The organism is Zunongwangia atlantica 22II14-10F7 (assembly GCF_002094855.1).
GTDB classification, from domain to species: Bacteria; Bacteroidota; Bacteroidia; order Flavobacteriales; family Flavobacteriaceae; genus Zunongwangia; species Zunongwangia atlantica.
Genome location: NZ_ARYN01000004.1, coordinates 57,672 through 281,124, shown reverse-complemented (window position 1 = coordinate 281,124; position 223,453 = coordinate 57,672). Strand labels below are relative to the sequence as shown.

Sequence of the window (223,453 nt, the reverse complement as noted above, 5' to 3'; positions counted from 1 at the left end):
TCACTTTGACCGGCTCATCCAGCTGAATTTCTCAATTATAACTTTTTGGGAGAGATTGGTTCTGCGGTATGATCGGCTATTTCAGTTCTTAATTTGGATTTAAACCGAATTTTCTACAAAATGATTCATCCATTCTACTGAACTAATAAATAGAGTCTAATTTTATACAATTTCATCGTTATTTTCCCTGATTTTTTGTCCGCGTTGTTGCTAATCCATTTAGTTCCAATTTTGTTTTAGAAGATTTAGAGAGAGTGATTTTGTCAGTTCTCAATTCTTTAAAATTTAAAAAAATGGTCTGATTTTATCGAATTTTGAATATTATTTTTTCTGCGGTCAGTTCTGTTTTCAGAGGGAGATTGGGTCAGGAGCTATTTTTTACAACGGTTTAGGTTATGATTTCGTTGCGGGAAAATCCACTAGGATTTTCAACCATTTCGATAAATTTAGCAAAAAAGCTGGAATTTCCGTTAGGAAATTCCGCCGCAATGAATTATAACCCTTGTTAACTACTTTTGCGACGCGTTCTGCTTTTTATATTTCAATAATTTTAGTTGATTTTATCAATTTTGGATTATTATTTTATTGGAAACTTTAATTTTCATTTGTCAGAGTAGAGTAGAAGTCAAGTTTTTAAAATTTTTGAGTTTCTCCGAATTATTTTTGTTTAAATTTTTGTCTTTTTTATTCAATTTTTCATTGAATCTAATCCGTTCTGTTTTTGTCATTTTAAAATTTAATTTCCCACTAAAAAAAGCTTTCAATCTGTAGATTTTCGATTGTTTTCACTCTTTTCTCGGTTGAGTAAGTTCTTTCTTTTGAAATTAAAACGTTTTTTTTGAGTTCTAAGTTTTCTTATTTAGTTTTTGTCAGAAATTTTGTATTTGGATAAAAATGAAGCTTTAAAAAATTGATTTACAATTAATCGATTTTCGCTTTTTGAGTGTCCCTTTTTCTTTGTTTTGAATTTCTCTTATCAATTTTGAATTTCATTTGGAACCGATTATTTTCATAATCATCACCCGTTTGAGTGAGTTTTGGAGCAATTGTAGTTAACGGTTGGGCTATGAGTAGTTGCGTGGTTTAGCACTTAACTTTAAAAGCACACACCGAGTTGGAAATTCCGCAGGAATTTCCAAAGCAGGCGAGAACAAGCAATTACTTATAGCCATTGTTAGCTGCTGGCTTTTTATTTAATTTCAATATTTTTGGTTTCTTTTTCCAGTCGTCCTTCAAATTTTGGAATAGGTCTATTTTCCTTTTCTCCTTCTGTTTCTACTATTCCATTTTCTTTAATATCCTTAATCAGCCATTCCATTTCCATAATTTCTTTGCGTTGAGCTTTGATAATTTCGTCCGCAAGTTTTCGGACTCTTATGTCTTTGATTTTTGCTCTTTCGCTTGTCAATATTGCAATCGAATGATGTGGAATCATTCCTTCCATATAATCAGTATCACTCACGGTTACTTGACTTCTTACTAACCAAATTGCTCCGACTATCATTAAGGCTCCCAATCCCAATATTGCAATGTTGGTTGTTTTACTCTGATACATATTTAGCATATAGAGAAGCATAATAATTATCATAGAACCACCCATAATAATGGTCATAAACAATCGAGTTTCACTAAACCAAAAGTGGTCGATTATTTGATAAGAGTGAGTGTACATTAATAGAAACATTGCAATCATTGAAGTCGCAATCATCGCAAAGAATTTCCCATATTTCTTTTTATCGTTTTTTTTGTCTTCCATTTTTTTTAAATTTTGAAATTGTATGATTAGAGTTTTTTTCAGCTTGCAGCTAACTCGTTATATCTCCATAAAAATAGTCTTTTATTCGCTTTAATTTCCGGATATCAACACTTTTTCGTCTCCTTTTGAGTTATTTGTTATACGTTCTACAGCGATATCTAATGGATTCTTTATTTTGTTCAGATCTTTTTGTGCTACGTGCGTATAAATCATCGTGGTTTCTGGCTTAGAATGACCCAAAAGCTCCTGAATATAACGAATATCGACACCGTTTTCCAACATATGTGTTGCGTAACTATGTCTAAGCGTATGTGGTGTCACTTTCTTAAAAATACCCGCTTGCCTACAACTAATCTTTAAAAAGTTTCTAACCGCACTGGCCGTATAAGGGCTGTGATCTCTGCCTTCAATTAAAAAGTGTTGAGGAGTATAGGTTAACAGGTAGTTATTTAAAAGTGGTTTTATTGTTTCACTTAAGTGAACCACACGATCTTTTCGGTTTTTTCCCTGCCGCACATGCACCACATTTCTGGAGAAATCAATATCGTTTTGTTTTAGTTTTAATAGTTCCCCAATGCGTAATCCACCAGAATATAACAATGCGATAATAGCGCGATGCTTTAAATTTCTCGTAACTTGTATCAATTTTAAAATTTCATGATCAGATAAAATTACCGGTAAATATTTACTCTTTTTTGGCCTATGATATTCGCTGGCGTCAAAACTTTCGATTTCGCAAAATTCAGTTAAATATTTTAAGGCGCTTACACATTGGCGATGGCTACTAATGCTATAATGCTCTTTGGCCATCACGTTGGTCATAAACAAATCTAAATCTCTATTATTAAAATCATTTATCGGTTTATTTTTATGAAGATCCATAAATCGTAAACAAAAATAGCCATAGCTCTTAATCGTACTTTTACTTAACCTTTTTCCTCTTAAATACCCAATATAGTTTTTTAAAATATATCGATGTTCGTTGGGTAAAGCCAGGTACAATTGCTTACTTGTAGGTTTTGAATCTTCAGTACTAATCGATACTTTTTCGTTGGAAGAAATATCGGGAACCTCTAAATTGGTATAAGAATCCGTATTTACCTCGTAACCGCCATCCCTATAAAAATCACATAAATCGATAATTTGAAGCGGAGTGTAATTTACGTAAAATGTCCGTAGCGTCTGAGACCATTTTACATCCTTGTAAGACTTAATAAAGCCTCGGGTCTTGTTATCGTTATTAAATTTTATCGCAATTTGTTGTTCCCCACGATGAATTAACGGCGAAAGTGTAATAGGGTTCTTCATAAACGTCCAGCATAAAACCATTGATAATCAGTGGCTAAAAATAGATAAAAATTGAACCATAAACTGTTAATATTTTGAAATTTAAGTATTTGTGGAGCTTTCTATTTTGCTTATCAATTACTGTATTCAGATTTCTTCGGAATAATTATTCCTAACGCATTAGTCTATGTTCTGAAACTTTTAGGCTAAGATTGTATAAAACTGGCTATATTTTTAATACTAGAATATACTTCAAATTACTTCAATTTTTCAGCAATTAAAGAGGAGAAATACTGAACTCCGGTTTTAATGCAATTTTCGTCTACATTGAAATTTGGCGAATGCGGCATTGAAATGATTCCTTTTTGATAATTAGAGCCGCCCATTAAAAAATAAACACCGGGAATTTTCTGCTGAAAATATGCAAAATCGTCACTACGCCCGTCTGGAATAATTCCGTGTAAATTGATGGAGCTTTGTTTGCCATAAACCTCACTAATTTGTTGAATAGCATCTTCAGTAAGTTTTTTATCGTTTAACACCAAAGCAATTTCTTCTGTAAACTGAATCTCGATAAGCTTTTCTGAAAATTCTGAATGACTAATTTCCGATTTTAATTGTTTTAAAAGCGAATTTAATTTGTCTGGATCGCTGGCACTCAACGCAACTTTGACAATCAGGTTTTCTTCATTTTCGTTTATAAATACTTCAGAATTTAAAGTCACATAATCTTTGAAAATAGTGTTAGGGTTTATTAGTCCAAGTTCTGGATCCATTAATGTCTGCATATCCCAAAACGGACTGTCATTTGTTACATTTTGAAGATTTTCAAGAAGGTTTTTTACGTAATTAGTCAATTCAGAAGCATCCTCTTTTTTATCGAATTTCAGCTGAATGACTTTATAATCAGCAAAAAGATTTTTAGCTCGGGTGGCGATAATTCCTTCCGGCATTGGTGAAAGATGAAGCGCATAGATCTCCTCTGGATCGATAATTTCAAACAAACCATCATCGATCATCGCTTTCGCGCCCTGCCAGTTTTCTTCCGCAGGCTGAAAAATAAAATAGATCGTTCCACTCAACTGGTCTTTAATTTTGCTGAGCACATTCGCGATTCCCAATGCAACACTTGCGTGAATATCGTGACCGCAAATATGGCGTACGCCCTTATTTTTAGATTCGTAAGAAACCACATCTGGAAGATCAGTTTTTAGAGCATCTATATCGGCGCGCCAGGCGATTTTCTTACCTTTTTTGTTGGTTTTTAAAATTCCAACTACGCCGTTACCACCAATATTTTGGTGAACTTCTAAGCCAAGATTTTGTAGATATTCGATGATTTTTGCTGAAGTTTTTACTTCTTCTCCGGCAGCTTCAGGATTGCGATGAAAATTTCTGCGGATTTCAACCAAACTGTCAAAAATTTCTGCGGAATGCTGCTGAATGATTTGATGAATATTTGCTTCTTGTTGCTGTTCTTGACCGATAACTAAAGTCGAAATAAGAATTAAAGGCCAAATGAAAAGTAAACGAAAAGATCTGGTAAAAGTCATTTTTTTAGGTTTTAATGATAGTGTAAAGATCTGATTTCATTGTCTTTGATACCTGTCACATTTGTGACAAAATTAGTTTTTAGCCAGTTTACTTCTAATTCTGCTTAAAGATTGTCGTTCAATTCCTAAGAAAGACGCCAAATGTGTTAAGCTCACTCTTTGGATAAGGTTTGGGTTTTCTGAAATGAATTTCAGATACCTTTCTTCCGCAGTATTAAACAAAAAACTTTCTACGCGATCGTTTAGAATCGTGAGCACATTTTCAGCAATTAAGCGTCCCTGCATTTCGCTATTTCTAAATTTAGCATAGCATTCATGAATAATTTTATAGGGTAAGTTTACAATGGTCGTTGGTTCTAAGCATTGTAGGTAATATTTTGAAGCACGCTGCCTAATAAACGCAGGATAATCGGTGATATATTCGTTTTCTTTGGTAAAACCAGTCGTAATTTGATTTCCTTTTTCGTTGATATAGAAACGCCGAATGAGTCCGCTGCAAATAAAACCCATTTCGGTTTGTACCTGGCCAGATTCTAAAAAATAGTCACCTTTTTTATAGAATTTTACACTTAAATGCTGCTTGATAAATTCCTTTTCCTGCGGAGTAGAGTAGGAGAGCTGCTTAAGGTATTGTTGGATGAATTCTTCGATAATATTGATTATTTTAAGCAATATTTTTTGCCGACTCGCCTTATGAATTTATTCCTAATTATAGACCGATCATTTTGTAATGAAATCGAATTAAAAGTCTGCAAAACCTAAATTTAGCCAAAAAACACCGAATTTCAATTTTATAGATTGAGAATGCCTCTTTTTATTCAGAAATAATAATCCTTAACCGCTCTTAATGCAAAGTTTAACTCTCTTCTTTTTTCCAATTGGAAGCTTTTAGATAACCTTTATCGAAATTTTCGTATAAGGACTTCAAAATTTTATAATTGTTTTCGTAATAAGAAGTATGGTTAGCTTCTAAATTCTCTAAGTATTTTTTCAATGCCTTTTTATCTCTTTCAAAAAAGGCAAGTGTTCCTTTATAATACCACCAAAATTGCTGATCACTTTCTTCTGTTATTCCCTGCATTGATTTATAACCGCTTTTTCATATTGATTATCCATTGCATAAATTTGACCAATATGCCAGTAATCTGCATGCTTATTTCTAGTAGAATCAGACATTACAAGATATAAAAGTTCACTGGCAGCCTCTATGTTCTTACCTTCATTCGATAATTTTCTCCAATTATCCTCTAAATATTTTTTTGATTTTGTAGTGCCAGGATTATCAGGATTAATTTCCTGACCGTTCATATTTAGGCAACATACAAAAGCTATAGCAGCTAAAATGCTTTTTTGCATAGTTCTAATTTTGTTAAAAAAGAGAATAGAGATTTAAAATCCTATTTTCAAACCTCAAAGCAATATATGAACTTTAAAATTAAAGGCTTATTCTAAACTGCTTAATCTATAAATTGAAGCATGAAAGCCCGAATAATTATGCTTATTCGGGCTTTTTGTGAGTTGTGATCTGCCTTTTTTGGAAAGAAATATTCTATCAGCTTTAATTATCCTTCTTCTTTCCGCCGAATAATCTTTTAAAGAAACCTTTTTTCTCTTTCTCTTTTTCCTCTTTCACTGGTTCATCCATATCGATTTCCTCAGGTTCGTCTTTCTTACTGCCAAAAAGCTTTTTAAGGAAACTATCTTCTTTTGTAGGTTCACAATCTAGAAGTTCGGCCACTTCGCTAGATGGTCTTTTAAAACGTGCATTAGTAATCTCATTAAAATAAGAATCGGCATTCATTTTTTGCATCATCTTTCCAAAAATGGGTAACGCCGAATTTGCGCCCTGGCCAATTCTTGTATTTCTAAAACCAATACGATGATCGTCACTTCCAACCCAGGTAACCGTAACCAAATTGGGAGTAACGCCAACAAACCAGCCATCTTTGTTGTTCTGAGTTGTTCCGGTTTTACCAGCAATGTCGTTGTTTAACCCGTAAATATAACGCAGTCGTGTAGCCGTTCCTTCATTTACGGTGGCTTGCATCATATTTACCATGATTTGTCTTGTTTCTTCGGAAAATGCCTCTTCCTGCTTTTCAGAAGCTTTAAATTCGGCCAACAAGTTTCCTGAGCCGTCTTCAATTTTAGTAATATAATAAGGTTTTGAAGGTCGTCCTGAATTCACAAAACTGGTATAGGCCTGGGTAAGTTCTTCCATATTAATTTCTGCAGTACCTAAAGCAATTGAAGGTACTTCAGGTAAATCTGAAGCAATTCCCATTTGATGTGCTTTTTCAACCACATTCGAAATTCCTGCATCCAATAAAACTTTCACAGCAATAGTGTTCATAGAATGGCTAAGCGCGTATTTCATGCTGTAATTAAGATCTTCTTCTTCCTCTTCAGTTGATGCATTTGTAGGTTTCCAACCATCTTTATAAGTAACTGCACGCCCCGAATAATAAGTACAGGGTTCAATTCCCTTATCGATTGCTGTGGTATACACAATTGGTTTAAAAGTAGAACCAACCTGGCGTTTACTCTGCGAAACATGATCGTATTGGAAGTATCTGAAATCTACACCGCCTACCCAGGCTTTCACTGCGCCATCTTTTGGATCTACAGAAAGTAGACCAGAATTTAAGAATTTTAGATAATGTTTTATGCTATCTATCGTACTGGCTTGTCGGGTTACTGTTCCGCTGTATTCAAAAAGTTCCATTTGTTTTTTCTTCTGAAGTTCTTTCATAATTTCTTCTTCAGAAAATCCATCTTCTTTTAAATTCTGATAGGCTTTAGATCGCTGAATTGCATCTTTTAAAATCGCATCGTTAGTTAACCAGGGTGCTCGGTTTCCGTAAGAATTTTCATGTTCCTGTTGCAAACTGGCCATGTGTTCTTTCATTGCAGTTTCAGCAACACTTTGCAATTTGTAATCTAAAGTGGTGTGAACAATGAGTCCGTCTCTATAAATATTGTATTTCTCGCCGTCCTTATTTTTTATGGTATCTAAAACTTTGCTTAGATCTTTTCTAATTTGTTCACGAAAATAGGGGGCAAGGCCTTTTTTATTACTGTAGTTCTTATAATCTAAAATTAGATCTTTTTTGATGTAATTATTTTTCTGTTCTTCAGTTAAATAACCATATTTTTCCATCTGTGTAAGCACCACATCACGGCGTAACCTGCTGCGCTCTGGGAAAATTCTTGGATTATATCTATGCGAAGCCTTCAGCATTCCTACTAAAACAGCGGCTTCTTCAACATTAAGATTCTTTACATGCTTGCCAAAAAATTTCATCGAAGCACTTTCAATTCCGTAGGTATTATCACTAAAAGGAACGGTATTAAAATATAAAGTTATGATATCATTCTTGCTGTAGATCTTTTCTATTCGCTTGGCCATAATGGCTTCCTGAAACTTATTCACGACAATTCCTAAAGCGCCATAATCTTTTCTTCCGTAGATATTTTTAGCCAGCTGAAGGGTGATTGTACTTCCACCACCGGCACTTTCGTCCTGTAAAAGAATAGATTTAAAAAATACACGTCCTAAACTACGATTATCGATGCCGTTATGCTCGTAAAATCTGGCATCTTCAGTAGCGATTAAAGCTTCTATTAAATGCTTCGGAAGATCTTCAAATATAATTGGCTGCCTGTCGAAAATATAGAATTTACCTATTAATTGCCCATCGTTAGATAAAACCTGTGTTGCTTTGTTTTGCTGAAGTTCACTAAGCTCTTCTCGAGATGGGATCTTGCCCCACATTCCAAAATAAACACTGGCAAAAAACAAGATAAACAGTGCAATTAAACCCAGTAGAATTCGTACAGCCCATTTTAATTTAGGCGAGTTTTTAAGTTTCGACAGCATAGTTTTAAATAATTACGTACAAATAAACAAAGACTTATAAAATTAACATTTGTATTTAAGGTAATTTTAAAATTAGCAGATACTCATTTTAGCAATAGTTCTTCAGAAAAAAGAATTATCCAGTTTTATTCCCAATTTCATCTATAATTTTGCTGAAATTTGCCCAATATGAAAATTTTAATTGTTGAAGATGAACTGCAAATGTTAGAGAACATTCAGCAGAATTTAGAGAAGGAGAATTACCTGGTGGAAACTGCTCATAATTGTAAAGAAGCACAAGAAAAAATAGGTGTCTATAATTACGATTGTATTTTATTGGATATTGGTTTGCCAGACGGAGATGGATTAAGTTTGCTTCAATATTTAAAATCACAACAGCTTATGGAAGCCGTGATTATTGTTTCTGCCAAAGATTCTTTAGATGATAAATTAAAAGGTTTAGAATTGGGAGCAGATGATTATTTGCCTAAACCTTTTTATATGGCCGAGTTAAATGCCAGGATTAAAGCGGTTTTACGACGAAGAAATTTTGATGGCAACAATTCCATTTCCCTTGGAAATACCGAAATTTTCCCAGAAGAGCGACGCGTAAAAATTAAAAGTGAGGAAGTAGAACTTAACCGCAAAGAGTTTGATATTTTAATGTATCTGGTTGCAAATAAAGAACGACTGGTACGAAAACCTTCGTTGGCAGAGCATGTTTGGGGCGATAATATCGACCAGGCAGATAGCTTTGAGTTTATTTATTCGCAAATAAAAAACCTTCGTAAAAAACTAAAGAGCCATCAGTCTTCATTAAAAATAAAAGCGGTTTACGGTGTAGGATATAAATTGATGGTAGAATGAAATTACTTAATTACACCACTTCTTATTTTGCTTTTTTGCTGCTGTTAATTATTACCGTTTGGGCGCTAATTTTCTATTGGCAAATGCTAGACGAAATTTACGATAGCATGGACGATGGTTTGGAGAATCAAAAAATGCTGGTGATCCAAAAAGCTAAAAAAGATCCTTCAATTTTAAATAAAATCAACTTTGATGATGGCTATTATACCTTTAGAAAGGTAGAAAAATCTGATAAAATCCTTGCGCATAAAGACCAATATCGGGATACTACCATGTATATGCTAAATGAAGATGATTTTGAACCTGTTCGGCTTTTAGAAAGTATTTTTAAACACGATGACGAATATTATAAGGTAAAGGTGATCACTTCTATGGTAGAAGAAGATGATCTTATCGAGGATTTATTTTACAGTATTTTGTGGCTTTATATTGGGATGGTGGTTTCGATATTACTGCTGAATAATATTTTGCTGAAAAAAGTATGGCATCCATTTTATGATTTGCTTCAAAAATTAAAGAATTTCAATATAGAGAGTGATCAAAAAATGAATTATTCTGAAACAAATATTGAAGAATTTAAACTGCTGAATCAAAATGTAGATCGCCTGCTAAAAAAATCCAGAGAAGCCTATGTGAGTCAGAAACATTTTATAGAAAATGCTTCACATGAATTACAAACGCCGCTTGCAATAAGTATTAACAAGCTAGAATTATTATTAGAGAGTGAACATTTAGATGAAAATGATATGCGTTTACTGGCAGATGGCATCCAAAACCTGGAACGCTTATCTAAATTCAATAAATCACTACTGCTTTTAAGTAAAATCGAAAATAAGCAGTTTGAGAATATCGAACAATTAAACATTAACTTAATCCTGCAAGAAGTAATAGATAGTTTAAAAGATCTGGCTGAGTTACGAGGAATAAATATCGAATTTCAACAAAACGAAGAGCTATTTTTTAAAGGCAACAAAGACTTGATGTTTATTCTTTATATGAATCTTATTAAGAATGCGATTATTCATTCTTCAAAAGAAACTGCAGTAATTATTAGTTTAAATAAAGATTTTGTTAGTGTAAAAAATGAAGGCGAAAAAGCACTAAACTCGGCTGTAATATTTCAGCGTTTTTATAAGCAATCTGGCGTAACTTCTTCTAGCGGGATAGGCTTGGCGCTTGCAAAAGCGATTGCCGTAAAGTACGATTTAGCATTGGATTATAAGTTTAAAGATGCTCACATTTTCACTACCAAATTTCCTTTGCACGCTAAAGAATAGTTAAGATTGGATATTTTCCGAAGAAATTTTATTAGGTTTTCAAAAAAGGACTAATGAGAGATTTTGAACAAATTTGGTATGCCTGCTATGGTTCAAACTTAATGGAAGACCGATTTTTATGCTATATCGCCGGCGGAACACCAAAAGGAGCAAAACGAACTTATAAAGGTTGTTTAGATAAGACTTTACCGAAGGCAAAACAGACGTTTTTAATAAATCACGAGCTTTATTTCGCTAAAAGCGCCAAAACCTGGAGTGGCGGTGCAGCAGCTTTTATACATCCTAAAGAAGATAAAAGCGTACAAAGCTTCGGGAGAATATATAGCATTTCTAAATCGCAATTTATTGATCTGGTAAAGCAGGAAATTGATACTGAAGATGCTCTGGATATCGATCTAAAAAAAGTTATTGAAAGTGGCTATTTAGACCTTCAATCTGATGCTTGGTATAACCGAATTTTATTTTTAGGATACCGTGAAGAAATGCCTGTTTTCAGCTTTACCAATAGTAATTATCTTAAAACCGAAATTAATACTCCGCATCCAGATTATTTGGAAAAAATAATTGCCGGATTACGCGAAACCTATCAATTTACTTCCGTAGAAATTAGTAAATACCTAAAAGATAAAGAAGGAATTGCAGGTACTAATTTGGCTAAAGATATAGCGCAAATTGTAGAAGATGTGCTAAGTGATTTTAAAAATTAATGGCTAAAACATCCAATTCCAATTTCTTTACAGTTTTCATTTTCACCTTTGTTTTATAAAATTTTTAAAATATGAAAACGACACTTTATCTTTTTAGCTTAGTATCTTTGTTAGTAGGCGCTGGTTGCGAATCAGACGACGAAGACGATTTTAGAGCAGATGTTCCTTCTGTGGTTTTAAATGCTTTTCAGGCAGAATATCCCAAAGCCAAAGATGTAGAATGGGAAATGTTTGGAGAGGATTACGAAGTAGATTTTGAAGTTGAAAATATAGATTACGAAGCCATTTTTAATGCTGAAGGAAATATGCTGAAGTATAAATATGAAATTGCCAAAACAGCACTTTCAGAAGAAGTTAATAACAAACTGGCCACAAATTACAAGGGTTATCAGGTTGATGATACAGCTATTTTGGTAATCGACACTGTTTTGTATTATCAGGTAGAATTAGATGGAAATCCAGATAAAAACCTGGTTTTTAATGAAGATGGCACGCTAAATACAAATGTGCTTTTTTGGGATTAAGGAATTACAATGATGGGTAAATATGAATAAAATTGTAGTAGTTATAACAATAGGGATTTTAGCCATTGTTGCTATCGTATATTTTACGCTCGATTTTCCTTTTAATATGGATAGAGGGGATTTCACAGAAGAATATAAAATCGAAGAACGATGGGATTTACCTAATCGATTAGAAGAAATCTCGGGGATGGATTTTGTGGACGAGGATCGAATGGCTGCAGTACAGGATGAAGAAGGCATCATTTTTATTTACAATCTTAGCTCTAAAGAAATAGAACAGGAAATCGAATTTGGAAAATCTGGAGATTACGAAGGTCTGGCTATTGTTGGAAAAGATGCGTTTGTAATGCGTAGTGACGGAGTTTTATTTGAAATACAAAATTACCTTTCTGATAAACCACTGGTAACCCAACATGAAACTTTTATTAAAGCCAAACATAATGCTGAAGGTTTGTGCGCAGATCTTAAAAACAACCGCCTACTTGTTGCCGTAAAAGATCGTGATCCTGTAAATAATGATACCAAAGGGATTTATGCTTTCGATCTAGAAACAAAACAACTTCAGGAAAAACCGGTGTTTGCCATTCAGCTTGACGATGAGATTTTCACCAACGTAAAAACAAAAAATAAACTAAGGGTTATGATGCCTTCTGAAGTGAATATTCATCCAGAAACCGGTGAAATTTATGTTTTAGATGCTAAGAATCCTAAGCTTTTGATTTTAACCCCAACCGGAGAGACGAAAAAAGTATATTTATTAAAAGAAGATAAATTTTATCAGCCAGAAGGGATAGCTTTTCGTAAAAATGGAAGTTTATTTATTTCTAACGAAGGGCACAGCGATCCTGCCAATATCCTTAAAGTTGAGCTACAATAATTTATGGAGAAAGATATTAAAACTGCTTCAGTAAGTAAAAGTAAAGCGCCATTGTATGTTTCATTGGCGCTTGTTGCATCTATAGTGGCCTGTTATTTTTTAATTCCTTCTGTACAGGAATTCTTGGATGAAGCCTGGGCAGTACTTACCAGCGGAGATGAAAAAAGAATTACACAATGGGTAGATGGTTTTGGCTGGTTTGGCCCTGTGGTTTTAATTTTAGCTATGATCATTCAGATGTTTTTAATCGTTATCCCGTCTGTGGCTTTAATGGTGGTTTCTATAATTGCTTATGGCCCAATTTGGGGAAGTTTGATTGTTTTTGGAGCTGTTTTTTCAGCCAGTACCATTGGTTATGTGATTGGGCGCTATTTTGGACCTGTGATCGTAGAACGTTTGATAGGAGAGAAGAATGAACAAAAAATAGCCGACTTTATAGACGATTATGGATTTTGGGCAGTTATCGTAACCAGAATCAATCCGTTTTTATCTAATGATGCCATTAGTTTTGTAGGCGGAATTTTAAAAATGACCTATTGGAAATTTATTGGTGCTACTTTAGTGGGAATTGCACCGCTTACAATTTTTATCGCCATTTTAGGCCGAAGTACAGATCAGTTAAAATCTGGTTTATTGTGGGGGTCGCTGGTAAGTTTGGCTCTGTTTGGCGCCTATGTTTTTTGGGATAAGAAGAAAAGAAAAAAGAATGATTAAAATCATCTTAATTTTAAACCAGATCTAAGAGTATTAAATCTCGATTATCGAGAAAAAAAATCGTCGGCTATTTTATCGATTTTGGATAAAATAGCCGACGATTTTTTTATTTCCTCATAGAGGATTCAAATTCAATACAAATATTTATGCCTTCTGAATATCTTTGGCAACAGCTTCAACTTCATCTAAAACGCGTAGTAGATTTTCTCCCCAAAGTTTAGCGATCTCTTTTTCAGTATAACCTCTTTTTACAAGTTCTAACGTTACATTAAACGATTCTGAAGCATCATTCCAGCCATCAATTCCCCCGCCACCATCAAAATCTGAGCTGATTCCAACCTGGTCGATTCCTACTTTTTCAACTAAATAATCGATATGATCTACAAAATCTGAAACATCAACAGGGCTCACAGTTTCCTTTAAAGCTTCAATTTCTTTATCTGAATCTGCAATTACTTTTCTATAATTTTCGATATATTTTTCTCTTTCAGTTTCATCAAGTTCACGAACTTCTCCCCAAGATAACATTTCGAAGCCCATGTCTTTGGCTTTCGATTCGTAAACTTCAGTTTTTGCAGTATTAAAAGCCTCATGTTTTTCAGTATTAACATAAGAGCTGAAAGCCACGGTTTGGATCACTCCGCCATGCTTATCAAAAAGCGCCAGTAATTCATCATCTAAATTCCTGCTGTGATCACACAAAGCTCTGGCTGAAGAATGTGAGGCGATAAGTGGTGCTTTAGAAAGCTCGAACATTTGTTTGATCGCTTCTTTAGAAGGATGCGAAACATCGATCATAATCCCTAAACGGTTCATTTCTTTGATCACTTCTTTACCAAGATCGCTTAATCCATTATTTAGCCATTCGTCATCTGCTTCGCCGGTATTCGAATCGCTTAACTGACTATGACCGTTATGGGCCAAAGACATATAACGAGCGCCCATATCATAAAATTTCTCCACATTTTTGATATCAGTACCAATTGGATAGCCGTTTTCTACGCCAATCATCGCTACTTTTTTTCCTTGTACTACCAGTTTTCTCACTTCTTTAGAAGTTGTGGCAAGACCAATTTCATCTGGAGCAATTTCTTCAGTTAAACGGTGAATGGCTTCAAATTTAGAAATAGCATTATCGTAGGCTTTTTTATATCCTTCAGCATCTAAATCGCCCTGCCCGGTGTAAACAATCAACCAAGAAACATCTAGATCACCTTCATCCATTTTAGGAAGGTTTACCTGCGTATCAAGATCTTCGGTATAATTATGATCGTGGGTAAAGTTATTCACATTGATATCGTTATGCGTATCGATAGTGATCACTTTTTCGTGGATCTTTTTGGCTTTCGCCATCAATTTTTCGTTGGTGTCTTGAGCAAAACCTGCTTGTGCAAAAAGTAAAGCAAACAGGCCAAGTTGTTTTATTTTCATAGTGAGTAAGTGGTTTAAGATCGTAAAATAGAAATAAAATTCGAGATCTCAACTCCTATTTTTAGATTCAAAAAAATAGGTTGGTTTTTTAAAAAATATTGAAAAATACACTTTAATATTTGATTTTTTGATATTGAAATTGAGTGAATATTCAAGCTTATAATTTTGAAATTTTATGATTTACCAATTCAATTTTCGATTACATTTGCTTGATTATTTTCAATTTTAAATGAATAAATTTTTAGTGGTGAATCAGCCTGAAAAATGGCCGGTTCAGCTTGAAAATGTGAGCATCATTGCGGCAAAAGATTATTTAACCAATCCTGTTTACGCGAAAATAAAAGGTGCAAGAATTTTCAACTTATCCAAAAATTATAGCTATCAGTCTAAAGGATACTATGTGTCTCTTTTAGCTGAAGCACGTGGCCATTTGGCCATTCCAACGGTGAAAAACCTGGTAGATTTACGAGAGCCTAAACTGGTAAAAGTAATTTCTGAAGAGTTTGACGACGTTATTCAGAAATCACTAAAATCGATAAAGTCTGCCGAGTTTGTGCTGAGCATTTATTTTGGACAAAACGTAGCGCAGAAATACCGGGAGTTAAGTTCGCTTTTCTTCAGGCACTTCCAGATTCCCTTTTTACAGGTAAAGTTTAGTTTCAGTAATAAATGGACGATTAAAAGCATAAAAGCATTATCTGAATCTGAAATTCCGAAGGATCATTTAGAGAGCATGTATGCTTTTGCAAGCGACTATTTTTCTAAAAAGAGATACGACACCGTTAAGCCGCAGGATTACGATTATGATCTGGCGATTTTGGTGCAGAAAGATGATGTAGCGCCACCGAGTAATCCAAAGGCTCTAAAGAAGTTTGTTGAAGTTGCAGAAAAGATGAATTTTTATGTTGAAATTATTTCACCTAAAGATCTATCAAGATTATCGGCTTTTGATGCACTTTTTATTCGGCAGAGTACAGAAGTTCACAATGAGGCTTATGCTTTTGCTAGAAAGGCGCAGCAGGAAGGAATTGCCATAATCGATTATCCAGATGCAATTTTAAAATGTTGCAATAAGGTGTTTATGGCCGAAGCTTTACAAAATGCTGGAATTCCTACGCCAAAAACTATGATCATTCATAAAGAGAATAAAGACCAGGTTTTAGCTGAAATTGCCTTACCGGTGGTTTTAAAATCTCCAGATTCTACATTTAGTTTTGGCGTAAAAAAGGCTAAAACCGAGGAGGAATATGTAGAATTGGTGACTAAAATGTTGAAGGAATCTGAGTTGATAATTGCCCAACAGTTTACACCGTCAGATTACGATTGGCGCGTTGGAGTTTTAGACGGAAAAGCATTTTATGCCTGCAGGTATTATATGGCCAAAGGGCATTGGCAAATCTATAACTGGAGCGCTAAAAAGAAGAATGATCAGGATGGCAACGCAGATGCGATGGCATTAGAAGAAGTTCCTGAAAAAGTCTTAGATTTAGCATTACGATCGGCTAAATTAATGGGCGATGGATTATATGGTATCGACATTAAAGAAATTAATGGTGAAGCCATGGTGATCGAAATAAATGACAATCCAAATATCGATTTTGGAGTTGAAGATGCTTTTTATGGCGAAGAAATCTATAAATCTATTATCACAGCCTTAAAAAACAGGCTGGAAAAAAAGTAAGATGAGTTATCATATTTTTGAAGTTTACGGAATAGAATTGGAGTATATGCTGGTAAATAAAGACCTGCAGGTAAATCCTATTACCGATAAACTATTTATTGAAAAAACCGGAAGCATTACTTCAGATGTTGATAATGGGAAAATTGAATGGAGTAACGAGTTGGTTGGGCATGTTGTGGAACTAAAAACTGCCGGGCCAACCGCAGAAATTGAAGATTTAGATGTTCTTTTTGCTGAAAATATTTCTGAGATCAACTCATTATTAAAACCTTTAGATACACGACTTTTACCAACAGCAGCACATCCTTTAATGAATCCGTTAAAGGAAACCAAACTTTGGGAACACGATTACAATGAAGTTTACGAGCTTTACAATAAGATCTTTGATTGTAATGGCCACGGTTGGAGTAATGTGCAAAGTATGCATATAAATCTTCCTTTTGCAGATGATGCTGAATTTGAAAAGCTGCATGCGGCGATACGAATTTTACTTCCAATAATTCCGGCACTAAGCGCTTCTTCGCCAATTTTTGAAGGGCAGCTTACTGGTTTTATGGATAGCCGTATGGAAATGTATAAAACAAACCAGAAAGAAATTCCTCAGATGGCGGGAAAAGTAATTCCTGAATGTCTTTATACCAAAGAAGAGTATCATCGCGGTATTTTTGAGCCTATAAAAGAAGCGATAAAGCCTTACGATAAAAATGGAATTTTAGAACATCACTTTTTAAACTCACGGGGGGCGATTGCACGTTTTGATCGTGGCGCCATAGAGATAAGAGTCATAGACCTACAGGAATGCCCAAAAGCAGATCTTGCAATTGCTATTTTTGTGATCGAAGCTTTAAAAGCTTTGGTAAATGAAGATTTTATTTCTTTAGCTGAACAAAAATTATGGAAAGAAGATGACCTGCTGGATATCCTGAATATTGCCATTAAAGATGCTGAAGTCGGGAAGGTGAAAAATGAAGATTATCTGAAGATTTTCGGTTTAAAGAACAAAGCTAAAATTAGCGAAATCTGGCAGGCGATATTCGATAAAATTCAGACTAATTTTTCAGAAAAACATCGTGAAACGATCGAATTTCTTCTTAAAGAGGGTTCATTATCTTCAAGAATTGTACGTGCTTTAAATAGAAATTATTCCGAAGAAAAAATTAAAAGTATTTATTTAGAATTGGCTAATTGTTTATCTAAAAACCAGTTATTTAATCCGTGAAGCTAGTTTTAAGTTGTGAGCATGCAGGGAATGCTTTGCCACAGCAATTTAAGTTTATAAAAGATGAAAAAGATCCCGTTTGGAAAACACATCGAGCTTACGATCCCGGGGCTTTTAAATTGTTTCAAGAATTATCGAAAATAGCCGATTTTAGCTTCGATTATAAGTTTAGCCGTTTGTTAATAGAGCCTAATCGCTCATTACATCACCGCAATTTATTTTCTGAATATTCTAAATCTTTAACTCCAGATCAAAAAAGACAATTAATAGATTCTTTTTACCTTAAATATCGAAATGAGGTAGAAGAAAGCATTGCTAAATTTGTTGGAGCAGGAGAGGAGGTAATTCATATCTCTGTACATAGTTTCACACCTGTTTTACACGCCATAGAACGCCAAACTGATATCGGACTTTTATACGATCCTTCTCGAAAGGAAGAAAAGCGATTTTCGAAGATTTTTAAGGAGGAACTTTTGAAGGAAGTCGATTTAAAAATTAGGTTTAATTATCCCTATTTTGGGAAATCTGATGGTTTTACCACCTATCTTAGAGAAAAATTCAATCAAAATTATATTGGGATTGAACTTGAAGTAAACCAAAAATTTGCTAAAAACAACAAGTTTTCTGAAGATTTAATGCAACAACTTAAAAACGGACTAATAAAAGCGCTTCAGTATAAAGAGATTACTCATTTGTTCAATTTTCAGGATACAAAAATATAAATACATTATTCGATAATTTGGGCTAGTTCCCTTTGGGGTAGTGTACTAAATATTACCAACAACCAACCAAAATGAAAATGTCCCGCAATTGCGGGACATTTTATAATAAGGTGTTATATCTTTAAAAGTTGCAAATTACTTTACCAGCTTAGCGTCTAAAGTAATTTCTGTATCTAATAATTTTGATAATGGGCATTTTTCTTTCGCATTATTAGCGATTTCTAAGAATTTCTCTTCAGAAATATTTGGCACTTTTCCTTCAAGAATTAAATGTGATTTTGAAACCACACCATCTTCAAAAGTTATTTCACTTTTTGTTTTAAGGCTTTCAGCAGGAAAATCTTCTTCCGCTAAAAAAGCAGATAGCTGCATGGTAAAACAACCGGAATGTGCTGCACCAATTAATTCTTCTGGATTGGTACCTTTACCATCTTCAAATCTGGTTTTATATGAATATTGAGTTTCGTTTAAAACTCCGCTTTCTGTAGAAAGATTTCCGTGTCCTTCTTTAAGAGTTCCGTTCCAAACTGCGCTTGCTTTTCTAATCATAATACAATTTTAGTTTTTGGTTTGGATTAAAGATACAGTCTTATAACGAGGCAGTAATACATTTTATAAAAAGCTTAAGTTTTATATTACTGGTTTTAATAGTATTTTTTGAAGTGAACTACCTCGGGCAAGACCTCGAGGCATTAATTGGAAACAAATTTTTAATTTAGAGGCAAGCTTCGGACTATTAAACCCTTTGGCGGTGCCAATAAAATAATGGGTATAAAAAAATCCCTTTCTGGATAGACCGAAAAGGGATTTATATATTTTAGCAAAATTACTCGATTATCGAGATTTATATGCTATTTAGATTACTTGATCTCTACAACTTCAAGATCAAATACTAAATCTTTACCAGCTAATGGGTGATTTCCATCTACTACGATAGATTCTTCTTTTACTTCTGTTACCACAAGGTTCATTTCACGACCATCTGGAGTTTTAGAAACTAATCCCATACCAACTTTAGGATCAAGATCTTCTGGAAGCTGAGTTTTAGCTACTTCCTGAATAAGCTCTTCTCTTGGCTCACCGTAAGCTTCTTCTTTAGGGATATTTATGGTTTTCTTTTCGTTAACTTCCATATCTAAAAGTCCTTTTTCGAAACCAGGAATAAGTTGTCCCTGTCCCATAGTAAATTCGATTGGCTCTCCTCTTTCTACAGAGCTATCGAATACCTGGCCATCGGTTAATTTTCCTGTGTAATGAACTTTTACAGTATCATTTTGCTTTACTTGACTCATAAATTTGTTTTTCAAAGATTAATTAAGGCTGAAATCTTGCTCTCAGCCAATTAAGTGTGCAAAGGTACAGCTCTAAAATGCACTCACAAGAATATGCCACTTTAATTCCCATTGTTTATGGTTTCTTAACAGTTTTTGAAGGCTTCTGGCGAAATTTGAAGTTTTTCAACGCTATTTTTTGGAAATTTTCCACCATAATTTATCCGAATCGAACAATAAATTATGGGTGATGCCCACAAAATTCAATAGCAACTGAACTTAATATTAGAAAATTGGATTTTTAAAAATTAAAAGATATCTTTAGAAAATGTTAATTTGAAAAAACGAAGCTTAAGATATTAGAATATTGATAGCTTTTTCTGAAAATAATACGAATAAACAACTAAATCGATTTATCATTTTTTAAACCCTAACTATGGAAAAAAACAAGAAATCCTCTAGCTCTTCCAGAAGAGATTTTATAAAGAGTACTGCGCTTGCCACGGCCGGTATTAGTATCATTCCGCGTCACGTTTTAGGTGGTCCTGGTTTTGTTGCTCCCAGTGATAAACTGGTGGTAGCTGGTATTGGTGTTGGTGGAAAAGGCCAAAGTGACATTTGGAGCTTTCATCAAACAGGAAAAGCTGATATTGCATTTTTATGTGACGTAGACGATCGTCGTGCTAAAACTTCACGAGAACGTTTTCCTAAAGCTAAATACTATAAGGACTGGAGAGAACTTTTTGATAAAGAAGCTAAAAATTTTGATGCCGTTTCTGTATCTACTCCAGATCATAACCACGCGATCCAAACCCTTGCTGCAATGCAATTAGGAAAGCACGTTTATGTACAGAAACCATTAACTCACGATATTTATGAAGCAAGAGCTTTAACCAAAGCTGCAGCAAAATATGATGTAGTTACCCAAATGGGGAACCAGGGAGCTTCTGGAGACGGCGTTCGTAAAATGCGAGAATGGTTTAATGCAGGTCTAATAGGTAAAGCTAAAGAAGTATATTGTTTTACAGATAGGCCGGTTTGGCCACAGGGAATCCCATGGCCGGCAGAGAAAAAGTCTAGTGTTCCGGCAGAATTAGATTGGGATCTTTGGTTAGGAACTGCTCCTTATAAAGAATATGTAAATGGTTTAGTTCCGTTTAACTGGCGAGGCTGGTGGGATTATGGTACCGGTGCGCTTGGTGATATGGGATGCCATTTAATTGAAGCTCCTTATCGTGTGCTGGATCTAAAATATCCTAAAAACGTAGAATGTAGTGTAGGTAGTGTTTATGTAGATGAATTTAAACGGGGATATTTCCCAGAAAGTTGCCCACCGTCAAGCCACGTAACCATGACCTTTGATGGTAATCAAAATACAGATGGTGATCTTAAATTACACTGGATGGATGGTGGAATTCAGCCAACAAGACCAGAAGAATTAGGGCCAAATGAAGTATTTGGAGATGGTGGTAACGGAGTGTTAATTATTGGTACTAAAGGAAAAATGATGTGTGGTACCTATGGTGAGAATCCGCAATTATTGCCAACTTCAAGAACTAATGAGGTAAATGTTGCGCAGCAATATGATCGTGTTCCAGGTGGTGCAAATGGTCACTATGGGCAGTGGGTAGAAGCTTCTATCGCCGGTCCAGGTAAAAAAGAATTGAGTTCTCCTTTTGAGATCGCAGGTCCTTTAACCGAAATTTTATTGATTGCAAACCTTGCAATTCGTGGTACAGATATTAGACGAGAAAAAACAAATGCCAATGGAAACATCGAATTTGAATATCCAGGACGTTACATTCAAATGACCTGGGATAGCGATAATATGCGTGTTACCAATTTAGAGGAAGCCAATAAATTTGTTAAGAGGAATTACCGTGATGGCTGGGATCTTGGCAAAATATAGCTTAAAGGCTAAGGGGATATAGACTTGCTTCAAAAGTAATCTTTATCTATATTCGCTTTTAGCAATAATGCTGCAGGCTGAAAAACACCAAAATGATCAAAAAATATTTATTCAGAATTTTATCTAGTTTATTATTTTTTGTGATTGTAGGTTTTTCAGCCTGTAAATTTTCAGATAAAGAGGTAAAAGATGATACACCTGAAGAAATTTGGGATACGCTGCAGGTGACGGTTTCAGCATTTAATTCGGTTAGATACCAAACTGCAGGTAACAATCCTAGTCTTGCCGCATGGGGTGACACCTTAAAACCCGGAATGAATGCAGTGGCCATATCCAGAGATCTTATGGATTTAGGTCTTGGGCATAATGATGAAATTAAAATCCAGGGATTCGATTCTATATTCTTAATTAAGGATAAAATGCATTACCGCTGGCGTAAGCGCGTGGATATTTATATGGGAAAAGATATCCAGAAAGCACGAAATTTTGGTAGAAAGAAATTAGAAATCTACTTCCGCAGAAAAGATACCGCTACAGTTAACAAAGTAACTTCAGAGTAAATTCAGAATAATCCATATTTTGATACTATTTCAGGATTAAGTATTTTTCGGCTCTTTACACTTCGAAAACTCTTTCAGCTTAATCTTATGAAGTATTATTTACTACTCCTTTTTTTAGTTTTTAGCTTACATATTTACGCACAAGAATCTCAGGATTCTATAAAAAGTACTCCTAAAACTTACAAAATCGGCATACAACTTACGCCACCTTTTGTAACCCAAAATCCAAATGGAACTTATGACGGCTTAAGTATAAAAAGCTGGAATTTAGTGAACGAAAGTTTAGATTATACTTTTGAATATAAAGAATACACCACACTTACCGCCCTTTTAAATGCTGTTGAAAGCGGAGAAGTAGATTTTAGTATCAATCCTATTACGGTTACCGATAGCCGCATGCAAAGAATGGATTTTTCGCAGCCTTATTTTATTTCTCACACTGGTGTAGCTAAGCGCAAAGAATCTCAGATTATTAATATTCTGAAAAATCTTTGGAGTTGGGAGTTTATTTCGGCCATATTAGCCCTTTTAGGAGTGATTTTTATTTTTGGTTTTTTAGTGTGGATCTTTGAACGCAAGAAAAATGCTGAAGAATTTGGAGGTGGAAAAGGTAAAGGATTAATCGAAGGTTTTTGGTGGAGCGCCGTAACGATGACTACCGTAGGTTACGGTGATAAATCACCAAGAACTACGGGTGGTCGTATTATAGGCTTAATTTGGATGTTTATGGCGATCATTATTATTTCCAGTCTTACCGCAAGTATTGCCTCTTCACTTACCGTTAAAAGTATTAACGACGAAATTAACGGTATTGCAGATCTTAATCGTTTTAAAGTAGGGACGGTAAATAGTAGTAGTGCTGCAGAATTATTGGATCTCTACGGAATAAATTCTGAAAAACTTGAAGCGGAAGAGGAAGGAATCGAACTACTTAAAAATAACGAGATCGATCTTTTAGTGTACGATGAACCTATTTTACGCTATGAAATCGAAAAAATGAATGCAGCTAAATCTATTGAAGTATTAAAGCAAACGCTTAAAAAAGATTATTACAGCTATTCTTTTCCTAAAAATTCAGATTTAGTAGATCAAATAGATCCTGCTTTAGTACGAATGCTTAAAAGAATGGAATGGGAAAACCTGATCCAGGAATATAAATAGTTTTTTAGATAATCTAGATTGAATGCTCATAGGCTTATTTCGATACAAGAACGAATTTAAAAAAAGTCTCACAGATTTGCTCTAAACTAGTTTATCAAAAACTGCTTTTATCGTGTAAAAACGATCAAATAGTTAAAATGTAGGGTTTATTCGATTTTTGACAATAGAAATTATAGATTTCACATAAGTTTAGCATCAATTTACGGTTTTCCATAAATTATAACCAAAATCTTTTATTTAATTTTATCGTTTTCAATTAATTGAAAATGATAAAATTGCCCTTCAAATGTTATCTTTTCAACTACAAAATAAACCACACAGTAATGCAAGTTAGAGATAGAAACGATAATCAATCTGAAGATTATATTCTCCAGAATAATAAGAAAACAAGATTTGGCTCCACCTTTATAGCGATCGTATTGGTAATAATTATTGCAATTGTTGCCATGACCGGCGTATATTTAGAATACTGGTAGCATTAAAAATCACTTCTAAAATTATCGAATATCGCCATAGTGTTTATTGACAGTAAGCGAACTGAGTTTTAAGCCGACTTAATTTCGTTGAGTAATAAAAATGCTTTATTTACATATTCACGTTCCAGGAAAAGCGCAAAATAATTGGAAGTAGAGATCATTTCAAATACCGGAATACCTTCGTAAGCCAGTAGTTTAAAAATGTAGAAATACAAACCTACAGATTGGCTACTATTTTTAGGTAAGGCAATAGTAATAGAAGAAAGATCTTCTTTAATTGTTACGCGTACTTCATTTTTAAAATAATCCTCAACCAAATCTGTTAAAGAGGAAGAAACCAAAATATTACTTTCCTGGTAATTACTGGAATAGTTAAGATAGACTCCGGTTTGATCTTTTACTGCATCCAACAACCTGGATTTGTTGGCGATAATGGTTTTGGAATTTAGAAATGTGTATTCGGTAATTCCAGATCTAACAATGATATCCCCAAGTTCACGAAGATTGTTCATGTTAATTTTAGTCCGTTTTGGTGCGTAACGTCTTAAAGCCATGATAATGCTTCCCACTTTTACAGGTTTTCGCATTTCTTTTTCAACTTCAGGACGTAAATCTTCGGCAAGACCACTAAAGTTTACAATGTCTCTTGCAATAGCATCGTCTAAAAACGGCTGATGCCTTATAATATCATGAACACAGGTGGTTATCGTCTTCATTGTTAAATATTACACATTTTGTACAAATGTATATAAAATGAATCATTTTTTTTAATCTCGTTCCACTTCATTTTAATTATGCAATATCAAAAGAATGAAAATGAAAGTTTTAAAATTTGGAGGAACATCTGTAGGAACTCCGGAGAGTATCCAGAATGTAAAAAATATCACCTTAGGCCAGGAAGGGAGAAAACTTCTTGTGTTATCTGCAATGAGTGGCGTTACTAACGAGCTTGTAGCAATTTCTAATTTATCGAAAACTCAAAATTACGAGCAAATTGAAGATATTATTAATAAGCTTCAGGAGCGTCATTTTTCAGCAATCGATAGTCTAATTCAGGATGAAACTTTAAGTAAAGAAACCAAATCTTTTGTAGCAAAGCGCCTTGAAGATTTATCGGCCGCCGGCCACAAAGAATATTCTGATGCGGTTTATGCCGAGATTGTTACTTATGGAGAAACTATGCTTACGTTTATGGTTTCTCAATATTTTAAATCTCAGGGAATCGAAAACATTTGGTTAGATGCCAAAGCTTTTATGGAGGTTCATAATCTTGAAAATCCAGATACCGATAGGGTTGGTGAGCTTTTAGATGCGCATTTAGAAGGGCAGAGAGCAGATTTATATATTACTCAGGGGTTTGTTTGTATCAATAAACACAACGAAATTAGTACATTAAAAAGAGGAGGAAGCGATTATACCGCAACTATCCTTGGTGCTGCTGTACAAGCTTCTGAAGTGCAGATTTGGACAGATATTGATGGTTTTCATAATAACGATCCTCGCCATGTAGAAGGCACGCATCCAATTTCAGAATTAACTTTTGAAGAAGCAGCCGAGCTTGCTTATTTTGGCGCAAAGATTTTACATCCGCAAACCGTATCACCTGTGATTAACAAAGGAATTCCTATTTTCCTAAAAAATACCTTTACTCCGGAAAAAACAGGAACTAAAATCTCTTCTGAAGTTCATAGCAAAGGTCTTAAAGCCATTGCTGCAAAAGATGATATCACCGCGATTAAGATCAAGTCTAACCGAATGTTGATGGCGCATGGTTTTCTTCGTAAGATCTTTGATGTTTTTGATAATTACGAAACATCCATCGATATGATCACCACCTCTGAAATCGCTATTTCTTTAACAATCGACGATACCAGAAACCTGGATAAAATCCTTGAAGAATTGAATGCTTATGGTGAAATTACGGTAGATCGCAATCAAAGTATTGTTTGTATTGTGGGAGAATCTGTGATTGAAGATCATTCCACTTATAAGTTATTTGAACTATTAAACGATATCCCGGTTAGGATGATTAGTTACGGTGGTAGCAGCAACAATATTTCTATACTTGTAGATACTCAAAATAAAATAAAAACACTTAGAAGCTTAAACCAAAAACTCTTTAGTGAAGGTTTAACTCAGTTAGTTTAAAAATTCTATTTATTAGTAAGTTATAATTTTAAAAGAGATTAATTGAATTACGGTTAATCTCGAAAAAAGAGGTTTGATTGATAAATGTTTTATGGGATTGCCATAAAGTAGTTTACCTTTCCTTCTGTAATGAGTGCCGTCAATTTTCCCTAAAAGTCGACGGTTTTTTTTTGTGAAAAATTGAAGAAAAACTATGAGCCGATATTCGTTGATTTTAAGAGACTTTTTATTCAGCCCTAAGAATCTTTTCCATCTTTTTACCTTTCGCTAATTCATCTACCAGCTTATCTAAATAACGCACCTGTTTAGTAAGTGGTGTTTCAATTTCTTCGATACGATAGCCGCAAATTACTCCTTTTATAAGCGATGCATTTGGGGTTAGATTTGCTTTTTCAAAGAATTCCTGGAAACTGACTTTCTTTTCGATTAATTCCTGTAGTTCTGTATCACTAAAACCGGTTAACCACTCGATTACCTGGTGTAATTCTGCTTTTGTACGACCTTTTTTCTCAACTTTATTAACGTAATGTGGATATACCGAAGCAAAACTCATTACGGCAATTTTACGGTCATGTTCTGGTGTTGTGCTCATTGCTTTTATTTTTTTCCTTTTCCTCAATAAATTTAGACATAAAATAAGTACTGCGATTATTGTGGAATTTCAGCATGCTACCAGTAAAATTTTTACTGCGATGTTTGCTAAGATTGGTCTTTAAATCTATTAATTTTTGCTGAAAAGAAGTTGTAAAATCTTCAGCTGAAAATCTCGATTTTAAAATAGCTTTTCCAAGTGCTTGCTTAGCAATCCACAAATCTTTGTCGGTATAAATTTGAAGTGCTTTTTCAATAATTTCAGCATCCGAGCTACAAATAAAGCCGTTCCAATGATTTTCTTCGGAAATTCCTTCAGCTCCAATAGCTGTGGTGACAGATGGGATTCCGTTTTGCATCGCATCGATCATTTTACCTTTAAGTCCGGCTCCAAACTGAATTGGCGCTAATAAAATTCTTTGTTTTTGCATTACTTCATCGACACTTTCTGCTCGACCATGCACCAAAAAACCTTCTTTTTTATTCTGAAGTTGATATACTTTATCACTGGCATAAGCTCCGTAAATATGCAATTTCGCTTCAGGGAGCTTTTGTTTAATTTTTGGCCATATTTTTTGCTTTAAAAGTAAAGTAGTCTGCCAGTTAGGCTCGTGTAGAAAATTACCGATAAACATAAAATCCTGGCGATCGTCAAACGAAGCTGAATTGTCAGCCTTGTCGATCTCTTCGGTTTCTAATAAATAGGGGAGATATTCGATAATTTTAGCAGGAATTTTAAAAAAAGATCTTAAAAGTTCCATTTCAACTTCAGAAATGATTAAACTCAAATCGCAACGATAGATCGAAGCAATTTCTCTTTTCGCCAAATCTGAATTTAGCATAAGATCCTGCAATTCAGCTTCAGTATTTAAAGCTTTTTTTCTAGTATTCCGTAGAAAATGTAAATCCTCGGTATCTAAGATCTTTATCGCTTCAGGACAAATCGCATCAACTCGCCAACCGTATTGCTCTTCGATCATAAAACGATCAAAAAGAACAATTTCAGGATCGATTTTCTTTAAAAATTCATCAAAACTAGCATTATTCAATTCGATTTTAGCCGTTTTCACGCCTATTTTTTCGAGATCGAAAGCATGTTGTGATTGGGCAGTCGTGGTAGCAAAAGTGATAGTGTACTTTTCATTCAGGAAAAACTTCAGTAATTGTAACATTCGGCTTCCTGCGGCAGAAGATGTAGGTTCTGGCCAAACGTATCCAATAACGAGTAAATTTTTCATGTAGAGATTTCTATCGACTTTCAGCAAAATTAAACTTCTTTTTTAAAAAAGATTTAAAATACACCGCGCTTAATCTACAATCTTATAATTTTTCGTATATTCTTAAATTCCAATATGAAAATATGAGCAGAGGATTTGTAAAAGAAGAAGATCAGGAAGAAGCACCGGTAATTGCGCCACGCGCGGCTTTACCAAACGGAGTAACAAATTATGTAACGCCAAGTGGATACGAAGCTTTGGAGCAGGAGCAACGTGATTTGGAAAATCAGCGTGGAATAATAAAAACTGATAATGAAACTGAAGATCGCAGAGCCAAGGCAGTGATCGATGGAAAATTGAAATTATTAGCCGAAAGAAGAGCTTCTGCCAGGATCATTCATCCCAATCAGCAACCGGAAGATGAAGTTCGTTTTGGAGCTAAAGTAAAATTAAAGAATCATAACACCAATAGTTTCCAGCAATTCCAGATCGTTGGCGTAGACGAGGCCAATGTGAAGCAACAAAAGATAGCTTTTGTGGCACCCATTGCAAAGGCAGTGACAGGATTGAAAGTCGGTCAAAAAACCGAGTTTAAATTAGGAAATGAAACAAGGGTTCTTGAAGTTTTAGAGATCGATTATTGAATAGAAATCAACGGAATAAAATTATTTGAATGAATGTTTATGTAGTGATGGGCGTTTCTGGAATAGGAAAAACCACAATTGGTGAAAAACTAGCCGAAAAATTAGAAATTCCCTTTTACGATGCCGATGATTACCATCCCGAAGCGAATGTAAAAAAAATGAGCAGCGGCCTTGCTTTAGATGATGAAGATCGCAAAGAATGGTTAGAAATTTTAGCTAAAAATATTAAGGACTGGAGTGAAAATAAAGGTGCCGTCTTGGCCTGTTCGGCTTTAAAAGAAACCTATCGTGAAAGTTTATCAAAAGGATTAAAAGATCAGGTTGTCTTTGTGTATTTACATGCCGAATATGATTTGGTTTTTAAGCGAATGAAAGCCAGAAAAGGACATTATTTTAAAGAATCCTTACTGAAATCTCAGTTTGATACGCTAGAGGAACCACAGAGCGCCATAAAAGTTGATGTAGACCAGAAAATTACTGAAATCGTAAACGAAGTTTTAGGAAAGATAAAGCAATAGTAAATGGAAATACAATTACTTTTAGCAGTAGGATTGGGAATTGCTTTATTACTTTTTTTAATTCTGAAATTAAAGATTCAGGCATTTCTATCGCTGCTAATCGTTTGTATTTTTGTTGGAATCTTAGCCGGAATGCCCGCTGCCGAAATCATGGAAACCATGAAAGAGGGCATGGGCAGCACTTTAGGTTTTGTAGCCACCGTAGTTGGTTTGGGCGCTTTATTTGGCGGAATCTTAGAACAATCTGGAGGCGCGAAAGCATTAGCTTCTTTTATTCTGAAAAAAACCGGAGAAAAGAATGCGCCATGGGCAATGATGATCACCGGATTTATTGTCGCGATTCCCGTATTTTTTGATGTCGCATTTATCATTTTGGTACCCATCACTTATGCGCTGAGTAAGAAAACCGGTAAATCTTTGGTGCTTTATGCAATTCCGCTTTTAGCAGGTTTGGCGATCACACACTGTTTTATTCCACCAACACCGGGACCTATTGCCGTTGCAGATATTTTGGGGGCAGATCTTGGTTGGGTAATTTTATTTGGTTTTACTGCGGGAATTCCTGCGGCTATTTTAAGCGGACCTCTTTTCGCTAAGTTATTAACGAAAACGTTGTATGTAGAACCGAAAACCTTTACCGAAGATGAAACTTTTGAAGATCAAATGCCTTCAGCAAAGATGATCACCACAATTATTTTTGTGCCTATATTTTTAATCGTGCTGAATACTTTAATTGCAAGTCCGTTGATCGATGCTTCGAGTTTCCCTTATTGGATAAATTATATGGTAAATTTATTGGGACATCCATTTTCAGCATTAATCATTGCAAATTTATTGGCCTGGTATTTTTTAGGAGTAAAACGCGGAGTAAATAAAGAAAAGCTTTTAAAAATTGCAGCCAAAAGTTTCGAATCTGCCGGTATTATTATTTTGCTTACTGGTGCTGGCGGAGCTTTTAAACAAATTTTGATCAATACCGGGGCAGGAGAGATGATCGCCAATAATTTAAATGAAAGCTTTATGAATCCGCTTTTCTTTGGTTTCATAGTTGCGGCTTTGGTTAGAGTTCTTCAGGGATCTTCGACAGTCGCTATGATCACAGCCGCTGGGATCACAGCACCATTGTTAGAGGGTGCAAATTACGCAGAGAGTCAGATAAGTTTAATAGTGATCGCGGTAGCTTCTGGAGCTTTGATTTTATCCCACGTGAACGATAGCGGATTTTGGCTGGTTGGACAATATATAGGATTAACAGAGAAACAAACCTTTAAAAGCTGGACGGTAATGACGACCATCATTTCTTTGGTAGGTCTAGGGGTATCTTCTTTAATCTGGTATTTTATATAGAATTAATGCTTAAATTTAATAATATCAACAATTAATAACTTCAATCATAATTAACTCAACTCAATGAAAAACACGTATACCACCAGTTTAAACCTGCCCAAATTAGATTTTATTCTATTAATCTTTAGAATAGGAGTTTCGATCTTAATGCTATTTCACGGTGTACCTAAATTAATAAGTCTTTTTTCTTCGGAAGAAATTCAATTTGCAGATCCCTTAGGTGTTGGACAAACCATGACACTTGCCGTGGCTGTTTTAGCTGAATTTGTATGTTCTATAATGCTTATTTTGGGAATAGGAACAAGGATTGCGACGATCCCGTTAATTGTTACTATGGCTGTTGCTGCAATTATCGTACATGCCCCAGATGGATTAGCTAAGCAAGAATTGCCTTTTATGTATTTGCTTTCTTATGTGCTGTTATTTTATACCGGTGCCGGAAAATTTTCGCTAGACCACTATTTTTTATACAAAGCAGAGAATAAAGACGAGTAAGCTTAAAACAAAAAAAGTCTTGTTATTCGATAAATAACAAGACTTTTTTTGAATATGATTTAATCTATAATTTAGATTAAATACTTTTAGATTAAGCTCTAAAAAGAAAATTAATACTGAATGAATTTCTTTCTGGCTTAAGTTTTTTTATTCCTCTGAAGAAGATTCTTCCATAGTATGATATACGTTTTGTACATCATCATCTTCCTCTAATTTTTCAAGAAGCTTTTCTACATCTGCGGCCTGCTCTTGAGTAAGCTGTTTTGTAACCTGCGGAATTCTTTCGAATCCGGAAGAAATAATTTCAATATTTCTATTTTCTAATTCTTTCTGGATACTTCCAAAATTCTCGAAAGGAGCATAGATGTGTATTCCGTCTTCATCTTCAAAAACTTCTTCAGCTCCAAAATCGATAAATTCAAGCTCTAATTCTTCCACATCCAAACCTTCAGCATTAATCCTGAAATTACAAGTGTGATCGAACATAAATTCTACTGAACCTGATGTTCCTAGGTTTCCGTCGCATTTATTAAAATATGATCTTACATTGGCAACGGTACGATTATTATTATCTGTAGCGGTTTCTACTAAAACGGCGATACCGTGGGGCGCATATCCCTCAAAAAGAACGATTTTATAATCACCCTGACTTTTATCTGATGCTCTTTTAATTGCACGTTCGATATTGTCTTTTGGCATGTTAACACTCTTGGCGTTCTGGATCACTGCTCTAAGCTTAGAGTTAGCGTCTGGATCTGGACCACCTTCTTTAACGGCCATTACAATATCTTTTCCTATACGAGTAAAGGCTTTGGCCATTGCAGACCAACGTTTCATCTTACGTGCCTTTCTAAATTCAAATGCTCTTCCCATGATAATAAAAATGAAATCCGGGCAAAAATATAAAAAAAGCTCCTAAAATGATTTCAAATTAGGAGCTTTCTGGAATATTAGGTTTTTAGATGTTTCTGAAGCCTATTTTGCTTCCACGATATCTTCTATAGCCTTGGCCATTTCGAAATCTTTTTCTGTAACTCCGCCTGCATCGTGGGTAGATAACGAAATCTCTAATTCGTTATATGCATTTGCCCAATTAGGATGATGTTGCAAAGCTTCAGCTTCAAAAGCAATTCTCGTCATTACCGTAAAAGCATCTTTAAAATTCTCGAATTTGAAAGAAGTATGAATGGCTTCTTTAGCATACGTCCATCCTTCTAATGATTGCAGTTTAGTATTGATTTGTTCTTCGGTTAGTTTTTCCATAATTGACATTATTTTTGATACTTCAATTTAGGAATAGTTTATTGGAATTAATTGAAGCTATTATGCTTTAATAAAAGATTAACCAATTTTTTTGATACTGGCCTCTACAACTTCCTGAACGCTTATCTGAAGATTTAAAGGAAGTAAATTATCTTTTGGTAAAACGGCTAAATAGCGATCGTTGTTACTATCGTAAACGTTTTTAAATAATGGATTTTCGTAACCAAGAATCTCGCAAACATCTTCCACGAAATCTTTTTGATGTACTAAATCTGAACTTCCCAAATGGAAAACTCCCTGTAGTTTTCTATTTACGATATAATGAATTTGCTGCGTAATTTTACTAATTTCAGTAACATTAATCACAACATTAGGAAATACCTCTATTGCCTCACCAAGATCTATCAGGCTTTTAATTTCATTTAATCGCGGAGATCCCTGGCCAAAAACCATAGGCAATCTTAGAATATTGTATTTATCATTCGGCAGCCTTAAAAGTGCATTTTCGATCTTAATTTTAAATCGGCCATAAATACTTTGTGATAATGTTTTATCGTACTCGTAACTAGGGTAATTTGTAAAAGCATCAAATACATTGGCAGAACTCAAAAAAATAAGCTTGCAGGGATTTGTAAGAATATAACTAATGGCCGAGTAATGTAAAGCTATTTGTGCTTCAAAACTACCACGCACAGCAGATATGATAATACTTGGACGTAAATTATAAAGTAAAAGATCCAAACTATCAGTTTCCATATCGTATTGATGAAACTTATGGTTTTTCTCTAATCCTGGATTATCTGTGCAATAGGTTCCGTGAGTATCAAAATAGGAGCATAGCTCTTTATAAATGGCATTGCCAATAAAGCCGCTAGCTCCTAATACTAATATTCGTTCCAAATAAATTATCCTTTATAAAAGGGCAATTTCACCTGAGTGGCAGGAACAGCTTTTTTACGAATTTGAATATTGATTTTCTTTCCAAAACCGGCATATTCTGTCTTCACATATCCTAAGCCAATCCCTTTCTCTAATGAAGGTGACATGGTGCCCGATGTAACATTTCCTATAACTTCTCCTTCGTCATTCACGATATCGTATCCCTGTCTTGGGATGCCTCTTTCATCAAGCTCAAACGCTACAAGTTTACGTTTTGAACCTTCTTCTTTTTCCGCTTTTAAAGCTTCAGAATTTATAAAGTCTTTATTGAATTTTGTAATCCAACCTAGTTTAGCTTCGATTGGTGAAGTGGTATCGTCGATATCATTTCCGTAAAGACAAAATCCCATTTCTAATCTTAAAGTGTCACGTGCAGCAAGACCTATTGGCTGAATTCCAAAATCTGCTCCTGCTTCCATTACTTTATTCCAAATTTCTTCAGCACATTCGTTTTTGAAATAAATTTCGAATCCACCACTACCAGTATAACCAGTTGCTGAAATAATTACCTTTTCCATACCAGCAAAAGTGCCAATCTCGAAAGTGTAAAATTTCATATTACTAAGATCTACATCTGTAAGCGATTGCATAGCTTCAGCAGCTTTTGGTCCCTGTATGGCTAAAAGAGATAATTCTTCACTAAGATCTGTTAGTGTAGCATCCATGGTGTTATGCTTACTAATCCAGTTCCAGTCTTTCTCGATATTAGCGGCATTTACTACCAGTAAATATTTTTCAGCATTAATGCGATAAATAATCATATCGTCTACAATACCACCATCTTCATTTGGCATACAGGTATATTGCGCCTGCCCATCTACTAATTTTGAAGCATCGTTAGACGAAATTAACTGAATAAGCTCTAAAGCATGTTCCCCGGTTACTAAAAATTCTCCCATGTGAGAAACATCAAAAACGCCAAGTTTTTCGCGAACATTATGATGCTCAGCATTTACACCTTCGTAAGAAACTGGCATATTGTATCCTGCAAACGGAACCATTTTGGCTCCCAGATCTTTATGTTTATTAGCTAATGCTACTTCTTTCATCTTGATTGTTTAGTTTGCGCAAATTTATAGAATTAAGGCTGAACTGACCATAGTTTCCCTAAAATTGTGAAGGAAATGTCAAAGCTTGGTGCAGCCTTTAAGTATGCCGTATATTTGAGAAAACCTTTAAAATTCGAGGATTTATGAAGATTTTTTCTGCAGCACAATTAAAAAAAGCAGACGAACTCACGATTAAAAATCAAAATATTAGCTCTACTGAATTAATGGAACGAGCTGCAAGCCTTGTTTCTGCTGAAATACATAAACGCCTGCAAAACTCAGATATTGCGATCAAAATATTTTGTGGAGTGGGTAATAATGGGGGAGATGGATTGGTAATTGCACGTCATTTAATAGAAAAAGGCTATCGAGTAAAGGTTTTTGTAGTGAATTATAGTGATAATCGTTCTAATGATTTTTTGATTAATTACGATCGATTAAAAGAAACCACTAACGATTGGCCAGAATATATAAAATCTGAACATGATTTTCCTGAAATTGATCAAAACGACTTTGTGATCGACGCAATTTTTGGAATTGGTTTAAACCGCCCTTTAGAAGGCTGGATCGCGAAATTGATAGATCATATAAACAATTCTAAAGCTTTTATTTTAGCCATCGATATGCCTTCTGGTTTGTTTTCAGATCGTATTCCTAAAAAAGAAGATAGCCTAATTTTAGCGAATTTCACCATTAGTTTTCAAACGCCTAAACTGGTATTCTTTTTACCACAAACTATGGATTATGTTGGTGATCTTCAAATCCTGGATATTGGCTTAGATCGTGAATTTTTATCTTCAGAAAAGGGAAAAGCAGAGCTTATAAGCAAACATGAAGCGCGATTACTTTATAAACCCAGAAAATCGAATTCGCATAAAGGAAATTACGGTCATGCATTAGTTGTTGGTGGTAGTTATGGTAAAATAGGAAGTGTGCTTTTGTCTTCTAAAGCTGCTTTAAGAACGGGCGCCGGTCTTGTTAGTACTTATATCCCTAAATGTGGTTATTCTATTTTACAGACTGCACTTCCCGAGGCTATGGTAATTACCGATAAAAATGATGAAAAATTAACGAATATTGACCACAAGATGGATCCTTCAGTAATTTGCTTCGGAATGGGAGCAGGGAAAGATCCAGAAACTATTGAAGCTTTTAAAAAATTACTTCAAAATACCCATAAACCAATGCTAATCGATGCTGATGGGTTGAATATGATTGCTGAAAATAAAGAATTGCTAAAATTTCTTCCGAAGAAATCGGTTTTGACTCCGCATCCAAAAGAATTACAGCGATTAATAGGAGATTGGAAGGATGATTTTGATAAAATTGAAAAAGTGCAGGATTTTACACAATCTCATGATCTGGTGCTGGTTTTAAAGGGTTCGCATACTTTTATTTTTGGCGATGGCCACATGTATATTAATAATTCTGGCAACCCGGGAATGGCAACCGCCGGTAGTGGTGATGTTTTATCGGGCATTATTGCTGGTTTAATCTCACAACAATATGAACCTTTAGCTGCGGCGATTCTAGGAGTTTACCTACATGGTTTGTCTGGAGATATTGTTGCTGAAAATCGATCTTATCAGGCATTAATTTCTGGAGATATTGTTGAAAATATGGGTGCTGCATTTCAGTCACTATTTGCAGATTAGGTGATCTCTTTAATTAATCCAGATTACATATTTAAGGTTTTGCTATGCTTAATAAATACAACCTGAAAATATACAATATTGGTTTTGTAAGAATAAAACTTGAATAATTTGGATACTATTTATTGAAATTGGACTTTTGCCTGGCTATTTCAGCAAACGATTTCGAATAATTTAAAACTGTTTAATGGACAATACACATTACATCACCTCGGCAATTTTAGATTTGAATATCATAAGGGATATTATTGATGCTAAAATGAAGCTTGCTTTAAGCGAAGAAGCCCGTTTAAACATCACAAAATCTCGAGCATATCTAGATCAAAAAATTAAAGAAAGTAATGTGCCTGTTTATGGTATAAATACCGGATTTGGTGCTTTGTGTAATGTGAAAATTACTTCAGAAAAATTAACCGTTTTACAGGAAAATCTGGTGAAATCTCACGCCTGTGGGACGGGAGATAAAGTAAGCAAACCAATAATAAGGTTGATGTTACTTTTAAAAATCCAGTCCTTAAGTTATGGTAACTCTGGTGTTGCTTTAGAAACGGTTGAACGCTTAATCGATTTTTTTAATGAGGACATTCTACCAGTAGTTTACGAGCAGGGCTCTTTAGGAGCTTCTGGTGACTTAGCACCACTGGCTCATTTAGCCTTACCATTGATAGGTGAGGGCGAAGTTTATCATCACGATGAAATACTTTCTGGAGCCTCTATTTTAGAAAAATTTGGATGGAAACCTGTTAAACTGCAATCTAAAGAAGGTTTAGCGCTTCTTAATGGAACACAGTTTATGAGCGCGCATGCGGTACACGGACTCATTAAGGCTTATAAATTATCATATTCTGCAGATTTTATAAGTGCAGTTTCTATGGATGCTTTCGATTGTAATTTATCTCCTTTTGATGAACTGGTTCATTTGGTAAGACCACATCGCGGACAAATAAAAACAGCAGAAAGAATTCGTGAATTTTTAGGTGGAAGCGAGCTTGCCCAGCAAGAAAAAGAGAATGTACAGGATCCTTATTCGTTTAGATGTGTGTCGCAAGTACATGGTGCTACAAAAGACACTTTAGCTTTTGTACATAAAACCGTAAAAACTGAAATTAACTCGGTTACAGATAATCCTAACATTTTTGTAAAAGCAGATAAGATCATTTCTGGAGGGAATTTTCATGGTCAGCCTTTAGCTTTAGCGATGGATTATTTAGCCATAGCAATGGCCGAGTTGGCGAATATTTCTGAAAGAAGGATTTATCAATTAGTTTCTGGATTGCGTGGTTTACCTAATTTTTTGGTTGAAAATCCAGGTTTAAACAGCGGATTTATGATTCCGCAATATACTGCTGCAAGTATTGTTAGTCAGAACAAACAATTATGTATGCCAGCTTCAGTAGATTCTATCGTCTCTTCTAATGGACAGGAAGATCATGTCAGCATGGGAGCAAATGCAGCCACAAAACTAATTACAGTGATGGAAAATGTAGATACGGTTTTAGCAATCGAATTATTTAATGCCTCTCAGGCTTTACATTTTAGAGAACCCGCTAAATCTTCAGAAAAAATAGAGGCTGTTTTATCGAATTTCAGAAAAGAAATCCCTGTAGTTACTGAAGATGTGATGATGGCACCATTAATTAAAAGATCCAAAATATTCTTAGAAAGCTTTATATTAACGCAAGACTACCTGAATTAATAATCTCCAAGGCTTCAGCGTATTCAGAAAAACGTAAGCAATATAAACTAGTGAGGATTTTAACGAATTTGAGATTTAATTTATCGCTAAATTTATCTGAAACCAATATTACCCAGTTTGCATGTTTTTCGATAGATTTATTGCCTGAAAGCAGGAGCATGGGATCAAAAGAATATTTATCTTCCTCATTGATTCTTCGTACAAGAATACCGATTTTTTTATCGCCGTAAACATCTATTTTAAGTCTAAGACATTCGTTATATTCTTTTACGCCATAGTGACCTTCATGAAAAATCTCCAATTGCATAAAATTTGGGGCAAATTTTAACTGGAAATCATTAAATTTTATAGAATTCATTTATTCTAAAAGCTAAGATTAATTTAGGGGTAAGCGAAAATAAGAAAAGCCCCACTAAACTGTGAGGCTTTTCCCGAATTTATATTTTAATCTTATTATTTTTTAGACTCAGATTCTTCTTCGGTATTTTTACCTTTTTTGACTTTTATCGCCAGTTCATCTTCACCTGTTTTATAATCCATTTCAATTTTATCACCTTCAGAAATTTTTGAGTTTATAATCTCTTCGGCTAAAGCATCCTCAATATATTTTTGGATAGCTCTATTTAAAGGTCTTGCACCATATTGCTTATCGAAACCTTTTTCAGCAATAAAATCTTTCGCTTTATCACTCAATTTTAATTCGTAACCAAGTCCGCCGATTCTTCCATATAACTTAGAAAGCTCGATATCGATGATCTTGTGAATATCTTCTCGCTCTAAAGCGTTGAAAACAATTACATCGTCTATTCTATTCAAGAATTCTGGAGCAAAAGCTTTTTTAAGTGCATTTTGAATTACTCCGCGTGCATTTTCATCAGCCTGCGATCTTTGTGATTGTGTTCCAAAACCAATTCCCTGGCCAAAGTCTTTCAGTTTTCTTGCCCCAATATTAGAAGTCATGATAATAATCGTATTTCTAAAATCGATTTTACGACCAAGACTATCTGTTAAATAACCGTCATCTAAGACCTGTAAAAGCATATTGAAAACATCTGGATGAGCCTTTTCAACCTCGTCTAACAAGATTACAGCATAAGGTTTTCTTCTTACTTTCTCGGTAAGCTGTCCACCTTCTTCGTAACCCACATATCCCGGAGGTGCTCCAATTAATCTAGATACCGCGAATTTTTCCATATATTCACTCATATCTATCCTGATTAAAGTATCGTCGTTATCAAACAACTCACGAGCTAACACTTTGGCTAACTGTGTTTTACCAACACCTGTTTGACCTAAAAATATAAATGAACCAATTGGCTTATTAGGATCTTTAAGGCCTGCACGGTTACGCTGTATAGCTTTTACAACTTTAGCAACTGCATCGTCCTGACCAATAACTTTTCCTTTAATTTTATTAGGCAGTTCTACCAGTTTATTAGACTCGGTTTGAGCGATACGATTTACCGGCACCCCCGTCATCATAGAAACAACATCTGCAACGCTATCTTCGTTTACAATTTCTTTGTGTTTCTTAGATTCTTCTTCCCAACGTTCTTGAGCGATAGCTAATTCTTTTTCAAGATTTTTCTCGTCGTCTCTTAATTTGGCAGCTTCTTCATATTTCTGCTTTTTAACTACAGAATTTTTCTTTTCACGTACTTCTTCAAGTTTACGCTCTAGATCCAATATCTGTTTAGGAACATCGATATTAGTAATATGCACACGAGATCCTGCTTCATCTAAAGCATCAATAGCTTTATCTGGAAGGAATCTATCGGTCATATAACGATTGGTTAACTTCACACAAGCTTCAATAGCTTCAGCAGTATATTCTACATTATGATGATCCTCGTACTTATCCTTAATATTGTTAAGAATTTCGATAGTTTCTTCAACTGAAGTTGGCTCTACAATAACCTTTTGGAAACGACGCTCTAAAGCTCCATCCTTTTCAATATACTGGCGATACTCATCTAAAGTTGTGGCACCAATACATTGAATTTCGCCCCTGGCTAATGCCGGTTTAAACATATTACTGGCATCTAAACTACCCGTTGCTCCACCAGCACCAACAATGGTATGAATTTCATCTATAAAAAGAATAATATCATCATTCTTTTCTAGCTCATTCATTACCGCTTTCATACGTTCTTCAAACTGCCCACGGTATTTAGTTCCTGCAACAAGACTGGCTAAATCTAAAGTCACCACACGCTTATCGAAAAGAATTCTTGAAACTTTACGTTTTACAATTCTTAGAGCAAGACCTTCTGCAATGGCAGATTTACCAACTCCTGGTTCACCAATTAAAAGAGGATTGTTTTTCTTACGTCTACTAAGAATTTGAGAAACACGCTCAATTTCTTTTTCTCTACCCACTACGGGATCAAGTTTATCAGCTTCAGCAAGTGCAGTTAAATCACGGCCAAAATTATCTAAAACCGGTGTTTTAGATTTTTTATTTGCTTTTCCTGCACCGCCACCACCAGCAGCTCCCGTTCCGCTAAACGGGTTGTCTTTTGTAGCATCATCTGTGCTATCTTCATCAGAAAAAGATTCTGCTGAAGGACCTGGTGTAAAATCTGTATCGTCGTTTGCGATCATAAATTTAAATTGATCTTTAACCCCATCATAATCTATCTTAAGTTTATTAAGAAGTTTGGTAGTGGGGTCGTTTTCATTTCTTAAAATACACAATAACAGGTGCGCCGTATTAATATTTGGACTCTGAAATAACTTAGCCTCCAAAAATGTAGTCTTAAGGGCACGTTCGGCCTGTCTTGTTAAATGCAGATTCTTTTTCTCATTAGAAACCGCCGTCATATTTGGATTAGCAGGACTTAAAATCTCTACTTTTCTACGTAAATGGCTTAAATCGATATCCAGAGCGTTTAGGATGTCTATGGCTTTCCCGTCACCGTCTCTTAATAATCCGAGCATCAAATGTTCAGTTCCAATAAAGTCGTGCCCTAATCTTAAGGCCTCTTCTTTACTGTAAGCAATTACATCTTTTACTCTTGGTGAAAAATTATCATCCATGTTTTTTCCTTTCTCTCTATGTTAATTTTTTATTCTGAATTAGGACAAAAACTGTACCTAATCCCGAATATATAGCTAATTGACAAAATTACTTTCAAAAATCAAAATGTGGGAGTGTTAACTTATCAACTTTGTCACAATAAAATTTTGTTAATAAAAACTGTGAAAACTATTGCTTAAGTACCGTGAGACATATAGAAAATATGTAAATTAGCAGGTTAGATTTGTGAACTAAACAATATTGTAATATGGCTGAAGGAGAAAAGCTTATTCCTATCAACATTGAAGAAGAGATGAAATCGGCCTACATTGATTATTCAATGTCGGTCATTGTGTCACGTGCGTTGCCGGATGTTCGTGATGGTCTTAAGCCGGTGCATCGTAGAGTATTATTTGGAATGTACGAATTAGGCGTACTTTCTAACAGAGCATATAAAAAGTCAGCAAGAATTGTAGGAGAGGTATTAGGTAAGTATCACCCACACGGTGATTCTTCTGTTTACGACACCATGGTGAGGATGGCGCAGGAGTGGAGTATGCGTTATATGCTGGTAGATGGCCAGGGTAACTTTGGATCTGTAGATGGTGATAGTCCCGCAGCAATGCGTTATACCGAAGCAAGAATGCGAAAAATCAGTGAGGATATGCTTGCTGATATCGATAAAGAAACGGTAGATACACAGTTAAACTTTGACGACTCGTTAAATGAGCCTGTTGTGCTACCTACCAGAATTCCGAATTTATTAGTAAATGGGGCCAGTGGTATTGCAGTAGGTATGGCAACAAATATGGCACCGCATAACCTTACAGAGGTTATTAATGGTACCGTAGCTTATATCGATAACCACGATATCGAGATCGATGAGTTAATGCAACACATTAAAGCACCAGATTTTCCTACTGGAGGAATTATTTATGGTTACGATGGGGTGCGTGAAGCATTTAAAACCGGTCGTGGCCGTATCGTTATGCGCGCTAAAAGTTCTCTTGAAGAAGTAAACGGTAGGGAATGTATCGTTGTTACTGAAATCCCATATCAGGTAAATAAAGCTGATATGATCAAGAAAACGGCCGATCTTATTAATGATAAAAAGATTGAAGGGATTAGTCTTATTAGAGACGAATCAGACCGTCATGGAATGCGTATCGTTTATCAATTAAAGCGTGATGCCATTCCTAATATCGTTTTAAATACTTTATTTAAACACACTGCTTTACAGTCTTCTTTTAGTGTAAATAATATTGCACTGGTAAACGGAAGACCAGAAATGCTTAATCTTAAAGATATTATTTACCATTTTGTGGAGCATAGGCATGAGGTGGTTGTTCGTAGAACAGAATACGAACTAAAGAAAGCTGAAGACCGTGCACACATATTAGAAGGTCTAATTATTGCTTCAGATAATATAGATGAAGTAATTGCATTAATTCGTTCTTCTAACAATGCTGATGAAGCTCGAAATAAATTAATCGAAAGATTTGAATTATCTGAAGTTCAGGCCAGAGCTATCGTAGAAATGCGATTAAGACAACTAACTGGACTGGAACAGGATAAGTTAAGAGCCGAATACGATGAAATTCTAGAAACGATTAAAGACCTTAAAGACATTTTGGCACGCAAAGAGCGCAGAATGCAGGTAATTAAAGACGAATTACTAGAAGTAAAAGAAAAATACGGTGATGGAAGAAGATCTACCATTGAATATGCTGGTGGAGATTTAAGTATCGAAGATATGATCCCAGATGAAAGAGTAATTATTACTATCTCTCATGCGGGTTATATTAAAAGGACTTCTTTAAACGAGTATAAGAGACAAAATAGAGGAGGAGTTGGTCAAAAAGGATCAAATACGAGAAATGAAGATTTCTTAGAATATTTATTCTCGGGTACCAACCACCAATACATGCTTTTCTTTACTCAGAAAGGAAAATGTTTCTGGATGCGCGTTTATGAAATTCCTGAAGGAAGTAAATCCTCTAAAGGTAGAGCAATTCAAAACCTTATCAATATTGAACCAGATGATCGTGTTAAAGCATTTATCTGTACTCAAGACCTCAAAGATGAGGAATATGTCAACAATCATTTTGTGATTATGGCCACTAAAAAAGGTCAGGTTAAAAAAACTTCATTAGAACAATATTCTCGTCCTAGAACTAATGGTATTAACGCGATTACCATTAAAGAAGATGACGAATTACTAGAAGCTAAACTTACTACAGGAGATAGCCAGGTAATGTTGGCAGTAAAAAGTGGTAAAGCAATTCGTTTTGAAGAAAGTAAAACAAGACCTATGGGTAGAAATGCTTCTGGGGTGCGTGGTATTACTTTAGCCGATGATAATGACGAAGTTGTAGGAATGGTTTCTGTAGACGATATGGAATCTAACATTCTTGTTGTTTCTGAAAATGGATACGGAAAACGTTCAAGCTTAGAAGATTACCGAATTACTAACCGTGGAGGAAAAGGAGTAAAAACAATTTCTATCACTGAAAAAACAGGAAACCTTGTAGCCATCAAGAATGTTACAGATGAAGATGATTTAATGATCATCAATAAATCTGGAATTGCGATTAGACTAGAAGTAAGTGATTTGCGTGTAATGGGAAGAGCAACTCAGGGTGTTCGACTAATCAATCTAAAAGGAAAAGATTCTATTGCTGCAGTGGCGAAAGTTTTACATGAAGAGGACGAAATAGAGGATATAGAAGATGCTGAAGATGTAGAGAATCCAAGCGGTGCAGCAGATGGCACAGATATTGCTCAAAATGACTCAGAAGAATAAACTAAATTAATAAACCAATACAATGAAAAAGAATATTTTGACATTGTCGCTATTGTCTTTCTTAAGTATTTCTGCAATAGCACAAAAAGATGAAATCAAAAACGCAGAAAGTGCGGTTGAAGATGGAAACTTCGACCAGGCTAAAACTGAAATTTCTGCTGCTGAATCTTTACTTTCTGAAGCTAACAGTAAATGGCAGGAGAGATTTTATATTGCTAAGGCCAAAGCTTATTTAGCTGATGGTAGTTCTACCAGCGTTGAAGATTTTAAGACTGCGGGAGAAGCATACAGTAAAGCTATCGAACTTGGTAGTGAAGATGCAGAGCAAGGTCTTGCAAATCTTAGAAATCAATTGGTACAAAGTGCTATTGACGATCAAAACACTGAAGAATATACCAGCGCTGCAAACAAATTGGTTGCCAGCTACGAGTTAAATCAACAAGATACAGTATATCTTTATTATGCTGCTGCAAATTCATTGAATGCGCAGGATTATGATTCGGCTCTTAAATATTACGAGCAATTAAAAGAGTTGGATTACGATGGTTCTTCAATTACCTATACTGCAGTAAATAAAGAAACTGGTGAGACTGAATCTTTTGGTTCTAAAGAACAAAGAGATTTAATGAGTAAAACAGATCAGTACACAGATCCTAAAGAAGAAAAACAACCTTCTAAGAGAGGTGAAATTGCTAAAAACATTGCTTTAATCCATATTCAGGAAGGAAATAACGATAAAGCAATCGCTGCAATGGAAGATGCAAAGTCTAACAATCCAGACGATTTAGGATTATTACAGGCTGAAGCTAATATGTACTATCAAATGGGGGAAAAAGAAAAATATAACCAGCTAATGAACGAGCTTGTTAAGAAAAACCCTAATGATGCAGGTCTTTATTATAATTTAGGTGTTAGTACTGCTGAACTTGGAGACCAGGAAAAAGCAGTAGAATATTATAAAAAAGCATTAGAGATCGATCCAGATATGGATAATGCAAGAATGAATATTGCTGCTGTAATTCTTAGTAAAGAGCGTGAAATCATTGATGAAATGAACGGTCTTGGAATGAGTAAGGAGGATAACAAACGTTATGACGAATTAGCTGAAGCTCGTAAAGAAATTTATAGAGAGGCTATTCCTTACCTAGAAGCAATTGTAGAGAAAAACCCAGAGAATACAGATGCTGTTAGAACAGCTATGAATATCTACACTCAGATTGGTGAGAACGAAAAAGCTGCTGAAATGAAAGCTTTACTAGAGTAGTTCATTCTACGATATTATAAAATTGAAAAAGCCACTGAAAAATCAGTGGCTTTTTTTATGCTAATAATCGATAAAAATCAACTCTATTTTAAATGATCTTCTTTATTACTCTAAGTTTATGAGTATGCCTACGTAACCCGGCATTAAAAATACCAGAATGATCTATCCTGTCTATTCTAACTTTTTCGTCTACATGGATAATATAATTATCCTGCATCATTATACCAACATGATTTATAACACCTTCGTTATCATCAAAAAAAGCTAGGTCACCAGCTTCACTTTCTTCTATAAAACTTAGAGCTTCACCTTGTTTTGCCTGCTCTGCTGCATTTCTTTTTAGCTTATATCCATTTAATTTATAAACCATTTGGGTAAATCCACTACAGTCTATTCCAAGCGGAGACTTACCACCCCATAAATGCGGAGAATTTTGATAAAATAAAGCAGTTTTTACAATATTTTCTTTGGGAAGAATACTGCGCACAATACTTCCGTCAAACCTGTTTTTTAAAAAAGTATTTGCATTTAAGGATGCTCCAATAGAAACTGGAGTTAATTCTCCATTCTGCCCAACAATAAATTCAATAAGATCTGCAGATAGTTCAGGTTGCTGTGAATCTAAATCATTATAAACAGTTTCTTCGGTTTTTTGAATCTGTTTATTCTGAACCCATGCTTCAAAACCATCAAAGGCAACACGAATTTTACTCCATTTTGCTCTTTCTTCAAGTATTTTAAAATGTTCTCCATAAAGAAGCTGTGATACCATTTCGCTTTCGTTAGAAGGGGCAAAACGAAGAGGCACAATGCTTAAAGGGCAAATACCGTATTGCATTAAAACTTTAATTTCTGAATTTAGGATTATTTTCTTTCGATTACCATAGCAGAAGCACCGCCTCCGCCATTACAAATCGCAGCAGCGCCCAATTTACCATTGTTTTGCTTAAGAACATTAATTAATGTGATTAAAATTCTCACGCCGCTACAGCCAAGAGGATGCCCTAAAGATACGGCACCTCCATTCACATTTGTTATATCGTCAGATAATCCTAAAATTTTCATATTAGCTAATCCTACTACAGAGAATGCTTCATTAAATTCAAAAAAGTCAATTTCATCCTGAGAAACACCTGCTTTTGCCAGCGCTTTTGGTAATGCTTTAGCCGGTGCAGTGGTAAACCATTTTGGCTCCTGGGCGGCATCTGCAAAACCTTTTATAGTGCAAAGAATTTCTAGCCCTAATTCTTCAGCTTTTGTTCTACTCATTAGTACCACAGCACCAGCACCGTCGTTTATGGTAGAAGCATTTGCTGCTGTAACCGTACCATCTTTAGAAAAAGCAGGACGCAAAGATCCAATCTTATCCATCCGCACATTTTTGTACTCTTCATCCTCTTTAAAAATGATAGGATCACCTTTTCTTTGCGGAACTTCAACAGGTACTACTTCATCATCAAATTTACCTGCTGCCCATGCTGCTGCAGAACGTTCGTAAGATTTGATAGCAAAGTTGTCTTGATCTTCTCTGGTAAATTCATATTCTTTAGCACAAAGATCTGCGCACACCCCCATGGCATTTTTATCATAAGCATCTACAAGACCATCTTTTTGCATTCCATCTTCCATACTTGCAGGCCCAAACTTTTGTCCCTTTCTAAGATGAAGATAGTGGGGGATCATGCTCATATTCTCCATACCACCGGCAACAATAATATGTGCGTCACCTAACATTATAGATTGTGCTGCCTGCATTACAGATTTCATTCCACTTGCACAAACTTTATTAATTGTAGTACAGGGCACAGAATCTGGAATACCCGCGCCTAATGCAGCCTGCCTTGCCGGAGCCTGCCCATTACCAGCCTGTACAACATTCCCCATTAAAACCTCTTCAACTAAGTCTGGCTTTAAATTAATCTTATCTAGTGCACCCTTAATGGCAATAGCACCTAATTTTGTGGCTGGAATATCAGATAAACTACCTAAAAAACTACCAATCGGAGTTCTGGCAGCACTAACAATTACTACTTCGTTATTCATAATAATGCAATTTAGCTATTACTGTTTTGCGAATTTAGTGATTTTAAAAGGAACTTGGCAAGACGTATTTAATGACCACTATTTTTTAGTACATTTGACGAATACTTCGATTTATATGGTGGATTTCGTAAACAAGCTATACAAAAATCAGGCGCTTTTTTACAAAGTTTTCTTATTCATACTAACGGCAGTTCTTATTGTTTATTTGCTTCCAAAGGGAGGAAAATTCAAATATGAAATTCCGAAGGGAAAACCGTGGCAACACGAAAGCCTTTATGCTCCATTCGATTTTGCTATTTTAAAGTCTGATGAAGAATTAAGGCTGGAACGTGAAGAAATCGCCGCCAATAATATTCCTTATTACGAATACGATCAAGATATTGCAGATAGGGTTAAAAATAGAGCCTTACAGGAAATTAATGAAGTTTTTAGTGATAGTATTCTAGGAAACTATCGAAGTATTATTACCAATTTCGTTACTTCAAGATTAGAAGAAATTTATCGCTATGGTCTTGCCCAGGAAAATGAACAAATGGAACCTGGTGATCTAATTTATTTGCGAAAAGGGAACGAAGCATTCGAGATTCCGTATAAAAATGTTTTTAAACAGGGTGAGATTAGAGATTACATTAATCAAAAGATCTATGATGCTAATTTAGATAGATTTAGCAACGATCTTTTAGAGATTTTCTTTAATAGTGTTTCCCCTAACATGTTTTATGATAACGAGTTTACAGAACGTGTTTTACAAAGCAAACTCGATAACATCTCGTACACCAGGGGTAACATAGAACAGGGAAGCCGTGTGATTGCGAAAGGCGAGGTTGTAGAAGGAAATAAATATGATATTTTACGCTCGCTTAAAGCTGAATATGAATCTCAGGTTTGGAGTAAATCCAACTATAACTGGATAATTGTAGGTTACAGTGCATTGGTTGCCATGGCGCTTTTAATGTTGCTATTATTTATCCAAAAATACAGACCTGCGATTTTTGAGAATAATGTGAAAATTACATTCATATTTTTCAACATTATTTTCATGGTAATGCTCACAACATTAGTGGTAAATTTCGATGTGAATTATGTGTATGTGGTGCCATTATGTATTCTTCCGCTTAGTTTAAAAGCCTTCTTTGATGCGCGTCTGGGAATGTTTACGCATGTTATCACTGTTTTACTTTTAGGTTTTATCGTACCTAATAGTTACGAATATATGTTCCTTCAGATCATTGCAGGAATCGTTACTATTTTAACTATTTCAGAATTATATAAAAGAGCCAACCTTTTTATTTCCGTAGGGCAAATTACGCTGGTATATATTATTTCCTATTTTGCTTTTACCATAATTCAGGAAGGGACTATAGATGATATTAAATCTGAAGTTTTTCTAACTTTTTTGCTTGGTGGTTTGGCAACTTTATTCGTTCAGCCGCTTATTTATATTTATGAGAAGATCTTCGGAATGGTTTCAGATATGTCTTTACTTGAACTATCAGACACTAATAGTACACTTCTAAAAGAACTTTCAGAAAAGGCACCGGGAACTTTTCACCATTCACTGAATGTTGCCAATCTTGCTGAAGCTGCTGCTAACGAAATTAATGCCAATGCCATGCTGGTAAGGGTAGGAGCTTTGTATCACGATATTGGGAAAATGGAAAATCCCACTTATTTTACAGAAAATCAGGTTTCATCAGTTAACTCACATGATGATTTAGCTCCACAGGAAAGCGCGCAAATTATTATCGATCACGTAATTAGAGGAATAGAAATTGCTAGAAAAAATAATCTTCCAGATCGTGTGATCGATTTTATTAGAACGCATCACGGAACCAGTACGGTATATTATTTCTTTATGAAAGCGAAAGAAATTGATAGTGAGATAAATCCAGATGATTTTAGATATCCTGGACCAATTCCTTTTAGTAAGGAAACGGCTATCTTAATGATGTGTGATAGTGTAGAAGCGGCTAGTAAGAGTTTAAAAGAACCAACTTCCACGCTTATTGATAGTTTTGTAGAGAAAATTATCAATAAACAAATGGAAGAAGGTCAGTTTTTAAATTCGAATATTACGTTTAAGGAAATCCAGATGATCAAGAAAATTCTTAAGCGAAAACTTAAGAATATCTATCATTTAAGGGTTGAATATCCAGAGTAATTATAAGTTAATTACTCGAGTCCTGTAATTTCTTGTTCTTTCCCATTAAACTGAAAAGTATCACCTTTCTGTTTTCCCTCTAACTCTTTGTAAATAGGAGCTTTTGTTGATATTGCAAATATTTTACTACCATTTTCCATGCTAATTTCTCCCAAAGGAATAGCTATAAAATAGTATTGTTCCTTAGTTTCAACAATACTTCCAAAACCAATTCTTTCGTTTTTATAATCGGGATCTATTTTACTTAATTCTTCTTTTTGTTCCTGTGCTTCGCTAAGGTATCCTGCATTTTTCTCAAAATCACTCAACATTTCGCCCTTATTGTCTTCATCATAATCGGTTTTAATGTCATTACTTTCCATGGATTCTTTAATTTGATCCATCCGATTTTGATATTGCTCAATTTTCTCGTTAATGGTTTCTAAACACTTGTAAAATAGTTCTTTTTTATTCGTTTCCATTTTCATTTTTTTAGTTGTTCCTTTAAAATTAAGCTTCTGTTTTTCTCTCCTGAAAGAATTAGTAAAAGTTTAGTATGGCATTAAGCATGTATTTACACTCTCATAAGTCTAACAGCTTATTTTATATTTTTATAAGTCTTAAAACTTATTTTTAACTAATATTAGTTAATTGACTTATATTTTTTATATTTGAAATATGATCGCAGTAATAACAGCCGACTTAATTGAATCTTCAGCTTATAAACCTGAGTTTTTGGAACGGGTAATCGAAACCTTGCAACAGCAATTTGTTTATTTTGAAGAAAAATTAGCTGAAAAAACAACCAATTTCAGCATCTATAGAGGAGACAGTCTTCAGGGGATTATAAATAAGCCAGAAAAATCTCTTTTATGCGCTATTTTACTAAAAACAGCGCTAAATAAATTAGAATCTGAAGCAAATTCGTCGATTATCAAGGCCGATTTGAAACTTGCGATAGGAATTGGTAGTTTTGATTTAAAACGGGATGAAATTTCTGAAAGTAATGGTGAAGCTTTTCAATTTTCTGGACGAACTTTAGATGAAATAAAATCTGGATCCAGAAAATTAATGCTAAAAACATCGAATATCGATGTAAATGCCGAGTTTGATGCTAGTTTAGCGCTTTTCGATTTTATTGCAGATCGTTGGAGTACTGCTTCTGCTGAAGTGATTTTCTATTTGCTTCAGGGTTTAAAAGAAAAAGAAATTGCTCAAATTGTAGGTATAAGCCAGAGTGCCGTTAATCAGCGAAAAAAAGCGGCCGGTTGGGATCCAATTTCAGTATTATTAAAACGTTTCGAAGAAAAAATTTCAGCAACATTTAAAGGAAATCAATGATCTTTCTACAACTTTTCTTAGCGCATATTCTTACCGATTTTGTTTTTCAAACTTCAAAATGGGTAAAGCAAAAACAAAAGAAAAAATCAAGATCTACTTTCCTTTATATCCATGCATTTTTAGCCGGATTGTTCTCTTATTTGCTGCTAAGAGACTGGGATCAAATCCTTGTTCCGCTATTTATAAGTATCACTCATTTTTTTATCGATTTATGGAAACTAAACCAAAAAAAAGATAATCTTAAGTATTTCTTACTAGACCAGTTTTTTCATCTTTTAATGATCTTTTTGGCCTGGTTATACCTAAGCTCAAATTTCGATAAAATAGGCACAAGTTTTATCTATTTGTTAGATTCTAATTCGTTTTTAGCCATTCTTATCGCTTATTTACTTATTATTTTTCCGGTGGGATTTATTATTGGAAAAGCTACAGAAAAGTGGCACGACGAGATTTTAAAAAACACCAAAGAACCTTTAAGCTTAAAAGCTGCAGGCCGTTATATAGGGATTTTTGAACGAATCTTAGTGCTAACTTTTATTCTTACCGATAATTTTTCGGCCATAGGATTTCTAATCGCCGCAAAATCGATTTTAAGATTTGCAGACAAAAATGAAGCAAGTGCCCGCAAGCAAACAGAATATGTGCTTATCGGGACACTTATGAGCTTTTCTATCACTATAATTATCGGGCTTTTAGTACGCCATATCGCGTTCTAAAAGCTGAACATTATCCTGCAATCTTTGCTTTACCAGATTCATCATTCGCTTATTTAAAGCCGAAGAATTTTTAATATATGTGCGGTATTCTTCAACCGTAAACTGGCCTATAATCATTCCTTTTAAACTATTTCTGAATTTTATATCACGCTGAATAGCATTTTCGATATAAACCATACGTTTTTCAATACCCAGTTCATAAAACGCATTTTTGTGTTTGGTAACGTAGTTCCTGAATGCTTCTATTAATAAGTCGTTTTGAAGTTTAACAATAGGCCTAAGAGTTCCGTTTTGGAACTTCTCATCTGAACTCATGTTCTCTGAAATCTTAGCTGATGGGATTTCTGGCCTTAATTGAAGTAATTGGTAATCACGTGGATTCATAATAAAGGCGTTTGCTCTAAAATACTAATAAATAGTATGCATTACCATATCCCAAAAATTACTTGTAAACTGGTTATAAACAATTAACAAAATATTTGAATATTCTGTGCTGAAATTCGATAAAACAAGGAATGCTTTTTGAATAATCAACTTTTCATTTTTTTAAAATTAAAAATACTAACATCTAAGATTTGATGATTTTTGAATGCTTTTTAATAAGAAGATTTCGCACTAAAAACCAAGCGTTAAATTCCTCTTAATCGTTTCAGCTTGCCATTAGCTCTTAGTACCTTTAAGATTGAACAAAAAATGATGTTATGATCACTTCAAAGAACCCTTATACCGGGGAAATTATAGAAGAATTTAAAGAATATACCCAAGAAGAAATAGAACAGGCTATTGCCACCGCAAACGATCGTTTTAAAAGCTGGCGAAAAGTTAGTTTTTCAGAAAAAAGCAAACTTTTAAAAAATGCTGCAAAAGATTTGCGTGAAAATAAACAATCTTATGCTGAAGATATTACCAAAGAAATGGGGAAACCAATTTCACAGTCTTTAGCTGAAATTGAAAAATGTGCCTGGGTTTGCGAATATTATGCTGAAAATGCCGAAGATCATCTTAAAAACGAAATAATTGAAACCGATGCACAAAAAAGTTATGTAAGCTACGAACCCCTGGGAATTGTTTTAGCTATCATGCCGTGGAATTATCCATTCTGGCAGGTTTTTAGGTTTGCTGCTCCTGCACTTATGGCTGGCAATATTGGGCTATTAAAGCACGCAAGTAATGTAATGCGATCTGCAGAAAATATTCAGAAAGTATTTAAAAATGCAGGATTTCCAGAAGGATGTTTCCAAAACTTAGTAATCTCGAGTAGCAAAATAGAAGCTATTTTAAAGGATAAACGTATAAAAGCTGTTACGTTAACAGGAAGCAAGCCTGCAGGAAGCGCCGTAGCTGCAACTGCCGGTAGTGAAATTAAAAAATCGGTCTTAGAACTTGGAGGGAGTAATGCTTTAGTAGTTTTTAAAGATGCAAATATTGCCGAAACTGTAAAAACCTGTGTGCAGGCAAGGTTTCAAAATACGGGGCAGAGTTGTATTGCCGGAAAACGCTTGCTACTTCACGAAAGTATTGAAGAAGAATTTATGGAAGAATTCTTAAAACAGGCTCGTGAATTAAAAAGTGGTGATCCTATGGATCAAGATACATACATAGGAACTTTAGCTAGAGAAGATCTTGCTGAAGAATTAGAAAAACAAGTAAATGAGTCGGTTAAAAAAGGGGCGAAGCTTTTATTGGGAGGCAAAAGAAACAAAGCTTATTTTGAACCAACTATTCTTACCAAAGTGACCAAAGAAATGCCTGTTTTTGCTGAAGAAACATTTGGCCCTGTAATTTCAGTTACCACCTTTAAAGAAAATCAGGAAGCTATAGATTTAGTAAATTTCTCAGATTTTGGTTTAGGAGTTTCTATCTTTACAGAAGATTTCAAATTTGCTGAAGAAATTGTACCAGAGTTTGAAGATGGGGCTGTTTTTGTAAACCAACTGGTAAAAAGTGATCCAAGATTACCTTTTGGCGGAACTAAAATTTCTGGTTACGGCCGGGAGCTTTCTTCCCACGGAATTCAGGAGTTTGTAAATAGAAAAACAGTGTATTTCAACAAATATTAATTAAAATTCAAATTCATGAAATTTGGAAAAGTTGAAGATCCCGGGAGTGTAGATTTTACGCTGCCACCAGATCATCCACAAACCAAGGAAGTTTTAAATAAAGAAAAAGCTTCTTCTTTCGAAAATGTAAGAATTGGTTGCGCGAAATGGAATCGCCAGGATCTTAAGAATTTCTACCCCAGAGGTACAAAAGACGAGTTGACCTATTATGCTACGCAGTTTAATGCGATAGAATTAAATGCTTCTTTTTACCGAATTTTTCCAGACTCGCAATTCGAAACCTGGTATGGTAAAGCAAGTGACGATTTTCAATTCTCTCCTAAAGTTCCGCGGATAATTAGTCATATAAAGCGGTTAAATGATACCGAAACTTTAGTAGATGATGTGGTTGCAAATATGCTTCCGTTAAAGGAAAAATTAGGCTGTTGTTTTTTACAAATGCCAGATAACTTTATGCCGAAATGGATAGAGCGTCTAGAACCATTTTTTAAACATTGGCCTAAGGAAATTCCCCTTGCTGTAGAACTTCGCCATACAGATTGGCATAACGATGAAACTGTTGCAAAAGAATTAAATGATCTTTTACTAAAATATAATTTAAGCAGTGTTATTGTAGATTCTGCCGGAAGAAGAGATTTGCTTCACATGCGTCTTACCAATTCAACCGCTTTTATACGCTACAACGGCGCAAATCACCCATCAGATTATGCGAGGTTGGATGATTGGTTAGAAAGAATAGGAGAGTGGCATGAACAGGGATTAAAGCAGTTATATTTTTATGTGCACCAAAACCTGGAAGAAGCATCACCTTTATTATCGGCTTATTTTATTGAAAAATTTAATAAGAAATTCGGTACTTCAATAGTGATTCCTAAAACCTTACCGCCTAAAAAATAAATGATGAGAGCAAAAATTGCGGTAACTGTAGATAACTTCGTGTTTTATAAGATTAAGGACACTTATAAAATTGCACTTGTAGAGCGAAAAAACGAACCTTTTAAAGGTCATTGGGCTTTACCGGGAGGTTTTGTAGATCAGGACGAAGACTTACCAGATGCAGCAAAAAGAGAATTACAAGAGGAAACAGGTTTGGTAGTAGACAAAACTCAACAAATTGGTACTTTTGGCAAACCTGGTAGAGATCCTAGAGGCCATACGATATCTGTAGTTTATTTATCACAAATTAATGGTGAAAAAGACTTGATAGCTAACGATGATGCTGCAAAGGCTGAATGGTTTGATATTAAAGATTTACCAAAACTAGCCTTTGATCATAGCGAGATTGTTAATTTTGCAAAGCAATTTTTATAATGTGAAAATTGCTAATTTTTGTGATATACTAAGTCTATTACCAGATTATTTTTCAGAATTATCACGCCCTAATTTTGGGCATATTTCTTTATAATTTTAAAATAAAAAATGAATTTTCATACAAGAAAGTGGATAAAACCACAAGATCTAAATCCCAATCAAACTTTATTTGGAGGCCGACTATTAGAATGGATAGATGAAGAATGTGCGCTATACAGCATTATTCAGCTTGAAAATCCTAAAACGGTAACCAAGTATATGAGTGAAATTGATTTTAGAAGCTCTGCAAAACAAGGCGATATTATAGAAATTGGTATCGAAGTTGTTAAATTTGGAACAGCATCGATTACTTTAAAATCTGAAGTTCGTAATAAAATGACCAGAGAATCTATTATTACCATCGATAAAATTGTGATGGTGGCTTTAGATGAACACGGCAAACCAAAGCCTCACGGTAAAACTAAAGTTGAATTTGTAAAAGATCGTCTTGCTGATAAGTAAGAATGATAATTATAGTAAAAGAAAAGCCAGTAACTAATTTTACTGGCTTTTCTTTTACTCCTTATTTTAATCAACTTGTTTTGTGCTGATGTACTATTTCTTAGATTCTTTTTCAGCTTTTTCCTGATCTTCTTCTTTTTCTGCTTCAATTTGCTTTTTGGCATAGCTAAGCTGAGATTCTTTAGGTGGCTCAGGAACTTGTTCTTGGGCTAATTCTGGTTCAAAGGTAATTTCAGCAAAAGCCGGAAAGTGATCAGATCCTACATCATTACCTACTTCTATGCACTTTACCCTGAATTCTTCTGTAACAAAAATATGATCTAATGGCCAGCGCATGATAAAATTTTTGGCATTAAAAGTATTGTAAAAACCACGACCTATACGTAAATCCAATAAACCGCCTACCTTTCTAAACATGTGTGTAGTTTGCGACCAGGCAACATCGTTAAAATCTCCCATTACAATTACCGGATATCTAGAATCGCGAGTTCTAAGGGCAATTTTCATCATTTCGGCATCACGATCTGAAGAACTTGGATTGTGCTGTGGCATTGGTGGCGTTGGGTGAATACTGTAAAATTGCAGGGTATCGCCTTCAAAAATAATTTTTGTATCTATTGAAGGAATACTGTCTTCTACCATAAAATGCACCTTTGGATTAACCAATTTTAATTTAGAGTAGAATAACTTTCCGTAGGTGTTATCGAAAGGAACCTCTTTTTTATAAGCGTATTTTTTAGAGAGATAGGGCGAAATATCATTTTTCCATTCCAAATTGGCCTCGTCGATTATTAATAAATCGGGATCTAATCGATCTACTTCTTCTAAAATACTTTTATGATCTTTATTTTTTTGCAGCACATTTATTGTAAGAAGTTTAATGCTTGGTTCCTCTTTAGTGCTGTCTCCAATTTCAGCATCATTAAACGGTGTATAAAAGTAAATTTTAGTAACCTGAACGATTAAGCAGGCAATAAGAATCGCTACAAAAATATAATCTTCAAACCACCGAATATTAAATTTTATAAAATACAACACTAAGGCTAAAGCCGTTAGCATGGTTAACTGAACATGCGGAAAATCGAATACCCGTATCCACCAGTAATCTGCAGCTACAAATGGAAAAATAGTTAGAACGATGGCGAAAACACCAAATATCTGAAAGAAGCGACGTAGTTTCATAACCAGCAATTTATACTAAAATGCTGTGCCGCTATGTTTAAGTTAGGTTAATTTTCTTGCTGAAAACCGTACATTTTAGTGATATCGTCGCCAGATGGAGATTCAAATAATTGCAATCCAAAATATGGAATAGCCGCAATTACATGATCAAAAATATCTGCGGTAATATACTCGAAATTTTCCCATCGTTTGTCCCGGCTAAAACATAGAATTTCTATAGGAATTCCTTTATCCGTTGGCGCCTGATGTCTTACAATAATGTATAATTCTTTATGTATTGCAGAATGTTCGTTTAGATAAGCATCTACATATTTTCTAAAAATCCCAAGATTGGTTTGGTTTCTACCATTTAGAGGAAGGCTTTTATCAATTTGATTATCCTTATTGAATTTATCGATTTCTTCCTGTCTAGTACTTACATATTTCTTTATTAAAGCAATTTTCTTTAGCTCGTCCAGATTTTCAGAAGTCATAAATTTTACTGAATTCTGCTTAATATAAACAGAACGCTTAATTCTTCGTCCGGGAGATTCCTGCATTCCTCTCCAGTTCTGGAAAGATTCAGAAATAAGGCTGTAAGTAGGAATTGTTGTAAAAGTATTGTCCCAGTTTTGTACTCGCACTGTGGCTAAACTAATTTCAGTAACATTACCATCTGCGCCATATTTATCGAACGTAATCCAGTCTCCAATTCTAACAATATCGTTAACAGCAACCTGTATAGACGCTACAAAACCTAAAATTGTATCTTTAAATACTAAAATTAATACTGCTGAAGCGGCTCCTAAAGAAATTATAAAGCTACGAATGGACTCTCCGGTAATTTCAGCAAAAATAAACATTAGGCCAACCACCCAAACAAGGATCATCACTACCTGAATGTAACTATCTACAGGCTTATCATTAAACTGGCGTAATGTTTTAAGATAGTTCTTGGATGTACGCAGTAAACTTCTAAAAATCCAGATGACAAGGATGATAACATAAAGATCAAAAAGCTTATCGAAAATGGCCAATATCGCCTCATAATCTACAAAAATGATAGGCACTAAATAATAAAGTGCCATTAAAGGTAGAATTTGACCTACATACCTAGGAAAATTACTCTGAATCAAAAAATCATCAAAAGTAGTTTTTGTTTTATCGGTAAAGGTTTTAAATGTTTGAATTACAAAACGCTTTATCAAATAGTTAATTCCAATAATTATAAGAATTAAAACCAGAATATTTAATAAAAGATTAGCGTAATGGGCAAGATTATAATTTACACCATTTCGCAATAAAAAGTCTTCCAGTAAACAGGACAACTGTTTTACATGCTCATCCAACTGAATCATTACAAAAATTTTCTTTCAACGTAAAATGGGCCAAGGGGTAATACTGAACAAATAATCACTGTAAATAGTTGTTTTAAATTCCAGTTTAAAAGTTCGTACATATAATAAGCTCCTAAAACATATAAAACGAATAAAATACCATGAGCCATTCCTACAATCCTAACCATTTCTGGTATATCCCAGATATATTTTAAAGGCATGGCTATTAGCAATAACACTAAAAATGAAATAGCTTCTAAAGTGCTTACAATTTTAAAGATCTTAATTGCCTTGTCTTTTTCCATGGGAATTTTTTTTGACTACAAATATAGGCCTTTGTAAATGATTATAATTATTAGAACAATCATATTTCCTATAGGATTAAAGAATAATTAAGAATAGAAAACAGCTTTAATATTTGTAATTAATTCAGTAATTTGCAGGTTAATCAACCTAAATTATGAGTGGAAAAATATTAGTAACCGGCGGCCTTGGTTTTATAGGTTCGCACACTGTGGTTGCACTCCAACAACAAGGATATGATGTTGTGATTATAGACAACTTATCTAATTCTTCAATAGATGTTTTAGCCGGAATTACAAGAATTACTGAAAAGACTCCGGAATTTGAAAAGCTAGATCTAAGAGACAAATCTAGCGTTAAAGATTTTTTTGAAAAGTATACCGATATCGCCGGAGTTATTCATTTTGCTGCTTCTAAAGCAGTTGGTGAAAGTGTTCAAAACCCATTATTATATTATGAAAACAATCTTGCTTCTTTAATTTATTTGCTTCAGGAATTAAGCAAAAAAGAGCAAGCCAACTTTATATTTAGTAGCTCCTGCACGGTTTATGGGCAGGCCGATGAATTACCTATAAAAGAAGAATCTCCTGTAAAGAAAGCCGAGTCTCCTTACGGAAATACGAAACAAATAGGAGAGGAGATCATTGTAGATACCTGTAAGGTAGCTGAGGGTTTAAAAGCTATTTCATTACGTTACTTTAATCCAATTGGAGCACATGAATCTGCTGAAATTGGGGAACTCCCTTTAGGAACTCCGCAAAACCTGGTTCCTTTTATCACACAAACCGCAATTGGAAAAAGAGAACAACTTTCAGTTTTTGGTAATGATTATCCAACAGAAGACGGAACCTGCATAAGAGATTATATTCATGTTATGGATTTAGCTGAAGCACATGTTGCCGCACTTACAAGACTTCTTGAAAATAAAGAAGCGCCAAAATATGAAGTTTTCAATTTAGGTACAGGTAAAGGAAGTTCAGTTTTAGAAGTGGTAAATTCTTTTGAAAGAGCAACCGGGGAAAAACTGAATTATAAAATCGCACCGCGAAGAGAAGGTGATGTTATAGCTGCTTATGCAGATACTACAAAAGCAAATGAAGTTTTAGGCTGGAAAGCCGAAACCGACTTGGATACATCTTTGGCAAGCGCCTGGAAATGGGAGGTAAAAGTTAAAGAAGCAGAGGCTGCTGAAAGCTAAATCAAATATTTTATAAAAAATAAAGTCCGGATTAGGCTAAAATTAATGCACTAATCCGGACTTTTTTATTTTCTTCAGAAATTAATATTACCTGGTTCCATTTACCAAAAATGCATGAATTACTCCAGGAATCCAGCCAATAATGGTTAGAACTATACTAATTAATAAAGTTGTTCCAACACCATGTTTCATGTAAACAGCAAGTGGTGGTAATAAAATATTCAATACAATTGTTAGAATAGACATCGTTTAATTTTTTGGTTAGTTATTCATTTTAAAGCAATGTAATACTCTTCTATTAACTATCTTAAATACTTTTAATTAGTTTAACTCACTTTAACTTAAGCTTTAAACTTTCTGTATTTTGCCATCATAAACATATAAATTCCGTAGCATACTAATCCAGCTGCAACAGCACCAAGTAAGTATTGCCCATAAGATGAACTTTGCAGGAATGAAAAAGCATCGGTTGTACTTTTAATCTCCGAAGTATTAGATTCTACAGCGGCTCTAATAAAAAAGTATCCCAAAATGAAGAATATCACTCCGCGTGCAATTAATCCCATTAATCCGGTATTCTTAATAGTTTTTCTTCTTTTCTCTTCTGAAATAGATTTATAATCGAATTTGGTAAGAAAACTTTTTGTGTAGGCTTTTTTCATTTGATTTATTCCTGCACCAATTACTGCAATGCCAATTGCTGCAAAAATGATAACTCCAATTTGGCCCGTCATAAACCCAGGACTTTGGCTTCCACTACTTCCAGAGCCACCCGCATTAATTACTTTCATTAAAGCTGAAATCGCCAAAGCTAAATATATGAGTGCACTTACACCAAAAGCGGCTCTTTTTACTTTTCCTTTTTTATCGCTACCAATATTTTCTGGATCCTGAAAAACCTGAATTGCTCTCCATATCACATAACATAAGAGACCAATAGCCATTACAATAAGAATGGCATTACCATAAGCTTGTTTTTCTAGGAAATCTAGAGCCTGAAATTTACCGGCTTTTTGGCCGCCAAGATTAAATGCGGCAAGGAAAGTAAGTGCACCTGTAATTGCATATACAGATCCTTTTGCAACATATCCAGTACGTGCAATCTTCTTTAATTTTGAGTCCATTTAGATAAGTTTTTTAGTTGGTTAGGTCTAAAATACTTCAACAAAAAGGCCTCTTACAAATATTTAGCACAAGTTTAATTAGTTCTTGTACAAAATGTTATAAAGTCTTAAACCATTTCAAAGATTACAAGCGCATAAAGGTAAAAACGCACAAAACGAAGTAAACCAAACATTAAATAGCTACTAAACGGAAAATTAATGATTCCGGCAGCAATACTGGTTATCGAAAAAGGAATGGGTAATAGGGCACCAACGATAATTAAAAATCCACCCCATTTTCGTGTATTCTTAATATGCTGCGCCAGTTTCAATTCCATCGCTTCATGTACGCTTGGGATTTTAGTAATTCCTCTACCTATGTAGTAAGAAACAATCCCACCAACATAAGAAGCTACTGCTAAAAAAGAAAGGTATAAAATAGGGCTGGCAGATTTACCGGCCCATGCAATAAATAACTCAGGAGGTATAAGTCCTAAAAGTGATTCGCTGGCAAAAAAGATGCTTAAGATTACAATTGGCGAATAGGTTTCAGTCACCATTACCAATGTTTCTTCTATATCAAGCACAAAACGATCTAAAGCAAATAAAGCACCAACAAATAACAAAATAGGAATTATAGCTTTTTTAATGCTTTTCCAAACAAAGCTGTAAAAACCTGTGTATTTGTAATATTGGTGCATTAAGCGCAGTCTCGATTTCTTTCTAGACTTCGCATCTTTCTTCATCAGCAATCATTTAAGTAATTCATCTGGGGTTTCCAGATTTCAACTAAGTAAAGAGAAAATATTAGTTCTCTTCAGCGTATTCTGTAAAAGCCTGAATGTAGTCTCTAAGCTCGATCTCGTTCACCTTATTGGTATGATCTTCCATCAAAGAAAATAGGTACGCAAGGCTTTCCTGTCCTGTCACTTCATCTTCAACGCGAACTTCCTGGTTTTCTTCATCATCCTCGATAGGATCGTCCTCTGGAATAGCGATGTTAAATGACTGATATTCTTCTACATGCTCAAAAGTTAATCTAATTACTTTGGCTAGTAGCGGTTGTCCTTCGTCAACTACGTAAGTTCTAAGTTCTTTTAAATCTTCAATTAGCGTATTGGTGATAATACCGTTTCTCATTAAATCACGCTGAATCTTATTAAGCAGCTTCTGAGCTTTTATGTTTTCTAAAGGTTTCAAATTATCAGTGTATTTATTTGTAGTAGTAAGAATTCAAGTTTTTGCAAAAATACTTTTTTATGCTAGTTCTGAAACTATTTAACACCAAAATTAATAAAGGTTTTAGATTTAAAATTAACAATTAATTACCAATTTTAATTTTATACGCCATACGTACTTTATTAGCTTTAGTTTTGAGCATAATTAAAAATTGAAAAATAAAAATACTATGAGTTCTTTAGAAGGAAAAGTTGCATTTATTACAGGCGGAAGTAAAGGTATTGGTTACGGTGTAGCTGAAGCTTTACTTAACGAAGGATTTAAAGTGGCTATAACCAGCCGTTCTTTAGAAGCTGCAGAAGAAGCAGCAAAAGAATTAGCAGGTAAAGGCGAAATTATAGGTTTAGAAGCCGATGTAAGAAGTTACGAAAGTCAGCAACAAGCCGTAAAAGCAGCTGTAGATAAATTCGGAAAGATAGATCTTTTAGTAGCAAATGCAGGAGTTGGAAAATTTACTTCTATAGAAGACATGACGCCAGAAGAATGGAATGCTACAATCGAAACAAATCTTACCGGTGTATTTTATAGTGTAAAATCTTCTTTGGCCGAGTTAATTAAAACTGAAGGATATATTATTACTATTTCTAGTCTTGCAGGAACCAACTTCTTTGCTGGTGGCGCTGCTTACAACGCCAGTAAATTTGGAGTAACCGGTTTTTCGCAGGCTGTAATGTTAGATTTGCGACAAAAAGGAGTAAAAGTAAGTACCATTATGCCAGGATCTGTGGCAACACATTTTAATGGTCATACACCTAGCGAAAATGATGCATGGAAAATCCAAAAAGAAGATATTGGTGAATTAGTGGTAGATTTAATGAAAATGAATCCAAGAACATTACCAAGTAAAATAGAGGTAAGACCATCTACACCACCAAAAAAATAAGGTACACATCGATATTGTAAAGAAAAGCCGCTAATTTTTGCGGCTTTTTTTGATGCTATAATTATCGTAATATTGCAATTAAAATTGGGTTATGGGAGTTACAAAATCAGAAATTTTTAGCGAAAGTCAGAATCAAATTGCCAGCGTAGCTAAAGTTTTAGGTCATCCGGCAAGAATTGCCATCCTTCAACAAATTATTAAAGCAAAAAGCTGTATTTGTGGTGATTTAGTTACTGAAATTGGTCTTGCACAGCCAACAATTTCACAACACCTTCGAGAATTAAAGAATATCGGCATTATAAAAGGAGATATCGAGGGAACTCGCGTTTGCTATTGTATAGACGAAGAAAAATGGAGCGAAATTCGTGATTTATTGGCAACATTTTTTCAGCAGGATATCTGCGGAAAGGATTGCTGTTAGATGATTTATGACGTAATAATCGTTGGAGGTGGCCAAAGTGCACTTGCCTGTGCCTATTATCTTAGAAAAACTTCACTGAAATATCTAATTATAGACGCCAATAAGTATTGTGGTGGTTCCTGGAGCCAAAATTGGCAAAATTTAGACTTATTTTCTGCCGCACAGCATAGCTCGTTACCCGGCTGGTTAATGCCGAAAACTAAAAATGAATATCCTACCAAAGAAGAAGCTATAGAATATTTGTGCCAGTATGAAAAACGCTTTGATTTCCCAATAAAAAGAGGCGTTAAAATCAACAATATCAAAAAAGAAGCTGGATTATTTCTTCTGAAAAGTGAACAGAAAAAATTCAAAACCAAAGTAGTGATCGCAGCTACAGGTACGCAATCTAAACCTATTATTCCTGAAGTAAATGGAAAAAACTCCTTTAAAGGAATTCAACTTCATTCCTCACAGTATCGAAAAGCGGAAGATTTCAGTAATAAAAAAGTTTTAATAGTGGGCGAGGGGAATAGTGGTGCTCAAATCTTAGCGCAGGTTTCAAAAGTGACCAAAACAAAATGGGCCGTAAAAAATGAGCCCCAATTTTTACCTGATGATGTAGATGGTAAAGATCTTTTCGATCAGGCTTCAGCAAAATATAAAGCAAAGCAACAGGGAAAAGAATTTAGACCGAAAAACTACAATATTGGTAGTATCGTTATGGTCCCGCAGGTAAAAGAAGCCAGGGATCGCGGAGTTTATACCGAATTTAATAGCATCCATTCTATTACTGAAATTGGCGTAAAATGGGATGATGGAAATTATGAAGATTTCGACGTCATTATTTGGTGCACAGGATTTGGTTACGCTACAGATTATCTAAAAAATCTGACTGAAATTCAACAAAATGGGCAAATAGCAACCAATGGAACGGCGGCTAAAGATGTTGATGGTTTATGGCTTGTAGGATTCGGACAATGGACGGGTTTTGCTTCAGCGACTTTGATTGGCGTGGCGCGTTCGGCTAGAAAAACAGTTTCAGAAATTAAAGAATATCTGTCTTTTTCAGAATAAAGATTTTTAGATACAGATTTCAATATAATTCAACAGAATTAAAATTCTTAACAAGATTTGCTCAGCAGCGTTAAATCTCCGCTAAAACTAAAAAGCTTATTTGGGATGAAGATTTGTTGTGATTATCTTCAAGCTGAACCAAATAAAACATGTTATGAATATTGAAGGAAAAACAGTGATCATTACCGGAGCTTCTAGTGGAATAGGAGAGGCCACCGCTAAAAAATTAGCAAAAGAAGGTGCGAATGTCGTGATTTCTGCTCGAAGAGAAGAGCGATTAAAATCACTAAAAGAAGATATCGAAAAAGATGGCGGTAAAGCCTTAGTTGTTACTGCCGATGTTACCAAAAAAGAAGATTTTGAAAAAATTGTGAGCGAGACTAAAAGTGCTTTTGGAAGCATCGATGCTTTAGTGAACAATGCAGGTTTAATGCCGCTTTCTTACGTAAAAAACCTACATACAGACGAGTGGAACACAATGGTAGATGTAAACATTAAAGGTGTTCTAAATGGAGTTGCTGCGGTTTTACCCACAATGAAAGAACAAAAATCTGGTCATATCATTAATATTTCCTCTTCTGCAGGAAATAAGATTTATCCAGGCGGAGCAGTTTATTGTGCGACCAAAGCAGCTGTAAAAATGTTTACGGAAGGTTTACGAATGGAGCTTGCACCAAATTTTGGGATTAAAGCAACATCTATAGAGCCTGGTGCGGTTGCAACAGAATTAACCGATACCATTACCGATGAAGAAATTAAAGAAGGATTTGTATCAAGTTTAGAAAGTCTTACTCCGCTTGAATCTGAAGATATTGCTGAAGCGATTTATTATGCACTTTCACAACCCGGAAGGGCAAATATCAACGAAGTTTACGTGATGCCAACTTCACAGGAGCAATAAAAACTTGTGTTGAAATTGTATAAAAAAGCCTCCTGTTTTTAGGAGGCTTTTTTATTGGCACTGCTAACGGGTAAAATACAACTTGGTAGTTTACTCTAAAGTATGATTTTACTTAAACTTCAACCAGCATTTTACCGGTGTTTTTACCTTCAAAGATTTCAATAAAGGCTTTTGGAACATTTTCGAATCCTTCACGTTTTGTTTCATCGAATTTCAGCTTATCATCTGCAAGCCAGCTTCCCAACTGTTTTATGGCGTGCTGAAATTCATCTACATGATCTCTAACAATAAATCCCTGCATTAATGCACGTTTCTTTACCATGATTCCTTCTAAACGCATTCCGGTAGGAACTTCTTCTTTATTATAAATCGAAATGGCTCCGCAATTAATGATTCTAGCAAAATCATTGATATTCTGCATTGCCGAATCTAAGATTTCGCCTCCTACATTATCAAAATAAACATCTACGCCATCTGGACAATTTTCTGCAATGGCTTTGGTCATATCTTTAGTAGTTTTATAATTGATACCGGCATCAAATCCAAAATCATCTTTAATGTGTGCTATTTTTTCATCGGTTCCGGCAATTCCAACTACACGGCAGCCTTTAATTTTCCCAATCTGCCCAACAATGCTTCCTACAGCACCGGCAGCACCAGAAACTAAAAGCGTTTCACCTTCTTTTAATTTCCCAATATTCTCTAAAGCTAAATATGCGGTTAATCCAGTTAAGCCTAAAACTCCGAGATAAGCTGAAAGCGGTACATTTTTATTAGTAATTTTATTTAATCCTTTACCTGAATGCTTCTGAAATTGTTTCCAATCTAACATTCCGCTTACATAATCTCCCTGCTGAAAATCCTTATTTTTTGATTCAATTATTTCAGCAACAACCATAGAAGACAATGCTTCATTTAATTGAAAGGGCGGGATATAGGAATCAACATCGCGCATTCTTCCGCGCAAATAGGGATCTACTGAAATGTATTTAGATTTTAGCAGAATTTCACCGTCGCTTAAACTCGGTTTTTCTTCATCTTGAAACTCAAAATTATTCTCTTCAGGTTTTCCTGAAGGTCGCTCTTTTAACGTGATTACCTTATTCATAATATCATTTTTTCTGAAATTAATTCAATCTCCATTCTTCACCAAAAAGCTAGTCTTAATTTATCCTTAATACCTAATTCAGTTTAAAATCTAAAAGAAAATAGTGCTTAATACTAAAGGCTTTAATTTCTATTTAACATTTACAAAACTTAATTTGGTAAATTTGCATTCTATAAACTAATCACCTAAAAAAGGCGCATTGATAAAGAAAATATCTGAGTTTTGGTATTCCATTTTAAAGTTTTTACGCAGCACAGATTTTACAAAAGCTGTGATCTTAACTATAAGTATTGGATCTGCAATCGGGATTTTTAATGCGCTAGGCTTATCTAATATTGGTATTCCTTTAGCGGTGGGTTGCCTGCTTACCGCCCCAAGCGATACCATTGGCACATTAAAACATAAAATTATTGGGGTAATTGTAGCGGCGTTTCTTGCGGGACTTACCTCGATGATTATAGGATATTCTTCTGCCAATATTTATTTCACAATTCCTGTGGTGGGAATTATGGTATTTGCAATTTCATATCTTGCTGTTTATGGGTTTAGAGCATCTATGGTTGCTTTTGCCGGTTTAATGGCAGTGGTACTTAGCTTTGCAAATGTAGATACTTCCATGACGCTTTGGCAACATTCACTACTAATTGCTGCCGGGGGTTTATGGTATCTTTCTTTAAGTGTTTTATGGCATTTTATTAATCCAAAGCATGAAACAGAACAGTTATTAGCGCAATGTTTAGAGTTAACAGGTGAATATTTACAGGTTCGTTCTCAATTAATCCTGAATGTAGAAAATAGGGATAATTTACAAAGAAAGCTATTTGATCTACAAAATGAACTCAACCAAAAGCATGAAAGTTTACGAGAGGTTTTAATAAGTTCCAGAAAATTATCTGGAAATTCTAATTACGCACGTAAGCGTTTATTGGTTTTTATAGAATTAGTGGATATTCTGGAATTAGGAATGGCTAATCCTGTTAATTATGAGCGAATGGATTACCTGTTTAGTAAAGACAAAGAGTTTCTGGCAATTTTTAGTGATGTAACCCATTATTTGGGACTTCAACTTATAGAAATCTCAAAATCCATAGAAAGTAAAAGACCCGTTCCTGAAAATAAAATTTCAGAATATATCGACAAATCCCGTCAGGCCGTAAATCGCTATCGTGATCAAATTGATATTACTGAAAAACGAGAACATATTTTAATGCTTCATAATCTTTTTGATTATCAGGAAAGGCAATCCCATAAGATTAATACCATTTTTGGTGTGGTAAATAATCTAAAACAGGGAAATGCCATTTTTATGAAGCATAAAGAGGTGGTGAAATTTATCACTCCGCAAGAGTATTCTTTTAAAACATTACAGGAAAACTTCAATTTTGGCTCTCCTATTTTTAGACATGCTTTACGTCTTGCTATTGTTGTTTTAATTGGATTTTCTGTAGGTGCATTTTTTTCTATTCAAAATGCATACTGGATTCTCTTAACTATCGTCGTGATTATGAGACCAAATTACGGACTCACAAAATCGCGGACAAAAGAACGAATTATAGGTACTTTAATTGGCGGATTTATCGCGATTGTAATTGTATTCATTACACAAAACCCCTACATATATGGTGCTTTAGGTTTATTATCCTTAACAATGGCCTTTTCCTTAATTCAAAGAAATTATAGAACGGCTGCGGTGTTTATTACTTTAAGTATCATCTTTATTTATGCCCTTTTAAAGCCAGATGTTATAAAAGTAATTGAGTTTAGAATCATAGACACTTTTGTTGGGGCGATATTGGCCGGTTTAGGTAATCTTTTTTTATGGCCCACCTGGGAATCTGGAAATATTAGAAACATCATTGCGACAAGCATTGCGGCAAACCGCGATTATTTCCTTGAAATCGATAAGTTTTATCATAAAAAAGGAGAACTCCCAACCACTTATAAACTGGCTCGTAAAAAAGCATTCCTTGAAATGGGAAATCTTAGTGCGGCATTTCAACGTATGACGCAGGAACCTAAATCTAAACAAAAAGACTTGGGTTTAATTTATAGATTGGTAAGTTTAAATCAAACTTTTTTATCTGCCCTTGCTTCAATGGGTACATATATACGAAACCACAATACTACAGAAGCTTCTAAGGATTTTGAAGTTTTTGTAAAACAGGTGCTCCACAGTTTAAATAATGCTGAAGAAGGATTAATTGCCCAGGCTAAGCAAAAGAAAACTAATGTCGAATTGCTTAAAGAAGCAAAGTCCAGATTAGATGAAAAATATGAAGAATTAGTAAAAATAAGAAATCAGGAAATTGCTGAAGGTAAAGAATTAGCAGATCAAGATTTGCGTTTGCAGCTTCAGGAAGCACAATTAATTACTAATCAATTACAATGGCTTTTGGATATTTCTAAAAACATTAGAAAAACAGTTTTTAAAACGACTTCAATCTAAAATGAGTAAACGAGCACTAAAAAAATACCTTAAAGAACTGGATAAAGAGGATCTTGAAGAGCAAATAATCGATTTATATGAACGTCTAGATGAAGTAAAGGTTTTCTATAATTTTGTTTTTAATCCTAACGAGCATAAGCTTATTGAAGATGCTAAGATTAAGATAAGTAGAGAATATTTCCCTGAAAATAGAAGAAAACGAGCAAAAGCACGTCGCTCTGTAGCTCAAAAATTTATTAAGCATTTCAGAAAATTGGGCGTAGATCCTATAAAAACGGCAGATTTAATGCTGTATAATATTGAAATTGCGCAGACTTTTGCTGAGGATCGCTCTAAGATAAAAGAAGCTTTTTATAAATCGATGTATAAGTCTTATGAAGAAGCAGTGAAATTTATTTTACAAAACGGACTAACAAACGAGTTTGAAAACCGAATTGTAAAAATAGCCTTACATACAGAGGGGCAAGATTGGCCAAATTCTTATTTATTTTTAAAATTATCATCACAATTTGATTAACTTTAAAAACTAAGTATTACTTTTAGCTTTATCGATTTAGTATGAAGCTTTCACTCACTTTCTTGTTTCTTATTTTATCCTTTTCATCCTTTGCACAACTGGGATTTTGTGAGGGGAGCAAGGGTGATCCTATTTTTCAATTTGATTTTTCAGGTTCAGGGCAATCTTTTCAGCAATACACTACCTACAATTTGGTATCCCAAAGTCCGCAAGATGGTTCTTATACGGTTTCATCAAATCTAGACATCCAGAGTGATTCCTGGCATAGTTACTTTCCACAAACAACAGCATCTAACGGCAATGCAATGATCGTAAACGCCAGTTACGAAGCTGGATTATTTTTTGAAATTGAAATCCCAGATCTATGTGAAAACACAACCTACGAGTTTTCAGCATTTTTAATGAATATTTACGATCGTTCAAGTAATGTTTGTGGAGATGGAGGAATCCCTATAAATGTAAGGTTCGAGATTTGGGACGAAACTGATACCGAATTGATTAATGGCGGTGATACAGGAGATATCGCTTCAACTACTAGTCCGCAATGGGATCAATACGGTTTAACGTTTCAAACAGAACCTGGCCAGGAAACCGTAATCCTTAAAATCTTTAATAATGGAGAAGGTGGCTGCGGAAACGATCTAGCTATAGATGATATTATTTTTAGGTCTTGTGGAGATTTAACCCTTATAGAAAGTCCTGAAACCGAAACTGCGGAAATCGGACTTTGTGAAGAGAATGCTCCAGGTACTTATACCTTAACTGCAATTCCTGATAATGCAGTATATCAGGATCATTTTTACCAATGGCAATCTAAGTTAGAAGGGGAAGAATTTACAGATATCCCTGGAGCAACTAATCAAGAATATACCGCTTCAAATATTACCGAAACAACCTATTACAGAGTAAAAGTAGCTGAAGATCAAGTAAATTTATCCAGTGCACTTTGTAGTTCTGCTTCAGATGAGTTCATTATTCGTTTTATTGAAAGTCCAACATCACCGGTATCTGCTGGAGATGTAGATTGGTGTGATAATCTTGGGCCGGCCACATTAATGGTTAATGCCACGGGCGAACAACAAATCGCCTGGTATGATTCAGAATTTGGCGGAAATAGAGTGGGAGAGGGAACGTCTTTTCAAACAGAAATAGAAGGCACATATTACGCTGAAGCTTATTATGAAGATTATGATTGTGAAGTTAGCGATCGTACAGCAATTACACTTACAATTAGCCAGGCACCAGTGGTAGAAGATGAAGTCTTACAAATTTGCCCAGATGGTACATTAATTTTAGATGCTGAAATTCCTAATCATACCTATATTTGGAGTACCGGTGAAACTTCGTCGCAGATTCTAATCGATAGGCCGGGCAATTACTTTGTAGAAATTATTACACCAGAATCTTGTTCTAGTACTAAAAATTTTGAAGTTACTATTGTTGATGATGCTGAAATTGCTGAAGTAAACTCAGATGATCGTAATATCATTATCATTCCGCAAAATGAAGGCGAATTTGAATATAGTTTAGACGGAATTAATTTTCAGCAATCAAACATCTTTCAGAATATTGATGGTGGTGTGTATACTGCTTTTATGAGAGATTTGGTAAACTGTAAAGTGGTGAGTTTAGAATTTCCGCATATTGTTGTACCAAAAGTAATCACTCCAAATGGTGATAGTTATAATGATAACTTCAATTTAAACGGAGTAGAATATTTTTCAGGTTCAGTGATCGCTATATTTGATAGATACGGAAGTTTAATTACGACGGGAAGTGGAGAAGGTTTTGAATGGGACGGAAGTTTTAAAGGAAAACAACTACCCGAAGGTGAATATTGGTACAGAATCAGAATTGCTGATTTTGGAGAAATAAAGGGACATTTTTCTTTGTTGAGATAGAATAAATTCTTTTTATAATTCAAACTTTCGAACTGAAAATTATAATTGTCCAGATTTGATGTTTTTGAGGCTAATTTTTTATCCTTCATTAAGGCTTTAATTCACCGAGACTTGCCTGTGATTTAAAAAAACTCTTTATACCTAAAATGCTTGCCCCAAGGATTTTGATTATCTCTAAAAGCAAAAAAGACAGCCTAAAATAGACTGTCTTTCTCTTTCAAATAGATTGGTTGGTTAAGACTTAAGAAGTTTTACTTGTCGATACTTCCATATTTTCACTAATAATTTCTTCTTTTTCAGTAGTCTTCACTTTTTTTTGAAGAAAAAATGGTAACCCAAAACCGGCTACACTCAAAATCCCCCCTAAAAGGAAGATATTAGTTGTTTCAGCAAAGATTTTTCCGCTAGATAAAATACCTAATATTAATATTGTGGACAACGGAAAAGACAAAGCTAAAATGCTTACTGCATAATTAGGATTAAAGGTTTTTTTCTTTTCATTTGGCTCAGCCGCATCAACCGCTGAAATATGGGCAAAGGGCCAAAAGCTACAAGCGCTTAAGCCAAATGAAAGCATTAATAGAATATCATTTTTAATTGAAATCCCAGCAAACATTACTAATAAGCCAGTAATTATAATTACAAATCCGGCTCTAAGCATTAATACTCCAAGAATCTGAATTAATTGATTTTTCTTAATATTTACCGCTAAACCTATGTACAATAACACTAAAGGCGTCATTAATAAACTTAATCTGCTTAAAGTTTCACTTGCAAAAAATGGAAGGGATTCCATATTAAGTCCAAATCCAACAAGCAATAAAGCAGCTGCTATAAATACATTTACTGGTTCAGAAATCATTGCGATTCCTAAAGATTTCAATTTAGCTTTACCAGATTGTGCCTTTTTCTCCTGTACTTTGTAATGCCAGTTCATGGCAACAACATAAAGGATCATAAGCACAAAAACTTTATTTCCCAGGTCGGCCATGGCTGCTTTAGCCAAATAAGAATCTCCAAGATATTCCATCACAAATGGAAAACAGGAAAGTCCTGGTGCCAATGAAGGGATTAGCATTTTAGCTGTACGGTAATTTGGGGTCTCTTTTTCTATTCCTAAAATTGGTAATAATAAAGGGAACACAAAGAAAAGAAGGGCATTTAGTATTAAAGCTAATAGCGGAAGTAATAATAAATCTGCTTCTACTTTTATCCCTAATAAAGCGATAAAGATCGTTGCTGGCAATGCAAGATTTAGAATAATCTTTTTTATACCAACAACTTCGGCTTTAGTACTAAATTTAACTTTTAAAAGTAATCCTATCCCAATAAAGAGAATAAACGTAATGGTTTTTTGTAGGCTTACATCCATAGATTAAACCAGAATTTCATCGATTGCGTCTGTAAAATATTTCATTTCTTTCATGGTTCCCATACTCACACGGCACCAATCCTGATCCCAAAATTTAAAAGCTCTTACAACAACTTTCTTCTCATAGATCTTTTCGAGGAATTTATCTCCGGCCATATCTATTGGGAAAATTACGAAGTTAGTATTGGAAGGCATATAATCCATTCCACGGCTTTCAAGATAAGAGGTGGTATAGTTTCTGGCTTCTTCAATCTTAGCTTTACAATCTTTAAGATAAGCCTCGTCTTTCATACTAGCAGCGGCTGCAGCAATACTTGGCCCGGTAATTCCCATACCTCCACGGGTAATATTGTTTATTTCGTCAAGAGATTTTTTATTACCTAACATATAGCCAACTCGTAATCCGGCCATTCCATGAATCTTAGAAAATGTTCTGGCTACAAAAATATCGTAACCTTCAGCCACAAGCGGAGCCATACTCGCATTTAATCCTTCAGGAGATAACTCTATATAAGCTTCATCAATAAATACCGGTACTTTTTTAGATACACGTTTACAAAAATCTTTTAGATCTTCAGTATCTGTCATTGTAGCGGTAGGGTTATTTGGATTGGTAATATAAACCAGTTTGGTATCTTTATCGATAGCATCTTCCATCGCTTTTAAATCGTGCTGATAATCATCAGTTAATTTAACCGCTTTCCAGTTTCCGCCAGCAGCTTCAGCTACACTAACTAAAGACATATAACTAGGATCACCGCTAACTACATTTCCGCCATGCTGAAATTTAACCAGTGCCGTCTTTTCTAAAAGGTCTGAAGATCCAGGCCCCATCAAAATACTTGATGGTTCTACACCTTCATATTCAGAAATTTGCTTTGTAAGCTCTCCTAAAGAACCCCAGGAATAATGATTTCCTTCCATTACAGCTTTTTGGAAAGCTTCAGCCGCCATTTTTGAAGGCCCATGTGGATTCTCATTCCAAACCAATCGTGCTTTTACAGTTTTTAAGTCTGGAAATCTAGGTGGCGTATATTCATCGAAAGAATTACTATAATTATATAAAAACTTACTGTTTTTAGATTGTGCATTGGCAACAGATTTTGCCCAAAGATCTGAGGGTGCAACCGCAACAGCTCCCATTGCTAATGCGCCTCTTTTTAGCCATTCTCTTCTATTTAAACTCATTTTAAGTGGTGTTTGCGTTAGATTTTAAAAATACACATTAACAGAATATTAAGCAATGATAAAAAATTAAAAATCAGCCACCTTGAGTCATAAATTAATATTTTTTTGACAATTTTTTATCATTTATAGAAAACTTCAAATTTATCCTTTTTAAAACGAATAAAACAATGAAAAATTTATAATTGTATTATTTACGTTTATAATTTAATTTCTATTTTTAGCCGCTCATCTTAAAATAATAAAATGTTACACAAACAGCTTCTTAATTTATTAGTAATACTATTTACTACCACCTGCTTCTCCCAAAATCTTATTGAAGTAAATATCGATACCCATAAAAAATATCAAACCATAGAAGGTTGGGGAAGTTCTCTTTGTTGGTGGGCCAGTGAAGTAGGGGATTGGGAAGAACAAAAAGTAGATAGTATTGTTAAAATTATTACCTCTCCAGAAATGTTAAATATGAATATTTTCAGATTTAATATTGGTGGTGGTGACGATCCTGCGCATGCCGGTGGTCACATGGCTAAAGGAAAAGGAACTAGAGCTGAAATGGAAGGTTATAAAGATGGACCTAATCAAGATTATAATTGGAAAGCCGATGCCGGCCAGCGAAAAATATTGCTAAAGATTAAAGAATCTCGTCCAGATGTTGTATTCGAAGCATTCTCTAATTCGGCGCCTTACTGGATGACCAAAAGTAAATGTTCCGCTGGATTTTTTGAAGCTCATAAAGATAATCTAGATCCTTCGCAATATGATGCTTTTACAGATTACCTTTTAGATGTAGTGCTACATTATAAGGATAAATATGATGTAGATTTTAAAACACTAGAACCCTTTAACGAATCTACTTCGTCTTACTGGTATTACAAAGGAAGCCAGGAAGGTTGTCATTTTGATGCTGAAAGTCAGATTGAAGTTCTTAAGATCTTATATCCTAAATTACAGGAAACAGGACTTAGCACCATTATCGCAGCGCCAGATGAAACAAACCTTGCTGCCACATTAAAGGTTTTAGATACTTATAAAGCTCACGGCGAAGTTTTCGATTGGGTTGGCCAAATAAATACACATACGTATTCTGGAAATAACAAAGAACGATTAGCTGTAAAAAAGTGGATAGATACTCTACAAAAGCCGTTTTGGCAATCTGAAACAGGACCTTCAGGAGGGCGATATAAAAGTGCTTTGGAAAATAATCTAAATCTGGTTCAAAAGATGTTTAATGATCTTAAAATTATGAAACCAGACGCGTGGTTAGATTGGCAACTTATGGAAGAAAAAAATGCTACCTGGTGCCAGATGAAAGCCAATTTTGACACAGAAGAATTCGAAATCGTGAAAAATCTTTATGTAAGAATGCAGGTTACCAGATTTATCAAGCAAGGTTATCAAATTATCGATACAGATACAGAAAATGTACTTACTGCAATAAGTCCTAATGGTGAGGAAATAGTAAGCATTTTACTGAATAAAGAAACAAATGAAACTAAAAATTTCAAGCTAAAATTCGATAAAATGAACCAATATTCTTTAGCTGAAGTTTTTAGAACCAGTAAAACAGAAGATTGCAAAGCCTTAGAGGTTACCAATTTTTCTGCAGCAGCCATCACTGCACCATCACTATCTTTAACAACTTTGGTGTATAGAAAGTAAACTACCTAGGGGCAAGGCCTCGAGCATTCGTTGGAAACAAATTTTTAATTTCGAGGCAAGCCTCGGGGTATTATACCCTTTGGCGGTACCAATAAAGATTTCGGTTTTCATGCAAATTAAAACCTAGTAAGATTTGAAGTTTTAGAACGACTATTTTAGACGTTTTAAAACTTCATTTTTTTATGCATCAAAAAATTCTTGATCACGTTTCTAAAATTATCGATCTCACAGATGATGAAAAAGCTGAATTTACGAGTATCCTAAGTCTGGTAAAACTATCCAAAAAGGATTATTTAATTAAAAGTGGAGAATTTGTGCATTACAATTTTTTCGTTTTAAAAGGCTGTTTACGGGCTTTTTATCGCGACGATCAGGGAAATGAAGCTAATTTACAATTTGCTATGGAGGATTGGTGGATTAGTGATTACGAAGCTTTAAGCGATGGGATTCCTGCCAGATTAAATGTAGAATGCCTGGAAGATTGTGAACTGCTGGCAATTCATCGTGATGCCCAGGAAGAATTATATTGCAGAATCCCAAAATTTGAACGCTTCTTTAGAATTAAAGTGATGAATTCTTTTATCGCTTTGCGTTGCAGAATTATGTCGAGTCTTCAAAAAAGTAGTAAAGAACGTTATTTGGAATTCTATGATCGTTTTCCAGAACTCGAAAACCGCATAGCAAACTATCATATCGCAAATTATTTAGGGATCAAGCCAGAAAGCTTAAGCAGGATTCGCAAAGAACTTATTTAGCTTAACAATTTTTAACAGCCAAAGCTAACATACATCAATGTTATTTTAAGTCGCGATCCCTTAATTTTGTTAGTAAGGGAAAGAAATTGCAAAAAAAGAAATCTGCCACAAAACCTCGTTTTTGTGGTTTTAATCAAACAAAATTGAAACTTATGAGTAAACAACCGCTTTTAACCGAGTATAATTTAAACGGATTAAAATTACCTAACCGCGTAGTGATGGCTCCCATGACGCGTAGCCGTGCTGATAATGCTGAAAATGCACCACGAGAAGATTATGAAGCCGAATATTATGCTTTACGAGCTTCAGCAGGATTAATTATTTCTGAAGGTTCGCCTATTAGCGATGAAGCGATTGGTTATGTTAATGTACCTGGAATCTATAAACCTGCTCAGATTGAAGGCTGGAAAAAAGTAACTGAAAAAGTACATGAAAAAAATGGCCGAATTTTTATCCAATTATGGCATGTGGGGAGAATGTCTCATCCAGATTTTCATAACGGCGAAAAACCATTAGCACCTTCAGCAATAAATCCAAACGCAAAATCTTATACTCCAGAGGGTTTTAAAGATACCGTAACTCCAAAAGAAATGACGATTGCTGAAATTAAGCAAACGATCGATGATTTTAAAAACGGCGCTAAAAATGCAATGGAAGCTGGTTTTGACGGTATAGAAATTCATTCTTCTAATGGCTATCTTTTACACCAGTTTTTTAATGGTACATCAAATACCAGAACAGATGAATACGGTGGAAGCATTGAAAACCGAGCAAAAATTCTTTTTGAAGTGATCGACGCTATTAAAGAAGTAATGCCTGAACAGAAAATAGGTTTACGTTTAAATCCTTCCTTAGATGGGCCATTTGGAATGACAATGGATGAAGAAACCATCCCAACATTCGATTATATCGTAAATAAATTGAATGAATACGATTTGGCTTATGTACATTTATCTGAGCCTTTTACAGATGTTTCTGATAATAAATTTGCGGTTTCTGAAATCGCAAAGCATTACCGTCCTTTATATAACGGAACTTTAATTATCAATGCTGGTTTCGATCAAGAAAAAGGAAATAAAGTTATCGAGGAAGGAAACGCAGATCTTGTAGCTTATGGTAAACCATACATCTCTAATCCAGATCTTGTAGAAAGATTTGAAAAAGGTGTAGCACTAACAGATTGGGATGAAAATACATTCTATGTACCTGGCAAAAAAGGATACCTGGATTATCCTGTAAAGGCAAGAGACTAAAAATACTTTATATAAAACAAAAAATCCCTGTGTTAAACAGGGATTTTTTGTTTTAGCTTTTATAGATTTTTAATTTTCTACTTTTACTGTGGCTTTTTCTTCTAATGGTTTAGCATCTTTATTAAGCACATATTGCGGAGCTTTGTTTAGTGCAATAAATGCTTCTTCAGAATATATTTTGGCGCCAAAACTTTTAGCTTCTTCGATCACTAATTCATCTGCATTTTTCCCTGTGATCAAAATCCCCGTTTTTGTAGACATTTTTTGTTCAACTTCTACATCCCATTCTTCTAATTGTTCTTTAATTTCAAGCTTATGTTCTTTATGCAATTTTCCATCAATCAGCACTTTTTGACCTTTAAACTCTTCGGCCATAGTTTTTTGCTTTTTAGACTTTATTTTATTCTGTTTGTCTGATAAGTGATTAAATACTAAAAATGAGACAAATAGGAAAATTAAGATGTAGGTTGCGATAATTAAGGTTTGGGGCGTCATAGTTTTTAGTTGTTAGATTGGTTTTTTCTTTGGTATCTACGTTCTTTAATTATATCTGGTTTTTCTAAATCGATTAAAATTTTCAGTAATTTTTTCGATACGAAAATATGTATACAATCTTCCAATTTCGTGCTAAAACCGTGGTTTAAGTAATATTTAACCCAAATCTTAAAAAGTATAAAAAAAGGATTCCTATACCGGAATCCTCTTTTATAATTTCAATTTTAGTGCTTTTAGCCTATAAACTTTATAACATTTTTACCTATAGATTTACCGCTTTCCTGCAACTTGTGCACTTCTCTAAATACCTGAGTATCTAAACCTTCCAAAGTTTTATGAAGCGTAGATTTTATAGTGCCATCTTCAAAAAGTAAACGCAATTCTTCAAGGATTTTATGCTGCTCAATCATATCTTCAGTTTTAAATAAAGAGCGGGTAAACATAAATTCCCAATGAAAGGCAGCACTTTTATTTTTTAATTTATTTAAGTCTAATGGGTTCTTATTTTCCACAATCGAGCAAATATGCCCCTGTGGTTTTATAAGATTTGCCATAGCTTCCCAATGAATATCTGTATCAAAAAAGTTAAGAATATAATCTACATTTTCGATATTGGCCTTTTTCATTTCGTTTTCTAGATCGTGATGATTTACGATCACATCGGCTCCCATTTGTTTGCACCAATCGCTGGTTTCTTCTCTAGAAGCCGTGGCTATAACCTCAATATTGGTAAGTTTTTTGGCAATTTGTATTCCAATAGATCCAACACCACCTGCACCGCCAATAATGAGCAGTTTTTTGTTATTCTCTCCGTTTTTCTGAAGTCTTAAACGATCAAAAATAGCTTCCCAGGCAGTGATTGCAGTTAATGGCATCGCAGCTGCTTCGTCAAAAGATAAATTAGAGGGTTTGTGTCCTGCAATTCTAGAATCGATTAATTGAAATTCGGCATTACAACCCGCTCTTTTATATTCTCCCGAATAATAAACCTCATCGCCAATTTTAAAATTAGAAACCTCATTACCCACAGCTTCAACAACACCTGCTGCATCCCAGCCCAAGATCTTTGGCTCATCTAATTCGGTATTCTTTGCTGCATTTTTACGAACTTTATAGTCTACCGGATTTACAGAAACCGCATGAATTTTCACCAAAAGATCTTTTGGCTCTGGCATTGGTTTTTCGGTTTCAAAAGAGATAAAACAGTTTTTATCATCTACCGGTAAAGATTTCGTTATTCCTATAGCTTTCATAAGTTTTCTTTTTTCTGAAATTACTATTTGCCTTTACTTCGGCAAAAATTTTGACATTTATTTAATGTGTAAACCAAACTGAAGGGTATAAAACTATAGCTGAAATTATCGAATTTTAGCTATAAATTTTTAATCGAATATATTCTGAAAATATCAGGTTTTTTCAATATTCCTCTGTAGGTTTCGTATTAAGCAGAATTCCTCTTCTTTTTCATTTAAGCAAATATTAAAGCGCCTATTGGTACTAAAATCATCGAAATTACCATTGAAAAAACAATAAGCAAAGCTGCCTGTTTTTCCTGAGATTTTAAAAATGATGCGAAAACCGCCAAATTCGCTGCTATTGGAAAAAGCGGAATTAACGCCATTACCTGACGTTGTTCCTTTTCTAATCCATCTACAAGCCAATATTCTAAGCCCATTAAAACAGCGGTGATTACTATAGCTGAAATTGCCCGTATTCCCAGTACTTTTGCGTAATATCCCCAGTTTAGAGATTTAAATTTAATATTGGTTAAATTCATACCAATAATAAGCATTCCCATTACAGAAACTACGGTTCCTATTACATCCACCACCGGTTTTACTGCCTGTGGAGTTTCAACTTTAAAAGCTTTTAAAACTAATGCTAGTATAATGATGTAAATAAAAGGCACCTTTAAAACCTCGATTATCGCCTGTTTGGTGCTAAATTTAGATTTCGCTACCTGAATATATCCAATAATATTTCCGTAAAGTGCTGTACCTACATAAATACAAATAAGTGTTGTAACTGCATCATCACCAAAAAGTGACTTCACGGTTGGGATTCCGAAGAAAGCAACATTAAAATAAGAAAAACCACTTTTTAAAATATTTACATCGCCAGAATTATCAATAGACTTATCTACTAAAATTGCAGGAAAAACCATCAAAAATGCCATTAAAAAAGAAACGATGGCTAAAATCAATAAATTCGAAAATCCCGCATCCAGTACATGATCGATTACCAAAATTGGTAGTAAAACAAATAAAAGCGGTTTATGAATCCAAGATTTTGGTATCCAGTTTCGCTTACTAAGTAAATAACCAATAGGGATACAGCATAAATAGGGGAGTAAGCTCACATAAAGTGTCTTAAATGTCTCCATCTGTAGTGGTTTTAAATATTATTTCTGAAGCTAATCTCGCTATAGTTTTTACATTAAACCAAACGGCATTAACATCCATCAACATTCCGTTTACTAAGTGACCAACCGCATAAATATGGCTACCACCATTTTTTGAGATACATTGCATGGTATGCGGATTAATAACTGCGCCACCAATGGGATGTGGTTTTAAGTACTTTTTCTTAAGTAAATTTTCTACAAGCACATTATTCATTTCTTCTAATTTTCCTGCGCTTCCGGTAGCATTTACTAATTTGTCAATTTTAAACACACCATCTTTTCCTGTGATAATTTCAAAGCAATTTTCATCATTCAGGAATTCAACTTTATTGTTCTGCGGAATAATTTGCAATTGGCCTTCTTTCATAAGCTTGGCCAATCGTTTCGCATTATGAAGCGGAATTGCATGCCGTGTGATCGTCCAATGCCTTCCCAACCATTTTGTAAAGATAATTTGCTCATGCAAACTCATCCAACTCCAAATAGTTGAAGTATCGTAACGCATTGAATAGGCCATATTCAATAAAGAATCGCCTCCTTTTTTTGCAATTTCAATATCATATTCTAGTAACGGCAGTTGATCTTTAGAATCACGATTTAAAGATTTCCAATCGATAGCTTTTCCTTCGGCTTCTTCAACATCCTTAATAAAAAGTCGGAATAATTCCTTGGCTCTTGGTGCATGACCTTTCTCTCGCTTTATTTGATGCAAATTAGCAAGTGTTAGAAATCTTCTTTCAAAATCTTTATTCTCATCTGGCTGTACTCTTGGTAACATTCCATCTGGAGAAAACATGGTTATTTTCCCCTTATGACCATTATCTACAAGACTCATTACCGTATCAATAGCACTTAAACTGGTTCCTAAAACACCAACATGATCGTTCTTCGCAGTATTCTCGATTAAGCGGCTTGTTGGCCAAGGAAAGTCGATATAATTTTTATTATCCTTAAATTGTTTAAAGGTATTTGGCTTTGGTGTTCCTGGAGCTAACAAAACTTCATCAACTTCAGTAGTGCTATTATTGGTTAAATGAATAACTAGTTTTTCGTTTTCTAAACGCTCAATATCAAAAGCTTCTGCCTGTATTCTTTCAACCTTTATATCATTTTTATTGGCTATTTCGATATTTTTTTCAAGCTGTTCAGCTACATAATGTCCGTAAAGTATTCGGCTGGTATATGCATTTTCCTCATCGCTCTCACTTTTTACATCACTACGATATTTCCCGCCATGTTCTTTAAGCCATTCTGCAAAATGTGCCGGCTCATTGGCATAGACTCCCATAAGATCGGCCTGGGTATTTAAAATATGTGTACGCTGTTTAGATCCAAACGCTAATCCATATCCTGCTTTTTCTCTTCGTTCTATAAATACAAACGAAACTTCTTTTTCTAATTTGGCAGTTCTACTCTGAATTAGAAGCTCAATCAAAGCTGCAGATCCACAGGCGCCACCACCAATAATGGCAATTTTTTTCATTTCTTTTTCTCGCTTTTTTGGTAATTTAATCAATAGCCTAGGAGCATTAAAATTATTAACTTAATTTAAAGAAAGGTTGAAGTGTGCAGGGTTATTAATGTTTTTAAGACTTTTGAAATTCGATAAAATTGAACAACACTTTTTATTGATAAATCCGAAAAAAACAACCTGCTAAATCGATAATCCTGCATTTAACATCAGTTTGAATGAAAAGATTTTAATAAAGGGATGAATTCAATTTTATACTATTATTTTAGGCAAAAAATAATTGAATTTTAATGAGAAAATCCCTTATAGCAGGATGTTTGGCTTCTCTTTTTACGGGGAGTTTTTCTTTTGGACAAGAATTATATGTTCCAAGAGATGTAAAAAAAGCATACGAGAACGAAACAAGAAGTGAAAGCGGTAAACCTGGCAAAAATTACTGGCAAAATTCGGCAAAATATAAGATTGATCTTCAGGTAAATCCTCCAAGCCGTACAGTAAAAGGTTCCGAAGAAATTATCTATACCAATAATAGTCCGAATACTTTAAATTCCCTAAATTTTAAATTAATTCTGAATAATCACAAACCTGGTGCAGCAAGATTGGGACAGGCTTCTGAAGATTATATGACAAACGGAATCGAAATTGATTCTTATTCAGAAAATGGTACCAAAAAGGAATGGAATTCCAAGAACGATGGTACCAATAAAATGATAAAACTGGATACACCATTGCAACCTGGCGAAAGTGTATCTTTAAGTATCGATTGGCATTTTGACGTTTCTAAACAGAGTGGGAGAGAAGGCGCTATTCTAGAAAATACCTTTTTCCTGGCTTATTTTTATCCGCGCGTGGCTGTTTACGACGATTATATGGGATGGGACACCATGACTTTCTTTGGGATGCAAGAATTTTATAACGATTTTAATGATTATGAAATTAGCGTAAATGTTCCTGAAGATTTTATCGTTTGGTCTACCGGAGATCTATTAAATGCTGAAGAAGTTCTTCAGAAAAAATATGCGAAAAAACTTGAAAAATCGATGCAAAGCGACGAAGTGATTCGCATCGCCACTCCAGAGGATCTTCAGAAAAAAGAAATTACCCAAGACGGCAACAACACCTGGAAATGGAAAGTTTCTAATATTACCGATGTTGCGATTGCCATCAGTAATGAATATAATTGGGATGCTGCAAGTGTTGTGGTAGATTCTACTTCTAATCGTCGTGTAAGTGTACAGGCGGCTTATGATAATGTTTCTGAAGATTTTCACGAAATGGTGAACTATGGCCAACATGCCTTAAACTGGTTTTCGCATCACTATCCTGGGATTGCTTATCCTTATTCAAAGTCTACTTTGGTAAGAGGTCATGGCGATATGGAATATCCTATGATGGTTAACGATAACTCTCATGGCGAGCCAGAACTGGCGCGTTTCGTGGCCGAACATGAAATTGCTCATACTTATTTCCCGTTTTATATGGGTACTAATGAGACCAGATTTGGTTTTATGGACGAAGGTTGGGCTACAACTTTAGAACATCTAATTGGGATCGAAGATCTTGGAGAAGAAAATGCTATTGAAAGTTTTAAAGGTTTTAGAGTGCAGAGATGGATCAGCGATGATAATATGGAACAGGATGTACCTATTATCACACCATCTAATATTTTAAGCGGACCTGTTTATCGCAATAATTCCTACGGAAAAGCAGCACTTGGCTACCTGGCACTAAAAGATATGTTAGGGGACGAGCTCTTCAAAAAGGCTTTACAGGGATATATGGATCGTTGGAATGGAAAACATCCAATTCCGTGGGATTTCTTTTATAGCATCAATGATATTTCAGGAAAAGACCTTAACTGGTTTTGGGATAGTTGGTATTTTGAGCCAAACCATATTGATTTTGAAATTAAAAAGGTAACACAAAATGATAATTCTGTTGAAGTTTTAGTTGCCAATATTGGCGGAATGCCAGCTCCTTTTGATGTAAAACTGACATTTGCTGACGGAAGTTCAAAAAACATTCATCAAAAATCTACAATTTGGGAAAATGCTGAAGATGAATTTTCAATACAAATTAAAACAGATAAAGAAGTTGAAGCAGTAACACTAGAAGGCGGTATTTGGATGGATGCTACTCCTGAAAATAATACCTGGAAAAAATAACCAATTTCAGCTTAAAGCATTATAAAAATAGCTCTCGATATTGTATAAAATCGGGAGCTTTTTTTTGTAATAACTTTTAATAGCGCAATCATTTTTCGAACATAATTATTACATTTGATTATAATGTTCGATTTTAAACTACAGGTTTTTCAAAGTGTGGCATCACGGCTTAGTTTTTCTAAAGCAGCCGAAGATCTTCATATCACGCAACCGGCGGTCACCAGGCATATTCGGCAAATTGAAGCGCATTTTAACCAAAAGCTTTTTAAAAGAAAGGGAAATAGCATTGCACTTACCGATGCCGGGAAGCTTTTACTCTCCCATAGCAAACTTATTTTTCAGCAATATGAGAAAGCCGAATTCGATATGAATTCGCTTATCGATAAAAACGAAGGAAATCTTAGAATTGCCGCCAGTACCACGATCGCACAATATATCTTACCGGAAGTTTTAGCAAAATTCCATCAAAAATTCCCCAAAATCAGGATTCATTTATTGAATATGAATACCGAGAAGGTTGAAAAATCTGTGATGAATAATTCGGTTGAACTTGGTTTTATTGAAGGACAATATAAAAACAGGGAATTATCCTATCAAGCATTTTTGCAGGACGAAATAGTGCTTGTGGTAGATAAATCGCATCCATTGGCCAAGCAGAATCAGATCACTATTTCAGAATTAAAAGATATTCCGCTTGTTTTACGAGAAAAAGGCTGGGGAACTCGGGAAGTGATCTTAAAAGCTTTTCAGCATGAAAATGTAAAAATGGAAGAGCTAAATATTGAATTAGAGCTTGGAAGTTCAGAAAGTATAAAATCTTATCTATCTAATGGCCATAGCGGTAGTTTTTTAAGTATCAATACAGTTTTAAAAGAATTGAAGCATGGCGATCTTTATATTGTTGATATCGAAAATCTACAAATTAAGCGGGATTTCTTTTTTATTCAGCAACAAGGACATCATTCTAATCTAAATGCTGTCTTTTTAAAATTTCTACAGCATCATTATAACTTTTAGTTATATAGTATAATAATTTATCATTTGATTTCGAGCTAGACTGAAACTACTTTTGAAGTATAAATTCAGTTTATGAAACCTGCAATTACTTCAGTTTTATTTTTAATTCTTTGCCTGGCCTGTTTGCTTCCGGTGGTGAATCCGCCAATTGCATTGGCTGCAGGAATTATTTTTGCGCAATTTTTTCAGAATCCATTTCAGGAAAAAACACAATCGAGCATAAACTGGTTGCTGAAATTATCGGTTATCGGGCTTGGCTTTGGCATGAATATCGACAAAGCTCTAGCTGCAGGAAAAGATGGATTTTTATTCACCATTATATCGATAAGTCTGACTATCGGACTAGGAATATTAATAGGTAAAATCTTTAAAATCGATCAAAAAATAGCCAAACTTATAAGTTCTGGAACTGCTATTTGCGGTGGAAGTGCCATTGCCGCAATTTCTCCAATAATTAAAGCCGATGCGAAACAAATTTCTATTGCGATTGGGAGTGTTTTCTTATTAAATAGTCTGGCATTATTTCTATTCCCGGTTTTAGGTCATTATTTTAATATGAGTCAGCATCAATTTGGAATTTGGAGTGCGATTGCCATTCACGATACCAGCTCGGTTGTTGGTGCTGCACAGGTTTATGGCAACGAAGCTTTAGAAATTGCAACCACTGTAAAATTAGCCCGAGCTTTATGGATCTTACCGGTTTCTGTTTTATTCGCACTAAGCAGCCATACCGAATTAAAAAAGATCAAGATTCCATATTTTATTGGCCTATTTATTTTAGCGATTATAGCCAATACATATATCCCAAATATAGAATTTGTGGCGCCAAGCATTGTTTCGGTTTCTAAAATTGGATTAACGCTGGTGTTGTTTTTAATTGGGAGCACTTTAAATTATAAAAGCTTTATTCAGGTAGGAATAAAACCGGTAATATTAGCTGTTTTTATATGGATTTTTATCAGTATCGTTTCGCTAATTGGTGTACTACAACTTATAAATTGAGGCTAAAAACATCGAAAATCGATATTTAGTGTAGCACAATTTTCTAAAATGCTGGTATAACTTAGACATTTCAAAGGTTTTAGTATTTTTATAAGGTTTTGTCTTGCCACCATACAGATTTAATTAGTTAATTTTATCGTTCAAAATGATTAAAACCAAAAGATTTACTTCATGAAAATCGGAATTGCTGCAGATCATGCTGGCTTAGAACAAAAAGGAAAGTTGCTTGAACTTTTAAAAGAAAAGAATTTCGATATAGAAGATTTTGGTGCCTATAAATATCAAGGCGACGACGATTATCCAGATATTGTTACTCCATTAGCAAAAGCTCTTAGTGAAAAGAAAATAGACCGCGCTATCGCAGTTTGTGGTAGCGGTGTTGGCGTTTCCATAGCGGCTAATAAATTTCCAGGTGTTCGCGCAGCTTTAATTTCTGAAACTTATTCAGCTCATCAGGGAGTAGAACATGATGATATGAATATGCTTTGCGTTGGTGGTAGAGTGTTGGGAACATCACTTATTTTAGAAATCATTTTGGCCTTTTTGAATGCTGAATTTCAGAAAGACGAACGTTTTGTAAGACGACTGAATAAAGTCTTAGATATAGAAAAAGAGTACTTTAAATTAAATTAGAATAGTTAAGAACCTAAAACTGAATCATGAAAGAATTCGATTTTGGAATTGTTGGACTTGGAGTAATGGGTAGAAACCTGTTGCTTAACATGGCCGACCATAAATTTTCTGTAGCCGGGCTGGATCTAGACCCCGAAAAAGCTGCATCTCTGGAAAAAGAAGCTTCAGAAGAGCACACTATAAAAGGAACAACTTCTGCCGAAGAATTTTGCGGACTAATTCGTAAACCAAGAGCAATTATGTTACTGGTTCCTGCGGGTAAACCTGTAGATTCGGCTATCGCATCGCTTTTACCTTATTTAGAGGAAGGTGATGTCTTGGTAGATGGTGGTAATTCTTATTTCCCAGATACCAACCGTCGTGTGGATGAACTTGCCGAAAAAGGAATTCATTTCTTCGGAATGGGAATCTCTGGTGGTGAAAAAGGAGCTCGTTTTGGCCCAAGTATGATGCCGGGCGGTAATGCTGAAGCATACGAAAGACTTCGCCCAATTTTTGAAGCTGTAGCTGCAAAAGTAAATGACGAACCTTGTGTAACTTATCTTGGAAAAGGATCTGCTGGAAACTATGTGAAAATGGTTCATAATGGTATCGAGTATGCAATTATGCAACTTATTGCTGAAGTTTATGATCTGCTAAAAAGAGGATACGGGGTAGAAGATGCTAAAATTCAGCAATTATTCGAAAAATGGAATAATTCAGAATTAGCTTCTTTCTTAGTTGAAATTACTGCCGGAATCCTTAAAAAGGAAGACGAAGTTACTGGTAAAGGTATTTTACTAAATTATATCTCAGACGCTGCAAAAGCTAAAGGAACTGGTAAGTGGACATCACAAAATGCGATGGACATCCAGGCGCCAATCCCGGCAATTAATGCTGCGGTAGAAATGAGAGATATTTCAAAATATAAAGAAGAGCGCGTACAGGCTTCAAAAAGTTTAAAATGGACAGATGTTTCAGAAACTTCAGAAGAAGAAATTTTTGCTGAATTAACTGATGCCTTTTATTTTGCCATGATTAATATTTATGCTCAGGGATTAGCGCAACTAACTATCGCCTCTAAAGAGTATGATTATGGATTAAATCTTGAAGAAGTTGCTAAGATCTGGCGAGGTGGTTGTATTATTAGAGCGGCCTGTTTAGAAGATTTTAGACAAGCTTATAGTAAATCTCCAGAATTACCTAACCTTTTATTAGACGAAACTTTAGGGAAATCTTTAGAAGAAAAACAAGCTGCGGCACGTAAGGTGGTTAAAACCTTTATCGACAAAGGAATCCCAGCATCAGTGTTTACTTCTACAGTTTCTTATTTTGATTCTTACAGAAGTGAAATTTTACCAACAAACCTTATCCAGGCACAAAGAGATTTCTTTGGAGCGCATAAATATGAGCGTACCGATAAGGAGGGTGTTTTTCATACTGAATGGAATTAAGCCTCAATTAATTTAAAATTAAAATGAAGACAGAAAAGAAAGCGGCCCCAACGATCATTGTTATATTTGGTGGAACAGGAGATCTTGCCAGCCGTAAATTAATCCCTGCGTTTTATAATCTTTATATAGATGATAGAATGGCAGATAATTTTGCCATTTTTGGATTAGGAAGATCAGATTTTGATGATGCTTCGTATAGAAAGGATTTATATAAAAAATTAAAAGAATTTTCTCGTCGTGATCCAGATGCAAAAGTTTGGAAGAAATTCGAAGAATCGATACATTATTTTAAATCTGATATTACCAACGAGAAATCCTACCAGGATTTACACTCAAAATTAACGACTCTTGATAAAGAATGGGGAGAACGTGCTAATAGATTATTTTATCTATCGGTATCACCTAAATTTATCGATGATATTACGGCTAATTTAAAAAGTCAGAATTTAGTTGAAGAACTTGAAAAAGATCGCCTGGTAATCGAAAAACCATTTGGTTACGATCTGGAATCTTCAATTGAATTAAATAAATTGCTTCAAAGAACTTTTGATGAGAAGCAAATTTTTAGAATCGATCACTATTTAGGTAAAGAAACCGTTCAGAATATACTTGCATTCCGTTTTGGAAATGCGCTATTCGAACCACTTTGGAACCGAAATTATATCGATTACGTACAAATTACTGTTGCTGAAAAAGTTGGAGTTGGTACTCGCGGTGGTTACTATGAAGGCTCTGGTGCACTTCGTGATATGATCCAGAATCACCTTTTACAAATTCTTTGTATGGTGGCAATGGAAGCACCAATCTCTGCAGATGCTGAAGAAATTAGAAATCGTAAAGTTGAAGTTTTACGTGCCATACGTAGAATTAAACCAGATGAAGTTAGCAAAAATGCAGTTCGTGGCCAATATAGCGAAGGTTGGGTAGAAGGAGAAAAAGTACCTGGATATCGTGAAGAGAAGGGTGTAAGTGAAAATTCTAGTACAGAAACTTATGCCGCTATAAAATTCTTCATTGATAACTGGCGTTGGCAAAATGTGCCGTTTTACCTTAGAACCGGTAAACGTATGCAGGAAAAGAGCTCTTCGATTACGATTCAATTTAGACCTGTACCTCACGCAGCATTTCCTGGTGAGCAGTCTAATAATATAATGCCGAATAAGCTTACTATTAACTTGCAACCTCAAATGGATATAAGATTACGTTTTATGACGAAAAAACCAGGTTTAGAAATGAACCTGAATCCGTCTGAAATGGTATTCGATTATGACAGCTGTTCAACGCATACCCCAGAAGCTTACGAAACTTTATTGCTTGACGCTATGTTAGGAGATACTACCTTATTTATGCGATCAGACCAGGTTGAAGAAGCATGGGATGTAATTAAAACCGTTCAGGAAGCTTGGGATAGCAGGGATTCAATTAATTTCCCTAATTATCAGGCAGGAAGTTACGGACCAGAAAGTGCAGAGGCACTTATCGCACAGCAAGGTCATGTTTGGTCTATAAACGTACGTGGAAAAAAAGAAAAGAAACAAGAAGAATGCTAAATATCTATCAAACTAAAGAAGAAGCAAGTCGTGCTGCTGCTCAGCATTTTGTAGAACGTGCAAATTTAGCTGTAGAGGAGCATGGCAAATTTACCGTTGCATTAACCGGAGGGTCTTCACCTGCCGGAATGTATGATTTGTTGACTACAGAATTTAAAGAACAGGTTGCATGGGATAAACTTTTTGTTTTTTGGTGTGATGAAAGATGGGTTCCTATTGAAGATGATCGTAGCAATGCGGGAAATGCCTTTAAAGATTTTCTTGATAAAGTAAGTATTCCAAAAGAGCAAATCTTCCCAATGTATAAAGACGGTGTTTCTGCAGAAGAATATGCTAAGGAATATTCGGCAATTTTGGATGAAGTTTTAGAAGATGGTAAAACCTTCGATCTTATCTTTTTAGGTATGGGAGATGATGGGCATACGGCGTCTTTATTTCCTGGTGAAAAAGTAATCTATGAAAAAGATAAAAAAGTAGATGCTTATTTTTTAAAGCCACAGGATATGTACAGGATAACCTTAACGGCACCATTAATTAATTCGGCTAAAAGCGTCGCATTTATAGCTTTTGGAGCTAAAAAAGCAGATGCTCTTTTTGAAGTTATTAAAGGAGAAAAGAATATCGAAAAATATCCTTCTCAAATTATAGATCCTGCTGGAGAATTAATGTGGTATGTAGATAAAGAAGCTGCTGCAAGGATTTAGACTGAAATTCTAAATTATATATTTCTAAAAATCCGAACTAATGTTTAGTTCGGATTTTTTTTAGTTAACACTAGTGTTAAAAAAAGCATAAAAAAATTCGTCGATATTCTTGATTTTTTATACCTAAAAGTTAATTTTGGACAATCTCAAATTACATGATCTGGCATGAGAAATTTTATCTTGATTAGGTACTTTTTATTATTCAGTAGTTCCGTTTTTAGACAAATAGAATATTCTAAAACCACTAAAAAAGCAGTTAAAAATATCTATTTTAAAGAGTTATTTTTAAATAGCTACCAATGGCTGGTAAATCGTTCTATTTTGAGTCTTCAAGACTGATTTAAAGATGAAAAAGAGTAATTTCAACCAACTTTTCAAGCCAGTTATCTTTACATTAGGTATACTACTTTTTAGTATAAATTTAGAAGCACAATGCCCAATTGGTAATGTTACGATTAATTCGCAAAGTGAATTGATCCAGTTTCAAAATAATTACCCTAATTGTACAATTATAAATGCTAATCTTAGTATCTCCAGCTTAGTTACCGATTTAACTCCGCTTCAAAATATAGAAGAGATTAAAGGAGACCTTACAATTAGCAATACCAATATTGAAGATCTAACCACAGAGCTTTCAATTTCTAAAATTAATGGTGATCTTAATATTATCAACAACAATTTACTTAGACATGTCAATTCATTTAACGAATTGACCGAGGTAAGTAATATCAATATAGATAGAATAAGTGGCTATTTTGACGGTTTCAATAAACTTGAAAAAGTAAACACAATAGATTTAAACAATCTTGGGATGTCCCTTGATGCCTTTCAAAATTTAAAATTTGTTGAAGAAAGTCTTATAATGGATGATTTAGGTTTGGCATTAAGGATTTACCAGGCCTTCAATAAAGTAGAATATATAAAAGGTAGCCTGGTTATTAGGGATTATCCACATGGAATTGGCTTATTTTCAGAATTAAAATACATTGGGAATGATCTATTTATAAATAGAACTGGTATTAATGAAATAGAAGGTTTTAATAAATTAGAAAGCATTGGCAGTTTAGGCGGAGGTGATTTTGAAATTACAGAATCGCTTGAATTAACTGTTTTTACAGGATTTAATAATTTACAACGTGTTTATGGCAATATGGTAATTACGGGAAATCCAGAACTACCAGAGATAAGTGGATTCTATAACTTGGAAAAAATAGATAGAGCTCTTATAATTCAAAATAATAACAGATTGGCCGCACTAACGGGGCTAGAAAACTTAAATGCAGTAAGTAATAACTTTGGAAATCTTGGATTAATAGTTTCTAATAATCAGGAATTAACAGATTGTTCAGCTATATGTAATTTATTGGCTAATAACAGAGTTTATGATGACGTTGAAATATTGAATAATCCTTCTGAATGTAGTACAAGACAGGAAATTGAATCTAACTGTTTACCAGATTTTGACAATGATGGTATTCCAGATGATATAGATCTGGACGATGATAATGATGGAATACCAGATATCATTGAAGATAATGGTATTCTTGATCGTGACTCAGATAATGACGGTAGTCCAGATAAGCGAGATCTGGACAGTGATAATGATGGTTGTTATGATGTTCTCGAAGCTGGTTTTAATGATGATGATGACAACGGAACATTAGGAAATTCTCCAGATACTGTAGATGAAGATGGTTTAATTATAAATGAAACAACTGGCTATACAACTCCATTAGATGAAGACAACAATGGAATTTACGACTTCCAGGAAGCATTTACACTAAGCGCAGGTAATGATGCAAGCATTAATTTATGCCAGGAAGGTAACGCTATTGATCTATTTAATTATTTGGGAAAGGATGCGCAGCGTGGTGGTACATGGAGCCCAAATTTAGCTTCTAACTCCTCTGTCTTTGATCCATCCTTAGATTCTGAAGGCATTTACGCTTATACAGTAAATAATTATTGTATTAGCCAAACCGCTATTATTGAAATTAATTTTGAGCCCCAGCCAGAACCTGGTTTAGATACTAATATCTCTATATGTCAATATGAAGAAGCATTTAGATTGGTAGATTACTTAGAGGGAAATCCAGACTCCAATGGTTATTGGGAGCCTAGTTTACCAAATGGTATTTTTGATCCTCAAACCAACGAAGAGGGGACTTATACTTATCATATTTCTAATGAAAATTGCGAAGTTTTAACTTCAGAAATTATTATTAGCTTCTTAGATAGAACTGAAACCATTTCATATGAGTATTCAACAGCACTTAATAATGATGGCTCTTATAATATCTTTTTTGAAACCGCAAATGAATCTGGCTATACATTTAGCTTAGATGATATGACTGATCAATCAAATGGATACTTTTATAATATTTCCCCAGGTATACATCAAATTAAAATAACCGAAATTAATGGCTGCGGGATCGTTAACGAACAAATTGCTCTTATAGGTTTTCCTAAATATTTCTCTCCTAATAGCGATGGTATGAATGATTTCTGGCAACCACTAGGTATAATAGATAACGAAGTACAGACCTATATTTATGATCGATATGGTACATTATTAAGAAAATTACAAGGGGACGAACATTGGGATGGCTCATACAATGGGAAACCTATGCCAGAAGATGATTACTGGTTTAAAGCATTAATTGGGCAAGAAAGTGAGCAAAAAGGACATTTTAGCCTTATTCGGTAAATTTATGTTTTGATTTTATTTTCTACTCTTAGAACTATTTATATTCAAATTACTTTTTGTGTTAATAAAATATCGATAAATATTAAACAAAACCAAGTTATGGCATTACAATTGCTATATCTATTTACAAATACTTAGAATATAAAATATAATTAATTTTTTAGCCGTAGCGTTTTTACACCCTACTATTAACGAAGGCTTTAGATAAAAACAATCGCATTTATGAGTTTGTTCGTGTCTTACATCGTTGGCTTCGTTTTAATACTCAGTTTGGGAATATTCGCTATTTCTGGGCCAACCCTCGTTTTCTTTATTTTGTTTCCACTTTTTTTAATAATGGTTTGTAATAGTGGAGTTCTTTCTGAAAATGAAAATGATCCATCACAACGCAATTATATCGATGCCAATACCGCTATCGAGTATTCCAGACTTTTGGATAAAATTATGCAGAGGGAGAAATTTTATTTAATTAAAAACCTAAGAATCGATGAAATAAGCAAACATTTAATGCTTACTGCGAAGGAATTAGATTTTATTATTCACGAAGCTAAACACAAAACATTTAATCAATATCTTGACGATTTAAGAGTATTAGAGGTTAAAGAAATGATTAATATTCCCGAGTATGAAGATTGTGATCTTAAATGTTTGGCTGAAGCCTGTGGATTTAGCGACTTTAATGACTTCGAAAATGCTTTATACAGAGTATTTAATACCACACCACAAGAATTTAGAGAAAATTTTATGGAGCAGGATGTCTAAGCTACTAAACTAAATGTTAGTAGTAACATCTATGGAAGTACTAATATTCATAGTCTTTTTGTGTTTATATTTGTATATACAAATGTCATGTAAAAATAAATATTATGAAAAAGATACTTCATGTAATTTCAACTTTAAACGGCCAAAATTCTTATAGCCTTGCATTAGGAAATAAAATTTTAGATCAGTTAAAGAATGAATACCCCGAAAGTGAAGTTGTAGAAAGAAACCTCGTAGTCGAAGATTTTCCACACATTTCAGAAGATAAATGGCAGGCGATTATCACTCCTGAAGAAAATAGAACAGATGCTCAAAAAGAAGCGATTGCTATTCAGGAAGAAGTTATTCAGGAATTATTTGATGCTGATATTCTTGTAATTGGAGCACCTTTATATAATTTCGGTATACCTTCTCAATTAAAAGCCTGGATCGGTCATCTTGCCAAAACAGGAACTACTTTTAAATATACCGAAGAAGGACCACAAGGTTTGGTAACAGGTAAGAAAGTATATATCGCAATGAGTTCTGGCGGAGTTTATTCTGAAAACCCAGCCTACGATTTTGTTTCAGATTACCTTATTAAAGTATTTGGTTTCCTAGGAATGACAGACGTAGAATTGATTAGAGTGGAAGGAATTGCTATACCAGAATTACGTGATGGAGCACTAGATAAAGCTGAAAAACAATTAGCTGAATCTTTGGCTTAATCACCACCGAAAGAAAAAGAAAAATTATCATAAGCCTTTCGGTTGCTATCCGAAAGGCTTTTTTTATACTGCTCACTTGTTATTTCAGGAATAAAAAGAATACTTAAATTTATCGAATTATGAATTTATCCGATCTTCATACCATTTCTACCAGCTTTAAAAGCACTCCTAAAATGCCAACTTTGTTCTTTGGTCACGGTAGCCCAATGAATGCGATAGAGGAAAATGAGTTTGTAGCAAATTGGCGTAAAATTGCCGCTAGCTTACCCAAACCTAATGCTATTTTATGTATTTCAGCACACTGGATCACAAGGGGAACTGCTGTAACTGCTATGGCACAGCCAAGAACTATTCACGATTTTGGAGGTTTTCCGCAGGAATTATTTGATGTTCAATACCCGGCCAAAGGAAATCCTGAATTAGCCGAAGCTACTTCCAACTTAATTACCAGTGAAAGTATTCATTTAGATCATCAATGGGGTTTAGATCATGGCGCGTGGAGTGTTATACGCCATTTATATCCACAGGCTGATATTCCAATTGTTCAGCTAAGTTTAGACGCCTATAAAAGTCCGCAAGAACATTATAAACTTGCAAAAGAACTCGCCGTTCTTAGGAGAAAGGGAATTCTGATTATTGGAAGTGGTAATATTGTACACAATCTTCGTCGCATTGATTGGCCAAATATGAATAAAATCGACCATGCCTTCGATTGGGCCAGGGAAGCCGATAATAAGATCAAGAAACTTATCCTGACTAAAGATCATAATTCTCTTCAGGATTATCATCATTTAGGGGCTGCGGTAAATCTTGCCGTACCAACATCAGATCATTATTTGCCGCTGCTGTACACTTTAGCGCTACAGGAAGACAAAGATGAATTGGAGTTTTTTAATGATAAAGCAGTTGGTGGATCTTTAACTATGACCTCTTTAAAACTCAACTAGTTCATATTCATTTAAGAAAACAAACATTCTTAACCTTAAATCTGCACTTATTTAAAAAACACATAACTTACTTTAAATCATAAGTATATAATTTTAAGAGTTGTAAATTCTTTAAGAATAAGCTTATGGTTAAGAAAGCTAATTTTAAGACTAAGTCCGGTAAAAACAACTATTTAAAAGATGGTTTTCAGAAATTGTTGGTGGCGGTTTTTGTGCAAAGAAGATTAAGTGCGATGATTTCCCCTTTTATTCTGAAAGAAAAAAATTATACCCATTTCTTTAGAATTTCGCATTAATGAAAATACTTTATGCGATTCAGGGAACTGGTAATGGTCATCTTAGCCGTGCTCTGGAAATTATCCCCATTTTACAGAGAAAAGGTCACCTGGATCTTTTAGTTAGTGGTACACAAGGTGATCTAAAACTTCCTTACGATGTAAAATATCAGCTAAAAGGACTAAGTTTTATCTTCGGAAAAAAAGGCGGAGTAGATATTTGGAACACTTATCGTAAAAACCGAATGAAACGGCTTTACAACGAAATTAAAAGCATTCCAGTAAAAGAATATGACCTTGTAATTAACGATTTTGAACCTGTAACCGCCTGGGCCTGTGCTATGGCCAGGAAAAATTGTTTCGGTTTAAGCCATCAGGCGGCAGTACTTCATCCATTAGCGCCAAGACCTTTGAAAGAAGATTGGTTGGGTTTAAAAATTCTAAAACAATATGCGCCATGCAACTTTAGTTACGGTTTTCATTTTAAAGCTTTTGATGATCGTATTTTTACTCCGGTTATAAGGTCTGAAATTCGGCAGCTTCAGCCAGAAAAATTAGATCACTACACGGTATATCTTCCGTCTTATTCAGATAAAAAATTGCTGAAATTATTCAGCAGTTTTCCTCAATTCAAATTCGAAATATTTTCAAAGCATTTTAAAAAGGCTTCAGAAATCGCCAATATCGTCATTAAGCCGGTAAATAATAAAGATTTTGTTGAAAGTCTAAGAAGTTGTAGCGGAGTTATTTGCGGTGCGGGTTTCGAAACACCTGCAGAAGCTTTATTTCTGAAGAAAAAATTATTAGTAGTACCAATGAAAGGCCAGTTTGAACAGCAATGCAATGCCGCCATGCTTAAAACAATGGGAATTACAGTGCTAAAAAACCTAAAACAAAAATACTACCTAGAAATTGGAAAATGGCTTATAAAAAATGAAATTATTGATGTGAATTTTCCTGATGAAACCGAAATGATTATTGATAAATTAATCGCCGTTGCTTTAAAAGAGCAAAATACTGCAGTTACTGATACCGAAATTGTATAAATGGAGGATAATTTTTTTTCTAACTTAAAAAGAAGTGATTTTGGTGAAGATTTTATTTGGGGCACCTCCACAGCTGCATTTCAGATAGAAGGGAGTCCTTTTGCCGATGGTAAAAAAGCTTCCATTTGGGATGAGTTTTCTCATAAAAAAGGAAAAATTTATAAAGGTCAAAATGCTGATATTTCGTGTGATTTTTATAATCGATACGCTGAGGATTTAGGCTTAATGAAATCGATGAATATTAAACATTTTCGATTTTCACTTTCCTGGTCTCGCATTTTACCCGATGGAACTGGAAAAATAAATGAAGCTGGTCTCGATTTTTACGATCGTTTGATCGATCAATGCTTAGCCTTGGGAATTACGCCTTGGGTTACGCTGTATCATTGGGATCTACCACAGAAGCTGGAAGAAAAAGGTGGCTGGACCAATCGCGAGATCATAAACTGGTTTAGTGAATATGTAAAAGTTTGTGTTTCTAAATTTGGAGACCGTGTAAAGAACTGGATGGTTTTAAATGAACCTTTGGTGTTTTTGGGAGCCGGACATTTTTTAGGAATTCATGCGCCGGGTAGGAGAGGAGTAAAGAATTTTATTCCTGCAATGCATCATGCTTCGCTTTGCCAGGCCATTGGCGGGAGAATTTTACGCGATTTTGATCAAAATCTAAATATAGGCACCACTTTTTCCTGTTCGTATATTGAAGCTTTTCGCGATCGTGAAAAAGATCAAAAGGCCGCAAATAGAGTAGATTGCCTGGTAAACAGATTATTTTTGGAGCTGAGTTTAGGCTATGGTTATCCTTTTGAGGAATTAGCATTTTTAAAAAGAGTCGAAAAATTCTATAAAGCTGAAGATGATGATCTACTTAAGTTTGAATTCGATTTTATTGGAATACAAAATTATACTCGGGAAATTGTAAAGAATGCCTGGTGGATTCCATATTTACAGGCTACAAATGTAAAAGCTGAAAAAAGAAATTTGCAAACTACAGAAATGGGTTGGGAAATTTATCCTGACGGACTTTTTCATCTCCTTAAAAAATACAATGCCTATCCTGGTGTAAAAAACATTTTAGTGACTGAAAATGGTGCAGCATTTCCAGATCAGGTTATTAACGGGCAGGTAAATGATGAAGAAAGAAAACAATATCTTCAGCAATATATCGCAGCGACTCTAAAGGCAAAAAAACAAGGCGTAAATGTAAATGGCTATTTTGTATGGAGCTTTACAGATAATTTTGAATGGGCCGAAGGTTATAACCCAAGATTTGGCTTGGTTTATATCGATTATGAACGCCAACAGCGCATTATAAAAAACTCTGGTTTGTGGTATCGTGATTTTTTAAAAACTTCATCAATCCAAAAAAGGACTAATTACCAATCGATTAGCTTTAAATCATAGAAATATCTTCAAAAACTTAACTTTAGCATCAGTTTTATTTAATATCAGGGTAAATTTTTTAATTACTGAATACCTCTATTTTTGACATTTCCGTTTCAATTTTATTCATGATAATTTTATGACTATTATTGAAAACATTCAGAAATAAAATACCATCAAGCAATTGTTTAAAAATCAAATTTATTTCGAGGCATCAGTATAACTCTATCTGAAGGCAATTTAATATCGATTATCAAGTAAATATTAGAATAATGAAAAATAGAATTTTAGGCGTATTACTTTTCTTCTTTGCTTTAACACTTAGTGCGCAGGAAGATCCATTAAAAATTATGAGTAGCAATATTAGAATGGCTACTGAAAATGACGGCATTAATTACTGGAACTTTCGTAGAGACTGGTTCAACGAAATGGTAAAATTTGAGGATATCGATGTTTTTGGAGCGCAAGAAGTATTGTACTCGCAATTAGAAGATATGCAAAATGCTTTGGATGAATACGCTCATATTGGTGTTGGTAGAAGAGGAGGCACAGAAGGTGAGTTTTCGCCTATTTTCTATAAAAAAGATGCCTTTGAAGTTTTAGATAGTGGCACCCTTTGGTTATCTGAAACTCCAGAAGTTGTGGGCTCGAAGGGTTGGGATGCTGCTTTACCAAGAATCGTAACCTGGGCAAAATTCCGAAGAAAAAAGGATCAAAAACTATTCTTCTTCTTTAATACCCATTTTGATCATGTAGGAACTGAAGCGCGTAAGGAAAGTGCCACTTTAATTCGAAATATCATTGCAGAAAAGATCACTAAAGGAACTCCTGTTTTTGTAACGGGCGATTTTAATGTTCCGCCGTCTTCTGAAGCTTATCAAACTATGATCTCAGATAAAGGTGAAAGTCTAAAATTGCTAGACACAAAGTTAAATGCTGAAAAACAATATGGGCCCAAATATACCTTTAATGGTTTTCAGTTAGAGCCAAATCAAGATAGAGATCGTATCGATTATGTTTTCTATCAGGGAGATGTAAGTATTAAAAGTTATCAGGTTTTAGATGCGCAACGCGGTCCTAAATTTATTTCAGATCATTTTCCGGTGATCGTAAAAGCACAGATGTAATTTTAAGTAACTGTAATTAAAACTGGTAGTTAGTAGTGCAGTTTGATTTTTAGTATGAAAAGAGCTATCCTTTACTGGGCAGCTCTTTTCCATTTTAATATTCAATTTTAGTTATTCTGCTTGTTCCAATTTCGGCATTTCTTTATACCAATTGGTTACTGCTCTCGTCATTTCCGCTACTTTTTCAGGGTGATTATTGGCGATATTAGTGGTTTCAGCGGGATCTTTTATAAGATTATATAATTCTGCCCGGCTTCCATCAAAATCACAAACCAGTTTGAAATCACCATCTCTCATGGCTAAATCGGGTAGGGATTTATCAAAATCTGGATAGGTTTTACGATCTGGTGGTCTTCCCCAAAAAATAGGTTCTTGTTTAGAGGAATTAGTTTTTCCCAACATGGTTTTTAGCATATTTTCTCCATCGCTAATTTCGCTTTCTTCAGTATTTATTCCGCTAAACTTTAGTAAAGACGGTTTTAAATCTATTGCCGAGAAATAATTTTGAGTGTTCCGACTTCCTTTGGCATTTTCAGCAATAAAATTAGGCCCCCAAACAATTAAAGAAGATCGTATTCCACCTTCATATAAATGACCTTTAAATCCGCGTAATTCTCCCGAATTTCCAGCTCCGGGTTCCGGACCATTATCTGAACAAAAAACAATTAGTGTATTTTCACTAAGTTCTTTATCATTCTTAATATAGTTGAAAAGTTTGCCAAATTGCTTATCCATTTCTTCTAAAACCGCTAAATACAAAGCACGTTTGCCATCTTCTTTGGTGAGATTATAATCTTCAAAAGGTGGCCAAAACGGACTATGAACATCATCTGGCCAGATATTCACATAAAATGGCGCATCGCTGTTTTTTGTACTGTCTATAAACTGAATCGCAGCATTAATAAAACCGGTAGTAATTTCTGATCGTTGCATCCAGGTTACATCACCGCCTAAACGCTCGGCATCAGCCCAAATTCGGCCAACATTTCCCTGCGCATCTTTGGTAAGCGGTAATAATTTAGGGCCAATTCCTTCAAAATTAGTCAGCGATTTATCAAAACCATAATTAGTTATTTTTGGGGCCTCTTCTACATCACGCTGTCCACCCATATGCCATTTTCCAAAATGTCCTGTGGCGTAACCATTTTCTTTTAAATCTCTGGCAAGCATTGGCGCTTCAGGATCTAACCAATTGGCTACACCTCTGCGAGCATTATGTTGCCTATCTGAAAGAAAAGATGTGATATTCCAGCGCTGCGGGTAAGTTCCGGTTGAAATTGCTACCCGGGAAGGTGAACAAATTGGCGCATTTACATAAAACTGTTCAAAACTTATACCTTCGCTTGCCATTTGGTCAATATTGGGCGTTTTAGCCTCTACATTTCCAAAACTAGAAAGATCCTGCCAGCCCATATCATCGATAAATACAAGGATAATATTAGGTTTTTTTGTAATTTCTGAAGTTTTAGAACTGTTTTTAGACTTACAAGCTGTAAAACTTTGAAACAGCACTAGTATTATCCCTATAATGAAAACATACTTTACATTATTCTGAAAAAATAGTGGTGAAATTGTCGATTTTCGGAACATAACTTTTAAAATTATAAATACTTAGTTTTGATAAAGTTATATAAACAAAGTAATAATTAAACGATTTAGCAAAAGAAATTGATTTTTTTGCTAAAAGAGCGTTTGAAACCGAATAACGTGCATTTTTTAAAGTATTGTAAGATTGATTTTATATGAGTTTGAAATCATTTATTTGAATATCAAATAATTAAAATTTAAAATACCTATTAATTATAACTGTTTATTCAAATAATAGTTCCATATTTGCCGTCTATAATTTAATATATTAAGATGAATAAAGGAACAGTAAAATTCTTTAATGACACTAAAGGATTTGGATTTATCACTGAAGAAGGTGTAGACAAAGATCATTTTGTACACGTAACAGGTTTAATTGACGAGATTCGCGAAGGCGACGAAGTTAAATTTGATCTTCAGGAAGGTAAAAAAGGATTAAACGCAGTAAACGTAGAAGTTATATAACATATAGTTTTTCAAGGTTTATCAAAAAGCTCATCAGAAATGATGGGCTTTTTTAGTTTAAATAATTTTCCACTGAACGATCCTAGAATGAAAACAATAATATCCTTATCAATAAATCTGTAAGTCCTAGAATAGAAAATACATTCTTAGAAATCATTCAGGATATTGCTTCTGAATTATAATTGACACATGATATATTTGAACTATAATTTATATTATGTAAAATAGAATATTTAATAATTGCCCTATTTAGATATTTATCCATAAAATATTCAAATAAGCTCTTAATTTCAAACTTGCTATTCTTCAGTCTCTAAACGTGAAAACTTACCGGTGTACGAAATATTATCACGTTGTGAACTATTTACTGAGGTGCTAGCATTACCATTTGCATATAATGTTATGTAGAATTGATAGATTTCAGAATCGTCCCGACCCATAAATTCATAACGAACATAATCTTTAGCTTCATTTTCAGTCATCTTAAAATCTTCTGGAATTCCTTCAAATTTAATTCCGCCGCGATCATTAAAACCTCCGCCCATTTGACGAACCCCAAAGTATGGTAGAAAAATATCCACAGAATCTCCTTTAAATTTTATATAATTTGGATTCCCAATTAGATTTACATTTCCACTATTAAAATTGGGATTATTAATAAACGTCACCGTATTGGCTCGCATAGGATTTGCCCATTGATTTTCGATTTGTAATTCTTTACTTTCAGCAAATTCCTTTAAATCTGCAAAATTATTTATATCAGGAACACTATAATTTACGCCACAGGCAACAACTAAGAATAATACTGCAAGCAAATAATACTTTTTTAAAAAAATTACAGTTGATTTTATACAATTTTGGATATATTTTTTCATTACTATTTTATTTATTATCAATAGTATAAGATACAAAACATATTCTATTTTTAGTCTTAACTGATAGCATATTATCATTGTACCTGATAATCTTTAATTCGGGTATATAATTTGAATAAATTCAGCTAAATAAGTCTTAAATTAGCTTAACAGTCGTTTTCGCTTCAAAAAAGAGAATTTAAAACCACTAAACCCTATTAAATTTAGGGTAAAATGAAAATTTTATTCGATTTACAAGGCTACACCCCTGAATAAAAAAGGGTATTATTCTAAAAATTTTGAATATTAAACATGTAAACCTATAAATTTTTAAATCTATCTTAATTGTTTCTAAAAGAAGCCATAAAAACTTGTCTAAATAGTGATTATTAGCTTTCTTAGGCCTATCAAAAAAAACTTTTATGGAAACGATTTATCAATTTGTTGCTTTAAGTAAAAGCGAACGTTTACAAAGCTTTGTAAATGAAAAACTAGAGAAAATAGAGAAGAAATACGATTTTATTACTCGTGCAGAAGTTCATTTTAAAAGAAACCACGCCGATGATGAAAAAGGATATATATGTAACATTAAAGTGAGTATCCCTGGACCACAAATTTTCGCTGAATCGAATGCTGAATCTTTTGAGGCTGCTGCTGCACAAACTGTAAAGGAACTCGATAAACAGTTAGACAAGAAAAAAGGACAAATGCAAACGCATTAAAGATTGTTATTTCCCAAACATAAATAGCTAACACTAAAAAAACCCTTTCAATTAAATTTTGAAAGGGTTTTTATTAGCATTTTCATAAGTAGATGCCAATTAGACTTCTTCTTGCACACGCTCCTTTTTTAAGCGATATTTAAATTCATTTATAATTCCACCTTTTAAAAGCACATTTATTTGCCGGTCACTTAAAGTATGTTTGGTTTCAAATTCTACATTCTCAGCATCTTTTTTCTTTACAAGTACTTTTATATTATTTCGGTTCTCAACATCTTCTCGTAAATTTTTAAAACTAACCGTATCTCCCTGTTCGATTTTATCATAGTCAGCTTCATCTATAAATTCTAAAGGAAGAATTCCAAAATTCACCAGATTTTGCCAGGCAATTCTCGCATAACTATTAGCAATCACTGCATGCTGACCCAAATATTTTGGAGCAATGGCCGCATGCTCACGGCTAGATCCCTGCGCATAATTATCTTTGGCAACAACAATATGGCCTCCCTCCTTCTCTTTGGCTTCCATGGCACGATCGTAAAATGTTTCGTCTACTACCGTAAACGCAAATTTGCTAATTTCTGGCAGGTTACTTCTAAATGGTAAAACTTCAGCACCCGCTTTTAAAATTTCATCTGTAGAAATATTATCGCCCATTTTTAATAAAACCGGTACATCAATTTCATTAGCTAAAGGCTCAATTGTAGGTAAAGATTTAATATTTGGCCCCTTCTCTAATTTTACTTCTTCTCCATTTTCAGCTGGTGGTACCAACATATCTTCATTAATAATCTCTATTTCTGGAGCTTCATATTTAGGATATTTCATATCAAAAATTTTCTCTAAATCACGTGGATCGGTAATTTCTCCGGTTAATGCCGAAGCTGCCGCAGTTTCTGGGCTTACTAAATGTACCTGGTCATCTTTTGTTCCACTACGGTCTGGGAAGTTTCTTGGCATTGTTCTTAAACTTATTGTTCCTGATGCCGGTGCCTGCCCCATTCCTATACAACCCATACACCCCGACTGATGAAAACGAGCTCCTGCTTTAATAAGATTCGCAAAAGCACGATTATCGATCATATTCTGAATAATTTGTCTTGAAGTTGGATTTACATCTAAAGAAACATCTGGATTTATAGACTTATCCTTCACAATTGCTCCTGCAATCCAAAAGTCGCGTAATCCGGGATTTGCGGAAGATCCAAAAACTGCCTGACTAATTTTTTTACCAGCAACTTCTTCTATTGCCACAACATTTCCCGGGCTGGTTGGTAAAGCAATTAAAGGAATTAATTCACTTAAGTTTATTTCATCATTTAAATCGTACTCACAACCTTCATCGGGTAACAATTCTACCCAATCTTCTTCACGCTGTTGGGCTTTTAGAAATTTCTTTGTTTCCTTATCACTTGGAAAAACTGTGGTTGTGGCACCAAGTTCTGCCCCCATATTGGCAATTACGTGACGATCCATCGCGCTAAGCGTATCTACACCTGGTCCGTAATATTCTATAATTTTTCCTACTCCGCCTTTAACATCATAGCGGCGAAGCATTTCTAAGATCACATCTTTAGCACTTACCCAATCTGGTAATTCTCCGGTTAATTTTACGCCCATTACCTGTGGCATTTTTACATAATAAGGTTGCCCCGCAATAGCTGCGGCGACATCCAAACCACCGGTACCTATGGCCAACATCCCTAGAGATCCTGCTGCCGGAGTGTGACTATCTGATCCTACTAATGTTTTTCCCGGTTTCCCAAAACGCTCCATGTGTACAGGGTGACTTACTCCATTTCCTGGCCGGCTAAACCATAAACCAAATTTTCTTGCGGCCGAAAGTAAAAATTTATGATCATCGGCATTTTTAAAATCGGTTTGTAGTAAGTTATGGTCTACATATTGCACAGCAACTTCGGTTTGTGCTTTTTTTAGCCCCATTGCTTCTAGCTCTAATTGCACTAGAGTTCCTGTAGCATCCTGAAGCAAAGCCTGGTCGATTTTTATTCCAATTTCCTTTCCGGGAGTCATCATATCGCCTTCAAGGAGATGTGCTTTAATAAGTTTTTGAGTGACGTTTAATTTTGACATAGTTGGTTTCTTTTATCCTATAAGTTAAGCATAAGCATTTTGAAGAACCCACTCTTTAACAATAAGTTATACTGAAATTGTTAAGTTTTCGCATAGTTTTTAGAATTCACATAGTTCAATTAAAAAAATACCCTGTAATCTTCAATCTGAATAATTACAGGGTACTACTCTCCTATTTGTCGGAGCAATTTATATTTTATACTATTTAGTACGGCTTAAACCATTAAGAATATCGATTTGCCGCCCCTCGTCTACATTAAAAGCCGGTTTTCCTTTTCTTGGGAAAAAGTAGGTAAACTCATCTTCAAAGGCACTCCAACTTTCAGCAAGCCCAAAATCGTCGTTTTCACGCTTCATTTCTGGACGTTTAAATGTATTTAATTCTGAATCATAATCAGATCCCACAGCATCGTCACCAGGGAAAAGCATACCGTCATTTATATCAGAATATACTAAAACTGAAGCTCCTCCATTTCCTGGAAGATCAATTACTTTAATCCCAAAATGTTTTAGATCGTTAGCCTGAGTGGTAATATCTTTTGTTTTAAAATCGTCTTTAAAATTGTTTCTTGGATGCGCGTAGATTGGAGCGTCGTTAGCATCTTCAGAAATCGTTTTTAGATCTGCATAAGCATCATCTAAAATCCCATCGCAGGTAATAAGAATACCTTTTATCTGGTATCCATCATTTACCAGTTTTTTTACCGCTGCTTTGGTTTCTTCTTCAACAACATCAATTAGTAAAATATCTCTTCGGTTTATATGTCTAATTGCATAGCCCTGATTAAATACGCCGTCTTTTTCCTTTCCTTTAATTAAAAATGTATCTGGAATTAATTTTAGAAATTTACCGGTTTCGCCTTGCTGAATATACTCAGCAGACTGGCTATGCAACACCTCCATTTTATCAACAGTCTTCATATAAATTGATTTTTTTATTAGTTAATTTGAAGATACAAAGTCAATAAACTTTTCACAAGGCTGTTTAGAGGGGTTTAACTCGCATTTAGCAATCCATTAACGGAGTTCGAGTCTTAACTTATTTTACTCGATAATTGATATTAATTGCTAAAAAAGCTATTTAATGTCTATTAACTACAAAATAGAAGAGCCACCCAAAAGGTGGCTCTTACATATAACTTTATAAATGATATTAAGAATTCTTAATTATCTGAAGTCTGATTTTCTGCTTCTTGTTTTAAATCTTCGTTTGCAACAATTGCAATTTCTACCCTTCTATTTTTAGATCGACCTTCAGCAGTAGAATTATCATATTTTGGCTGGGCTTCACCGTACCATTTTGTATCGAATCTGCTAGCGGCAATTCCGTGATCGGTTAAATAGTTAGTTACCGCCTGCGCTCTGTTTTTAGATAGGGTAAGGTTATAGCTATCACTACCAGTATTATCTGTATGCCCTTCAACTAAAATGTTGGTATCTGGATACTCTTTAAAGATACCGGCAAGTTTATTTAAAGTTTCTTCAGATTTAGCATTGATATTATATTTTTCTGTAGCAAAATAAACACCGCTATTTTCATCGAAAGTTACGTTTATACCTTCACCAACACGCTCAACTTCAGCTCCAGGAACTTCAGTCTCTATTTGCTTAGCCTGTTTATCCATTCTATTACCAATGTAAGCTCCGGCAGCACCACCTACAACACCACCTATAATAGCTCCTAAAGCAGTATTTCCATCTCCTGTATTGTTACCAATAACACCGCCAATAGCAGCACCACCAGCAGATCCTATAACTGCTCCTTTTTGTTTATTGTTTGCATTTTGAATAGCATCACAACTTACCAATACACTGGCTGCAAAAAATATAGCCACAATTTTATTTATTGTCCTCTTCATAATCTTATAGTTAATTGTTCTATTTTAAAATTCTTTTTTAGTAAACTACCTAAAGGCAAGCCAGTGAGGTAGTGATTTGTAAATTCTCTTTGACATCCAGAAAACTATCTGGGACTTGAGTTGTAATCTCGATTATCTGGTAAACATCATTCTTATTACAAATGGCGATCCTTCTAATGTTACAGTTTGTTCCCAAACCATTGAAGAACCAGTAAGACTAACAAGATTTAATCTAAACCCCTGGTCTCCATTTGTAGATCTATATTTTTCATTTACAGGTTTTAAAAGAAAATCATACATTCCCTGCGGAGTATTTTCTTCGTCGATAGACCAGATATAATATCGCGTTCCGCCAACACAATCGGGGCCAGAAACTTCATAAGTTCCTCTGTTGTTATTTGATACAAAATCCCACGTGCTTCCTTCAAAACAACTGGCAGAAGCATCATTAAATAAAGTCACATCAAAGGTTCCTGTATTATTTGGGTAAGTAATATTTGTAAGGGTCCAGGCTCCATCAAAGGTTTTTCTGGCTTCTTTAGCTACTTTGCTTGGGCCTCCACAAGAAACCAAAAGAATAAGTAGTGCGGTAATTGAAATTACTTTTTTCATGGTAGTAGTTTTATTAAATAAAAAACCAATGCAGCGCAACAAATTTGGTGAGGTCTACATTGGGTTAATTTTCTTTGCTGCTTAGATTACCTTCTAAATAGCCTGCTTATTAAAGAGATAACAAGTAAAACTATAAAAATGTAAAAGATGATCTTTGCGATCTCGGTTGCTCCAGAGGCTATACCTCCAAATCCAAAAATTGCCGCTACAATAGCAATAATTAGGAAAATTACAATTAAACGTATCATAATAGATTTTTTTGATTAGCTAAGCCTAAATTAGCATAGGGATTCACCGTGAACAAAAGATTATTAATACTTTAACAGAGGTGTTGTTAACAATTCTTAATTAGATTCTGCTAAAAAATATTATTTATTAATATTCTATTAATTCTTTTAGTTTTTCCTGAAATCGCTGGTATGGCAAATACCCTTTTTCTAAAACCGAATTAAACGGAATTGGCGTCTCTAAACCGCCCACTCTAAATACCGGAGCATCTAAAAACTGGAAGCAATTTTCGCTAATTTGAGCTGCAATTTCTGAAGCTAAACTACCAAATAAGGAATCTTCGGTAAGGATAATAACTTTGCCAGTCTTTTTTACTGAAGTGAAAATAGTTTTAGTATCTAAAGGCTGAAGTGTTCTTAAATCAACAACTTCAATATCATTAATGTTTTCCTTTTCGATTATCCTAAAAGCCTCCTGTAGCGCAGCACCATAGCTGATAATCGTTAATTTTGAACCAGATTTTACAATATTCGCTTTACCAATCTCTGTTTCATAGTATGCTGTTGCTACCTGTTCTTTTTGAGTTCTATATAAAGCCTTATGCTCAAAAAATAAAACCGGATTAGGATCATTAATCGCTGCAAGTAATAATCCTTTGGCATCACTGGCATTAGATGGATACACCACTTTTAATCCTGGTACTTTGGTAAACCAGGCTTCGTTAGACTGGCTGTGAAATGGCCCTGCTCCTACACCTGCCCCACAAGGCATTCTAATCACAACATCTGCATTTTGCCCCCATCGATAATGTTGTTTTGCCAGATAATTTACAATGGGATTAAATCCTGAACTTACAAAATCTGCAAATTGCATTTCTACAATTGCTTTTATACCTTTTATTGAAAGTCCGGCAGCTACTTCTATTATTCCACTTTCACAAATAGGGGTATTACGAACTCTGTCTTTACCAAATTCTTCAACGAATCCTGAAGTAATTTTAAAAACACCACCATATTCTGCAATATCCTGCCCCATTAAAACCAGGTTTGTATATTTTCGCATTGCAATTTTTAAAGCCTCGCTTATAGCATCTATAAAACGTAATTCTATTTTTTCTTCGGAAATCTCAACATGTTGATTTTCTATCGTTTGAAAAACATCATTTAATTCGGCTGTTTCATTAAAATCAGGGAATCTATCTTCTGCAGTAATGGTTAAATGTGCTTCAATTTCCTGCTTCATTTCCCATTTAATATGCTCGGCCCAATCCCAATTTAAAATTCCACGTTCCAATAAATGTCTTTCATATCTTACAATAGGATCTTTTTGCTGCCAGTGAGCTAAAAGTTCTTCTGGCACATAAGCTATGCCACTAGCCTCTTCATGGCCACGCATTCTAAAGGTTTTAAATTCGATTAAAACCGGGCGTGGATTTTCACGAATATTCTGGGCGATATTCGATAATTTTGAATGAATTTCTAAAATATTATTTCCATCGATGATATGAGATTCCATTCCGTATCCCTTTGCTCGATCGGCCAAATGTTCACAACGATATTGCTCGTCTGTAGGTGTAGATAAACCGTAAGCATTATTTTCAATACAAAACATTACCGGCAAATCCCAAACCGAGGCAATATTTAGTGCCTCATGAAAATCACCTTCACTGGTACCACCTTCACCGCTAAAAACAGCACATAATTTGTTTTCTCCTTTTAGTTTATGAGCCAAAGCAATTCCGTTTGCTACACCCAACTGCGGTCCCAGGTGAGAAATCATGCCAATAATCTTATATTCCTGAGTTCCAAAATGAAAACTACGATCTCTTCCTTTGGTAAAACCATTCATTTTCCCCTGCCATTGCGAGAATAAACGATGTAAAGGAATATTTCTGGCAGTAAAAACACCAAGATTACGGTGCATAGGCAAAATGTATTCATCTTCCTGTAAAATAGAAGTAACTCCAACCGAGATTGCTTCCTGGCCAATACCTGCAAACCATTTGCTAATCTTTCCCTGCCGTAAAAGAATAATCATTTTTTCTTCTACCAGTCGGGGTTTTAAAAGCTTTTTATAAAGATCGATTAGAAACTCTTCTGAATAAGCCTCAGAGTTAAACAACATTTCAGTAGAAAGATGATCCATAGCTAAAAGTTATATTCAAATGTAATTAAATAGAAAATGCCACCTCTATTCATTTCAGTAAAAAAACAGTAGATTTTCAGATAATTATATCGAGCAAAATGTGTAATTTTAAAGAAATAATCGCTAGCCCCAAGTGTTAGCTAAGTCTTAAATACTGTTGATTTTGGCCTTTTTTTCATTAAGTTTGTGTGCTTTATCAATAAAAAAAGAGATAAAATGGCAATGACGAATATACCAAGCGTAGATCTTGCAGACTTTGTATCTGACGATCCTGCAAGAAAGCAAAAGTTTGTTGATGAAATAGGAAAAGCTTACGAAGAAATTGGTTTTGTAGCTTTAAAGAATCATTTTTTAAGCGACCAATTAGTAGAAGAATTATATAAAGAGGTTAAAGCATTTTTTGATCTTCCCCTGGGAACAAAACAAAAATATGAGATTGAGGGATTAGGCGGGCAACGCGGTTATATTTCCTTCGGAAAAGAGCATGCAAAAGGAAAAAAAGAGGGAGATTTAAAAGAATTCTGGCATTTCGGCCAGGAGCCTGCTGAAGATGCTCATCTTAAGGAGGAATACCCTGAAAATGTTCATGTATCAGAACTAAAGGATTTTAATCATGTGGGCATGGAAGCCTATCGCATGTTAGAAAAAACCGGAATTTATGTTTTACGTGCCTTAGCGATTTATATTGGTTTAGAAGAAACTTATTTTGATCATTGGGCCAGTAACGGGAATTCGATCTTAAGACCTATCCATTACCCACCAATCACTGAAGAACCAAAAGGTGCGGTTCGTGCTGGTGCACATGGCGACATTAATCTAATTACTTTATTAATGGGAGCTTCTACCGGTGGTTTACAGGTATTAAGAAAAGATGGAGAATGGATTGACGCAATACCAGCCGAAGACGAATTGGTAATAAATGTTGGAGATATGTTAGAGCGTCACACCAATAACAAATTACGCTCTACAATACATCGTGTGATTAATCCACCAAAAGAGCAATGGGGAAAACCACGTTATTCTATTCCGTTTTTTATGCATCCACGTAGTGAAATGCCTTTAGATTGTTTAGAAGAATGTATCGATGAGGAAAATCCAAAGCATTACGAAGATATCACTGCTGGTGAATTTTTACATCAGCGTCTTGTTGAAATTGGATTATTGAAAAAGTAATTTATGGCTAAAAAGAAATTAGGACTAGAGGATTTAGGCGGATTTGTATTTTCTACAAATAATGATTTTGATGAAAGTGATTATGTAGAAAATGAAGCAGAAGAAAACCTTGAACCAAAAGACCAGCGTCTTGAAGCTCATTTTAGTAATAAAGGTCGCGGTGGTAAAACCGTAACTATAGTAAAAGGATTTGTAGGTCCAGAGGAAGATTTAATTCGCCTTGGAAAGCTTTTAAAGAAAAAATGCGGTGTAGGTGGCTCTACTAAAGATGGAGAAATTATCATTCAGGGTGACGATCGCGATAAAGTAATGCAAATTCTTAAAAAAGAAGGATATAATGTAAAACGTGTTGGTGGATAATTTTGGAACAAAAACCTTTACATATAATTAATGGGGACAGCCTTGCAGAAAGTGTGGCAGAACTCGATTTACCCGGCCAACAGGTCATTTGGCGTGAAATGTTGTGTGAAGGACCAACCGAACAGGAAGTAGGTTCAGCTAAGTTTATTAAAACTAGAAAGAAGTTTCTTCAAAATTATTACGGAATTTCAGCGGAAGATTATCAGCATGAATTTGTTTCAGAATTAAAAAGACTAAAAAAGATCGAAGACTACGACCATATCATCTTATGGTTTGAATTCGATCTTTTTTGTCATATTAATGTTTTAGCCACCATTAGCTATATTACAGAACATAAAAAAGATGTTCCGTTTTATTTAGTGTGTAGCAAAAAATTAAAAGGAGACGAAAAGCTTACGCCTCTTTCCCAACTTTCAGAAAAACAACTTTTAAATCATTACAACAATAAAATTTTATTGATAGAAAATGATCTGGAAGTGGCTAATCTTATGTGGGAACTGTACTGTAGCAATAATCCTTTACTGCTAAAACGGCAAATAAAAACAAATACCAATTTCGAATATCTTTCTAGCTGTATTAGAGCTCATGTAGAGCGTTTTCCTAATAGCATAACCGGTATAAATTCTCTAGAGCGAAATATTTTACGCTTAATTAGAGAGCGTGATATCCATAATTACACGCAACTTATGGGGTATGCGTTAGAATATCAAGGTTATTATGGGTATAGTGACGTACAAATGAAGCGCATTCTAGAAAAGCTCTCTATTTTTTACGCAGCTGAAGAACAAAAAATAAAACTTACCGAAAAAGGCCATTTAGTGCTCGATGGCAAAAAGAATTTCTACAGAGAATTGAAGAACGAAGATATTTTTGGCGGAGCAAAAATGTATGATTTTCTTTATGATCCTGAAGTACACCAATTATTAAAACTATAACATGCCCTTACAAGCTTCTGAATTTATTCTGAATGAAGATGGCAGCATCTATCATTTAAATTTACGACCAGAACATTTAGCAGATACTGTAATCACAGTTGGAGATCCAGATCGAGTGGATATGCTAACTAAACATTTTGATGAAGTAGAATTCAGTATTAAAAAAAGGGAATTTCACACCCAAACAGGAACCTATCGCGGGAAACGTATTACGGTAATTTCAACCGGAATTGGAACCGATAATATTGATATCGTATTTAATGAACTTGATGCTTTGGTAAATATTGATTTCGAAAAAAAAGAAGTCAAAAAACAACTAAAATCTCTTGATATCATTAGAATTGGCACTACCGGAAGTATTCAGGCAGATATTCCTATCGATTCATTCCTATTAAGCGAAAAAGCTATTGGTTTTGATGGTTTGCTTCATTTTTACCAGAGTGAAAAATTCTTAGATTCGGCATTTTCAGAAGCATTTATTAAGCATATGGATTGGTTTAACAAGAAAGCAAATCCTTATGTGGTTGAAAACAGCAAAAGCCTTCAGCAAAAATTAGATTCCGAAGCTATTTTTAAAGGAATCACTGCTACGAATATCGGATTTTACGGTCCACAGGGACGTTCGCTTCGCCTTGGTTTACAAGACGATAAAATGAATGCTAAACTGGCTAATTTTAAATATTTAGACCAAAAAATCACTAATCTTGAGATGGAAACTTCTGGCATTTATGGAATGTCTAAACTTTTAGGCCATAATGCAGTTTCTATGAATGTAATTTTGGCTAATCGCGCAACAGGAGAATTTAGTGCCGCTCCGCAAAAAACAATGGAGAAGCTTATTGGCTATTGTTTAGATAAGCTAACTTCCTAAGCCTTATTTAACAGAAAATTAGAACCTAAACAAAGGTCAACTTTGTATTTTTGGTTAAACACAAGTGAACTAGAAATGCAACAACCAACCGAAGATCGATTTAGACATCGGGACCTTAATTGGCTATATTTTAATGAAAGAGTTTTACAGGAAGCAAAAGACAAATTAAATCCACTTTTTGAACGTATAAAATTTCTCGCCATATTTTCATCGAATTTGGACGAGTATTTTAGAGTGCGTGTTTCGCAACTTAGGCAAATGAAGCGCGTTGAGAAAAGTATTAGGAAAAAGCTTGCTTTAAAACCAAACCGACTTACCAAACAAATCTTAAAAGAGGTTAAAGAACAGCAAGATCGTTTTGGCGATATTTACAACAAGCAAATTTTGCCAGAACTGGCTGCTAACGATATTCATTTAATAGATTCTGAACATTTTTCAAAAGAGCAGCAAGTCTTTGCCAACTCCTATTTTATAGAACATGTTAGGAAACATCTAGAAATCAAGAAAGTAGATATTTCTAAAGAAAATGAGCTTTTTTTAGATAATGCCATGATCTATTTTTTAATCACTTTTGAAAATGAAAGTGAATTAGGGGTTGTAAATATTCCGGTAGATCAGTGCGGTCGTTTTGTTTATTTTGAGCATGGAAAAAACATGCTTACTTATTTAGATGAAATTGTAAGAAGCGAACTTCCTTGCTTATTCCCAGAAGATATAATTACCGGTATCTATGAAGTAAAATTAAGCCGTGATGCTGAACTTTATATTGAGGATAAATATGAAGGTATTTTAGCTGAAAAGATTTACGATAGTCTAAAACAGCGTACAGACGGCCAACCTACTCGGCTGCTTTACGACGCCAGTATGCCAGCTGAAGTACAAAAAAAGGTGCGACATTTATTGAATCTTGGTAAAATAGATATGATGCCCGGTGGCAAATATCATAACTTCAAAGATTTTTTATCTCTTAAAGATCCTACCAAAAATCCCGACTTACATTTTGAGGAACAGCCGCCTATTTCGCATAAAGTTTTAGAAAACTCATCTAATTATTTTAATACCATAAAGGAAAAAGATCAATTGGTCCATTTTCCTTATATGTCTTTTAAATATGTAGAGCGATTTTTAGACCAGGCGGTAAAAGATAAGAATGTAAGCGAGATTAAAATATCGCTTTATCGTGTTGCTGATAATTCACCATTAACCAGCAGCTTACTGGAAGCTTTAGAAAAAGGAAAAAAAGTGACTGTTTTTGTGGAAGCAAAGGCACGTTTTGACGAGGAAAATAATATTATCTGGGGAAGAAAGTTCGAAGAAAAAGGCGCTAATGTGATTTACAGCTATCCTAAGATCAAAGTGCATTCTAAAATCATGATGATCTCCAGGAAAGAAGGTAAAGACATTATAAACTACTCTTATATTGGTACTGGTAACTTCAATAACGAGACGTCTAAGATCTATTGCGATCACGCACTTTTTACAGCCAATCACGATCTTACAAAAGAAATGGCCAGACTTTTTATGGTGTTAGAAGGCGAGCTTATTGTTCCTCGAGAAAAACACCTGCTAATTTCTCCATTTTCAACCAGGCAAAAATTTACGACGCTTATTTATAATGAGATCGAAAATGCCCGAATGGGAAAGAAGGCAAAAATTACTGCTAAAATGAATAGTTTAGAAGATTATGAAATTATTGATCTTCTTTATAAAGCCAGTGAAGCCGGGGTAGAAATACGACTTTTAGTGCGAGGATTCACATGTTTGATCCCAGGAGTTGAAGGTTTAAGCGAAAATATTTATATTACGAGTATTGTTGATCGTTATTTAGAACACGGCAGAATTTATCTTTTTGAGAATGATGGTGAAGAATTAATGTTCTTTGGAAGTGCCGACTGGATGAACAGAAACCTTGATCGAAGGATCGAAGTGGTGACGCCAATTTATGATGAAGATGTTTTTAGCGAATTAAAAGATATTCTTGAAATTCAGTTGAGTGATAATGTAAAGGCCAGAATTCAGGATGCGGGGGAAACCAACCAATATGTAAAAGCTGAAAAATCGGCTAAGCGTAATCGGTCGCAATATTCAATTTATGACTACCTTAAACAAAAACATAAAATATGAAAACTCTCAAAGTAGGCGGAGTCCCCGAACACTTCAACCTTCCATGGCACTTATGTATTGAAAACGACGAATTTAAAAACGAAGATATTAATGTGATCTGGAAGGATTTTCCAGATGGTACGGGTGCGATGACAAGGGCCTTAAGAAGCGGAGAAATAGATGTTGCCGTTTTACTTACCGAGGGTGCTGTAAAAGATATTATTTCTGGAAACGAAGCTAAAATTGTACAATCTTACATTGGTTCTTCACTAATTTGGGGAATTCATGTAGATGCTAATTCAGAATATCAAAACATCCAGGATCTGGAAGGCAAAAAAGTAGCCATTAGCCGTGTGGGATCTGGTTCTCAATTAATGGCTTATGTAAATGCCCAAAATCAGGGTTGGGATCCTTCAAGCTTAGAATTTGAAATTGTTGGAGATATTAATGGCGCAATTGAAGCTTTAAAAGAAGGACGAGCCGATTATTTTATGTGGGAACACTTTACCACAAAACCACTTGTAGATAATAGTACATTTCGCCGAGTAGCCGACTGCCCTACTCCATGGCCATGTTTCGTGATTGCTGTTAAAAATAAAGTACTAAAGTTCGATTATGCCGATGTTCGAAAAATGACCGATATCGTAAATAAAAAATCTTCTGAAATTTTAAATATTCCTGGTATCGATAAGGTTTTTGCTGAACGCTACGAACAAAAGATTGAAGATATTAGAAAATGGATGGAAATTACGAGTTGGAGTCAGCATCAAATTTCTGAAGAAGACCTGGAAGAAGTTCAGCAGCAATTATTAAAACTAGATCTTATCTCTAATACTATCGATAGTTCCTGTATTTTGTATAATTTGTAGATATTCTCTTTAGATTTCACATCAGCAAATCTTAAATGATAAGATCAATTTTCAAATCTAGTATTGCAATTCTTGTTCTAATTTCTTGTGAAGAATATAAAAATGAGAATTCAGATTCCGGATCATATTCGTTCAACAAGGGAAAAAGTGGGGTGGAAATGAAAATTCTCAGCGGGCATAATTATCTTATTTACGACACTCCAATTAAGACGAATTTTGAATGGACAAATATCGATCCCAAAACAAGTTCTATCATTGGTACGGGGATAAGAATACTTGAAACCAAAAATGGAGTTACAAAAACAGAAATAAATGTACCTGAAAATATCTTAAAATCTGATACTCTTTATATTAAATTGAATTTCAGGAATAATGGAGAAAATACAAGAACAGAATTTCGTGTTCCCATAAAAACTAAAAGATAGATAAATTTCTTTTTAAATTTTTCTCTAAAATATAAATTCTTAGATCTGACTTCTAAGATCACCAAACTATCGGTTTTTTACCATGATCTGTTAAATATTCATTGGCTTTAGTAAAATGTTTGTTTCCAAACCAATAACCACGATTTGCACTTAAAGGAGATGGATGTCCGCTGGTTAAAATTAGATGTTTTGAGGCATCAATTTTTTTAGCTTTTTTCTTGGCGTAACCGCCCCAAAGCATAAAAACAACATTTTCTTTTTCTGCTGAAATAATTTCAATTACACGATCTGTAAAACTTTCCCATCCTTTGCCCTGGTGCGATCCTGCCTGGTGCGCTCTTACTGTTAGCGTAGCATTAAGCAGTAAAACACCTTGATCTGCCCAACGCTCTAAATTACCGGTTTGTGGAATTGGGCTACCGGTATCGGTTTGTATTTCTTTAAAAATATTGATCAAAGAAGGTGGATGCGGAATTCCGTCGTTTACCGAAAATGATAGTCCGTTTGCCTGTCCCGGGCCATGATATGGATCCTGCCCTAAGATCACCACTCGGGTATCTTCAAAATTAGAATGATCAAAAGCGGCAAAAATATGTTTGCCTTTTGGATACACATTAAAGTTTGAATATTCAGTTTTAACAAATTCTACAAGATTTTTAAAATAATCTTTCTCAAATTCGGTATCTAAATGCGTTTTCCAGCCTTCGTTAATATTTACGTTCATTATAATTTTAAGTAAATTTGCAGTGTTTCAAAAGTAGGAAAAATTAAATAAGCTTTGGAACAAAGCAAAAGCAATAAGAAAGAAAAAACACAAATTATAATTTCAATAAGTCGGTTTTAAAAAGCAATCGATCAAAATTGAAAATTAAACCCTCTATGAGGGATTGTTTATGATAAAGATTACAGAAAAAAGCCTTGCAGATTTAGAATTTCCGGTAGTTAGAGAGCAGATAAGCAAATTATGCGTAACTGACCCGGGGAAAGCTAAAGCATTAGAAATTAAGCCATTTAAAACCTATAAAAAAACCTATTTTGGATTACATCAAACTAACGAATATGTAAGTTCCAAACTACAGGAAACGCCAATCCCAAATCATGGTTTCGATCAAATAAATAATGAGCTCAAATTATTGAATATTGAAGAAACTATTTTAGAGGTTTCAGGTTTTCGAAAAATCGCTACACTTTCTGAAACGGTAAATACGCATCTTCGATATTTCCATAAATTTCAGCAAATTTATCCAAACCTGCATCAAACAGTATCTGAGGTTGAATATACCACCGTTCTTATCGATCAGATCAATAAAATCGTAGATCGTTTTGGTGAGATTAAAGATGATGCTTCTCCCCTTTTGCAAAGTCTTCGCCGCAAGATCAATTCAGTAAAAGGTCAAATTAACGGAAGTTTTAATAGTGCTTTAAGCACCTATTCTTCTTATGGATATTTAGATGACATTAGAGAAAGTGTTGTAGAAAATGTACGAGTTTTAGCAGTAAAAGCCATGTACCGTCGAAAGGTGAAAGGCGGAATTATGGGAAGCTCCAAAACGGGAAGTATTGTTTTTATTCAGCCAGAATCAACTTTTCAGTATACGCGAGAACTCAATAATCTTCAGTATGAAGAAAAAGAAGAAGTTAACCGAATTTTAAAAGAGCTCACCGAATTTGTTCGGCCTTTTAGAGAACTTTTAATTCAGTATCAAAAATTACTCACCAAGATCGATGTTATTGCTGCAAAGGCAAAATACGCCGAGAAGATTAACGGCATTTTACCAACAATCACAGCAGATCAGGAAGTTCAGTTAAAAGAAGCTTATCATCCCCTATTATTGATCAGCAATAATAAAAAAGGAAATAAAACCTATCCGCAGGATATAGATCTTAGTAAAGATAATCGCATCGTAGTGATTTCTGGGCCCAACGCCGGAGGTAAAAGTATCACACTTAAAACGGTTGGCTTATTACAGTTAATGCTGCAAAGCGGTATTTTAATTCCGGTTCATGAATTTAGCCGGGTTTCATTTTTCAATAGAATTTTAACCGATATTGGTGATAACCAATCGATCGAAAATCACTTAAGTACCTATTCGTATCGATTAAAGAATATGAATTATTTTCTGCGGAAGTGTGACGATAAAACATTGTTCTTAATTGACGAATTTGGTACCGGTAGTGATCCTGAACTTGGTGGTGCTTTGGCTGAAACTTTTCTTGAAGTTTTTTACGAAAAAGAAAGCTTTGGAATCTTAACCACGCACTACGCTAACCTGAAAAAATTAGCCAGCGAATTGCCCAATATGAGCAATGCGAATATGCTTTTTGATTCCAGAAGCTTAGAACCTATGTTCAAGCTTCGAGTGGGTGAAGCTGGAAGTTCTTTTACTTTTGAAGTTGCTCAGAAAAACGGAATCCCGTATAGTTTAATTAATCGTTCGAAGAAAAAAGTAGAGCGTGGTAAAATTCGTTTTGACAGAAGTATTGCCAAACTTCAGCAAGAGCGCAGTAAACTTCAAAAAACAACCGATTCTTTAAAGCAGAAAGAGCAGAAAGCAGCAGTACAAAAGGATAAGCTGGAAGAAACCAATGCGCGTATTCAGCAGAAATTAGAAGATTACCAAGAGCTTTTTGATACCAATCAGCGAATGATCTATTTGGGACAAAAAGTAAATGATATCAGTGAAAAATTCTTTGCCAACAATAACAAAAAAGAGCTTATTGGTGAGTTTTTAAAGATGGTCGCAATAGAAAATTCTAAGCGAAAAAAACAAAACGCAAAACAGCGAAAAGCAGAGAAAGCACGCGAGGAAAAAATAAAGGCTGAAGCCGAAAAGAAAGTTGAGGTAATTCGACAAAAGAAAAAAGAAGAGAAAAAGAAAGAAGAGATCGAGGCTAAAAAAGAAGCGAACAAGCCAAAAGCGAAGGTAAAACTTGGTGATCGTGTTCGTCTTGAAGACAGCCGTAGTGTTGGAACCTTAGACAAGATCGAAAAAGGAAAAGCAACGGTTAATTATGGAATGTTTACCACACAGGTGGATATAGAAAAATTAGAATTGGTGCAAGCCATGAAAAAATCTTAGAAAAAATTATTAATGAATATTCCTAAAAATAAGAAAATTATACTTTTTGATGGTGTTTGCAATCTATGCAATGATGCCGTAATATTCATTATAAAACATGATAAAAACGACAAATTTCGCTTTGCATCTTTGCAAAGTGATCTTGGTCGTCAACTTCTTGAAGAGCGCAATATCGATCCTAATTATTTAGATTCGATCATTCTAATTGAACCCGGTATAGCCTGGTATGAAAAATCTGATGCAGCCCTAGAAATTTCAAAGGATTTAAGTGGTTTTTATCAAGGTCTAAAGATCTTTAAATTTCTCCCAAAAGGATTTCGAGATGCGGTTTATAATGGTATCGCGAATAACCGCTATAAATGGTTTGGTAAAAAAGAGAGTTGTATGATCCCAACACCAGAGCTTAAAGCAAAATTTTTGGATTAGGTTTTATAGAGTTGTTCGATTTTATATCTTACCGTTCTAAAAAATAGTATAGTCTATGGAGCTTCACTGGCATTGCGAACTTTGCGAACATCAGGATGTAAGTTTAAAAGAAGGAAATATTTGCGGATTAACGGGAAAAAAGCCCGGTTTTACTACCACTTGCAACAAAATAGAATTTGGAGACAGAAGGGATGAGAAAATTGTTGCTATTAACGCAAAATATCAGAAAGTATTGAAAAATAAATGGTGGGTATATAGCTATTTCATTCTGTTCAACATTTTCGCCATCGCATTATTCTATTTTGATTATTTATTCCTGGATTACTTGAAACATTTTTTCCTAATGGCTTATGCTGTTCCCATTTTCATTACAGCAATAGGAATAACATTATTAGGAATGGGTTGGGGAGCTTTAAATAATTACAGAAATAATCTAAGCATTGCTAAAGCGAATAAAAACGAAGTTGATTTGGTTCTTTCAGCTTACAACATAGATTATAAGCTGAAGTTAGATTTCCTCAAATCTTTTCATGGTGAGCCAAAAGTAAAAAGTGATCTTAAGTTTTATTATAAAGAATAAGTATTTCGAGAGCTTCCCAGTCGAAATAAATTTTTAATCAAAATCAACTAATATTCACAAATACTATTTCTTGTGAGTTTTAGCATATTCGTCATCCCACTCTTTTACGTTTGGTGGTCCCATCATATCTACAGATTTTGCAACCATCACAGATACAGCAGCATCTCCGGTAACATTCACCGTTGTTCTACACATATCTAGTGGTCTATCTACTGCGAATATCAAAGCTAAACCTGCTTCAGGAATTCCTGCTTGTGCCAATACGATAACCAGCATCACCATTCCTGCTCCCGGTACCGCTGCAGATCCAATAGAAGCTAAAGTTGCCGTAGCGATAATACCTAATTGCGCACCAATACTAAGATCGATTCCAAAAGCCTGGGCAATAAAAACAGCTGCAACTGCCTGGTATAAACTTGTCCCATCCATGTTGATAGTCGCACCGATGGGTAATACAAAACTGGTAACTTCTTTATGAACTCCCATATGTTCTTCTACACGTTCCATAGTAACAGGTAAGGTTGCTGCACTAGAACTTGTTGAAAATGCTAACAGCTGGGCAGGAGCAATTCCATTAATAAAAAATGAAGGTTTATTTTTAGTGAAAACCCAAACAAGCAGGATATAAATTCCTATCATAATCGCCAAACCTAACACAACGGTTAAAGCATACATGGCTAAGGCAGCAAAGAGATCTGTACTTGGTGATTCTACTACTAAAGCAGCTAGTAATGCAAAAACTCCGTATGGTGCAAAAAGCATGATTAGATCGATTAATTTCAGGATCACTTCATTAAAACCATCAAAGAAATCTTTTACTGGCTTCGCAGTTTTTTCATCAATTAAGATCAAACCAATTCCGAAGAAAATAGCAAAGAAAATTACCTGCAGCATATTCCCGTTATCACTGGCAGCCGCAAAAATATTACTCGGCACCAAATCTTCTAACGCCTGTAGAGGTCCGGCTTCCCGCTGTTTCGCAGCATTCGCCTGTACTCCAACAGCATCACCTTCATAACTACTAATTAATTCCTGCCGGGTATCTTCGCCAATGGTTCCACCAGGATTAATAAGGTTCACCATAATTAAACCAATAGTTACAGCAATTACCGTGGTGGCAATATAAATACCGATGGTACGAAAACCCATTTTGGATAATTTCGAGATATCTTTTAAATCTGAAATTCCCTTAATTAACGAAGCTAAAATTAGCGGAACTGCAATAAGCTTTAGCGAGTTAATAAAAATGTTTCCAAAAGGTTTTATCCAGTCACTCACAAAATCGGCTCCCCAGCTAAAATTGGTCATGATAAGTGCAAAAACAACTCCGGCAAACATTCCTAATAAAATCTGCCAATGCAGCGCTAATTTCTTCATAGTGTGGTTTTCTGTATTGTTTTATTAAAGTTTAGAGGATTTATTCTGAAGGAAAAAATCGGCAATCGTAAGTGCAGCCATAGCTTCAACGATAGGAACCGCTCTTGGAACTACACAAGGATCGTGACGACCTTTTCCTTGCATTTCTACGATTTCTCCGTCTTTATTTATGGTATCCTGTTTTTGCATAATCGTCGCAACAGGCTTAAAAGCTACATTGAAGTAAATATCCATTCCGTTTGAAATTCCGCCCTGGATACCGCCGCTCAAATTGGTTTTTGTAGAGCCGTCTTCGTTAAAAAGATCGTTATGCTCACTACCTTTCATTTTTGTGCCTTCAAAACCGCTACCATATTCAAAACCTTTAACGGCATTTATGGATAGCATAGCTTTACCTAATTCGGCATGTAATTTATCAAAAACTGGTTCTCCCAATCCTTTTGGTACGTTGCTAATCACGCAACGAACAGTTCCACCAACAGTATCACCCTCAGATCTTATTTGCTTAATAAAGGCTTCCATTTCTTCAGCTTTAGCCTTATCTGGGCATCTTACGGGATTTGTTTCGATTAAAGAAAAATCTACTTCATAATGTGGTTTATTCAAAGAGATTTTACCAACCGAATCTACATAAGCAGTGATCTTAATATCTTTTAGCAGTTGTTTAGCAATTGCACCTGCCACTACTCTACTTGCAGTTTCTCTTGCAGAACTACGACCACCACCACGATAGTCTCTTACACCATATTTTTCGTCATAGGTATAATCTGCGTGACTTGGGCGATACGTATCTTTAATATGTGAATAATCTTTAGATTTTTGATTTGCGTTATGAATTACAAAACCAATGGGTGTGCCAGTGGTTTGCCCTTCAAAAATACCCGAGTAAAACTCTACCGTATCTGGTTCTTTACGCTGCGTAACGATAGCAGACTGGCCAGGTTTTCTTCGGTTTAATTCTTCCTGAATTGCTTCAAAGTCTAATTCTAATCCTGCCGGGCATCCATCGATGACTCCACCTATTGCCGGCCCATGTGATTCACCAAATGTGGTGAGTTTAAAAAGTTTTCCGAAGGAATTTCCTGCCATTAGTTCGATTTTGAACAAATGTAATTTTTTAGCCTATAATTTAAAAATTGATTTTAGTAAAACATTCGCATTTCTTCAAGAAAAAGCTTTGCCGCAGGCTAAACTGTAATTTTTGGTTTAAAAATATTCAGTTTTAGGCTTAATTATTTAATAATTCACTAATAATAAGTTTTCTCTATTCCCAAGTTCTAAAAAGTGTACTTAACTACCGTTAAAGCTAGAAAACTACTAATATACTCTATCCTTATTGCTTATTTTTGAAGCAAAATTTTGCTGAATGAAATTGATAAAACAGGCGGGCTTATATCTTTTAGGTGCCGGACTTTTAATTTTCGGAAACCGGAAAACTCTGGATGGGATTCTGGTTTCACTCGATCCGCCCGAAGAAAAGGATCATAAAAAGTTTGATGAAGCCTTTGAAACGCAAAAAATTACCCGAAACAAAGAAAATAAACTGGCAAACGAAAATATTTATTTTCAAACCATTCATATCGACGAAAGAGATATTAACGCCACTCCAACCCGTAAAACAAGTATAGAAAGTGATAACGCAGAAACCGCTTCCGCAAGTCAGTAAACCATACAAAGCGCAAACCCGGTTCCTGTTTTATTGCCATATAAAAATTAAACTTCCGGTAGTTTGCCACGACTTTTATTTTGATGAACTTTTTGCTGAATTAGAGCGAATCGATCGATTGTACAATTCATATTCAGAAGATTCCTACATCTCCAAAATCAATAAAAACGCCGGGCATTTTACTGAAGTTGATGAGTTTACTGTTGAATTACTGAAACAAGTAAAACAACTTTCTGGTTACTTTCAGGGCGCTTACGACATTACCTCGATGCCACTTTTAAAACTTTGGGGTTTACACGGAAATAAAGTAAACAAAATCCCGAGTTTAACTGAAATTGAAGCGAGTCAGCAATTAGTGAATTATAAAAACATTCAGACTGAAGGAAATCGGGTTAAAATTGAAAACGGACAAGAAATTAACACTGGTTCTTTTTTAAAAGCTTACGCGATCGATGTGGTTTTAAAAAAATTGAAAAACGATGGCATCACCGATGCGATGATCAATGCCGGCGGAAGTACGATCTTTGGATTAAACGATGATGAACATCCCAACTGGAAAGTAAATGTTCCAGATCTAACTGAAAATACAGACCTATTTCAACTAAAATTAAAGAATAATTGCTTTTCTACTTCAGCGAGAAATACGCACTCCAACATTATTGAAGGAAAAGAGTTTGGGCATATTATCAATGCAACAACAGGTTCTCCTTCCAGTAATTATCAGGTTGGTTTGCTTACCGATTCTTGTTTTTTAGGCGATGTTTTGGCTACCGGACTTTTCGCTATCCCTTCCAACCACTTTTTGGTGACTTTGCATAAAATTCAGCAGGATTTTAAGATGGAAGGCTTTTTAATTAACGAACAAGGCGGAATTATTACTTCGGAAAACTTTCCGGTAAAGATCGATCGCTTATGATGCAAATTCCGTCGTTAAAATATAAAACCAAAAAACAGCCGATTGCTGAATTAAAAGATGCTTCAGTTTATCGAATTCCGCTGCAATCGTACCGATCAACTTTGCAGCCGCTTGTAAAAATCGGCGACCAAATTTTACAATATCAGGTATTAGCTGAAGATGTAGAACATCAATTCGCAGCTAAGATTCATTCGCCGGTTTCAGGAAAAGTTATTGCGATCGATGAACATTATATCAGTTTAGAAAATGATTTTCAGCAACAAAAAATCACTACTAAAATTATCGAATCTCAGCAATTAGATTTAGAGCGTTTTGTTCAGGTTTTAAAAGACTTCGGAATTGCAGGAATTGGAGGCGCAGAATTCCCGACCAATATTAAATATAAGGTTAAAGAAAGTAATGTCAAATCACTTTTAATCAATGGAATAGAATGCGAACCTTATTTAACTTCAGATTACGCGGTGATGCGTCACGAAACTGAAAAATTATTGAAAACCATTGCGGTTTTAAATCAAATTTTTCAACCTGAAGAGATCGTCATTGGGATTGAAAAGCAGCATAAAGAACTCAAAAAACATTTCGAAAAAAGCTTCAAAAATCATCCAAACTTAGCAGTTAGAATTCATTTATTACCCAATGAATATCCGCAAGGTGGCGAACTTCAGTTCATAAAAAGTGTTACCCATAAAGAAATTCCAAAGGGAAGCATCCCGGCGAATTTTGGATATCTGGTGAGCAACGTGGGGACGATTTTAGCGATTTACGAAGCTCTTTTTAATGGAATCCCCACCACTGAACGGGTGATTACGATTTCAGGAAATGCGGTAAACACTATTGGTAACTATCGTGTAAAAATTGGAACTCCTATTCGGCATATTTTAAAAGAATTAAATATCGATGCTGAAGGTGTAGATATCGTTTTGGGCGGACCAATGATGGGAAAAGAAGTAGTCGATTTGGATAGCCCAATTAAAAAAGGTTCTGGCGGACTTCTGTTATTTAAAAAACAGCAAAAATCTATCGAAAATTGTATTGAATGCGGGTATTGCGTAGATGTTTGTCCGCAGCATTTAATGCCAATGCAGTTTGTAAAAGGTCATCAAGAAGATCAAAATTTGTTGAGTCAATTCAACTTAGATCATTGTATTGAATGTGGCGCCTGCGAATATATTTGTCCTAGTAATTTACCGCTGATGCAAAGCATTGTGTTGGGAAAAGTGGAACTTCAAAAAATGATGTATGCAAAATAAGCGCTTCTCCCCTTTTGTTAGTTCTAAAAATAGTATCGGCAAAGTGATGCTCGATGTGATCATTGCCTTGTTACCACTTTGTGCATTTGCATTTTATACCTATCGCATCTGGTTTTTAATCGTTTTAGGTTCAGCTTTAGGTGGCGCTATTTTAACCGAAATACTATTTTCTGGCATCCTTTTAAAAAAATGGAGAGGAATTTTAGATGGTTCAGCCATTATCACGGTGTTGCTGCTCGTATTTACGATTTCACCTTTAACGCCCTGGTATGTGGCTGCTTTTGGTGGTTCTTGCGCTGTTTTATTTGGAAAAATTCTTTGGGGCGGCGTTGGCAAAAATAAATTCAATCCGGCTTTGGTGGGGCGTGAATTTATGACGGTATTTTTTCCGCTGGTGATGAGTTCAGGAGATATTTGGTCGACGAAAAGAATTCGGTATGTATATGAAGTTGAATGGTTTGATTTTATTCCGAATGCACATTGGGCCGAATTCTTGAATGAATTATTCTTTGTTCCTACCGGAGCTTTAGGCGAATATTCAGCAGTATTTTTATTGTTAGGCGGAATTTATTTGATCTTTAGAAGAAGAATTTCGTGGCATATTCCGGCATTTCTATTAGTGAGCTTCCTTTCATTTCTATGGATCTTTGAAGATCAAAACCTCAATTATAGTTTAGGCGGAATCTTACTCGGCGGAATCTTTATGGCCACCGATATGCCATCGAGTCCATCTTCTCCCACCGGAAAATCTTATTACGGATTAATGATTGGTTTAGTTGCCGGGCTTTGCATTCAGTTTGGTGCCGGTTTCGAATATATGTCGTACTCCATTTTAATTCTGAATGGATTTTCAACAAAAATCAATCAGGTTTTTATGCCAAGAACCTGGGGAACAAAAACCGATTGGCCTAAAAAAATAGAGGAAGTATTTTTACTCACGCTTTCAGTACTCACCGTCACTTTTGCAGTGCTAAGCCTGCATTACTACGGTTACATTCCGTATCTCATTTACATTTATATTATTTATATTATTTTCAAGTTTAATTTTTCATTCAGTAAAAAACTGCATCAACCCATATAATTATGAAGAAGATCTTTCTTATCGCGATTAGTGCATTAAGTTTAATTGCCTGTGAGCAAAAAGCAGAAACGCCCGAAGTGTTGAATTTAGAAGGAAAAACGGCCGTGATCGATAATATGCTTTCGCGAAGAAGTATCCGAAAATATACCGATGAGCAAGTTGCTAAAGAACAGCTCGACACGATTATGAAATGTGCGATCTATGCGCCAAGTGCGTTGAATAAACAGCCGTGGGAGATTCGTGTGATTCAGAATCAGGAGATTTTGAATGAAATTAACCAGCGTTTTTTAAATTATGCTGAAGGAAAAGAATTTAAAGGAAGTGCGGCACATTATCGCGAACCCGGATTTAGTATATTTCACGGCGCGCCAACCGTGATCGTGATGGCCAGAGATAAAAGCAGTAACATTAGTTATATGGACTGCGGAATTGCGCTTCAGAATATTTTATTAAGCTCAAAAGCATTAGGATTAGGAACTTGCCCGCTAGGGACTTTGGTTTCGGTTATGAATTTGGAAGAAAATTCAGATCTATTAGAATTAATCAATATTCCTGAAGGTTACGAAGTTGCGATCAATATCGCCTTAGGTTACCCAGCAGAAGATCCTGAAGCTCCAGTTCGATATTCAGATAAGGTGAAAATTATCGAGTAGGTTTCAGTAGATAGTGTTCAGTTGGCAGTAGGCAGTATTCAGTTCGCAGTTTAAAAAGTTATCTATTATCTAATTTCTAGATTCTAGACTCTATTAAATGAATAACAATAAATTGAAGATTGTTTAAAATCAGCTTAATATGATTTTCTAAGAATCGCCTTTCCTTTGCAAAAAAGAAGACTGTATTGGGAAGAAAGCGAAAAATTGATTTGTTGGTGATTTCAGATGTTCATTTAGGAACTTTTGGATGTCACGCGAAAGAATTGTTGCTATATCTTGATAGCGTAGAGCCAAAAAAGTTAATCCTTAATGGAGATTTTATCGATATTTGGCAATTTAGAAAACGTTACTTCCCAAAATCTCACCTGGAAGTCATCAAGAAAATAATCGATCTAAGCACTAGCGGCACTGAAGTGATTTACATTACCGGAAATCACGACGAAATGCTTAGAAAGTTTAGCGAAACTTTTATGGGTTCTTTTTCGATCGTAGATAAACTGGTTTTAGAACTCGACGGTAAAAAAGCCTGGTTTTTTCACGGTGATGTATTTGATGTTTCTATACAAAACGCCAAATGGATCGCTAAACTAGGCGGCTGGGGCTATGATTTTTTAATTCTTATTAATCGCTTTTTAAACTGGTGTTTGGTTAGAATTGGGCGAAAAAAATATTCGCTATCCAAAAAGATCAAAAGCAAAGTAAAAGGTGCTATTAAATTTATAGACGATTTTGAAAAAACCGCCACAGATCTTGCCATAGAAAATGGCTATAAATATGTGGTTTGCGGGCATATTCATCAGCCACGCATCGTTAGAAAAACAAATAAAAAAGGAACCTGCCTTTATTTGAATTCTGGCGATTGGATTGAAAATCTAACCGCCTTAGAATATAATGACAAACGTTGGGAATTAATCCGATTCCCTGAATTAGATGTAAAACAAATTAAAGAGCCACAATTACTTACAGCAATTACGGTTTTAAAAAGAAGTAAATCGCGATAATAGTCTAGAAACTCTCTTTTTCCTGACGATCGTGTCTTGTTTCATGACCTTTTCTACGCTTACGCTCTTCCAGCAACAAAGAAAGCTCTCTACCGGTTTGTCCTTTTACTGAAGAATTTTCTTGTGCTCTACGCATTAAATAAGGAACAACATCTCTAACTGGGCCAAAAGGAACAAGCTTGGCCGAGTTATAGCCTTTTTTCGCTAAATTATAACTTAAATGGTCACTCATCCCAAATAATTGGCTAAACCATATATGTGGATGATTAGTAGATAAATCTTTATCTTCCATAATCTGTAGTGCCAAATAATTGCTTACCTCGTTATGTGTACCTATATAAACTGAAATATCATCCAAATTCCCTAAACAATAAGACATAACGCTATTAAAGTTTACATCTGTAGCTTCTTTGCTCTCACAAATAGGTGAAGGATATCCCAGTTTTTTTGCACGCTCATTCTCTTTTTCCATATAAGCACCACGCACAATCTTAGCTCCTATTTTAAAGCCTTCAGCTTTACCTTTTTTGTGAAGATCTTTTAAATATTCTATACGATCCCAACGATAACATTGTAAAGTATTAAAGATAAGCGCTTCCTGTTTATTGTATTTACGCATCATCTCTTCCATAAGATCATCTGCGGCGGTTTGCATCCAGGTCTCTTCACCATCTGCATATAATCTTACTTTTAACTGGTAAGCTATTTCACAAAGTTTTTCAACCCGAGATTTGATGTTTTCCCACTCTTTTTTTTCTTCAGGAGACAAACTGACTTTTGCAGTCATTTTTTCCCAAATTTCAAATCTACCTACACCAGTAGGTTTAAAAACCGCAAAAGGAACTTCTTTTTCTTTGCTTGCAAACTTTATCAATTCCAGTTTTTGCTTTAAAGCAGCATCAAATTGTTCTTCGGTTTCTTTTCCTTCTACAGAATAATCTAAAATACTGTGCAATTTGGCATCATACATGGTTTTAATGGTTGGCTTACAGTCCTCCATTGTCTCACCACCAGCAAATTGCTCAAAAATCGTCTTTTTGATAAGACCTTCTACAGGTAAATTTAATTTTAAAGACATTTTTGTAAGCGCAATACCAGATTTTACTAAAGTTGGCCTGCCCATCATGCTAAATAAAAAAATCGCTCTATCTAGCTCTGAATCTGATTTTAATCTAAATGCAGTTTTGGTATTGTTAAATATCTTCTTTCTAATCATGGGATATAGTTAATTAACGCAAATATAATTATTGAATATTGATTTCGATTTAATTATTTCTCCTTATTTTCGACACTGTTTTAAAGATCCAAAATCATGGCAACTACGGCAAAAGGAACCGTTTATTATAAAGAAGAAGCATATAAAAAAATTAATGAATATCTTAAAGAAAATAATCATTCTAAGATATTTATTTTGGTAGATAGCAATACCCACGAACTTTGCTTACCTGCCTTTTTACCAAAAATAGAGACTGAAACAGCTATTGAAATTATTGAAATCGAAGCTGGAGAACCATTTAAAAACCTAGACACCTGTATGGGCGTTTGGCAGGCAATGTCTGATCTTGAAGGTGATCGCAAAAGCCTTATGATTAATCTTGGTGGCGGTGTAGTTACCGATCTTGGTGGTTTTGTGGCTTCAACTTTTAAACGTGGAATCAATTATATTAATGTGCCTACTACCCTACTTTCTATGGTAGATGCTTCAGTTGGTGGAAAAACTGGCGTAGATTTAGGGAATCTTAAAAATCAGATTGGAGTAATTTCTAATGCTGAAATGGTAATTGTAGATTCAGATTATCTGGCAACCCTTCCTTCCGAAGAAATGAGAAGTGGTTTAGCTGAAATTTTAAAGCATGGTCTTATTGCCGATGAAGCTTATTGGGAAAAAGTTGGCCAATTAAGTGAACTTACGCTTAAGGACCTTGATGATATAATTCGGGTTTCTGTAGATATAAAAGCCAAGGTTGTTGCTGAAGATCCTTACGAAAATGGGTTGCGAAAAACATTAAATTACGGCCATACTTTGGGTCACGCTATAGAATCTTATTGCCTTACCCATAACGAAAAGAAAACTTTGCTGCATGGTGAAGCTGTTGCTTTAGGTATTATTTTGGCTACATATCTTTCTAAAGAACTTAAAAATTTCCCTACGGAAAAGCTAGAAAGTATTACAAAACGTATCGTAACGCTTTATGGTAAAGTTGAATTTTCTAAAGAAGATATCGATGCGGTAATCGATTTAATGAAATATGATAAGAAGAATGAAGCCGGAAAAATCAATTTTGTTTTACTAAAAGATATTGGTGAAACAGAAATTGATTGCCAGGTGCCAAACAGTTTAATTTTTAATGCTTTTGAATTTTATAAAAACGCCTGATTATTATAAATTTATTATTCCATTAAAAATTTATCTTAAGCCTTTAAGATTTTATATTTTTATTTATAATTGCAAAAAAATCAACCCTAGAAAATGAAAAGAGTAATTGTTGACTTTAAGAAATTAACACCGGAGATATTAAGCCTTCTGGTAGAGAAATATCCTGATGGCTATGATGACGACCACATCATCTCCTTTAAAAATGCGAAGGGAGAAACGGTTGATGCGGTTGAAGTAAGAACAGAAGATGCTATTTATCTTGTAAAAGTAAGTACACGTTTAGAAAATACGATGGCTAATTTTGACGAAGATGATTATGATGATGACGATTTTAACGAGCCAATCGTTGATATTCCGGAAAAAGACAACGACGAAGAAGACGAAGATTAGTATATAAAAAAAAGGGAGCGAAAACTCCCTTTTTTACATTTCTCTCGATTTCATTAAAGAGGATTAGGCATGTTGATATTCATGCTTTCCTTCTTTAATTTCTTCAATTAATTTATCATTAAATGCTGGTAAATCATCTGGTGTTCTACTGGTAACAAAACCTTCGTCTACTACCACTTCTCTATCTACCCATAATGCACCTGCATTTTCAAGATCTTTCTTGATTGATGGATAAGATGTTAAAGTTCTGCCTTCTACAACTTCAGCATCAATAAGAGATTGAGGGCCGTGGCAAATTGCCGCAACAATTTTACTTTGTTTAAAGAAATCTCTTATAAATATTATTGCATCCTGGTTGGTACGTAAATTATCGGGGTTTAAAACTCCGCCTGGTAATACCAAAGCATTATAATCTTTAGCACTTACTTCACTTACCAGCTTATCTACATTAAAATCTTTACCCCATTTGTCGATATCCCAACTTTTAATAGTTCCAGATTTTACGCTGATAATATCTGCTGTAAAACCAGCTTTTTCAATCGCTTCTTTTGGCGATGTAAGTTCGCTTTCTTCAAATCCATCTGTTGCCAAAATAGCTACTCTCTTTTCCATAATTTTAATTTTTTAAGCGTTTACTCAAAATTAAAAACTATTACACAAAAGCTGTATTAAAGGCTTTTTAAAATTGAATTAGCTACTAGTTAATAAGCGTTAAATCTTCAGTAAAAAAATAAAGCTGATTTTATCGAATTTCGATTATTAGTCTACCAAGAAATTTCTCCGGTTTCCGGATTGGTTTCTTCACTAAAAAACTTACCCGAAGGACCATCCTCATTTAGCGTGGCATATTTTATTACTCTCTTAGCAGCAGTTTCTACATCACCACCATTACCAAAAGTGAAATCTGTTGCGGTTAAACCAGGGCAAACAGCATTAATTTTAAAATTAGTATCCTTAAGCTCATACGCCAAATGTATAGTGTACATATTTAAGGCAGCTTTAGAAGACGCATAAACCGCATATTTAGCATAATTATACGCCGGCCAATTTGTATCGCTTTGTAAACTAAGCGAACCAACACTGGTACTTAAATTTACAATTCTGGGTGCATCAGCCTTTTTTAATAAACCAATAAATGCCTTTGTCACTCTTGCAGTCCCTATCACATTTACATCAAAAGCATTTTTAAATTCTTCTGGCTCGCTTGTTAAAGCTGTGTATGGCTCTTTACCTCCATTAATACCTGCATTATTAATTAAAACATCAAGATTGTCGATTTTCGCTTCAACTTTTTGCCTGGCATTATTAACAGATAAATCATTGGTAACATCTATTTGTAGCAACTCTACATTTGTAAAACCTTCAGCATTTAATTTATTAAGGGCATCTAGGCCATTTTGAAGATTTCGGCTTCCTAAAAAAACATAGAATCCTTTTCTTAAAAGCTGTTTAGCTGTTTCAAAACCAATCCCTTTATTGGCTCCTGTAATTAATACACTTTTCATTTTATCTCGATTTTTAAGATTCGAGACAAAGTTGGCGTCATTCTGAAAAAGATTTTTTACCAAATGATAAAAAGAAGCTAGCTTATATTTTTTCTTATTCTACTTAAAGATTGCTGAGTAATCCCCAGGTACGATGCAATGTAATTTAATGGAATACGATTAATAAGTGTTGGATGATTATCCATAAACTCTAAATAACGGGTAGTTGCATCCTGAGAGATAACGGGATTAGATCTGGATTTTTGATACATACATAATTGTACCATTTTATTCTTCATAGTGTCCCAACCAACAATTGTTTGAGATAATTCTTCCCAACTTTCTTTAGAAAAAACAATTATCTTACTATCTGTACAAGCCTGAATATATTCTGACGATGCAGTATTTGCTTCAAAATTTATGTAATCTGACATCAAACTATTTTCACTAATAAAACAGCGCGTAATTTCGTCTCCTAGATTATTATAATAACAACCTCTAAAAACACCTTCTATTACAAAACCAACCTGTTTGGGGATTTTACCTGCTTCAGAAAAATAAGCGTCCTTTTGAAAACTGACTTCCTTTGCTTTACTGGTAATTAAAGCGACTTGCTGTTTATTAAGATGACCGAATTGTAAAATATAGTCTATAAAATTTTCCATCGAACTAAATTGATAAAAATCGAACGTTCACAATTTACCAATTGATAAAAATTTGTGACGATTTTAAAGAATTACGGCATATTATCCTTATTTCTTTTTTTTGATAGGCGAAGATTCTCTTTTAATTTATCGATAATACGTTTTTCCTCTTTTATTTGAACTCTTTTTTTTTCCAGTTTTTCCATTTCCTGATAAATCGCCGGCTCACCATATTTGCCCAATTGAATTTTTTCATGTTTCACTAAGGCATATTGCACGGTAAACTCGGCTCCGTAAAACATAATCATACAGGCATAATATACCCAAAGCAAAATGAGAACAACACTGGATGCCCCTCCATAAACTGAAGTAGGTTCACTTTTCCCGAAATAAAAACTTATTAAAAATTCACCAATTAGAAACAATAGTGTTGTTAGGCTGGCTCCCAAAAAAGTAGTTTTCCACTTAATTTTAATGTCTGGCAATATTTTAAAGATCGACATAAACAAACTGGTAATCACTAAAAAAGAGATCAAAAAATTACCAATATCGAGCATGATTCCCGTTAAATTAGGCGCAATAAAATGAATGCGCTCTTTAAGAAGACTTAATACCGCTGATATTACCAATGAAATTAAAAGCAACAAACCCACTACCAAAATCATCCCAAATGAAATAGCACGATCTAAAAGCAAACTCCAAAAATTGCTACGTTTTTCAGCTACATTCCATATATTATTCATGGCTAGTTTAAGCTGAACAAAAACTCCCGTAGCACCAAAAAGTAACATCCCTACACCAAAAATTACCGCAAAAGTAGAATCATCAGAAAGCCAGGCATTAGAAATCATTCCTTCAATAGCTTTAGCTGCATCCCCACCAATAAACCTGCTAATTTCTGAAGTGATTCTGCCTTGCACAGCTTCTCTACCAAAAAAATAACCGGCTAAAGTAACCACGATAATCAATAATGAAGGTAAAGAAAATAGCGTATAATAAGCTATAGTTGCACTACGCGCATAAGGCTCATTTTTATTCCAACTGGAAAAAGCTTTAGCCATGAGCTTAAAAAAAGCTCTTAGAGATTTTATGAAATTGGGGGGATTTTTCAAATGCTATATCTTTCTCTTAAAATTTTTAAATGATGTTTTGTATGTCCAACAATTATAAAACCAATCGCTCTTGGCGTTGCTGAAGAACCATTCATTTGTCCTACTTGTTTCAGCATTTCATTTGTAAAAGAATCAAATAAAAATGATGTCGATTTTCTTACAATTTCGAATTCATTTTTAATACTTTCTAAACTTCGATTTTCAGCCCCGCTAAATGTTACATAAGCATCATGATCAAAACCCTGTAAAGGCTGAGCTTCTCTCCTGGCAATACTTAAGGCCCGAAATTGAAAAATTCTTTCGACATCCAATAAATGCTGTAAAACTTCAGCAATTGTCCATTTATTCTCCTCGTATCTATACGATAATTTAGCTTCATCTAATCCTTCTAAAAGTGCTGAAATTTCTTTCAGATTATCTAAAAATAATATCCCCAAAGAAATTTCTTTGGGGACACTCTTAATATAATTTTCATAGAACGGATTATATTCTGAAGCACTTAACTGCTCTACCGTCATAATCTATGCTGAATTTCTACTCGCGTTAATGTTACCATATAAAGATCTAGTTACCATTTTTTCGAACTCATCCAAACGTTCACTGTCGTTACCATCCTGAAGTTTTTGAACCATTCTTAAGGCGTGTTGCTGTATCGTTAAAAGTGGAAGCACGATTCGTTCTCTGGCCTGGATAGATGCTCGCATTGCTGGCTCGTTTTCCATAAGCTCTTTATATCCTGTTACTTTAAGCAACATTTCTTTAGAGCGCAGGTACTCTGCATGAATAAGTTCCCAGAATTCGCCAAATTCTTCATCTTCTTTCATATAGGATGTTAATTCGAAGAATGATTTGGTTAAACTCATCATACTATTTTCCAATAGCGTTTTAAAGAAAATCGAATTATTGTAAAGTTGTTTTACTTTATCAAACTCTCCTTTTTCCTCGAATTTCTTTAATGCAGTTCCTACACCAAAAAATCCTGGTACGTTTTGCTTAAGCTGGCTCCAGCTTCCCACAAAAGGTATCGCACGTAAATTATCTAAGTTTAACGCATTGTTGTTTCTCTTAGAAGGACGGCTACCAATATTAGTTTTAGCATAGTACTTAAGAGTACTCATTTTTTCTAAATAAGGGATAAATCTTGGATGTGCTTTAAAGTCCATATACGTATTATAACTAGACTCTGCCAGCTCGATCATTGTAGCACGATCTTCACCTGTTAAATTATTTTTCCCTTGATTAAAAATCTCGTTAGAAACCCCTGCACTAATTAACTGCTCCAGGTTATACTGGCAACTATCCTTAGTTCCAAAATTACTACTAATGGTTTGTCCCTGTACCGTTAGCTGAATTTCTTCATTTTCGATAGCTGAACCTAAAGAAGCATAGAATTGGTGCGTTTTACCACCTCCACGTGCTGGTGGTCCTCCACGTCCATCAAAGAAAGTTACTTTAATATCATAATTTCTAGAAATTTCGGTAAGTTCCTGCTTCGCTTTATAAATACTCCAGTTAGCCATTAAATAACCACCATCTTTAGTACCATCACTAAATCCAAGCATTATGGTTTGTTTATTTCCCCTACGCTTTAAGTGTTCACGATAAACAGGATTACTATATAAAATTTCCATCACACCTGGTGAAGCTTTTAAATCTGGAACAGTTTCAAAAAGTGGAATAATATCTACTGAAGGTTCGTCCCAACCACATAAACGTAAGAAAGCAAATGGTTCTAATACACTTTGTGGAACTTCACTGTGACTAATAATATACCTATTGGCACCTTTTTCACCATTACTTTTTTGAATTTGTTTCATAGCATGGATCGAAGAAATGGTTGCTTTACCCATTCCGTCTTCACTATCAAATTCATCTGCTGAAAGATTACCAGTTACTTTAGTAAGAATTTCGATTTGTTCCTCGTCTGAAAGTTCAGGGTAATTTTTAGGAATCAGGTTATCACCTCTTTTTTCACAAACAGCGATAATTTCTGAAAGTACTTCTTCATGCACTCCACTATCCTGACGGATATCCAAGGTTGCTAAATGATATCCAAATAAGTTAACCTTATTTAAAAGATCATCTACATCATCTAAGAATAAAGACTGATGTTTATTTATTAACACCTCTCTGATTGAGTGTAGTTTATTCTTTAACTCTTCAAGTGATAATTTAACCGAACTACCTTCAGAAACTGCGCCTTCATACAAGGCTCTTTCTATTTCTTCAATAGTTTCTTTAACACCTTCAAAAGTTAATCTTCTCTTTAATTTACGAGCATCGCGGTAATAACAAAATAGGATTGTACTTTTTAATCTTTTGGCTACCTGTAGTGTAATATCTGTAGTTACAAAAGGGTTTCCGTCTCTATCTCCTCCAGGCCAAAATCCAAGTTCGATAATTTCGTTACCTATACTATCTCCATCAAACATATTTTGTTGAATGTAGCTGTAAATTTTACTTACACTCTGATAAAATACATTTTCAAAATACCAGATAAGACTTACAGCTTCATCAAACGGAGTTGGTTTTTCTTTTTTAAAGAATGCCGTTTTTCCTAATTGCGATAAAAGCTGCTTAATTTTTACAAGATCATCATTTTGAATTGCTTTGTCTAAATCTGTTATGATTCCAAGAACAGAACCAGGATAAAACTGCGTAGGATGCGCCGTTAAAGTTGGTCTTACTTTAAATCTGGTTAAAAACTCTTTTAAATTTTCTGTTTGGTTTTGAGATTCAGACTCTTCTTTCATATTTCGCAGTGTACCAATCCCATCCATATTATTTACAATTGGGAAGGCTGCGTCTTCAATAGCATCAAATAATACTACCTGTCTTTCAATATATTGTATGAACCTAAATAAAAGATCATTCATTTCTTTTTCTGAAGGATCATCAAGATATTTTTTGAAAAAAGCCTCTACAATTTCAGAGGGATTTTTCTTCTGCTTAAATCCTTCTTCACAAACTTCCTGAAACAGTGGCAATAAAGAGCCAGTTTTACGGATGTCATTGAAAGGTAGGGTTAGAAAAAGACTGTTATAAATTTGATACTTAGAAAGAACATTTTCGTTGAAACGCTCTAACTTAGGTTCTCTATGCATAATTTTGGTGTTTAGTTGTTTTAAAATTATAAAAAAACCCTTCAAACAAAAGAGCTTAAAGGGTTTTTAATAAAAGTTTAGTATTCTCTCCTTACAGCTCCTTAAAAATAGAGTGCATTAAACGTTTCTTATCGTTAATGCTCTCTTCTAAAGAAATCATAGTTTCTGTACGGTATACTCCTTCGATATCATCTAGTTGAAAGATAATTTCTTTTGCATGCTGTGTGTTACGCGCTCTTACTTTACAGAAAACATTAAATTTTCCGGTGGTTACGTGAGCAACAGTTACAAAAGGAATTTCATTAATTCTTTCTAAAACAAATTTGGTTTGTGAAGTGTTTTTAAGGAAAACACCTACATAAGCGATAAACGCATATCCAAGTTTTTGATAATCCAGCGTTAAAGAAGAACCTATAATGATTCCTGCTTCTTCCATTTTCTTTACACGAACGTGAACCGTACCGGCAGAAATTAGAAGCTTTTTAGCGATATCAGTAAACGGAGTTCTAGTATTCTCGATAAGCATGTCGAGAATCTGGTGATCTGTTTCGTCTAATTTAAATTTGGCCATTTTCTTAACTTCTTTTTATTATATGAAGTTCAAAAATAATACAAAAACTTTGAAGTATTTATAATTTTTTGAAGAATTAATCACATTTAACCATTAAAATCTCTTTATTTAAGAATATTTTATCAACTATAACGTTTGCGACTGGTGTTTTCTGCCCTGCTATCTCTAAGATTTTACCTTCCCCATCTACCTCTTTATGCCCATATTTGTCAATTTTATCCTCAATATTTTCAATTTTCGGTATAAATTCTACTTTATTCCCAACTAATTTTTCTGAATATTGAATACTCACATCCTTAATTGTATCCATAATTCGGACGTTTTTAATCAAAATATCATTGAATTTCTTGTCATTTTCAGGAATATTGAAGTAAGCTTCAGTGTTGAAATTTTTGTAACTTTCTGTACCAATGCTTCTTAGTGAAGAAATAATACTGGCAACAACAAATTCTCGGGTAGTTTCACGGGTATAATCATTAGGAAAATGACCTTCTTCAAATAAAACAGTTGGCACTCCTTCGCTTTGAAAAGTATCTCCCGTGCAATTAATATTAAATCCGTCATCGTAACGACCAATCTGGCCTGGTAAAGCTTCCTTTAAATCATCAGCAATTTGAGCAATAACTTTCATGCTTTCTATACGCTTTTCTGTAATCTTACGCTCTTTGTCTTCAGCAGGCGTTAAAAAAGACATTACAGCCGACTTATTTGTGGGGCCAGCACTAAAAATGGTACGCTGCCCATGTAAGTTTAGACAAAAATCGGGTTTAATTTTATCAAAAGCGTTTCTAAGAATACGGCTCTCTGGCTGAGTTAGGTTTTGTGCATCTCTATTTAAATCAACATGATTAAAATTTAACCGAGTATACTTTCTAGAACCATCTGGATTAAGCATAGGGATACAATACAAGCTAATATTGTTTAAAATCTCACTTGTTTCTTTAGCCTCTATATTAATAAGCGCATTAATAACGTCTAAAACAGCTCTGGTTGTGGTAGACTCATTTCCGTGCATCTGGGACCAGGCAAGCACTTTTGTTTTGCCACTTCCAATCTTTATAAGATGAATAGGTTCTTTATTGGCGGAATACCCAATTTTGAATAATTCTACATCCTTTTCAAATTCATTTAATATCGGTTGAATATGAGACTGATTTATATATCTGTCTTTTATCTGATTTAGTTTAAAGTCTGGATATCGATCCATGATATCTTTAATGGTAGCTGCGTACTTTTTCATGTTGACAAAAGTAAAAAACCTATATTTTACAATTGTAAACATACCTAACTTATTTAATTGTTTACAATTGTGATTAAAGTTGATTCATTCCTGAAAAACAATCTTGGAATTAATCCTAAAACAAGTAATAGTAGTTTTACATCATTCTTTTTTAGTTATTTATATTCATATATTTAAACCTGAAGTTTAAACAAAGTCACTAATTCACAAATGTGATTTGCAATATTTAATCTTTTAATTTACATTTGTAAATAGATTGATTTAATTCTGATTTTACAATGGTAAACACGAAGGAGTTTACAAATAGACTACAGGAGATTATCGAATATTATGATCTTACAGCCTCTTCTTTTGCAGATAAAATTGAAGTTGGCCGCTCTTCTATTAGTCACCTTTTATCTGGAAGAAATAAACCTAGCTTAGAGTTTGTGATGAAAATTGTAAAAACTTTTCCTGAAGTCGAACTCTACTGGCTATTGAATGGTAAAGGAACTTTCCCGAAAACAGAAACTCCGATACCCTCTGAAAATTTGGGAACTTCATCTTCAGCTAAAGCTTCCCAAAAAATTACGAAACCAGAAAATGACTTATTTTCTAATCCAGATATTCATTTAGAAAATAAGTACATTCCTAAACTTTCTAATAAAGCCGATAAAAAGATTTCAAAAGTGATTATTTTCTATGAAGATGGAACTTTTGATGCCTTCGAAAATTGAATTTTCAAGGCTTTTAGATTAGTTTTGTGCTATGAAAAAATTAGTCTTTCTAAGTCTATCTTTAGTTTTTCTTGGCTGCTTTGAGCCAGAAAAAAAATGTCAGGACTTTCGCACCGGTACATTCGAGTTTCAAACTTATTTAAATGGAGAAATGGTAACTTCCCGTTTCACAAGAACCGATAGTTTAGAAATAGACACCTTCCAGGGAAAAACAGATACATCTTCAGTACGATGGATTAACGATTGCGAATTCGTATTAAAAAATCTTCATCCAAAAAATATGCAGGAACGCCAGGCAATCCACATGCGTATTATTAAAACAGATAAAGATGGATATACTTTTGAATATGGGAAAGTTGGAGATCCGCGTAAAGAAAGAGGATCTGTATACAAAGTTAAAGACTAATCATGATTTAAAAATTCATCTCAAATTTCAACAATCTTAATCTTAGCAAGAATTTAAATTTGAGCAGAATGATTTCAAAACCATTTTCTAAATATGGTTTTACCGAAGTAAATTACCTAAGGGCAAGCCCGTGAGCCATTTTTTTTAAAATCGTCTTTGCATGGAGTTTGTATCGAGGCAAGCCTTGGAGAATTTAATCTCTATTATCGAGTAAATAAGATTTTTACAAAAAAGCTAACTAGGATAAAACTTAATACAGAAACCAAACTTATTTAGTATTCTTCCTTAGCAATTCATTTTGCTCTTTAATAAGCGTATTTAAGCTGGAAAGTAATTCGATATCTTTTGGAGTATCTACCTCTTTATTTTCTGGATCCTGAGCTTTTGCTCTAAATCGGTTCATTAGTTTTACTACGATAAAAATAGTAAACCCAATTATAAAAAAATCAATTAAAGCTTCCAATAAAGCACCGTATGCAATGGCTACTTCTTCAACAGCTTTTCCAGTAGCACTTGCGGTAGCTTCAATACCTTCTCTTAAAACGATTTTTTTGTCAGAGAACTGAATTCCATCTGTCATTAAACTTAAAGGTGGTGTAATCACTTCTTTTACCAGTACATCGATCACTTTATTAAAAGCAGCACCAACAATTACCCCAATGGCGATATCTACCATATTACCTTTAATGGCAAATTCCTTAAACTCTTTAAGTATTCCCATTATTCGTCATCAAATAATTTGGTTTGATTTTCTTCAGAAGAGTCGCTATCCTCTTTAAAACTTGTGCCCGATTGGTTTAAATCTATCTCATTTTCTTCTTCAATTTCCTCTACCTCTGGATCTGGCTCATCTGGTAATGGATCTAGCAACGTTATTGTTTTTACTTTATCTGTAGTTAATTGATTTCCAAGAGCCTTAATTCCTTTTATTGAAATAAATTCTTCAATGTTAATTTCTTCATTTGGCCTACGATCTTTTCCTTTTAATTTGGTAAATTCTAACTCTACCATTGGGAAATAATCTGTAGAAACCACTTCTAAATATGCATTTTCATGATCACTGATAAATTTCTCTTCTTTATCTGGATTTTCAATAATAAATCTTTTCACGTAAAAGCGTTCTTTTTCTGGCTCCCAGTAAATAGCCGATATTGGCTTTTTTGGATTCCATTTTTCTAGAACGATCATTTCTTCGTCAAAACGCTTAGTTAACTCAGGTTTAATCGTTTTTACTACTCCATCCTGAGTGATAATTAAAAGCCTGTCTTCTCCTTTAAATTCACCTAAAAGTTCTCCACGTTCGTCTACATTAAGACGTTTTACAACATCATCAAACCAAATTTTTCTTGGTTTTAAAGTAGAAACTCCTTCTTCTTTTAGCTCAATTCGTTTAACTGAATATTTAGTGACAATATTCCCCTTAACGTTTCTTCCTTTAATTAGGATATTGGCAAAATCCAATTCAAATTTAAGTTTCTTAATACTGCCAACCTGTCTTAAGAAAACAGTGATCACTTCAGCCTCACCATTAGGATTGGCTGAAAAATAGATTGCTTTTGAATCTTTTTTACCCTGAGTTAGATCGTATTCTCTATCTCTGGTTACAGATGTTACTGCGAAACGTTTTACATAAGAAGCCCCACCTTTACCGTCGCGATAAATCATATTATAAATGGTACGCTTGTCTTTTTTCTTAAAAACAGCAACATGAATAATATCTTTACCTATAAAAGTTTTGGTATCTACTTTAGTAACCATCATTTTACCATCTGCGGTAAAACATATAATATCATCGATATCAGAACAATCGGTCACATATTCGTCACGCTTTAAAGCAGTTCCCACAAAACCTTCTTTACGATTTACGTAAAGTTTGGTATTTCTTATCACTACTTTAGATGCCTCGATATCCTCAAATAAACGCAGTTCTGTTTTTCGTTCTTTGCCTTCACCGTATTTTTCTTTCAGCTTTGTAAAATAATCTACGGCGTATTGTACAAGATTATCTAAATGATGCTTAATTCTTGCAATATCATCTTCTAAAGCATCGATTTTTTGTTGTGCTTTATCTATATCGAATTTTGAAATTCTTTTAATTCGAATTTCTGTAAGTCTTACGATATCCTCTTCAGTAACTGCACGTTTTAAATGCTTAATATGTGGTTTTAGACCTTCATCTATCGCGCTAATTACCCCTTCCCAGGTTTCTTCTTCTTCAATTTCACGATAAATTCTATTCTCTATAAAAATGCGTTCTAAAGAAGCAAAATGCCATTGTTCTTCTAACTCGTCGAGTGTAATTTCTAACTCGCGCTTTAGAAGATGAAGCGTATGATCTGTAGACGATCTTAAAATATCTGAAACTCCTAAAAACTCTGGTCTATTATCTACAATTACGCATCCTAGTGGAGACAACGAGTTCTCACATTGTGTAAATGCATAAAGTGCATCGATCGTTTTATCTGGAGAAATATTATTAGGAAGATGGATCTGGATCTCTACTTCTGCAGCAGTATTATCCTCGATCTTTTTGATCTTTATTTTTCCTTTTTCGTTAGCTTTTAAAACCGAATCGATTAAACTCGAGGTTGTAGTACCAAATGGAATTTCTGTAATTACCAGCGTATTTTTATCAAGCTGACTAATTTTTGCACGAACTCTTACCCGGCCACCACGTTTACCGTCGTTATAATTTGAAACATCTGCAATACCTCCCGTTGGAAAATCTGGAAAAATCTTAAAACGTTTTCCCTGTAGGTGTTTAATAGAAGCATCTATAAGTTCATTAAAATTATGCGGCAGCAATCTGGTACTTAAACCAACCGCAATACCTTCAGCTCCCTGCGCCAAAAGCATTGGGAATTTTACGGGAAGATTAACTGGCTCTTTTTTACGACCATCATAAGAAGCCTGCCATTCGGTAAGTTTAGGATTGTACAAAACTTCTAAAGCAAACTTAGATAATCGCGCCTCAATATATCTAGGTGCAGCAGCTCTATCCCCGGTTAAGATATTTCCCCAGTTTCCCTGTGTATCAATTAAAAGATCTTTTTGCCCAATTTGCACCATAGCATCACCAATACTGGCATCACCATGCGGGTGATATTGCATAGTATGTCCAACGATATTCGCTACTTTATTGTAACGCCCATCGTCCAGGTCTTTCATAGAATGCATAATTCGTCGTTGTACCGGCTTAAAACCATCTTCCATGGCTGGCACGGCACGTTCAAGAATTACATAAGAAGCATAATCAAGAAACCAGTCTTTATACATACCGGTTACTCGCATTAATTCTTCTTTAGGTGTATTTAATTGTTCGTCTTTAGATTCTTCGGGATTCTCTTCCATATGCTAAGCAACAGCTTTAGGTTTGTCCAAAATACTTTGTAAAGAGGCGACAAGGCCGCGTTTCTTTTTTATACTTAAAAATGTGGTGTTAAACGTATATTTTTTAAAACCTTTTCTTCGTCGTGATTTAATATAAATGGTAATGCTTGAATATATACCGTAGTTTGTAAATTTAAATTTTGCCAGTTTTCGCTTCGGAAATTCGGCTTTTCGAACCCGATACTCCATAAATTTTGAAAAGAAAACTCCGTTATTTTTGAAAATTAGGGTTTCCCCATCACTATCAAAATCAAAGCTTACTCCTATTTTATGAACAAAAAGAAATATAATTAAGGTTACGATATTCGGTAAAAAATGACTGAATTTTATAGGCTCATCACGTCCCATCAATTCTATATTCACAAAAATGTTGGTTAAAAATACCGCCACCAAAACTATATAAATAGGTGGGATAATTTTTATTTCATTCTTGTTTGTAAACCTCATAGTTATGCTTCTTCAATAAGATCCAGCTCTACTTTTAAGTTATCAATAATAAATTCCTGGCGATCTGGCGTGTTTTTACCCATGTAGAAACTCAGCATCTCTTCTATAGATTTATCTTTATCTAACATCACAGGATCCAGCCTTATATCTTCACCAATAAAATATTTAAATTCGTCTGGAGATATCTCTCCAAGCCCTTTAAATCGTGTTATCTCAACCTTTCCTTTAAGCTTTTCTATCGCCTGTCTTCGTTCATATTCTGAATAACAATAGATCGTTTCCTTTTTATTTCTAACTCTAAAAAGCGGAGTTTGTAGAATATATAAGTGATTTTCTTTAATTAATTCAGGAAAAAACTGAAGAAAAAATGTGATTAATAATAATCGAATATGCATTCCATCTACATCGGCATCGGTAGCGATCACAATATTATTGTAACGTAAATCTTCTAAAGATTCCTCTATATTTAAAGCCGCCTGTAAAAGGTTGAATTCTTCGTTTTCGTAAACAATTTTTTTACTTAGACCGTAGCTGTTTAAAGGTTTCCCCTTCAAACTAAATACCGCCTGTGTATTTACATCTCTGGATTTCGTAATCGATCCACTAGCCGAATCTCCCTCGGTAATAAACAAAGTAGTCTCTAAATAGCGCTCTTTTTTGCTGTCCCCAAGATGTATTCTACAATCCCTAAGTTTTTTATTATGTAAACTGGCTTTTTTAGCTCTTTCTTTAGCTAATTTTCTAATTCCTGAAAGATCTTTACGCTCACGCTCTGCCTGTAAGATCCTACGTTGAAGTTTTTCAGCCGTTTCCTGATTTTTATGAAGGTAATTATCAAAATTACGTTTCACAAAATCGTTAATATAGGTACGAACTGTTGGGAAATTACCTCCCATATCTGTAGAACCTAGTTTTGTTTTTGTCTGACTTTCAAAAACGGGTTCCATTACTTTAATAGAAATTGCCCCAACAATCGATTTTCGAATATCTGACGCATCGTAATTTTTTCCGTAGAATTCTCTAACCGTTTTTACGATGGCTTCCCTAAAGGCTGCTAAGTGCGTACCACCCTGCGAAGTATTTTGCCCGTTTACAAAAGAATGATACTCTTCACTATACTGTGCTTTACTATGAGTAACAGCAATTTCTATATCTTCACCACGTAAATGTATAATTGGATATAAACGATCCTCTTTATTTAAAGTGTCACTAAGCAGGTCTTTTAATCCATTTTCTGAAAAGAACCTCTCGCCATTAAAAATAATACTTAACCCGGGATTTAGGTAAACATAATTTTTAATCATTTTTTCGATGTACTCATTTCTAAACTTGAAGTTTTTAAAAATAAGTTCATCTGGGACAAAAGTAACTTTAGTACCACGACGACGTGAAGTTTCCTCTAAAGATTCTTCGTTGGTTAAATTTCCCTGCTCAAACTCGGCTGCGTGAGATTTGCCATCTCTGTTAGATTCTACTCTAAAATAAGAAGAAAGTGCATTTACCGCTTTTGTACCAACACCGTTTAAACCAACAGATTTTTTAAATGCCCGGGTATCGTATTTACCCCCGGTATTCATCTTAGAAACAACATCCACTACTTTTCCAAGCGGAATACCACGACCATAATCACGAACAATAACTCTTTGATTTTGAACAGATACCTCGATAGTTTTACCGGCACCCATCACAAATTCATCAATACAGTTATCTAAAACCTCTTTTAATAAAATATAAATCCCATCGTCTGCACTAGAACCATCTCCTAATTTCCCGATGTACATCCCGGGACGCATTCGAATATGTTCCTTCCAGTCCAGCGACCGAATATTATCTTCGGTATACTTTGTTTCCTGACTCATGTGTGTAAATAGTGGCGTTTCCCGGCTAATATAAGATATACCGGTAAAAGTTAAAACCCTGTAGCGACAAAGTAATTAACAAAGGCTTTAGAAAAATTGTTAATTGCGCAATTTTTCTGCAGGTCCTTTAAACTGAATTAAATGTAAACCAAAAAGAAAAACGTACTATATAAATAATACGTTTTTCTAAAATTCTATAAATTGAAGCCTATTTCTTATTGAAGCGAATTGAAATTTCCCATCATTTGAAATGGTCTTCTATTTTTATACGTTAAATCTAAAATGCATCACATCACCATCCTGAACAATATATTCCTTCCCTTCTACTCGCATTTTACCAGCTTCTTTTACTTTCGCTTCAGATCCTAGTTCAGAATAATCATTGTATGAAATTACTTCAGCACGAATAAATCCTTTTTCAAAATCGGTATGGATTACACCCGCTGCCTGTGGTGCGGTTGCGCCAACCGGGATGGTCCATGCGCGTACTTCTTTAACTCCCGCAGTAAAATAAGTTTGTAGATTTAATAAACTGTATGCACCACGAATCAATTTTGCAGATCCTGGCTCTTCTAAACCTATATCCTGAAGAAACATTTGGCGCTCCTCATAATCATCTAACTCTGTAATATCAGCTTCAGTTCCTACCGCAAGTACTAAAACTTCGGCATTTTCATCTTTTACCGCTTCACGAACTCGATCTACATGAGCATTTCCGGTAACAGCAGCTTCTTCATTTACATTACAAACATACATTACCGGTTTATCTGTAATAAACTGCAATGGTTTAATAAATTCTTTGTGCTCATCTTCAGTAAAATCTACCGCTCTTATCGATTTTCCTTCTTCTAAACCAGCTTTTGCTTTTAATAAAGCAGCTTCTTCTTTCTGCGCTTCTTTATTCCCTGTTTTTGCGGCACGTTTTACTTTTTCAAGTTTTTTCTCTGCCGTTTCAAGATCTTTTAACTGAAGTTCCATATCGATAGTTTCTTTATCACGAATAGGATCTATAGATCCATCTACGTGAACGATATTATCGTTATCAAAACATCTTAAAACGTGAAGAATAGCATCTGTCTCACGAATATTAGCTAAGAATTGGTTACCTAAACCTTCTCCTTTACTCGCTCCTTTTACAAGTCCCGCAATATCTACGATTTCTACGGTTGCCGGCTGTACTTTTTCTGGATTCACCAATTCTTCTAATCTTTTAATACGAGGATCAGGAACGTTTACCACTCCCACATTAGGCTCGATCGTACAAAAAGGGAAATTTGCGCTTTGTGCTTTTGCATTAGAAAGGCAATTAAACAAAGTCGATTTTCCTACGTTTGGTAATCCAACAATTCCGGCTTTCATAAATTAAATTTTGATGCTATTGATTTTGCGGCTGCAAAGATAGGAATTAGATACGAATTTCTCACATCTCAAATTCTATATAATTGATTTTAAAAATTAGCTTTAAAATCTTACAATCTTAAAACAAAAAGGAGAGCAATTGCTCTCCTTATATTCTTTTATATTCATCTAAAATGTCTTTATAAAACCACTAAAATAAACGCTTATTCAACAATATACATTTCGTTAGAGGCTTTTATATATTCCTGCGGATTAAATGTACTTTCAAAACTGTTTTTAACGATATCTAATTTTAGCTCTAAATCGCCCATTTTCTCTTTTAAATAAGGGTCTTTCTTATATTTTTCGATAAGACCTTCATATTTATTCAGATTTTCTAAAATTCTAAAGGTAATATCTCCAAATCTTATTTTTAGATTCTGAACCGCCAACATCTGGTCGTGATAGCTCTGTTTCCAGTTTTCTGGATTGCTTTCGCGTTCTTCAACAATCTTATTCTCAGCAATTTTAGAGATATCTAAGATATATTGTGTTCTTTTTTTCGCATCTGTTTCGTTAGTAAATTTGCGTCCAAAGGCTTTTAAATCGATCCCTAGCATTTGTTCAAAATTCTCGGTCATCGCTTTATCCTGAATGTTCTTAAGTTCATCCAGACTTTTATTAATGGCCTCCCACTCGGTTTCAATAAGATCTTTATCGTGCGTAAATTGTGAAACCGAAGTGGTTAACTTCAGCATTTGTACACTTTGCTCGCGTAATTCTTTATCTCTTCGGTTTAAAGAATTGATAAAAGTTCCTATTCCGTCAAAAAGACTTCCGGCAAACATCCCAACAAATGGAGTACCCTGACTCAAATCTCCGGTAACTTCAATGATATGATTTAAAGCTGCTAAACGCGCATTATCTTCCTGGCTATCTTTTACAAAATTTTGGAATTTCCCAAACCACTCCTGGTAACCCTCATAATGCATAGGATTACTTACCTGATCTAATGTTGAATAAAATTCGCGCGAACTATTAAAAAGATTTAATGGCTTGATTTCACGCTCCATGCTGGCTAAGTTTAACACGGCCGAGCTATAATTGTATTTATAAACACTAATGGTGTTTTTATCGATTTCAGACTGGCGTTCTTCTAAAAACTTTACGCGCTCTAATAATTTTTCAACTTTATCTGATGCATTTCTGGAGTTTTTAATGCTTTCATCAAGATTGTTGATTTTTGAATCAATTTCTTTAATTCTGAAGTCGAGATTCTGACTCAAAAGTGCTCGCTCTCGATTTAATTCTTTTAAAACCTGATCGGTCACCCTTTCGTCTGAAGATGTAGCTGAAAGGCTTTGCGATACCGCACTAGCACTTACAGCAACAAAAAGGCTTAAGCTTAAGGTTAATTTTTTCATCATTTGGTTTACTTAATTGGTATTTAGATTTTCAGCATTTTTTATGCCAAGCTAAAATATTAAAATTTCATTGATCCCTGAATGTTAGCTTTTACCACACCCATAAATCCTTCACTTTTTCAAAAAAGTTTACCAATTTTAAATATTATTGGGAATTCAATACTATTTTTACCTCCAAAGCTTTCTCTTAACTCCTCAAAAATATCATCTACAGGATTAAACCCGTGTTTATCTGAAAAATGTTTAACGGCAGACCAGGTTTTTAAATAACCAATAAGCCGCTCAAATTCCCATTCTTCTTTAAAATTTACCTCTGGAGTCGCAATTTCCTGACACGGAAAAGGAATACTTGCATAAGCATCGTCTAAATATTTTCGCTCCTCGTCCCAGGAAGATCCAATAACATCGTAATAAAAATGATCGATTATTTTATTGGTTTCAGGATTACTGCGGAAAAGACTATAGCCCAAAATCGCTATAATTCCGTCTGGTTTTAACGTCCGCTTCACTTCAGCATAAAATAGATCAAAATCAAACCAGTGGAGCGCTTGCGCAACAGTAATTAAATCGAAAAAATGATCTGGAAAATCAACATTTTCAGCAGGCTGAATACTATAGTTGATATTGGATATTTTTGGCGCTTGTTTTAATTGATTCTCGCTAATATCTGTAGCTTTTACCAGATCAAAAAACTTAGAAAGTTCACTGGCCACCTGTCCGTTTCCTGTTGCGCAATCCCAGGAATTTTTAGTGCTATTTAAATGTTTCTTTATTTCATCGAATATCGCCTTGGGATATTGCGGTCTAAAATTAGCGTAATTGGCAGATTGGTGCGAAAAATTATCTTTCATTTTATCGAATTTCATCTGAAAGATATAAAACCAAAATCAGTTATTATGGCTATAAAATCATAAATACTTCTGAAAATAAAGCTCATAACTACAGAAAAAAATCAACTGAGAAGTAAAATACTTCATGGTGAGCCCTCGTAACATTCTTTGAAAATAAATTTTGTTTTCGAGACAAGCATCAGAGTATTATAACCTTTGGCAGGCCAATAAAAAGCTTTTGCATTTTGTTTACTTAAATGCAAAAAACTTTATAATTGAAGACCATAAAGCGCTAATATAAAAAGCTCTTGCCTAAAGCCATTTTTTTCGTAAAATAGTTAAAAATTAAATATTCGTTAAAATTTTAGCTAAATCGATTTACTTATTAACTTTTATTTTCGTATCATAGCAAACTGAAACAATCCAGAATTCTTTTATCATGAAAAAATTAACACTAATCGCATTGATGCTTTGCTTTTCAGGCGTTTTTGCCCAAAAAAACAATCCCGTATTTCCGGGTTGGTACGCAGATCCTGAAGGGATAGTTTTTGAAGATCAATATTGGATCTACCCTACTTATTCTGCTCCTTACGGAAAACAGGTGTTTTTTGATGCATTTTCTTCTCCAGATCTTGTAAACTGGACAAAGCATGAAAAAGTTTTAGATACTGCTGCCGTAAAATGGGCTAAACGTGCCGTTTGGGCTCCTTCTATTATTAAAAAAGAAGATAAATACTATTTGTTTTTTGGCGCAAACGATATACAAAGTGATAATGAATTAGGCGGAATTGGAATTGCCGTTGCTGATTCTCCTGAAGGTCCTTATAAAGATCATTTAGGAAAACCGCTAATTGGTAAATTCCATAATGGTGCACAGCCAATAGATCAATTTTGCTTTAGAGATAAAGATGGCCAATATTACCTATACTACGGGGGTTGGGGACATTGTAATGTAGCTAAACTAAACGACGATTTTACTGGTTTTGTTCCTTTTGAGGATGGCACTATTTTTAAAGAAGTAACTCCTGAAGGTTATGTAGAAGGCCCATTTATGTTCATCAAAGATGGAAAGTACTATTTTATGTGGTCTGAAGGTGGCTGGACAGGCCCAAATTATTCTGTAGCCTATGCCATTGCAGATTCTCCTATGGGACCATTTAAAAGAATAGATAAGATACTTCAGCAGGATAAAGATATTGCTACTGGTGCCGGTCACCATTCAGTAATAAAACATCCTAAAGACGACGATTATTATATTGTTTATCACCGCAGACCGCTTACAGAAACTGATGGAAATTCCAGAGAAACCTGTATCGATGTGATGGAATTTGATAGCAACGGACATATAAAACCAGTAAAAATTACTAAGGAAGGTGTTGCTTCACATCCTTTAAAATAAATTCGTACAATCTAAATTATTCAACATACACTATGAAAAAAAAGTTCTTAACGGTACTGGCTTTCCTTGCCGTATTTAATTATGCGGAAGCCCAGAACCATCTTATAGAATCTGTGGAGAATCCTGTAGATTTTGTAAACCCTTTAATGGGAACAGATTCTAACCCTGGATTATCTAACGGAAATACCTACCCTGCCGTTGCTGTGCCTTGGGGAATGAATTTATGGACGCCACAAACAGGACCAATGGGACATGGTTGGGCGTATACTTACAATGCCGATAAAATACGCGGATTTAAACAAACGCACCAGCCATCACCTTGGATGAACGATTATGGGCAGTTTTCGTTAATGCCCGTTACCGGCGGAATGAAATTTAACCAGGATGATCGCGCAAGCTGGTTCTCTCATAAAGCTGAAGTTTCTACTCCTTATTATTATAAGGTATATTTAGCAGATCACGATGTAACGGTAGAACTTACGCCAACAGAGCGTGCTGCTCAATTTAAAATGACTTTTCCTAAATCTGATAGCTCTTACGTAGTTATCGATCCTTTTGATAAAGGTTCTTATGTAAAAGTTATTCCTGAAGAAAATAAGATCATTGGATACACCAAAAAATATGCTCGTGGAAAATTAACCAATTTCAAGAACTATTTTGTTATTCAGTTTGATAAACCATTTAGCGATGTAAACACCTGGGAAGGTGATAAATTAGCTAAAGGACAGGCTCAAATGGAAGCAGATCACGCAGGTGCTATCGTTGGTTTTGATACTAAAGATGGTGCTGTTGTAAATGCAAAAGTGGCTTCTTCTTTTATTAGTTTCGAGCAGGCGCAGTTAAACTTAGACCGTGAAATTGCAAAAGACGATTTTGAAACTACAAAGCAAAATGCACGTGATAACTGGAATGAAAAACTAGGAAGACTAGAAGTTTCTGGAGGAACAATAGACCAGGTTAGAACTTTTTATTCTTGTCTTTACAGAACATTATTTTTCCCAAATAAACTATACGAGATCAACGAAAATGAAGAGATCGTACACTGGAGCCCATATAATGGAGAGATTTTGCCGGGCTATATGTTTGCCGGTACTGGTTTTTGGGATACGTTTAGAGCACTTTATCCATTCTTAAATTTAGCTTATCCTTCTATCAATAAAGAAATGCAGGCTGGTCTTGCCAACGATTATAAAGAAGGTGGTTGGTTACCAGAATGGTCTAGCCCAGGTTATGCTAATATTATGGTTGGTAACAACTCAGCTTCAGTAGTTGCTGATGCTTACATTAAAGGTTTAAGAGGTTACGATACAGAAACTTTATGGGATGCATTGGTAAACGGTGCTAATAACGAAGGGCCTATGTCTGCCGTTGGTCGTGCAGGAGCTCCATATTACAATAAATTAGGATACGTTCCTTATGATGTTGGAGTTAACGAAAGTGCTGCAAGAACTTTAGAATATGCCTACGATGATTTTGCTATCTACCAGTTTGGTAAAGCCATAGGAAAACCTAAAAAAGAAATTAAGATTTATGCTGAAAGAAGTATGAATTATAAAAATCTTTTTGATCCTAGCTATGGATTAATGAGAGGAAAAAACGAAGATGGAAGCTGGCAGGAAGATTTTAATCCGTTTAAATGGGGTAATCCTTTTACTGAAGGAAATAGCTGGCACTATAGCTGGTCTGTATTCCACGATGTTGAAGGTTTAATAGGCCTTATGGGTGGTAAAGAAAACTTCGTTAAGAAACTTGATTCTGTTTTCTCTATGCCTCCAATTTTCGACGAAAGTGTTTATGGTGGTGTAATTCACGAAATTCGTGAAATGCAAATTGCAGATATGGGACAATATGCACATGGTAACCAGCCAATTCAGCACATGATCTACTTATACAACTATGCAGGTGAACCTTGGAAAACTCAGAAATGGGCAAGAGAAACTATGGATAGAATGTATAAAGCAACTCCAGATGGATATTGTGGTGATGAGGACAACGGGCAAACTTCTGCATGGTATGTATTTTCTGCGCTAGGCTTTTACCCAGTTACCCCGGCTGTAGATCAATATGTTATGGGAGCTCCTTTATTTAAAAAGGTGACCGTAAATCTTGAAAATGGAAATAAGATCGAAATCAATGCACCTAAAAATAGCGACGATAATAAATATATCGAAAGTATGACGATTGATGGAAAATCATACAATAAAAACTATTTAACGCATTCAGATCTTGTTGAAGGTGCAACGATTAACATTGAAATGAGCGATTCCCCAAATAAAAATCGCGGGACTAAAAAGGATGCTTTCCCTTATTCATTTTCTAACGAATAGAATTAATTTATGACTATAAGTTCATTTAAAAATAAAACTCAGATTAAAAAAGGAGTCCGACTTTTAGGTGCTGGTATTTTACTAAGCTCTTTAAGTTTATATACTTCCTGTAAAGACGCTGAAGCCGATGAAAACTCGGTTTCAGCATCTAAAATAAAAGATGCCAAAGATTTTGCGCAATATGTAGATCCTATGATTGGTACCGCTAAAATGGGACACACCTACCCTGGTGCAACAGTTCCTTTTGGTAGTGTACAATTAAGTCCAGATACAGATACTATTCCTTATGCTGTAGATGGTCATTACAATCCAGATGTATATAAATATTGTGCAGGTTATCAATATGAAGATAAAACCATCGTTGGTTTTAGCCATACCCATTTTAGTGGTACAGGACATTCAGATCTTGGTGACTTTTTAATTATGCCTACCACAGGAGATCTTAAATTAAATCCTGGTACAGCTACGAATCCAGAAAGCGGTTATCGTTCCAGATTCTCTCACGATAACGAAAATGCTGAAGCCGGTTATTATAGCGTAATGTTAGACGACTATAATATTAAAGCCGAAATGACTGCAACTTCACGTGTTGGGATGCATCAATATTCTTTTCCTGAAGGGGAAGATGCGCATATTGTTTTCGATTTAATGCATGGTATTTATAACTACGATGATAAAAACGTATGGACATTTGTACGTGTAGAAAATGATACTTTAGTAACAGGATATCGCCAAACCAATGGTTGGGCAAGAACTCGCCGTGTATACTTTGCGATGTCTTTTAGTAAACCTATTAAAGACTACGGAAGAGCAAGATACGATCGTCAGCCTTATGGTGGTTTCTGGGGAAAATTCGACCAATCTAAAAACTTCCCTGAAATCGCAGGAGAGAAAATTAGAATGTATTTCAATTTCGATCTAGAACCTCAGGAAAAATTAAAGGTGAAAATGGCCATTTCTCCGGTAAGTTCTGAAGGTGCTTTAACTAATATGAAACAAGAAACTCCGCATTGGGATTTCGACCAGGTTAAAGCAGATGCCAAAGCAAACTGGAATAGAGAATTGAATAAAGTTCAGTTATCTTCTGAAGATGAAGATGAGTTGACTAACTTCTACACCGCTATGTATCATGCATTTTTAGGTCCTACAGAATATATGGATACCGATGGTAAATATATGGGCCTAGATATGAATGTGCATGAAGCTGATGGATTTACAAATTATACCAGTTTCTCACTTTGGGATACCTATAGAGCGCTACATCCTTTGTTCAACGTTTTACAACCAGAACGCAATGCAGATATGGCCGAATCTATGATGGCACATTACGACCAAAGTGTACATACAATGTTACCTGTTTGGTCGCATTATGCAAACGAAAACTGGTGTATGATTGGATATCATAGTGCTTCGGTTTTAGCTGACGCCATTGTAAAAGGAAATGCAGATTTCGATCAGGAACATGCATTAGAAGCCATGGTAAATACGGCAAGAACCAGATACTATGATGGTTTAGGTTATTATATGGATATGGGCTACGTCCCAGAAGATAAAAATGGATCTTCAGTTTCTAAAACCTTAGAATATGCCTATGACGACTGGGCAATTGCTCAGGCTGCTAAAAAGCTTGGTAAAACCGAGATCTACGAAGAGTTTATTAAAAGAGCCGAAAACTATAAGAATGTTTACGATGCTAAAACTGGTTTTATGCGTCCTAAATTAAGTGATGGTACTTTTAAAAAGGATTTTGATGAATTAAATACACATGGGCAAGGATTTATTGAAGGAAATAGCTGGAACTACAGCTTATACGTTCCTCATGCTCCTGCTGAAATGATCGAAATGATGGGCGGAAAAGATCAATTTTCGCAACATTTGGATTCACTTTTCACGATGGAACTTCCTGATAAATATTTCGAAAATACTGAAGATATTTCTCGTGAAGGGATTATTGGTAACTATGTACACGGTAACGAGCCTTCACACCATGTGGCTTATCTTTATAACTGGACCAATACCCCTTGGAAATCTCAGGATAAAATTAGAATGATCCTGGATATGAAATATCAAACAGGATCTGATGGACTTAGCGGTAACGACGATTTTGGACAAATGAGTGCATGGTATATTTTTAGTAGCCTTGGCTTCTACCCTGTTGCACCAGGATCTGTAGATTATGCTCTAGGAAGCCCTGCAGTTGAAGACGCTAGTATAAATCTTGATAACGGTAATACTTTTAGAGTAATTGGTGAAAACCAAAGTAAAGAAAATGTGTATGTTGAAAAAGTAGAATTAAATGGGGAGGAATTAACCAAACCTTTTATCTCCCATGATGCTGTAATGAACGGTGGCGAACTTAAATTCTACATGACCAACAAACCAAATACAGATTTGTTTATTAATTAGTTTGTATAGTTTATATTGTTTTGAGTGTTGAAAAGCGGGCAATTTGCCCGCTTTTCTTTTTTTTTAATGATCTTCATTAATATATATTCTAAGCATAAACCGGATTCTTCCCCTTATAGCTTAAATAATCAAGTTTATATACAAAAGCTAAATGCATTTAGTTTATATTTATGGAAATCATCAATCTCAATAACAAGACTTTATATGAAAAAAGTACTACTTCTTAGCGTTCTAATCATCCTTTCAGTTTCCTGTAAATCTGATAAAACAAATGAATCAATAACTAATGGTGTTGTCGAGAATGGTTATTACACAAATACAGATTATAAATTAAAACTTAAGCTTCCAAAAAAGCAAAGTGTTTTTTATCCAATCTCAGAAACTAAGGAAATTCCAAATGTCATTCAGCAAAAAATAAATGACAACCATTTACTTTTGGTAGGAATCGATGATAAAAATTATATGTCGGTTTACTTAAATCCGCTTCAAAAACAGGAAAATATTAAGTTTGCTGCTGAAAAATATTACCCTATTTCTAAACTGGTGTGTAAAAATCTTGAAAAAGATTATGCCAATGGGCGCGAAATAGCCTACCACCAAAATTGGAGTGACGTAACTATTAACGAAATTCCATATAAAATTTATGACATCGAGTTAGTCACCTATCCTAAAGATGAATCTATAGTACATTCGTTAGTTTACGTACGTCAGGAAAATAAGGCTGAAGAACTTATATTTTCTATAAATTATACCGATAAATCAAAGCGAAAAGCGCTAGAAGATCAGCTGGTTGCTTCATTAGTTGGAAAGAGTTAGAATATATGTATTCAAATCGCTGCGAAAATAATTTGTCCTCAAATTACCAAAAGCTAGCGTAAACGAAGAAGTATAAATAAAATGCCTTGGGGCAAGCCCACAAGGCATTCGTTAAAAGTACTTTTTAATTTCAAAGCAAGACTCATGCTATTATACCCATTGGCGGTGCCAATAAAGCCGTAATTAGATAATTTTGACTTTAAATTTTAAATTTAACGGGGACTGCATACATTACATTTACCGCTTTCCCATCTTTCATCGCAGGTTTTAGTCTTCTTATTTTCTTTACAGCAAGTTTGATATTTTTCGCAATCTTTTTGTTTTCAAAATCAACGAATATCTGGTCTACTTTTCCTTTTTTATTTATTCTAAATTTAGCGATAGCGGTATACAATCCCGGTTCTAGGTTTTGGCTATTTATAATAGCAGTATCCACTCGTGCCATGATTGTATTACGAACGCTTTTACTGAAACATTTAGCAAGATCTTTATTACTGGCATTAGGATCACAATTTTTAGCTACGGGAATTCTATCTACAACTTTTAGATCTAATCCATCTATTGAAGGATCTGATTGTGCATTGGCAAAAGTGCATATTAAAATAAATAGTAACGTAGAAAATAATTTTTTCAGCATAAACTCATTTTTAAAAATAGTAATGTAAAAAAATGGATATCAAAGCACCTATTATTTGTTATTTTTTTTACACCAAAGCGTTTATTTATTGTATTTTGTGAAAAATCAATTCGAGAACCTGGGTTAAAGCCTTCGAGATATTAATAGGAAAGTATTTTTTAATTTCGAGCTAAGCCTTTGTTTATTAAATCCATAATAAGGGATTAGAAAACAACATTTCTCAAAATTCTCTATTTCATCAATGAGACTAGTTTTAGTTGTATTATTCGCGTTTTTGTTCACCACTTCTTCAGCACAAGAAATTACCGGTAAAATTATCGAAAATCAGCAACAATCTCCACTAGCTTTTGCTGAGGTTGTTTTAAAACCCATTACTTCAGGAGAACTTACCGGAACAGTTACCGATGAAAATGGAAATTTCAGTATAAATATCTCTCCAGGGGAATATATACTCGAAATCTCTTATGTAGGTAACAAACTTTACACGAAAAAAATTAATGTAAAAACTTCTAATCTCGATCTGGAAACGATTAGTGTTAAGAATTCTCAGCAATTAGATGAGGTGATCTTAACGGCTAGAAAAAAACTGATAGAAAGAAAGATCGACCGACTCGTTTTTAACGTCGCTAATTCCTCCAAAGCTTCACAAGGAGACGTAATTGAAGTTCTAAAGATCACTCCGAGCATTCGTGTTGAAAATGATGAAATTACGATGATCGGTAAAGGTAGTATGCGAGTGATGATTAATGAGCAAATGCTGCAACTTACCGGAATGGATCTTATAAATTACCTGCAAAGTATCGACTCTGAAAGCATAAAAAGTGTTGAGGTAATTAGCAATCCCCCGGCTAGATATGAAGCTGAAGGAAATAGCGGACTCATAAATATTGTGCTTAAAAAGTCTAAAAACGATTCCTGGAATGCGCAACTTAAAGGAACTTTTATTCAGCGCACAAAACCAAATTATAGAACTTCAGCAAACTTTAATTATAATAAAGACAAACTTACATTTTCTGGCCGGCTTGGATTTATAAAACATCAAATTCTGCTTCAGGAAGATCTAAATACAAGGTATCGCGAAGAAACTTCAGCAATAAAAACTCCAGTAGATATCGATTTGGAAGGCCAGGTAGCTTCCGCAGAAATTGGCTACGAGATTAACCAAAATTGGCAAATAGGCGGCCAATATTTTTTTAACACAACAAGAGCAGATATTTTAACCAGGCCAGAGACGCGAATATCCAGAGAGAATGACGAAGATGTGACTATAATAACTAACGGCCAGGAACCACAACATCCCAGGCTGCACAAAGTCAATCTAAATAGCCAGATAAATCTGGATACTCTGGGTAAAAGAGTGATCATTAATCTCGATTATTTAAATAATCACAACGAGGGACACAAAATTTTATAATGGCGAGCAAATAGAGGGATTAGATGAAGAAAATGAGCGACGATATTTCTTTTCTTACAACAATAACGTAAATGATTTTAATATCTATTCGGCTAAAATCGATGTCGAAAATCCACTAAAATGGATTAATCTTGATTTTGGTGCAAAGTATAATTTTTCAGACATTTCAAGTGATATTAGTTCTTTTAGCCCGGGATTTATATTAAGGCCAATAGAAGATCCTACAACTTTAATGGATACTTATCCTTTGCCATTTCAGTATAAAGAAAATATTGCCGCAGCTTATATTTCTGGAACCCGAAATTTTGGAGAACGCTGGTCGGCACAACTAGGTTTTCGCTTAGAACGTACAGAAATTGATGCACATTCTATTCTACCAAATGTTAACCGATACGATCTTTACACCAACCTTTTCCCTAGCCTTTACATCAATTACAACCTAGATAACCAAACTAATTTTTCTGCTAGTTATAGTCGTAGAATTCAGCGGCCAGATTTTTATGAGCTTAATCCCTATGAATATTATAGGAGTCCGAATTTATTTTACTCCGGAAATCCAAATTTAGAGCCTGCATTTATTGATAATGTTGAATTGAATATTATCCATAAAAACCTGGTAACCCGTCTATATTTTACCAAAGAAGTTGATGCTTATGCTGAAATTCCTGTTCCCGATAGGGATGAAAATTTTAGTGTATTTAGTTATGAAAATTATATTGATAGACAAGCTTTTGGAATCTCAGAAAGTTATACATGGAATACTTTAAACTGGTGGAGCAGCGTTAACAATCTTGATATTAGTTATTCTAAAGCTTCATTTAATTTAACTGCTCCAGAGCCAGATCGTAATGGTTTTAACAGCCGCATAAGCACAAATAACGATTTTAATCTAAATGCTGAAAAGACGATTATCGCCGGACTAAATTATTGGTATCAATTTGCAGGTTTTGACGGCATTTTTGAAACCGAAGCACAAAGTGCTACAGGGGTTTCTCTTCAGTTTTTACTTCTAGATAAAAACCTAAATATTAGTTTACGAGGAGAAGATCTTTTTAGAAATGCGATAGACCGAAGAAGTGCGGTAATCAACGGAGTGACGCAGGAAATTAAAAACTTTTACGACACCCGCCAATTCTGGCTAAGCGTTAGTTACAAATTTGGAAATGACAATTTAAAAGTAAGATCTCAGCGATCTGGAAATTCAGATATCGAAAGACGTGCAGGTGGTTGATATTCGATAAAATAGCGATACTTTTTTTCGGTTTTCAGAAAAAATTATACATCATTCAATATCATAACTATAAAATGTAACGTTTATAGATGTTATACAATACTGAAAATCTGAATTTTATAATATGAAAAAGCTTAGTATTATTATCCTGATGCTACTTTTTGCCGTTTCCTGTTATGATGACAGCAAGGACAATGTTTCTTTAACCGAGGAAATGGAAAGCAATGAAACCGCTGGCAATTTTGATCTTAAAAAACCCGAAAACCCTACAGATCGCCGAATAATTTGGAATGCAAACCTCGAATTTCAGGTTAAAAATGTCGATGAATCTACAAAAGACATTTCAAATTTATGTGCTAAATACGAGGCCTTTATATCTCGTATGAATCTAAGCAGCACCAACTACCAAATTTCTAATAATATTACAATTAGGGTAAATAATGAGAATTTCAATAAGCTCATTAACGATCTAAAAGGGACTTCCACCTTTATTAGAAGAGTAGAAATAAACTCGAACGATGTTACAGAAGAATTTATAGATATAGAATCACGCCTAAAAACCAAAAAAGAAGTTAGAGAGCGTTATATTGATATTCTTAGAAATCGATCTGGCGAAATAAAAGATGTGATCGCTGCAGAAGATGCGATTAGGAAAATTACCGAAGAAATTGAAGCCAAAGAAGGTAGATTACGTTATTTACAGGATAAAGTAAGCCAAAGCACCATTAATCTTGAAATTTATCAAAAAGTAGATTTTGAAAAAGAACCGGAAACTTTTGAAAAGGGATTTTTCACAAAAGCCAAAGAATCCTTAAAAACAGGCTGGAATATCATTACCGAAATATTCCTTTTATTACTTAGCATCTGGCCAATATTATTGATTTTAGCAGCCTTTTTATTATGGCGTAGAAAATGGAAGCAAAGAAAAAGCAACCAATAAACTATCTGATATCATCAGAGTGTTTTTAAAGACTCTGGTAATCCAAAACAATCTTGACGTAAAAACCTTGGCAAATAAATTTACCAGGGTTTTATGTTCAAATTATAAATTATTTCAGGCCTTTAGCGCATTTAGTAAAATACTAACAGGATGTTGTGCCTGGCGTTTTGTACCATCATAGATCTGGTGTCTACAACTGGTTCCATTCGCTGAAATTATGGTTTCTTCAGGAGCTTTTCTAACTGCTGGAAACAAAGTCTGCTCCCCTACCGCCATACTTACTTCATAATGCTCTTTTTCGTAACCAAAACTACCTGCCATTCCGCAGCAACCCGATGGAATGATCGTTACCTTATAATTTTCAGGTAGATTTAAAATATCAAAAGTCACCGCGGTATTCGATAATGCCTTTTGATGGCAATGCCCGTGGATTTTTATATTTTTCTCTTCGGAAGTAAACTGCTCTTTCTTGATATTCCCCAGAGCGATTTCTTTTTTCAGAAATTCTTCAATAATAAAGCTGTTTTTGGATAAATCTGAAGCCTTTTTTCTATCATCAGCTAAACGTAAATATTCATCTCTAAATGTAAGCACTGCTGAAGGTTCTAAACCAATTAGCGGAGCATCTTCAGAAACCAATTCACTAAATATAGCCACATTTTTATTGGCCATTTCTTTAGCTTCTTCTAAAAACCCTTTAGAAATATGCGCTCTACCGCTTTCTTCATGATCTACAAAGATCACTTTATAATTAAGCTTACTTAATAACTCCAAAGCATCGATACCAATTTCAGCATCTAGATAATTGGTAAATTCATCATTAAAAAAGTAGACAGATTTTATCGAATCTTGAGGTTCTAGTCGTGTTTTATTTTTTTCGTAATAGGCCTTTAAAGTGGTTTTGGATAATTGTGGCAGACTTCTCTGCGGGGCAACACCCATCACTTTTTTTGCCATTCCAGAGGTAAAGCTATTGGTAAACATAAAATTGGCTACACCAGGAATTTTAGAAGCCATTTTATTCATTTTGCCATTATTTGCAAAAGCTTTACTTCTAGTCGAAAAGCCATGTTCTTTCTGATATTGATATTGGAACTCTGCTTTTAAAGCAGCAACATCTACACTACTTGGGCATTCACTTTTACAGCCTTTACAGCTTAAACAAAGATCGTAAGCTTCCTTAATTTCTTTATGGCTAAACTTATTTTCTTTTTCTGAATTGGTTAAAAACTCCCGTAAAGTATTTGCTCTTGCTCTTGTGGTGTCTTTTTCATTTTTCGTAGCGCGATAGCTTGGGCACATCGTACCACCACTTTCAGGAGATTTTCTACAATCTCCGCTTCCATTACATTGCTCGGCCAAACGTAATATTCCCTGATTTTCGTCAAAATTCATCAAGGTTTTTATTTCTGGCTCAACTCGGTCTGGTTGATATCGCAATGAGGTATCCATTGCCGGAGCATCAATAATTTTCCCCGGATTAAAGATATTATTAGGATCAAATGCTGCTTTCACTTGTTTTAAAAGCGCATAATTTTTAGATCCTACCATCATTTCTACAAATTCGGCTCGAACACGGCCATCGCCATGTTCACCACTCATAGAACCATTGTATTTTTTCACCAATTTCGCCACATCTGTAGTGATCTTTCTAAAAAGCGCGACATCTTCGCTTTTCTTAAGATCCAAAATTGGTCGTAAATGAAGTTCTCCAGCACCAGCATGAGCATAATACACAGCATTTTGCTTGTACGATTTCATGATCTGGCTGAACTCATTAATATAATCTGCCAGCACAGGTAAAGCAACGGCAGTATCTTCTATACAGGCCACCGCTTTTTTATCACCAACGATATTTGCTAATAAACCTAATCCCGCTTTTCTTAATTCTGAAGCCATATTTATCTGCTCGCCATGCAGAATAGGGTTAGCGTAACTAATTCCATTATCTTCAAGAGTCTGCAATAACGCCTGAGTTTTCTTCTGAAGTTCGTCTGCCGTATTTGCTCTTACTTCTAACATTAAAATAGCCTCAGGATCCTCTTCAATAAAGAATCTGTTTTCGCGATATTTTATGTTTTGCTTGGTACAATCCAAAATGGTTTTATCCATCATTTCGCAGGTAAATAATGAATGTTCCATTGTAGATGCTACATCCTGTAAACAATCTTCGATACTGCGATAATGTGAAGCAATCATGGCTGCTTCAGGTGGTTGTAGATCATCTAATTGTAAAGTTAGCTCTGTTGTAAAAGCTAAAGTTCCTTCACTTCCGGCCAAAAGATGACAAATATTGATCAGCTCTTCTGAATCTTCAGAAAAAACATCAGAATAAATTAATTCATCTATCGCATAGCCTGTATTACGGCGATGTAATTCTCGTGGAGGAAATTCTTTGATGATCTCCTTTTTATTTTCTTCAGAAGAAAGGATCTCAAAAATGTTTCTGTAAATATCTCCCTCTAAATTCTCTAATTTCAGCTTTTCCTGAAATTCTTTTTTAGTGATCGCTTTAAATTCAGCTTCACTTCCATCGCTAAGAATCGTCTTTAAGGAAACTGTTTTTTCGCGAGTCGTTCCGTATTTTATAGACGTGGTTCCACTACTGTTGTTTCCTACCATTCCGCCAACCATACAACGATTAGAGGTCGAGGTATTAGGGCCAAAGAAAAGACCATGTCCCTTCAGCATTCGGTTTAGATCGTCACGAATCACCCCGGGTTGCAAGGTCACCGTTTTATTTTGAGTATCTACACTTAAAATTTTTGTGAAATGTTTAGAGACGTCTACTACAATACCGGTACCAACACACTGCCCAGCCAAAGAAGTTCCGGCTGTTCTTGGTATTAATGAGGTGTTATTCTCTTTTGCAAAAAGAATAAGTTCTTTTATATCCTTAATATTCTTTGGGTAACAAACTGCTAAAGGTAATTCTCTATAAACCGATGCATCTGTCGCATAGATCGAACGCCATAATTTATCATCGAATAACTGGCCGTCTAGTCGCGCTGCTAATTGCTGAAGATTCTTTTCCATACAGCCTTTAAAAGTACACAAAATAGCTTAAACAGCTTAACAGATTTTTAAAGATAATTAACAATAGATTGGCGTGCAGAAGCTTTTTGGAATTATTTCAAAAACTAAATTTGCTTTTAAATCAATAAAATTAAAATATGAAGAAGTTTTTAGTAATGGCAATGGTAGCCCTAGGTTCAGCATTTTTTACGAACGGAAATGCACAGGAAATCGCTGATAACGCTTTAGGACTTAGAATTGGTGGAAATGATGGATTTGGACCAGAAATTTCATATCAAAGAGCCGTAGGTAGTAACAATAACAGATTAGAATTCGATTTAGGTTGGAGAAACCACAAACACTATGATGTCGTAAAACTTGTAGGTTTATACCAATGGGTTTGGAATATCGAAGGTGGTTTTAACTGGTTTGTTGGTGCTGGTGCTGGTATTGCTAATCTAGACGACGATCGTTTTGAGCCTTATTATAATGATGGTGCTTATATTCTATTAGCGGGTGATATAGGGGTTGAATATAATTTTGATATTCCTTTAGTGTTATCCCTGGATCTAAGACCAGAATTAGGCTTTCACAATGATTACGGAGCAATAGACGATTTTTCACCAGATTTTGCAATTGGATTAAGATATCAATTCTAAAATCAGCTGAAAATTTATATAAAAAAAGTGGAAAGTTAACTTTCCACTTTTTTTATGCTTTTTTCTAAAAGCTCGGTATACAAATCTTCGTACATCGGGACGATTTGGTTTATATCAAATTGCTCTGCAACCTTACGAGCATTTTGTTTAAAAGTTTGAAGCGTATGATTGTCGCTTAATATCGAAAGTGCCCTTTTTGCCATTCCTTTTACATCTCCAACATCACATAAATATCCTGAAACACCTTGCTCATTAACTTCTGGAAGTCCGCCTGTGTTTGTAGAGATCACTGGCACTCCATTAATCATTGCTTCCAGGGCTGCCAAACCAAAACTTTCACGTTTAGAGGTTAATAAAAATAAGTCTGAAAAACATAGAATCTTATCTATCTCGTGGCTTTGCCCTAAGAACATCACTTTATCCTGAATACCCAACTCATCGACAAGATCTTCAGCTTTTTCTTTTTCAGGTCCTTCTCCTACCATCATTAAACGGCATTTTATTTTCTTCTGAATTTCATAGAAAACCTTAACCGTATCCTGAATTCTTTTTACTTTTCTGAAGTTACTAATATGGGTAATAATCTTTTCGTCTCCCTCGGCCATCATTTCTCGCTGGCAATCTTTAAAACCTTTTTGCTGATATTTGGAAACATCTATAAAATTAGGAATAACCTTAATATCATTTTTAATTTCAAAAAGATCTAAGGTGTCCTGCTTTAAACTTTCAGAAACCGAAGTCACCATATCGCTGGCATTAATGCTAAAAGTTACTGCTGGTTTATAAAAAGGATGATTTCCTACCAAAGTGATATCTGTACCATGCAAAGTAGTAACCATTGGAATATGAATTCCCTGCTCTTCTAACATCTTTTTAGCCATATAACCGGCATAGGCATGCGGAATGGCATAATGCACATGAAGAACTTCTATATCATGCAATTTCACCATATTAACCAGTTTACTACTTAAAGCTAGCTCGTATGGTTGGTAATGAAAAAGAGGATATTTAGGAACATGAACTTCGTGAAATTTCACATTACTGGAAAGCTGATCTAATCTTACCGGCTGTTTATAGGTAATAAAATGAATTTCGTGACCTCTCCTGGAAAGCGCTAGCCCAAGTTCTGTAGCTACTACTCCACTTCCACCAAAGGTGGGATAACAAACAATTGCTATTCTCATTAATGCGTTTTTAAAACCGGCGATAACCGATTCAATTTAATCATTTTCAGGCAGTTTTCCTTAATAATCGATAGCATCGTAAATTAGCTGCTGTATTTTTGTTCTAATATCTTCGTAAATCAGCTTTCTATTTGTAGAATCTGGATATACTCTATTTGATAAAAAGATATACACTAATTCTTCTTCGGGATCTGCCCAGGCAAAGGTTCCGGTAAATCCGCTATGTCCAAAACTACTTTTAGAAGCGCAGGAACATGCCGGGCCGCTGCCTTTTATTTGGGGTTTGTCGAAACCTACACCACGCCTTACATTTTCTTCACAATAATAGCAGGTATTAAATTTTTCAATCGTAGCAGGATTTAAAAATTTTTCATTTCCGTAGGAACCTCCCTGTAAATAGGCCTGCATTATTTTTGCAACATCGTTAGCATTACTAAATAATCCTGCATGGCCACCAATACCTCCTTGCATAGCCGCTCCCTGATCGTGAACATAACCATGAACTAACTGCCCACGCCATAACTTATCATTTTCAGTCGGCACAATTTCATCTACAGGAAACCTGGTAAGTGGTAAATAGCCCGTAAAATTTGCTCCTAAAGATTTATAAAATCGATCCTGAGTTAAACTATTTAAGTTGGTTTTATAATAACCTTCCAAATAATATTTCAGAATATAAAATGGCAGGTCGCTATACTTATACTCTTTTCTTCGGTTTAGATCACTTTCAGCAATGATATTTATAATGGTGTCCTGCATATCTTCTCTAATAAACATATGCTCGGCCACCTGCGTGTTAAAACGCTCGTCTGCAGCTTCGTGATAATAAAGTTTAGAAGGACTTTTAGTTACGGCATCAATCGTAGGAACATAAAAAGGAATCCAGGCTTTTAAACGTGCATAATGCATTAACATGTCCTGCAGACTTATATTCTCTTTATTGGTTCCTTTAAAAACAGGCATCATTTCGCCCAATTTCGTATCAAAACTAATAACACCTTCCTCTACCTGCTCCATCACCAATGGAAGCGTGGCTAAAATTTTGGTAAGCGAGGCTAAATCGTAAACCGAAGTATCACTAACCGGTTTTATATGCTCGTAAGTATGAAATCCAAAGTTTTTATTATAAATCACCTTGCCTTTTCTTGCTACCAAAACCTGCGCACCCGGAGTCATTTTTTTAGCAATGGCATAATTAACGATAGAATCTATTTTCTTCAGTTTAAAAGAATTCATTCCCACCGTTTCTGGCCCGCCATAACTTAAACGCTCTATAGCTTTGGTATCGTAACCCGTACCTTCAGGAAATTCTAAGCCTGTACTCACCGGTAATTTTCCTCTTGCCGGTATAGCTCCAAAAATAACCTGAGCGGCTTTTCGCTGTGCTACATCACTGTTTTGATAGGCTACCAAAACACTTTGAATATTTGTAGTACTACGTATATCTAAAAGTGAATATGGGCTGGTAAAGACCGATAAAAGCGTGTTGTTTTCTTTAGAAATTTCATGTAACCATAATAGGTCTTTACTACTAAATCGATACGATTTCCAAGGATTGTCGTTACTTTTATGAAAACCAACAATTACATAATTGTAATCTTTAAGTTTGTATAAAAGGTCGGGTAATTTTTCTGCGGAAATATGATCTACTTTTGCATATTTCTTTAATTGCTGAAGAAAGGCTGTACCATCATCATCACCCAGTTCTACATAAGCGATTTTTTGATCTTCCAGGTTTTTAACGGGTACCATTCCTTTATTATTTCTTATTAAAGTCATGGCATTTTCCATCAATTGCTCGTATAAAGCATCGTCGCGAACACTATTTAACTCTTCAAATAGAAATCGCTCGGCCACAGGTTTGTAATGATGTAAACCTGCTTTATACTTTGCTTTCAGAATCTTTTTTACTGAATGCGCCAAACGATCTTCAGTAATTTCACCTGAAAGATAAGCCGACTTCAATTTATCTATCGATTTTGGAACATCTTCAGAAATTAATAGGATATCATTTCCTGCTCTAAAGGCCGCCAGATCGATTTCGCCAGGCTCATCGTAATTAGATGCGCCACGCATATTTAAGGCATCAGTAAAAATTAGTCCTTTAAATTGTAGATTTTCACGTAACATTTCTGTTACAACTTTTTTAGAAAGTGATGTTGGCCTGCCTTCCTGGGTACCTAAAGCAGGAACATTTAAATGCGCCACCATCACACTGCTAAGGCTATCTTTAATAAGCTCTCTGTAAGGATATAACTCTACACCTTCTATACGTTCTTTAGGGAAATTTACTGATGGTAAAGTTTTATGTGAATCCTGATCTGTATCGCCGTGTCCCGGGAAATGTTTGGCACTCGATAAAATTCCCTCACGGTGCATCCCTCGCATAAAAGCAAGTGCTTTTTCAGTAACATTTATTTTATTCTCTCCAAAAGAGCGATTCCCGATAATTGGGTTAAGCGGATTGGTATTAATATCTACTACCGGAGCAAAATTAATATGAATTCCCAATCGCTTGGTATGCCTGGAAATTGCCGCACCGGCTTCTTCAATTAATTTATTATTCTGAATCGCACCCAGCGTCATGTTCCATGGAAGCGCAAAAGTAGAATCCAAGCGCATTGCCAAACCCCATTCGGCATCCATTCCCACCAAAAGAGGTGTTTTACTTAATTCCTGAAATTCGTTGGTAATTTTGGCTTCTCTCCCCGGACCACCTTTCGAGAAAATCACACCACCAATATGATTTTCTGAAATTAAGTCTTTTACTTTTTGAATTCCAGCTTCACTCCCGTTAGAAAACACATCGACCATAAAAAGCTGGCCTAATTTCTCTTCTAAAGAAAAACCGGAATAAACACTATCTACCCATTTTTTTTGAGCTAAACTATCCTTAGTTACTAATGGATCTGGAGTAGTTTGCTTTTGTGCAGCTGCACTAAAAATAAATAGAAATAAAAATGTTGGTAAGAATAACCTAAAACTGGCTCTTAACATCATTAGCTCATAAATCTCTTGTGCCAACTATCTGATGCAGGAACTTCCCAATCTGAAAGATATTCAGCTTTGTTATTTACAAGATTATTAAAGACGATTGTTTTAGACGAAACCGACTTATTTTTAGCTAATTTTCTAAAATCTGCTAAAGGTTTATAAGCTACAAATTCACCTTGTTTAAAAGAAACGTTCATCTTGTCTAAAAGATCAACATTATATTCTTTTTCAAGCGTTTGAATAAAGTGAACTGAAGCATCTATTGAACATCCTGAAGCTGCATTAACTTCCTGATCTAAACCTATAGTGATAAACCTTTTATATTTTATCTCATAACCCGCCTGAAGATTGGCACCATGTACCGTCCATTGGGTTAAAAATTCATCTAATTTTTGTTTAATTTCAACTAGTTCTTCATCTGTAAAAGAACGATTTGATTGATAAATCCACACTCGTGAATTATCTGGTAAGGATTCAAAAGGTACTAACATATTGTGGTGGTAATTTTATTATTTAAAGCTTATTTGCATAAAATATAGTCGCAAAAAAACTGCCAAATTTCATACAAAATCAGCTTTAACGGATTTTATTTTTTAAATATCTGAATTAAAGATCCTTGGCGTTAGCGATCATTTCGGCGACATCCATTACAGCTACACTATCTTCCTTTTCTTTACTTTTAACACCATCTGTCATCATCGTGTTACAAAAAGGGCAGCCTGCAGCAATAACTTCTGGTTTTGTTTCCATAGCCTGCTCCGTTCGGGCAACATTTACATCTTTATTACCAGGCTCTGGCTCTTTAAACATTTGTGCGCCACCTGCACCGCAACATAATCCATTGCTTTTGCATTTGCGCATTTCGATAAGCTCTACTTCCAGTTTCTTAAGAAGATCACGAGGCGCTTCGTATTCACCATTAGCTCTTCCTAAATAACAAGGATCGTGAAAAGTGATACGCTTACCTTTAAATTTTCCACCTTCAACTTTTAATCTTCCTTCATTCAGCAAAGATTTTAAAAATTGAGTGTGGTGCATTACCTGGTAATTCCCGCCCAAAGAAGGATACTCGTTTTTAATGGTATTAAAACAGTGAGGGCATGCCGTAACTACTTTTTCGATCTCGTAGCCATTTAAAACTTCGATATTCATTGCAGCTTGCATTTGGAATGTAAACTCATTCCCGGCACGTTTTGCAGGATCTCCAGTACAACTTTCCTCTGTACCCAAAACTGCAAAATCTACTCCTGCTTCATTTAAAAGCTTTACAAAAGCCTTGGTTATTTTTTTGGCACGATCGTCAAAACTTCCTGCACAGCCAACCCAAAACAGCACTTCAGGCTTTTTACCTTCAGCCATATATTCTGCCATGGTTGGTACTTTAATCGCTTCTGCCATAGTCTAAAATTCTATAATTTCAATTAATTTTCTTCTGCCCAGTTTAATCGATCCATTTGATTATAAGGCCAGGGAGCACCATTATTTTCAATATTAGTTAACGAAACTGCTAACTCATTAGGAGCGGCGCTTTGCTCCATAACCAAGTATCTACGCATATCTAAAATAATAGAAAGCGGATCGATACCTACCGGGCAGGCTTCTACACAGGCATTACAGGTTGTACATGCCCAAAGCTCTTCCCTTAAAATATAGTCATCTAGCAATTGCTTGCCATCATCTTCAAATTTGCCGTTTTTATTGATATTTTCTCCTACCTCTTCAAGACGATCCCTGGTATCCATCATGATCTTACGTGGAGATAATTTCTTACCGGTTTGATTAGCAGGACACTCGGCCGTACAACGTCCACACTCGGTACAGGTATAAGAATTCAATAACTGAACCTGGTTAAGATCCATCACATCTGAAGCTCCAAATTTTTCTGGTTCTCCTTCTTCTTCCCCTTCAGCTGGTGCAGCAAAAGGATCGGCATTAGGATCCATCATTAGTGCTACTTCATTTTTAACAGCTTCAAGATTATCCATCTCTCCCTTTGGCTTCAACTTAGAAAAATACACATTAGGAAAAGCTAAAAGAATATGTAAGTGTTTTGAATAATATAAGTAATTCAGGAAAAATAAAATTCCGAGGATATGCAACCACCAGGTTGCTCTTTCGATAATAATCAAAGTACTGTTGGATATACCTTCAAAAAGCGGCGCAATAAACTGACTTATAGGAAAACCACCTATAATTCCGCCTTCATGCGCATAATGTGCAGCACCGTTAAGCTGAAGCTGATAATCTGCCGCATTCATTACTAAGAAAAGCGTCATTAATACCATTTCAAAATAAAGAATATAGTTGGCATCGTTTTTAGGCCAGCCTTTTAATTCTCTACATAAAAACCGATAAATATTAAGTACGTTTCTTCGAATCCAGAAAATGATAACCCCCACAAAAACCAATAAAGCTAAAACTTCAAAAATTCCTATAAGCGCATTGTAAAATCCGCCCATAAAAGAAAGTACACGATGTGTCCCAAAAAGGCCATCGATAATAATTTCCAGGACTTCAATATTTATAATTACAAAGCCTAAATAAACAATTACATGAAGAAATCCTGAAACAGGTTTTCTAACCATTTTACTTTGGCCAAAGGCTATTCTTAAGGTTTTAGACCAACGCTCTGATGGATTATCTGATCGATCTATGGCTTTCCCTAATTTTATATTTCTAAGCATCCTTTTGATATTCCTTACAAAAAAAGAAACACCAAAAACAAGGGCAATTAGAAATACAATTTGTGCTACGATTTGCATACCGCTACTATTTTAAAGAATCCTTAGGCTCTTCGTAAGGCCCAGGATTTTTCCCGAAAACAGAGAAATGAACATATCGTTTCGGGTTTAATTTTATATCCTGAAGTAATTCTTCCAGTTGTTTTGTAGCGCGATCTAAATTATTGTAAACTTTATCATCATTAAGCAGTTTTCCTGCCGTACCTTCACCATTGTTAAGATTATCTGCAATCCCTCTAAAATCGGCTACTACAGTTTCAAGATCATCTGTGATCTGGCCAAGATTAATGGCTTTTAAAGAATCTGAAACTGTTTTAAAATTACCAGACATTTCGTTAAGGTTAGTAAACGTCTGATTTAAATTATTAGCATTTCCTTCTACAATACCTTCTAAAGCTATACTGGTTCCTTTTAGAGAACGCATAGTTTGATTTAAATTTTTAAAGGTATTATTGATATTATAAGTAGTGCTATCGTTTAATAGCTCGTTTATTGAAGTTAATAAAGAATCTGCACTAACTACTGTTCGCTCTAATTTTTCCTGAAGTGGCGTAAGCCTTTCGTTAACCAGCTCCATAATCCCTTCTTCAACATTACTTGGTAAGGTATCACCAGATTTTGCCATTAAACCTTCCTCATATTCTGGGATAATAGCTAAAGATTTACCACCTATAATTCCACCGCCATAAACTTTAGCCATACTGTTTTTAGAGAATTTAAAATCTTTCTCTACAGTAAAAGTGACTAAAAGTTGTCCCTGCTCGTTTAGGAAATTAATATCTGTAACCTGGCCTACTTTAAGACCATTTATAGTAACCGCAGATGATGGAGATAATCCTTCAACCTCGTCGTAAACAGCATAAAAGGTTCGACTGGAATCCAGTAAATTCTTGCCCTTTAAAAAACTATAACCAAAAATTAATAGTACAATAGCTATAATGGCAAGTATAGCGGTTTTAACCTCATTAGAAATCTTCAAAAGCTAGTAATTTTATATATGCAAACAAATTTAGGGATAAATATAGGAAAGTCCTTTAATTGAGATTAGTTTTTAACGCCTCATTAACTGTAATCTTTTCCCCATTTTTAAAGGCTACAATGTAACTATTAGGATAACCTTTGCTAACTGCTTTTTGATGAATCTTCTGAATATCAAGATAACTGGAAGTCTCTCCAAGGTAATATTTGTAAAGTTTGCCCTCTTTTTTTCTGAAGACATTACTTAAGCCCTTAAAATTGTAAGATTTGGTATCTAATTTTTTTGAACCTGCCGCCAACTGTACGCTAAAAATTATCCCTTCATAATAATCTGCCGGTTGCCCATCGATACTCACACCAGATTCTGAGGTTGGTACTTTAGGCTGAGACTGACTAATACTTTCTATAGCCGAAAGGTTAATTTGTTCACCGTATCCTAGAATACCATCTACAATCGCACTGGCCATTTTATTTTGGCCAGAACCACTATTTAAAAAAGCACCTTCGCTGTTATTGGTTAAAAAACCAACTTCCACCAAAACGCTTGGCATATAAGTTTGGTGCAGTACAATTAATGCTCCTTCTTTTACGCCTCTATTTTTACGTTGTAAATCATTGGTGAATTTCTTCTGAATAAGATCTGCTAAAAGAATACTTTGATTTAAATATTCTTCCTGCATTAGGGTCATCCCTATAAAAGACTCGGGAGAATTAGGATCAAAACCATTATACGTGACCTTATAATCTTCCTCCATATAAATAACCGAGTTCTCTCGCTTGGCAACTTCAAAATTAGTCTCATTTCTGTTTAGCCCCAAAACAAAAGTTTCAGTTCCCGATGCCTGTGAACTATGCGAGTTACAATGTACAGAAACAAAAAGATCTGCTTCTGCATCGTTTGCAATCTGCCCACGCTCCATTAAAGGAATAAACACATCTGTACTACGGGTATAAACCACTTTTATCCCTCTACTCTCAAGCTCCTTCCCTACTTTTAAAACTATACTTAAGGCGATATCCTTTTCCTTATATCCATTCCCCATATTACCAGGATCTTTCCCTCCATGGCCGGCATCTAATACCACCACAAAAGGATCTGTAGGCATAGGTTTTTCAGCAGCAAAAAATTGCTGATTACAAACTAAAAAAAAAGATAATACTAAAAGATGAAGTACGTTCGTTCTCATAATTAAGTAACGCTAATTCTTGGGTGAATATTTTAATTACTATTTTCGCGCAATCACAAAAGTTAGCTAAAAAAATATATGTAATTTTGGAAACTCAAAAAGTAAGCCATTCTTTACAAAAATAGTACTTAAAGCATTGCAAACAAATATACCTAATATACTTTTTTGCTGTATTTTTCTATTGTTCTCCAGTGCCTTTTTACAAGCTCAGGAACTACAACAAAATCAAAGTATTAGAATAGAAGCTAAAAAAGATTCACTGGTTATGGTGAGTACGTTGCCATTAGCCCAATTGGTAAGAACGCAGGATAGTATTCTTGGCCTTTTTGAAAGAGACACCTTAAAACAGCCCCGCCAAAATCGCATGATTACAGATGTTGTGAAGTACAAAGCAACAGATTATATGCGCTTAAGCAACCGGAAGAAAAAAATGTATCTCTATAACGAAGCTCAGGTTATTTATCAGGATATGACCATCGATGCTGGTTATATAATTATTGATAACGAGCGGAATGAAGTTTACGCCTACGGAATTACAGATTCTACAGGCGCATACATACAAACCCCGGTTTTTACGCAAGGTGGTAAAACAGTAGAACCCGATTCTATTCGATTTAATTTTGATAGCGAACGTGCGCTTGTTTATAATTCCAGAACTCAGGAAGCTTCTTTTAATGTAAAAGGACAGGTAACTAAGCGCGAGAATGATTCGGTTTACTTTATGAAAAATGTGCGTTTTACAACTTCTGAAGATGTAGACGATCCTGATTATTATTTCTACGCTCGAAAGATTAAGTTTGTTCCAGACAAGAAGATTGTCTCTGGATTGGTAAATATGTATATCGCAGATATTCCAACACCGCTTGGTTTACCTTTTGGATATTTCCCACTTACCGAGGAGCGTACTTCTGGTTTTATAATCCCTTCTTTTGGAGATAGCCAACAGGGTTATTTTCTGCAAAATGGTGGATATTATTTCGCATTAAGTGATTATGCCGATCTTTTGGCAGTTGGTGACTATTATACTAATGGTAGTTATGCGATGCGCCTGGAATCTAGTTATACCAAACGATACAAATTTAGAGGGAATTTTAGTTTTAGGTACGAGAGACAATATAACAGCGAAAGAGGTTTTCCAGACTTTTCAGAAAGCTCTGTTTATAATATTAGATGGTCACATAGCCAGGATGCAAAAGCAAGCCCATCTTCACGATTCTCGGCCTCGGTAAACCTGGGAAGTAGCAATTACTACCAACAATCTGTAAATCAAAGTAATACAGCTAACTTTTTGAATAACACGCTAAGTTCTTCAGTCTCTTACAGTAAAACATTTGAGAGTACACCTGGTGTAAACTTCAGTCTTACAGCAACACACAGCCAAAATACCAATACCGGAGAAATTAATATGACACTTCCTACCTTACAGGCAAGTGTAGACAGGATTTATCCCTTTGCACCAAAAGGCGGTTCTAAAAAAGGAATTATTCAAAATATAAACCTTCAGTATAACTTAAGAGCTGAAAACAGGTTTAATACCACAGATTCACTTTTCTTTCAGCCAGAAATGTTTGCTGACGCTGTGATGGGTGCACAACATAGTATTCCGCTTGCTACCAACTTTAAAATCCTAAAATATTTTAGTGTTAGTGCTAGTACCAATTTTGAAGAAAACTGGGTATTTAAAACTTTTGAAAGATCTTTTGATCAGGCCAGCAATGCCGTGGTTATAGATACCATAAATGGTTTTGATTCTTATCGTACTTATAATTTTAACGCCAGTATAGGAACCACCTTATATGGACGTAAAGATTTTAGTAAAGACAGTAAAATCCAGGCAATACGGCATGTGATGCGACCTTCTATAAGTTATGGAATAAATCCTGCCTTCGATCAATATTACGATACTTACGAGCGTACATCGCTAACCGATGGTTTAACCGAGCTTGTTGAATATTCCCGTTTTACAGGAAGTTTATATGGTGCACCAAACCAAAATTATTCAAGCTCTATTGGTTTAAGCATTAGTAACACCTTAGAGGCAAAAGTACGGGATAAGGACAGTACGGCAACCGAGCCAAAAAAGATTAAATTATTAAACAATTTTAGCTTAAGTACCTCTTATAACCTGGCTGCAGATTCTTTAAAGCTTGCACCAATTTCTGTACGTGGTGGTATTCCAATTGTTCAAAATAAACTAGACATTAATTTTACCGGTAACCTGGATCCTTATGCTTTAAACAACAGAAACCAGCGAATCGATAAACTAAATATTGCCAATGGTGGTAGTTTATTTAGGCTTACCAATGCTAATGTAAGTTTTGGCTATTCATTTTCTAGCAAAGATTTTTCTGATAAAGACGATGAAAATGAAGATGAAATAGATAATGAATCTAAACGAAATGGTGGTCGCCCCGATGATCTCTTCGGAAAAAACACCGATTTAGATGGCAATCTTTATGAGGACGAAGATCCTTTTGAAGGCAAAGAGGATAATGAAAACAAAAAATGGTACAACTATAAAATTCCGTGGGATATACGCTTATCTTATACCATGACATATAGCAACCAGCAACGCCAAAGTGAAATTACATCTCACTCCATCATGTTTTCTGGAGATGTAGAATTATCACCAAAATGGGCCGTTGGTGCTTCATCTGGATTCGATTTAAGAGAACGTGGTTTTACCTATACTCAGCTTCGTTTTCAAAGAGATTTAGATAGTTGGCGTATGAGTTTTAGCTGGGTGCCTTTTAGTGCACGTAGATCATGGAATTTCTTTATTGGGATAAAAGCTTCGATGCTTAGCGATATTAAGTATGAAGCCAGAAGACAACCAACAAGAGCCATTGGAAGAAATTAAACCAAATACCTAAATTATGAATAAAGAAATTATTAAAACAGACAAAGCCCCTGCTCCTATTGGGCCATATAATCAAGCTGTAAAAACCGGAAATATGGTTTTTATTTCAGGCCAAATTGCCATTAATCCTGCAACTGGAGAATTAGAAACTGGCGATCTTGAAACCGAGACCAAACTTGTAATGGAAAACTTAAAAGCTATTCTTGCTGAAGCTAAATGTACTTTTGAAAACGTAATTAAAACATCGATTTTTATTAGCGACATGAATAACTTTGGTAAGATTAACGAAATCTACGGCACTTATTTTCAGGCTGAAACTGCTCCCGCAAGAGAAACTGTAGAAGTTGCCAATCTTCCAAAATTTGTAAATGTAGAAATTAGCGCGATTGCAGTGATCGACTAAATTTATAAGGAATAAAATTACTTCTTAAATTATATAAAATCGGCTATACGTAATTCCCAGTTTTAGTAATTATGTATAGCCGATATTAGTTATTCTCAACCCTTTTTTTCTGTGATTTCTTTCAGTTTATTTAGTGCCTTATCCCAGGTATTATCAAAATAATCCAGATATTCTTCTGCTGCATCTGTCTCTACCATTACCGTTGTTTTGTTATCATTTTCAATGAAAGAATAATTTTCTAGTCCGCCTGCCCATTTTTCAACCTCTGCACCTTCAGTTATCTCGTTTTCACCATCCAAAATACCATAATGTCGAATAGACACGAAGCGAAAAGGTATATTTTCAGAAATTTCAGAAACCATTCCGCCGCGTTTTCCATTTTCGTCTACCCCAACAAAATAGATTTTTGATCCTTTTTCCCAACTTCCTTCATAAGTAGAAGTTGGATTAAATTCCGCCGTCCATTGTTGGTAAGTTTCGATATTTTCAAGCCCTAACATTGTTTTATAAACTTTTTCTGCCGGTGCATTAATCAGTTTTTGATATTGTAGCTTTTTCATAATGCTTGTTTTGGTTGAAAATCACGTCGATTTTTATATAATTTCACCTCCAATATACTCCAAAATCAACTAAAAAACCTCGAATCGATATTCGAGGTTTTTCACTATAATTATTTTTGAAGAATATTTTCAATCTTCTCTAATTCTGCCGAAGAAAATTCTAAATTATCTAAAGCTGCAATATTATCTTCCAACTGCTTTACTTTACTTACTCCTACTAACACTGAAGTTACTCTTTTGTCTTTTAATAACCAGGCAACAGCCATTTGTGCTAAAGTTTGATCTCTATTCGCTGCAATTTCATTTAGTTGTTGCACCTGCGCTACTACTTCAGGCGTAATTTGATTTTTTTGAAGATGACCACTTTCTAAAGCTGCACGAGAGTTTTCAGGAATTCCATGTAGATATTTATCGGTTAAAATTCCCTGCTGCAAGGGTGAAAATACAATACTACCAACGCCTACTTTTTCAAGCGTATCTAAAAGCTTGTCTTCTTCAACCCAACGATCTATCATATTGTATCGTGGCTGATGAATTAAAAAAGGTGTTCCCATCTCTTTAAGAATGGCTGCTGCTTTCGCTGTTCTATCTGATGGATAATTAGAAACACCAACGTATAACGCCTTACCGCTACGTACTATTTGATCTAAAGCGCCCATTGTTTCTTCTAGCGGCGTATCTGGATCTGGACGATGATGATAAAAAACATCTACATAATCCAATCCCATTCTTTGCAAAGATTGATCTAAGCTTGCGATTAAATATTTTCTTGAACCAAAATTCCCATACGGCCCAGGCCACATATCGTATCCCGCTTTAGACGAAATAATAAGTTCGTCTCGATATTGTTTAAAATCTTCGGCAAAAATTTTCCCAAAGTTTTTTTCAGCCGTTCCGTAGGGCGGACCATAATTATTGGCCAGATCAAAATGCGTGATTCCGCTATCAAAAGCTGTTCTTAAAATAGCTCTGGATTTTTCAAAATCGTCTACATCCCCAAAGTTATGCCACAAACCCAAAGAAATCATTGGTAAGTTAATTCCGCTTTTACCGCAGCGGCGATATTTCATTTTATGATATCGATCTTCTTTTGCCTCGTATTTTGCCATTTAGTTCTTTATTTGTTAAGCAATCTAGTAATTTTTATGAATTTAACAGGTTTCAAGCTTAGATTTAACCCTTAATATTTCCTATTAAGTTCCATAGAAAGCCGAATAATTTCAGCTTTACTGCAATGCAAATTTTTAGTTAATCCTAAGTTTATTTTATGTAAAACCTATTTCTTTGCAAAAAAATTTAAACGCATGAAATTGAAAAGCTTTACTCTAAAGCTCCTCGTTCACAGCTTAGTCTTTCTTTTTACTGTAAATAGTATAAACGCTCAGGAAGGAACTCCTATTTTTAATCCTGAATTTAATAATCCAGATGCTACAACCTGGGAAACCTTAAAAGGTGATGCCGAGTTAATGTTTGGCGGATTAAAATATACCTATTCTAGACCCTTTCAATGGGAAGATGATGATATAGGATTATTTCTTGGAGTTGCTATTGGGGCTACAGGACTAAACTTAATGGATCAGGAAGCTTATGAATTTTTTCGTCGCCAGGAAGAGCATGTGCCCGGTGTAATTCAGGAATTTGGCTGGTATTTTGGTAGCCCACAAAACAATTATGGGGTTACCGGAGCGATTTATTTAACCGGACTATTAACAAAAAATCCAAAAATTAGAAGAACAGGTATATTAATGATTTCTGCAGCCAGCGCCGCAGGTTTAATACAAACAGTTTCTAAAAATATTGCAGGTAGAGCAAGACCAGGTGATGGTAGAAATAGATTATCTTTTAAACCTTTTTCTAAAGAAGGCACCTATCACTCTTTCCCTTCTGGGCACACGATATTGTCTTTTACCACTTTTTACGCCTTAAGTAAACAGTTTGAAAGTCCCTGGGTTAAAGCTGGTTTATACCTTGGCGGACTTGTTTCTCCTGTCTCCAGATTATGGCGCGGTGCTCACTGGTTAACCGATGTTGCATTAAGTATGGCCCTTACTATTGCTGTTGTAGATTCTGTAGATAAATATCTGGATCAACAAACGCTATTGCGTAAAAATCCAGAGCTTAGAAAAGAAACAAAAATTAGCTGGCGCCTTCAAATGGGAGCCGGTACAATTGGTGTTGTGGGAAGTTTCTAGCTTTCGTACATTGCCAAAAAAATTTGAATGAAAAAAGAATCCATTGCTATCGATATGGATGGCGTTATGGCAGATGTAGAAACACATTTTCTTAATCGGTTTAATAAAGAATATCAGGATACATTAACATACGAAGATTTAAAAGGTAAATCTGAATCTAAAGCATTTCCTGTAAAAGGTATTATTAAAAAATATGCTAATACACCTGGCTTTTTTGAGACTGTTCCGGTAATGGATGGAGCGATTGAAGCTATTAAAAAATTACAGGAAAGATACGATGTTTATGTGGTATCTGCCGCAATGGAATTCCCTAGTAGTTTAATTGAAAAAAGAAACTGGTTACAGCTGCATTTCCCTTTTATAGACTGGCGAAATATTGTATTATGCGGAAATAAACACATCATCAATACCAATTATATGATTGATGATCATCCTAAAAATTTAGATCCGTTTAAAGGTGAAACGCTACTGTTTGAAGCTTTTCATAATGTGCGTGTAAAAAATCATTCTAGAGCAAAAAACTGGGGCGATGTTCTCGCATTTTTTGATATCTCTACAGAATAATACTTGCCATAATAAAGTAACAGTGCACTACCTCGAGGCATTCGTTGGAAACAAATTTTTAATTTCGAGGCAAGCCTTTAGGTATTATATAATTTAGCCGTACCAATAAAAAAGCTCATAGTAGAAACTATGAGCTTTTTTTATTTTTAAAATGCCTCTATTAATAGTTTGGCTGTCGCCGGATTTGTTGCCAGCGGAATGTTATGCACGTCACACAATCTCATAAGCATAAAGATATCTGGTTCGTGCGGATGCTTATCCATGGGGTCTCTAAAAAAAACCACCATATTCACCTTACCTTCTACTAATCGGCTTGCAATTTGAGCATCACCACCAAGCGGACCTGATAATAATTTTTCAACGTCAAATCCTGCAGTTTCAGCCTTGCTTCCCGTTGTTCCGGTAGATATTAATTTTATTTCTTTCGATTCTAAAACACTACGGTATTCGTTTAAGAACTGTACCATTTCAGCTTTCTTACCATTATGGGCAATTATCGCGATAGTCTTCATTCAATAAATATTAGGTAGAAAGAATTTCAGAAATTCTTAGTAAGTCTTTGTTAATATTTGGCTTTTCGTGAATTACATTATCTAAAGGACAGGTGATGATATCATCATCTTTTAGCCCCACCATTACATTCTTTTGCCCGTCTAATAATAATTCTACCGCTTTAACAGACATTCTACTGGCAAGTACGCGATCAAAACACGACGGAGTCCCACCTCGCTGAATATGCCCCAATACCGTTACTTTAGCATCGTAATATGGTAAATTCTGGGTAACATAATCTGCTAATTGAAATACATTTTTACCAATTTTATCTCCTTCAGAAACAATAACGATACTAGAACTTTTTCCAGATCTTCTACTTTTCTCTAAAGAATCTAATAATCGATCTAAACCTAAATCTTCTTCAGGAATTAAAATTTCTTCAGCTCCTGCTCCAATACCGGTATTTAAAGCGATAAAACCGGCATCACGCCCCATAACTTCAATAAAGAATAATCTATCGTGCGAGCTCGCCGTATCTCTAATTTTATCAATAGCTTCTACTACTGTATTTAAAGCAGTATCATAGCCAATTGTATGTGAAGTTCCGTAAATATCGTTATCTATAGTTCCAGGTACACCAATAACCGGAATATCGTATTCATGACTAAAAATTTGTCCTCCAGCAAAAGTTCCATCACCACCAATAAGTACTAAAGCATCTATTTCTTCATTTTTTAATACTTCGTAAGCTTTTGCTCTTCCTTCTTTTGTTCTAAATTCTTTAGAGCGGGCAGTTTTTAAAAACGTACCACCTCTATTTATTATATTTCGTACACTACGAGCATCAAGTTCCTCAAAATTCCCATTGATTAATCCGTTATATCCGTTATAAAATCCATAACAGCTAATGTGATAATAAGAGCATGCCCTTACAACAGCTCGAATAGCAGCATTCATTCCTGGAGCATCTCCTCCCGAAGTTATCACCCCAATTCGTTTAATTTTTTTACTCATAGGTATTCAAAATTTGAATTGTAAAATTACGAAGTATAGCTGAAAATAGTAAGCTAAACGGTGATTAAATTAGCTTTAAATGCTAATTTTTTAACATCATTCTATCTCTCCATCTTCCTCGGGGAAATTAATATAATCGGGGGCTAAAGAATTTTTTGACTCTATCTTCTCTTGCTTAGGCTGTTGCGTATTTTCAACCTCTAATTCTTTATTGGTTATTTTCCTTATTAACTCTTTAAAAGTATCAAAATCTACCGAGTAAGAAAGTCCCACTCCTTGTGTAAACCCTATTTCTTCACCTATAAACTGAATATTATTCTCACGGTTAAAAACGGTAGCTCGTAAAGATCCATCTTCATTTAATAGAAAATCGATCTCCAAATCTCCAACAATTACAGATTCGGTTGTCCCGCCAATTGGTACACCAACCTGCCCGTTAATTAACACTCGCTCACTAATCTGCGTACTTAATGTTAAACCAAATCTGTCTACCGTTTGTTGATCTGGCGTACGATCTCCCTGAACATAATTTACCCCTACCTGAAACTTACCATCTTCATCTGCAAAAATATCATTTACAATGCTTGAAGCTCTTTCTGCCAAAGTTCCGGTAATGGCGGTTTGTCGTAAACCAAATTCGCTATAAAAGGCATTTTGAGTCACTAAAAATAAAGCCTGAAGTTCTCGGCTTGCCCTATCATCCATTCGATATTCTAATTCAGATCTTACTACAGAGCTTGCCGTTGGAAACTGAATATCAAAATTGATCTCTGGCTGAATTACCTGTCCCTGTAAATTAATAACCACATCTACCGGAATTTTACGATTTATAGACGGGTTTTCTAATAATACCGCAGGATTGGCATTTAAAGAATAAACCGCGCTAACATCTAATTCTGCCCGTAATGGATTCCCGTCCCAGTTTATACTTCCACCAGATCTTACGTTAAAGACTTTTTGTACCAGTCCGGCGTATTTAAAATTATAAACACCTTCGTAAACAATAAAATCTCCCCACATATTAAATTTACCGTTGGTATTAATCTCTAACAGTAAATTCCCAGCACCACGGCCTCTTAAAGTACTTCCGCTGGTTTGATCGATCACCACTTCTACTTCAGCATCTCTGGTAACATCTAAATCGAATACCAGTTCTATTCCTTTCACTTCAGGGATTTCAATTTCTTCACCGGCTGCGCGGGCGGCTTTTTCTTCGGGAGTTAAAAAGTGGATATAAGAATTATCTCCTACAGATTCTTCATCACTAAGTGGAATCTTAAAAATAGTACCTTCTTCGGTCGTAGCGTTAACCTCGATCACTAATTGATCTGTTGGCCCTTCAATCGTAGCATCACCACTAATAAAAGCTGTTCCGTAGTAAAGCGCATCTTCTTCGGCTTCAGTATCTAAAACCAGTAACCGATCTGTGGTAATTCCCAGATCTAAAAACCATTCGGTAAAATTTTCGTGAGAAATACTACCGTCTAAAACGCCTCGTGTTTTATATTTTGTATCCTGAATATCTACATTATCAAATACAAATCGTTGCTGCGTTAAATTAACCTGAGCCTGATTTAATAAATCGAGATCTACATTTAGATAAGGAATCGTTAAACCTGCATTATTAAGCCTTAGACTACCACCAAAATCTGGATTTTTATAATCCCCGGTTAGGGTTGCAGATCCTGATGCATATCCCCTAATATTACTCAGTACTTCACCTCCTAAGGGACTAAATGCTGCCATATTTAGCTTTTGAAGATCGATATTTAAATCGATCGTTGGCTGGTCTCCTTCTACATTAATATCGCCAATAGCCAATAGTGATTCTACTTCTTCTTTCTGAAGACTGGCATTTACAGTGTAATTGGTTAAATTTTCGTTCCCAGAAACATCTAATTTCATGTTTCCTAAAAGAATTTTATTAATCTTCAATGAATCGATAAGCATCGAAGTGTTGGGATAATACGCTCCTTTTTCCTGAAGCACGTCTAACTTCCCATTTAACCTTCCGCCAATATCAAGACTATCAATTTCTGGAGTAATTTTATAGAGATCTACATTACTAAATTCCATATTCAAATCTTTGTACGTAGAATCTCTTACTACTCCGCTTAAGCGAATTTCTTCGCTACCGTGATTCATCACCAGCGAATCTATCGTGATATCCCTAAAGCTATTTTCGAATACAAACTTGTTGTTCTTATTCCGATTTTGGTTAATGTACCAGGTATTTTCTTTAAAAGTAAGATCACTTCGCTGAATTCCTACTACCGACTGATTTTCTTTATTAATCGTGTGGAATAAATTCAGGTTAAAAACATCACGATCGTATTTTCCTCCTTTAAATTCAGATCGAATAAATAGGGTGTCTCTTTGCGTTACGTTTATAAAACTGAATTCTGAAAAATTATAAGTACCTGTTGCAACACTGTCTGCTTCAAAGTAAGTGTTATAAATCGGATTGGTGTTATCTACCTGAAGATTTACTTCCTGAAACATATTATTAAAAAGATCGATTCTTGGTGATCTAAAGTTCAATTTAAATTCAGATTCATCAGATTCTACACGACCTCTTAAAAATGTATTAGGCGATAAAGTTAAGTCGGGATAAAAAACTTCGACGATCTTGTTATAGATATCAAAATCGAACTCCATGTATTGATTATTCGTAATCACATTAGGTTCGTAATTCGTATAAATCGAACCAATAGAATTTTGAAATAAAGCCTGAAGTTCAGACAGGTTAAAACGGCCTTTCATTTGCCCGCTTATCACATCTGGACTATTTACTTCAATGGTTCGAACGTTACCCGCAAAACTCGATTTAATACTAAAATCATCAAAACGATAAAGATCCATAGGATTTTCGTAAGATGTATTCAGCAATAAAATTTCACCAACCGCATCATCGATACTTGTTCCTTCCATATTCATAATCACATCTCCCTTAAAAATAGAGATCGTATCGCGATTAATAATATTCATTTTATAAAGATCTGCATAGGCAACAGAAGATTCGAAATCGTAATTATTAATTTCTGAAGATAGATCGGCAAGACCATTAAATTCCATTCTTAGATTAGGATCATTAATTGCCAGGTTACCGTTAAAAACTGGCGCTCGCATATTCCCTATTACCCGAATGTTGCTGTAATTATAACCTTTAAAGCCTAACTTTGAAATTTGCCCACGCAACTGCGTATTTAGATTATCTGCCGTAAAACCAGTTCCTTTTATATCTAAATTGAAAGAAGTTTTCCCTACCTGTTTGTTTTTTAATAACCTACCAATATTAAAATCCTTCACCTTTAGGTTTCCAGAATATCCTGCATTATCTCCGTCATTTAAATTAATAAAATCAAGATCTGCTGTGGCACTACCCAATTGCGAACTAAGATCGATATCCATGGCTACAGAAGAGCTGGTAATTCTAGTATTTCCTATGACTCTTACGCTTCCAAAACTGCTTAATTCCTGCGGAAGTTTACCTTGTAGAATCCCCGGTAAAAAATTAACCAGATCGTAATAATTAGAAGAAAAGTTTCTTAAAGTCCCGCTAAGCTCGAAATCTTCGGCAACACCGGTAAATGCTCCTTTTAGATTTAGATCGCCATAAACAGCACTTCTATCTAATCCAAATAGCTGAAGATCATTTAGCTGAAGATCATTTAAGGTTCCATTTAGGTTTGTGGTAAGATTCAGCATTTCATCTTCACCAAAAGCATCATAAAAAACCTGAAGATCTGTTGAAGAAACCTGAGATTCGTTAAAATTGGCATTAATTTTTACTTTATTGAAAAAATCACCAAAATCACCTTCTTCGTAATCAAAATCTATGTTTGCGTAAATTTCAGAATGATCTGTAATAATCTCCAAATCGTCCAGGCGCATATCGGTAGGATTATACAAAAAGTTCGTGCTAAGACGGTTAATTTGCATTCCGCGGCGATCGTGCGCTCTAATCAAATTAATAACTGCTCTAATCTCTGAGCCTTCAACCGTAAAATCATCTGCATTGATGCCTAATTTGTCAAATTTGATGATTTCAGGGTATTTATTATTCTCATCTATAAAACTATACTTACCATCCAACACCTGTAGATTAGAAACACTTAAGGTGAAAGGCTTGCTGCTAGACGTAGTATCTGAACTCAGTTTGCTTATAAAAACACCCATATTATCCAAATCTTCCCCTTCGTAGCGACGCATACGCATTTTAAATTGCTGCAAAGTGGTTTTACCTAGATTAGGCGAATTATTAATAAGATTTCCAATGCTTAAAAGCGAAGTTCTTAGCTCTTTGGTATAAATTAAAGTATCCTGGTGGTGATCTTCGATAAAAATCTCATTGATTTGAACATCACCAAAATAGCTTAAAGATACACGCCCAATTTCTATATTTACATCGTTCTTTTCTCGTAATGTTTTGGTAAGTTTTTCAGCTAAGGAAGTTTGTACCGCGGGGATAGAAAAAACAACGAGTAGCAGGATAAACAATAAAAGCAATCCTACCAATGTTCTAGTTAATATTTTCCAGAATTTTTTGATATGCTTTTATGTTTTAACTTTGTATCCTATTTAACTAATTATGCCCAATAAACCGCAAATGGCTGAAGATATCTATATTTTAGGAATAGAATCCTCTTGTGACGACACTGCTGCTGCTGTACTTTGCAACGGCAAAATACTATCTAATATTGTAGCTACCCAAAAAGTACACCAACAATATGGTGGTGTTGTTCCAGAACTTGCTTCCAGAGCGCATCAACAAAATATTGTTCCTGTGATTCATCAAGCCATTGCGAAAGCAAATATCGGTAAAAAAGATATATCTGCAATCGCTTTTACAAGAGGTCCGGGACTTATGGGTTCTTTACTTGTTGGAACTTCTTTTGCCAAAAGTTTATCGATGGGCCTGGGGATTCCTCTTATCGAAGTAAATCACATGCAGGCGCATATTTTAGCGCATTTTATTGAAGAAGATAATTTTAAAAAGCCAGAGTTTCCTTTTCTGGCGATGACCATTAGTGGTGGCCATACTCAAATTGTGAAAGTGAATGATTATTTTACAATGGAAGTTATTGGCGAAACCATGGACGATGCCGTTGGAGAAGCTTTTGATAAGAGTGCCAAAATTCTTGGTTTACCTTATCCCGGCGGACCATTGATCGACAAATACGCCAAAGAAGGCGATCCAAAAGCTTTTAAATTTCCAAAACCAAAGGTTGGCGGACTAGATTTTAGTTTCAGCGGATTTAAAACAGCGGTGCTTTATTTTGTTGAAAAACAAACCAAAGAAGATCCAGATTTTATCGAAAAGAACCTTAAAGATATCTGCGCGTCTATCCAATATACCATTGTAGAAATATTAATGGATAAACTTAAAAAAGCGGTAAAGGAAACCGGTATTAAACAAGTTGCGATTGGCGGCGGAGTATCAGCGAATAGCGGCATTAGAAATGCGCTTTACGATGCCGAAAAAAGATACAAATGGCAGTGTTTTATCCCAAAATTTGAATATACTACAGATAACGCAGCCATGATCGCGATTGCAGGGCATTATAAATATATAAAACAGGAATTTTCAGATTTTTCTACAACCGCACAGGCACGATATAAAATTTAAGTATGCAGCTATTTTTTCAGCCAGATATCGACGAATCTACTCAGCAAATTATTTTCAGTAGAGAAGAAAGTAAGCATATCGTAAAGGTTTTACGCCGTACTGAAGGTGCTTTATTAAAGGTTACCAACGGTAAAGGTCTGTTGTTTACTGCTCAAATTATCACCGCAGATATTAAACAATGTGTCGCTAAAATTATTGATACTGAAAAAGAAGCACGACCAAATTACTGGTTACATTTGGCAGTAGCGCCTACAAAAATGAACGATCGTTATGAGTGGTTTTTAGAAAAAGCTACAGAAATTGGTATCGACGAAATCACCCCGGTGATCTGCGATCATTCTGAACGTAAAGTGGTAAAACTCGATCGTTACGAACGTGTGTTACAAAGCGCCATGAAACAGTCTTTGCATTTTAGAATGCCTAAATTAAACGAACCAGTAAGCTTTTCAGATTTTATAAATAAAAAAATTAATGCTGAAAAATTCATTGCACATTGCGAAGAAGACCAGCCAAGGATTTTGCTTCAAAATGCTGCTGCAGCATTAACCGATACCTTAATTTTAATTGGCCCTGAAGGTGATTTTTCTCCTGAAGAAATAAAACTGGCTTTAGAAAATGATTTTTCTCCGGTAAGCTTAGGCACAAGCCGTTTACGTACCGAAACTGCTGCCATTGTAGCCTGTCACACCATAAATCTAATCAACGAAACCGAATAAAATTTATGCTAAAAAAGTGCATTTTTATCTTCATTTTTAGTTTTGTGACTCAGCAGATTGCTGCGCAAAAGATCGCACTTTTAAAATATAATGGAGGTGGCGATTGGTATGCCAATCCTACCGCATTACCTAATCTAATCGATTTTTGTAATAAAAATATTGCTACCCGTTTAGATCAAAAACCGGTCACCGTAAATCCTGGTGGTCCAGAAATTTTTATGTATCCTTTTGTTCACATGACGGGTCACGGAAATGTGATCTTTTCTGAAAGCGAAGCCGAAAATTTAAGAAACTATCTTTTAGGTGGCGGTTTTTTACATATCGATGACAATTATGGAATGCGAGAATATTTAATTTCAGCTTTAAAAAAGGTTTTTCCTGAAAAAGAATTACAGGAATTACCTGCTTCTCACCCTATTTTTCATTCTGAATTTGAATTTAGCCAGGGATTGCCTAAAATCCACGAACATGATGCTAAGCGCCCACAGGCTTTTGGGATTTTTGATGAAGGTAGATTAGTTTTGCTCTTTACTTTTGAAAGTGATTTGGGAGACGGTTGGGAAAATGAAGAAGTTCATCACGATCCTGCAGAAGTACGATTAAAAGCCTTAAAAATGGGTGCCAATATTATCAAATATGCTTTTGAAAACTGATATGCAGCTTAATCATTCTCAAAATAAATTCAGTAATAAAAAATTTCCGGTAACGCTTATCCTGGATCATATCTCTGGAGAAGCTAATATTGGCAGTATCTTCAGATTAAGCGATGCTTTTCATGTTGAAGAGATCATTTTCTGCGGAATTGAGCCAAATTTAAATAGTAACCGACTAAAGAAAACTTCAAGAAGTACGCACGAATATGTCGATTTTCGATATTTGGAAAATTCAACAGCAATTGTTCAGCAAAAAAAGGCTGAAGGCTATAAAATAACAGCCCTCGAAATTACACAGAATAGCATTCCGCTTCAGAAACTACAATTACAAACTTCAGAAAAAATAGTGTTAATTGCCGGACACGAAAATTTTGGCATTTCAGAAGAAATCTTAGATCTATGCGACCAAACCGTTCACATACCTATGTTTGGAAATAACAGTAGCATGAATGTAGCGCAATCGATAGGAATTTCTCTTTACGAAATCACAAAAAGCTTGATTCCTTAATTTAGAAAATCCTATATTTAGCCTGTGAATGCTAAAGAACTTTCTTACGGACTTTTAAGAGCTGCGGGTATCGCTCTGGGAATCATGCTTTTGCTATTTTTCCTTTACGAAATCCAGTCGGTAATTGTTTATATAGCGGTTGCCGCGATTATCTCGCTAATTGGGCGACCGGTAGTTATATTTTTACGTCAACGTCTTAAAATCCCCAACCAAATCGCAGTAATTATTGTGTTATTACTGGTTTTGGCAATTTTTGTAGGGATTATTTTCGTTTTTGTTCCGATAGTTATAGAGCAAAGTCAGTATTTAGGTCGAATTGATATTGAAGCATTTAAAAGTGATCTTAACGATCTTAACGCTCAAATCAATGCATATTTGGGTGTCGAAGAGATTAATATTATAGAAAGTCTAAAGCAAAGTCAGTTTGTTCGCAGTCTCGATGTTAGCCTTATTCCTAAGTTTTTAAATAATGTCTTCGGAATTCTAGGTGCGACAATCGTTGCTTTATTTTCAGTAATTTTTATTTCATTTTTTCTTCTGAAAGACAGCAAATTAATGCTGAACAGTATTTTAGTATTCGCCAACCGCGGAAAAGAGCAAAAATTTGTTCGTGTTTTCAACAAAATTAAGATTCTTCTTTCCAGGTATTTTGTGGGATTAACTATGCAAATTACAGTCTTGTTCATTTTGTATATGATTTTACTTACTCTTTTTGAAGTAAACAATCCTGTAGCCATCGCATTTATTTGTGCTTTTTTAAATCTTGTTCCTTATTTGGGACCGGTTTTCGCAGGAATTTTGATGGCTTTATTTGTAATATCCAGTAATTTGGGAGCCGATTTTCAGGCAATTATTTTACCAAAATTAATCTATGTAATGCTTGGTTATGCGATTTGCCAGGTGATCGATAACCTTATTTCGCAACCCATGATATTTGGTGCTAGTGTAAAATCACATCCTTTAGAAATTTTCCTGATTATTCTTATTGCCGGACTGGTTTTTGGAATTGTGGGAATGGTTGTAGCGGTGCCGGTTTACACAGCCATAAAAGTAATTGCAAAAGAATCTTTAAGCGATTACAAGATCGTAAAAAGACTGACGAGAGATCTCTAATTTCAGCTTTATGAACACCGAACTTTTACAGCCCGAAGTTCAGGAATTTGTAGCGAAAAACTTAAATGCAGATGTTTCTGCTTTGGTTTTAAAAGGCAGTCCGTTTCCTAAAGTTACTGCTGCTGAACTTGCCACACAAATAGCCGGTAGAAAAACAGCTGAAAGAAAACTACCAGTTTGGTTCGAAAATCAGCATATTATTTATCCACCAAAATTAAATTTAGAGCAAACTTCCTCTCAAATCACTGCAGAATATAAAGCGTCTTTAGTTTCCGGAGAAAACCTGACAGATCTTACCGGCGGTTTTGGGATCGATAGTTATTTCTTCTCTAAAAATGTTGAGAACGTCTTTTACAACGAATTAAATAAGGATTTAGCTAAAATCGTTCAACACAATTATAAAGCACTAAAAATCGATAATATTGAAGTGAATTCTGGAGATGGTCTCGTATTTTTAGAAGCTACAGAAGTTAAATTCGATTGGATCTATTTAGATCCCGCCAGAAGGGACGATCATGGTGGTAAAGTTTTTCGGCTAGCAGATTGCACACCAGATGTTGTTGAAAATTTGCCATTATTATTCGAAAAATCAGATAATATTTTAATAAAGACTTCTCCTCTACTCGATTTAAAATTGGGTATTTCAGAACTGGATTTTGTAGCCGAAATTCATGTTGTTGCCGTAGAAAATGAGGTGAAAGAATTGCTTTGGGTTTTAAAGAAAGATAGCACTTCAGCAGTAAAGATTATTTCTAAAAACTTCAGCAAAAAAGAAAACCAGACTTTTGAAACCGTTCTAAATGAAAGTCTGGATACAGCATTCAGTCTCCCTAAAGATTACCTTTATGAGCCTAATGCTGCAATCATGAAAACTCAGCTTTTTGGGCAACTGGCAGAAGATTTTAAGATAAAAAAACTTCATCAAAACTCTCATTTATTTACTTCAGAAAATAATTTAGATTTCCCAGGAAGAAAATTCAAGATAACTGATATACTTGCTTTTGGATCTAAAGAACTAAAGAAAAAATTTAAGTCAAAAAAAGCCAATATCAGTACTCGCAATTTCCCCGTTGATGTAGAAAATATTCGTAAAAAATTAAAAATTAAAGACGGCGGTAAGGATTATTTATTCTTCACTACAAATCTTAAAGAAGAGAAGATCGTATTGGTTTGTGAGAAAGTATAAAGAAGAAAATCCAAAAATTAACGCAACCTTTTTCTTTCTTTATCATCTAACTTAAAACCAATAAGATGAAAATAAAATTACTCTTTCTGTTTTTAGCCCTAACAGTTTCTACTTATGCTCAAAAACCTGCTGTACGCATATTTTATGGGTTTTCTGACGCTGAATTTTTGCATTCAGATGAAATAGATGGCAGTTCGAACGACGAAGTTAAAAACTATTACGAGCTAGGAGCGGAAATTTCTATTCCATTAAACACTAAGTTTAGTTTAATTACTGGAGTGACATTTTCCAAATTGAAAACCTCGGGGTTTTATGAAGCACTTTACTCTTATAATGCAAGCGTTTTTAATGACACTAAGGCTTTGAATTCTGTTTTGCCAGTCGAGCCATATCAAGAAAAACAATTGGATTTACTTTCCATTCCTATTCTTCTGGAATTTAAATTTTGGAACTATTTTTTCCTAAATGCCGGTCCAGTTTTAAGTTTTGAACTAAACGATCCAGATATTGAATACTCTCAAAACGGAATTGGCTATAATTTAGGCTTTGGCGGTCAATATAATTTTGGAGACTTCTTTGTTTTTGCCAATCCGTATTTTAAACAATTTGGCACTATAGACTTTAAAGATGAAATGCTAGATTACAATTTAAGTCAGTTTGGAGCGCATGTAGGGATTGGTTATCAATTTTAGATCGATCGCAGATCATGGAAAATAATTGGCTTTCTGCTTTCTTTCGGAAATTTTTTCTGAAATAAAGCTGAAGCCGATATTTGCTGAATTTCAAGCTTAATTTGTAATTGGTCTCGTAATTTTAATTGAATTTCCAAAGGACTTAATTTAACTTCCTCTGAAATTTTCAAGATCACTAGATCATTGCCAAATTCATCATTTTTGGCTTCAATAATATAATCTGAAATTTCTAACGCATTCATCGCTTCCTGAATATGTTGTGGATAAAGCGAAGTGCCTTTTATTTTCAGCATCTGCTTTTTACGGCCAATTACAGCACCAATCCTGGCGGAACTTCTACCGCAATTGCAGTTTCCTTCAATTTTCATGAGCATATCTCCTGTAGCATACCGAATTAAAGGCATACTTTCTACCTGCAGCGGAGTAACCACCAACTCTCCTACTTCACCATTTTCAACTGGATTCCCAGATTCATCAAGGATTTCAGTATAGATAAGATTCGGCAAAATATGATTGCCTTTATGTAATTCACATTCTGTAAAGGCTGTAGCCATTTCAGTAGAAGCATAAGTTGAAAACAGCTCTATTTCCCATAATTCCCGGATTCTTTTTCGTAAAGCCGAATCTTCCAAATTTTCATTCAGCAATGATTCACCAATACAAATCACACCTTTTACAGAAGAGTTCTTATAATCGATATTATTTTGCCGGGCATAATCGATTAGTTTCAATAAAAATGAAGGTACGGCAACCAAAAATTTCGGCTTAAAACGCTGAATGCTGTCCCATTGCAAACCGGGCAATCCGCTGCCGGTTCTTATCACCCCGGCGCCAAGTTTTCGTAAACCTAAATAATAGGCCATCCCGGCCATAAATCTGCGATCTAGCGTAGTTGTGATTTGCACCACATCATTTTTGGTTACTCCGGCGATCTTAAAAGATTCGTATTCGTTATAGGTTAAACGCTGTAAATCGGCTTCATTAAGCATAAAATTTACCGGATTCCCTAAAGTTCCAGACGTAGTTACATGATCTATAACCTCTGTATAATCTACCGCTAAAAAATCTAAATTATGAAGTTGAAGATCTTCTTTAGCCGTAATCGGAATTTGACGAAAATCGGTTTCATTTTTTATTGCTGAAATATCGATCGCATTCTCTTTAAAAATCTGCTTGTAAAATGGCGAATTTTGGTAAGCATAATTCAGGTGCTGTTTTACCAATTGCCACTGTTCTTGTTGCGATATTTCTGGAGAAAGAAAGTCTTTCATTTAAAGTTTTCTATACGATTTTTTCAGTAATTTCTTAAGATGCTCTTTTTCTGGTAGCGTTGATATTTCACGGCGCAAGGCCTGCTTAAAATCGATAATGGCTTTTTTATAATTGCCCTCGCGATAGTAATATTGCCCACTTAAATAATAAGCCTGCCAAAAATAAGGATTTAACTGCTTTAAAGCTTCGGCATCATCAGGATTTATTGGATTTTCATGTTTTAAATCCTGAACAAAGCTTTCCCTTATTTTTCGATATTCTTCGTAATTTTTATAGTTTTTTGTTTGTAAAAAGTCGGATTCAGGAATTACTTCTTCAGCATTCATCACACTTCCGCTCACATTTCCTTTTTCAAATTCAGCAAAAACATTTTCCAGATCGTAGGAAATAAAAGCTCCCATTTGATACGGATTTGCAGATAACCAGACTTTCTTTTCTTCAGGCTTAAAAACGATGCCGTGATGCGCTAATAATTGATTGATCGCTTTTTCATTTCCGTAGCCAATGTTTTCTCCATTTAATCCTCTTCTATTTCGTAGAATTTCAACAGCTTTTTTCGGTGTCAATTTATCGGCTTCAGAAACCAATTGAGTCATTCGCTCATAACGATATTGTGTATGACTTTCTTTAATGGTTTTTTGATTTCGTTTATCATCCTGATATGCCGAACTCTGAAAGTGATTGCTGCAAATTAACTGATCTGAGTTCTCTACTTTATAAACTCCGAAGTTTTTTGGGCTGACTTCAATTAGAATCGCTTTATGATCCTTGGCGCTTCCTATCATAATCGATTCTGAAACAAAAACCTCTCTCTTTCTCGCAATTTCGATCGCATCTTCTAAATTAGACGCATGCTGTAGAATCTCTCTTGAAACCAACGTAATTGGATCTTTAGCCAACATCGGGATCTTAGATTTTCCGGCATTTATGGTCACTGTAATTCCTTCTTCGTTCATTCCGCTAACCGCACCAATCATCCCGCCCCAAGTGTACATCATAAACTTATGTCCGTCGTCCGGATTTACAAAAGCTACCATTTTTTGATTGGAAAATTCGTCTCCAGCATAAAAATCGAAATTTCGACCTAAAAGCAACTCTCCATCTGCTGTTTTATCATCCCAGGCAGCAAAACTTGTACAGCCTACTAGCATTAGATCCTGCAAGGCGTGGCCAATATCGTGCGCCCCGTGGAAATACAACATTCGCAAATAAGCCGGCGCAAATTCATCGTATTTTGTGAGTCCGAATCTCGAAACTCCGTAAATTTCCTGTTTATACTCTTCAGGAACATACAAATACATTTTACGATTAAACCAGGAAACAAGTTTTTTCAGGAAATTTCTATATCCTTCAGAAGGAACCATTTCGTTGATCTTTCCCATAAAAGCATTCTCCTGATGATGAATTAGATCCTGAGTTAAAGCTCCGTTCGCCAAACCGAGTTCCAATGCATCTCCTTCAATATAAAGTTCCCAAACACCGTATTTATTCTGAAATAGATTGTTTTTTCCTAAGGAAAAATGAGTATCGCTAATTTTTGTACGAACGGTATCAACTTCAGAAATTCCGGCAACATTGGGCAAATCCTGATAAGATTTTTTAATTCCGCAGGAAGAAAGAAAAACTAAGCTAAAAAGGACGAAAAACTTCTTCATGCTATTCTTTTTCAAACACTAAAATTCCGCTTTGGCGATAGGTGATTTCAAAATTCGCATCCAATAACCATTGCGTTTTTAGGGCTTTGTGAAGTACAATTACCTTTTTCCCAAATTTGTTGATCACCTGTTTAATTTCATCTAAATCATTTATTTCACGATCTGGAATGATAAAAGTAGAACAGGTCTTAGCAGCATCAATTGCAGTAGCAAAATGTAAATTTTCATGTTTACTACGGAAACAATTTTTGGCGATTTCAATAGATTCTGAAGTTTCGTAACCCGTGATATTTGAATTCGGATTGATATAACTTAAATAAATCGGAAACACCCCAATTCCCGAATAGAAAAAGAACACACACTCCCCTTTTTCAATAAAATTAGAAACACGTAAATAGGGTTCTTTTTTTTCAGTAAACTCAGCTTTCGCTTCACTGTAAACCGGCTTATATCGATAATTATCCAACACCGCATCCTGATAATAAAGATCCTGTTTGTAATAAATTTTATTCCGAATAAAACTACCAATTCGGCTAAATCTAAACGGTGGCAAAGCCTTTTTACGCCGATTAATAAACAATACGTTAAACAACCAAACCTGAAGCACAAATGCCACTAAAACCGCAGAAAACACACCAATTATCGAAACACTGGAAACCGATCGCAATGCCGGATGTTTTGCAAAGATCAAAGCACCTATTCCCAGTAAGGTAGTGATCACAGAGATCAAGATCGATGTTTGGTAAGTTTTAAGCTCGCTCTTACCGGTTTGATATTCTTTAAGACAAGCGTTGGTGATAAAAATGCTATAATCTAAGCCTAAACCAAAAACAAAGGTCGAAATAATAATATTCAGAATGTTGAATTCGATCGCCAAAGCGCCCATTATTCCCAGCGCAATTATCCAGGTAATCCCTATCGGTAAAAGCGTTAAAAGACTAATTTCTAAATTCTGATAAGAAATTAAAAGGATAACAAAAACGGCCAAAATCGATAAACCAATAAGCTGATTAAAATCGTTCTTTAAATTACCCAAAAATCCCTCGTTAATTCGCTCGCGATCGATGATCAAAGTATTATCGAGATTATCGAATGCTGCTGTAAATTCCTGCGATGGCAATTCTCCCAAATTTACCGTAGTGGTCACCGTTGCAAAATCTTCACTTATCGAAATAAAGTCATTCAAATAAAGATTCGTGGTGTTTTGATAATCCTCTAATTGTAGATTTTCAAAGTCTTTATCCAATAATTCGTAAAAATCATGAAAACTTTCTGGCTTAAAGCCATATTGGGCAGATTCTGATAGGATTTTATTTTTAATTGCTGAAGTATCTTTAGAATTCCAGAAATCTTTCCATTTCTGAATCTTCTGGTTTTGTGTTTGAGTAGATAACACCACACCACCAATGCTACTGTATGAGTTTAACTCCGATTTTTGGTTAACAGATTTTAAATTTTGATAAACTTTTGAATTTTCCAGAAGCGCCTGGTCGATAGAATTTCCGTAGCTAACCAAATACAAGGTTTTACCGTTACTATTGGCGATATTTTGTATTTTTTGTTCGGCTTTTTTAATCGCTTCAGGCTGAAAATTGATCTTGCTTAGATCATTATTGAAGTTCACTTTCGTGAAAAAAAACAGTCCGAAAACAAACAATATCACCACACTAAAAAACAGCGGTTTAATTTTAAAGAAATGAACACCCGCCAGCCTATCCAAAAAAGTATTTTTAGGCGTTTCTCCAATTCGTCTTCCGTAGAGAATAGGAATAAGTAATAATGCCAGAAAAGCAGCAATAATCACACTAATTGCGGCAAACATCCCTAAATCGTTTAGCGCTTCACTATTTACAAATAACAGGCATAAAAAAGCAATTGCCGTTGTGAAACTGCTCATTAAAACCGGTCTTGTAAGCTCTTTATAAAGCTGAAAAACATCGTGATTATTACGATAATGCGTTAGAATATGCAATCCATAATCGAGTGTGATTCCCAGTAAGATCGAACCAATCCCAATCGATATCGCAGAAATACTTCCTTTAAAAATATATAATATCGCTATTGCAGTAACTGCTGCTATGATTCCGGGGATAAAAAGTATTAGCGGAACATAAATTTTGCGGTAAAAAAAGATGAGTAAAATCAACAATATCGATATGGCGATACTAATCGTGATCTGTACATCTTTTTTAATCTGATTGGCGTTGGCTAGTGAATATAAAACTCCGCCAAAAAAGTCACCTTCAACCGTATTGAATTCAGTATTTAATTGCTGCTGAATTTCTCTAAGATCGGCTATAAACTGGTTATTTTTATTGGTTTCTGAAGCCGGTAAAGTTGGCGTAATAAAAAGTAGCAGGTGCTTTTTATCTTTAGTGAGCAAATAATTATTGTACAGCAAATAATTATCGCCAATCTGAAGTTCTCGCAATTTTTCGAGTCCGATTGGTCCTAAACTAAGTGGATCCTGAAAAATAAAGTTTTTGGTAACGATCCCGGTTGGAGAAATTATGCTTCGGTAATCTTCTTTAATTTGCTTTGAAATTGCAGAATCTGAAAGTTTTTTTTCAATTTCAGCATAATCGGCTTCATTCAAAAATAAAGGTAAATTCTGATAAACGAAATTATAAATTTCACGCACCCCTTCATCGGCAATTTTACCTTCAATATTTTCAACAAAATTGGGTAATTTGGTGTTTACAGAATCTATAAATCGCTCAGCATAGGAAATTAGTTCCTGCGGCTGCTCTTCTTCCGAAGAAATCGTAACGACAATTTTATCTGAAAATTCGGTTTCCTTTAAAATCCGTTTTAGAACATCCTGATCTTTCCCAGAAGGGATTAATCCGGTAACATCTTCCTCTAATTCAACCTTTGAAGCTAAAAATCCAACTCCCGCAACAAATGCTAATAATAGCAATATTCCCGGCAATTTATTCTGCTGAAAAAAATGGTAAGATTTTAAAAAGAATTGATGCATTTAGGATTTGATGATCTGCTTTTTATTCAGAACCGAAAATAACAAATAAAACACAATCCAAACCAGTATTGACGCACTAATTGCCAGAATCAAACTCCCTAAAATGTATTGCCCCAATCCAAGAAAAACATCTGTTGTAGAGCTAATGCTTTGTAGTTTTAACGTCCAATCCCAACCTTCGCCCATAACCAGTGAACCTATCTGGAAACTTAAGTAAACGATGACCGGAATAAAAGGCGGTATACTTATATTCGAGAATAGAAAGGCTGTAACCTTATTTACTTTTAAAAGTGCAGCCAAAACGAAAACCAGAAAAGTATGTATTCCCCAGAATGGCGATAAGCCCACAAAAATACCAATAGCAATAGCTGTGGCTTTTTTCGCCGGACTATCACTACTCTTTAAAATATCTTCTTTCCAGAATTTCTTAAAGCCCTTTTGTTTAAAATCGCGATATTTATTGCGAGGATGAATCCACAAAAAACTTACCAGCACAAACCACATGTATAACAAAACGATCCTTACAATATCCCAAAACGGGCGGAAATGGCTTACACGATTCTTTTCGTCATAAAGTACTTTTATCGGTACATTTTTCACATCGATCTTACGCCAAGTGGCTTTAACGATGGTTTCAATTTCAAACTCGAACTTCCAGGTATAAAAAGTAATGGAATTCATCACTTTTAATGGATATAAACGATATCCACTTTGGGTATCATGAAGCTGAAATCCTGTAACCACGAGATACCAATAGCTGGAAAAATCATTTCCGGTAGCGCTTACGCCGGGAACACCATCGCTTCCCATATTTCGATCTCCAATAAGTAAGACTTCTTTATCTTCAGGCTTTCGCTTTTCTAATTCAGATAAGAAAACATCAAGATCATCTGGATAATGCTGCCCATCTGAATCTATGGTAATCACATAATCGTAACCCAGTTCCTCGGCGATCTTAAAACCTTTTTTAAGCGCCTGGCCCTTTCCTTTATTTTTACTGAAATTACGGACTTCAATTTGCTGGAAGTTCTGAAGAATTTGTTTGGTACTATCGGTACTTCCGTCATTTAAAACAAGGATCTGATCTGTGTACACCAAAAGATCCTCTAATACTGAAGCTAAAGTACCTTCATTATTATAAGTAGGAACTAAAACACAGCAATTTAAAGCTTTAAATCGGTTTTGATAGATACCGGAAGTTTCCAAGTCTCAAATTTTTGTGCTGCAAAAATATCAAATATTAGCACCTTCGCATAAGAATATGCAAATAAGAAAATCGAATTTTAAACAACTTTATATAAAGCGCTGAATTTTAAAGCTAAAGCTTCATTTTGTCTTGCAACGCCACGTACTTTTATTAAATCATCCTCCACGCTAATTTTAGACTCTAAAACCAGATGATCGCAAGTATTAGGATCTACAACGGCCATAAATTTTACATTACTGGCATTTTGCAGCGCCAAGCTTTTACCTGTTCTACGCTCTGCCTCTTCCTTAAATAATTGCATTAAAATAACTCCCGGAGTTACCGGTCTGTCAGGAAAATGTCCTGCATACAAAGGATGTGTTTTCTCTATAGAAATTTTGGTGGTAAATGTATCTTCCTGTTCTGAAGATTCTAAGACCGTATAAAAATCTTTAAGCAGCATAAAGGGGATTTGAAAAGGCAAAATACATAAATAAGATGAATATCATAATTTTTTATCTAATATTCAATGTTTCATTGGCACCGCCAAAGGCTATGATATCCCGAGGCTTGCCTAAAGGTGTTTTACTATAAGACTTTTTAAAAATGATGAAAAAATTGCCACTTTTTCCATTTTAGCTATCTTTGCTAAAGAAATACGGCAATGAGGTCTGCCTTAAACCGTTCCACCTGGAGCTAATGACATCTACCTTTAATGGCTTATGCCAGTGTAGTATCATTAATTTAAGGCAAATGGATAAAACAAAAATCAAAAACTTTCTTTTCTCATTTCAATTCTTACCCTCTTTAGTTTATTTAGGGAAATGGATATTGATCTGCTTGGTGTTAGGTGCCGTAGCAGGTAGTATTTCTGCTTTTTTCTTGTGGAGTTTGAATTGGGCTACAGATTGGCGTGAATCTCATCTTTGGATCATTGCTTTACTTCCGGTTGGAGGTTTTATAGTTGGTCTTTCTTATCATTTATATGGTAATAGTGTTGTTAAAGGAAATAATCTTTTATTAGAGGAATTTCATTCTCCTAAAAAGATCATTCCATTTAGAATGGCACCTTTAGTTCTTTTTGGTACTGTTGTAACTCACTTTTTTGGTGGATCTGCTGGTCGTGAAGGTACCGCCGTACAAATTGGTGGTGCAGTCGCAGATCGCTTTACGGGTATTCTAAAATTATCAAAAAGAGATCGAAGAATTGTATTGATCGCTGGTATAAGTGCTGGATTTGCTTCAGTTTTTGGAACTCCTTTAGCCGGTGGTATTTTTGCTTTAGAGGTACTTATTTTAGGCCGAATTCGTTTGGATGCTATTATCCCAAGTTTTATGGCAGCCGTTTTTGCAAATTACTTCTGTGAAATTTGGGGAATCGCGCATACGCATTATCATATCGAATCTATCGTCGAAATGACTCCCATAAATCTCCTATGGTCACTTTTAGCCGGGATTCTTTTTGGACTTGCAGCGATGTTGTTTTCTAAATCGACTCATTTTTGGAGCAGCCTATTTAAAAATAAAATTAACTATCCTCCGCTTCGACCAGTTATTGGCGGAGTTGTAATTGCCCTTGCGGTATATTGCATTGGCACCACAAAATATATAGGACTGGGAGTTCCTACCATTGTTGACGCATTTAATATCGATCTAAATTCTTATGATTTCCTGGTAAAGATCTTATTTACTTCATTTACACTAGGAGCCGGATTTAAAGGTGGTGAAGTAACTCCGCTATTTTATATAGGAGCAACTTTAGGCAATGCGTTAATTTGGTTTATTCCGTTACCAATGGATCTTTTGGCCGGGATGGGATTTGTAGCGGTATTTGCCGGTGCGACCAATACACCAATTGCCTGCACCATTATGGGAATCGAACTTTTTGGGATAGAATCTGGTGTTTTTATTGCAATTGCCTGTTCTACGGCTTACTTATTTTCTGGACATTCTGGTGTATATTCTTCTCAAATTATTGGAAGTCCCAAGACAGATTCATTTGCAACAGAAAAAGGCTTAAGTCTATCTGAAATCGAACCTAATCGTGCAAAGAAAGAAAGTGAAGCTAAATAAAGTATAAGAATTAAGGTTGAAAAACCGAAGCTTTAATAGGTGTATTCATTTTCCAGTTCTTAAAACTAATTAGCGTATAATCCTCTCCAGATTCCTGAAGTTTCACGGATTGCAGCATTTTGTCTTCAGAAAAACTCATAATCACTTTTTCAAACATATCGGCCATGCTCTTATCTTTTGGTGTTATTACCGCTTCTACATGATGCTTTTTCTTCTGATATTCAACATCAAAATTCGCATCATCCTTTAATAATTTTCCGTTAAGACTTCCAGTAATAAGATCACCAAGTTTCGCAAAAAGTTTATTAGCCGTCATATCCTGCTTGCTTTTTTGGCCATCGTCATCGATATAAATAAAATTGTTTTTGAAAAGTAAAGAATATGGATATGGCTTGGTATATTCCCATTTTATAACATCTGGAGATTGATAATAAATCCGACCATAAGAAGTTGTCTCGACATCCAACATTTTAATGACTTTGGTTTGCTCGAACTCACCATAAAGACTTTTGGCCGATTCCATCTTCTCTGTAAGTTGTGATGCTGAAGATTTTAAACTTACACTGGTAAAATTATTCTGCTGAGCAAACATTCCTAAGCTCCAGAAAAACAGGATAAAACTAAATATACGCATGGATTCTAAATAATTGGTCTGGCCGTATTGCCTGATATTCATTCGCTTGTAGATGCATCAATAATTGTTCCAATATACGAGCTGTTTGCTCCTTATTATCATGAAGTAAAATTACATCTCCCGGCTTCAATTTTCGCTTTACCCGGTTAAGAATCTTAGTTTCATCATTTAAAATTGCATCGTAAGTTCTCATATTCCAACCAATCACACGATGTCCAGTTTTTTGTAAAGCACGTTTTGTTTTTGGATTAATAATCCCGAACGGAGGCCTAAAGAAATTCAGTTTTAAACCACTAATATCGTTCGCTATAATATCACAGGCATCAATTTCTCTTGCAAGACTTTTTGAAGAAAGAAAGCCCATTTTTCGAGTATGGGAATAGGTATGATTCCCAATAATATGTCCTCTTTCAATAATCTGTTTAACAATTTTCGGATACTTTTCCATTTGAGTTCCAATACAGAAAAAGCAGGCTTTTGCATCATATTTATCTAGTAGATCCAAAATCTTTGGAGTAACCTCTGTTGGGCCATCATCAAAAGTTAAGCAGACTTCCTTTTTTGGATGATTTTTTTGATGATGAAATCCTTTTACGAAGACGTTCCACCTGATATTGGTCGAAATTGTGATCAAAAATATAGGATATAAAATCGCTAATATCGCCACAGGCCAAAGTACTAAGCCATTTATGCCGCAATACATCGCAAAAGCGATTAAAAAGATCCAGATAAAGAAATTTAGAATGCGGAATTTCAAAGACTTCGAAGCAAGGTTAAACTGTGATTTTTCCCAAGATACTGATTATAAATTAAAATCGATTTTGGTTGTTTTACGTCCAAATTATTCAATTTTAATTGCTGCGGAATTTCATTTCTTTTCAAGATTTCAGCGCCCAGCCAGCAAGCATAAGCCGTTACCGTATTATAATCGCCCACCCAGTTTTTATAGCCTAACTGAAGCGTATTTTTAAATATCGTATCCTGAAGTTGATGATAATAATGATCGAATCTTTTATCACCGTTGTTTCCTAAGATCACGGCATCCAAATCTTCAGGTTTTAGATCGTTTTTCTTTAAAAACCAGCTGATTTCTTCCTGAAGCTTTTCTTCTGAAATTTCCCTATAAATCATACAATCTGAAATTTCAGCAAAAGAATCCTGAGTTCTAATTTCTGAAAGTAAAAAGAATGCAGCACCTTCTGAAGTTATCGTTCCGCCAGACTCAGATTGTAGAATTTGAGTAGTATTTATTTCACCGGCTTTCAATTGCCCGTCCAGATTATAAAAAGGCGTACTTGTTTTGGCCAGTTCATCTACACCACCAACCAAAATACAGCGCGTATCTGGATCTTCAGCAAATTGAAGTTTGGCATCGATCAAAGCCGACTCGAACGAAACGCTATTTTGCGTATACGTCATATTATAACCGGTGCACTTTAGATCGAGTGCAATTTGGCCGCCAACCGTATTATGGGTACTCTGGATAAAAGCCGTTGGCGTTAAAAAACTTTCATTTTCGTCTAGAATATTCTCCAAAAACTTTTCGGTATCCTGCTTACAACCTTCACCAGTTCCCACGATAATACTATCGGGCACTTCTACCCCAGCCTCATTTAAAGCTTGCTTGGCTGCCACCAATCCCATTTTTATAGCCTTCGACATTCGGCGAAGCATCATGGGTTTGATATACTCTTTATAATTCACAATAGTTGCAGGAAATATATTTTGCTGAAAAGACTTCAAATCTCCTGCAAACAGATCTTCCTCAGTTTGTGCAGCTATACTTGCCATCCCATTGATGTACATTTTTCTATCCATTTTTGCTGAATATTAAAGAGGTACAATTTCCGCCGAAACCAAAAGAATTTGATAAAACATGATCGATTTTAGCCGATTTCAACTCGGTTGCAGGTTCTAACTTTGTCTCGTTTATTACCGATTCAAAATTAAGATTGGGATAAATTTGCTGATGTTTTATAGCCAGTAAACTAAACACCGCCTCAATCCCTCCGGCGGCTGCAAGTGTATGCCCGGTAAAAGATTTGGTACTGCTGAATGCCGGCATTTCTTTAAAAGTGCGAATTAAAGCTCTACTTTCAGAAAGGTCGTTATTTTGTGTTGCCGTACCGTGTGCGTTAATATAATCGATTTGATGCGGATTCAATTTTGCGGTTTTTAAAGCCTTTTGCATTGCCAGGTATGCACCTTCGCCATTTTCTGATGATGCGGTTTGATGGAATGCATCGTTCGCATTTCCGTAACCGGAAACATAAGCTAAAATTTCTTTATTTTCAGCTAATTCAGCCGATTCTAAAACTAAATATGCAGCAGCTTCGCCAAGATTTAATCCTTTTCTTTCAGCATCAAAAGGTTTTGGAAAATCTTCAGAATAGATCATTAAAGAATTAAAACCATTCAGCGTAAAACGAGAAAGACAATCTGTACCGCCAACGACCACACGATCTAATCTCCCAGATTTGATCAACCTGGCGCCCATCATAATCGCATTAGCCGCAGACGAACATGCTGTACTAATCGTAGTTACATAATTATTGATCCCAAAATACCCTGCAATTTGCTCGGTTGTAAAACCCGGGTGCTGCGCCTGAATAAATCTACGATTGGTTTCATCGTTTTCGTATTCACGATAAAAACGCTCGGTCATATCCATCCCGCCAACACTAGTCCCATTCACAAAGCCAATATTCGTAAAATCCTTGATTTTAGCGTTTTTAACAGCTTCTTTTAAAGCTATAGTTCCCAATAGAGCCGCACGCGTGAATGCGTGACTTTCATCTAAATTCAAGCTTTTAGCAAGATTTGTATTTGTAGCTTTAATCTCGCCAATAGGTAATTTTTGATGAATCGTTTCTAGAATTTCAGGAGTCGAAAGTCCGTGTTTTCCATGAATAAGCGAGCTGTGATTTTCTTCAAGATCTTTTCCTATGGCAGAAAAAATACCCATTCCGGTTACAGCTACGCTCCTACTCATAAATAAGTTTTAGATTACTTAGTACGGTTCGCTTCAATAAAATCTGCCATTTTATTGATACTTTCAAAAATCTCACGGCCTTTTTTAGGATCGGTAAGTTTGATACCGTAATCTTTCTCCAGTAAAACGATAAGCTCTAAGGCATCGATTGAGTCAAGACCAAGACCGTCTCCAAAAAGCGGTTCATCATTTTCAATATCGCTCACCTCCATATCCTCAAGGTTTAGCTGCTCTATAATACTGGCTTTTAACTCGGTATGCAAATCAGTCATAATCGGCATCGTATATTTTGCGTATTTGTTCTTCAGAAGCTTCTTTTTTATGAGATTCTGAACTTAGCCACAAAAATACATCATATTCATCATTGTGCAAGTTTAACCAGGCACAAAGCACTTTATTTGCTTTTTTAGATTCTATTAACTGCTTAGAATAATCGATTATTAAATTCGCATTAAACTCATCTTCAACAAAAAAGACATTTTCACTTTTTAATTGATGCCGAATGCTAATCTCACCCAAAACAATATTTGGTAAGGTGTAAACGAAAAGCGAAGGCGACGGAAATTCCTTAACCGATTCCTGATAATTTTGATCGCTATCTAAACTTGAACTATTATTACTGAAAACCAAAGCCGTTTCCTCATCGATATTGTTGTTTTTCAGCGCAATTTCTGAAGCGACGAAACCAAGTTTAGAAAGCCTGTCCATTTTATGGAATTTGGGATATTTAATATTCAAAAACTTAAAAGAAGTCTTTAAAAACCGAGCAATATCAGCTTCCGAAGAAAATATCACTTCGCCATCTAAAATGATCTTTCCTTTTGTAATCCGCACCCAATGCTCTACCCCAAGATTAGTCATTTTCTCCTTCCTTTTTAAAAATCATCGCCAAATTACAGCCACCAAAACCCGAAGCTGTTTTTAAAACATAGTCCAGATTTATCGATTTTCGATATGCTGTAACCACATTTATTTTTTTGGAAACTCCGGTTTCTGTAAAATTTAGGCTTGGATATAATTCGCTATTCAGCATCATGTGTTTACATAAAATTGCTTCGATCAATGCAGAAGCGCCCAACGTATGCCCATAATAGCCTTTTACACTATGCAGCGGAATTTCACCTAATTCACTTCTGGAAATCGCAATCGCTTCCATTTCATCGTTGTAAAGCGTAGCCGTGCCGTGCGTGGAAATTGCTTTAATTGCTTCGGAAGAAATCTGAGCTTCTTTTAATGAATTCTGAATGCTTTTATACAAACCTTCACCCGTTCGTGATGGTCCTGAAATATGATTTGCGTCGTTTGCTGAAGCATCGCCTGCCAGGCTTATGTTAACCGAATTTTTCTTCGGAAGATCGCTTACCAAGATCGCTGCAGCAGCTTCGCCAAGATTAATCCCGGTTCGATCTTTTGAAAAAGGCTTGCAATCATTTTCACTAAGCGCCTGAAAAGAATTAAAGCCGGAAACAACAAATTTCGATAACATATCCCCACCAACTACAATCGCCGTAGAGAATTTCCCGACGTTGATCATTTTCTTAGCAACGGCCAGTGCCAATCCACCCGAAATACAAGCGTTTGAAACTACAATTGGCTTCAATTTAAAGCCAAAAAAATCCTTGATAATATTGCCCAAATTCGATAAAAATAGGCGTTCTTTTTTAAAGTCGGCCAAATCATCTAAAAGATGAATATTTCCTTTAGTTGTTGAAATTATGAGTCCGGTTTTATCTAAATCTAATTCCGGATTTTTATCTAAAACTCCCTGAACCGCCAGCAACATCATTTGCTCGAGCTTTGTAAAGTCTTGCGGATTCCCAATTTCAGAAAAAGCATCGGTCAGTATTTCTGAATTAACTATTCCCGCACAAATTGGAGTCTCTAAAAACTCATTTTTATTAAGTTTCTGTAAACCGGTAGTTCCGCTTCGCAGATTTTCAAGATTTTTTGAAGTAGTAAATCCAAGCGGGGAAATTATGCAATCGTCATGTAAGTAAAGCTTCTTCATTAAATAAGCCCTATTTTCTTTTTCCAATCTAGAAAAAATGAAGGATTATTAAGCACTAATTCTCCATTTTTATCTGTAAAAACCTGTACCGTTTCACCGGTACAGATCAATTTTTCGTCCTTAAAAATTCTATAAGTATAAATGATCTTTGCAGCGTCTGTTGGAATAAAAGTGGTTTCAACCGTACATTCATCCCCATATTTTAAAGGCAGTTTATGCTCGCAAGTAGATTTTACGATAGGTGTTGCAAAACCATTTACTTTGGCGTCTAAATAAGAAATACCGTGTTGCACACCAAAATCTTCACGACCTTCCTCAAAATACTTCAGGTAATTCCCATGCCATACAATTTGCAAAGAATCGCATTCGCTAAAACGCACTTTCAGTTTAGTATGTATGCTTAACTTATTATTCATTTTTGAAAAATAATCGCATCAGAAAAGACGATGCTGAAAAGAATTTTGCTTCAAAAGATCTAATTAAAGCTAAATTATGGCTTAATCTACCGTTACAGTTTTCATCTCTGAAGTTGCGATCACCTGCTCGTTTTCATCCATAGTTCTTGCCGTAACCAAAGTCACTTTCATTACTTCGTGCAAGATCTCGACATGCGTGGTAAGCTGCTCGCCTACCTTTGGTAACCTAAAAATTTCAACCGACTTAATCGCGCCAATAAAACCTGTTTGTGGTTTTTCCAATCCGCCAATATAGCCTTGATAACCACGATGCAGCGACATACTTTGCGCCATGTGCTCTATGAGTCCGGGCTCAGAAAAGATTCCGTTTTCTACCAAAATATTATCGGCCGGCACCAAGAATCCGGTAATTCCGGTAAGTTTAGTATAATCGTGCAGTTTATCGACCATTACAAATGGTGGTTTCTGCGGAATTAGTTTTATGATCTCCTGTGGATCTAAAATAGGAGCTTCAAGTAGTTTTTCTGCCATAAAAATTGTTTAGCTGAAATCATTCCAATAGTCATAAAAATTATACCACTGATGCGGATATTTTTTGACCATTTTTTCAAGATTTTCAAGATACGCTTTTAAAACTTCTTTGGGAGTATTTTTTTCAGGAATATAAGGCCTTGCATAGAAATGATAATGGAAATTTTTCTCTCGCATTATATGAACAAACAAGACCGGAATATCATTTCTTATCCCCAGTTTAAACGGCCCTTGCGGAAATTTTGCCTTAGCATCCAGAAAATCAGCCTCCCAGATTTTGGCTTCCTCTAAATAACGATCTGCCGCAAAAACCAGTAATTCATTATTCTTTAGTGCCTGGTTCATTTTAAAAATATGAGAAAGGTCTTTTTGAAGCACAATTATTTTAACAGCCGATTGGCCCGTAACCGACTCCATGTAATTTTTGATATTCTCGTGTTCAAAATCACTAATCACCAAATTAATTACAGCGCTGGTATGCTTTTCATCAAAAAAATGTTTTGCGAGATTAAAGTTACCAATATGCGCAGTAAGTAGAATTCCACCTTTATTTAATTTTCGAAGATTTTCGATATGTTTTATACCATCAAATTCAAAAGTGTATCGATCTTTCATTCCGGCGGTGATCACTACACGATCCAGCTGAACTTTCCCGTACTTAAAATAACTTTTGTAGACATTTATAAAAGCACTAAAACCAGAATAATTTAATCTTCTGCGGAAATAATAGTACATACTTCGCGAAGAAGTTGGCGCAAAAATGAAGAAATACAGCGCAATAAAAATCAGTAGAAAATATGCCGGATATAAACCGAAGGTTCGAATAATAAATACGTATATCCGAATCGTTAACAGCGTTCCGCGTGATTTTCCACTCCAGCCTGCCATGCTTTAAGAATATAAACCGCCGTTGATATTAATCACCTCTCCAGTGATGTAGGACGCTTTTTTTGAGGCCAGGAAACTAACCAGATCGGCAACTTCTTCAGCATCTCCAAATCGCTGTAACGGAATCATTTTTTTTAACTCTTTTTCATCAAAATCGGCTGTCATATCTGAAGTTATAAATCCGGGAGCCACCGCATTTACGGTAACTTTTCGTTTCCCGATTTCCTGCGCTAAAGCTTTTGTTGCTGAAATTACCGCTCCTTTCGCCGCCGAATAATTTACCTGTCCAGGATTTCCTTTTACACCAGATAAAGAGACGATATTAATAATTCTGCCATATCTTTTTTGCAGCATACTTTTTACAAATTGCTGCGTCACATTATAAAATCCGTTTAAAGACGTATTGATCACCGAATGCCAATCCTCTTCTCCCATCCACATAAACAAACCGTCTTTTGTGATTCCTGCATTATTCACGATCACTTCAACAACAGCTTCAGGATTCGATTTTTGCCAGTTTTCGAGGGATTTTTTGGTAGCTTCAGCATTGGCAACATCAAATTGCAGCAAATCGCAGGTAACATCGCTTTCTTTAATAATTTTAGCAGTTGCTTCAGCAGCTTCAGTATTCGAATGATAATTCAGTAAAATATGATACCCCAAATCTGTCGCTAATTTTATAGCGATGGCTTTTCCTATTCCGCGTGAACCTCCTGTTACTAAAGCGTATTTCATTTATAGATTTCGTTTTCTTTTAAAGACTTTGTAAAATCTTCTATTGTTGCATATAATGGAAAATCTTGTTGATCTTCCAATTCAATTTTATGCTGAAATTGTTTAAAAACAGCCTTCGTTTTTTCGCTAAAACTATCAAGATCGTCAATATATTTTATGCCCTGAACAATCGCCATCATTTCTACCGCAAGCACCTGGTACGCATTATCGATCACCGTTTTGGCAATGTTTGCAGCATTGGTGCCCATGCTCACAATATCCTGATTATCATTATTATTCGGGATGCTATGCACATACATGCTGTTTGACAGCGTTTGATTTTCAGCAGTGGTTGAAACCGCCGTAAACTGCGCGCCCTGCAATCCAAAATTCAGCCCCAATTTACCTAAATTCACAAAAGGCGGGAAAATTTCGTTCAGTTTGCTATTCAGAAGATAATTTAATTGCCGTTCGGCCAACATCGATAATCGCGTGATCACGAGTTTTAATTTATCCATTTCAAGCGAAATAAAATCGCCGTGAAAGTTTCCGCCGTGATAGACCATTTGCTTTTCAACGGAAACAATTGGATTGTCGTTAGCCGAATTTACTTCGTCCATCAAGATCTTTTCTGCGGAATTTATCGTATCCAACACCGGACCTAAAATCTGCGGAATGCAGCGCAAACTATAATATTCCTGAACTTTCTCTAAAAAAATTGCTTCAGAATTTGACGAATCTCGATATAAATGATCCTGCCTGTTTTTAATACGTTGACTTCCTTTGAGGTGATCACGCATCATTTCAGCGATACTATGCTGACTTTCATGTAATTTCGAAGCATTCAATTCCGAAGAAAAATGATCGGAATAAGCCGAAACCAGTTCGTTCAACATTGAAGAACAACAAACCGACCATTCCAGTAATCGCCGAGCATGAATCAGGTTCACGATCCCAATCCCCGTCATTACCGAAGTTCCATTAATCAAAGCCAACCCTTCTCGTAATTTAATTTCGATAGGTTTGATATTCAATTCCTCAAAAACCGATTTTGTAGATTTTCGTTCGCTTTTATAAAAAACTTCTCCTTCACCAATCAAAACCAAGGCTAAATGCGCTAGCTGCACCAAATCGCCAGAAGCTCCTACCCCACCGTGTTCAAAAATAAGCGGTGTAACATCGTGATTAATCAATTGCTGCATCGTCTCTAAAACCGAAATATTAACTCCGGAATATCCCAAAGAAAGCGTATTTAAACGGGCCAGCATCGATGCCTTTACGTACAAAGGATCGATAGGTTTCCCGGTTCCTGAAGCATGACTACGAATAAGATTATACTGCAATTGCAAGCGATCTTCGTCTTTAATTCGATATTGCGCCATAGGACCGAAACCTGTATTTACGCCGTAGATCACCTTATCTTTTGCAAATTCCTGTAGAAATTGAAAAGATCTATCTGCTTTTTGAAGAATTTCAGCAGAAATTTCAAGCTTTTGATTTTCAAATAAAACCTCTTTGAAATCGGTTATTTTTAATGGAGCTTTGATGCTAAGCATAATGATTTGGTTAGGCGAAACCGCAATCGGTTCAGCCGCAAATGTAGTATATTTACTCGATAATCGAGATTTTATGAGCGCTTAGACTGTTGTTTACAATTATTGATTTACAGTTTTAAACTCAAAATCAGATTATTGAGAACGATTTTTAGAAATTCCAAAATTTCATTGAACGCATGAAAAGAGAATTTACCGATATTTTAATTATTGGCGCAGGGCCATCTGGAATGGTTTCTGCCGGTTATCTTCAGCAACATAATGTGCAACTAAAAGTGGTCGAAAAACAGCGATTTCCGCGTTTTAGCATTGGCGAAAGTTTGATTCCGCGCTGTATGGATAATTTTGCTGAAGCCGGTTTATTGGAAACGATTGATAAGCATGGATTTCAGCGAAAATTTGGTGCTCGTTTTATCAAAAATGAGTTGGTAGGAGAATTCGATTTTAGTCAGAAATTCGGCGAAGGTTGGGATTGGACCTGGCAGGTTCCCAGAGCCGATTTTGACAATATTTTAGCTGAAGAAATAGCATCACGCGGCGTAGATATTGCTTTTGAAACCGAAGTGATCGCGGCAGATTTCACTAAAGAAAATCCTGTTATTACTATTCAGCATAAAAACGGAGAACAAACCGAAATTGAAGCCAAATTCGTGATCGACAGTAGCGGTTTTGGCCGTGTATTACCTAGATTATTAGATTTAGAAAAACCATCTAAACTAGAGTCGCATTCATCTATTTTCACTCATATCGAAGAAACCGATCGCCCAGATGGCAAAGAAGGCGAATTGATCACTTTTGAGGTTTTAGAAACCGAAGTTTGGTTTTGGTATATCCCCTTTTCTAACGGAAAAGCAAGTTTAGGATTTGTGGCACCAACAGCATGGTTTGATCAATTTGATGGTGATCCAAAAATTGCTTTTAATCAAATGATCTCGAAACTGAATTATTATAATGGCAGATTTGATAATTATGAGCCTGAATTTATTCCGAGGAAAATAAAACATATCGCGAAAAGCGTAAAATCTCTCTTCGGAAAGAATTTTGCTTTAACGGGAAATAGCGCCGAGTTTTTAGATCCTGTGTTTTCATCTGGAGTTAGTTTTGCAACAGAATCGGGTTTAAAAGCTGCGAAATTAGCCTTAAAAGAATTAAATGGCGAAAATGTAGATTGGCAAACAGAATATGAAGATTACATGAATGAAGGTATTGCCGTGTTTTCGAGCTATGTAAGAGATTGGTATAATGGTGATTTACAAGATATTTTCTTTCATAAATCACCAAATCCCGAATTTAAAAGTCAGATTTGTGCAGTTTTAGCCGGATATGTGTGGAACAAAGAGAATCCATTTGTAAAAAAACACAAACGCATTGTTGGATCTGTCGCTAAATTTATAAATCTTGAAAATTCATGAAAATTTTATCGATTTTTAACCTACTGAATAGAAAAGGTTTATCTATAAAATCGATGAAACTCCCGAAAAATAAAGAGAAAAAAGCTTAAAAAGGTTTGCAGGCTTCGTAAGTTTGATATACATTTGCAACCGCAAAAATGATTGCGAAGTTCTTTTTAAAATTACTAGGAGAGGTGGCAGAGTGGTAATGCAGCAGCCTGCTAAGCTGTCATCCTTCGGGATGCCCGGGTTCGAATCCCGGTCTCTCCGCAAATCGCGTCCAAGTCGCGATCAATAAATAACTCGGGGTGTAGCGTAGCCCGGTCATCGCGCCTGCTTTGGGAGCAGGAGGTCGCAGGTTCGAATCCTGCCACCCCGACCAAGACCATATTAAAATGGCATAAAAACCTTGTTAATCTGTTGATTTTCAAGGTTTTTCTGTTTTTAGATGGTTTTTCATATCATTTGCAATCATTAAAAATGAGTCCGATTCGGTGACTTTTTTTTGGTTATCTTGTTGTTCATATTGATTTGACTTTCGTTTTCACGCCTTTTGTCTAATTTGAAAACGAAACACTATGAAAAATGCCGTAAGTTTTGGAATTCGTTTTATTCCAAAATCATCGAAAGCTTAAAAAGCCAGTATTCATTTTTATAGCGACTTTCTTATTAAGAAGTTAAGAGAATCCAGGTTGCATGTTCGCGCTATAGCTTTTCTTCATTTCATCTTACGTTTCTGAATAAGGAGCTTTGGTTTGTAAATATTCTATAGATGCATTTAAATTAAATACGAACTTTTCTGGTATTGGAAAAATATCTTTGAAAATTTGGCGCTACAACTATTCCGTAGATAGCATTTGCATCTGAATCTGAGTTTGTATAAATATAACTAAAACCAATATGAGCCATCCTTTACATTGGATTAATTCTTACAGTTTAGCCTATTCGATATATTTACCCAATAATCTGCTTTAATGATTATAACTAGGCTCTGAACATTATCCTTTTACTATTCATTTTTTTCTTCCATAATAAAAATCCTATAGGATTATGTTAAAAATCTAACTATATTAGTAAATACTAACCAACTCTTTTTCAGACATGAACCTACCAAAATCAATCATCACATTTGCTATAATCACTTTAAATCTCATTGCTTCCAACATCTTCGCTCAAGAGAAAATAGATGTTGTTTATATGATTAATGGTGAAACCAAAGAAGGAAAAGTAACCGGGATACATGAGACCAGTATAGATTTTGTATACACCGGAGAAGACCTAACTTACGAGCTTAAGAAATCTAATATCCAAAAAATTGTTTTTGCAAGTGGTCGTACCCAGATCATAACACAACCAACGGAACAAATTTTAAATACACCAACTTCTACCGCTGCTGAACGGAAAAATAAACTGGCGGTATTGCCATTTACAATGGTTTCAAACGATCAAGGGTTAATGAGCGAAGCCATGTCTGGTCAAATTCAACATGCGGCAATCAATTCTTTTAAAGAATAATTTGGATCCTAACAGTATTAAAACGATGATGCCACAAAAAGTAGCAGAATTATTAGGAGTTGAATTTGTGGTGTACGGAACAGCCAATATTACTTTTGAAGGTACTCGTTCCTATGGAAGTTCAAGCACAACATATAAAGATAAGACCGAAAAGGACAAAGATAAAAGTTCAGGGAAAGAATTTACTTCCAACAGTTCCTCAACAGTTTCAAATTATGACACTGCCATAGAACTAAATATTTTTTCTGATACCGGAAGTAATCTATATTCAGTTAGCCGAAATGGGTTTGGAAATTCTTTAGACACCTATGATGGTACTTTAAATTACCTGATAAAGAGATCTCCTTGGGGTAGTAAAAATAAATAGAGCAAGTAAATAGTTTTATAAACTTCAGGTCTCCAAATTCATGATCATTTGCAAGAACTGCCATAATCGATTTCAAGGTAATTATTGTAACAGATGTGGGCAGAAATCCACAGTTAAAAGAATTCATCGTGGTTTTATTTTCAATGATTTACAATTAGGCCTCTTTAATATCGACTCAGGATTATTTTTTACGATTAGAGAGCTATTCACTAGACCGGGATATGCTATCAAAGATTATATTGTAGGTAAAAGGGTTAGATATTTTATGCCTGTCTCCATGCTTATTTTATTATCCACGATCTATAGTTTCTTATATCATTATTTAGAAATTGATCTTTTTTTTCAGAGCACAAATAAGTTCGGAGATGATGAAAAATACATGCAGCTTGTGCAATCCTTAGATGGTAATTATGTTTACTATATTCTGATGAGCCTTCATATATTCTCATTCAGTTCGTGGCTATTGTTTAGGAAAAAAGGCTTCAATTTTTCTGAACATTTCGTTCTTAACTCTTACGCTGCCAGCCAAAGACTAATATTTCATACGATCACTTTAAGCATTCTTTATGTTGTACCTGAAGAGCCCCAGATACGGCAATTGATTACTCGCATACAATTGATCGTTGATATATCTCTTATTGTCTGGTGTTATTTTCAGTTTTTCAACTTAAAAATTATTCCCCTACTTGTTAGAACCGCATTAAGCTTATTACTATCGTACATAATACTCACTATTTCAATCGCTATTTTTTATTATGTTATATAAATTCATCAATTTAAATCTACTACTCGTTGTGATCTTTTCTTTTGTTTTTCAGGCTACCATAGCACAACAAACAGATTCTTCTGCCATCATTTCTTATGCTGAAAAAATGCAAATTAAATTGAAAGTCGATTCTCATATAGAAAATTATTATGTGTCGGATGGCGGGGATGGAACAGATTTTAATCTTGCATTAAATAATGATCTTCGGCTAACCTTCCTTTTAGACTATAAAATCTTAAGTATTTCGTATTCCTTTACACCTGATTTTTTACCCGGAAATCATGGTGATGAAGAAAAAGGTGAAAGTAGTTATTCAGATCTTAGTTTTAGACTATTTCCAGGACAATTTGCACAGGAGTTTATCTATCAGCGTATGAAAGGTTTCTATGTTGCCAATTCCGACGATTTTTTAGAAGGGCTGCCCAATGACACGTATTATATTCTATTCCCAGATCTTAAAAGAACTTTTTATGGCGGATCCACCGCCTACATTCTAAATCCTGATTTTTCTCTTGAAAACTTGGTTTATCAAAGAGAATGGCAAAGATATAGTACAGGGAGTTTTGTACCGCGTTTAAAATACGGTTATACTGAATTCACCAATGATTTTGGAGATTTTGAAGGTAAAGAGAAAGATTATGATTTAAGTCTAGACTTAAATTATTATTATAACTGGGTAGTCGCTAAAAAATTTAATGTATCTCCATATGCTTATAGTGGATTAGGAATGCAAATCGAAAATTATAAACAACAGGGAGAAAATATTAATGAGAAGGAGGTGAACACCTATTTTACAAAGGAGTATGGCGGAGGTCTGCAAATAGGGTTCAATACAGATACCTTTCTTATGGGCACTCGTGTTTCATATAATTCATTTCATTATAAAAATAGTAACGAAACAAAGATTCGTGATGATTCCTGGTATGGATTGTTTTTCATTGGATACAGATTAGATCCTCCTCAGAAATTAAAAGAAATAGTGGATAAATTTTAATTGACCCTGATAATTAATAAATTACCAGGCTTTTTTATTAGCACCGCCAGAGGATTTATTACCCCAGGGCATGCCTCGGAATTAAAAATTTATTTCTAACGAATGCCTTGTGGGCTTACCACGAAGTCCATTACTTAATTTAAATGAACTCCAAAAGTAGAACAATCCTTTTTTGTTATAGCTTATATTCCGACCTAAACTCTATAGGATTTACTCCAACATTATTTTTAAAAAATTTTGAAAAATGACTCAAACTCTTAAAACCCAAATTCTCTGATATATAAAGGAGTCCTGATTCATTTTTAAGTATAGCCGCTTTTGCTTTTAAGATCACGAAATCTGAAATTAACATTTTTACACTCTTTCCAAGTACTTGATGTGTAATACGATCTAGATGCCGTTTACTTAAATGAAGCTGGGCAGCATAGAAACTTACCGTCTTATGAGTTCTGTAATTCTTACTAATTTCTTTTTCCAAGTTGTAAATTACATTAAAATACTTAGATCGGCTATGATCCAAACTTTTATATTTATTTAAATAATGTCTAGAAAGATCGATGTATAATATAGAAATAAGGTAAGCGATCTTTCTAAAGCTTAAATATCCACCAGACCTATATTCATCTTTTAATAAATGAAATTGTTTAACAATCGATAGTCTTTCTTTTTCATTTAAAAATAAAAATGGTGGATTATGATAAGATAAATAGAAAGGATAATCACTCATTTGATCATTCGGTAATAATAGATCGAACAGGTCTTTCGAATGAAAAAAGATATATCCCTCGGGAGCTTCTGAAAATTTCCAGGAGTGTATTTGACCTGGGCGCATAAAAAAAACTGTCCCCGGTATTATATCATAGCTTTTGAAATCTATTTCATGAGTTCCCTTTCCTTTTGTAAACAACACGCATAGATAGAAATCATGACCATGAGGAGATAAGATCATGTTCTTATTCTTTTGAAGGTGAAGACTAAAATCATTAAAATAAAAATCTTTCTTATCTAAGTTCTTTTTGAACTTTGGTATGGTAAGTATTTTAGGTGCATCCATTATGTCTTAAAAGTATAAAAAAATGGACAAATCAGATAATAACAAAATTTCAACTTAGTCATAATTTTGTGCATATAAAAAAAGGAAAGTTATGAAAATTTTATCTGTATTTAAGAATAGATGTCCTAATTGTGAAAAGGGAAGGATATTTCAAAAGGAGAGCGAATTTGTAAATATCTCTATTCCAAAAATGAATAACACATGCCCCTCCTGTAAGTTTAAATTTATGAAAGAAACAGGTTTTTTTTATGGAGCCATGTATGTTAGCTACGCCTTAACCGTAGCCGAAGGATTTATATGGTTTATTTTAGGATACTTCATATTAGGGCTTTCATTGATGACCAATTTTTTAATCATTACCAGCTTAGCATTTTTATTAAGTAAGTTTAATTTTAAAATCTCTAGGACAATTTGGATCTATATATTTTATAAACAGCCTTAAAGTCTTCTTATCATTATAGAATTTAATTCTATTAATATATTCTCCTTACTATCAGTATGGAATATACTTTTTCTTCTCAAATTGATTGACATCTAACTCTGAATAGAAGTTGACTTAATCGTGAGTTCCAATAAGCGTTAAAATTAGATTTTCAGATTGCCAAAATTGATTTAAATAAATGATTCCTGTAGTACATTAGTAAATGATGAACTGAAAAAATGATCAGCTTAAAACTTCAAATTATGGCAATTATAAATCCTCACATAAATTTTAACGGAAACGCCGAAGAAGCATTCCTATTTTATAAAACGGACTTGCAGTTGACGGAAATATTGAAGTTCCTTTAAACAATAGCCCTGGGGATCTTACTTTGGAATATTTAGAGATAAATTTTGGATTGAATGGATTATTAATTTTGAATCAGAGAAATCCTAAACTCAACTTAATATCTGCAATGCTACTTTAGCTCCATCCCTACCCCTATTTTAGTCAACAAATAAGGATTGTGATCGATCACTAAAAGATCATTGTCTGCGCTTAATTGCTGTAAGACTTCAAATAATAAATCAATATCGGCATAATGCAAACCGATACTAGGTTCGTCAAGAATTAACAGCTGATTTTTAGTTTTTGCCTGCAACCAATTGTTTAGCAGTAATCGCTGTTTTTCTCCCGAAGAAAGTGATTTTACATATTGATCTATTCGCAAGTGCGATAAACCAATCTTCAGTAGATCATCTAATTGCTGAACGGCTTTTGCTGTTCCTAAAAAATTGCTTAACCATTCCTGTAATTCTGAAACATTCATCGATAAAATATCAGCAATGTTTTTATCATGTATAGTTTGTGACAATATCTCAACTCGGTAACGCTTTCCATTACAAACATCACAGGTTTCCAAGTGTTTCGCAGCAACATCTAAACTGGTGGAAACTATTCCGGTTCCGAGACAATTAGGACACTGACTGGTCTTGGTTTTATAGGAGAAATCTTTGGCTTTACCTCCGGTTTCTTTGGCAAATACTTTGGTAATCGCATTCAAAATATGTAAATAATCAACCAGCAAAGTACTGTTGTACGCTCGTAATTGTTTCGGTTCAAAATAATGCACGCCTTCATATTGCTTCGGAAAATCAATACTACTACAATTTATCGGTTGTTGCTGTGCTAAACTCGGCATCAACACCTCTTTCACCAACGTGGTTTTTCCTATTCCCGATTTTCCGGTGATTGCGGTAATTCCACTTACCGGAATATCAAGTTGTTCTTTTTGTAAGCTATGTTTCGAAATTCCTTCAATATGAATTACATCATTTCCTTGCTGAAATTCGACATTTTTAAATACTGTTTTTACAAATGGATGACATGCTTCAGAATTTAAATAAGCTTCCGGTTTTCCTTCAAACATTACTTCCCCACCTAAACTTCCCGCTTTTGGTCCTATTTGTACCAAATGGTCTGCTGCCAACATAATATCCTTATGATGCTCTATCACAATCACTGTATTACCTTTGGCTACCAAAGCTTTTAGTAAGGCAATCACATCAGCAATGTTGTTTTGCGACAATCCCGCCGAAGGCTCATCTAACAAATACGTAACGCCTTGCAACGGACTGTTTAATTGTTTGATGAGCGAGACCCGTTGCTGCTCTCCGCCACTCAACGTGCTCGATTTTCGATTCAAATGCAAATGGTCAATGTGCAATTGTTTCGAGCGTTGTAAAGTCGCTTTTAAATGTTCATTCAGTTTTGAAATCAGTTCCGCATCTATAGTTTCTTTTGGCTCCGAATTGAGCAACCAATCTTCAAAAGCTCCCAAACTTTTTGCTTTTACATCACGCATAGACAAGCCGTCTAAAGTGACGCTAAGTCGTTCGGGTTGCAAACCACTTCCCTGGCAATGAGAACAAGTTTCCGGACTCAACAAAGCAAGCATATGACCTTTGTGTTTGTTTTTTCGAATCATGAAATATTCGTCCATCAAATACGTAAACAAACCTTTCCAAACCATGTTTACCTGCTGCGTTCCTTCTCTCGATTTGGTTTTGAACTTCCAGGTAGCTTCCCAGCTTTTTTCCGGTATTCCGTGAAATAAAACATTCTTTTGCTCCTGCGTAAACTCTTTAAAAGGCGTCTGCAAAGTAAATCCGTATTTCTTACCAATTTCGCTTACAATTGCCATGTATTGTCCGCCAGCCTGACCGTAATAATACAAAGCTTTGTTATGCTCTAAAAGTCCGTCTACAATACTCAGATTTGGATCTAAAATGATTTTAGAAACATCCGGAAGCAATGCTTCTCCAATCCCATCACAAACACCGCATTTTCCCAATTCATGTGCGTTTGAAAAATGACTAGCCGACCATTCTTTGCCTTCGAACTGCGCTTTTCGTGAAAAAGCAAAACGCAAACTTTTATCAATATCGGTTTGTTTGGCTACATCGGAACGCTGCGAAAATTGATGATCTTTCCGCGTAATGCAAATGCTAGGCGTTAATCCTGAAATATGATTAACTTCAAACTGATAATCAACACCTACTCTATTTTGCTGATAACTGGAAAATTGTTTACTCATTTCCTGCAAATCATAGCCATGAAGCGTATCGATTACCAACGAGGATTTCCCAGATCCTGAAATTCCCGTTACTACCGATAATTGCTGCTTCGGAAAGCTGATATTCAAATCTTTCAACGCATGTGTTCGTGCGCCCTTTATTTGAATCTCATCTGTCAAAACTGACTCAGGAACCGATTCGTTTTCAGTATTTATGGCTTCAGAATTATTTACAAATACATCACAATTTGCTTTAAACAAGGCATGATTTTCAAAACATACAATTCCAGATGTGGCTGACTTTAATTGCTGTAAAGCGTTTACCAGTTGTATTACATTTTGCTGATGCAGTCCAATACTTGGTTCTTCTAACAAAAGGATGGTTTGCTTCGTTGGTTTTGCGAAATGCTTGGTCAGTTTAATACGTTGTGCTTCGCCTCCGCTTAAGGTATTTGAAGGTTGTCCTAATTTTAAATAACCAACACCCAAACGTTGCAACAAGGCTAAAACTCCTGCTAATTTCTTTTCATTTTGAAAGAATTCAGAAGCTTCATTAATACTCAGATTATAGATATCTGAAATGTTCTTGTTATTCCAATGAACCTGCAAAACTTCCGGCTTAAAACGCTTGCCATTACATTCGGGACAAGTCTGATTAATAGTGCCCATCACGCTCATGGAAAGTGTAATGACGCCCGCACCTTCGCAACGCGGGCAACGCCCCGCTTTGTTATTGAACGAAAAAGCGCTTTTCTTCAATCCTACTGCTTTAGCTTCATCGGTTTTGGCTAATAAATCCCTGATTTTATCTGCAATTCCGGTATAGGTTGCAGGATTGCTTCGAGGTGTTTTTCCAATCGGTTGATCGGTTACCGTGAGTAATTGCAAGCCTTTGGCTTCACTATATTTTTGAATTGAAGTTAAGACAGCAGCAGTTTTTCGGCTCACCACTGCTAACTGCTTTTCAAGTGGTTCAAATTCAGTTTCTGCAACCTCTTTTCTATTAGGATTGATTTTAGTTTCTGGAGTATATAAAGCCTCTAAAGTTGGACTTTCAATATCTTTCGCCTTGAGAAAATCTGCTCGTTTTCCGTTGAAAATAATTTCTCCTCCTTCCACACCTGCTTTGGGTCCTAATTCAACAATCCAATCTGCTTTTTTGATTAAATTCAGATCATGTTCTACCACTAAAACGGTATTTCCACGACTGATCAGTCGTCTTAAAATATGATACAAATGCTGCTGATAGGCGGGCGACAAACCAATGGAAGGTTCGTCAAAAACGTATAAAATGCCCTGCAAACTACTGTTTACCTGTTTGATGAGTTTGATACGCTGTCCGTCACCGCTTGAAATTTCCATACTCGGCGTACTCAATCGGTAATGATCCATGCCCAAGCGAATCAAATCATGCAATTGCGTACAAAGCTTGTTTACCAACACCTGCTCGCCTGCTTCGTAGGTTTCCGATTGTAATTTTTTATACAATTCGTTCAAAGACAATTCCATCCATTCCTGAAAATTCAATCCCTTCCAGCGATATTTTAAATGAGCTGCCTTGATTCGTGCACCATGACAACTAGGACAGGTTTTAGCGCTGGTAAAACGCAAAATACTCGGATTTCTATCTAACCGAAGAATATCGCTCATAATAGGCAAAATTCCTTTGTAATAGCCTATTTCACGCGGTTTTGCTTTAAAACCTTCCCAACGCAAACGCGACTCCAAACTGTGTTTTCCGTAATATACCTGTATGCGATCGCTACCGTTCCAAATTACATTTTGTTGTTCTTCAGATAAATCTTTCCACGGAATATCTACATTGAAACCGTGTGCTTCACAAACTTTGTTCAACTCCTCTACCGTTATCTGAGAATATACAATATAACCATTCGGCAATGTGGTGACAATGGCTCCTTCGCGCAAGGTCTTATTTGCATCCCCTACCAATTTTTCAATATCGATATACTCAGCTTCACCAATTCCGCGACAGGTTTCGCAAGCCCCTTTTGGATGATTGAACGAAAACAGCGATTTGCTAATGCTTTCTTCCGCAGTATACCGCGCAAACAAAATTCGGAAAACAGGCGTCAACTCCGACAAGGTACCAAACGTAGCGTTGATAGACTGAAAACGTTTGGATTGTTCTACTTTAATCACCGGAGGTAATTCGGTAATATCATCTACCAAAGCCGTTGGAATTGCGGTTGCATTCTGCTGATTGTAGGCCGGTAAACTCTCTAAAAAATACCGATAGCCTTCGTTACCAATCACTCCCATAGCCAAAGACGATTTCCCCGAACCAGAGAGCCCTGTCACCACAATTAATTGGTTTTTAGGTAAGTTTAAGGATACATTTTTTAGGTTGTTTTGGTAAGCGTTTTGAATGCGCATGTAGAACTATCTTTTGCGTTTATAAGACAAAGGTATTAGAATATAAATAGGCAAACAAAGCTGAAAAAGTAATTCAATTTACGGGGACAAAAAAAAATAAATACCAAAAACACTATAGGTAATTAAAAAAATAGCATCTAAATTTATCGATTTTTGATATAATTGGATTAAAATCTATTTTTTTTTGCCAAAAATTTCTTGCTATGGAGATTATAAATTACACCCTAAAAGCTTATTTCGACCAAAAAAAGTCACCTTGTCTTTCCTTCAATGTATTTGATTTAAATGATCCTTGTATTAAATTGGAAGCGCAACAACATCGCAGCGATTATTTTCAGGTTGTGCTTTTAGAGCAAGGAAGCTTGCAACAAAATATTGAGTTGGAAAATATTTCTTTGGCTACAAACCATATTACTGTGGTATTTCCGCATCAAATAAATGCTATTACAACAAAAACAGCTGCAAAAGGTATTGTTGTGCAGTTTGATGAAGTTTTATTTTGCTCAGATTTGTTAAAAAATGAGCTTATTTCTTACAATCATGATTTAATGCACAAGTTAAACCATGTGATTTTAGAGACTGCAACTTTTAAAAAAATATATGCCTACGCTTATAATATTTTTGAGTTATTTAAAGAATTAACACCTATTAAAAAGGAGCAAATTCGGTTTTATATCAAAATCATGTTATTAGAGCTTATTGAAGCTGCACATCAAAACTACGAAGGATTAAAAACCCCAGAGCAACAAGACCAATTTGCTAAATTTAAAAGTTTGATTGAAACACATTTCAAACAAGAACGCACCGTTGGTTATTACACAAGTGCTTTACAATTAACTCCCAAAAAACTCAATGAAATTTGTAAAAACCGAACAGGGCAAACGGCTCTAAACATAATCCACGAGCGTATTCTTACCGAAATTAAACGTCTATTATTATTTTCAGGCAAATCACATAAGGAAATTGCTTTTGAATTAGGATTCGACTCTCCATCAGCACTTAACAAATTTGTATACGCTAAATTAAAAGAAACCCCAACCGAGTTAAAACAGGAGTTGTCTCAAATTTATAAGTTTTAGGAATATATTTATAATCGCTTTCGCCCATCGCCCTGCTACTTTTGCTCTAACAAAAAAACAGAACAAAATGAGTAAATTATTTATTGCAGGCGAAGTACTGCACAATGCTGGAAGTTTAGCAGAATTAAAAAACATTAAAGGCTCTAAAGCCGTTATTGTTACCGGAGGGAGCTCTATGCGTAAAAGCGGAACGCTAGATAAAACAATCAATTATTTAAAAGAAGCTGGTATTTCTACCGCAGTTTTTGAAGGAGTTGAAGAAGATCCATCATCGGCCACTTGTTTAAAAGGAGCTGAAATGATGCAAAATTTTCAACCAGATTGGATTGTTGGTTTAGGAGGTTGTTCGGCTATCGATGCAGCTAAAATGATGTGGGTTTTCTACGAGCATCCTGATGCTGATTTTGAAGCTATGACCAAACCATTTACCGTTCCTACGTTAAGAAATAAAGCAAAATTTATAGCTATTCCTTCAACTAGCGGAACCGGGACAGAAACTACAGGTTTGGCCGTAATTACAGATCGCGATAAAGGTGTAAAATACCCTATCGTTTCTTACGAATTAACTCCAGATGTTGCTA

At 35.0% G+C, this 223,453-nt stretch carries 201 protein-coding genes, 2 tRNA genes and 1 riboswitch (1 of these 204 running past the window's edge); of the genes, 106 read left to right on the top strand and 97 right to left on the bottom strand.

The genetic code is table 11. From position 1 onward, the window contains the following. Positions 1 to 1,189: 1,189 nt before the first annotated feature. The 7 genes from IIF7_RS06125 to IIF7_RS06100 all read right to left on the bottom strand — a co-directional run bounded on the left by IIF7_RS06125 (position 1,190) and on the right by IIF7_RS06100 (position 8,476). Positions 1,190 to 1,756, bottom strand: a complete 567-nt coding sequence (locus IIF7_RS06125) for a DUF305 domain-containing protein (protein WP_084840792.1) — start codon at positions 1,754 to 1,756, stop codon at positions 1,190 to 1,192. A 90-nt stretch (positions 1,757 to 1,846) separates the two neighbouring features. Next, complete coding sequence (gene xerA, locus IIF7_RS06120; RefSeq protein ID WP_084840791.1) at positions 1,847 to 3,064, bottom strand: site-specific tyrosine recombinase/integron integrase; 1,218 nt, start codon at positions 3,062 to 3,064, stop codon at positions 1,847 to 1,849. A 236-nt stretch (positions 3,065 to 3,300) separates the two neighbouring features. Further along, positions 3,301 to 4,596: a M20 metallopeptidase family protein gene (locus IIF7_RS06115; protein ID WP_084840790.1), complete on the bottom strand. Its 1,296-nt coding sequence runs from the start codon at positions 4,594 to 4,596 to the stop codon at positions 3,301 to 3,303. A 72-nt stretch (positions 4,597 to 4,668) separates the two neighbouring features. After that, positions 4,669 to 5,268, bottom strand: coding sequence for a Crp/Fnr family transcriptional regulator (locus IIF7_RS06110; protein WP_245801549.1), 600 nt, complete (start codon positions 5,266 to 5,268; stop codon positions 4,669 to 4,671). A gap of 184 nt (positions 5,269 to 5,452) precedes the next feature. Beyond that, positions 5,453 to 5,677, bottom strand: coding sequence for a hypothetical protein (locus IIF7_RS21055; protein WP_245801548.1), 225 nt, complete (start codon positions 5,675 to 5,677; stop codon positions 5,453 to 5,455). After that, positions 5,665 to 5,952 carry a hypothetical protein gene (locus tag IIF7_RS21050; protein WP_245801547.1) on the bottom strand — a complete coding sequence of 96 codons (288 nt, stop codon included), beginning with the start codon at positions 5,950 to 5,952 and terminating at the stop codon, positions 5,665 to 5,667. Before IIF7_RS21050 ends, IIF7_RS21055 begins: the two co-directional genes overlap by 13 nt. 202 nt (positions 5,953 to 6,154) lie before the next feature. Then, a complete protein-coding gene (locus IIF7_RS06100) occupies positions 6,155 to 8,476 on the bottom strand; it encodes a penicillin-binding protein 1A (RefSeq protein WP_084840789.1) in 2,322 nt (773 codons plus the stop codon). A 168-nt stretch (positions 8,477 to 8,644) separates the two neighbouring features. On the opposite strand from IIF7_RS06100, the gene IIF7_RS06095 reads away from it, so the two are divergent. The 6 genes from IIF7_RS06095 to IIF7_RS06070 all read left to right on the top strand — a co-directional run bounded on the left by IIF7_RS06095 (position 8,645) and on the right by IIF7_RS06070 (position 13,421). After that, positions 8,645 to 9,322, top strand: coding sequence for a response regulator transcription factor (locus IIF7_RS06095; RefSeq protein ID WP_084840788.1), 678 nt, complete (start codon positions 8,645 to 8,647; stop codon positions 9,320 to 9,322). Beyond that, entirely contained in the window at positions 9,319 to 10,599 is a 1,281-nt protein-coding gene (locus tag IIF7_RS06090) for a sensor histidine kinase (protein WP_084840787.1), read from the top strand. The genes IIF7_RS06095 and IIF7_RS06090 overlap by 4 nt, the downstream gene beginning before the upstream one ends. Positions 10,600 to 10,652: 53 nt before the next feature. Further along, the gene (locus tag IIF7_RS06085) at positions 10,653 to 11,306 is read left to right on the top strand and encodes a hypothetical protein (protein ID WP_084840786.1); all 654 of its coding nucleotides are present in this window, start codon (positions 10,653 to 10,655) and stop codon (positions 11,304 to 11,306) included. A 71-nt stretch (positions 11,307 to 11,377) separates the two neighbouring features. Continuing rightward, complete coding sequence (locus tag IIF7_RS06080) at positions 11,378 to 11,830, top strand: PepSY-like domain-containing protein (protein WP_084840785.1); 453 nt, start codon at positions 11,378 to 11,380, stop codon at positions 11,828 to 11,830. A gap of 22 nt (positions 11,831 to 11,852) precedes the next feature. After that, positions 11,853 to 12,707 carry an SdiA-regulated domain-containing protein gene (locus tag IIF7_RS06075; protein WP_084840784.1) on the top strand — a complete coding sequence of 285 codons (855 nt, stop codon included), beginning with the start codon at positions 11,853 to 11,855 and terminating at the stop codon, positions 12,705 to 12,707. A 3-nt stretch (positions 12,708 to 12,710) separates the two neighbouring features. Continuing rightward, positions 12,711 to 13,421 (top strand): TVP38/TMEM64 family protein, encoded by a 711-nt coding sequence (locus IIF7_RS06070; RefSeq protein ID WP_084840783.1) that lies wholly within the window; start codon positions 12,711 to 12,713, stop codon positions 13,419 to 13,421. Positions 13,422 to 13,565: 144 nt separating this feature from the next. Here IIF7_RS06070 and IIF7_RS06065 read toward each other — a convergent pair whose 3' ends face one another. After that, on the bottom strand, positions 13,566 to 14,852 hold the full coding sequence (locus IIF7_RS06065) for a dipeptidase (protein WP_084840782.1): 1,287 nt from the start codon (positions 14,850 to 14,852) through the stop codon (positions 13,566 to 13,568). A 229-nt stretch (positions 14,853 to 15,081) separates the two neighbouring features. Between IIF7_RS06065 and IIF7_RS06060 the strand changes: the two genes are divergently transcribed. The 3 genes from IIF7_RS06060 to IIF7_RS06050 are packed head-to-tail and all read left to right on the top strand — an operon-like array spanning position 15,082 to position 18,474. Next, complete coding sequence (locus IIF7_RS06060) at positions 15,082 to 16,533, top strand: RimK family protein (protein WP_084840781.1); 1,452 nt, start codon at positions 15,082 to 15,084, stop codon at positions 16,531 to 16,533. Position 16,534: 1 nt separating this feature from the next. Further along, on the top strand, positions 16,535 to 17,752 hold the full coding sequence (locus IIF7_RS06055; protein ID WP_084840780.1) for a carboxylate-amine ligase: 1,218 nt from the start codon (positions 16,535 to 16,537) through the stop codon (positions 17,750 to 17,752). Further along, complete coding sequence (locus tag IIF7_RS06050) at positions 17,749 to 18,474, top strand: N-formylglutamate amidohydrolase (protein WP_084840779.1); 726 nt, start codon at positions 17,749 to 17,751, stop codon at positions 18,472 to 18,474. The genes IIF7_RS06055 and IIF7_RS06050 overlap by 4 nt, the downstream gene beginning before the upstream one ends. 135 nt (positions 18,475 to 18,609) lie before the next feature. On the opposite strand, the gene IIF7_RS06045 is transcribed toward IIF7_RS06050, so the two are convergent. Together IIF7_RS06045 and IIF7_RS06040 are read right to left on the bottom strand one after the other, a co-directional pair. Next, positions 18,610 to 19,023: an OsmC family protein gene (locus IIF7_RS06045; protein ID WP_084840778.1), complete on the bottom strand. Its 414-nt coding sequence runs from the start codon at positions 19,021 to 19,023 to the stop codon at positions 18,610 to 18,612. 311 nt (positions 19,024 to 19,334) lie between these two features. Next, complete coding sequence (locus tag IIF7_RS06040) at positions 19,335 to 19,766, bottom strand: FKBP-type peptidyl-prolyl cis-trans isomerase (protein ID WP_084840777.1); 432 nt, start codon at positions 19,764 to 19,766, stop codon at positions 19,335 to 19,337. A gap of 415 nt (positions 19,767 to 20,181) precedes the next feature. Here IIF7_RS06040 and IIF7_RS06035 point away from each other — a divergent pair, with 415 nt between their 5' ends. From IIF7_RS06035 to IIF7_RS20810, 4 genes are all read left to right on the top strand, one after another. Then, positions 20,182 to 21,654, top strand: coding sequence for a Gfo/Idh/MocA family protein (locus IIF7_RS06035; protein WP_084840776.1), 1,473 nt, complete (start codon positions 20,182 to 20,184; stop codon positions 21,652 to 21,654). A 92-nt stretch (positions 21,655 to 21,746) separates the two neighbouring features. Then, on the top strand, positions 21,747 to 22,214 hold the full coding sequence (locus IIF7_RS06030) for a 3D domain-containing protein (protein ID WP_084840775.1): 468 nt from the start codon (positions 21,747 to 21,749) through the stop codon (positions 22,212 to 22,214). A gap of 87 nt (positions 22,215 to 22,301) precedes the next feature. Then, on the top strand, positions 22,302 to 23,375 hold the full coding sequence (locus tag IIF7_RS06025; protein ID WP_084840774.1) for a transporter substrate-binding domain-containing protein: 1,074 nt from the start codon (positions 22,302 to 22,304) through the stop codon (positions 23,373 to 23,375). Between the two features lie 323 nt (positions 23,376 to 23,698). After that, positions 23,699 to 23,851 carry a hypothetical protein gene (locus tag IIF7_RS20810; RefSeq protein WP_176218906.1) on the top strand — a complete coding sequence of 51 codons (153 nt, stop codon included), beginning with the start codon at positions 23,699 to 23,701 and terminating at the stop codon, positions 23,849 to 23,851. A gap of 68 nt (positions 23,852 to 23,919) precedes the next feature. On the opposite strand, the gene IIF7_RS06020 is transcribed toward IIF7_RS20810, so the two are convergent. Further along, entirely contained in the window at positions 23,920 to 24,567 is a 648-nt protein-coding gene (locus tag IIF7_RS06020; RefSeq protein WP_084840773.1) for a hypothetical protein, read from the bottom strand. 100 nt (positions 24,568 to 24,667) lie between these two features. On the opposite strand from IIF7_RS06020, the gene IIF7_RS06015 reads away from it, so the two are divergent. Continuing rightward, positions 24,668 to 25,999 carry an aspartate kinase gene (locus IIF7_RS06015; RefSeq protein WP_084840809.1) on the top strand — a complete coding sequence of 444 codons (1,332 nt, stop codon included), beginning with the start codon at positions 24,668 to 24,670 and terminating at the stop codon, positions 25,997 to 25,999. Positions 26,000 to 26,225: 226 nt separating this feature from the next. On the opposite strand, the gene IIF7_RS06010 is transcribed toward IIF7_RS06015, so the two are convergent. Continuing rightward, positions 26,226 to 26,591: a DUF2200 domain-containing protein gene (locus tag IIF7_RS06010; protein ID WP_084840772.1), complete on the bottom strand. Its 366-nt coding sequence runs from the start codon at positions 26,589 to 26,591 to the stop codon at positions 26,226 to 26,228. Then, positions 26,569 to 27,828 (bottom strand): glycosyltransferase family 4 protein, encoded by a 1,260-nt coding sequence (locus IIF7_RS06005; RefSeq protein WP_084840771.1) that lies wholly within the window; start codon positions 27,826 to 27,828, stop codon positions 26,569 to 26,571. Before IIF7_RS06005 ends, IIF7_RS06010 begins: the two co-directional genes overlap by 23 nt. 122 nt (positions 27,829 to 27,950) lie before the next feature. Between IIF7_RS06005 and IIF7_RS06000 the strand changes: the two genes are divergently transcribed. The 4 genes from IIF7_RS06000 (at position 27,951) to IIF7_RS05985 (ending at position 30,811) form a co-directional block, all read left to right on the top strand. After that, the gene (locus IIF7_RS06000; RefSeq protein WP_084840770.1) at positions 27,951 to 28,451 is read left to right on the top strand and encodes a GreA/GreB family elongation factor; all 501 of its coding nucleotides are present in this window, start codon (positions 27,951 to 27,953) and stop codon (positions 28,449 to 28,451) included. A 29-nt stretch (positions 28,452 to 28,480) separates the two neighbouring features. After that, on the top strand, positions 28,481 to 28,969 hold the full coding sequence (locus IIF7_RS05995; RefSeq protein ID WP_084840769.1) for a gluconokinase: 489 nt from the start codon (positions 28,481 to 28,483) through the stop codon (positions 28,967 to 28,969). A gap of 3 nt (positions 28,970 to 28,972) precedes the next feature. Continuing rightward, positions 28,973 to 30,316 carry a GntP family permease gene (locus IIF7_RS05990; protein ID WP_084840768.1) on the top strand — a complete coding sequence of 448 codons (1,344 nt, stop codon included), beginning with the start codon at positions 28,973 to 28,975 and terminating at the stop codon, positions 30,314 to 30,316. Between the two features lie 63 nt (positions 30,317 to 30,379). Next, entirely contained in the window at positions 30,380 to 30,811 is a 432-nt protein-coding gene (locus tag IIF7_RS05985; protein WP_084840767.1) for a DoxX family protein, read from the top strand. A 147-nt stretch (positions 30,812 to 30,958) separates the two neighbouring features. On the opposite strand, the gene IIF7_RS05980 is transcribed toward IIF7_RS05985, so the two are convergent. The 4 genes from IIF7_RS05980 to gcvT all read right to left on the bottom strand — a co-directional run bounded on the left by IIF7_RS05980 (position 30,959) and on the right by gcvT (position 34,062). Further along, a complete protein-coding gene (locus IIF7_RS05980; protein WP_084840766.1) occupies positions 30,959 to 31,684 on the bottom strand; it encodes a YebC/PmpR family DNA-binding transcriptional regulator in 726 nt (241 codons plus the stop codon). Between the two features lie 102 nt (positions 31,685 to 31,786). After that, positions 31,787 to 32,074: a 4a-hydroxytetrahydrobiopterin dehydratase gene (locus tag IIF7_RS05975; protein WP_084840765.1), complete on the bottom strand. Its 288-nt coding sequence runs from the start codon at positions 32,072 to 32,074 to the stop codon at positions 31,787 to 31,789. Positions 32,075 to 32,152: 78 nt separating this feature from the next. Then, entirely contained in the window at positions 32,153 to 32,974 is an 822-nt protein-coding gene (locus IIF7_RS05970; protein WP_084840764.1) for a sugar nucleotide-binding protein, read from the bottom strand. Between the two features lie 5 nt (positions 32,975 to 32,979). Next, positions 32,980 to 34,062: a glycine cleavage system aminomethyltransferase GcvT gene (gene gcvT, locus IIF7_RS05965; protein WP_084840763.1), complete on the bottom strand. Its 1,083-nt coding sequence runs from the start codon at positions 34,060 to 34,062 to the stop codon at positions 32,980 to 32,982. A 143-nt stretch (positions 34,063 to 34,205) separates the two neighbouring features. Here gcvT and IIF7_RS05960 point away from each other — a divergent pair, with 143 nt between their 5' ends. Together IIF7_RS05960 and hutH are read left to right on the top strand one after the other, a co-directional pair. After that, positions 34,206 to 35,717, top strand: coding sequence for an NAD(P)H-hydrate dehydratase (locus tag IIF7_RS05960; protein ID WP_084840762.1), 1,512 nt, complete (start codon positions 34,206 to 34,208; stop codon positions 35,715 to 35,717). Between the two features lie 184 nt (positions 35,718 to 35,901). Continuing rightward, the gene (hutH, locus tag IIF7_RS05955) at positions 35,902 to 37,410 is read left to right on the top strand and encodes a histidine ammonia-lyase (protein ID WP_084840761.1); all 1,509 of its coding nucleotides are present in this window, start codon (positions 35,902 to 35,904) and stop codon (positions 37,408 to 37,410) included. Here the strand turns inward: hutH and IIF7_RS05950 are convergent. Both IIF7_RS05950 and IIF7_RS05945 read right to left on the bottom strand, forming a co-directional pair. Further along, complete coding sequence (locus tag IIF7_RS05950; protein WP_176218905.1) at positions 37,382 to 37,717, bottom strand: hypothetical protein; 336 nt, start codon at positions 37,715 to 37,717, stop codon at positions 37,382 to 37,384. The two genes, hutH and IIF7_RS05950, sit on opposite strands and share 29 nt — an antisense overlap. Before the next feature lie 146 nt (positions 37,718 to 37,863). Then, entirely contained in the window at positions 37,864 to 40,449 is a 2,586-nt protein-coding gene (locus IIF7_RS05945; RefSeq protein WP_084840759.1) for an ATP-dependent Clp protease ATP-binding subunit, read from the bottom strand. 248 nt (positions 40,450 to 40,697) lie between these two features. Here IIF7_RS05945 and gyrA point away from each other — a divergent pair, with 248 nt between their 5' ends. Next, entirely contained in the window at positions 40,698 to 43,232 is a 2,535-nt protein-coding gene (gene gyrA / locus IIF7_RS05940) for a DNA gyrase subunit A (protein ID WP_084840758.1), read from the top strand. A 22-nt stretch (positions 43,233 to 43,254) separates the two neighbouring features. After that, a complete protein-coding gene (locus IIF7_RS05935) occupies positions 43,255 to 44,496 on the top strand; it encodes a tetratricopeptide repeat protein (protein ID WP_084840757.1) in 1,242 nt (413 codons plus the stop codon). Positions 44,497 to 44,584: 88 nt separating this feature from the next. Here the strand turns inward: IIF7_RS05935 and IIF7_RS05930 are convergent, their stop codons facing one another. Next, positions 44,585 to 45,334, bottom strand: coding sequence for a C40 family peptidase (locus tag IIF7_RS05930; RefSeq protein ID WP_084840756.1), 750 nt, complete (start codon positions 45,332 to 45,334; stop codon positions 44,585 to 44,587). Positions 45,335 to 45,360: 26 nt separating this feature from the next. Then, positions 45,361 to 46,539 (bottom strand): acetyl-CoA C-acyltransferase, encoded by a 1,179-nt coding sequence (locus IIF7_RS05925; RefSeq protein WP_084840755.1) that lies wholly within the window; start codon positions 46,537 to 46,539, stop codon positions 45,361 to 45,363. A gap of 115 nt (positions 46,540 to 46,654) precedes the next feature. Between IIF7_RS05925 and IIF7_RS05920 the strand changes: the two genes are divergently transcribed. Beyond that, the gene (locus tag IIF7_RS05920) at positions 46,655 to 48,700 is read left to right on the top strand and encodes an HD family phosphohydrolase (RefSeq protein WP_084840808.1); all 2,046 of its coding nucleotides are present in this window, start codon (positions 46,655 to 46,657) and stop codon (positions 48,698 to 48,700) included. 11 nt (positions 48,701 to 48,711) lie between these two features. On the opposite strand, the gene IIF7_RS05915 is transcribed toward IIF7_RS05920, so the two are convergent. Continuing rightward, the gene (locus IIF7_RS05915) at positions 48,712 to 49,161 is read right to left on the bottom strand and encodes a transcription elongation factor (RefSeq protein WP_084840807.1); all 450 of its coding nucleotides are present in this window, start codon (positions 49,159 to 49,161) and stop codon (positions 48,712 to 48,714) included. 196 nt (positions 49,162 to 49,357) lie between these two features. On the opposite strand from IIF7_RS05915, the gene IIF7_RS05910 reads away from it, so the two are divergent. Next, positions 49,358 to 50,020, top strand: coding sequence for a SatD family protein (locus tag IIF7_RS05910; RefSeq protein ID WP_084840754.1), 663 nt, complete (start codon positions 49,358 to 49,360; stop codon positions 50,018 to 50,020). Next, positions 50,017 to 50,736, top strand: coding sequence for a DUF3307 domain-containing protein (locus IIF7_RS05905; RefSeq protein WP_084840753.1), 720 nt, complete (start codon positions 50,017 to 50,019; stop codon positions 50,734 to 50,736). The genes IIF7_RS05910 and IIF7_RS05905 overlap by 4 nt, the downstream gene beginning before the upstream one ends. Here the strand turns inward: IIF7_RS05905 and IIF7_RS05900 are convergent. Then, entirely contained in the window at positions 50,713 to 51,120 is a 408-nt protein-coding gene (locus IIF7_RS05900; RefSeq protein ID WP_084840752.1) for a glyoxalase, read from the bottom strand. The two genes, IIF7_RS05905 and IIF7_RS05900, sit on opposite strands and share 24 nt — an antisense overlap. A 317-nt stretch (positions 51,121 to 51,437) precedes the next feature. Here IIF7_RS05900 and IIF7_RS05895 point away from each other — a divergent pair, with 317 nt between their 5' ends. From IIF7_RS05895 to IIF7_RS05880, 4 genes are all read left to right on the top strand, one after another. After that, positions 51,438 to 52,796, top strand: a complete 1,359-nt coding sequence (locus tag IIF7_RS05895; protein ID WP_084840751.1) for an NAD-dependent succinate-semialdehyde dehydrogenase — start codon at positions 51,438 to 51,440, stop codon at positions 52,794 to 52,796. A gap of 15 nt (positions 52,797 to 52,811) precedes the next feature. Further along, positions 52,812 to 53,693 carry a DUF72 domain-containing protein gene (locus IIF7_RS05890; protein ID WP_084840750.1) on the top strand — a complete coding sequence of 294 codons (882 nt, stop codon included), beginning with the start codon at positions 52,812 to 52,814 and terminating at the stop codon, positions 53,691 to 53,693. Next, complete coding sequence (locus tag IIF7_RS05885) at positions 53,694 to 54,107, top strand: NUDIX domain-containing protein (protein WP_139801275.1); 414 nt, start codon at positions 53,694 to 53,696, stop codon at positions 54,105 to 54,107. 108 nt (positions 54,108 to 54,215) lie between these two features. Next, a complete protein-coding gene (locus IIF7_RS05880) occupies positions 54,216 to 54,608 on the top strand; it encodes an acyl-CoA thioesterase (protein WP_084840749.1) in 393 nt (130 codons plus the stop codon). A 93-nt stretch (positions 54,609 to 54,701) separates the two neighbouring features. Here the strand turns inward: IIF7_RS05880 and IIF7_RS05875 are convergent, their stop codons facing one another. From IIF7_RS05875 to IIF7_RS05865, 3 genes are read right to left on the bottom strand one after another with little or no spacing between them, the layout of a single operon-like run. Next, complete coding sequence (locus IIF7_RS05875; protein WP_176218904.1) at positions 54,702 to 55,790, bottom strand: endonuclease/exonuclease/phosphatase family protein; 1,089 nt, start codon at positions 55,788 to 55,790, stop codon at positions 54,702 to 54,704. A gap of 47 nt (positions 55,791 to 55,837) precedes the next feature. Then, on the bottom strand, positions 55,838 to 57,127 hold the full coding sequence (locus IIF7_RS05870) for a mechanosensitive ion channel family protein (protein WP_084840748.1): 1,290 nt from the start codon (positions 57,125 to 57,127) through the stop codon (positions 55,838 to 55,840). Further along, the gene (locus tag IIF7_RS05865; protein WP_084840747.1) at positions 57,127 to 57,411 is read right to left on the bottom strand and encodes a DUF3817 domain-containing protein; all 285 of its coding nucleotides are present in this window, start codon (positions 57,409 to 57,411) and stop codon (positions 57,127 to 57,129) included. Before IIF7_RS05865 ends, IIF7_RS05870 begins: the two co-directional genes overlap by 1 nt. 155 nt (positions 57,412 to 57,566) lie before the next feature. Between IIF7_RS05865 and galE the strand changes: the two genes are divergently transcribed. Beyond that, positions 57,567 to 58,607, top strand: coding sequence for a UDP-glucose 4-epimerase GalE (galE, locus tag IIF7_RS05860; RefSeq protein WP_084840746.1), 1,041 nt, complete (start codon positions 57,567 to 57,569; stop codon positions 58,605 to 58,607). Between the two features lie 87 nt (positions 58,608 to 58,694). On the opposite strand, the gene IIF7_RS05855 is transcribed toward galE, so the two are convergent. The 4 genes from IIF7_RS05855 to IIF7_RS05840 form a co-directional block, all read right to left on the bottom strand. Further along, positions 58,695 to 58,853 carry a YqaE/Pmp3 family membrane protein gene (locus IIF7_RS05855; protein WP_084840745.1) on the bottom strand — a complete coding sequence of 53 codons (159 nt, stop codon included), beginning with the start codon at positions 58,851 to 58,853 and terminating at the stop codon, positions 58,695 to 58,697. Positions 58,854 to 58,948: 95 nt separating this feature from the next. Continuing rightward, positions 58,949 to 59,731 carry a DUF1206 domain-containing protein gene (locus IIF7_RS05850; protein WP_084840744.1) on the bottom strand — a complete coding sequence of 261 codons (783 nt, stop codon included), beginning with the start codon at positions 59,729 to 59,731 and terminating at the stop codon, positions 58,949 to 58,951. 107 nt (positions 59,732 to 59,838) lie between these two features. Next, positions 59,839 to 60,456 carry a YqaA family protein gene (locus IIF7_RS05845; RefSeq protein WP_084840743.1) on the bottom strand — a complete coding sequence of 206 codons (618 nt, stop codon included), beginning with the start codon at positions 60,454 to 60,456 and terminating at the stop codon, positions 59,839 to 59,841. A gap of 61 nt (positions 60,457 to 60,517) precedes the next feature. Continuing rightward, positions 60,518 to 60,910: a hypothetical protein gene (locus tag IIF7_RS05840; RefSeq protein WP_084840742.1), complete on the bottom strand. Its 393-nt coding sequence runs from the start codon at positions 60,908 to 60,910 to the stop codon at positions 60,518 to 60,520. Between the two features lie 208 nt (positions 60,911 to 61,118). Here IIF7_RS05840 and IIF7_RS05835 point away from each other — a divergent pair, with 208 nt between their 5' ends. From IIF7_RS05835 to IIF7_RS05820, 4 genes are all read left to right on the top strand, one after another. After that, entirely contained in the window at positions 61,119 to 61,832 is a 714-nt protein-coding gene (locus tag IIF7_RS05835) for an SDR family oxidoreductase (RefSeq protein WP_084840741.1), read from the top strand. 91 nt (positions 61,833 to 61,923) lie between these two features. Next, positions 61,924 to 62,253, top strand: coding sequence for an ArsR/SmtB family transcription factor (locus IIF7_RS05830; RefSeq protein ID WP_084840740.1), 330 nt, complete (start codon positions 61,924 to 61,926; stop codon positions 62,251 to 62,253). After that, positions 62,254 to 63,309, top strand: coding sequence for an ArsO family NAD(P)H-dependent flavin-containing monooxygenase (locus IIF7_RS05825; RefSeq protein WP_084840739.1), 1,056 nt, complete (start codon positions 62,254 to 62,256; stop codon positions 63,307 to 63,309). A gap of 154 nt (positions 63,310 to 63,463) precedes the next feature. After that, positions 63,464 to 64,210 (top strand): SDR family oxidoreductase, encoded by a 747-nt coding sequence (locus IIF7_RS05820; RefSeq protein ID WP_084840738.1) that lies wholly within the window; start codon positions 63,464 to 63,466, stop codon positions 64,208 to 64,210. Positions 64,211 to 64,322: 112 nt separating this feature from the next. Here the strand turns inward: IIF7_RS05820 and IIF7_RS05815 are convergent, their stop codons facing one another. Further along, positions 64,323 to 65,318, bottom strand: a complete 996-nt coding sequence (locus tag IIF7_RS05815; RefSeq protein ID WP_084840737.1) for an NADP-dependent oxidoreductase — start codon at positions 65,316 to 65,318, stop codon at positions 64,323 to 64,325. Positions 65,319 to 65,517: 199 nt separating this feature from the next. On the opposite strand from IIF7_RS05815, the gene IIF7_RS05810 reads away from it, so the two are divergent. From IIF7_RS05810 to IIF7_RS05800, 3 genes are read left to right on the top strand one after another with little or no spacing between them, the layout of a single operon-like run. Further along, positions 65,518 to 67,764: an FUSC family protein gene (locus IIF7_RS05810; RefSeq protein WP_245801545.1), complete on the top strand. Its 2,247-nt coding sequence runs from the start codon at positions 65,518 to 65,520 to the stop codon at positions 67,762 to 67,764. Position 67,765: 1 nt separating this feature from the next. Then, positions 67,766 to 68,281 carry a DUF6155 family protein gene (locus IIF7_RS05805; protein ID WP_084840736.1) on the top strand — a complete coding sequence of 172 codons (516 nt, stop codon included), beginning with the start codon at positions 67,766 to 67,768 and terminating at the stop codon, positions 68,279 to 68,281. A 41-nt stretch (positions 68,282 to 68,322) separates the two neighbouring features. After that, positions 68,323 to 70,182: a T9SS type B sorting domain-containing protein gene (locus IIF7_RS05800; protein ID WP_084840735.1), complete on the top strand. Its 1,860-nt coding sequence runs from the start codon at positions 68,323 to 68,325 to the stop codon at positions 70,180 to 70,182. A 241-nt stretch (positions 70,183 to 70,423) separates the two neighbouring features. Here the strand turns inward: IIF7_RS05800 and IIF7_RS05795 are convergent, their stop codons facing one another. Together IIF7_RS05795 and IIF7_RS05790 are read right to left on the bottom strand one after the other, a co-directional pair. Further along, positions 70,424 to 71,554 (bottom strand): AEC family transporter, encoded by a 1,131-nt coding sequence (locus tag IIF7_RS05795; RefSeq protein ID WP_084840734.1) that lies wholly within the window; start codon positions 71,552 to 71,554, stop codon positions 70,424 to 70,426. Positions 71,555 to 71,557: 3 nt separating this feature from the next. Next, the gene (locus IIF7_RS05790; RefSeq protein ID WP_084840733.1) at positions 71,558 to 72,742 is read right to left on the bottom strand and encodes a pyridoxal phosphate-dependent aminotransferase; all 1,185 of its coding nucleotides are present in this window, start codon (positions 72,740 to 72,742) and stop codon (positions 71,558 to 71,560) included. A 243-nt stretch (positions 72,743 to 72,985) separates the two neighbouring features. On the opposite strand from IIF7_RS05790, the gene IIF7_RS05785 reads away from it, so the two are divergent. The 3 genes from IIF7_RS05785 to IIF7_RS05775 all read left to right on the top strand — a co-directional run bounded on the left by IIF7_RS05785 (position 72,986) and on the right by IIF7_RS05775 (position 76,409). Then, on the top strand, positions 72,986 to 74,401 hold the full coding sequence (locus IIF7_RS05785) for a glycoside hydrolase family 30 protein (protein WP_084840732.1): 1,416 nt from the start codon (positions 72,986 to 72,988) through the stop codon (positions 74,399 to 74,401). Positions 74,402 to 74,583: 182 nt separating this feature from the next. After that, positions 74,584 to 75,156 (top strand): Crp/Fnr family transcriptional regulator, encoded by a 573-nt coding sequence (locus IIF7_RS05780; protein ID WP_084840731.1) that lies wholly within the window; start codon positions 74,584 to 74,586, stop codon positions 75,154 to 75,156. A 152-nt stretch (positions 75,157 to 75,308) separates the two neighbouring features. Continuing rightward, positions 75,309 to 76,409 carry an alkene reductase gene (locus IIF7_RS05775; RefSeq protein ID WP_084840730.1) on the top strand — a complete coding sequence of 367 codons (1,101 nt, stop codon included), beginning with the start codon at positions 75,309 to 75,311 and terminating at the stop codon, positions 76,407 to 76,409. A gap of 69 nt (positions 76,410 to 76,478) precedes the next feature. Here the strand turns inward: IIF7_RS05775 and IIF7_RS05770 are convergent, their stop codons facing one another. The 4 genes from IIF7_RS05770 to IIF7_RS05755 form a co-directional block, all read right to left on the bottom strand. Continuing rightward, positions 76,479 to 76,904, bottom strand: coding sequence for a hypothetical protein (locus IIF7_RS05770; RefSeq protein WP_176218903.1), 426 nt, complete (start codon positions 76,902 to 76,904; stop codon positions 76,479 to 76,481). Between the two features lie 233 nt (positions 76,905 to 77,137). After that, on the bottom strand, positions 77,138 to 78,157 hold the full coding sequence (locus IIF7_RS05765) for a zinc-binding alcohol dehydrogenase family protein (protein WP_084840728.1): 1,020 nt from the start codon (positions 78,155 to 78,157) through the stop codon (positions 77,138 to 77,140). A gap of 215 nt (positions 78,158 to 78,372) precedes the next feature. Continuing rightward, positions 78,373 to 79,287 carry an AEC family transporter gene (locus IIF7_RS05760; protein WP_084840727.1) on the bottom strand — a complete coding sequence of 305 codons (915 nt, stop codon included), beginning with the start codon at positions 79,285 to 79,287 and terminating at the stop codon, positions 78,373 to 78,375. After that, a complete protein-coding gene (locus IIF7_RS05755) occupies positions 79,274 to 80,791 on the bottom strand; it encodes an FAD/NAD(P)-binding protein (RefSeq protein WP_084840803.1) in 1,518 nt (505 codons plus the stop codon). The genes IIF7_RS05760 and IIF7_RS05755 overlap by 14 nt, the downstream gene beginning before the upstream one ends. A 278-nt stretch (positions 80,792 to 81,069) precedes the next feature. Here IIF7_RS05755 and IIF7_RS05750 point away from each other — a divergent pair, with 278 nt between their 5' ends. The 14 genes from IIF7_RS05750 (at position 81,070) to IIF7_RS05685 (ending at position 98,237) form a co-directional block, all read left to right on the top strand. Beyond that, positions 81,070 to 82,944, top strand: a complete 1,875-nt coding sequence (locus IIF7_RS05750) for a M1 family metallopeptidase (protein WP_084840726.1) — start codon at positions 81,070 to 81,072, stop codon at positions 82,942 to 82,944. A gap of 123 nt (positions 82,945 to 83,067) precedes the next feature. After that, on the top strand, positions 83,068 to 83,961 hold the full coding sequence (locus IIF7_RS05745; protein ID WP_084840725.1) for a LysR family transcriptional regulator: 894 nt from the start codon (positions 83,068 to 83,070) through the stop codon (positions 83,959 to 83,961). Between the two features lie 72 nt (positions 83,962 to 84,033). Continuing rightward, entirely contained in the window at positions 84,034 to 84,963 is a 930-nt protein-coding gene (locus IIF7_RS05740; protein WP_084840724.1) for a YeiH family protein, read from the top strand. A 171-nt stretch (positions 84,964 to 85,134) separates the two neighbouring features. Beyond that, positions 85,135 to 85,596: an RpiB/LacA/LacB family sugar-phosphate isomerase gene (locus tag IIF7_RS05735; protein ID WP_084840723.1), complete on the top strand. Its 462-nt coding sequence runs from the start codon at positions 85,135 to 85,137 to the stop codon at positions 85,594 to 85,596. Between the two features lie 26 nt (positions 85,597 to 85,622). Then, a complete protein-coding gene (gene gndA, locus IIF7_RS05730) occupies positions 85,623 to 87,029 on the top strand; it encodes an NADP-dependent phosphogluconate dehydrogenase (RefSeq protein WP_084840722.1) in 1,407 nt (468 codons plus the stop codon). Positions 87,030 to 87,052: 23 nt separating this feature from the next. Continuing rightward, complete coding sequence (zwf, locus tag IIF7_RS05725) at positions 87,053 to 88,579, top strand: glucose-6-phosphate dehydrogenase (protein WP_084840721.1); 1,527 nt, start codon at positions 87,053 to 87,055, stop codon at positions 88,577 to 88,579. Continuing rightward, on the top strand, positions 88,573 to 89,283 hold the full coding sequence (pgl, locus tag IIF7_RS05720) for a 6-phosphogluconolactonase (RefSeq protein WP_084840720.1): 711 nt from the start codon (positions 88,573 to 88,575) through the stop codon (positions 89,281 to 89,283). Before zwf ends, pgl begins: the two co-directional genes overlap by 7 nt. A 346-nt stretch (positions 89,284 to 89,629) precedes the next feature. Continuing rightward, on the top strand, positions 89,630 to 91,990 hold the full coding sequence (locus IIF7_RS05715) for a T9SS type B sorting domain-containing protein (RefSeq protein ID WP_084840719.1): 2,361 nt from the start codon (positions 89,630 to 89,632) through the stop codon (positions 91,988 to 91,990). A gap of 222 nt (positions 91,991 to 92,212) precedes the next feature. After that, positions 92,213 to 92,752 (top strand): helix-turn-helix domain-containing protein, encoded by a 540-nt coding sequence (locus IIF7_RS05710; protein WP_084840718.1) that lies wholly within the window; start codon positions 92,213 to 92,215, stop codon positions 92,750 to 92,752. A gap of 104 nt (positions 92,753 to 92,856) precedes the next feature. Next, on the top strand, positions 92,857 to 93,459 hold the full coding sequence (locus tag IIF7_RS05705; protein ID WP_084840717.1) for an FMN-dependent NADH-azoreductase: 603 nt from the start codon (positions 92,857 to 92,859) through the stop codon (positions 93,457 to 93,459). 119 nt (positions 93,460 to 93,578) lie between these two features. Continuing rightward, positions 93,579 to 94,406 (top strand): 4,5-DOPA-extradiol-dioxygenase, encoded by an 828-nt coding sequence (ygiD, locus tag IIF7_RS05700; protein ID WP_084840716.1) that lies wholly within the window; start codon positions 93,579 to 93,581, stop codon positions 94,404 to 94,406. A 295-nt stretch (positions 94,407 to 94,701) separates the two neighbouring features. Beyond that, on the top strand, positions 94,702 to 95,727 hold the full coding sequence (locus IIF7_RS05695; protein ID WP_084840715.1) for a glycosyltransferase family protein: 1,026 nt from the start codon (positions 94,702 to 94,704) through the stop codon (positions 95,725 to 95,727). Continuing rightward, positions 95,728 to 97,131 (top strand): GH1 family beta-glucosidase, encoded by a 1,404-nt coding sequence (locus IIF7_RS05690; protein WP_084840714.1) that lies wholly within the window; start codon positions 95,728 to 95,730, stop codon positions 97,129 to 97,131. A gap of 251 nt (positions 97,132 to 97,382) precedes the next feature. Further along, positions 97,383 to 98,237, top strand: a complete 855-nt coding sequence (locus tag IIF7_RS05685) for an endonuclease/exonuclease/phosphatase family protein (RefSeq protein WP_245801543.1) — start codon at positions 97,383 to 97,385, stop codon at positions 98,235 to 98,237. A gap of 111 nt (positions 98,238 to 98,348) precedes the next feature. On the opposite strand, the gene IIF7_RS05680 is transcribed toward IIF7_RS05685, so the two are convergent. Then, positions 98,349 to 99,827 carry a sulfatase family protein gene (locus tag IIF7_RS05680; RefSeq protein WP_084840712.1) on the bottom strand — a complete coding sequence of 493 codons (1,479 nt, stop codon included), beginning with the start codon at positions 99,825 to 99,827 and terminating at the stop codon, positions 98,349 to 98,351. A 270-nt stretch (positions 99,828 to 100,097) separates the two neighbouring features. Between IIF7_RS05680 and IIF7_RS05675 the strand changes: the two genes are divergently transcribed. Further along, a complete protein-coding gene (locus tag IIF7_RS05675; RefSeq protein ID WP_084840711.1) occupies positions 100,098 to 100,289 on the top strand; it encodes a cold-shock protein in 192 nt (63 codons plus the stop codon). Between the two features lie 299 nt (positions 100,290 to 100,588). Here the strand turns inward: IIF7_RS05675 and IIF7_RS05670 are convergent, their stop codons facing one another. Beyond that, entirely contained in the window at positions 100,589 to 101,104 is a 516-nt protein-coding gene (locus IIF7_RS05670) for a DUF4251 domain-containing protein (protein ID WP_176218902.1), read from the bottom strand. Positions 101,105 to 101,565: 461 nt separating this feature from the next. Here IIF7_RS05670 and hpf point away from each other — a divergent pair, with 461 nt between their 5' ends. Next, a complete protein-coding gene (hpf, locus tag IIF7_RS05665; RefSeq protein ID WP_084840709.1) occupies positions 101,566 to 101,865 on the top strand; it encodes a ribosome hibernation-promoting factor, HPF/YfiA family in 300 nt (99 codons plus the stop codon). Between the two features lie 99 nt (positions 101,866 to 101,964). On the opposite strand, the gene IIF7_RS05660 is transcribed toward hpf, so the two are convergent. The 6 genes from IIF7_RS05660 to IIF7_RS05635 form a co-directional block, all read right to left on the bottom strand. Continuing rightward, positions 101,965 to 103,959: an aconitate hydratase gene (locus tag IIF7_RS05660; protein WP_084840708.1), complete on the bottom strand. Its 1,995-nt coding sequence runs from the start codon at positions 103,957 to 103,959 to the stop codon at positions 101,965 to 101,967. Positions 103,960 to 104,160: 201 nt separating this feature from the next. Beyond that, positions 104,161 to 104,880, bottom strand: a complete 720-nt coding sequence (locus IIF7_RS05655) for a hypothetical protein (RefSeq protein ID WP_084840707.1) — start codon at positions 104,878 to 104,880, stop codon at positions 104,161 to 104,163. A 242-nt stretch (positions 104,881 to 105,122) separates the two neighbouring features. Further along, positions 105,123 to 105,818: an OmpA family protein gene (locus IIF7_RS05650; protein ID WP_084840706.1), complete on the bottom strand. Its 696-nt coding sequence runs from the start codon at positions 105,816 to 105,818 to the stop codon at positions 105,123 to 105,125. Between the two features lie 132 nt (positions 105,819 to 105,950). After that, entirely contained in the window at positions 105,951 to 106,430 is a 480-nt protein-coding gene (locus IIF7_RS05645) for a lipocalin family protein (protein WP_084840705.1), read from the bottom strand. Between the two features lie 86 nt (positions 106,431 to 106,516). Beyond that, positions 106,517 to 106,678, bottom strand: a complete 162-nt coding sequence (locus tag IIF7_RS05640; protein WP_084840704.1) for a DUF1328 domain-containing protein — start codon at positions 106,676 to 106,678, stop codon at positions 106,517 to 106,519. A gap of 127 nt (positions 106,679 to 106,805) precedes the next feature. Further along, positions 106,806 to 108,803, bottom strand: a complete 1,998-nt coding sequence (locus tag IIF7_RS05635; protein ID WP_176218901.1) for an alpha-ketoacid dehydrogenase subunit alpha/beta — start codon at positions 108,801 to 108,803, stop codon at positions 106,806 to 106,808. A 222-nt stretch (positions 108,804 to 109,025) separates the two neighbouring features. Here IIF7_RS05635 and IIF7_RS05630 point away from each other — a divergent pair, with 222 nt between their 5' ends. From IIF7_RS05630 to IIF7_RS05600, 7 genes are all read left to right on the top strand, one after another. After that, complete coding sequence (locus tag IIF7_RS05630; protein WP_084840801.1) at positions 109,026 to 109,976, top strand: isopenicillin N synthase family dioxygenase; 951 nt, start codon at positions 109,026 to 109,028, stop codon at positions 109,974 to 109,976. A 3-nt stretch (positions 109,977 to 109,979) separates the two neighbouring features. After that, positions 109,980 to 110,336, top strand: coding sequence for a translation initiation factor (locus tag IIF7_RS05625; RefSeq protein ID WP_084840703.1), 357 nt, complete (start codon positions 109,980 to 109,982; stop codon positions 110,334 to 110,336). 2 nt (positions 110,337 to 110,338) lie between these two features. Beyond that, the gene (locus IIF7_RS05620; protein WP_084840702.1) at positions 110,339 to 111,271 is read left to right on the top strand and encodes a DUF1835 domain-containing protein; all 933 of its coding nucleotides are present in this window, start codon (positions 110,339 to 110,341) and stop codon (positions 111,269 to 111,271) included. A gap of 1 nt (position 111,272) precedes the next feature. After that, positions 111,273 to 112,142 carry a nucleoside phosphorylase gene (locus IIF7_RS05615; protein ID WP_084840701.1) on the top strand — a complete coding sequence of 290 codons (870 nt, stop codon included), beginning with the start codon at positions 111,273 to 111,275 and terminating at the stop codon, positions 112,140 to 112,142. Positions 112,143 to 112,217: 75 nt separating this feature from the next. Further along, a complete protein-coding gene (gene ppk1, locus IIF7_RS05610) occupies positions 112,218 to 114,266 on the top strand; it encodes a polyphosphate kinase 1 (protein WP_084840800.1) in 2,049 nt (682 codons plus the stop codon). Then, entirely contained in the window at positions 114,263 to 115,114 is an 852-nt protein-coding gene (locus tag IIF7_RS05605) for a substrate-binding domain-containing protein (protein ID WP_084840700.1), read from the top strand. Before ppk1 ends, IIF7_RS05605 begins: the two co-directional genes overlap by 4 nt. A 158-nt stretch (positions 115,115 to 115,272) precedes the next feature. Then, complete coding sequence (locus IIF7_RS05600; RefSeq protein ID WP_139801273.1) at positions 115,273 to 115,539, top strand: hypothetical protein; 267 nt, start codon at positions 115,273 to 115,275, stop codon at positions 115,537 to 115,539. A gap of 58 nt (positions 115,540 to 115,597) precedes the next feature. On the opposite strand, the gene IIF7_RS05595 is transcribed toward IIF7_RS05600, so the two are convergent. Beyond that, positions 115,598 to 116,263, bottom strand: coding sequence for a uracil-DNA glycosylase (locus IIF7_RS05595; protein ID WP_084840698.1), 666 nt, complete (start codon positions 116,261 to 116,263; stop codon positions 115,598 to 115,600). 169 nt (positions 116,264 to 116,432) lie between these two features. Here IIF7_RS05595 and IIF7_RS05590 point away from each other — a divergent pair, with 169 nt between their 5' ends. The 3 genes from IIF7_RS05590 to IIF7_RS05580 are packed head-to-tail and all read left to right on the top strand — an operon-like array spanning position 116,433 to position 119,625. Beyond that, complete coding sequence (locus IIF7_RS05590) at positions 116,433 to 118,619, top strand: endonuclease MutS2 (protein ID WP_084840697.1); 2,187 nt, start codon at positions 116,433 to 116,435, stop codon at positions 118,617 to 118,619. A gap of 12 nt (positions 118,620 to 118,631) precedes the next feature. Further along, entirely contained in the window at positions 118,632 to 119,045 is a 414-nt protein-coding gene (locus IIF7_RS05585; protein WP_084840696.1) for a thiol-disulfide oxidoreductase DCC family protein, read from the top strand. A 55-nt stretch (positions 119,046 to 119,100) separates the two neighbouring features. Then, positions 119,101 to 119,625 (top strand): hypothetical protein, encoded by a 525-nt coding sequence (locus IIF7_RS05580; RefSeq protein ID WP_084840695.1) that lies wholly within the window; start codon positions 119,101 to 119,103, stop codon positions 119,623 to 119,625. A gap of 63 nt (positions 119,626 to 119,688) precedes the next feature. Here the strand turns inward: IIF7_RS05580 and IIF7_RS05575 are convergent, their stop codons facing one another. Beyond that, positions 119,689 to 121,002, bottom strand: a complete 1,314-nt coding sequence (locus IIF7_RS05575; RefSeq protein ID WP_084840694.1) for a dicarboxylate/amino acid:cation symporter — start codon at positions 121,000 to 121,002, stop codon at positions 119,689 to 119,691. A 24-nt stretch (positions 121,003 to 121,026) separates the two neighbouring features. Next, a complete protein-coding gene (aroC, locus tag IIF7_RS05570) occupies positions 121,027 to 122,091 on the bottom strand; it encodes a chorismate synthase (RefSeq protein ID WP_084840693.1) in 1,065 nt (354 codons plus the stop codon). A gap of 277 nt (positions 122,092 to 122,368) precedes the next feature. On the opposite strand from aroC, the gene IIF7_RS05565 reads away from it, so the two are divergent. From IIF7_RS05565 to IIF7_RS05540, 6 genes are all read left to right on the top strand, one after another. Continuing rightward, positions 122,369 to 122,668: a hypothetical protein gene (locus IIF7_RS05565; protein WP_084840692.1), complete on the top strand. Its 300-nt coding sequence runs from the start codon at positions 122,369 to 122,371 to the stop codon at positions 122,666 to 122,668. Further along, on the top strand, positions 122,634 to 123,584 hold the full coding sequence (locus tag IIF7_RS05560) for an FAD:protein FMN transferase (protein ID WP_084840691.1): 951 nt from the start codon (positions 122,634 to 122,636) through the stop codon (positions 123,582 to 123,584). Before IIF7_RS05565 ends, IIF7_RS05560 begins: the two co-directional genes overlap by 35 nt. Further along, positions 123,581 to 124,834 carry an electron transport complex subunit RsxC gene (rsxC, locus tag IIF7_RS05555; protein WP_084840690.1) on the top strand — a complete coding sequence of 418 codons (1,254 nt, stop codon included), beginning with the start codon at positions 123,581 to 123,583 and terminating at the stop codon, positions 124,832 to 124,834. Before IIF7_RS05560 ends, rsxC begins: the two co-directional genes overlap by 4 nt. Next, a complete protein-coding gene (locus IIF7_RS05550) occupies positions 124,824 to 125,915 on the top strand; it encodes an RnfABCDGE type electron transport complex subunit D (protein ID WP_084840689.1) in 1,092 nt (363 codons plus the stop codon). Before rsxC ends, IIF7_RS05550 begins: the two co-directional genes overlap by 11 nt. A 2-nt stretch (positions 125,916 to 125,917) precedes the next feature. After that, entirely contained in the window at positions 125,918 to 126,568 is a 651-nt protein-coding gene (locus IIF7_RS05545; RefSeq protein WP_084840688.1) for a nitroreductase family protein, read from the top strand. Between the two features lie 185 nt (positions 126,569 to 126,753). Then, positions 126,754 to 127,569 carry a UDP-2,3-diacylglucosamine diphosphatase gene (locus IIF7_RS05540; RefSeq protein ID WP_084840687.1) on the top strand — a complete coding sequence of 272 codons (816 nt, stop codon included), beginning with the start codon at positions 126,754 to 126,756 and terminating at the stop codon, positions 127,567 to 127,569. Between the two features lie 4 nt (positions 127,570 to 127,573). Here the strand turns inward: IIF7_RS05540 and IIF7_RS05535 are convergent, their stop codons facing one another. Beyond that, positions 127,574 to 128,785 carry a proline dehydrogenase family protein gene (locus tag IIF7_RS05535; RefSeq protein ID WP_084840686.1) on the bottom strand — a complete coding sequence of 404 codons (1,212 nt, stop codon included), beginning with the start codon at positions 128,783 to 128,785 and terminating at the stop codon, positions 127,574 to 127,576. Positions 128,786 to 128,881: 96 nt separating this feature from the next. Here IIF7_RS05535 and aroB point away from each other — a divergent pair, with 96 nt between their 5' ends. Next, positions 128,882 to 129,946, top strand: a complete 1,065-nt coding sequence (aroB, locus tag IIF7_RS05530) for a 3-dehydroquinate synthase (RefSeq protein WP_084840685.1) — start codon at positions 128,882 to 128,884, stop codon at positions 129,944 to 129,946. Positions 129,947 to 130,039: 93 nt separating this feature from the next. Then, complete coding sequence (locus tag IIF7_RS05525) at positions 130,040 to 130,336, top strand: hypothetical protein (RefSeq protein ID WP_084840684.1); 297 nt, start codon at positions 130,040 to 130,042, stop codon at positions 130,334 to 130,336. A 63-nt stretch (positions 130,337 to 130,399) separates the two neighbouring features. Here IIF7_RS05525 and IIF7_RS05520 read toward each other — a convergent pair whose 3' ends face one another. The 8 genes from IIF7_RS05520 to IIF7_RS05485 all read right to left on the bottom strand — a co-directional run bounded on the left by IIF7_RS05520 (position 130,400) and on the right by IIF7_RS05485 (position 138,491). Beyond that, positions 130,400 to 130,948: a type 1 glutamine amidotransferase domain-containing protein gene (locus IIF7_RS05520; RefSeq protein ID WP_084840683.1), complete on the bottom strand. Its 549-nt coding sequence runs from the start codon at positions 130,946 to 130,948 to the stop codon at positions 130,400 to 130,402. Positions 130,949 to 131,100: 152 nt separating this feature from the next. Next, a complete protein-coding gene (locus IIF7_RS05515) occupies positions 131,101 to 131,841 on the bottom strand; it encodes an SDR family NAD(P)-dependent oxidoreductase (RefSeq protein WP_084840682.1) in 741 nt (246 codons plus the stop codon). A 77-nt stretch (positions 131,842 to 131,918) separates the two neighbouring features. Next, positions 131,919 to 132,485: a Crp/Fnr family transcriptional regulator gene (locus IIF7_RS05510; protein WP_084840681.1), complete on the bottom strand. Its 567-nt coding sequence runs from the start codon at positions 132,483 to 132,485 to the stop codon at positions 131,919 to 131,921. Positions 132,486 to 132,556: 71 nt separating this feature from the next. Then, entirely contained in the window at positions 132,557 to 133,576 is a 1,020-nt protein-coding gene (locus IIF7_RS05505) for a YihY/virulence factor BrkB family protein (protein WP_084840680.1), read from the bottom strand. Continuing rightward, positions 133,573 to 134,094: a DinB family protein gene (locus IIF7_RS05500; RefSeq protein WP_084840679.1), complete on the bottom strand. Its 522-nt coding sequence runs from the start codon at positions 134,092 to 134,094 to the stop codon at positions 133,573 to 133,575. The genes IIF7_RS05505 and IIF7_RS05500 overlap by 4 nt, the downstream gene beginning before the upstream one ends. 3 nt (positions 134,095 to 134,097) lie before the next feature. Beyond that, on the bottom strand, positions 134,098 to 136,680 hold the full coding sequence (locus tag IIF7_RS05495; protein ID WP_084840678.1) for a phosphoenolpyruvate carboxylase: 2,583 nt from the start codon (positions 136,678 to 136,680) through the stop codon (positions 134,098 to 134,100). 91 nt (positions 136,681 to 136,771) lie between these two features. Continuing rightward, on the bottom strand, positions 136,772 to 137,251 hold the full coding sequence (locus IIF7_RS05490; RefSeq protein ID WP_013072138.1) for an Lrp/AsnC family transcriptional regulator: 480 nt from the start codon (positions 137,249 to 137,251) through the stop codon (positions 136,772 to 136,774). A 76-nt stretch (positions 137,252 to 137,327) separates the two neighbouring features. Beyond that, on the bottom strand, positions 137,328 to 138,491 hold the full coding sequence (locus IIF7_RS05485; protein ID WP_084840677.1) for a M14 family zinc carboxypeptidase: 1,164 nt from the start codon (positions 138,489 to 138,491) through the stop codon (positions 137,328 to 137,330). A 278-nt stretch (positions 138,492 to 138,769) separates the two neighbouring features. Between IIF7_RS05485 and IIF7_RS05480 the strand changes: the two genes are divergently transcribed. Continuing rightward, positions 138,770 to 139,207 (top strand): helix-turn-helix transcriptional regulator, encoded by a 438-nt coding sequence (locus IIF7_RS05480; RefSeq protein ID WP_084840676.1) that lies wholly within the window; start codon positions 138,770 to 138,772, stop codon positions 139,205 to 139,207. Positions 139,208 to 139,238: 31 nt separating this feature from the next. Then, positions 139,239 to 139,613, top strand: a complete 375-nt coding sequence (locus IIF7_RS05475) for a DNA topoisomerase IV (RefSeq protein WP_084840675.1) — start codon at positions 139,239 to 139,241, stop codon at positions 139,611 to 139,613. 268 nt (positions 139,614 to 139,881) lie between these two features. On the opposite strand, the gene mscL is transcribed toward IIF7_RS05475, so the two are convergent. The 7 genes from mscL to IIF7_RS05440 form a co-directional block, all read right to left on the bottom strand. Then, positions 139,882 to 140,334: a large conductance mechanosensitive channel protein MscL gene (mscL, locus tag IIF7_RS05470; RefSeq protein ID WP_084840674.1), complete on the bottom strand. Its 453-nt coding sequence runs from the start codon at positions 140,332 to 140,334 to the stop codon at positions 139,882 to 139,884. Then, a complete protein-coding gene (locus IIF7_RS05465) occupies positions 140,334 to 142,964 on the bottom strand; it encodes a DNA gyrase/topoisomerase IV subunit A (protein WP_084840673.1) in 2,631 nt (876 codons plus the stop codon). Before IIF7_RS05465 ends, mscL begins: the two co-directional genes overlap by 1 nt. A gap of 3 nt (positions 142,965 to 142,967) precedes the next feature. After that, positions 142,968 to 143,450 (bottom strand): hypothetical protein, encoded by a 483-nt coding sequence (locus tag IIF7_RS05460; RefSeq protein ID WP_084840672.1) that lies wholly within the window; start codon positions 143,448 to 143,450, stop codon positions 142,968 to 142,970. 2 nt (positions 143,451 to 143,452) lie between these two features. After that, positions 143,453 to 145,309 carry a DNA topoisomerase IV subunit B gene (locus IIF7_RS05455; RefSeq protein WP_084840671.1) on the bottom strand — a complete coding sequence of 619 codons (1,857 nt, stop codon included), beginning with the start codon at positions 145,307 to 145,309 and terminating at the stop codon, positions 143,453 to 143,455. 264 nt (positions 145,310 to 145,573) lie between these two features. After that, entirely contained in the window at positions 145,574 to 146,668 is a 1,095-nt protein-coding gene (gene ychF / locus IIF7_RS05450; protein WP_084840670.1) for a redox-regulated ATPase YchF, read from the bottom strand. Between the two features lie 203 nt (positions 146,669 to 146,871). Further along, a complete protein-coding gene (locus tag IIF7_RS05445) occupies positions 146,872 to 148,074 on the bottom strand; it encodes a hypothetical protein (RefSeq protein WP_084840669.1) in 1,203 nt (400 codons plus the stop codon). Positions 148,075 to 148,190: 116 nt separating this feature from the next. After that, positions 148,191 to 148,922, bottom strand: a complete 732-nt coding sequence (locus IIF7_RS05440) for a class I SAM-dependent methyltransferase (RefSeq protein ID WP_084840668.1) — start codon at positions 148,920 to 148,922, stop codon at positions 148,191 to 148,193. Between the two features lie 418 nt (positions 148,923 to 149,340). Here IIF7_RS05440 and IIF7_RS05435 point away from each other — a divergent pair, with 418 nt between their 5' ends. From IIF7_RS05435 to IIF7_RS05420, 4 genes are all read left to right on the top strand, one after another. Further along, positions 149,341 to 150,300 (top strand): glycoside hydrolase family 43 protein, encoded by a 960-nt coding sequence (locus IIF7_RS05435; RefSeq protein WP_084840667.1) that lies wholly within the window; start codon positions 149,341 to 149,343, stop codon positions 150,298 to 150,300. A gap of 32 nt (positions 150,301 to 150,332) precedes the next feature. Continuing rightward, positions 150,333 to 152,627, top strand: coding sequence for a GH92 family glycosyl hydrolase (locus IIF7_RS05430; protein WP_084840666.1), 2,295 nt, complete (start codon positions 150,333 to 150,335; stop codon positions 152,625 to 152,627). A 9-nt stretch (positions 152,628 to 152,636) separates the two neighbouring features. Continuing rightward, positions 152,637 to 155,033 carry a GH92 family glycosyl hydrolase gene (locus IIF7_RS05425; protein ID WP_084840665.1) on the top strand — a complete coding sequence of 799 codons (2,397 nt, stop codon included), beginning with the start codon at positions 152,637 to 152,639 and terminating at the stop codon, positions 155,031 to 155,033. Positions 155,034 to 155,237: 204 nt separating this feature from the next. Beyond that, complete coding sequence (locus tag IIF7_RS05420; RefSeq protein ID WP_084840664.1) at positions 155,238 to 155,849, top strand: hypothetical protein; 612 nt, start codon at positions 155,238 to 155,240, stop codon at positions 155,847 to 155,849. A gap of 199 nt (positions 155,850 to 156,048) precedes the next feature. Here IIF7_RS05420 and IIF7_RS05415 read toward each other — a convergent pair whose 3' ends face one another. Beyond that, positions 156,049 to 156,486 carry an energy transducer TonB gene (locus IIF7_RS05415; protein WP_084840663.1) on the bottom strand — a complete coding sequence of 146 codons (438 nt, stop codon included), beginning with the start codon at positions 156,484 to 156,486 and terminating at the stop codon, positions 156,049 to 156,051. A gap of 241 nt (positions 156,487 to 156,727) precedes the next feature. On the opposite strand from IIF7_RS05415, the gene IIF7_RS05410 reads away from it, so the two are divergent. The 3 genes from IIF7_RS05410 to IIF7_RS05400 all read left to right on the top strand — a co-directional run bounded on the left by IIF7_RS05410 (position 156,728) and on the right by IIF7_RS05400 (position 160,071). After that, positions 156,728 to 157,900, top strand: coding sequence for a TonB-dependent receptor (locus IIF7_RS05410; RefSeq protein WP_084840662.1), 1,173 nt, complete (start codon positions 156,728 to 156,730; stop codon positions 157,898 to 157,900). Further along, positions 157,869 to 159,131: an outer membrane beta-barrel family protein gene (locus IIF7_RS05405; RefSeq protein WP_084840661.1), complete on the top strand. Its 1,263-nt coding sequence runs from the start codon at positions 157,869 to 157,871 to the stop codon at positions 159,129 to 159,131. Before IIF7_RS05410 ends, IIF7_RS05405 begins: the two co-directional genes overlap by 32 nt. A 124-nt stretch (positions 159,132 to 159,255) precedes the next feature. Continuing rightward, on the top strand, positions 159,256 to 160,071 hold the full coding sequence (locus tag IIF7_RS05400) for a DUF4349 domain-containing protein (protein ID WP_084840660.1): 816 nt from the start codon (positions 159,256 to 159,258) through the stop codon (positions 160,069 to 160,071). A gap of 114 nt (positions 160,072 to 160,185) precedes the next feature. Here the strand turns inward: IIF7_RS05400 and IIF7_RS05395 are convergent, their stop codons facing one another. Next, positions 160,186 to 163,107, bottom strand: a complete 2,922-nt coding sequence (locus IIF7_RS05395) for an FAD-binding and (Fe-S)-binding domain-containing protein (protein WP_084840659.1) — start codon at positions 163,105 to 163,107, stop codon at positions 160,186 to 160,188. A gap of 137 nt (positions 163,108 to 163,244) precedes the next feature. Between IIF7_RS05395 and IIF7_RS05390 the strand changes: the two genes are divergently transcribed. Beyond that, complete coding sequence (locus tag IIF7_RS05390) at positions 163,245 to 163,745, top strand: hypothetical protein (protein ID WP_084840658.1); 501 nt, start codon at positions 163,245 to 163,247, stop codon at positions 163,743 to 163,745. 35 nt (positions 163,746 to 163,780) lie between these two features. Here IIF7_RS05390 and bshA read toward each other — a convergent pair whose 3' ends face one another. The 7 genes from bshA to IIF7_RS05355 form a co-directional block, all read right to left on the bottom strand. Beyond that, positions 163,781 to 164,929, bottom strand: coding sequence for an N-acetyl-alpha-D-glucosaminyl L-malate synthase BshA (bshA, locus tag IIF7_RS05385; protein WP_084840657.1), 1,149 nt, complete (start codon positions 164,927 to 164,929; stop codon positions 163,781 to 163,783). A 60-nt stretch (positions 164,930 to 164,989) separates the two neighbouring features. After that, positions 164,990 to 167,926, bottom strand: a complete 2,937-nt coding sequence (locus IIF7_RS05380) for a glycoside hydrolase family 3 N-terminal domain-containing protein (RefSeq protein WP_084840799.1) — start codon at positions 167,924 to 167,926, stop codon at positions 164,990 to 164,992. A gap of 2 nt (positions 167,927 to 167,928) precedes the next feature. Then, positions 167,929 to 168,414 (bottom strand): ABC transporter ATPase, encoded by a 486-nt coding sequence (locus IIF7_RS05375; protein WP_084840656.1) that lies wholly within the window; start codon positions 168,412 to 168,414, stop codon positions 167,929 to 167,931. 115 nt (positions 168,415 to 168,529) lie between these two features. Further along, complete coding sequence (locus IIF7_RS05370; RefSeq protein WP_084840655.1) at positions 168,530 to 169,321, bottom strand: (Fe-S)-binding protein; 792 nt, start codon at positions 169,319 to 169,321, stop codon at positions 168,530 to 168,532. A gap of 23 nt (positions 169,322 to 169,344) precedes the next feature. Further along, positions 169,345 to 170,685, bottom strand: a complete 1,341-nt coding sequence (locus IIF7_RS05365; protein WP_084840654.1) for a (Fe-S)-binding protein — start codon at positions 170,683 to 170,685, stop codon at positions 169,345 to 169,347. 7 nt (positions 170,686 to 170,692) lie between these two features. Beyond that, positions 170,693 to 171,643 carry an MlaD family protein gene (locus tag IIF7_RS05360; RefSeq protein WP_084840653.1) on the bottom strand — a complete coding sequence of 317 codons (951 nt, stop codon included), beginning with the start codon at positions 171,641 to 171,643 and terminating at the stop codon, positions 170,693 to 170,695. Positions 171,644 to 171,698: 55 nt separating this feature from the next. Beyond that, positions 171,699 to 172,829, bottom strand: a complete 1,131-nt coding sequence (locus IIF7_RS05355; RefSeq protein ID WP_084840652.1) for an N-acetylmuramoyl-L-alanine amidase family protein — start codon at positions 172,827 to 172,829, stop codon at positions 171,699 to 171,701. Positions 172,830 to 172,965: 136 nt separating this feature from the next. Here IIF7_RS05355 and IIF7_RS05350 point away from each other — a divergent pair, with 136 nt between their 5' ends. Next, positions 172,966 to 175,689, top strand: a complete 2,724-nt coding sequence (locus IIF7_RS05350; RefSeq protein WP_084840651.1) for a putative LPS assembly protein LptD — start codon at positions 172,966 to 172,968, stop codon at positions 175,687 to 175,689. 16 nt (positions 175,690 to 175,705) lie between these two features. Beyond that, positions 175,706 to 176,092 carry a RidA family protein gene (locus IIF7_RS05345; protein ID WP_084840650.1) on the top strand — a complete coding sequence of 129 codons (387 nt, stop codon included), beginning with the start codon at positions 175,706 to 175,708 and terminating at the stop codon, positions 176,090 to 176,092. Positions 176,093 to 176,187: 95 nt separating this feature from the next. Here the strand turns inward: IIF7_RS05345 and IIF7_RS05340 are convergent, their stop codons facing one another. Further along, entirely contained in the window at positions 176,188 to 176,652 is a 465-nt protein-coding gene (locus tag IIF7_RS05340; protein ID WP_084840649.1) for an SRPBCC family protein, read from the bottom strand. Positions 176,653 to 176,762: 110 nt separating this feature from the next. Continuing rightward, entirely contained in the window at positions 176,763 to 177,761 is a 999-nt protein-coding gene (mgrA, locus tag IIF7_RS05335) for an L-glyceraldehyde 3-phosphate reductase (RefSeq protein ID WP_084840648.1), read from the bottom strand. 195 nt (positions 177,762 to 177,956) lie between these two features. Here mgrA and IIF7_RS05330 point away from each other — a divergent pair, with 195 nt between their 5' ends. Both IIF7_RS05330 and IIF7_RS05325 read left to right on the top strand, forming a co-directional pair. Next, positions 177,957 to 178,844 (top strand): phosphatase PAP2 family protein, encoded by an 888-nt coding sequence (locus tag IIF7_RS05330; protein WP_084840647.1) that lies wholly within the window; start codon positions 177,957 to 177,959, stop codon positions 178,842 to 178,844. 27 nt (positions 178,845 to 178,871) lie between these two features. Then, the gene (locus IIF7_RS05325; protein ID WP_084840646.1) at positions 178,872 to 179,408 is read left to right on the top strand and encodes a 5' nucleotidase, NT5C type; all 537 of its coding nucleotides are present in this window, start codon (positions 178,872 to 178,874) and stop codon (positions 179,406 to 179,408) included. Positions 179,409 to 179,554: 146 nt separating this feature from the next. Here IIF7_RS05325 and IIF7_RS05320 read toward each other — a convergent pair whose 3' ends face one another. From IIF7_RS05320 to IIF7_RS05310, 3 genes are all read right to left on the bottom strand, one after another. Beyond that, positions 179,555 to 179,920, bottom strand: coding sequence for a methylglyoxal synthase (locus tag IIF7_RS05320; RefSeq protein WP_084840645.1), 366 nt, complete (start codon positions 179,918 to 179,920; stop codon positions 179,555 to 179,557). 10 nt (positions 179,921 to 179,930) lie between these two features. After that, positions 179,931 to 180,917: a 6-phosphofructokinase gene (gene pfkA / locus IIF7_RS05315; RefSeq protein ID WP_084840644.1), complete on the bottom strand. Its 987-nt coding sequence runs from the start codon at positions 180,915 to 180,917 to the stop codon at positions 179,931 to 179,933. A 96-nt stretch (positions 180,918 to 181,013) separates the two neighbouring features. Continuing rightward, positions 181,014 to 185,435 (bottom strand): translocation/assembly module TamB domain-containing protein, encoded by a 4,422-nt coding sequence (locus tag IIF7_RS05310; RefSeq protein ID WP_084840643.1) that lies wholly within the window; start codon positions 185,433 to 185,435, stop codon positions 181,014 to 181,016. 91 nt (positions 185,436 to 185,526) lie between these two features. Here IIF7_RS05310 and tsaD point away from each other — a divergent pair, with 91 nt between their 5' ends. The 7 genes from tsaD to IIF7_RS05275 all read left to right on the top strand — a co-directional run bounded on the left by tsaD (position 185,527) and on the right by IIF7_RS05275 (position 191,414). Next, complete coding sequence (tsaD, locus tag IIF7_RS05305) at positions 185,527 to 186,546, top strand: tRNA (adenosine(37)-N6)-threonylcarbamoyltransferase complex transferase subunit TsaD (protein ID WP_245801542.1); 1,020 nt, start codon at positions 185,527 to 185,529, stop codon at positions 186,544 to 186,546. Positions 186,547 to 186,548: 2 nt separating this feature from the next. Then, positions 186,549 to 187,262 (top strand): 16S rRNA (uracil(1498)-N(3))-methyltransferase, encoded by a 714-nt coding sequence (locus IIF7_RS05300; protein WP_084840641.1) that lies wholly within the window; start codon positions 186,549 to 186,551, stop codon positions 187,260 to 187,262. Between the two features lie 5 nt (positions 187,263 to 187,267). Further along, the gene (locus IIF7_RS05295; RefSeq protein ID WP_084840640.1) at positions 187,268 to 187,915 is read left to right on the top strand and encodes a DUF4159 domain-containing protein; all 648 of its coding nucleotides are present in this window, start codon (positions 187,268 to 187,270) and stop codon (positions 187,913 to 187,915) included. After that, a complete protein-coding gene (locus IIF7_RS05290; RefSeq protein ID WP_245801541.1) occupies positions 187,899 to 188,423 on the top strand; it encodes a TrmH family RNA methyltransferase in 525 nt (174 codons plus the stop codon). Before IIF7_RS05295 ends, IIF7_RS05290 begins: the two co-directional genes overlap by 17 nt. Before the next feature lie 24 nt (positions 188,424 to 188,447). Further along, on the top strand, positions 188,448 to 189,536 hold the full coding sequence (locus IIF7_RS05285) for an AI-2E family transporter (protein ID WP_084840639.1): 1,089 nt from the start codon (positions 188,448 to 188,450) through the stop codon (positions 189,534 to 189,536). Positions 189,537 to 189,546: 10 nt separating this feature from the next. Then, positions 189,547 to 190,722 carry a class I SAM-dependent methyltransferase gene (locus tag IIF7_RS05280; protein WP_084840638.1) on the top strand — a complete coding sequence of 392 codons (1,176 nt, stop codon included), beginning with the start codon at positions 189,547 to 189,549 and terminating at the stop codon, positions 190,720 to 190,722. A 65-nt stretch (positions 190,723 to 190,787) separates the two neighbouring features. Then, the gene (locus IIF7_RS05275; RefSeq protein WP_084840637.1) at positions 190,788 to 191,414 is read left to right on the top strand and encodes a hypothetical protein; all 627 of its coding nucleotides are present in this window, start codon (positions 190,788 to 190,790) and stop codon (positions 191,412 to 191,414) included. Here the strand turns inward: IIF7_RS05275 and IIF7_RS05270 are convergent. The 5 genes from IIF7_RS05270 to IIF7_RS05250 form a co-directional block, all read right to left on the bottom strand. Beyond that, positions 191,411 to 192,685, bottom strand: coding sequence for a phenylacetate--CoA ligase family protein (locus IIF7_RS05270; RefSeq protein WP_084840636.1), 1,275 nt, complete (start codon positions 192,683 to 192,685; stop codon positions 191,411 to 191,413). The genes IIF7_RS05275 and IIF7_RS05270 overlap by 4 nt on opposite strands. Further along, on the bottom strand, positions 192,686 to 194,341 hold the full coding sequence (locus IIF7_RS05265) for a C45 family autoproteolytic acyltransferase/hydolase (RefSeq protein ID WP_084840635.1): 1,656 nt from the start codon (positions 194,339 to 194,341) through the stop codon (positions 192,686 to 192,688). It lies immediately after the preceding gene. Between the two features lies 1 nt (position 194,342). Beyond that, complete coding sequence (locus IIF7_RS05260; RefSeq protein WP_084840634.1) at positions 194,343 to 197,321, bottom strand: MMPL family transporter; 2,979 nt, start codon at positions 197,319 to 197,321, stop codon at positions 194,343 to 194,345. Then, complete coding sequence (locus tag IIF7_RS05255; RefSeq protein WP_084840633.1) at positions 197,322 to 198,527, bottom strand: DUF2062 domain-containing protein; 1,206 nt, start codon at positions 198,525 to 198,527, stop codon at positions 197,322 to 197,324. It abuts the gene before it with no gap. Positions 198,528 to 198,604: 77 nt separating this feature from the next. Continuing rightward, positions 198,605 to 198,970, bottom strand: a complete 366-nt coding sequence (locus IIF7_RS05250; RefSeq protein ID WP_084840632.1) for a hydroxymyristoyl-ACP dehydratase — start codon at positions 198,968 to 198,970, stop codon at positions 198,605 to 198,607. Between the two features lie 188 nt (positions 198,971 to 199,158). Continuing rightward, a riboswitch (Fluoride riboswitch) is annotated at positions 199,159 to 199,223 on the top strand. Positions 199,224 to 199,260: 37 nt separating this feature from the next. Between IIF7_RS05250 and IIF7_RS05245 the strand changes: the two genes are divergently transcribed. After that, positions 199,261 to 200,580: a voltage-gated chloride channel family protein gene (locus tag IIF7_RS05245; protein WP_084840631.1), complete on the top strand. Its 1,320-nt coding sequence runs from the start codon at positions 199,261 to 199,263 to the stop codon at positions 200,578 to 200,580. 10 nt (positions 200,581 to 200,590) lie between these two features. Here the strand turns inward: IIF7_RS05245 and IIF7_RS05240 are convergent, their stop codons facing one another. The 12 genes from IIF7_RS05240 to IIF7_RS05185 all read right to left on the bottom strand — a co-directional run bounded on the left by IIF7_RS05240 (position 200,591) and on the right by IIF7_RS05185 (position 210,319). Further along, on the bottom strand, positions 200,591 to 201,214 hold the full coding sequence (locus IIF7_RS05240) for a LolA family protein (RefSeq protein WP_176218899.1): 624 nt from the start codon (positions 201,212 to 201,214) through the stop codon (positions 200,591 to 200,593). Next, positions 201,201 to 201,971, bottom strand: coding sequence for a polysaccharide deacetylase family protein (locus tag IIF7_RS05235; protein ID WP_245801540.1), 771 nt, complete (start codon positions 201,969 to 201,971; stop codon positions 201,201 to 201,203). The genes IIF7_RS05240 and IIF7_RS05235 overlap by 14 nt, the downstream gene beginning before the upstream one ends. Further along, positions 201,968 to 203,032, bottom strand: coding sequence for a beta-ketoacyl synthase chain length factor (locus IIF7_RS05230; RefSeq protein ID WP_245801539.1), 1,065 nt, complete (start codon positions 203,030 to 203,032; stop codon positions 201,968 to 201,970). Before IIF7_RS05230 ends, IIF7_RS05235 begins: the two co-directional genes overlap by 4 nt. Next, entirely contained in the window at positions 203,025 to 204,206 is a 1,182-nt protein-coding gene (locus tag IIF7_RS05225; RefSeq protein ID WP_084840628.1) for a beta-ketoacyl-[acyl-carrier-protein] synthase family protein, read from the bottom strand. The genes IIF7_RS05230 and IIF7_RS05225 overlap by 8 nt, the downstream gene beginning before the upstream one ends. Before the next feature lie 14 nt (positions 204,207 to 204,220). After that, positions 204,221 to 204,478: a phosphopantetheine-binding protein gene (locus IIF7_RS05220; protein WP_013072188.1), complete on the bottom strand. Its 258-nt coding sequence runs from the start codon at positions 204,476 to 204,478 to the stop codon at positions 204,221 to 204,223. Further along, the gene (locus tag IIF7_RS05215) at positions 204,471 to 205,067 is read right to left on the bottom strand and encodes a 3-oxoacyl-ACP synthase (protein WP_084840627.1); all 597 of its coding nucleotides are present in this window, start codon (positions 205,065 to 205,067) and stop codon (positions 204,471 to 204,473) included. Before IIF7_RS05215 ends, IIF7_RS05220 begins: the two co-directional genes overlap by 8 nt. Continuing rightward, positions 205,060 to 206,214, bottom strand: a complete 1,155-nt coding sequence (locus IIF7_RS05210; RefSeq protein ID WP_084840796.1) for a beta-ketoacyl-[acyl-carrier-protein] synthase family protein — start codon at positions 206,212 to 206,214, stop codon at positions 205,060 to 205,062. Before IIF7_RS05210 ends, IIF7_RS05215 begins: the two co-directional genes overlap by 8 nt. After that, positions 206,214 to 206,630, bottom strand: a complete 417-nt coding sequence (locus tag IIF7_RS05205; protein ID WP_084840626.1) for an acyl-CoA thioesterase — start codon at positions 206,628 to 206,630, stop codon at positions 206,214 to 206,216. Before IIF7_RS05205 ends, IIF7_RS05210 begins: the two co-directional genes overlap by 1 nt. An 81-nt stretch (positions 206,631 to 206,711) precedes the next feature. Further along, complete coding sequence (locus IIF7_RS05200) at positions 206,712 to 207,161, bottom strand: hypothetical protein (RefSeq protein WP_084840625.1); 450 nt, start codon at positions 207,159 to 207,161, stop codon at positions 206,712 to 206,714. Between the two features lie 9 nt (positions 207,162 to 207,170). Then, positions 207,171 to 208,049 (bottom strand): LpxL/LpxP family acyltransferase, encoded by an 879-nt coding sequence (locus IIF7_RS05195; protein ID WP_084840624.1) that lies wholly within the window; start codon positions 208,047 to 208,049, stop codon positions 207,171 to 207,173. A gap of 3 nt (positions 208,050 to 208,052) precedes the next feature. Continuing rightward, positions 208,053 to 208,784 carry a 3-oxoacyl-ACP reductase FabG gene (fabG, locus tag IIF7_RS05190; protein ID WP_084840623.1) on the bottom strand — a complete coding sequence of 244 codons (732 nt, stop codon included), beginning with the start codon at positions 208,782 to 208,784 and terminating at the stop codon, positions 208,053 to 208,055. Next, entirely contained in the window at positions 208,781 to 210,319 is a 1,539-nt protein-coding gene (locus IIF7_RS05185) for an HAL/PAL/TAL family ammonia-lyase (RefSeq protein ID WP_084840622.1), read from the bottom strand. Before IIF7_RS05185 ends, fabG begins: the two co-directional genes overlap by 4 nt. Before the next feature lie 176 nt (positions 210,320 to 210,495). On the opposite strand from IIF7_RS05185, the gene IIF7_RS05180 reads away from it, so the two are divergent. The 7 genes from IIF7_RS05180 (at position 210,496) to IIF7_RS05150 (ending at position 215,349) form a co-directional block, all read left to right on the top strand. Then, complete coding sequence (locus tag IIF7_RS05180; protein ID WP_084840621.1) at positions 210,496 to 211,728, top strand: NAD(P)/FAD-dependent oxidoreductase; 1,233 nt, start codon at positions 210,496 to 210,498, stop codon at positions 211,726 to 211,728. A 167-nt stretch (positions 211,729 to 211,895) separates the two neighbouring features. Next, positions 211,896 to 211,977 (top strand) — tRNA-Ser (locus tag IIF7_RS05175). A 34-nt stretch (positions 211,978 to 212,011) separates the two neighbouring features. Next, a tRNA-Pro gene (locus IIF7_RS05170) sits at positions 212,012 to 212,089 on the top strand. 719 nt (positions 212,090 to 212,808) lie between these two features. Beyond that, positions 212,809 to 213,222, top strand: a complete 414-nt coding sequence (locus tag IIF7_RS05165; protein WP_084840620.1) for a hypothetical protein — start codon at positions 212,809 to 212,811, stop codon at positions 213,220 to 213,222. Next, complete coding sequence (locus IIF7_RS05160; protein WP_139801272.1) at positions 213,194 to 213,589, top strand: hypothetical protein; 396 nt, start codon at positions 213,194 to 213,196, stop codon at positions 213,587 to 213,589. The genes IIF7_RS05165 and IIF7_RS05160 overlap by 29 nt, the downstream gene beginning before the upstream one ends. Before the next feature lie 40 nt (positions 213,590 to 213,629). Then, complete coding sequence (locus tag IIF7_RS21195) at positions 213,630 to 214,355, top strand: DUF3667 domain-containing protein (protein WP_084840618.1); 726 nt, start codon at positions 213,630 to 213,632, stop codon at positions 214,353 to 214,355. Beyond that, on the top strand, positions 214,345 to 215,349 hold the full coding sequence (locus tag IIF7_RS05150) for a DUF4421 family protein (RefSeq protein ID WP_084840617.1): 1,005 nt from the start codon (positions 214,345 to 214,347) through the stop codon (positions 215,347 to 215,349). The genes IIF7_RS21195 and IIF7_RS05150 overlap by 11 nt, the downstream gene beginning before the upstream one ends. A 175-nt stretch (positions 215,350 to 215,524) precedes the next feature. Here the strand turns inward: IIF7_RS05150 and IIF7_RS05145 are convergent, their stop codons facing one another. After that, positions 215,525 to 216,403, bottom strand: a complete 879-nt coding sequence (locus IIF7_RS05145; RefSeq protein ID WP_084840616.1) for an AraC family transcriptional regulator — start codon at positions 216,401 to 216,403, stop codon at positions 215,525 to 215,527. A gap of 91 nt (positions 216,404 to 216,494) precedes the next feature. On the opposite strand from IIF7_RS05145, the gene IIF7_RS21045 reads away from it, so the two are divergent. Then, the gene (locus IIF7_RS21045; RefSeq protein WP_084840615.1) at positions 216,495 to 216,845 is read left to right on the top strand and encodes a DUF983 domain-containing protein; all 351 of its coding nucleotides are present in this window, start codon (positions 216,495 to 216,497) and stop codon (positions 216,843 to 216,845) included. A 457-nt stretch (positions 216,846 to 217,302) separates the two neighbouring features. Here IIF7_RS21045 and IIF7_RS05135 read toward each other — a convergent pair whose 3' ends face one another. Next, positions 217,303 to 221,793 carry an ATP-binding cassette domain-containing protein gene (locus IIF7_RS05135; protein WP_084840614.1) on the bottom strand — a complete coding sequence of 1,497 codons (4,491 nt, stop codon included), beginning with the start codon at positions 221,791 to 221,793 and terminating at the stop codon, positions 217,303 to 217,305. 203 nt (positions 221,794 to 221,996) lie between these two features. Here IIF7_RS05135 and IIF7_RS05130 point away from each other — a divergent pair, with 203 nt between their 5' ends. Together IIF7_RS05130 and IIF7_RS05125 are read left to right on the top strand one after the other, a co-directional pair. Continuing rightward, positions 221,997 to 222,872: an AraC family transcriptional regulator gene (locus IIF7_RS05130; RefSeq protein WP_084840613.1), complete on the top strand. Its 876-nt coding sequence runs from the start codon at positions 221,997 to 221,999 to the stop codon at positions 222,870 to 222,872. A gap of 67 nt (positions 222,873 to 222,939) precedes the next feature. After that, positions 222,940 to 223,453: the 5' end (the start) of an iron-containing alcohol dehydrogenase gene (locus IIF7_RS05125; RefSeq protein WP_084840612.1), read on the top strand. 638 nt of this gene lie beyond the right edge of the window; the window shows 514 of its 1,152 coding nt (coding positions 1–514); the start codon lies at positions 222,940 to 222,942; its stop codon lies beyond the right edge, outside the window.

Excerpts from the sequence above, each read along its gene's own strand:
- IIF7_RS06125 (WP_084840792.1), bottom strand. The coding sequence starts at position 1,756 with ATGGAAGACAAAAAAAACGATAAAAAGAAATATGGGAAATTCTTTGCG.
- xerA (WP_084840791.1), bottom strand. The coding sequence starts at position 3,064 with ATGAAGAACCCTATTACACTTTCGCCGTTAATTCATCGTGGGGAACAA.
- IIF7_RS06115 (WP_084840790.1), bottom strand. The coding sequence starts at position 4,596 with ATGACTTTTACCAGATCTTTTCGTTTACTTTTCATTTGGCCTTTAATT.
- IIF7_RS21055 (WP_245801548.1), bottom strand. The coding sequence starts at position 5,677 with ATGCAGGGAATAACAGAAGAAAGTGATCAGCAATTTTGGTGGTATTAT.
- IIF7_RS21050 (WP_245801547.1), bottom strand. The coding sequence starts at position 5,952 with ATGCAAAAAAGCATTTTAGCTGCTATAGCTTTTGTATGTTGCCTAAAT.
- IIF7_RS06100 (WP_084840789.1), bottom strand. The coding sequence starts at position 8,476 with ATGCTGTCGAAACTTAAAAACTCGCCTAAATTAAAATGGGCTGTACGA.
- IIF7_RS06095 (WP_084840788.1), top strand. The coding sequence starts at position 8,645 with ATGAAAATTTTAATTGTTGAAGATGAACTGCAAATGTTAGAGAACATT.
- IIF7_RS06090 (WP_084840787.1), top strand. The coding sequence starts at position 9,319 with ATGAAATTACTTAATTACACCACTTCTTATTTTGCTTTTTTGCTGCTG.
- IIF7_RS06085 (WP_084840786.1), top strand. The coding sequence starts at position 10,653 with ATGAGAGATTTTGAACAAATTTGGTATGCCTGCTATGGTTCAAACTTA.
- IIF7_RS06080 (WP_084840785.1), top strand. The coding sequence starts at position 11,378 with ATGAAAACGACACTTTATCTTTTTAGCTTAGTATCTTTGTTAGTAGGC.
- IIF7_RS06075 (WP_084840784.1), top strand. The coding sequence starts at position 11,853 with ATGAATAAAATTGTAGTAGTTATAACAATAGGGATTTTAGCCATTGTT.
- IIF7_RS06070 (WP_084840783.1), top strand. The coding sequence starts at position 12,711 with ATGGAGAAAGATATTAAAACTGCTTCAGTAAGTAAAAGTAAAGCGCCA.
- IIF7_RS06065 (WP_084840782.1), bottom strand. The coding sequence starts at position 14,852 with ATGAAAATAAAACAACTTGGCCTGTTTGCTTTACTTTTTGCACAAGCA.
- IIF7_RS06060 (WP_084840781.1), top strand. The coding sequence starts at position 15,082 with ATGAATAAATTTTTAGTGGTGAATCAGCCTGAAAAATGGCCGGTTCAG.
- IIF7_RS06055 (WP_084840780.1), top strand. The coding sequence starts at position 16,535 with ATGAGTTATCATATTTTTGAAGTTTACGGAATAGAATTGGAGTATATG.
- IIF7_RS06045 (WP_084840778.1), bottom strand. The coding sequence starts at position 19,023 with ATGATTAGAAAAGCAAGCGCAGTTTGGAACGGAACTCTTAAAGAAGGA.
- IIF7_RS06040 (WP_084840777.1), bottom strand. The coding sequence starts at position 19,766 with ATGAGTCAAGTAAAGCAAAATGATACTGTAAAAGTTCATTACACAGGA.
- IIF7_RS06035 (WP_084840776.1), top strand. The coding sequence starts at position 20,182 with ATGGAAAAAAACAAGAAATCCTCTAGCTCTTCCAGAAGAGATTTTATA.
- IIF7_RS06030 (WP_084840775.1), top strand. The coding sequence starts at position 21,747 with ATGATCAAAAAATATTTATTCAGAATTTTATCTAGTTTATTATTTTTT.
- IIF7_RS06025 (WP_084840774.1), top strand. The coding sequence starts at position 22,302 with ATGAAGTATTATTTACTACTCCTTTTTTTAGTTTTTAGCTTACATATT.
- IIF7_RS20810 (WP_176218906.1), top strand. The coding sequence starts at position 23,699 with ATGCAAGTTAGAGATAGAAACGATAATCAATCTGAAGATTATATTCTC.
- IIF7_RS06020 (WP_084840773.1), bottom strand. The coding sequence starts at position 24,567 with ATGAAGACGATAACCACCTGTGTTCATGATATTATAAGGCATCAGCCG.
- IIF7_RS06015 (WP_084840809.1), top strand. The coding sequence starts at position 24,668 with ATGAAAGTTTTAAAATTTGGAGGAACATCTGTAGGAACTCCGGAGAGT.
- IIF7_RS06010 (WP_084840772.1), bottom strand. The coding sequence starts at position 26,591 with ATGAGCACAACACCAGAACATGACCGTAAAATTGCCGTAATGAGTTTT.
- IIF7_RS06005 (WP_084840771.1), bottom strand. The coding sequence starts at position 27,828 with ATGAAAAATTTACTCGTTATTGGATACGTTTGGCCAGAACCTACATCT.
- IIF7_RS06000 (WP_084840770.1), top strand. The coding sequence starts at position 27,951 with ATGAGCAGAGGATTTGTAAAAGAAGAAGATCAGGAAGAAGCACCGGTA.
- IIF7_RS05995 (WP_084840769.1), top strand. The coding sequence starts at position 28,481 with ATGAATGTTTATGTAGTGATGGGCGTTTCTGGAATAGGAAAAACCACA.
- IIF7_RS05990 (WP_084840768.1), top strand. The coding sequence starts at position 28,973 with ATGGAAATACAATTACTTTTAGCAGTAGGATTGGGAATTGCTTTATTA.
- IIF7_RS05985 (WP_084840767.1), top strand. The coding sequence starts at position 30,380 with ATGAAAAACACGTATACCACCAGTTTAAACCTGCCCAAATTAGATTTT.
- IIF7_RS05980 (WP_084840766.1), bottom strand. The coding sequence starts at position 31,684 with ATGGGAAGAGCATTTGAATTTAGAAAGGCACGTAAGATGAAACGTTGG.
- IIF7_RS05975 (WP_084840765.1), bottom strand. The coding sequence starts at position 32,074 with ATGGAAAAACTAACCGAAGAACAAATCAATACTAAACTGCAATCATTA.
- gcvT (WP_084840763.1), bottom strand. The coding sequence starts at position 34,062 with ATGAAAGAAGTAGCATTAGCTAATAAACATAAAGATCTGGGAGCCAAA.
- IIF7_RS05960 (WP_084840762.1), top strand. The coding sequence starts at position 34,206 with ATGAAGATTTTTTCTGCAGCACAATTAAAAAAAGCAGACGAACTCACG.
- hutH (WP_084840761.1), top strand. The coding sequence starts at position 35,902 with ATGGACAATACACATTACATCACCTCGGCAATTTTAGATTTGAATATC.
- IIF7_RS05950 (WP_176218905.1), bottom strand. The coding sequence starts at position 37,717 with ATGCAATTGGAGATTTTTCATGAAGGTCACTATGGCGTAAAAGAATAT.
- IIF7_RS05945 (WP_084840759.1), bottom strand. The coding sequence starts at position 40,449 with ATGGATGATAATTTTTCACCAAGAGTAAAAGATGTAATTGCTTACAGT.
- gyrA (WP_084840758.1), top strand. The coding sequence starts at position 40,698 with ATGGCTGAAGGAGAAAAGCTTATTCCTATCAACATTGAAGAAGAGATG.
- IIF7_RS05935 (WP_084840757.1), top strand. The coding sequence starts at position 43,255 with ATGAAAAAGAATATTTTGACATTGTCGCTATTGTCTTTCTTAAGTATT.
- IIF7_RS05930 (WP_084840756.1), bottom strand. The coding sequence starts at position 45,334 with ATGCAATACGGTATTTGCCCTTTAAGCATTGTGCCTCTTCGTTTTGCC.
- IIF7_RS05925 (WP_084840755.1), bottom strand. The coding sequence starts at position 46,539 with ATGAATAACGAAGTAGTAATTGTTAGTGCTGCCAGAACTCCGATTGGT.
- IIF7_RS05920 (WP_084840808.1), top strand. The coding sequence starts at position 46,655 with ATGGTGGATTTCGTAAACAAGCTATACAAAAATCAGGCGCTTTTTTAC.
- IIF7_RS05915 (WP_084840807.1), bottom strand. The coding sequence starts at position 49,161 with ATGGAAACGAATAAAAAAGAACTATTTTACAAGTGTTTAGAAACCATT.
- IIF7_RS05910 (WP_084840754.1), top strand. The coding sequence starts at position 49,358 with ATGATCGCAGTAATAACAGCCGACTTAATTGAATCTTCAGCTTATAAA.
- IIF7_RS05905 (WP_084840753.1), top strand. The coding sequence starts at position 50,017 with ATGATCTTTCTACAACTTTTCTTAGCGCATATTCTTACCGATTTTGTT.
- IIF7_RS05900 (WP_084840752.1), bottom strand. The coding sequence starts at position 51,120 with ATGAATCCACGTGATTACCAATTACTTCAATTAAGGCCAGAAATCCCA.
- IIF7_RS05895 (WP_084840751.1), top strand. The coding sequence starts at position 51,438 with ATGATCACTTCAAAGAACCCTTATACCGGGGAAATTATAGAAGAATTT.
- IIF7_RS05890 (WP_084840750.1), top strand. The coding sequence starts at position 52,812 with ATGAAATTTGGAAAAGTTGAAGATCCCGGGAGTGTAGATTTTACGCTG.
- IIF7_RS05885 (WP_139801275.1), top strand. The coding sequence starts at position 53,694 with ATGATGAGAGCAAAAATTGCGGTAACTGTAGATAACTTCGTGTTTTAT.
- IIF7_RS05880 (WP_084840749.1), top strand. The coding sequence starts at position 54,216 with ATGAATTTTCATACAAGAAAGTGGATAAAACCACAAGATCTAAATCCC.
- IIF7_RS05875 (WP_176218904.1), bottom strand. The coding sequence starts at position 55,790 with ATGAAACTACGTCGCTTCTTTCAGATATTTGGTGTTTTCGCCATCGTT.
- IIF7_RS05870 (WP_084840748.1), bottom strand. The coding sequence starts at position 57,127 with ATGATTCAGTTGGATGAGCATGTAAAACAGTTGTCCTGTTTACTGGAA.
- IIF7_RS05865 (WP_084840747.1), bottom strand. The coding sequence starts at position 57,411 with ATGGAAAAAGACAAGGCAATTAAGATCTTTAAAATTGTAAGCACTTTA.
- galE (WP_084840746.1), top strand. The coding sequence starts at position 57,567 with ATGAGTGGAAAAATATTAGTAACCGGCGGCCTTGGTTTTATAGGTTCG.
- IIF7_RS05855 (WP_084840745.1), bottom strand. The coding sequence starts at position 58,853 with ATGTCTATTCTAACAATTGTATTGAATATTTTATTACCACCACTTGCT.
- IIF7_RS05850 (WP_084840744.1), bottom strand. The coding sequence starts at position 59,731 with ATGGACTCAAAATTAAAGAAGATTGCACGTACTGGATATGTTGCAAAA.
- IIF7_RS05845 (WP_084840743.1), bottom strand. The coding sequence starts at position 60,456 with ATGAAGAAAGATGCGAAGTCTAGAAAGAAATCGAGACTGCGCTTAATG.
- IIF7_RS05835 (WP_084840741.1), top strand. The coding sequence starts at position 61,119 with ATGAGTTCTTTAGAAGGAAAAGTTGCATTTATTACAGGCGGAAGTAAA.
- IIF7_RS05830 (WP_084840740.1), top strand. The coding sequence starts at position 61,924 with ATGGGAGTTACAAAATCAGAAATTTTTAGCGAAAGTCAGAATCAAATT.
- IIF7_RS05825 (WP_084840739.1), top strand. The coding sequence starts at position 62,254 with ATGATTTATGACGTAATAATCGTTGGAGGTGGCCAAAGTGCACTTGCC.
- IIF7_RS05820 (WP_084840738.1), top strand. The coding sequence starts at position 63,464 with ATGAATATTGAAGGAAAAACAGTGATCATTACCGGAGCTTCTAGTGGA.
- IIF7_RS05815 (WP_084840737.1), bottom strand. The coding sequence starts at position 65,318 with ATGAATAAGGTAATCACGTTAAAAGAGCGACCTTCAGGAAAACCTGAA.
- IIF7_RS05805 (WP_084840736.1), top strand. The coding sequence starts at position 67,766 with ATGAGTAAACGAGCACTAAAAAAATACCTTAAAGAACTGGATAAAGAG.
- IIF7_RS05800 (WP_084840735.1), top strand. The coding sequence starts at position 68,323 with ATGAAGCTTTCACTCACTTTCTTGTTTCTTATTTTATCCTTTTCATCC.
- IIF7_RS05795 (WP_084840734.1), bottom strand. The coding sequence starts at position 71,554 with ATGGATGTAAGCCTACAAAAAACCATTACGTTTATTCTCTTTATTGGG.
- IIF7_RS05790 (WP_084840733.1), bottom strand. The coding sequence starts at position 72,742 with ATGAGTTTAAATAGAAGAGAATGGCTAAAAAGAGGCGCATTAGCAATG.
- IIF7_RS05785 (WP_084840732.1), top strand. The coding sequence starts at position 72,986 with ATGTTACACAAACAGCTTCTTAATTTATTAGTAATACTATTTACTACC.
- IIF7_RS05780 (WP_084840731.1), top strand. The coding sequence starts at position 74,584 with ATGCATCAAAAAATTCTTGATCACGTTTCTAAAATTATCGATCTCACA.
- IIF7_RS05775 (WP_084840730.1), top strand. The coding sequence starts at position 75,309 with ATGAGTAAACAACCGCTTTTAACCGAGTATAATTTAAACGGATTAAAA.
- IIF7_RS05770 (WP_176218903.1), bottom strand. The coding sequence starts at position 76,904 with ATGACGCCCCAAACCTTAATTATCGCAACCTACATCTTAATTTTCCTA.
- IIF7_RS05765 (WP_084840728.1), bottom strand. The coding sequence starts at position 78,157 with ATGAAAGCTATAGGAATAACGAAATCTTTACCGGTAGATGATAAAAAC.
- IIF7_RS05760 (WP_084840727.1), bottom strand. The coding sequence starts at position 79,287 with ATGGAGACATTTAAGACACTTTATGTGAGCTTACTCCCCTATTTATGC.
- IIF7_RS05755 (WP_084840803.1), bottom strand. The coding sequence starts at position 80,791 with ATGAAAAAAATTGCCATTATTGGTGGTGGCGCCTGTGGATCTGCAGCT.
- IIF7_RS05750 (WP_084840726.1), top strand. The coding sequence starts at position 81,070 with ATGAGAAAATCCCTTATAGCAGGATGTTTGGCTTCTCTTTTTACGGGG.
- IIF7_RS05745 (WP_084840725.1), top strand. The coding sequence starts at position 83,068 with ATGTTCGATTTTAAACTACAGGTTTTTCAAAGTGTGGCATCACGGCTT.
- IIF7_RS05740 (WP_084840724.1), top strand. The coding sequence starts at position 84,034 with ATGAAACCTGCAATTACTTCAGTTTTATTTTTAATTCTTTGCCTGGCC.
- IIF7_RS05735 (WP_084840723.1), top strand. The coding sequence starts at position 85,135 with ATGAAAATCGGAATTGCTGCAGATCATGCTGGCTTAGAACAAAAAGGA.
- gndA (WP_084840722.1), top strand. The coding sequence starts at position 85,623 with ATGAAAGAATTCGATTTTGGAATTGTTGGACTTGGAGTAATGGGTAGA.
- zwf (WP_084840721.1), top strand. The coding sequence starts at position 87,053 with ATGAAGACAGAAAAGAAAGCGGCCCCAACGATCATTGTTATATTTGGT.
- pgl (WP_084840720.1), top strand. The coding sequence starts at position 88,573 with ATGCTAAATATCTATCAAACTAAAGAAGAAGCAAGTCGTGCTGCTGCT.
- IIF7_RS05715 (WP_084840719.1), top strand. The coding sequence starts at position 89,630 with ATGAAAAAGAGTAATTTCAACCAACTTTTCAAGCCAGTTATCTTTACA.
- IIF7_RS05710 (WP_084840718.1), top strand. The coding sequence starts at position 92,213 with ATGAGTTTGTTCGTGTCTTACATCGTTGGCTTCGTTTTAATACTCAGT.
- IIF7_RS05705 (WP_084840717.1), top strand. The coding sequence starts at position 92,857 with ATGAAAAAGATACTTCATGTAATTTCAACTTTAAACGGCCAAAATTCT.
- ygiD (WP_084840716.1), top strand. The coding sequence starts at position 93,579 with ATGAATTTATCCGATCTTCATACCATTTCTACCAGCTTTAAAAGCACT.
- IIF7_RS05695 (WP_084840715.1), top strand. The coding sequence starts at position 94,702 with ATGAAAATACTTTATGCGATTCAGGGAACTGGTAATGGTCATCTTAGC.
- IIF7_RS05690 (WP_084840714.1), top strand. The coding sequence starts at position 95,728 with ATGGAGGATAATTTTTTTTCTAACTTAAAAAGAAGTGATTTTGGTGAA.
- IIF7_RS05685 (WP_245801543.1), top strand. The coding sequence starts at position 97,383 with ATGAAAAATAGAATTTTAGGCGTATTACTTTTCTTCTTTGCTTTAACA.
- IIF7_RS05680 (WP_084840712.1), bottom strand. The coding sequence starts at position 99,827 with ATGTTCCGAAAATCGACAATTTCACCACTATTTTTTCAGAATAATGTA.
- IIF7_RS05675 (WP_084840711.1), top strand. The coding sequence starts at position 100,098 with ATGAATAAAGGAACAGTAAAATTCTTTAATGACACTAAAGGATTTGGA.
- hpf (WP_084840709.1), top strand. The coding sequence starts at position 101,566 with ATGGAAACGATTTATCAATTTGTTGCTTTAAGTAAAAGCGAACGTTTA.
- IIF7_RS05660 (WP_084840708.1), bottom strand. The coding sequence starts at position 103,959 with ATGTCAAAATTAAACGTCACTCAAAAACTTATTAAAGCACATCTCCTT.
- IIF7_RS05655 (WP_084840707.1), bottom strand. The coding sequence starts at position 104,880 with ATGAAGACTGTTGATAAAATGGAGGTGTTGCATAGCCAGTCTGCTGAG.
- IIF7_RS05650 (WP_084840706.1), bottom strand. The coding sequence starts at position 105,818 with ATGAAGAGGACAATAAATAAAATTGTGGCTATATTTTTTGCAGCCAGT.
- IIF7_RS05645 (WP_084840705.1), bottom strand. The coding sequence starts at position 106,430 with ATGAAAAAAGTAATTTCAATTACCGCACTACTTATTCTTTTGGTTTCT.
- IIF7_RS05640 (WP_084840704.1), bottom strand. The coding sequence starts at position 106,678 with ATGATACGTTTAATTGTAATTTTCCTAATTATTGCTATTGTAGCGGCA.
- IIF7_RS05635 (WP_176218901.1), bottom strand. The coding sequence starts at position 108,803 with ATGGATCATCTTTCTACTGAAATGTTGTTTAACTCTGAGGCTTATTCA.
- IIF7_RS05630 (WP_084840801.1), top strand. The coding sequence starts at position 109,026 with ATGACGAATATACCAAGCGTAGATCTTGCAGACTTTGTATCTGACGAT.
- IIF7_RS05625 (WP_084840703.1), top strand. The coding sequence starts at position 109,980 with ATGGCTAAAAAGAAATTAGGACTAGAGGATTTAGGCGGATTTGTATTT.
- IIF7_RS05615 (WP_084840701.1), top strand. The coding sequence starts at position 111,273 with ATGCCCTTACAAGCTTCTGAATTTATTCTGAATGAAGATGGCAGCATC.
- ppk1 (WP_084840800.1), top strand. The coding sequence starts at position 112,218 with ATGCAACAACCAACCGAAGATCGATTTAGACATCGGGACCTTAATTGG.
- IIF7_RS05605 (WP_084840700.1), top strand. The coding sequence starts at position 114,263 with ATGAAAACTCTCAAAGTAGGCGGAGTCCCCGAACACTTCAACCTTCCA.
- IIF7_RS05600 (WP_139801273.1), top strand. The coding sequence starts at position 115,273 with ATGAAAATTCTCAGCGGGCATAATTATCTTATTTACGACACTCCAATT.
- IIF7_RS05595 (WP_084840698.1), bottom strand. The coding sequence starts at position 116,263 with ATGAACGTAAATATTAACGAAGGCTGGAAAACGCATTTAGATACCGAA.
- IIF7_RS05590 (WP_084840697.1), top strand. The coding sequence starts at position 116,433 with ATGATAAAGATTACAGAAAAAAGCCTTGCAGATTTAGAATTTCCGGTA.
- IIF7_RS05585 (WP_084840696.1), top strand. The coding sequence starts at position 118,632 with ATGAATATTCCTAAAAATAAGAAAATTATACTTTTTGATGGTGTTTGC.
- IIF7_RS05580 (WP_084840695.1), top strand. The coding sequence starts at position 119,101 with ATGGAGCTTCACTGGCATTGCGAACTTTGCGAACATCAGGATGTAAGT.
- IIF7_RS05575 (WP_084840694.1), bottom strand. The coding sequence starts at position 121,002 with ATGAAGAAATTAGCGCTGCATTGGCAGATTTTATTAGGAATGTTTGCC.
- aroC (WP_084840693.1), bottom strand. The coding sequence starts at position 122,091 with ATGGCAGGAAATTCCTTCGGAAAACTTTTTAAACTCACCACATTTGGT.
- IIF7_RS05565 (WP_084840692.1), top strand. The coding sequence starts at position 122,369 with ATGAAATTGATAAAACAGGCGGGCTTATATCTTTTAGGTGCCGGACTT.
- rsxC (WP_084840690.1), top strand. The coding sequence starts at position 123,581 with ATGATGCAAATTCCGTCGTTAAAATATAAAACCAAAAAACAGCCGATT.
- IIF7_RS05550 (WP_084840689.1), top strand. The coding sequence starts at position 124,824 with ATGCAAAATAAGCGCTTCTCCCCTTTTGTTAGTTCTAAAAATAGTATC.
- IIF7_RS05545 (WP_084840688.1), top strand. The coding sequence starts at position 125,918 with ATGAAGAAGATCTTTCTTATCGCGATTAGTGCATTAAGTTTAATTGCC.
- IIF7_RS05535 (WP_084840686.1), bottom strand. The coding sequence starts at position 128,785 with ATGATTAGAAAGAAGATATTTAACAATACCAAAACTGCATTTAGATTA.
- aroB (WP_084840685.1), top strand. The coding sequence starts at position 128,882 with ATGGCAACTACGGCAAAAGGAACCGTTTATTATAAAGAAGAAGCATAT.
- IIF7_RS05525 (WP_084840684.1), top strand. The coding sequence starts at position 130,040 with ATGAAAAGAGTAATTGTTGACTTTAAGAAATTAACACCGGAGATATTA.
- IIF7_RS05520 (WP_084840683.1), bottom strand. The coding sequence starts at position 130,948 with ATGGAAAAGAGAGTAGCTATTTTGGCAACAGATGGATTTGAAGAAAGC.
- IIF7_RS05515 (WP_084840682.1), bottom strand. The coding sequence starts at position 131,841 with ATGAAAAGTGTATTAATTACAGGAGCCAATAAAGGGATTGGTTTTGAA.
- IIF7_RS05510 (WP_084840681.1), bottom strand. The coding sequence starts at position 132,485 with ATGGAAAATTTTATAGACTATATTTTACAATTCGGTCATCTTAATAAA.
- IIF7_RS05500 (WP_084840679.1), bottom strand. The coding sequence starts at position 134,094 with ATGACGGTAGAGCAGTTAAGTGCTTCAGAATATAATCCGTTCTATGAA.
- IIF7_RS05495 (WP_084840678.1), bottom strand. The coding sequence starts at position 136,680 with ATGCATAGAGAACCTAAGTTAGAGCGTTTCAACGAAAATGTTCTTTCT.
- IIF7_RS05490 (WP_013072138.1), bottom strand. The coding sequence starts at position 137,251 with ATGGCCAAATTTAAATTAGACGAAACAGATCACCAGATTCTCGACATG.
- IIF7_RS05485 (WP_084840677.1), bottom strand. The coding sequence starts at position 138,491 with ATGAAAAAGTACGCAGCTACCATTAAAGATATCATGGATCGATATCCA.
- IIF7_RS05480 (WP_084840676.1), top strand. The coding sequence starts at position 138,770 with ATGGTAAACACGAAGGAGTTTACAAATAGACTACAGGAGATTATCGAA.
- IIF7_RS05475 (WP_084840675.1), top strand. The coding sequence starts at position 139,239 with ATGAAAAAATTAGTCTTTCTAAGTCTATCTTTAGTTTTTCTTGGCTGC.
- mscL (WP_084840674.1), bottom strand. The coding sequence starts at position 140,334 with ATGGGAATACTTAAAGAGTTTAAGGAATTTGCCATTAAAGGTAATATG.
- IIF7_RS05465 (WP_084840673.1), bottom strand. The coding sequence starts at position 142,964 with ATGGAAGAGAATCCCGAAGAATCTAAAGACGAACAATTAAATACACCT.
- IIF7_RS05460 (WP_084840672.1), bottom strand. The coding sequence starts at position 143,450 with ATGAGGTTTACAAACAAGAATGAAATAAAAATTATCCCACCTATTTAT.
- IIF7_RS05455 (WP_084840671.1), bottom strand. The coding sequence starts at position 145,309 with ATGAGTCAGGAAACAAAGTATACCGAAGATAATATTCGGTCGCTGGAC.
- ychF (WP_084840670.1), bottom strand. The coding sequence starts at position 146,668 with ATGAAAGCCGGAATTGTTGGATTACCAAACGTAGGAAAATCGACTTTG.
- IIF7_RS05445 (WP_084840669.1), bottom strand. The coding sequence starts at position 148,074 with ATGATGAAAAAATTAACCTTAAGCTTAAGCCTTTTTGTTGCTGTAAGT.
- IIF7_RS05440 (WP_084840668.1), bottom strand. The coding sequence starts at position 148,922 with ATGAAAGATAATTTTTCGCACCAATCTGCCAATTACGCTAATTTTAGA.
- IIF7_RS05435 (WP_084840667.1), top strand. The coding sequence starts at position 149,341 with ATGAAAAAATTAACACTAATCGCATTGATGCTTTGCTTTTCAGGCGTT.
- IIF7_RS05430 (WP_084840666.1), top strand. The coding sequence starts at position 150,333 with ATGAAAAAAAAGTTCTTAACGGTACTGGCTTTCCTTGCCGTATTTAAT.
- IIF7_RS05425 (WP_084840665.1), top strand. The coding sequence starts at position 152,637 with ATGACTATAAGTTCATTTAAAAATAAAACTCAGATTAAAAAAGGAGTC.
- IIF7_RS05420 (WP_084840664.1), top strand. The coding sequence starts at position 155,238 with ATGAAAAAAGTACTACTTCTTAGCGTTCTAATCATCCTTTCAGTTTCC.
- IIF7_RS05415 (WP_084840663.1), bottom strand. The coding sequence starts at position 156,486 with ATGCTGAAAAAATTATTTTCTACGTTACTATTTATTTTAATATGCACT.
- IIF7_RS05410 (WP_084840662.1), top strand. The coding sequence starts at position 156,728 with ATGAGACTAGTTTTAGTTGTATTATTCGCGTTTTTGTTCACCACTTCT.
- IIF7_RS05400 (WP_084840660.1), top strand. The coding sequence starts at position 159,256 with ATGAAAAAGCTTAGTATTATTATCCTGATGCTACTTTTTGCCGTTTCC.
- IIF7_RS05395 (WP_084840659.1), bottom strand. The coding sequence starts at position 163,107 with ATGGAAAAGAATCTTCAGCAATTAGCAGCGCGACTAGACGGCCAGTTA.
- IIF7_RS05390 (WP_084840658.1), top strand. The coding sequence starts at position 163,245 with ATGAAGAAGTTTTTAGTAATGGCAATGGTAGCCCTAGGTTCAGCATTT.
- bshA (WP_084840657.1), bottom strand. The coding sequence starts at position 164,929 with ATGAGAATAGCAATTGTTTGTTATCCCACCTTTGGTGGAAGTGGAGTA.
- IIF7_RS05380 (WP_084840799.1), bottom strand. The coding sequence starts at position 167,926 with ATGTTAAGAGCCAGTTTTAGGTTATTCTTACCAACATTTTTATTTCTA.
- IIF7_RS05375 (WP_084840656.1), bottom strand. The coding sequence starts at position 168,414 with ATGTTAGTACCTTTTGAATCCTTACCAGATAATTCACGAGTGTGGATT.
- IIF7_RS05370 (WP_084840655.1), bottom strand. The coding sequence starts at position 169,321 with ATGGCAGAAGCGATTAAAGTACCAACCATGGCAGAATATATGGCTGAA.
- IIF7_RS05365 (WP_084840654.1), bottom strand. The coding sequence starts at position 170,685 with ATGCAAATCGTAGCACAAATTGTATTTCTAATTGCCCTTGTTTTTGGT.
- IIF7_RS05355 (WP_084840652.1), bottom strand. The coding sequence starts at position 172,829 with ATGAGAACGAACGTACTTCATCTTTTAGTATTATCTTTTTTTTTAGTT.
- IIF7_RS05345 (WP_084840650.1), top strand. The coding sequence starts at position 175,706 with ATGAATAAAGAAATTATTAAAACAGACAAAGCCCCTGCTCCTATTGGG.
- IIF7_RS05340 (WP_084840649.1), bottom strand. The coding sequence starts at position 176,652 with ATGAAAAAGCTACAATATCAAAAACTGATTAATGCACCGGCAGAAAAA.
- mgrA (WP_084840648.1), bottom strand. The coding sequence starts at position 177,761 with ATGGCAAAATACGAGGCAAAAGAAGATCGATATCATAAAATGAAATAT.
- IIF7_RS05330 (WP_084840647.1), top strand. The coding sequence starts at position 177,957 with ATGAAATTGAAAAGCTTTACTCTAAAGCTCCTCGTTCACAGCTTAGTC.
- IIF7_RS05325 (WP_084840646.1), top strand. The coding sequence starts at position 178,872 with ATGAAAAAAGAATCCATTGCTATCGATATGGATGGCGTTATGGCAGAT.
- IIF7_RS05320 (WP_084840645.1), bottom strand. The coding sequence starts at position 179,920 with ATGAAGACTATCGCGATAATTGCCCATAATGGTAAGAAAGCTGAAATG.
- pfkA (WP_084840644.1), bottom strand. The coding sequence starts at position 180,917 with ATGAGTAAAAAAATTAAACGAATTGGGGTGATAACTTCGGGAGGAGAT.
- tsaD (WP_245801542.1), top strand. The coding sequence starts at position 185,527 with ATGGCTGAAGATATCTATATTTTAGGAATAGAATCCTCTTGTGACGAC.
- IIF7_RS05300 (WP_084840641.1), top strand. The coding sequence starts at position 186,549 with ATGCAGCTATTTTTTCAGCCAGATATCGACGAATCTACTCAGCAAATT.
- IIF7_RS05295 (WP_084840640.1), top strand. The coding sequence starts at position 187,268 with ATGCTAAAAAAGTGCATTTTTATCTTCATTTTTAGTTTTGTGACTCAG.
- IIF7_RS05290 (WP_245801541.1), top strand. The coding sequence starts at position 187,899 with ATGCTTTTGAAAACTGATATGCAGCTTAATCATTCTCAAAATAAATTC.
- IIF7_RS05280 (WP_084840638.1), top strand. The coding sequence starts at position 189,547 with ATGAACACCGAACTTTTACAGCCCGAAGTTCAGGAATTTGTAGCGAAA.
- IIF7_RS05275 (WP_084840637.1), top strand. The coding sequence starts at position 190,788 with ATGAAAATAAAATTACTCTTTCTGTTTTTAGCCCTAACAGTTTCTACT.
- IIF7_RS05270 (WP_084840636.1), bottom strand. The coding sequence starts at position 192,685 with ATGAAAGACTTTCTTTCTCCAGAAATATCGCAACAAGAACAGTGGCAA.
- IIF7_RS05265 (WP_084840635.1), bottom strand. The coding sequence starts at position 194,341 with ATGAAGAAGTTTTTCGTCCTTTTTAGCTTAGTTTTTCTTTCTTCCTGC.
- IIF7_RS05260 (WP_084840634.1), bottom strand. The coding sequence starts at position 197,321 with ATGCATCAATTCTTTTTAAAATCTTACCATTTTTTTCAGCAGAATAAA.
- IIF7_RS05250 (WP_084840632.1), bottom strand. The coding sequence starts at position 198,970 with ATGCTGCTTAAAGATTTTTATACGGTCTTAGAATCTTCAGAACAGGAA.
- IIF7_RS05245 (WP_084840631.1), top strand. The coding sequence starts at position 199,261 with ATGGATAAAACAAAAATCAAAAACTTTCTTTTCTCATTTCAATTCTTA.
- IIF7_RS05240 (WP_176218899.1), bottom strand. The coding sequence starts at position 201,214 with ATGCGTATATTTAGTTTTATCCTGTTTTTCTGGAGCTTAGGAATGTTT.
- IIF7_RS05230 (WP_245801539.1), bottom strand. The coding sequence starts at position 203,032 with ATGGATAGAAAAATGTACATCAATGGGATGGCAAGTATAGCTGCACAA.
- IIF7_RS05225 (WP_084840628.1), bottom strand. The coding sequence starts at position 204,206 with ATGAGTAGGAGCGTAGCTGTAACCGGAATGGGTATTTTTTCTGCCATA.
- IIF7_RS05220 (WP_013072188.1), bottom strand. The coding sequence starts at position 204,478 with ATGACTGATTTGCATACCGAGTTAAAAGCCAGTATTATAGAGCAGCTA.
- IIF7_RS05215 (WP_084840627.1), bottom strand. The coding sequence starts at position 205,067 with ATGACTAATCTTGGGGTAGAGCATTGGGTGCGGATTACAAAAGGAAAG.
- IIF7_RS05210 (WP_084840796.1), bottom strand. The coding sequence starts at position 206,214 with ATGAAGAAGCTTTACTTACATGACGATTGCATAATTTCCCCGCTTGGA.
- IIF7_RS05205 (WP_084840626.1), bottom strand. The coding sequence starts at position 206,630 with ATGAATAATAAGTTAAGCATACATACTAAACTGAAAGTGCGTTTTAGC.
- IIF7_RS05200 (WP_084840625.1), bottom strand. The coding sequence starts at position 207,161 with ATGGCAGAAAAACTACTTGAAGCTCCTATTTTAGATCCACAGGAGATC.
- IIF7_RS05195 (WP_084840624.1), bottom strand. The coding sequence starts at position 208,049 with ATGGCAGGCTGGAGTGGAAAATCACGCGGAACGCTGTTAACGATTCGG.
- fabG (WP_084840623.1), bottom strand. The coding sequence starts at position 208,784 with ATGAAATACGCTTTAGTAACAGGAGGTTCACGCGGAATAGGAAAAGCC.
- IIF7_RS05185 (WP_084840622.1), bottom strand. The coding sequence starts at position 210,319 with ATGCTTAGCATCAAAGCTCCATTAAAAATAACCGATTTCAAAGAGGTT.
- IIF7_RS05180 (WP_084840621.1), top strand. The coding sequence starts at position 210,496 with ATGAAAAGAGAATTTACCGATATTTTAATTATTGGCGCAGGGCCATCT.
- IIF7_RS05165 (WP_084840620.1), top strand. The coding sequence starts at position 212,809 with ATGAACCTACCAAAATCAATCATCACATTTGCTATAATCACTTTAAAT.
- IIF7_RS05160 (WP_139801272.1), top strand. The coding sequence starts at position 213,194 with ATGCGGCAATCAATTCTTTTAAAGAATAATTTGGATCCTAACAGTATT.
- IIF7_RS21195 (WP_084840618.1), top strand. The coding sequence starts at position 213,630 with ATGATCATTTGCAAGAACTGCCATAATCGATTTCAAGGTAATTATTGT.
- IIF7_RS05150 (WP_084840617.1), top strand. The coding sequence starts at position 214,345 with ATGTTATATAAATTCATCAATTTAAATCTACTACTCGTTGTGATCTTT.
- IIF7_RS05145 (WP_084840616.1), bottom strand. The coding sequence starts at position 216,403 with ATGGATGCACCTAAAATACTTACCATACCAAAGTTCAAAAAGAACTTA.
- IIF7_RS21045 (WP_084840615.1), top strand. The coding sequence starts at position 216,495 with ATGAAAATTTTATCTGTATTTAAGAATAGATGTCCTAATTGTGAAAAG.
- IIF7_RS05135 (WP_084840614.1), bottom strand. The coding sequence starts at position 221,793 with ATGCGCATTCAAAACGCTTACCAAAACAACCTAAAAAATGTATCCTTA.
- IIF7_RS05130 (WP_084840613.1), top strand. The coding sequence starts at position 221,997 with ATGGAGATTATAAATTACACCCTAAAAGCTTATTTCGACCAAAAAAAG.